This is a genomic window from Psychroserpens luteus (assembly GCF_015319355.1).
Taxonomy (GTDB): Bacteria; Bacteroidota; Bacteroidia; order Flavobacteriales; family Flavobacteriaceae; genus Psychroserpens; species Psychroserpens luteus.
Map to the genome: position 1 here is coordinate 115,343 of NZ_JADILU010000004.1, position 230,686 is coordinate 346,028.

A 230,686-nucleotide genomic window follows, 5' to 3' on the forward strand; every position below is an offset into this window, starting at 1 on the left:
CGCTTTGCTGTTTTTAATTGACCTCTATGAGGTCTTACTAAATGTACAAGTTCATTAAATGGCTCTATCCTTCCGTCAAAAGCATCTAAAGAAATACTTCCTATTAAATCTGCGAAATAAGAAAGCTTATATGACTTTAAAAGTAAATGAATTCCGTAAGCACTCATAAATTGAGTTCCATTTAATAAAGCAAGCCCTTCTTTTGACTGCAACTCTATAGACTCCCAATTAAATTTTGACAAGATTTCATTAGACTCAAAAATCTCATCCTTATATGTAACCTCTCCTTTTGCAATTAATGGTAAAGCCAAATGCGCTAATGGTGCTAAATCTCCAGATGCACCTAATGACCCTTGTGTGTAAACAATTGGTAGGATATCATTATTATAAAAATCTATAAGGCGCTGAACTGTTTTTAGCTGAACTCCACTATGACCATAACTCAATGATTGAACTTTGAGCAACAACATAAGCTTCACTATTTGCTTAGGTACTCGCTCTCCCATTCCACAGGCATGAGACATTACTAAGTTTTCCTGCAATTTGGTTAGCTTGTCTTTAGAGATCTCTACATCACATAAAGACCCAAAACCTGTATTGATTCCGTAGATGGGATGATTTTCCTTTTTTATTTTTTCATCTAAATAATTTCGGCAAGCCTCTATTTTTTTTATAGACTCTTTTGTAAGCTCTATTTTTTTATTCTGAAAGAGGATATCTCCAACAGTTGATAGTTCTAAAATTTCCGAAGAGATAAAATGTGTTGTACTCATAGTTATATTTTACTTCATCAAAACTCTGAATAACATTTATACTTTGCAACAAATGTTAATAATTAATAAAATATGACTTAGAAAAAATGATAAAACTGTATTTTTGAACTACTAAAACAATTAAAAATTATGAAAAGACTAATTATTGCTCTTGTAGCATTATCAATTTTTGCATGTAAGCAAGAACCAAAAGTTGACTACGCTGTTATTTCAGGAAAAATTGAAAATTCTAAAGTCAAAAATGCAATTATTAAAAATGCTGATTTTAAAGCTGAAATTGCAATTAATGAAGATGGTACGTTTGCTGATACGCTTCGCATCCCTGAAAACGGATTTTACACAATGTCAATAGGTCGAGAATTCACACCAATTCATTTAGGATTTGAAGATAATCTTAATGTTATGCTTGATGCAAGCAGTTTTGATGAAACTATTAAGTACTCTGGTGAAGGTGCTATTGAAAATAATTATTTAGCTACAAAAACTTTATACAATGGCATGGCTACTGCCAATCCTGTTAAATTTTACTCTTTAGAAGAAGACGCTTTTAAAGCTAAATTATCTGAAATCAAAACAGAAAACGAAACGCTTTTAAACGGTTTAACTAATGCTGATGAAGCGTTTGTTTCTTCGGAAAAACAAAATCTTGTTTACGATAATTATGCGATGTTAAACAATTATGTTGAAAGACATGGTTATTACACAAAACAAGAAGGCTTTGAAGTGTCTGAAGGTTTTATCCCAACAGAATTAAAAAATATGACATTTGATGATTCAAAAGCATACAAATCATCTAGCTCTTATAAGGATATTGCTTTTAGCAAGGTCTTAACTGGTTTGTTTGAAGATTTAGGCGATGACATTTCATCTGTAACTACAGACGATTTAAAAGGTGTCTCTGATATTAAAATTCAAGCATTAAAAAATGATGTTATTGATTATCTATCAAGTTTCTTAGTGTCGCCAGGAAACGAAAACATGGAAGCTATTTATAATTTCTTTGTTGAGAATACAACAAATGAAGACACGAAGAAAAAACTAACATCAACTTTTGAAAAAAATAAAAACCTAATAAAAGGAAGACCTTCTCCTCAGTTTGTGAATTATGAAAATCATAAAGGTGGTGAATTATCGCTTACAGATTTAAAAGGCAAATATGTTTATGTAGATGTTTGGGCAACATGGTGTGGTCCATGCATTAAAGAAATACCTTCTTTAAAAGAAGTTGAGAAGCAATTTCATAGTGAAAATATAGAATTTGTTAGCACCTCAATAGACCAAGTAAAAGATCATGACAAATGGGTGAGCATGGTTAAAGATAAAGATTTAGGTGGTGTACAGCTAATGGCAGATAAAGATTGGAGCTCTAAATTTGTTAGGGATTATGGAATACAAGGAATCCCAAGATTTATCCTAATAGATCCAAACGGAAACATTGTTAGTGCAGATGCTCCAAGACCATCTGACCCTAAATTGGTAGAATTATTGGAAAAAGAACTTAAGATACAACCTTAAGCAATTTTTAAATATCATAAAAAAACCACTTCAATTGAAGTGGTTTTTTGTTTTCTAAACTTTTGTTTTTGATTATTTTTTATCGTCAGGTTCTTGTGCTTCAACTTGAGGTTGTTCAGTTTGTTTAAATAAATCTATATACGCTTCACCCAAAGCCTCAATAATATAACTTGCAATAAGGCTTTGATAACCTAAATCTTCAATTGCAAGATCTGCAGCTTTACCATGTAAATAAACACCAAAAATTGCTGCTCCTAATGCATCATATCCTTGTGAAATTAATCCTGTAATTACTCCAGTTAAAACATCTCCAGTTCCTGCTGTTGCCATTCCTGGATTCCCAGTTGTATTTACATATAGTTTTTCATTGTAAACAGTAATTGTATTTGCGCCTTTTATGACTAGAACTACATTATACTTTTTAGAAAAAGCTTTGGCTTTTTTAAGCTTCTCAAAATCATCTTTCCACTTCCCTATTAAGCGCTCCAACTCTTTAGGGTGAGGTGTTAAAACAGACATTTCTGGAAGCAGTTTTAAGAGCGCCTTTTTCTTAGACATTATATTGAGTCCATCTGCATCAATAACTAATGGCTTTTTATTTGTTTTTAGAAATTTCTCAAGCGCTGAAGCTGTTTCTGTACTCGTACCCATTCCAATTCCTAAACCGATAACAGTTGGCTCAATATCAAATTTTATATCAGAAATCATAGTTTCATTATCATCGGTAATGACCATCCCTTCAGGAAATGCGGTTTGCATAATTTGATATCCGATTTTTGGAATAAACGATGTCACCAATCCAGCACCAATTGATAATGCAGCACGACTAGACAGCAAAGCAGAACCCATTTTTCCGTAGCTACCACCAATAATTAAACTGTGTCCAAAATCTCCTTTGTGAGCAAACTTTTTTCGAGGTTTGTAAATTGGCAACACTTCATTTTTACCTATTAATTCACTTTCAGTTTCGGTAGTGATTAAAAACTCTCTATCAATCCCTATATCTAACACTTCCCACTCTATTGAAAATTTAGCAGTTTCAGGTAAAAAGAAGATCAATTTTGGCGATTGAAAACTCAATGTATAATTTGCCCAAACAACTCCATTTTCATCTTCAATAGCTTTATCTGTATAAACACCAGAAGGCACATCAATTGCCAATGTAAATGCTCCACTCTTTTTAAAGTGAACAAACAATGATTTAACCCAATCATTTATAGGTCTATTTAAACCAATCCCAAAGACTGCATCAACAATAATATCGTCTTTATGAATTTCAGGAAAATCTGTTTCACAACTAAGCATATCAGGCCACTTTTTAGTCGTCTGTTTTATGAGATCATAATTGATTAAAAAATCTTTGGTTCTCTTATCGCTACAGTTAACCACATAGGTCTTAACATTGTAACCATGAGTGATTAGATGCCTGGCAACGACTAAACCATCTCCTCCATTATTACCAATCCCACAAAATACATGAATAGGCACTTGAGCACCTTGCATACGTATATGAAGCCAATTAAAAATTTGAATTCCTGCACGCTCCATCAACTCTGTTGATGTGATGTTTTGTTTTTTTGATGTGAGTTGATCTCCTTCGTAAATCTGTTCTTTTGAAAAAATCTTCATATATAATGTATCGTATTTAGTTGCAAAATCCTCACTAAAATAAGCGATTACGGAGAATTCTTGAATTTATTCGTTTTAAAATGAAAAATGTATAAAACACCTTTCTAAATTTTTTTATTCCTGTAAAAATAATACATTTGATAAGTATAGGCTTTAAAAAATGACAAACCTAAATGTAATTTTTTTTCAAATTAGCATCTCTCTAACAATTGGGATGACTTTTGGTATGATTACCCTTTGGGGTTTTTAGCTATATATCTTCAACAACCTAAATGTCTTATAACAAAAAGACTTAAACACAAAATTCTCACTTAAACTTCTTAAAATGAATGTTTTAAAATTTGGCGGAACCTCTGTAGGCTCTACAGAAAACATAAATAAAGTTATTTCAATACTTGATAAATATTCAAAAGATGATCGGGTAATTTGTGTGGTCTCAGCAGTTGGAGGTATTACAGATAAATTATTAAAAGCTGCCGAACTTGCTCAAACCAAAAACCAAGATTATATTTTAGAATTTGATGCTATTTCAAACAGACATCATAAAATTCTAACAGAATTAACCCTTTCGGAAAACCAAAATATCTCCGCACATTTAAATGACAAATTGCAAGAGCTAAGAAGTCTTTTAGATGGTATCTTTTTGATCAATGAATTGTCTCCAAAAACATCTGACAAATTAGTCAGTTTTGGAGAATTGCTATCCTCTTTTATTATTGCAGAAACAATGAAAAGTAGAGGTATGAATTGTGTTAGAAAAAATAGTCAGGAATTGATTGTCACAAATTCAAATTTTACAAAGGCAGAAGTACAATACCAACAGACTAACAACAACATAAAAAGCTACTTTCAAGAAGCAAAACAACAAATCACAATTCTCCCAGGATTTATATCAAAATCAACACTTGGAGAGATAACCACTTTAGGTCGAGGAGGTTCTGATTTTACTGCAGCCATTGTTGCTGCAGCATTAAATGTGAGTTCTCTTGAAATATGGACAGATGTGAGTGGTATGTTTACAACCAACCCAAAATTAGTAAAACAAGCATTTCCTATTGAGAACTTATCTTATCAAGAAGCAATGGAACTATCGCATTTTGGAGCCAAAGTTTTATATCCTCCAACAGTGCAACCTGTATTGAATTTAAATATTCCAATTCATATAAAAAACACGCTAGATCCTGATGCTTTTGGAACTAAAATATCAAATGATTTTATAGAAAACTCTACAACTCCTGTGAGAGGAATTTCTAACATTAATAATGTTGCTTTATTGACTCTTCAAGGTAACGGAATGGTTGGAATTCCAGGTTTCTCTAAACGTTTGTTCGAGACTTTAGCACATGAGAAAATCAATATCATTTTTATCACTCAAGCATCATCAGAACATTCTATTTGTTTTGGTATTGACGATAAAGACTCTCTATTAGCAAAAACTGCCATTGACTTAACTTTTGAAAATGAAATTTCATTACATAAAATTGATCCTATAATCGTTGAAACTGGCTTATCAATTATAGCGCTTGTAGGCGATAAAATGAAGAGTCACCAAGGGATAAGCGGTAAAATGTTTAGCACTTTAGGTAAGAACAATATTAACATTCGAGCAATAGCACAAGGTGCTTCAGAACGGAATATTTCAGCAGTTATATCAGAAAAAGATGTCAAAAAAGCTCTAAACACGTTACACGAATGTTTTTTTGAAGATAACAACAAACAGCTTAATGTATTTATAACTGGTGTTGGTAATGTTGGTGAACATTTGGTAGAACAAATAAGATCACAAAAAAAATACCTAAAAGAGCAATTAAAAATCAATATAAAAGTAGTTGGCTTATCCAACTCTAGAATGATGATTTTTAATGATTCTGGTCTCAATTTAAAAGACTGGAAAAACCAACTACTTACTGGAGAAAAAGCATCGTTAGAAGGTTTTTTTGAACGCGCCAAAGATTTCAATTTACGCAACAGTATATTTGTTGATGTCACTGCAAATGAAGAGGTTTCAAAATTATATGGTGCCTATTTAAAACACAGTATTGCTGTTGTTGCTTGTAATAAAATAGCGTGCTCAAGTAGCTTTGAAAATTATAACGAACTCAAAAATTTATCACTTAAATATAACGCACCCTTTTTATTCGAAACTAATGTTGGTGCAGGATTACCTGTAATTGACACACTTAATAATTTAATTGCATCGGGAGACAAAGTCACTTCTATACAAGCAGTTTTATCTGGCAGTTTGAATTTTGTATTCAATAATTTTGATGACACGACTAAGTTTCATGATGTGGTAAAGCAAGCCCAAAAAGAAGGCTATACAGAACCAGATCCAAGAATTGATTTAAGTGGTGTAGATGTGGCCAGAAAAATTCTAATTCTAGCACGTGAAAGCGTTACAAAAATGAACCTCGAAGACATAGAAAATGATTCATTCTTAACCAAGGCTAATTTAGAAAGCGGTTCAGTTGATGATTTTTATAACACGTTGATAGATGACGAAGCTCATTTTCAGAAGTTATACGCTTCAGCAAAATCGAATGATTGTCAGTTGAAATATGTCGCAGAATTCAATGAAGGAAAAGCTAAAGTCGGATTAAAAGAAATCCCTCAAGGACATCCTTTTTACAATCTTGAAGGCAAAGATAATATCGTCATGTTTTACACACAACGTTACCCAGAGCAGCCTATGATCATTAAAGGCGCTGGAGCTGGTGCAGAAGTTACTGCTTCAGGATTATTTGCAGACATTATTCGTGTAAGTAACAAGTAAGAAGTACTTACTCAAATGAATTAAAAAATTAATAAACTATTTATTTTTCTTCGGAAAAATAGAAACTAAAAATTTCGCATTTGCGGAAGATTAAGATATGAACGAGATAAAAATTTTCTCTCCAGCAACAGTAGCTAATGTTTCCTGCGGATTTGACGTACTAGGCTTTTGCCTTGACACTATTGGAGATGAAATGATCATTAGAAAAACTAATAAAAAAGGAATTCATATTACTAAAATTGAAGGTTACGATTTACCATTTGAGGCAGAAAAAAATGTAGCAGGTGTTTCTGCCTTGGCAATGCTAGAGGATGCAAATCCAGATTTTGGTTTTGAACTCGAAATCTACAAAAACATAAAACCAGGAAGTGGTGTTGGCAGCAGCTCAGCAAGTGCTGTGGGTAGTGTTTTTGGTATGAATGAGCTTTTAGGCAAACCATACAACAAAACACAACTTACCAATTTCGCCATGAAAGGTGAAGCTCTAGCGAGTCAATGTGAGCATGCAGATAATATTGCTCCTGCGATTTTTGGCGGATTCACATTAGTAAAATCGGTAGCACCTCTTGAGGTTTTGCAATTGCCTACTCCAAAAGATTTATTTGCAGTGATTATCCATCCACAAATTGAAATAAAGACTTCAGAGTCTAGAGCAATCCTTCCGAAGCAAATCGCATTACAAGATGCCATTACGCAATGGTCAAACGTTGGGAGTTTGGTTCACGCATTGCACACCAATGATTACGAATTATTGAGTAGATCATTAACAGATGTCGTCGTAGAACCTCATCGCAGTCAATTAATTCCGCACTTTAAAGATGTTAGAAAAGCTGCTCTTGAAAATGGTGCTTTAGGTTGTGGAATTTCGGGATCTGGACCATCAATTTTTAGTTTGTGCTACGGGAATTCGACTGCTCAAAAAGTCGCTCAAGCAATTAAAAATGTGTATTCAAAAACAGAAATTCCTTTTGAAGTTTACGTTTCAGAAATTAATACTAAAGGGATTAAGATTATTGAATAAAAAGGACCGAAGACAGAAGACCATAGGTCAAACTAGAAAGACCTATCTTTTAAATTAAAAATGATAATAACATGAATAAATTCAAGTTTGAAAAGTTAATTATTTGGCAGAAAGCAATGGATTTCGGAGAGGAAATAGATCAAATAACTGAAAATTTTCCTGCTAAAGAAAAATTCAATTTATCATCTCAAGTTAGGAGAGCAACAGATTCTATTGCCTTAAATATTTCTGAAGGTTCGATTGGTCAATCCAATCTAGAACAACATAAGTTTGTTGCTTATTCAATAAAATCATTAGCAGAAGTTGCTACCTGTTTATTCAAAGCAAAACGAAGAAATTATATTACAATCGAGCGATTCGATTCATTTTATTTACAATCTCATTCACTAATGAATATGATGATTGCTTTTAGAAAAAATTTAAAATAAAAATCCGAAAACTTAATATCGAAGCCTTTTTAACTTCGGTCATCCGTCTTCGGTCCCATTCCTATGAAATATTACAGTCTAAATAGAAAAGCACCAGATACAACTTTTGAAAACGCAGTCATCAAAGGACTTGCGCCAGATAGCGGATTATACTTCCCAGAGGAAATAAAACCATTACCTGCTTCATTTTTTGAAGATATTGACAACAAATCATATCCTGAAATTGCGTTTGAAGCAATTAAGCAATTCGTAAGTCCGGAGATTCCTGAAGACATTTTAAAAACGATTATTGAAGAAACGTTATCGTTTGATTTTCCGGTTGTAAAATTAGATGAGAATATCTCAACGTTAGAGTTATTTCATGGTCCAACGATGGCTTTTAAAGATGTTGGTGCACGTTTTATGGCACGATGTTTAGGCTATTTCAATCAAAACAACACGAATGAAGTGACGGTTTTAGTTGCAACTTCTGGAGACACAGGTGGTGCAGTTGCTAACGGATTTTTAGGTGTTAAAGGCGTGAATGTTGTGATTTTATATCCTTCTGGAAAAGTGAGTGATATTCAAGAAAAACAGCTCACAACACTTGGTCAAAATATTACTGCTTTAGAGGTCGATGGTGTTTTTGATGACTGTCAAGATATGGTCAAAAAAGCATTTTTAGACGAGTCGATTACGAGCAAAATGCAATTAACTTCTGCCAATTCTATCAATGTGGCTCGCTGGTTACCGCAATTATTCTATTTCATGTTTGCATATAAGCAATTGCACAATCAACATGATGAGATTGTATTTTCTATTCCTAGTGGTAACTTCGGAAATATCTGTGCAGGAATGGTAGCGCAACAATTAGGATTACCTATCAAACATTTTATTGCGTCTAATAATGCCAATAATGTAGTCACAGAATATTTAAAAACAGAACATTACAACCCAAAACCATCTGTAGCGACAATTAGTAACGCGATGGATGTTGGAAACCCAAGTAATTTTATTCGCATTCAAGAGATTTACAAAAACGATTTTAAGCGTTTACAAGCCAATCTATCATCGTTTAGCTATACCGATGAACAAACGAAAGAGGCGCTTTTAGAGATTTATAAGACTTATAATTACGTTGCAGATCCTCATGGAGCTGTTGGTTATTTAGGTTGTAAAGATTATTTAAAAACAAACCCAAATGCGCATTGCGTGTTTTTGGAAACAGCGCATCCAACTAAGTTTTTAGATGTCGTTGAAGATGTTATTGATGCTGAAATCACATTACCTCCTCAAATTGAAGCTGTAATGGGTAAGGAGAAAGTTGCTTTGCAGATTTCTGACTATGAAGGGTTAAAAGGTTTTTTGTTGGGTAAGTAAGCTTGACTTTCTAAAAAAAATAGTCGAACTTCGTTTAACTGCTGATATCGACAATTAAAACAGTCGATATCCAAAGGCATTGTAAAACATTTCCCAAAACTGTTTCTTGAATAAAATGAACTCAAATAATAAAATCTTTCTGATAATTTTAAAGGTATTGGCAATTTTAGGATTGATTCTGACTTTTTTGAGTTTTGGTGGCAGAGGTTATGGGTTTAGAAGACCAAATACAAATTTCTATCCAATAGCAATTGGAATTTGTTTAATACTACCTTATTTATTACATCTGATTTTATCCAAACCAAAACCAAAGAAAAATCTGAGGAATAATTCTAAAAAATTTGATAAAAGCGGATTTATTATAGAAGACTATAAAAATCAAAAATTAAAGTCTGATTTATTGGACATTTTTATACTTAATGAAACAAATGAAAATCTAATAATAAATCGTAAATCAATTCTGGAACCTGATAATTGGTATATTTTCCAAATAGATAAATACAAACCTATTTATTTCAGTAATGGAATTGAATTTCATATCGATAATGATAAAAATTTGGAAACAATAGATTACAGGAATCAAATTATAAGTTTAGGAGATGAAAATTTTGAATTGTACGAAGTTCCTGAATATGTCAATTGGGCTCTTGTAATTGCAAATTCAAACGAAGGAGATACTGCTGAATAAAAAACGTTTTACAACAAAGTACTGTGCTAAAAAACAAGTAAAAATCCATTAAATTTTAGCTAATTTACTTTTATATTTATTATCAAATATTAATCCTGATTTAGCAATGGCAAAGGCTTGTTTTAATAGCTTATTACACACTGCGATTAATGCTAGTTTTTTTACTCTTCCCTTTGGCAACGATCCTTTCATAAAGTGCTCGGCATGCTTTGTTATATTTACAAGTAGTAAAACTGCACATAAATAATAAATTTCTGAGTTTTTGATTTCCCATTTTGCTAATTCTTGGTCCCCAAGCTGGTGCTCGTTTGTAACGAGTACCCATTCGAGTTAATACAAAAAATAAAGTCTCGTTAATCTTAAAATAATCAAACACAATAAAAATCACCAGACTTGACTTTCTAAAAAAAATAGATTTATTGACTTACGTCATATAGTTTGGCTTGAAACAATATTAGTTTTGCTAATCGAAAAATTAAAAATAGTTTAAAACGGAAACTGTTCAACCTCAATTAAAAGTTCATATTAATGGTCTGGACTCAAAAAAGAACGTATATCTCAAAATTAATTTAAATAGTATTTATTATGAGTAAATTAAAAATTATAGCTACAATTATTGTAAAACCCGAATTTAAGGAAGATGTCTTTAATATGTTGCAAACCGTAACCGATGCCACACGGAAAGAGGAAGGTAATATCTCGTATATATTACATGAAGATATTAATAACAGCTCAAAGGTCATAATTTTAGAAGAATGGAAATCTCAGGAAGCGATCGACTTTCATAATCAAACAGAGCATTTTTTAATATTAAAGACCGAACTTGGAAAAAAGGCCGATAGTTTAACGATAGACATAATAAGAGCGTCTTATTAATGTTATAACTTAAAATAGTATACAAAATGAAAAAGTCAATTTTAATAGTACTGTGTATTGCAGTATCTTTTTTAGCAAACGCACAATCAAATTCTGAACTTTACACTTACAAGCAGTTTGGTAACAAGTACGTTGTAAGTATTCAAAACCATGCTGAGATTACAAAAGCAATCACTGCGTTTGTGAAAGAGCATGATATAAAAGCAGGAACAATTGTAGGTCTTGGTGCTGTAAATGAAGCTACTTTACGATTTTTTGATCCAGCTACTAAAGAATTTGTAGATAAAACGTTTTCCGAACAAATGGAAATCACCAACTTAACAGGCAATATATCTCAACAAAATGATAAGCACTACATACACATGCATGTAGCTCTTGGACGTAACGATTACAAGGCTTTAGCGGGACACTTGCTTACAGCCAAAATTAATGGTGCTGCAGAATTTGTTATAGAAAGTTTTGATGGAACCGTTAATCGCTATTATGATGAAGATACGGGTCTAAACTTGTACGAATTTTAGAAGCATAGAAGAGTAAACAAGTAATAAACATAGACAAATTACTGCATTCATAGCCTTGGAAATGTGCAAATTCAATTAAAGTGTCAACTAAATGCAGAAATGAATTACGACGGAACTATGACTAATAGTAATACTATTATGGAATTTTCAAAAGAACACAATTTGATCGTTTATCAAAAAAATGATAAACAATCCAGAACTTGCTAATGGCATTAAAATGTTATTACACTATAAAATAATGACTTAAAGATTATTCTGTCTTATTTTAAACAAACATCTAAAAATAAAAAACATGAAATACGTATTATTACTCCCATTATTCTTACTACAAATGATTGTTCATGCACAATCGACTAATACCCTTAACAGCTCTGAAAAAGTGGATGACAAGTTGTTACTAACCATCTTTCTTAAACATGATCAAAGTATGACTTTGAATGAGATTGAAAAGATAAGAACGGATCAAGGCTTTTACGAAAACCTCCCTCCAGAAGGTGTGTCTGTAGTGAATTGGTTTGTGGTTATGGGACTTGGTCAAGTGGCGGTGTTAGAACTTCCTGCTTCAAAATTATCTGCTGTAAATTTAGCAATTGAGAGAACCGCATGGAAGGCTTTTACAACAGAGATGTATGCAACTTACAATTTGTATCCTATCATAGAACATAAGTTGAAAAATAAGTCAAAAGTGACGCTAGATGCAAAACCAAGTTCTGAAAAAGCGGATGACAAGTTGTTATTAACCGTCGTTCTTAAACATGATCAAAGTATGACTTTAAATGAGATTGAAGCGATAAGAACCAATCAAGGGTTTTATAAAAATCTTCCTCCAGAAGGTACTTCTGTAGTGAATTGGTTTGTAGTTATGGGACTCGGTCAAGTGGTGGTGTTAGAACTTCCTGCTTCAAAACTATCAGCTGTGAATTTGGCAATTGAGAGAACCGCATGGAAAGCTTTTACAACAGAAATTTATCCAACGTACAACCTATACCCTATCATAGAAAATAAACTAAAGAATAAGTCAAAGGTAGATTACTAGATTTTAAGTGATCATAATCGGTCAAAAAAACATAATAAAACCGTTGGCAATACTAAAACACACAATAGATGAAATCGAGAAAATTATTAATGATCCCTGGTCCAATAGAATTTGAAAGTGAAGTGATGCAATGTATGGCAGTACCAACTCCTAGCCATGTGTCGCCAGATTTTATAGACTGCTTTGCCAATAGTTTAAAACTAATGAAAGAGGTTTGGCAATGCCCATCTGGTCAAGCATTCATAATAGCAGGAACAGGTACACTTGCTATGGACATGGCAGCAGCAAACCTAATAGAAACCGGAGATAAAGCACTTGTAATATCTACAGGCTACTTTGGGTTACGTTATGCCGAAATCTTAAAAAGATATGGAGCTCAAGTAGATATCCTTGAAGCTGAAGTAGGTAACATTGTACCCTTAGAGCTTATAGAACAACAACTAAAATCTAAAAGCTATAAACTTTTAACTTTTACGCACGTTGACACATCAACAGCTGTTTTAAATGATGCTAAACGTATTGGTACCTTAGGTAAAAAGTACAACGTATTAACCATTCTAGACGGTGTTTGTTCTGTTGCGGGCGAAGAAATTAAGCAAGAAGATTGGGGAATTGATGTGGTACTTACAGCATCCCAAAAAGCAATAGGCGTTCCTCCAGGGCTCGCGCTTTTAGTGGCCTCTCAAAATGTAATGCAAGCATTTGAACAACGAACAAGTCCTGTTTCTAATTACTATGGTGATTGGGCCAATTGGTTACCAATCATGAAAGCTTATGAAAATAGACAAGCCTCTTATTTTGGGACGCCTCCAGTGAATCTTATAATAGCTTTAGAAAAAAGTTTACAACTCATTTTAGAGGAAGGTTTAGACCATCGTTTTGACCGACACAAAAGCGCAGGCAAAGCTATGCGAGCTGCAATAAAAGCTTTAGGCTTGGACTTATTATCAAAAAACGAATACGTTTCTGCAAACACTTTATCAGCGCCCTTATATCCAAGTCAAATAGACACTAACGCTTTTTTAAAGTCAGTAAACCAAGAAGGCGTTATATTAGCTGGAGGGCTTTTACCTCAATTAAAAAAAAATTATTTTAGAATTGGACACATGGGATCGGTAAACAAGAATGATTTACTCGCAACCGTAGGAGCTATTGAATCAGCATTGAAAAACAATGGATACTCACATGAATTAGGATTGGGAACAGCTCAAATATTAAAACACTTCTAACTAGAATAATGAAACCATCACATTATCATTATGCTATAGAAGACAATGCACGTTCACCACAAGAGCATTGGTTACCTCAATTATTGAGTGGCGCATATAAATTACCAGGATTAGAAGGAAAAAGGGGTGTTTTATTTTCAAATTCCGTTTTAGAAAAATATATTCAAGAGGAAGAAAAACACGATAATTTTGAGTTAACATCGGGAATAAACAGAAGCATTAGAACATTATCTACTGGTGAGCAAAAAAAAGCATTGCTTTCTTATCTACTGGAACAAAACCCAGATTTTATAGTACTAAATAATCCTTATGAAACCTTAGACAAAGCGTCTGTGGCTGTATTAAAACAACAGTTAATTACTTTGTCTAAAAATATGTCTATCGTATTTATTTTCAACAGACAAGATGATGTATTACCCGTAATTACCCATATCATTACATTTGAAAAAGCCAAGCTTAAAGCAATGGTACCAATTGAAGACTATTATTTTAAAAGAAGTGAATTTGTTTTTAATAAAGACATCCCACCAGCGATAACAACGTATACCAATATTCCAGAAGTGCTCGTAACGCTTAAGAATGTAAATGTGAATTATGACGATCGTTCCATTCTAAAAGATATTAACTGGACTATTAAAAAAAAAGAGTTTTGGCATTTAATTGGCCCTAATGGCTCAGGCAAAACGACAATACTATCTATGATTTACGGGAACAATACTAAGGGGTATGGCCAAGATGTATATCTCTTTGGTAAGAAAAAAGGTAGTGGGGAAAGTGTTTGGGATATAAAACAACGCATTGGCTATATTAGCCCTTCTATGTTAGAATTATTTAAACGAAAACATACTGTAGAGCAAATGATTATTTCAGGTTTTTTTGATAGTATTGGATTATATCAAACACCATCTACCGAACAAGTCAATACTACTGCTAAGTGGATGGAAGTCTTAAATTTAAGTAAAGAAAAAAACACTTCTTTTCTTAAATTATCACCAGCTACTCAACGCTTGATATTAATAGCAAGAGCGATGATTAAGCATCCGCCTTTACTTATCTTAGACGAACCACTAATTAATGTAGATGATGAAGGCACAATGCTTATTTCTGCTTTAATAAACAAAATCGCACAAGAAAGTGAGACCAGTATTTTGTTTGTTTCACACCGTGATGAGGCTAATATCTACCCTGATTTTACCTATGAGCTTCACCCTTCGCCAAAGGGTTCTGTTGGTATACAGAAATAACATATAGCGTGGTTTTGCTTCGCCAGTGAGCTATACTCCGGTCAATTCCGTTTTTATTTGCTAAATTACATGCTTAACCACGCAACTAACCATACACAAGACCGTTAAACGAACCTACCTAATCAAACCTCCAAATCCTCCAAACCCCAAGCATCCAAACCTCGTAAAACGGTCTCAAGAGATTTCCCTCGCTTACTTAAACAGTATTCTACTTTAGGAGGCACAACAGGAAAAACTTTTCTTAAAACGAGTCCGTCTTTCTCTAACTCTCTCACAGTTTGGGTGAACATCTTATTAGAAATACCTTGAATTTTCTTTTGTAAGATTCCTGATCGCACCTCGCCTTCTAACAAATGAAATAATATTAAAGGTTTCCATTTTGTTCCTATTAAATTCATAGTATAATTTAACGGACAATCAATTACTTTACTCAAAATTATAATTTTAATGTATTGATATTCATTATTTTACTCGTTTAGGTAACTATACTACTTTTTAGTAAGTTATTGCCTATAAAGCAAATATAAATTATTTTTGTACTCTAAATAAAATCATATGAAAAATTCTAAAAATTACCCTAAGTCCTTTTCACATATTGGGCTTACTGTTCCAGATATAAAAAAGGCTGTAAAATTCTACTCAGAAGTAATGGGTTGGTACGTTATTATGGAACCTTCTACAGTTAAAAAAGAAACTGAAACTGCTATTGGTCAAATGTGTATTGATGTCTTCGGAAACGATTGGACCGAATTTGAAATTGCGCACTTATCAACTTCAGATGGCATAGGGATTGAATTATTCTCATTTCCGAATGGAATAAAAGAAGCTCCAGAATTCAGCCCATTTAACACAGGTCTCTTTCATTTTTGCGTGCAAGACCCAAATATTGAAGAACTTATTGAAAAAATTCTGGCTTATGGTGGCAAGCAAAGAATGCCAATTAGAGAATATTATCCAGAAGATAAGCCTTTTAAAATGTGCTATGTAGAAGATCCTTTTGGGATTGTGTTTGAAATCTACACACACAGTTATGAATTGACGTATTCATCTGGAGCGTATTCAAAATAAAAAATAATGATGTTAAAAAGACAAATTTATTTTGTCTTTTTAACTATTAATCGTAATATTGCAATGAACAAATGAAACAAACATGGGATTAGCCAAAACCGAAATATTTACAGACCTGCAAAACGAAATTGCTTTATTCGCAAAAGTCTTTGGACATCCTGCAAGAGTATCAATTTTACAACACCTATTTAAAATTAACAGTTGCGTTTGTGGAGACTTGGTAAACGAAATAGGATTGGCGCAACCCACAATATCGCAACATCTTAAAGAATTAAAGCATTTAGGTTTAATCAAAGGAAATGTTGAAGGCACAAGTGTTTGCTATTGTATAAACACCGAAAATTGGAGTAAAATGAAAGAAGTCATGACCCAATTTTTAGATCAAGACATTTCTAAAACAGATTGTTGCTAAAAAAATTTGAACATATTAATCGTATAATCGCAATAAACAAATAATAATATTATGAAACTTTCAGATGTAAAAAATAGACTGAATGAATTGGACACCATTTCATTTATGTTACCAAACGGAGAATTAGTTCCTAGCCACTTTCATGTTACAGAAGTTGGTAAAATCACAAAACACTTTATTGATTGTGGCGGAACCGTAAGAAACGAAGAAGTTGCAAACTTCCAACTTTGGAATGCAAATGACTATGATCATAGATTACATCCTGAGAAATTATTGAACATTATTGAGCTTTCTGAAAAAGTCTTAGGAATTGGAGATTTAGAAATTGAAGTAGAATATCAAGCAGATACTATTGGAAAATTCGGATTAGAATTTGATGGTACAAACTTCCTATTAACTTCAAAGCAAACAGATTGTTTAGCAAAAGACCAATGTGGAATACCTGCGGAAAAACCAAAATTACAATTCTCTGAGATTCAATCAGAAAACTCTTGTACTCCTGGAGGTGGTTGTTGTTAATACAAACATTTATAAAAAATGAACACAACACAACCAACCTTGTTTTTAGGAATAGAAAACCTAATCAAGAGTTTGCAACCTGAGACAATTTCCGAAGAAAGAAAAGCTGTTTTACAACCTTTAATTGAATTTATTCAGTTAAAAGTTTCTAATAATCAAGACATTAGAATCAATTTTATTTGCACGCATAATTCTCGAAGAAGTCATTTGTCTCAGGTTTGGGCACAAACCATGGCATACCATTTTAATATTAAAAATGTGTTTTGTTATTCGGGCGGAACAGAAGCTACAGCATTGTTTCCGATGGCAGCAAAAACTCTTGAAAATTCTGGTTTTGAGGTTAGGACGATTTCCGAAGGAAAAAATCCAGTTTATAGTATTAAGTATGCAGCTAATGAGCATCCTATTATTGGATTTTCAAAAAAATTAGATGATGACTTTAACCCGAAATCTGAATTTGCAGCAATTATGACTTGTGATTCTGCAAATGAAGCGTGTCCAATTGTTTTAGGTGCAGAAAAACGGATTCCGATAACGTTTAAAGACCCAAAAGCATTTGACAATACACCACAACAAGCAGAAAAATATAATGAGCGAAGTCTGCAAATTGCAACCGAGTTATTTTACGTATTTTCTCAAATCAATTCTTAAAAATGGCATCAAAAAAATTAAGCTTTCTAGATAGCTACCTGACATTATGGATTTTTATCGCGATGGCTCTTGGAGTTGGGTTAGGATATTTCAACCCATCATTTCCAGATTTTGTAAATTCATTAAGTAGTGGCACAACCAACATCCCAATTGCCATTGGCTTGATTTTAATGATGTATCCGCCTTTGGCAAAAGTGAATTACGCACTCTTGCCAAAAGTTTTTAGAAATACAAAAATCCTTTCCATTTCATTGATTCTTAACTGGATTATTGGTCCTGTTTTAATGTTCATTTTGGCCATTACTTTTTTACGTGATTATCCAGAGTATATGGTCGGACTTATTTTAATTGGTCTTGCACGTTGTATCGCTATGGTTTTAGTTTGGAACGATCTTGCGGAAGGCAGTAGCGAATATGGAGCTGGTTTGGTCGCCTTAAATAGTGTTTTTCAAGTATTTGCTTACAGTTTTTATGCATGGCTTTTTATAACCGTACTTCCACCCTATTTTGGATTTGAAGGCGCTATTGTGGATATTTCAATAGGTACAATTACCGAAAGTGTTGCCATTTATTTGGGAATTCCGTTTGTATTAGGAATTTTAAGTCGGCTTATTTTAGTCAAACTCAAAGGAGAAGAATGGTACACTAAAACGTTTATTCCTGCCATTTCACCATTGACCTTAATTGCACTTTTATTTACCATCGTAATTATGTTCTCACTAAAAGGCGAATTGATTGTAGAAATCCCAATGGACGTATTAATTATTGCAGTTCCGTTGCTTATTTATTTTAGTGTAATGTTCATCATTGGCTTTTTCTTTACCAAAGCTATGGGTGCAGACTATGACAAAACCGCAGCTGTAGCATTCACTGCAGCAGGAAACAATTTTGAATTAGCCATTGCTGTTGCTATTGCTGTTTTTGGGCTCAATTCTGGACAAGCATTTGCAGGAGTCATTGGACCATTGGTAGAAGTACCAGCATTAATTTTATTAGTTAGAGTATCTTTTTGGCTTCGGAAAAAGTATTACTTAAACGCATAATTTATTAAAGATAGGTTCTGTGCCTATTGAATACTTAAGATTAATAATTTGCTATGGCTAATGTTTGATTTTCTAATCAAATCTTTATTTTTTAAGTACATTAATTATAAACTAGCAAACAAATTATTGCGAAAGTTTCAACCTCTAACCTAATTCATTTCCATTTATATTGATTTCAATAAGCACTTTAATATTCTTTATCCAATTACTAAAGTTTGAAAGTAAAATAACTAATTGAAATTATAATTTGAAAATTTTTCTGACAGAAAAATTTCGATTTAACACTTTTTACCGTATTATTGTGTCGTTAAACGATTGTTTAGCATTATTTTATATAATTTTAATAATCATGCCTTGCATTTTTTTTAATCTATTTTTTAAAATTGCATTGCTAATATTATTTATAAACATATTGTCAAAAGGAAATATTTATAAATGTAAAATCCCTAAATACAATTCTAATGAAAATGAAATTAATTCCAATTGTACTCCTATTATTATCCATCTCAGTAAATGCACAAATATGGAATGGGACACTAGAAAAAGATTCAAAAGGTCAATTTAAAGGAGATATATTTTTAGATAGTTGGAAAAAAAGCACACTTAATTCACCAGATAAAACACATTTTATTAAAGACTATACTCTCAAAATGAAAGTATGGGACTATCTAGGCGAGCCTATGGAAATGTATGCATTTCAATGGAGCAGGAATGTAAGTTATACTGTAAAAGTAGGTGACGAAATAAGAAGCATCACTTTAGAAAAGCTAAAGGCGTATCCAGATTTAATAAAGCGATTTAATAACATAAGACCAATAAAAGTAGATATCGAGATTAGTGGCATTGCAGGAGATGCATCAAAAGAAAACACCACAAATTATTACGTAGTTGGTAAGATAAATGTTCCCGAAGAAATCAATCCTGTAGCGTTACATTTCACTTATACAGTTAAAGATGTGGACTTACTAATTGCTAAAGCAGGCGAGTTTAGAGAGCCTACTATTGCAGGAAGTCCACCAACTTGGAATGAGTTTTTTAATTGGTCTTACGACCCACCTATAAAGGCCAAAAATGTCTATTTCAACATTTCAGAAGCTAATTTTAAAAAGCTTTCTGAAGAAGAACAAAAGCTGCGCATTAAAAACATAAAAAATATCTGGAAGCAGATAAAATTAATGAAACTACAGCTTAAAATAAAAACATTAGAATGGCCAGAGTTGGAAATGATAGACATTATTAAGACTTACGACCGTTATAGAAACAAGACAAAGGAATTAAGTCCTCAAGAAAAAATTGAAGCAGAACTTGCCAAATTACAACGTACTGAAGAATATACTAACAATGATGAATGGGGAGAATTGCCTGAATTGAAAAACCCAGTTTTAATAATTACAGAAAATGGTAAATCCATCAAATATCTTGATACAGATATAGTATTATTTGATATTAAAGAAGGCTATATCAATAATCTTTGTGAAGTTTATGAAAATGATTTTAGAATAGCAAAAGCACCTTATTTTCGTGTTACGACAGATGGAGATTTCAATCGATATTACTTAATTGACAAAGATGGAAAAAAATTACTTTCTGATAAGTATTCAAATATTAGATATTATAATTCAGAAATTCAAGGCTATGAACACTCTGATATGAAAGGAGAATATTTTGAAGTAACTCATACCGATGATGTAAAAAAAATTAAATATGATAACAGAAGTAGTGGAAATAGTGGTGGAGGTAAAAAAATATCAATTTCTTTCCGAAAAACAAAAATTGTTTATCAAACCATTTACACTTATGATGTAGATTTAAATTTAATTAGCACAAGAACATCTAACTATAAAATCTAATCCACCAAGCATGTTTAGAAATATAATTCTCATTAGTGCATTACTAAGCTCATTAATAGTTTTTAGTCAAACTCCAAAACAAGATTTTGAAAAAGCGGAGGAGTTCTACAAAACTGCAAACTACAGTGATGCCATTAGCTTAGCAGAAAAAACGAAACAAACCTTAGGCAAATCAAACCCTAAGGTTGAGGCACTACTTTTTATGGCATATTATAATAACGAAGAGTATCTAAAAGCTAAAGTAGCTTATGAAACCCTTAAGAAATTGGTGCCAGATAGTGTGGAAAACTCAGATGCATTTGCACTATACAAAATCACAAACAACCAATTAGATCTAAAATTAGCAGAATTAGAAACTGCTTTTGAGCAAGAGCAAAATAAAACACCTCCTTCACTTTTTACCGAAGAACAATACGCCAGTAAAAATACATTTAAAGAAGCAAGCATTAAAAAAGGAAATGAAAAAATCCAAAACAAAATAAATGAAGAAGATCTCTACAAAAGGGCGAAAAGAAATCCCTCTGTAGATACCTATAGAGAATTCTTAAAATTACATCCAAAAAGTGATTATGTTAAAGAAATTAATGATTTGTTAATCATACAAAAGGAAGAAGATTTATGGTCGCAATCTAAAGGAGAAAATACTGTGACATCTTATTATGAATATCTAGAATCTTATCGTACTGGTAAATACGCAAGCATAGCACATACTAAAATCAAAACACTTGACAAACAAGCCTATGACAAAGCAATCTCTGTTGGTTCACAAGAATCTTTGAACTACTATTTAGACAACTATAAAAAAGGAGAATATAGAGATAAGGTTAGAATAAAATTAGATAAAAAGATAGAGTATGATGTCTATATGCATGCTAAAACAAATAACTTTATAAATTATTATGAAGCATACATAAATCAATATCCTAATGGTGAATACGCTTCCGAAGTAAATGAAATTATTAAAATAAGTTATTTAAAATTTGCTAATGACACTTATAAAGATAAAAATTACAAAAAAGCGATTTCAAATTATTCAAAATACATACAAAATTATCCTTATGGAGAAGATATTGACCAAGCAAAAAAAGGCTTAGAAAAAGCTAATAAAAAATCGCGACAATTCTCTTCGGGATATTTCGGTTTTACTTATGAATCTCAAGGTACATATGGTCTTACTTTAGGAAAACTAAATAAAGATGGCATTGGTCTATACACAAACCTTAGAGTATCTCCAGATGTTTTGGAACTTGAATATAAAAAACCTGAACTAGAATTAACTGAAGACCAAATACCAGAAGGCGAAAAAATTGCTATAGCAAGCTTAAGTGTAGGCGTTTCTTACCCAATTTTTTATCCTGTTTGGCTCTACGTTGGTGGTGGCGCAAATTTACAAGAGCGATTTAACAATAATGATAATGAACATGTTAATGATTATTATAGTTTAAAGGACGAAGAGCATTTAGCTTTTTACCCTGAAGCTGGTCTAAATGTACGCTTTGGAAAAGTATTTACCATCATTGCAGGAGTTGTTTATGTAAGAGGCGAAATGCTATATAAAGTTGGTATTGGATTTTAATAGAAAGCCATAGGTGCAGACTATGACAAAACCGCAGCTGTAGCATTCACTGCAGCAGGAAATAATTTTGAATTAGCCATTGCTGTTTTTGGGCTCAATTCTGGCCAAGCATTCGCAGGAGTCATTGGACCATTGGTAGAAGTACCTGCTTTAATTTTATTAGTTAGAGTATACTATAGCGCTTTTTATCAAAAAAAGCATCTTTTTTACTTCGGAAATTGGATAGCGAGAAAACCTTTGCATATTTTTTCAAATTTGACTTTATAGACACTTAAATCGCGTTCGGTTGTATTCCTGTTTTATATATCTTAAATACAGTCATGATTATAACGATTTTTGAATCATAAAGTTAAAATAGTATATTGGTACTGCTAAAAGTGATTTATAAAAACCTAAATTAGCAACACTGCCAACGCTAAAACTTTATGTACCAACTAAATTACCACTCGCAATCAAAGTCAAAATTAGAGATCAAAGATTTAGAAAGAATTCTTGAAGAATCTACGGTAAGAAACAAAGAAAGAAATATTACTGGATGTCTCATTTACCATAATAATAGTTTTGTTCAAATTCTTGAAGGAAAGAAAAAAGACATACTTGACGTTTATGAGAAAATAAAAACTGATGAGCGTCATCATAACGTCATCTTATTGTATAAAAACCCTATTGACAAAAGATGTTTTACAGATTGGAACATGGCTTATCATCAACCAAACGATCAATATATTATACAATTTGTAAACAATTTATTATTGCTCTCGCAACTTTCAGATAAAGCATCTAATTCTTTATTAACTTTTTGGGGACAAGTGCGTAGAATTTTAAAAAGTGGCCCAATAGAGCATATTGAAAACATCTAATGAAAGCGTTATTAACCTTTCACCATATGATAGTTGAAATTTCAAGTCGTTATTTTTAAATAAAGTATTAGATTTAAGTTTCTGCTAGCGTGTTTGCAATCGTTACGCATTCAAATTCGCTCAAAACTAAAACATTTGGTATTTTCAAAAATCTAAAACATAATTACAAACTTCAATACCATAAAATTTCCGAAGAAATCTGATCTATCAAGAGATAACCAATAAAAAAGCTCCATCCAGAGATGAAGCTTTTAATGTTTTATAAGCCAAAAAACTTATTTAACCACTAGCTTTTTAATTGCTTTATTATTTTCTCCATGAAACTCTAAAATATAAATTCCAGAATTTAATTCTAGATTCATTTCATTAGAACCCATTTGAAGATTTTTTGTCATAATTAATTTGCCTTCAATACTGTACACATTCATTTGATTAAAAGAGGTGTTTTGATCTAAATTTAGTTGACCATCAGTAGGATTAGGATACATAGCCAATTGATTAAAATCTAAGTCTTCAACACTTAAAAACGCACAATTTACAGGATCAAACGTCACTAACCCTAATGAAGGATCATCATTTTGATGTGAAATAACCGCTTCTGCATCTGCAAGTGTGTTTGGCGCATTAGCTTCATCCCAACAATTATGCATCGCCATTATTGAGTTAGCTGTATTATTATAGAGCGCATAGGTAGCTCCATCATTACCGTTTTCAGAAAAAACATTTTGTCCTATATTATCAATATTATCACCTAGGTTTATAGAAGCTTGCCCAATAACCGTAATTCCCCAAAGGTTGCGACGTATTTCATTACCACTTGCAATGGCTTCTAAACCAGCAGCATTAGTATATAATGAAATTCCACTTCCGCCATCTAGAGGAATCCCTTGTGTATCATTATCTTCAATAATATTATTTCTAACGTAAGCAAAAGCATTGTTTCCTAAAATTGTTAGTCCGTAACGATTGTCTGTTATAATGTTGTCATCAATAATTGCATTGATAGTACCTCCAACAAAATTAGAAACTGCAATTCCTCCTACCATATCCAAATTACGATCACCTATTATAGTATTCTGAATAATTTGAATAGGATTATCAATCATCGTCGTTCCCATATTTATTTGAGGTCTGTTAGAATTCGCTTGATTATTTCCTTCTATATAGTTATTAAATATATATGGAGAAACAGCATTATTTGCTCCAGAACTTATTGCAGCAGTGTCATTAAAACTAATCGTATTATTAGTAATTTGAGCCATACCTCTAGAAAGTGAAATAACTGCACCAGATGATACTCCTGATACATTATTAGTGACCAAACAATTATTAATCGTAAACGTTTCAGTTAACACACGTAAACCACCTCCATACTGTATCGTAGCATTTTGAATGTTAATCTCTGAAAACTCTTCAAAACGAAAACCATCATAAGGAGTTGCTGTATCAATAGCTGTAAAAATAGCATTGTTTGCATCTACATTAAAAGTCCCATAAATCGTGATTCTTATATCTGCACCAATTTCTAAAGTGACATCAGTACTTATAATAAGTGTGTCTGTTGTAGAAATCGTAAGATCATCTACTAAAGTATATGTGGTCCCTGTTACCGAAATTGTAGAAGGACTTAACGCAACAAGATCATCTAAAGTATATGTTGTACTAGTATCTGGTGTGATATAACCTTGCGCTGAAAGGATTCCAACGAAACCAAAAGCAATAAATAAACTGAGTAATTGTTGTTTCATAAAGTTGTTATTTTTGAGTTGCATTAAAATTAAAAAATAAAGAGATGGATGACTGTTAAAAATCATTTTTTATGAGAATTTGGTATGATGTTTATAAATATATCGAGATCCTAAAAGCTTGATATTTGACTTTCTTAAATAAATAGTCGAACTTCGTTTGCTTGCGGATATTGACAATCTATGCTGAATTTAATTATGCTGAATTCATTTCGGTATTTCTGTATTGATACAGTCGATATCCAAAGACATTGTAACTAATTTGACCAAAAATGATGAAAGCATTGATACGTCGACTATTTTTTATGTCTGACAAAAAAAGAAATGAAATTAAAAAAGACTTGAGTAACAGTCCGAACTTCAGAACAAAAGAAGACATTGAAATGCAAGGAACTGGATCTGACCGTATTTTGGAAATTACGTTGGAAAAAAGAAAAGTTGAATCCATTTTTGCCCCTGATTTAGGAAATCAAAAAAGGTTTGGTTCTGACAAAGTGGTATTTTAAATCTGGAGATATTGTCAAAAAAGGAGATATTGTTTGCGATATTGAAAATGAAAATATCACAATGGAATTCGAAAGCTTTTTCATTGGTAAAATATTATTGATCTGTAGTCTGAAAACTAAATTAACAAGTGGGACAGAAATATTTAAAATAGAAGGAATATAAAAACTAGGCACAACAAAGTTCTGTGATAAAACCCATAAGCTAGCGGTCGTTTGTAACGAGTGCTCATCCAATTAACAAAAAATTAATCTCAAAGAGACTCCTGCTTCCGCAGGAATTATCAATCCAAACTAGGCAACTCCAATCCATTCAAAACGCTCTTCTCATTCATCAACTTTTCAATTTCCGAAGATGTACGAGGCGCTTCCTAAGTTAAGTTTCAGTAATCAAATTAATTTCAAATTTCACTCCTTTTTAAAGATTAAACTTATTTCATAATTTAATCGTATTTTTATAACCATCTATTAAACAGTCAAATACAATATTATGAAATCAAAAATGATATTTGCATTAATTTTAATACTAACGATATTCAGTATTGGATGCAAGCAACAAGAAGAAAAAGTTATAGTTGAAATTGAAGAAGTGAAAACTGATTTAATTAATGATAACTTTCCAGAAGCTGAAAAAGAAGTAAGAGAAACTTGGGATGCCATTGTGCAGAGTCTCAGAGATGGAGACATGGATAAACTAATTGCTTTTCATGCTTATGGTCCAAAATTCACTGAATTCAAAAATGGAGCACCTCGCAATGGCAGTGAAGAAAACGAAACATTTGAACGCAATACTTTTGGAGCTGTTACCGAAATCGTGAAATTTGAAACTAACGATATGAAGGTTGCTGTCTATGAAGATGTTGCTAATGTCACCTTTCACTCTGATTTTCATCTCAAATTTGGTGAAGACCTTGTTATAGTAAACGACCAAATCTCCTTACTATTTGTTAAAACTGATAATGGCTGGAAGATCGTGAGTGAACATCATTCACCTTTAAAAAAGGAAGACGTTTAAAAACAGATTACCGTTAGAGTGGATATAGGATAAACTATCAGTTATCTAATGAATCTTAAAATGCAAAATTCAGATTAAAACAGAAGAGATTCCTGCCTTACTTTGACATGTTCAGCAACCAAAGCAATTGTTAATTCTAAGCTGGCGCTCCTTTATAACGAGTATACATGAACTATTAATAGTTATTCTACTAAATCCCAACGTCCTTTCCAATTCCCAAAGAGATTCCTACTTCCGCAGGAATTGTTAATCCAAACTAGGCAACTCCAAACCATTCAAAACGCTCTTCTCTTTCATCAACTTTTCAATTTCCGAAGAGGTACGAGGTGCTTCCACAGATAAATTTATAGGTCCGTTTTCTGTGATTAAGATATCATCTTCAATTCGCACAGCAATACCATGCCATTTTGGATCGCAATCGCTACCAATTGGGATATAAATTCCTGGCTCTACGGTAATCACCATATTGGCTTGTAATTGACCATAAGTTCCTGGATCATGAACATCTAAACCAATGTGATGTGAAGTACCATGAGGAAAATACTGTCTCGCTTCACTTGCGTTTTTTGCAATTCCTAAATCAATCAAACCTTGATACACGACTTTTCTCGCAGCTGTATCTGGAGATTGCATCGTATTACCAATAACGGTTGCTTTTATTCCTGCTTCTTGCGCATTGTACACAATATCATAAATTGCTTTTTGCTCCTTAGTAAACTTCCCATTTGCAGGAATTGTTCGTGTCACATCTGCTGTATAACCATGATACTCTGCACCTAAATCCATGAGTACGAGATCGTTTTCTACTTTCATTTTAGAATTCTCAACGTAATGAAGCACACAACCATTATTTCCTGCACCAACAATACTTGGGTAACCTTCATACTCGCTGCCATATTTTTTGTAGATGTATTCATGTACACCTTGCACTTCGGTTTCAGACATTCCTGGATGCATTGCTTTCATGATTTCACGTTGTCCCATTGCAGAAATTCGTACCGCTTTTTTAAGTAATACCAACTCATCTGCAGTTTTCACCTCTCGCAATCCTGCCATTAAACGAGACAAAATTCTAGTATCTGTTTTAACAGTTTCTACTTCTATATTGGCATTAGCATCTACTTCAATATCATTGGTTTTATTTTCAATTGTGTAATTATCAACCAGTTTTATTTGCGTTTTAAACGACTGTACCAAATCATACAAATCTGCAGGATTTCTCGTATCTCGATAATCATCTCTAAAATCTTCGTACATCACCTTATCAAAAGAGGCAAAATCAATAGCAGACTCTAGAAAATCACTTCCGTTGTAGGCGTTATCAAAACCGAGTTCTGTTTTTGCGCCTTCGGTACCGAGTCTGCGACCTGTCCACTGCTCTGCTTGTGCGTTTCGTTGTTGCACGTAGAGTTTTTCGTTATAAGGTTTTCCTTCGGAAACGTTCTGACTTTCAGAAAAAATCACTAAAACAGCATGCGGTTCTTTATAACCTGTGAGGTAATAAAAATTCGGATCTTGGTGATAGACATAATCGACATCATTGGCACGATTTCTCACCGGATTTGCAAAAAATACAGCCACACTATTTGCTGGCATATTTGCTCGAAGCGCTTCTCGTCGTTCTTTATGAAATTCTTTGGTTAGATAATCTTCTGGTGTTCCGTTTTGAGCAAAACTCCCAAAGAAAAATATAATTGTAAAAAATAGTGTGAATAAAAGTCTCATGTTTTTTTTATAGGCATTGAAAATAAAGAATTATCTCATCCTTCCGAAGAAAAAAATTTAATATTAACATATTTTTAATCTGTTTTTATAGGCAAACACTTTCTAAAGAACAGATAATTTTCGATACATTTGTGTCACAATTTTTACTGAAATCAAAAAATAGTCGTAATGAAAAATACAGCCTTAACAGCAACTCACGAAGCACTTGGAGCTAAAATGGTCCCTTTTGCAGGATATAATATGCCAGTACAATATGATGGTGTCAATATAGAACATGAAGCAGTACGAACTGGTGTTGGTGTGTTTGATGTGTCGCATATGGGAGAATTTCTAATAGAAGGTCCTCATGCACTAGAATTGATTCAAAAAGTGAGTAGTAATGACGCTTCAAAATTGAAAGTTGGGAAAGCGCAATACAGCTGTTTGCCTAATGATGATGGCGGAATTGTAGATGATCTCATCATTTACAAAATTAAAGAAGAAACTTACCTTTTGGTAGTAAACGCTAGTAATATAGAAAAAGATTGGAACTGGATTGTTTCTAAAAACGATGTTGGTGCTGAGATGAAAGATTTGAGTGAAGATTACTCTTTACTTGCTATTCAAGGACCAAAAGCGGTTGAAGCAATGCAAGCTTTATCGAGCCATGATCTTGCTGAAATTAAATTTTACAACTTTGTAGTTGGTGATTTTGCTGGTATTGATAATGTGATAATTTCTGCGACTGGTTATACAGGAAGTGGCGGATTTGAAATCTATTGCAAAAACAGTGAAGTAAAGCAAATTTGGGATAAAGTAACTGAAGCTGGTGCAAAACCAATTGGACTTGCTGCTCGTGACACCTTACGATTAGAAATGGGATATTCTCTCTACGGAAATGATATTGACGACACTACATCACCTATTGAAGCTGGTTTAGGATGGATTACAAAATTTTCAAAACCATTTACAAACTCTGAAGCTTTAGAGCATGAAAAACGTCGTGGACCAGAACGCAAATTAGTTGCTTTTGAAATTGATGAGCGTGGTATACCTCGTCAAGGTTACGATATTGTTGATTCTAGCGGAAAAACGATTGGTAATGTCACTTCTGGAACCATGTCTCCAAGTTTAGGAAAAGGAATTGGTTTAGGATATGTACCAACCATTTTTACAGATGTAGGAAGTAAGATACACATCCAAATTCGTAAAAATGCAGTACCTGCAACTGTGGTAAAATTACCTTTTTACAAGGGTTAATAGGATATGCAAGACTACCAAAGTATTTTAAATGACATTTATAACAAGCTCAGCAAAAAAGAAGACAAAGGAACAGTAGCATCTTACATTCCAGAACTTAAACATGTTGACAGAAATGCTTTTGGTATTCACCTTCAAGTTATTGGCGATAAAACTTATGGAGCAGGTCAATACGCAGAAAAATTCTCGATACAGAGTATTTCTAAAGTATTGACCTTAGCTAAAGCGATTTCTATTGAAGGTCATAATCTTTGGGAACGTGTTGACGTAGAACCTTCTGGAAACCCATTTAATTATCTATCATTATTAGAGCAAGAAAATGGAATCCCCAGAAATCCTCTGATAAATACTGGTGCTCTAGTCATTGCTGATATTTTAGTATCTCAACTTGAGAATCCTAAACAAGATTTTTTAAATTTTGTTAGACAATTGGCCAATGACGATAGTATCAATTACAATGAAAAAGTTGCAAAATCTGAGAAAGAAACTGGCTATAGAAATTATGCTGGAGCTAATCTATTAAAATCATTTGGGAACCTTAAAAACGATGTGGACGAGGTTTTAGATTTTTATTTCCACCAATGTTCTATAGAAATGACCTGCGAGCAACTCACAAAAACTTTATACGTTTTTGCAAATAAAGGAGCTTGTATGTTAGAAAAAGTCCATCTCAAAAAAAGTCAGACTAAACGGATCAATGCAATTATGCTTACCTGCGGATTTTATGACGAGGCTGGAGAATTTGCCTTTGAGGTAGGTTTACCAGGAAAAAGTGGTGTTGGTGGTGGCATCGTAGCGCTTTTACCAAAAGAATTTGTAATTTCTGTATGGTCACCAGGTTTAAATGCTAAAGGGAATTCTAAATTGGGAATGCAAGCACTTGAAATATTTACTACCAAAACCAATTTATCTATTTTCTAAACCCAATTTGCCATAATCTATAATGAAAACGTATAATAGTAAACATCGCATCTTAATTTTAGGTGCAAGCGGATTTATTGGCAATGCCATTTATAAAGAGCTTTTGGGTTACTTTAGAACGTATGGCACATATCGTGTTCCGAAGAAAATATTTGAAGATAATCATCAGTTTTTTCAATATAATGTTGAAGAAGATGATGTGTACGAAATTTTAGAAGCGACAAAACCTACCATAATTATTTCTTGTTTACGTGGCGAATTTAGAGCACAAACAATCGCTCATCAACATATTGCTGAGTATCTTTTAGAACACGACAGCAAACTTATTTTTTTATCGTCTGCTAATGTTTTTGATGCGTATAGTAAATATCCAAGTTACGAATTGGACAAAACGTTGAGCGGAAGCATTTATGGACATTTTAAGATTAAGATTGAAAATATGTTGCTACGTCTTCCGAAGAAAAAAGTAGCAATCTTGAGATTACCAATGGTCTTGGGATCTCAATCACCAAGACTCAAAGAATTAAAGCAGCATTTAGAAGATAAAACTGCGATTGAGATATTCCCAAATATCATAATGAATGTCACTACAGATTCTAAATTGACGCAACAAATACATTACATCATCAATCAAAATAAATATGGAATTTTCCATTTAGGAAGTACAGATTTAGTGCATCATGATGATTACTTTAAAGATATTGTAAAGCAAATTTCTTCAAAAAACGGAGTTATTTACAAACATGTGTACACGACAAATGAAGATCGTTATTTAGCTGTTTTACCAAAATTCAACAAACTGCCAAAACATTTAGAAATCACAAGTACTGAAGTGCTTGAAGACATAACAAAATAACATTTTAAGGTAAAAACCAATCTGAATATTGTCCTGCAAGGTTTTAGAAACCTCACAGGTATTAATTACCAATTTCTAAAATCCATAAAGTTCAAAAAACACCTTACAGGTTCACTTCGTGGTAAAAACCAATCTGTTTATCTTTTTTAATAGATTGAATACTCAAATACTCTTATTTTACAGCAAAAATATGCTACATTTAAGTAAAAAATAGAGTTATGGATTTGTTAACAGACGAAAATATAGAAAAACGATTACTTCGCTTCCCTGATTGGGAACATAGAAACAACGCATTATACGCAGAGTTTGAATTTGATAATTTTAAAGATTGCTTTAGTGCAATGAGCAGAATTGCATTTGAGTGTGAAGCTCAAAATCATCATCCAGAATGGACCAATGTTTACAATGTACTTAAGATTTCATTATCAACACATGACGCAAATGGTGTCACAGAAAAAGACTTTAAATTGGCAGATGCTATTGAAGCCATTGTAGAAGTTGAAGATTAAATTGGTTCAATTTTTGTTATTTCAAATACATCACATCTTATTTTAAAACATACATGCTAAAAAAAATTAGTCCGTTTTTATTATTTTCCTTGATCTCTGTTTTTGGTTACAGTCAAAATGAAGACTTATTTTGCGATCAAGTGAAGGCTTTAAAAAAGGTGATTGAAGTTAATCATTATCTACCTAAAACCGTTGATGATAGCTTGTCAACACATGTCTTTGATTTGTTCTTGAATAATTTAGATGAAAACAAAAGATTGCTCACAAAAAGTGATGTCACCTCATTTGAAAAAGATCGTTTTGAACTCGATGATTACATAGAAAACAACAGTTGCGATTTTATAGATAAATATGCTATGGTTCTTAATGAGCGCATAGAAAATTCTAAAAAGGTCATTTCTAGTTTAGAGTCAGAAAATTTCGATTATTCAGGTAAAGATACATTGCGGTTTAAACCAGAATCTAAGTTCATATATTTTAAAAATGAAGAAGCCATAAAACGCTATTGGAGTAAGCGTTTACGTTATAATATTTTGTACACGCTCGTTGAAAATGATTCAATACTAGAACATCTTCAAAGTGATTTTAAAACTTTAGAAAGCGATTTAAAACCAAAGCTCATTCAGAAAGAATTATGCAAACTCGAAGAGCTTCAAAACAGATTAGGAAGCGTTGATCATTTTGTAAAAGAAACCTTTTTAAATGCCTATTTACATTATCTAGATCCCAACTCCTCTTTTTTTAATGCTTCGGAAAAAGAAATATTTGAAAACTCGTTATCTAATGACCAATTGTCCTTCGGAATAATTACCTCTAAAAATGACGATGGAGATATTACTATTGTGCACATCACTCCTGGAAGCGCTGCATTTAACAATGGAAATATTGAAGTTAACGATGTTATAAAATCACTACATTCTAATACAGAAACTTTAGAAACCTATTGTGTATCTAACGAAGATGTGATGGCATTTACAAGTGATCAAAACCACAACACAATCATATTTAAAATTAAGAAACAAAACGGAACTCTTAAAAACATTGAGCTCACAAAAACCAAAACAAAAACAGAAGAAAACACCGTTTCTGGCTATATTATAGAAGACAAATCTAAGGTTGGGTATATTAGTATTCCTAGTTTTTATTCAGATTTAGAGTCTCCAAATGGACTTGGTTTAGCAAATGATGTTGCCAAAGAATTATACAAACTACAAAAAGAAAATATTCAAGGTTTAATTCTTGATTTACGATTTAATGGTGGAGGCTCGATGAAAGAAGCTTCAGATCTTTCTGGTATGTTTATAAATAGAGGTCCTTTGTCTATTTTAAAATATTCAAATGGAGAAACCTACACGATAAAAGATTCTAATAGAGGTGCACTATTCACAAAACCAATTGTTGTTTTAGTGAATAATTATAGCGCATCTGCATCAGAATTTTTTGCAGCTTCCATGCAAGATTACAATAGAGCAATTATTGTTGGATCTACCACACATGGTAAAGCCTCTGCTCAAGTCATTTTGCCTTTAGACGTTGATGGTAAGTTAGGATTCTCTAAACTTACCGTAGAAAAATTTTATCGCGTGACTGGTAAAAGCCATCAAGCTCAAGGCGTTATCCCAGATATTATTTTACCAAATCTCTATGACGGTTTTAAAACTCAAGAAAAATTTATAGATTATGCTTTAGCAAATGATTCTATTGCTGGTGTAAAATATCCTAAGCATAAGCAACTTCCAATTAAACAATTAAAAAAACAAAGCATCGCTAGAATTAATAGCAATGCTAATTTTGATGCGGTTAAACAACTTAACCAATTGATTATAAAAAACTATTTTGAATTAGATACTGAGTACTTATTGACATTAGATAATGTCTATCAGGAAATGACAAGTTATAGAGATCAGTGGAGAACAATGAATTCACCTCTTAAAAATCATATTTCTAATTTTACAGTTAAAAATACAGAATACACAAAAGAAGTCATCAGTTATAATGATGATAAAAAAACAATCAACCAATCTATTTTAAAAGATCTTAAAAATGATATTTATATTGAAGAAGCCCAAACTATTCTTCAAGATTTACTAAACCTAATTCCGCTAAACTAAACATGAAAACAATTACTCTAAAATTAACCTTAATCTTTCTATTTGTAGCAACATCTATTACTGCTCAAACCTTTAATAATGCTTCAGAATATCTAGATTTTGTGGCTGAAGAACAGGAAGAAATCACAAAAAACATGTGGAAATACACCAAAGCAGTAGCACATAGTAAAAGTGATAGAAGCATTGATGGTAAACGTAAAAAATTACTTAAAACGATAGATCAAGCGATTGCAAAAATCACTAAAGCAGACGGTTTTGGAGATGACGATTATAAGTCTAAAGTATTGAAGCATATGACATTCAATAAAAACTTATTGAATCAAGATTATGCTAAAATAATCGACATGAAAGAAGTTGCAGAACAATCTTATGATGCTATGGAAGCATACGTTTTGGCTCAGGAAATGGCAGACCAAAAAATGGAAGAATCTCAACAAGAATATGAGAGAAACTTCTATGAGTATGCTGCAAAGCATGACATACAAATTATAGAAAGCGAGTCTGATTTAGGTAAAAAAATGAAAATATCAAACGACGTTTTTGAGCATTATCATGATATGTACCTCACGTATTTCAAAGTGTATATTAATGAAATTTATCTTATGGATGCTATTGAAAAAAATGATGTAAGTGCTATCCAGCAAAATGCTAACGCACTTGTTGCAGCTGCAAAAGAAGGTTTAGAACTTCTCGAAACAAAAGAAGCCTATAAAAAGGATCAATCTGTAATTAATGCCACAAAAAAAGCTTTTGAATTCTTTATAGATGAAGGCGAAAACCAAATTCCGATAATAACAGAGTTTCTAATTGTAAATGAGGATTTTGAAAAAATCAAATCGACTCTAGAACAAACAAATGAGCGCAAGCGCACTAAAGAACAAGTAGACAATTATAATAAAAAAGTTAAAGAAGTGAATGAAGGTGCTGACAACTACAATAAAGTTAATGCAGCACTTAATACAAAACGTCAAAATGCCATCAATGGCTTAAATAATGCTAATGCGAATTTCTTATCGAAACACATTCCGAATGATTAGTGTTGTTAATCTATCATAATTTCGATAATTTTGAAATTAATTACAACTACATAACAACTAATTCCCATTTTCATGGGAACTAAAAAATAAAATTTAGATGGGAAGAGCTTTTGAATTTCGTAAAGCAAGAAAAATGAAACGATGGTCTGCAATGAGCAAAGCCTTTACTCGTATAGGTAAAGACATTGTAATGGCAGTAAAAGAAGGTGGTCCAGATCCAGATTCTAACTCTCGTTTGCGTGCTGTAATTCAAAATGCTAAGTCTGTTAACATGCCTAAAGTTAATGTTGAGCGTGCTATCAAAAAGGCAAGTGAAAAAGGTCAAGGCGATTACAAAGAAGTTGTTTTTGAAGGCTATGCACCACATGGCATCGCTGTTTTAGTAGAAACTGCAACAGATAACAACACAAGAACTGTTGCCAATGTTCGTAGTTATTTCAGCAAATGTGATGGTAGCTTAGGCACATCAGGTTCTGTAGTTTTCATGTTTGACCATACTTGTAATTTCAAAGTCATAGGAGAAGACTTAGATTTAGAAGACTTAGAATTAGAACTTATAGATTTTGGTGTAGAAGAAATTTTTGAAGACACAGATGACGATGAAGAAGGCAACGAAGTAACAAGCGTCATGATTTATGCACCTTTTGAAAGTTTTGGTAACATACAATCCTATTTAGAAACTAATAATATAGAAATCATCTCATCAGGCTTTGAACGTATTCCACAAGTTACAAAACCATTATCTGCAGAAGAAGCTCAGGATGTTGAAAAACTCCTAGAAAAACTAGAAGAAGATGATGATGTCTCGAATGTATATCATACGATGGAGGAAACTACTGAGGAGTAATTTTTTCTAAAATTCATATTCGTTATATTTCTAAGTTAGCTAAAAACTATTATTTCTACGGAACTTTAAAACCTTTGAAGTTTCCTATTGTCATTCCTGCGAAAGCAGGAATCTAATACTTTAGTTTGTTGTTTGTGGATTCCTGCCTACGTAGGAATGACAAGAAACCCAAGAGCTATGCATTTGATGGTGTTTTCTAACAACAAATAATACTTATCATAAATAAATGTTGGTAAAAACACCAATATTGGCAACAAACTTTAAAGTTGCTTTGTCATTCAGAAGGAGGTACGACTGAAGAATCTATTATTAAATCTTAGATTCTTCGCTTTGTTCTGAATGACAGAAATCTCAAGAATTCTTGGCCTCAATCCATTTGCTCATGTACTTTGTACTTCGCATGGTATGATGCTGTAATAATTGTCCGATGAAATTTTGTTGTCTGTGAGCTTTTAAATTATCTATTAAATCTAATAATCGCTCTTTAAATTCACGTTCAAAATAATCTTTAGAGAATTGATTTTCTAAAATCTCAAAACCTAAAGTTTGTTGTGCAGTCCAAACAGAAGTATCGGTATATAATTTAATAGATTGATTGATAAAATCTTCCGAAGTATCACAAACAAACGATTGCTTTATATCATCAACTATCCCTTCTACTCCAACAGACGTTGAAACAAATGGTGTTCCATTTTGCATGGCATCAAAGAGTTTCCCTTTTAATCCTGCTCCAAACCGAATTGGAGCCAAAAGCACTTTAGATTGTTGCATCACTTCATTGACATCTTCTGCAAAACCTTTAATTAAAAAACCATCCTTTTCGTTATGTAATTGATTCACTTTTTGCGAGGCATACGACCCATAATTATGCAATTGTGCCTTTGGCAATTTGGCTCTGATTCCTTTCCAAATCGTTTCTTTTAAATAGAGCAAAGCATTGTAATTGGGTTCATGAAGAAAATTACCAATGGAGATAAAATGTTGTCGTTCTTCAAAACGGGGAAACTCTTTTTTTTGTGCTTCGGAAATTGGATCAACCAAAAATGGCAAATACAATAGCAAAGAATCATCTATTTTAAACGTGTTTTGGAGTAGGCTCATTTCCGAAGTTGAAATAATCAAACTCATATCACAACGATAGATACTTGCGATTTCGCGTTTGGTAGTGTCGTTTAATAAATCACCATGAGTTATCTCAACATGATCCTTGAACGCTTGCTGTCTCGCACGTCTTAAAAAATGTAAATCTTCTGTGTCAAGAATTTTTATCGCATTTGGGCAATGTTGTGATATTCTCCAACCAAACTGTTCTTCAGTCATAAACCGATCAAATAGAACAATGTCTGGTTTCAGTTTTAAAACAAAATCATCAAAACTAGAATGATTGAGTTCAATCGTTGCTTTTTTAACTCCAATGGATGACAAATCAAAGGCATTATCGCTTTTAGCGCAAGCACTTGCAAAGGTTATTTGATAGTCTTGAGATTGAAAAAACAAAATCAATTGCATCATTCTACTTCCTGCTGCAGAACTTTTAGGCTCTGGCCAAACGAAACCAATGATTAATAATTTTTTATTCAAGGGTTGACTATTCAGCTTTTAGTTGCTCTTGATATTTGACTCTCACATCTTTTCCCCAAGCAACGACTGCTGCGATTTGCTCATCTGTAAGATTGGCATCTCCATGAGTATAGGTGTACGACTCTAGAGGCATCTTTTTCTCTTCAACCTCCTCAATCAATTCATCCATTTTATGATCTTTTTTCTTTAAATCATAATCATTCCAAGCAGATAAATTAAAGTGTTTTTTACCATCTTTGATATGATCTGCCAACCAATAATTTACAGGTGTAATTTTGTTGTACCAAGGATATGTTGTGACATCACTATGACAATCGTAGCACGTACTCTCTAGTATGGCCTTAACATCACTTGGCGGATTTGTATCAGCAATAAAAGCATCTACAGTTGTAATATCACCTTCATTTATATCTGGTCCAAAAAATTGCATTATGATAAATACTATTAGTAATGCAACGAGTATTTTTTTTATAATTTTCATATCTTTAATTTCTTGTTTTTATATTTATTGTTTTAACCGTCACATGTTATTCGCTATTAATCGCTAATTTGAGTGATAATACTTTCAACACGCTCGTTTCATAATGATAACTAAGTGATAAAAGTAAATAAATCAATTTGACTACCGAAGAACTTTATAAAGAATTAAACTACGTTAACCACTCTCGTGAAAAACGATTGTACTATGCCAATTTGGTTATTGATAATCCAGATTTGATTCCGAAGTTATTAGAAATCTTATTCTTGGTTGATGATAAGATTTCTTGTCGTGCAGCTTGGGTTTTTGAGTTTATGTGTAGTGAAAATCTTGAGGCTAGCATTCCATATTTAGATCAGTTTACTGAGCATATGCATCGTGTTCATCTAGATTCTGCAGTAAGACCTGTGGCCAAAGTTTGCGAGTATTTGATTAAAGCTTACTATTCTAATAATGATAGTAAAATTAAAACATCGCTACTTCCAAAGCATAAAGAAAAAATCACCGAAGCTTGCTTTGATTGGTTGATCAACGACGAAAAAGTCGCTCCTAAAGCCTATGGAATGAGTACGCTTTTTCTCTTAGGAAGCGATTATGATTGGATTCACCCAGAATTAGCAATCATTTTAGAACGTGATTTCCAAACACAAAGCGCAGCATTTAAAGCAAGAGCCAGACAAATTCTAAAGAAAATTAATAAGCAAAAATCATAATCTTAGCCTCGTTAATAGAGAATCAAATGTTATCTTTAACGCTTCAAAAAAACACACAACAAATGTCAATATCATCACTTAATGCCATCTCTCCTATTGATGGTCGCTATAGAAGTAAAGTTAGCAACCTTGCACCTTATTTTTCTGAAGAAGCACTTATAAAATACCGAGTTTTGGTAGAAATTGAGTATTTCATTGCACTTTGCGAAGCAGATCTACCTCAACTAGCAGATATTGACACATCAGTATTTGAAGACTTAAGGGCTATTTATACGTCATTTTCTTCGGAAGATGCACAAGCCATAAAAGACATTGAAGCTGTAACAAATCATGATGTTAAAGCGGTTGAGTATTTTATAAAAGAAAAGTTTGACAACTTAAACCTGTCTAAATATAAAGAGTTCATCCATTTTGGATTAACCTCACAAGATATAAACAATACAGCCATTCCATTAAGTATTAAAGATGCGATGAATGATGTTTATGTTCCAGAATATTTTGAAGTCCTCAATAAATTAAAAGTACTTGCCGAAGATTGGAAAGACATCCCAATGCTAGCAAGAACACATGGTCAACCTGCTTCTCCAACACGTTTAGGTAAAGAAATAGAAGTGTTTGCAGTTCGTTTAGAAGAGCAATTTAATTTATTAAATGATGTACCAAGTGCAGCTAAATTTGGTGGTGCAACAGGAAATTTCAATGCTCATAAAGTGGCTTATCCAAATATGGACTGGAAAGCTTTTGGAACAAAATTTGTTCAAGAAAAACTAGGCTTACAACATTCATTCCCTACTACTCAGATTGAGCATTACGATCATATGGCTGCTTTATTTGATGCTTTAAAACGTATCAATACCATCCTTATTGATTTAGATCGTGATATTTGGACTTATGTGTCTATGGAATATTTCAAACAAAAAATCAAAGCAGGTGAAGTTGGAAGTAGCGCAATGCCACATAAAGTAAATCCTATTGATTTTGAAAACTCTGAAGGAAATCTAGGCATCGCAAATGCTATTTTTGAACACTTATCTGCAAAACTACCTATCTCGCGATTGCAACGTGATTTAACAGATAGTACAGTATTAAGAAACGTTGGTGTACCTTTTGGTCATACCATTATCGGTTTTAAATCTACACTTAAAGGATTAAACAAGTTATTACTTAATGAGCCTAAGTTTGCTCAGGATTTAGAAAACAATTGGGCTGTGGTTGCTGAGGCTATTCAAACGATCTTACGTCGTGAAGCGTATCCTAATCCTTATGAAGCTTTAAAAGGCTTAACGAGAACTAACGAAAAAATCAATGAAGCTTCTATTTCAGAATTTATTGATACCTTAGAGGTTTCCGAAGCTATAAAAACGGAATTAAAAGCTATTAACCCAAATAACTACACAGGAATCTAATGTCATGAAAATGCCAACCAGAAATACGTTAGCACTTATATATTCGGGACTTATTGTCGCTGGCTTTTTAGTATTTGGTATTATAGGGATTTTAGATTACTTCATAGTAAAGTTTATTCTGTTTTCGTCATTTGCTTTATTGGCGTTCTATTTAATAAGTATTTTGTTTAAGGATGCTGAATCTGAGTAAGTAATTTCTTTTTTCTTCAAGAAAAACACCTCTATGAGATAAAACTCACGAAAGTGAACCTATCTAATAAAAGTGAAACTTTGACTAACTTATTATGAACTTCATTTGGAATTATAGGTAAAGCTACATTCTTAAATGAAAGCCTTTATACTTACAAATTAATAACAGAAAATGAATAGTATACATCCAAACAAAACAATATCAAGAATTTGGGCTGTTATTTTAATTCTTTCACTTTTTTTAATTTTGGCAGGTACATTTGAATTTTTCCAATTTGACAATCCAAAAACTAATAATAGAATTAGTGCTTTGGGGTTTATATTACAAGTAGCTTATTACGGTAAAGAATACTATTACAAAGTAATATTACCTAAGAAAAAGAGACGTTAAGTTGACACTTCATCACTTAAAAAACCAAACATCGATACTCATAATCCAAATCTGTTATCAATAATCTTTACATAAAAAAACCACTCCAAGTGGTCAGACCTGAAGTGGCAATTAACATTTAAATCAATATTAGCTATTGGTTTAAATAATCTGTGATAAGTAAGCTTTATTTAAAAAATCCTGAAAACTTTTCTAATGGTGAGTTTTCAATATCTGACCCTTGTAATACCTTAGCCAATTCTGCAATTTTGTTGAAATTCATATCATCTCCTAAAACTCTTATAACTCCAAATCCTTGAGTGTTAGAATTTCCGAAGAGAATAAATTCTTCTACATCATCTCCATCTGCTATGCATTTGATAACGAATTTCCCATCTGTAGAATTTCCACCACGCATTAATTCTTCATACTTAGGGTTTTTAAGAATTGTCTTTACTTTAGCATACTCAATATCCATTTGTGCTTTGTTATTGTCGTCTAAAACAAAAGCAATTAAACTCAATTTCTCAATAGATTCATAGGCTTCCAACTGTTCTTCGGTAAGTGACTCTTCATCTATTTGTAGCATACTCACTGGCACATCTAATGATGTAAATCCTGGAGACAACTCATTGTCTACGTAAAATGTTTGCAATGTTTTATCTTGGTTGCAACTTTGTAAAGTCACAACCAAAATTAACAAAGTGATTATTGTTTTGATTGATGTGTTCATGTGTTTATATTTATTATTTTTCAATGGTCACATGCAGTTCGCTGTTCATAATTCTCTTGAACGATAATGCTTTTAACATGCTCGGGTCATAATTAGTTCTTTTTACCAACTTTTTCTAAGTTCTTTCCTCCTGGCACATTCATCGTGCTAGTGATTTTAGAGATTTCTCTTAAATCTATATCACCTGTAATTGATACGACTACAGTTTCAAATTCACGTTTTTCTCCGTTAATTTCTATGTTTGAATCTTTAGTTAATTCCTTCAAACCACTAATGAGCATGAATAATTCTTTTACATGATTCTCATCTTTTCCTTCTTTTACATAGAATTTCACAGTTTGTTCACCATCTTTAAAACGCATCAATTCACTTAGGTTTGCTTTATTGATATGACCTTCTGCATCTGCTTTCATATTTGCAGAAATTGCAGAGTTTCCTGTGCTTAAAATTTTCACACTTTGAATTTTCTTGACCATTTCCATAAACTTTTGCGCATCTGGATCATCTAAATCAATGTCTATAGTTGCGAGCATGCTAAACATTTTTGAGTTGATAACACCAGAGCTTACGTCTTTCATGTCCTCATATTTATCAAACATACTTTGTCCAAATGAGACTGTACTTGTCAATGCTATTGCGAATATTAATATAAATTTTTTCATAATTGTAGTTTTAGTTTTTACTTGTTTTAGTTTTTTTCTTTTTTGATTTTAAAATCTTGTTTGTTGCTTTTGAAAATTCAGCAACTGGTTCGAATTTTTCGGCACCTTCTGATAATTTGTTAGACATTAATCCAAAAGCTGCCATATTACTTTCGCCTTGTTCAAATTTTGAACCTATAAGGTTAAAAACTTCTACTGCTTGATCATAATCTTTTTGCTCTTGAAGAGTTAATTGACTGTATGTCAATTTGTCCTCACCAAATTGGGTGGTGAAAATCCCTAACGAGAGAACTAATAATGCTGCGACAGAAATCCATTGATAGATATGACTCTTTTTAGTTTTTAACGGAACGTCTTTTGTATATAAATCCTCTTGTTTTGTTGTGTTAAAGTATTGAAACATGGTTTTGTATGACTCCAAATGTGGCGCAACCTCTTCTTGAGCAAAATATGCCTTGAGCTGCTGCTCTTCTTTAATGGTTGTCTCACCATTGTCGTACTTTTCCAGTAATTTTTCTATACTATTTAATACCATAGCGATGTGTATTAGTTAATTTTTCTCTTATTGTTTTTCTAGCTCTTGATAAAGCGACTCTAATTGCTGTAGGATTCATATCTACTACTTTTGCAATCTCATCAAAGTCATACTCTTCTATATCTCTAAGCTGTAATATTATTTTTTGTTGTTCTGGTAATTCTTCAATTATTTTAGACACCCAATCAACACTATCTCTAGCTTCAACTTGTTTTTCTAATGAGGTGTTATTCTCTTCGTAATTACTATGAACTATTTTCAAATTTTGTGCCTGTTTTGATTTTAATCTGTCTAAACAAAAATTCTTTGTCATTGTCATAGAAAATGCTTCTAAGTTTTTGTATTCGGCAATCTTCTGTTTATTCTTCCATAATTTTAATAAAATCTCTTGCGTTGCATCCTCTGCTTCTTCACGAGAAACTAGAAGTCTTTTTGCTAAACGAAAGACTTTATCCTTAAAAGGCAATACTAATTTTGTAAAATCAGTTTGTGTCATTTGTGGTTGGTTAGTTAAAAAACGAATGATTAATTCCGCTTCTTATTATTACGACGAGCATGTATCAGTTTTGTTACAATCTAACATTTATAATTTTTTGAATGTCACATTGAGCGCAGTCGAAATGCTTAAATTAGTTAGATATATTAATAAATATGATAGGTATTAAATTTTTTAATTTACAATAATGTAAGTAAATTTAGAGTTAACTAGACTAAGGTTACCTTATAAAAATTGAAAAGGAAAATTAATCAAAAATTTCAGAATAAAAGTAGAACAATGCTATGGTCTCTTTTTTTCTTCGGAAATTTTAAAACACAAAAACCACACATGAAACTATTAAAAATTAGTTTACTCCTCTTAATCACACTGTCATTGACAAGCTGTTTTGAAGATCAAGATGACAACCTTATATCTGCAAGTGAAATCAACGATTTTGTTTGGAAGGGTATGAATGCAGTTTATCTTTATAAAGATGACATTACAGATTTAGCTAATGATCGTTTTACAACTAATGAGGAGTATGGCAATTATTTAAATAGTTTCTCTGATCCAGAAAACTTATTTGAAAGCCTCATCTATCAAAGAGTAACTGTAGATCGTTTTAGTGTTATTGTTGATGACTATATTGCTTTAGAACAACAATTTAATGGTATCTCTACAAGCAATGGAATGGAATTTGGGCTTTTTAGATTCAATGAAACAGATACAGAGCTTTATGGTTATGTACAATATGTAATGCCAAATACATCTGCAGAAACTCAAGGTGTAACAAGAGGTGATATATTTTATGGAGTTGATGGCGTGCAACTAACTATAGAGAATTACAGAAATTTACTTTTTAGCTCTAACAATAGCTATACAATCAATTTAGGTAATTATGATGATAATGGAACCAACGATGATCCAAATGATGATAGTGTAACAGAATCTGAAAATTCAATTAATTTATCCAAGCAATCCTATACAGAAAACCCAATTCTAATTAGTAACGTTTTAAATTTAGATGCTAATACTGTAGGCTATTTAATGTATAATGGGTTTACAGGTACAAATGCTTTTGATTCTCAACTTAATTCAGTTTTTGCAGATTTTAATGCTGCAGGCGTTACAGATTTAGTTATAGATTTAAGATATAATGGTGGTGGATCTGTAAATACTGCCATTTGGTTATCTTCAATGATTACTGGACAATTTACTGGTGATGTTTTAGTAAGCGAACAATGGAACAGTGAACTACAAGAACAACTAGAAAATAATAATCCGCAAAGCCTTTTAAATCCTTTTGTTGATGAAATGAAGAAATTTAATACTGATGGTGATGTAGTTTTTCAAGAAAACATTAATCATCTAAATTTAAATAAAGTCTACATCTTAACCACTAGAGGAACTGCTTCTGCAAGTGAATTAGTAATAAATGGCTTAAACCCATATATAGATGTTGTACAAATAGGTAGTACCTCTAGAGGAAAATATCAAGCCTCTATCACAATTTATGATTCTCCAAATCTTGGAAGAGCAGACGCTAATCCTAACCACACCTATGCCATGCAGCCTTTAATATTTAAAACTGTAAATTCTGTTGGTTTTACAGATTTTGATTCTGGTCTAACTCCAGACATTATAGTAAATGAAAATTTTGGTAGTCTTGGCACTTTAGGAAATATGAACGAACCTCTTTTAGCTGCAGCTATAGCAGATATTGAAGGTACTGGAAGGTTTAGCAATCAAGGGAATTATGACATTAAAGAATTTAAAAGTTCTAAAGATTTCAAACCTTTCGCAACCGATATGTACAGTGATCATATTTTAAATCTAGAATCATTTAAATAATAGCAAAGAATATAATAATAAAAAAGCCACTCTCTCGAGTGGCTTTTTTATTTATAAACGCAGCGAAGTCCTTATAAAAATAATGGTGATAACACCTAGAACTTTTTACCTCGCTGAGTTATAATATATCTAGTTAAAGTAAATTCCACCAGGAATAATACTTACTGTAACATTTGCATCTAATGTATTAGAAGACAAGTTGTATGATGACAATGTTCCATTGCTTGTAAAATCTCCTGCATCAACACCATATAAAACTGAATTATTTACTGTCATTCCGTAGAAATTTAAACCAGTAATTTCTGCATTAGTTGGCAATGTTGTTTCACTAGTTGCCATTTTAAAAACACTTCCAGCTGTATAATAGTATAATGATCCATTATCTAAAGCTAAATGGTTTGGGTGTTCTGTCGTTTCAAAATCTATAGACGTCATACTGTTATCTGTCGTATTTATTTTTGATAATTTTCCACCAGTTTCATCACCTGTCCAAGATGGCTTACCGCCAGCTAATACCCATAAGTTTCCTGAGTTGTCTAATTGCATAGAATTTGGAACATCACCAACTGTAATTGTAGAAGACACCGCATCTGAAGTCGCATCAATAACAGATATCACGTTATTTTGGCTATAACCACCTTGATGAGCCACATATAGTGTATTATTACCAGCTACGATTTCTTCAGGACCTTCTGCAACAGAAATTGTTTGAGCAGTTAATGTGTTAGAAGACAAATCTATTACAGCTAAATAATCATCTGTAGCAACAGATCCATCACCCCAATTTGTTACATATCCTTTTCCATTTGCAAATGCAATAAATCTAGGATTATTTAATCCTGTATTAATTGTTGCTACAGATACAAACGTATAACGATCCACAACTTCAATAGAATTAGACACATTTAATATGATATATGCTAAATCACCATTAAACCCAATACTTTGAGCAGTATCTCCTAACGGATTAGAATTCACAGTACTATAAATATTATTTTCAACCGTTTGTAAATCATAAGACACAAACGATACAGAAGCGTTTCCTTGTCCAAAATTACCTTCGTGAGATATTAAAATCCCATTTTCAAAAGGAGCTGTTTCATCATCCATAATTGAAATAGATGCAGAATTCATATTTGATATGAGTTCTAAACTTCCATCTACGGTCTCTAAAGTTACAATTAGAGTTTCATCATTCTCAATATCTGCGTCGTCAATAATACTAACAACTAAATCAATAGAGCTTGCTCCTGCTGGAAGCATTAAAGAACCAGATAAAACATCATAATCTAAACCTGCTTCTGCAGTTCCAGAAACAGAGTATGTGATTTCTACATCAGACCCAAAAGTTTGAGTAGAAATAATATTAAAAATAGCATTGCCTGCTGTCTCATCATAAGTATCCTGAGCTGACTGGATTCTTATTTCAAAAATTGAGCTCCCACTAACATCATCGTCGTTACTACAAGATGTGAAAATTGCGCCTATAAATAAGGCTACTAGCATTAATTTGTTAAGTTTCATTGTTAAAATTTAAGTATTAAATTGATTGTAAAATTCCTGTTTGGCATTGGTCGCAATGCTACGTTTTCGTAATAAGTATTATAAACATTATTTATTCTAAAATCGGCCTCATAAGTCAATTTGCCTTTTGTATTAAAGGTGTAAGCTACACCTAGATTCCCAACATCAAAACCGTCAAGTGTGTTACCTATAATTTCAACTTCACCATTATATAGGTGCTGATAAAAAGCAGTAAAAGACTTATAGTTATAAGCTAAAGACATATTCGCTTTGTGTAAAGGCACATAAAACAAACGCTGATTTTTTTCTACATCTTCGGTTTCTGTATATGAGTAGGCACTTACAAAATTAAATGTATGTTTTTTGAATGTTATTTGGATGCCAAACTCTGCTTCTAATCCATAATGTTTGGCATTAGCTACGTTTACAGGATTCCAGTATCCTGTGGCACTATTTGGTCGCCATTGAATCAAATCTGATGTTTTGATGTAATACGTGTTCAGTTTTAAAGTTGCTTTTTTATAACTAAACTCGTGACCTAAATCTACTTGATAGGATTCTTCTGGGTTTAAATCTAAATTACCTCCAGGATTCCAATACAAATCATTGAATGTTGGTATTCTAAAATTTTTAGAAGCATTCAATTTTATGGTATACCATTTTAAAATTTGATAATTCGCATCACCAGAAAACACTAAGGGACTATCAAAATCTGATATCACATCTTGACGTACGTTTAAATTGTATTGTAATTTTTCACTTGGTCTATGATTTAAAATAGCTGTTGCAGAAAAAGCATTCCGTTTTGGATTGCTAAAGCTATTACCAATTGCTGTGATGTGATTAAAATCTGTAATTACATTTAGACTGAGTCGTTTAGAAAATTGTCGTTTGTAATTATGCTTAATTAAAAAGGTATTGGTTTTACCTTCAGAGAAATTGTCTAGTGTTTTATTTTCAAAGTATTTAAATCGCTCTTGTAAATGAACTGCTTTTAAAGATGATGTAAATTGATTCCCTATATGTGTCCAATCTATCATACTACGATAGTCCTGGGTTTCATATTTACTATTAGAAGGTGCTAACAATGTTGATGAGAACTCACGATCACCTCTAAAGTTTTGGTGATATATTTTTAAAACGTCCTTTTTAGAAAGTATATACCCTAAATTAAAATTAAGGTCTAAATTATTAAATGCTCCATTTTCGTTTTTACGATCTGTGCCTAAAAATTTGTAATCGTTTTTAGAATTCACATAAGCAGCACCAATATTTGCTGACCATGTTCCATTTCCGAAGGACCCATTATAACTTATATTTTCAGTATCAAAACTCCCATAGGCAAGCTGAATACGATTATCAAAGTGCTTTTTAAAATCTAAATCGTTAGACAAATGAATGGTACCACCAATGGCTCCACTACCATATTGTACGCTTCCTCCTCCACTTCTAATACTAATATTATCGTAATTTGCAGTAGAAATAGTGTTGAAGTCTACTTGTCCGTTGAGTTGAGAATTGATATTAATTCCGTTCCAAATTACAGCAGTTTGTGATGCATTTGTTCCTCTAAAAGAAGGAGATGACACCATACCGTAACCATTTTCTTTAAAGTAAATATTGGAATTGAAACGTAGAACATCTGTTAATGAAGTCTTATTTTTTCTCAAAAGAGAATCACTCAATACAGTTAGCTTGTAACCTTTAGTGTATTGTTTTAACTTGACATCACTCAAAACCACCTCATCCAGCTTTTGAATAGAATCCAAAGTTGTTTGTGTCCAAGCTAAACTGCTAAAAAGCAGAAATAAAAAAAATAGTGTTATCTGTCTCATACCTCAAAGACTTTTCTCCCGAAAGTCATTTTTGATTTAAGAATCTGGCAGGTCTCCTGACTTGTTTCTTATTATTTCACCTTCCCAGTAATAAACCAGTGGTATAGAAGAAAATAATAACTCTCGAAAGAGTACTGAACTAAATTCAGTATAAACTTACAGTTGCGGGAACAGTTCTGGAATTGAAAATTAATTTCTCACCAGATTCCCTTTTAATTGACTTTGTCGTCATTCTGAATTTATTTCAGAATCTCATCATACTTTTACGTATGTGATTAGCGACTTAGTCAAACCAAAATTCGAGTGCAAAAGTACTATATTAAAGTAACTCAATAAGACAAATCATTACTTTTTCTTATTCATTTTATAGATAAGGTAAATGAACCCAACTAAAAAATGGCCAATAATAATACCTGCAACAATATATAATGTTAAATTTGAATCGCCTCTCATGGTATAATTTTTATCAAAATTAATGATAAAACGTCAAACCAAAAGTTACAAATGTTACCAATGAAATACTTTAAATTTTTATTCCTTCTTTTACTCATAAGTTCATGTAAAAATGAGACAAAACAAGATCTAATTACAACTCCTACAACTCAACAGCAAGAGTTAAAATATGCCGAAGGCTTTTTAGTTACAAATGTTAAAAACTATAAACTTCTAACAATTAAAAGTCCTTGGCCTAAGAGTGAAAAAGTTTTTAAATATGTGTTAATTTCTGCGGAAGAAGCTGCTAAAACAACATTTTTAAAAGATGAATATGATGGCATCATCATAACACCTGTTCAAAAAATTGTAGCAACCTCAACAACTCATATTCCTGCGTTAGAACTTTTAGAAGTTGAAGAAACTCTAATAGGATTTCCTGGAACAGATTATGTGTCTTCGGAAAAAACAAGAACTCTAATCGATAATGGAAACATTAGAGAGTTAGGAAAAAATGAAGGCATCAATACCGAAGTCTTATTAGAATTACGTCCAGACGTTGTGGTCGCTTTTGGAGTTGATGGCACAAATAAGAGTATGGAAACAATTCAAAAAGCTAGAATTCCTGTGATTTATAATGGTGATTGGGTTGAAAAATCACCTCTAGCAAAAGCAGAATGGATCAAGTTTTTTGGTGCACTTTATAACAAAGAAAAAAAAGCAGATTCTATATTCAATCAAATAGAACACGATTATCTAGATGCAAAAAAAATTGCATCAAACTCTACAACACGTCCAACTGTTTTATGTGGTGCTATGTATAAAGATGTTTGGTATTTACCTAATGGCACAAGTGCAGAAGCTCAGTTTTTAAATGATGCCAACGCGAATTATTTATGGAGTGACACAAAAGAAACAGGAAGCATCGCTTTAAGTTTTGAAGCTGTTTTTGATAAAGCTCAAACGACCGATTTATGGTTAAGTCCGTCGTATTATTCTAGTTATGAAGCTTTAGAAAAATCAAATGCTCATTACAAGCAGTTTAGCGCATTTAAAGATAAAAACATCTATACATTTTCTAATACCACAGGAAAAACTGGAGGTGTTACTTATTATGAATTAGGAATGGCTCGACCAGATTTAGTACTCAAGGACATGATAAAAATTTGTCATCCTGAATTATTACAAGATTATGAAACGACATTTTTTAAACCTTTAAGATTAACTGATAAAACAGACTAATGTCATTCAGAGCATTCCGACGACAGTCGGAGTCGAAGAATCTTTTTAATAAAATTCAACTTAAATAATGAGATTCCTCGTTCCTCGGAATGACAAATGTGAATGACAACAAAATATGAAAACCAAGCACACATATTCATTCTTTATCTTAGCAATACTCTTATTGCTCTGCTTTGTTGTGAACATTAGTTTAGGGTCTGTGAGTATTCCATTTTCCGAAGTAATTGCAAGTATTTTTGGTAATTCTAATAACGAATCTTGGCAATATATCATACAAGATTATAGATTACCAAAGGCGTTTACTGCTATTTTGGTTGGTTCTGGTTTAGGTATTTCAGGATTGTTGATGCAAACATTATTTCGTAATCCACTAGCTGGACCATTTGTTCTAGGGATAAGTTCTGGAGCAAGTTTAGGCGTTGCCTTAGTTATTTTAGGTTCTGGATTATTTGGAGGTATTTTTGCAAGTTTACTCATTTCTAAGTGGAGCATCGTTATTGCAGCAAGTTTAGGAAGTTTTCTAGTATTGTTAGCTGTATTGCTCGTCTCCTCTAAAGTGAGAGACACAATGGCCATCTTAATTATTGGATTGATGTTTGGGAGCATAACAGCAGCTATAGTAAGTGTTCTCTCCTATTTTAGCTCTGCAGAACAATTGCAACAATACATTTTTTGGGGCTTTGGAAGTTTAGGCAACTTATCATGGAATGAACTTTTTATTTTCTTCGGAATTTATCTCCTCGGAATCCTATTAGCCATCTTTTCCATTAAAGCATTAAACACATTTTTACTTGGAGAAAACTATGCTAAAAGCTTAGGGTTAGATGTAAAGACCAGTAGATTTATAATTATCATCTCAACAAGTTTATTGGCTGGAACGATAACTGCTTTTGCTGGACCTATTGCTTTTATTGGATTGGCAATTCCGCATATGACACGACAAATTTTCAACACCTCTAATCATAAAATCTTATTACCAGCTGTATTCTTATTTGGAGCTATTGTGATGCTTATTTGTGATAGTATTGCACAATTACCATCAAGTGATTACACGCTACCAATTAATGCAATTACATCTTTGATTGGTGCTCCTGTAGTGGTTTGGTTATTGGTAAGACAACGTAAAATGGTGTTTTAAATGACAAAAAGCAGCAAACATACCATCCTTAAAACCAAACACCTTTCCATTGGCTATAAAATCAAGAAAGGAACATTTGTTATTGCAGACAACATCAACCTCGAACTCAAACAAGGTGAACTTATAGGTCTTGTTGGTGCTAATGGTATTGGGAAATCTACACTTTTAAGAACTTTAGCGACTATTCAAGAACCGTTGGATGGTCGTATTGAAATAAATGACATTCTAATTGAAAATCATACTGCTTTAGATTTAGCTAAAACGATGAGTTTGGTGCTAACTGAGCAATTGATGTCTAAAAACTTATCCGTTTTTGAATTGGTTGCTTTGGGTCGTCAGCCTTATACCAATTGGGTTGGCAATTTATCTGAGGAAGATGTTTCCGCAGTAAAAAAAGCTATTGAACATACCAATCTTACAGATTTAAAACATCGTAAATGTTTTGAACTTAGTGATGGTCAACTTCAAAAAGTAATGATTGCACGTGCTTTAGCTCAAGATACAGATTTGATTATTCTAGATGAACCAACTACGCATTTAGATATGTATCACAAAGCATATATTTTGAAATTATTGCAGAGATTAGCCAAAGACACTAATAAAACGATTCTATTTTCTTCACATGAGATTGATTTAGCTATTCAATTGTGTGACACGATGATTGTGATGACTAAAGATAAGGTTGTATCAGATTCGCCATGTCATTTGATTGAGCAAGGTGTTTTTGAGACTTTATTCCCAAAAGATTTGATAGGTTTTGATAAGACTACTGGCAGTTTTAGGGTTAAAAAGTAGTTTTTAGTTATAATTTTCGTTTTTGAATCCACCAGAAAAAAAATACTAAATTTTGTATTAACGTATACGCGAGAAAGTAAATAAAGTTTAATTCTACAACACATAAACCCAATAATAATATCGAAGGAAAAAATAAAGTCGCATTTTTATCTCTTTTACTCTCAAAACCTGGTATTAAAAAATAAACAGCAAAACTCATGGCATTCAAAATTGACAAAATCCAAATAGCAATATAGAGCAACTGAATAATACTAGTACTATCTCCAATTATAATTTTCCCAATCAAAAAAGGTATAACAACATTAAGGACTAATGCTATTATGTAAAATTTCTTAACTATTTGTTTTTCTTCGGAAACTTCCATTTTTAAATCAATTGGCTCAAATTTAAATAAATTAATACAATCCATTTTGTGTACAAATCTTTTATCTTTGATTAAATTTCTATTCTTTTTATGAACGACAATCTCATACTCATTTTAGCCATTCTTGTTTCCGCAGCAATTGGTGCCTATTTAGGAATGCTTTTTATTAAGCTAAAAAGTAAAAGTGAACAAAGTACTCTAGAAGAACGCAACTCTAATTTGGCACAACAACTCCAAGAGTTAAAAATGCTTCATCAAACTGAGAATGAGAAACAAGATTCTTATTTCAATACGAAGTTGGGAGAGCTTTCTGAAACCATTTCAAAAATTGAACTTGATAGAGAAAGCATTAGACAAGAAAAAGAGTTTTTAAATACAGAATTAGCTAGACGTAACAGTGAATATGAGAACCTTCAGAAATTAAGCGATAAACGTGATGAAGAAATTGAATTACGCCAAGAACAATTACGTAAAGATTTTGAGTTATTAGCTACCAAAATCCTAGATGAAAAATCCGAGAAATTCACGCTTCAGAATAAAGAAAACATCAAAAATATATTAAATCCGTTACAAGAAAAGATTCAATTATTTGAAAAGAAAGTAGACGATACTCAAAAGGAAAGCATCTCCATGCACTCGTCATTGAAAGAGCAATTGTTAGGATTGAAGGACCTTAACCAACAAATGACCAAAGAAGCAACCAATTTAACTAGAGCTTTAAAGGGTGACAGTAAAATGCAAGGAAATTGGGGAGAATTGGTACTTGAACGAGTTCTTGAAAAATCTGGACTAGAAAAAGACAGAGAGTATTTTGTGCAACAAAATTTCACTAGAGAAGATGGCACAAGAGTATTACCAGATATTGTTTTGCACTTACCAGACAATAAAAAAATGGTTATTGATAGTAAAGTGTCTTTAACAGATTATGAACGTTACGTCAATGCAGAAGATGATGAACGTGAACTTTATTTAAAAGCGCACATCAATTCTATTAGAAGACACGTAGACCAATTGTCGGAAAAAAAATACGAAGACTTATACGATATAGAAAGTCCGGATTTTGTATTACTTTTTATCCCAATAGAACCTGCTTTTGCAGTAGCCATTAATGCAGATAACTCAATCTACAATAAAGCATTTGAAAAAAACATTGTCATCGTTACACCATCTACCCTTTTGGCAACTTTAAGAACAGTTGATAGCATGTGGAATAACGAAAAGCAACAGCGTAATGCCATTGAAATTGCTAGACAAGCTGGAGCATTATACGATAAATTTGAAGGATTAGTGAAAGACTTAACAGGTGTTGGAAAGAAAATTGACGATGCTAAAAAAGACTATTCTTCTGCAATGAATAAATTAGTTGAAGGAAAAGGAAACCTTATAACGAGTGTTGAAAAAATTAAAAAATTAGGAGCTAAAGCTAAAAAATCATTACCAGAAGCTATCATCAAAAGAGCTATAACTGATGATGATGAATAATCGCATCTACCTATTTGTGACATCATCTAAAAGCAAAGAATAACGAATTTAAAAGTTGAAAAATATGAAAAAAGTATTGAGCTTTCTGGTTATAGGAGTTATTGTAGTACTCGCTTTATACTATGCTGTAATCTATTTTGTACCGTATAGTGAAGGCTATCGTTCTGGAGAACTCATTAAGTTTAGCAGTAAAGGATTTATTGCTAAAACTTGGGAAGGAGAAATAAGTCAAGGAATCTCTGGTGCACAAATTTTCTCTTTTTCCGTATTAGATAAAGACAAAGAAGTTATAGCAGATTTAAAAAAGTTTCAAGGAGAATACGTAAAACTTACCTATATTGAACGTTATGGAACTTTCTTTTGGTTAGGTGACAGTAAATATTTTGTTACTAAAGTTGAACAAGAATCTTCCCCTCATTTTAGAAATTAAAGCCAATGACTTATAAAACGATAGATTCTTCGAGGATTAGTATTTCAGAATTAATGCAACCATCACACTCCAATTTTGGTGGTAAAATTCATGGTGGTTATATTTTAAACTTAATGGATCAAATTGCGTTTGCGTGTGCTTCGAAACATTCAAAAACGTATTGCGTTACAGCATCTGTAGATACGGTTGATTTTTTGAATCCCATAGAAATTGGAGAACTCGTTACTATGAAAGCTTCTATAAATTATGTTGGTCGCACCTCTATGGTTGTTGGAATTCGAGTAGAGTCGGAAAACATAAGAACCGGAGAAATGAGACACTGCAACTCGTCATATTTTACAATGGTTGCGAAAGATGATGATGGTAATTCTACTGAAGTTCCTGGATTAATCGTTAATGACAAAAATGAGGTCAAACGTTTTTTAAAAGCAATTAAACGAATCGAAACAAAACGTTCACGACAAGTTGAGTTTGAAAGTGCAGATTTTTCTCATATCGATTACCTTGAAGATTTGAGCAAATATCGTGTAAAAATAGAGCTTCCAGATAATTAGAAGTGAACTCTCAATACTGCATTTGGCGTAATCCCTAATGAACTCTGCATCGTCTCACTCACGGTATTATCATTAATTCTATAGAAATTATTAATCTGATTGTTTTTGTTTAATACATTCCAAACTGAAAGGCCTAAATCAACTTTCGTAGCTTTCCATAATCCAATATTATATACTGCGGAAATATCAACTCTCAAATAATCTTGTAAATTACTAGAATTAGTTGGCTCATAATTTATGGCATCATCAACAATCTCATCATCAGCAATTGGTTGTGTTATTGGTCGTCCTGAATGCCAATTGAGTCCAGCAGATAGTTTTAAATCTTTTAAAGTATAGTTAGCTCCAAATGTAATTGCATGTGTAATATCATAATTATTAGGGATGACATGTTCTGGCAAAAAATTAAATTTATAATCACTATTTAAGTACGAATAGCTCAACCATGTTGTGAACTCTTTAATTTGTTTTCTTAAAATAAAATCCACACCATGCGCCTTATAATCACCACTGGTTTTTATAAATTCATATTGATTTTGAAATCCTTGACTTTGAGTCGTTATTCCATTCACATATTTATAATACGTGTCTGCACTTAGCAGCCAGCCTTTTTTACTAAAACTTAACCCTATAGACACTTGTTTACTTCTAATAACAGGAATATCTTCATCATTAGACAATTGCCATCGTCGTTTTTCTATACCTAAAAAATCATTCTGAAAATTAATAACTTGAGATGTGTTTTGATGTTTAAATTCTCCTAAGACCTCAAAAGAAAAATTATCAAGAAACAAATGGTTAAACGATACTCTAGGTTCTAGAATGTCCTTTTTAAACTTATCTAGATAGTTAAAACGAAGACCAAAATTTAAGCTTGTTTTCTTGTTTAACGATGTGTAATTTAATTGAGAAAAGAGTCCATGAGTTCTTAAAACTTCAGAAATTAAAGATTTAAAACGCGGATTATCAACATCATCCAAATTTGTGATTTTAGTCTCCACAAAATGATAACCATTTAAAAATTGCAAACGTTCATTTAGCTTATAGTTAGCTATAAATTTTATACTTGTTTCAGATACTGAGTTTTCTTGCAAAAATCGTTGTTCATCAATTATGTTGGCATTGATTGCTTTTAACTTATAATCGGTTTCATAGACCTCAAAAGTGGTTTGCCAATTGTCATTCCAAACTCTTTTATAATGTAATGCACCAGCAATACTATTTTGGCTTAAACGACTTTGACGAGAGGTTTCAGTTTCATCAATAATTGTGTTTTCATTAAATCGTAATTCGTTATTTGCATTTAAAAAATTGACTTGCAATTGATCTTTTTCTGAGATATTATAAATCCATCGTAATGAGGTATCATAAAAATCGAATTCTTGGTCAGAGTTTACTGTATTATTAGTATTTGTTTCAACTTCGGTATTTTGAGATATCCGTTCAAAAAAGTTTGTATATGTTGGTGTTTCTGTAAAATCACTAATTGATTTTCGGGATGCTACTTGTAAGGATGATTTTTCGCTTAAAGGAATATCAGCAAAACCATTAGCATCAATAAAATTCATGCCTAAACTCCCTTTAAAAGTATCGTTAATTTTAGAGCTTGTTTCCATAGCTATGGTCCCTGAAACACCATCGGTAAGTGTTGTCTCTGTTCCGTTTTTCAATACACTAACATTTTGTGTTATCTGCGGATTAAACATAGAAATTAAACCGAAAAAATGTCCTGATTGATACATCTTAATTCCGTCCCAAAGTATCAGGTTCTGGTCATGAGTTCCACCTCTAATATTAATATTTGAAACGGTTTCATTGATACTTTGAATTCCTGGAAATGCCTGCACAGCCTGTAATACATCTGTATCAATTAATCCTGGAAGGATATCAAATTGAGTGAAATCAATTTTGTAAGACCCATTATTTAGTTTACTAATTCCTTTGACAATGTACTGAGACACTACGACTTGAGATAATTGCTGTAAATTGAAAGCTGTATCTTTTATACCTACCAAAATAAAAGTACCATCTAAATTTTGGAATGAAAATTTGGTATTTATCTCTAGATAAGATAAAGCTTCGTTTAAAGTTAAACTTTCCGAAGGAGGAATAATCATTATCCCTTTAAGACCAGCTTCAGCATAATTAAATTGAATATTATATTGGCTTTGTAAAGTAGTAAAGACTTTGGTTAATGGCTGTTCTTGTTGAGCCTTTTGAGCGTATGCTTCAAAAGAAAAGATAAAAAAAAAGAAAGTTAAAAAATATAATTTACTTTTTTTTCCCATAAATCACAACGTCGTTTGAAACATTAATTTCATAAGTCAAATCCATAGGTTGTGTAATCGATAAAAGGGCATTTTCCATATCATCATGCATAAAACCTCCCGTAAACAAACGTTTAGTATCAACATCTTCGGCAATAATCTTAATATCGTATTGACGTTCTATTTCGGCTAAAACAGTTTTAAATGGAACAGCTTTAAACATACTTTTATTAGACGTCCATTCTGGTTTCAAAATAGAGATCTTATCTTGAGAGAATGAATTATCTAAGATTCTAAATGTATCTCCAGCCAATAGTTTCTCTGTATGCGTTCCCGAAGTAACACTTACAATACCTTCAAAACATTGTACTTCAAAATAGTTATCACGTTGCTTAACATTAAACTCTGTACCAACAACAGTAACAACACCTTGAGATGTAATCACATCAAACGTTTTACCTTTAGCGACTTTAAAATAAGCTTCTCCATTAAGGTTTAAACTTCTATTGTTATTCCAATCTTTCTTACTGAACTCAATTTCTGAATCTGCATTTAAAGTTACCTTAGAGTGATCTGGAAGTTCTATGGTTGTTTTTTGACTAGCTAAAGTTTGTACTTGTGTTAAGTTACCATAGAAAAAAGTAAAATAAACGCCAAAAGCAATAACCAAGATGCTAGCAATTCTAAGCATAGGCTTAAACCAATCTAATTTTCTCGTCTTATCATTCTTACTTTCATAAGCCAATTTAAAATCATTGAAAGATTCAGGCTCAGAAAGATTTGAAGCCTTAAACTCTTTTCCGCCATCAACTATTGCTTGGTACAATTCAAAATCTTCTCTTTGCTCAAATAGGTTTCTTTCAGCAGGAGTTAACTCATCATTTAACCATTTTATTATTTGATCTTCTTTATTCATAAATTTATTTACTACTTATATAACAACTTAAGGTCTATTTCTCCTGATTACTTTATTTTAAAACCTTCTAATTCTTTCTTTAAAATGTTGAATGCACCATAAATACGATATTCTACTACTTTTTTGGTGACACCCAAAAAATCGGCAATCTCACTATGTGTCTTACCTTCTGCCTTGCTTAACAAAAATGCAACGCGTTGTTCTTCGCTTAAATTTTCTAGTACTTTTTTATAACGCTCAAAAAATTGATCATGCTCCAAAATAAATTCTGGTGTTTCATTGGTATGGGATTTGGGTACTTTTTTTTGATGATTAAGCACCACTTTATGGTGTTTAATATCGTTAAGGACCATATTATTCGCCACAGTAAACAAAAATGATTTTGCTTTACTAAGTGTTACTTTTTTGCAGTTGTCCCAAAGTTTAATAAAAGCGTCTTGTACTTTATCTTTTGGATTAAACTGTTCTCCATATTTATAGTAAAGGAAATTATGAACATCTTTTGAGTACGTATTATATACATGCTCAAAAACTTTGGCTTCACATATATTCTCGTTTATATCTTTTGGCAATTTGTTGATTTTAGGCTCTAAAGGTAGATATATTTTTATTTTATTTTTTTCAGGAGTTTTAAAAGTTGAGTTGTTATATATTAAATAGCATTAGAAATACTCAAATGCAAAATCATGAAAAGAACTATTAAAACTTCTCTAATTTTACTTTTTTCATCTGTGATGATCTTTACGTCTTGTAGATCTGAAGAGACAGAACTCATAGTAACACCTCCAGAAGACGTTATAGAAAGCAACTCTCTAGTAGCTAACCTAATACAACGTACAACATTAAATGATGGATCAAATGATAACATTTTAGATGTTGCTAATTGTTTCAATATTAAACTACCTATAAATGTTACAGCAAATTCAATTCCAATTGATATAAATAATAGTGATGATTATTATTTAGTAGAATCTATTTTTGATGAATATATTGATGATTCAGATGCTATAACTATTACATTTCCTATTACTATAGTGAATTCAGATTTTTCCGAAGTCATCATAAATGACATGAGTGAACTCACATCTACTGCTAATAATTGTAATGGAGAAAACATTAATGACGATGATATAGAATGTATTGATTTTATGTATCCGTTTTCAGCATCAAAATTCAATATTAATAATGAATTAATCTCTTCGGAAACGTTTACTAACGACCATGATTTATACCGTTTCATTGAAGAAATAACTACAAATGATATAACGAGTATAAACTTTCCAATATCTGTTCTATTATCAAATAGTACAACACTAGAAATTAGTTCACTTTCTGAACTTGAAACAACAATAGAAAATGAACAAAATGCTTGTGATGAAGATGATGATTTTGATTATAATGATGATGATTGTGACGATTGTACTCAAGAATTACTAGCCAATTTCCTAACAGGCTGTCAAAATTGGTATGTTGATAAAGCAAGGAAAAACAGTAACAACTACGATAATGTTTATGATGGTTATGATTTTAACTTTTCTACAGATGGTACAGTAACCGCTTTCTGGAATTCGACATTAGCAACTGGCACATGGTACACTACAGGTACAGCAAATAATATTTCTGTAATTATAAATATACCAGGACTTTCGTACTGTAATAATACCTGGAGCCTTCAAGAAATTAATACTAATGACTTAACAAAGATTGATTTAAGAGTTGGTGATGAAGATCGATTACGATATAGAAATACATGCAATTAATACCATTTTAATTTAAAAATGGGATGAGAAACAACACACTTTGAAAAAGAAAAATTAAGGAATTAATTGGTTAGGTGTTGTTCATAATTGCATTTACAATGAACTGCTTTAGCGATAAAAGTTGAAGCAGTTTATTACTCAAACAAAAGAAAACATGCGTAAAAGAATTATTGTTTTTATTGTTATTCTAATAGTAGCTATTATAAGCTACATGTATATCTATCAAGACCATAGAAATATAAAAAATGAAGTTGCTCAATATAAATTAACCTCTAATGAAATTGCTTTGCAGTTTTCTGAAAATTATAAAAATATAGAAACCAAGTACTTAAATACCACAATTGAAGTTAATGGTAAAGTTTCAGAAAACGATAGCAACTCCATTACATTAGATGATAAAGTGTTTTGTCAATTTAATAAAACTATTAAAAGGACAGTTGTCTACGATTCTAAAATAAAAATAAAAGGTCGTGTTATTGGCTATGATGACTTGCTACAGCAAGTAAAATTAGACCAATGTTCAATCAATGAATATTAAATTACTAATCTATAAAAACAAAATATTATGAAAACAAATTACTTTTTAAAAACAGTCTTTACATTTTTATTTGCAGCTTTCTTAAGTCAGCAAGTAAATGCGCAACAGTTTAAATTATTGGTCGTTGACCCAGTAACAGATACTGTAACTATTAAGAACTTTGGTTCTACTACTGAAGATATTGGTACACTCAGGTTATGTTCTCTATTTGGATATAAAACATTAGCTACTCAAACTACAGTAGTGGATGGATCATTAAACCTTGCACCAAATGCTGAAGTAACAATATCTATACCAGGCTACCTAAACGATACTGCAGCAGATTTAGGACTTTACACTCCTACTGGTAATTTTGGTACAGCAGCCAATATGCTTGACTTTACACAATGGGGAAGTGGAGGAAATGGACGTGAAAATGTTGCAGTAGCAGCAGGAATATGGACTGCTGGCACTTTTATAAATGTAGCAGCTCCTTATGAATTTAATGGAACTGCAACAGATTTTGGAGTCAATTTTTGGGACACCCTTTTAAGTGTTGATGACTTAAATACATCTACTCGTTTTAGTGTGTATCCAAACCCTTCGAGTTCTATAATAAATATTGAATTAAACGGTAGTCAAACTAATTTAACTTACGAAGTTTTTGATATTCTTGGTAAACAAATAGTTTCTGAAATATTAGAACCTGGAAACTCATCTAAAATTGACGTTTCAAGCTGGAACAGTGGCTTATATCTCATTAAAATTACAAATGGTGATCAAACTGAAACAAAACGTTTCGTTAAACAATAAATATAAATTAAAGCCAAATACTATCATATTTTTATGTTTATCACATAATAAAAAACCTACCAATTAACAATTGATGGGTTTTTTATTACTTTTTTATGCGTTTTATTGCTTAACAAAACGTTTTGTAAGTGTTTGTTTATTGGTTGATATTCTTACAAGGTATACACCAGAATTCCAATTGGATACATCAATAGTTGATGAGAAATTGCTTAATAATTTTGAGTATACTTTTTTACCAAGAACATCATACACAGTAACAGTTGCTTTATCTAAAGTTTGAGATAAATTGATATTTAGCTTTGATGTTGCTGGATTTGGTGAAATTTCAAATTCGTTATGAGTCTTAAATTCTTGAGTGCTTAATGTTGTAGAAGCTGTGATATTATCTAAATTAATTGTAGCCACAACAATATCTGCACCAGCCCAAGTTGGGTTATTACTACTTAATATTCTCATTGTATTAACAGCAGCTAATGCATCATTAATTGATACAGCTCCTGAACCTCCAACAGCAGTAAAATTTGAAGCAGAAATAGGGATAATCACTGGTTGCCATCCAGAACCTGCTGCAACATTAACAGCATTTGTTGTACAAATACGTTTTCCGTTTGGACCTTGAAATGCTACTCTTATGTTTAAATCATTAGTTAAAACTCTAACATCAAATTTAATGGCAATAATACCTTCACTTATAAAATTTGAAGACCATTGTGATGAAGCATTAAATATTACCATTTTACTTCCTGCTCCACCCATTTCTGGAGGCGTTGATGTATAGGTTAAATAATTATCATCTATGCCATCTGGTCCATCTGTAGCTACATTTGCAGGTGGAGAAACTGCAGTACTTGGATTTCCAATAATCCAATCTTGAGTTGTTCCATCCTCAAAATCATTTACCTGGTTGGCAGAGACTTGTGACAATGATATTGCAGACGTTAATACTATTGATATAAAAAGTAATTTTGTTTTCATAGTCTCTATTTTCAATTGGCATCTATTATGACACTTATAAATATAGCAAAAATGATTCCAATTTTACAACTATAAAACTTAAAGCTAGATTAATACTAATCTTTCAATTAAAAAAAACACCAAATGCATTAAAACAAAAAAGCTACAAAACTTAATTTGTAGCTTTAATTTAAAAATAAAATAGTTCTTATTGTTTAACAAAACGTTTCATTACAACAGATTTTTCCGAAGAAATTTTAAGAATATACAAACCACTATTCCATCTAGAAATATCAAAAGTAGTTGTTATTGCGTTTATTTTTCTATTTAACACTTTTTTTCCTAATACGTCATAAATTTCAACAACTGCATTATTATTAAAAGTTCCTAATTCTAAAGTAAAACTATTTTTAGCAGGATTAGGAGATATTTTAAAATCATTAAATTCTAAAGTATCTTCACTTAATGTTAAACCTTGCATAGTGATTCCTTTATTATTTATGCCATGCCATTCTAAATCAAAACCTGGATAGCCATATCTAGCCCAAACTAATTCAATAGATGTTGCAGAAGCAGAGAATGCATAATCCTTTGCTTGACCTGTATTTGTAGCTCTAGTAGCAATAAGAGTTCTAACTCCAGAATTTACGACATTTGAGGTTATAGACCAATCACGTTCACCTTCAGGATCTTCTGTTGGAGTGATCCCTATAGCATCTTCTCCTGCCTCTTGACCTTGATAACCAAAAGATCTATCTGTAAGAGTTGTTCCGTCATAAATAACAACATCTCCACTTGAAGTCATGCTTTGAACTCCAAATCCTAAGCCTAACCATCTATCACTTGGTCCAATCATTGTTAAAGTAACAGTCGTAGAATTTACATCTATCTGTGCAGAATATTCTAATCCAGAAGTATTAGACAATTCCATTAGACCTGTCGTATAGGTCTGACCGAAAGACATATTAATATAGAGTAACCAGATTAAGGCTAAAGTAATTTTTTTCATAATAATTATTTTTTATTGATAAGGTCAATTATCGATTCGTTACTGGTCATTGCTGCATAGTTTTTTGCTGAATTCCCTCTATTGTCTTTGAAATCCACATCTGCCTTAGCATCCATGAGTAATTTAATTATTTTTTCATTTCTGAAAATAATAGCATAATGCAATGAAGTTGTCCCATTGACATCTGCTAAATTTGGATTGGCATTTAACTCTAACAGACGCTCAACAATTAATGGTCTATTCTTATATACAGCAGCCATTAATGGCGTACCATAATCACTGTTACCATCAATATCTTTAACCATAGTTGCTAAAAATAATGCAACCTCTGTATTACCATTATAACATGATAATGTTAAAGGGACAAAACCTTTTTCATTTACAACATTGATTGTATCAGAGTTAATTTCCATTAACGCTTTAACGTCATCAATTGTACCAGTACGAGCAACATCAAAAATATCTTTTTGAGCAAAAGAAAAAAAGGTTACCAGTAGGCAATTGATTAAACAGAATTGTTTGATTTTCAAAATTATAGGTTATCAGAAATGTTTTGCAATTTAATAAATTAAAAAGGTTTTTGAAGAGTCGTTCAACGAATAAATAGGTTATTTACTCAAATACATCTTACGTCTTGAGTACAAATTATAAAACTCATCATCCTTTAAACTATCAATAAATAAGATACTTTCTCCAGTACTTTTCATTTCTGGTCCCAGTTTTTTATTCACATTTGGGAATTTATTAAACGAGAATACTGGTTGCTTAATCGCATAACCTTCTAATTGCGGATTGAAATCAAAATCGGTTACTTTCTTTTCGCCTAACATGACCTTAGTTGCATAATTCACATAAGGTTCTCCATACGCTTTAGAAATAAATGGAACTGTACGTGATGCTCTAGGATTGGCTTCAATGATATATACAATATCATCTTTAATAGCAAATTGTATATTTATTAAACCAACTGTGTTTAGTGCTAGTGCAATCTTTTTTGTATGATCTTTAATTTGTTGCATTACAAACTCACCTAAATTAAAAGGAGGCAAGGTTGCATTACTATCTCCAGAGTGGATTCCGCAAGGTTCAATATGCTCCATAATACCAATGATGTACACATTTTCACCATCACAAATAGCATCAGCTTCAGCTTCTATCGCTCCATCAAGATAATGATCTAAGAGTAATTGATTTCCTGGCATTCTTCTCAATAAATCAACAACGTGCTCTTCTAGCTCTTGTTTGTTAATTACAATTTTCATCCCTTGACCGCCAAGAACGTAAGATGGTCTCACCAATATTGGAAAGTCTAAAACATCTGCAATTGCTGCAGCTTCATCTGCTGTAGTAGCGATATCAAATTCAGGATAAGGAATATTATTTTCCTTTAAAAGATTAGAGAACAATCCTCTATCTTCAGCTAAATCAAGAGATTGATAAGTTGTACCAATAATTTTTATTCCGTAGCGATCTAATTTTTCAGCTAACTTTAAAGCAGTTTGTCCACCTAATTGAACAATGACACCTTCTGGCTTTTCATGACGAATAATGTCATAGATATGTTCCCAGAAAACAGGCTCGAAATATAATTTATCTGCAATATCGAAATCTGTAGAAACAGTTTCAGGATTACAATTGATCATAATGGTTTCGTAGCCACATTCCGCAGCTGCTAAAACACCATGTACACAACAGTAATCAAATTCTATACCTTGACCAATTCTGTTTGGTCCAGATCCTAAAACGATAATTTTCTTTTTATCTGAAACAACGCTTTCGTTGGCTGGAAATATTTTTCCTTCGGAAGTTTCCACTTCATTTTCAAACGTAGAATAGTAATATGGCGTTTGCGCTTTAAATTCCGCAGCACACGTATCTACTAATTTATATACACGATTGATTTTTAATTCGTCACGTTTATTATATACTTGACTTTCTAAGCATTTAAGCATATGAGCAATTTGTCTGTCTCCATAACCTTTCTGCTTAGCTTCTAATAATAAATCACGATCAATAGTATCTATTGTAAATGTTGAAATCTCTATTTCTAATTGATGTAGTTCTTCATATTGCTTTAAGAACCACATGTCAATTTTAGTGATTTCATGAATTCTACTCAACGGAATCCCCATTTGAATCGCATCATAAATAGCAAACACACGATCCCAACTTGCAAACGTGAGTTTATCTATAATTTGCTGATAATCTCTATATCCTTTTCCATCTGCTCCTAAACCATTACGTTTTATTTCGAGTGATTGTGTTGCTTTGTGCAACGCTTCTTGAAATGAACGACCAATTGCCATCACCTCACCTACAGATTTCATTTGTAATCCTAAAGTTCTATCTGATCCTTCGAATTTATCAAAATTCCAACGTGGAATTTTCACAACAACATAATCTAAAGTAGGTTCAAATAATGCAGATGTAGAACCTGTTATTTGATTATTTAGCTCATCTAGCGTGTAACCTATTGCTAACTTTGAAGCTATTTTTGCAATTGGATAACCCGTTGCTTTACTTGCTAATGCAGAAGAACGCGATACACGTGGATTGATTTCAATAGCAATTATATCTTCTTTTTCATCAGGACTTACAGCAAACTGAACATTACAACCACCAGCAAAATCACCAATACTTCGCATCATATGGATTGCCATATCACGCATTTTTTGAAATGTTTTATCAGACAAGGTCATTGCTGGAGCGACAGTAATTGAATCCCCTGTATGAATTCCCATAGGATCCATATTTTCTATTGTGCAAATAATAACAACGTTATCATTAGAGTCACGCAATAGCTCTAATTCATATTCTTTCCAACCAATTAAGGCCTTATCAATCATAACTTCGTGAATTGGAGAGACCTCTAAACCACGAGTTAATAATTCATCAAAATCTTCTTCTTTATAAACAATAGCTGCTCCATCACCACCTAAAGTAAAGGACGCTCTAATCACTAAAGGAAAACCGAACTCCTGAGCGATTTCTTTTCCTTTTAAATAAGACGTAGCTGTTGCTTGAGGTGCCATTGGAATACCAATTTTAAGCATGAGCTCTCTAAATTTCTCTCTATCTTCTGTAATATTAATGGCGTCAATATCTACACCAATTATATCGACGTCAAAATCTTTCCAAATTCCTTTTTCATCTGCTTCTATACAAAGATTTAACGCAGTTTGACCACCCATTGTTGGTAAAACAGCATCAATATGAGGATGCTCTTTTAATATTTTAATGATAGACTTTGTAGTTAATGGCAACAGATATACATGATCTGCCATTGTAGGATCTGTCATAATAGTTGCTGGATTAGAATTGATAAGTATCGTTTCAATTCCGTCTTCGCGAAGTGAGCGAAGCGCTTGTGTTCCAGAATAATCAAATTCGCAGGCTTGACCAATAACAATAGGTCCTGAGCCAATAATAAGGATAGATTTTAATTTGTCGTTCTTTGGCATTTTAATGTTTTTAAGAATTCAAAAATAGGTAACATTTAGGTACAAAAAAAGGCGTTACACCTAAGTAACACCTTTATTATATTAACAATTGTTAATCATTATCTTTTATGTCTAGTTTCAGTTGATACAGACAATTTCTTTCTTCCTTTAGCTCTTCTACGTGCTAAAACTTTTCTTCCGTTTACAGAAGCCATTCTTTCTCTAAAACCGTGTTTATTTCTTCTCTTTCTTTTTGACGGTTGAAACGTTCTTTTTGGCATTGTCGTATTTTTTTAAAAAACTTATATTCTTTTTTTTTCGTTTTGAACTATTCTCAAAACTGCGTGCAAATATACAAAGAGTTTTTACTTTGCCAAACCTAAAATTAAAAATATTTCATGTTAAATATAACAATACTATAACTAGCTACAAATTGACAAAAAATTAGTTTCTTTGTAAATTGAAAATTAATAACAAAAATGAAACCCTTTTTTACAACAATTCTCGTTGCATTTATTGCGACAACAAGCCTAATAAGCGCTCAAACTAGCTTAGTCTATAATTTAAAGGTTGGTGATCAATTTAAAGTGAGTCAAGTTGCTAATCAAGACATTGTTCAAGACATGAATGGTAAAAAACATGAAATGAAAAATCTATTGGAAGGTGATTTTACATTTATTGTTGAGGAGATCAATGATAGTTTATATGGTTTAAAATTTAAATTTGATCGATTTAAAATGGTGTCTTCATCAAATCTAATTGGAGAAATAATGAATATCAATACAAATGATAGTATTGCAGATGATGATATTGAAGGAAAAATTTTCGCACAATTGGTTACTGTAGATTTAGGAATGAAGATGTATAAAAATGGTAAGATTAAATCTATTAAAGGTTCTAATGCATTAATTTCTAAAATGGTAAATGCTGTTGGTGATATAGATGAGTTTACAAAAGAGGTCATGAAAGAATCTATGAAAAGTGAGTTTAGCAATGAAAGTCTTTCTAAAAGCTTTGAACAAATGACTTACATATATCCTAACCACGCTGTTAACATTGGTGACACTTGGGAAAACAATTTTGAAGGGGATTTATCCTCAAAAAACACTTGGACTCTAGAAAGCATAACTAATGATGATATCGTTATAACTGGAAAAAGCAGTGTCATTTTCAATAATACAGATGTTGATGTTGCAATGAATCTTACTGGAGATATGACCTCCAATATCATTACATCAAAAAAAACTGGCTTTGTAAAAACAATGACTACGACGTCTACAGTTAACGGTAATTCAATCATGCACAAAATGAATGATTTAAAAGTACCAACGTCAATTATATCTAATGTTACATATAAAATAGAAAAACATGTTCAATAAAAATATCAAATTAGTTATAGCTGGATTAATTATTGCCTATGCTATTTATCAATTTATCGAAGGTTACATTGGTAATGGTATAATGTACATTTTATTATCACTAATTTTTATATTCTTTTACTTTAAGAACGAATTTATTCTACTCGCTTTTTTAAAACTTAGAAAACAAGATTTTGAAGGTGCTAAAAGCTGGTTAAATAAAATTAAAAATCCTTCTGGTGCTCTTATTAAAAAACAAGAAGGTTACTACAACTACCTTCATGGTGTTATGGTATCTCAATCTAATATGAGCGAAGCCGAAAAGTACTTCAAAAAAGCATTAGACCTTGGTCTTTCTATGGATCATGATGTGGCTATGGCTAAATTAAACTTGGCTGGTATTGCTTTTAGTAAACGAAGAGTAATAGAAGCTAAACAGCTTTTAAATGAAGCTCAAAAATTAGACAAAAGAGGGATTTTAACAGAGCAAATTAAGATGATGAAAGATGGGATGAAAAAATCTCAAGGTCCTAAACAACATTATGGTAATCGTAATATGAGAAGACGTTAATAACTAGCTATTAACGTTCCTTTTATCGGTTTATTGCTCAATAAATATTCACTTCTCTAGTAAATCTAGCCTTTCAACGAGTTTTTAAACTCTACTCCACTATTACATCTACATTTGTAATTAATTAAACAACAAATAATTAGACATGAAAGTATATATTACTATACTTATGTTAGGTTGTATGTTTTTAGTGTTCCCTCAACAACAAAAAACCTACTTTGATTCCCAAATCACCCAACACTTAAAAGCTTACAAAGCTAAGTCCGAAATTGCTTTACAACATGGCGATAAGGAACAAGCTGAGTTTCTTTTTGATTCGCTTTTTGAAAATCATTTAAAATTTAGTCATCTTAGAGATTTTTCTCTAAATAAAGTTAAAGGCGGTACTTTAAAAACATCATCTATTGGCAAACCTTTTCTATTAATTACTAAATCATCTTGGGAACAAATTAAAGATGAAGAAATTAATGAAATTAATAGAATGTCTAAAATGTATAAAGGACAAATTGAGATCATTGTTTTATTTTGGGATTCAAAAGAAAAAGCAAAACTACATTCTAAGGATTATAATTCTAACGTTATTATTACTTATGTAGATGAGCGTGATAATAATGCAAATCACATTATTAAACCATTTAAGCACTCATTTGGAGCTCCTGCATGTTTCTTTTTTTCCGAAGAAAAACAGTTATTGAAAATTGATAAAAAGTTTACAATATCTAATGAAAGCAGTAGGTCTGAAGTCGCATTTAATGCCATTCATGAAAAAATTAAGTGGATGCTTTTTAGTGACGAACCAACTAACGAAGATATAATAACTACCTTAAAATAATTATAATAATGGAGCCCAAAGCCTACTAAAAGATTCTTTTAATTTATTAATTTTAGGTCTAGACTTCCATCGTTCAAAATCAATAATTTCACAATCTGTAATATCTTTTTTAAACTGATCTTTTAGAATTTTACTTTCTTCGGAATCATAGATCAACGCATTAATTTCGAAATTAATATTGAAACTTCTGTTATCTAAATTACAAGTTCCTATTGTTGCGAATATATCATCTACAACCATTGTTTTTGCATGAACAAAACCTTTATAATAGAGATAGACCTCAACTCCTGCTTCTAATAATGGTTCTAAAAATGAATTTGCTGCACTCTCAGCCACCCAACTATCAGAACGCTTAGGGATTATCAATTTCACATCAACACCTATCTTAGCTGCAATTTGCAAAGCAGTAATCACTTGATCGTTTGGAATAAAATAAGGTGTTGTAATGTAAATGTATTGTTCTGCATTATTGATAGCTGTTAATATCGCTTCCATAATGTTTGCCCAATCTGTATCTGGTCCACTCGCTGCAATTTGTATGGCTACGTCCTTTTTACAATCTGTTTTTGGAAAATAACTTTGCTTTACTTCAATTGTTTTTTCTGTTACAAAATCCCAAGTCGTTAAAAAGTGAAATTGAAGTACTTTAACTGCTTCTCCATAAATTCGAAGGTGTGTGTCCCTCCAATAGAGCTCTGAATCTTTTGTATTGACATAATTATCTGAAACGTTTATACCTCCTACATAGCCTATTTCCCCATCAATAATAGCAATTTTCCTATGATTTCTATAATTAGATTTACCCGTTAGACTAGAAAAAACAACTGGCATAAATGGAAAATGATTAACACCACTCTCATTTAATTGACTTTTCATTTTAGAAGATAATTTACTACCAACATCATCATAAGTCATTTTCACTTCAATCCCTTCCCTTGCTTTTTCACATATAATATTCAAAAGTTTTGTACCAATAACATCATCTTTAATGATGTAGTACTCTAGATGGATATGGTTCTTAGCATTCTGTAAATCTTTGAGTAAGCGCTCAAATTTAACTTCTCCATTAAATAAGATATCCACTTCATTACGAATCGTCAAGGGAGACTGTTCACTAGCTTTTAGGAGTTTAATAAGTTTAATCTTATCATCTAATTTTTTATTTAAAACAGCTAAATCTTGTTCTTCAGATTTTAATTTCTCTCCAACAGATTGGATAACCTTTGAATTGATAATGTGCTTTCTATTAAAAATTTTGGTTTTTCGATATTGTTGACCAAATAGATAATATATGACTAACCCAAAAAAAGGAAACAGTGCCAATATAATAATATATGACACTGTTTTAGTTGGATTAATATTTTTTAAAAGAACAGTAATAATTGCAGAAATTGCCAACAAATAATTGACAATTATTAAAATAAAAAAATAGTGCTCTTTTAAAAAATCAATCATTAAGGTTTCGTTGAATAATATCCTTCTTTAGGAATTTCTATTATATATTTTTTTCTTGATGAATTATTAAGTTTTGGTTCTCTCAACCAAGGGTTATGAATTTTTAGTATTTTATAATTTATCCCATAACGCTGTGCAAACTTTGTAAAGTCTGTAACTGCTGTATCAACTTCAACTTTATAGGTTGGAATTGGCTTATACAAATCTTGGTTCGTAAAGTTAAAGCCATATTTTTTTGGATGACTTAAAATCTCTTTCAAAGCAACTATTCTAAATAAATAACGTCCTGTTTCTTCCCCTAATAGTAAATCATAATAACCTTTTACATCTTGATCTCTTAAACGATTAGAAACTCCAGCGTTTCCTGCATTATATGCTGCTGCTGCAAGTGTCCAAGATCCTAAATTCTCTTTAGATTTCAATAAATATTTACAAGCCACCTCAGTTGCCATTTCCAAATGATAACGTTCATCTACATTTGAATTAACTTCTAATCCATTTTCTCTTCCTGTTGCTGGCATAATTTGCCAAACACCTCTTGCTCCTGCTGGAGACACTGCATTTGTTAATCCGCTTTCAATTACTGCTAAATATTTAAAATCTTCTGGAATACCATGTTTCTTCAAAATAGGCTCAATGATAGGGAAGTACTTTTCGGCACGCTTAAACATTAATAAACCGTTAGATTGCCAATAAGTGTTTACTAACAATTCTCTATCCATACGTTCTAAAATATCTGGATTTTCTAAAGGCATAGCTTCTCCTGCAAAATCTAAATGATCTGGAACCGATATGGCATACACATTATAATCATTTATCATTTTTGGTGTTTCAACAACTTCTTTATCTGAAACGGTCTTACCGGAATCTGTTTCATCAGACTGAACCGTAAAAATAAATAGCCCAGACACACATACTAACCCTATTGCTGCTAAAATATTTTTAATTATTGTCATAATTCTTTTTTTTATAAATGTATTAAATTTTGCGTTCGCTTTTAAATTATTGCAATATTAGTTTTGGTAAATTTTCGTTAAACCATTTGTACTTATTGATGACCATTACATGCGTTCCTCCCTTTAAAACAATACAATTACCAACGCATGAATGTGGGAAAACAGCATCTTTATCTCCTTGAATATAAATTGCATCTTCATTAGGAGCATCTTGGTCCCATTCTATGACATTTTCTATAGCCCAATCCAAATAATACTTATCACTAACAGACAGATATTTTTTATAGAGTTCAATACGTTTTGTAACTGTTTCACCAAAAGCATATTTTGCTAAAAAGTCAATATTTGATACTAATTGCGTAGGCAGCAATTTATAAGCTTTGGTATATTTCATCACTTTCATTCGTTTTGGCAACTCATGTTTTGATTTAACACTTGAAACCACAAATAATCTCTTAAAAGCCATGTGCTTACTCATTTCTTGAACTAAAATCCCACCAAATGAAACACCTAACAACACCACATTATCATGTTTTATGTTTAGAATCATTCGCTTAGCGTAAGATTCTAAAGTTTCCTTTTTCTGCGGAATCATCCACTCTAACCAATGAATTTCAAATTGATCTTCTGGTAATTTAATATGCTCAAATATGATAGGATTGGCTGCCATGCCAGGCATAAGATATACATGTGTAATTTCTTGTTCCATAAACGTTTAAATTAGCGATGTGTAATATCTGTTATATTTTTCGTAAATTTGTAACACAAAACTATACAAAAGTATAGTTCTACCCTACCGACCATTGAATTAAATATAAATTATTATGATTGATGCTGCTGACTTAACAGACAATGACTTTCTACGCCAATTTGAGCTGAAAGTTCAAGATGAACTAGCAATAATTGAGTATTCTAGTCAAGATCGGAAAATCTTTTTAACCAAACTAATTATTCCAGAATGCGTTACCGACGAAAATTTTGAGGAAGAATTTTTAACCTTAGTATTTGATCATATTGCAGAAAGCAGTTTGAGCGTTGTGCCAACAAGTCCTGAAATAGCCAAATTTATTAGGCGACATAGAAAATACAAAAAGATGCTTCCTGTAGGAATTAGAATATAACTCATAAAAAAACCGAAACTTAAAACGTCTCGGTTTTTTTTGTTATCAATCTAGAATTCACTAATTGTTATATACAAAAATAATGTCTTGAGAAATTGAGTTATCTTCTTAACTACCACTTGATGTTAAGAACAATAATACTACAGTAATTAGGGAAGCAATGAATAATTTTCTCATTTTTATTATTTAATAGGTTTTTTTAAAATCGTGCAAATGTAATTTAAGATTTCAACTGCACAAATTTTCTTTTCTTTCTTCGGAAATAAAACGTTATAAGGATACTTATTAACGTTGAAATAAAAAACTCCTAAGCATTAAACTCAGGAATTATCATTATTGTATATAATTTCTAATTATAATTTAGAATACGTCAACACCAAATCTCGTGTTTCCAGAACCGTAGTAAAGTCTTCATTATAAATTTCAATCTCATCAACCAATAGGATATTAAATGAATTATTGACTATAGTAAATTCTTTATCATTAAACTGAAATGTATCAGCATCAATTTGACTAAAGCTAGTATCAAAACTAATAATACCTTCTTGACATTCTACACTAAAGTCATATGTGTTATCAATTTCAGATTTTGAGATCTCTATTGTAGGATTGTAAGTTTCGTTTGAAGATAAAATGCCAGTGGTTTCAAATTTTAAAATTTCAGAATTAACACAATCTATCTCATTTAACAAATTAAGATGGGCTCGTTCCATCCTTATCAACATCAAACGCAGTACCAATACTGTAACTTGCTAATTTCCATTCGCCAATAACTTGTGACTGGGTTTTAACTTCTTCTTTAGCACATGAGTTTAATAAAACTAAGCAGATAGTTAATATGAGGAACATTTTTTGAAACATAATAGATTACTAATTTGATAAATTAGACAAGAATAACATATAAATCGATAACGCAAAGAAACATTAAATCGTATAAAGTTAAACTGTTAGTGTTGTTTGAAAATCAAATCGCACCAAACCGTCATCATCAATCTCAGTTAATTCAACTTGTTGAAGTGTGTTTACCAATTCTGGATTCCAAGGTGATTTAACTTTGACATAGTTTTCTGTAAAACCATGAATGTAACCTTCTTTATTTTCGCTTTCAAAAAGTACGGTTCTAGAACTTCCTATTTGACTTTCATAAAATGAACGTCTCATTTTTACTGAAAGTCCTCGCAACATCTTACTACGTTTAGCTCTCACATTTTTGGGCACGACGCCTTCAAGAGAAGCTGCAACTGTATTGTCACGTTCTGAATATGTAAACACATGCAAATAAGAAATCTCTAATTCATTAAGAAAATTATAAGTCTCTAAAAACAATTCATCTGTTTCTCCAGGAAAACCAACAATCACATCAACTCCAATACAAGCATGTGGCATCACTTCTTTAATTTTTGAAACGCGATCTACATATAATTCTTTCATGTAACGACGACGCATCAATTTTAAAATCTCATTGTTTCCACTTTGTAATGGAATATGAAAATGAGGCACAAACGCTTTACTTTGAGACACAAACTCTATGGTTTCGTTTTTAAGTAAATTAGGTTCTATTGATGAAATTCTTAAACGTTCAATCCCTTCAACTTTATCTAATGCTTTGACAAGTTCATAGAATGTGTGTTCATGCTTTTTATTACCGAATTCACCTTTTCCGTAGTCACCAATATTAACTCCTGTGAGTACAATTTCTTTGATATTTTTTGCTGAAATAGCTCTGGCATTCTCCAAAACATTCTCCAACGTATCACTTCTAGAAATCCCTCTAGCCAAAGGGATTGTGCAATACGTACATTTATAATCGCAACCATCTTGCACTTTTAAAAAAGCACGTGTACGATCACCAATTGAATAACTCCCAACATAAAAATCGGCTTCTTCAATTTCACAACTATGCACTTCTCCCATGTCATTTTTCGAGAGATCATTGAGGTAGTCTGTGATTTTAAATTTTTCGGTTGCTCCAAGAACTAAATCCACGCCATCAACATCTGCCAGTTCTTGTGGTTTTAATTGTGCGTAGCAACCAACAGCTGCGACAAACGCTTCCGGATTTACCTTTTGCGCTTGTTTTACTATTGATTTAAATCGTTTATCTGCATTTTCGGTCACAGAGCATGTGTTGATAACATAGATATCTGCTTCCTCCTTAAAATCTACGCGTTCAAAACCTTCCGAAGAAAAATTTCGCGCAATTGTAGAAGTTTCAGAAAAGTTGAGCTTGCAGCCCAATGTATAAAATGCGACTTTTTTTCTAGAGTTCATTCGTTTTGTAGATGAGCGTGCAAATTTAATAAAAAAAAGAGTGCCTAAAAAAGCACTCTTTTATAAAGTAATATTTCTTCAGAATTTAATTCTTAGTAAATCGTTTCGTGATTGTACCATTCTCTGTTGTAATTTTTAAAAGATAAATTCCTGTGTTTAAATTAGAAATATCCAACTGAGAACTATTACTGTTTCTAGCCACAGATTGACCTAAAACAGAAAAAACTTCAGTTTCAAAATCACCAATTGATGTTGGCATTTCTAAGTTGAGCGTATTTTTTGCTGGATTAGGAAAAATAGAAATTGTTTCTAAAACATACTCGTCTACACTTAAAGGCACTAAAGTCCCTTCAATTTTCATTGCCAAAGAATCAAATGTCAAACCTAATGTGATTAAATCAGTCCAAGGAACTCCGCCAAAATTACCTTCGTCAAACAACATAGCATTTCCTCCTGGATCACTAGCAAACCAATTCCATCTCACTGCATCACTTGGCGCTCTTGCTGCAACAACTAGCCAATATGTACCAGAGTTTAATTCAAATTCGGCGCCACCATTAGCCATTGTTATATCAATAGTAAAAGAATCATCTGTTGCGTCGTAAACAAGTGCTGGACTCGTTGGAGAAAGATTAATAATTTCTAAAAGTCCCGAGCCAGAAGTTGATGGGTCTGAATCTGGCACACCTGTGGCATCGTCATAGATAAACAAATCTAATCCTGTGAAATTCAAACTAATATCAGATTCATTTGAACCAAATCCATTTACAGTTATAACATCAATACTAAAATTGTCTGTTAATGTAAAATCATCAGCAGAATATGTGCCAAACCCAGAGTCGGCTAGAACAGAAGAGATAATTCCATTTGTTGCAGCAACAGGTTGATCTACAAGCGTAACTTGAGCACTTAAAATAAAGCCCGTTAAAATTAATAGGTAAGTAAAAAAGTAGTTTTTTTGCATAATGTCAGGTTTAAATTAAAATATAACTTAAATATATAATTATTCTATTACAATTTATTGTTCTTCGCTTATTTATTTTTATTACAAAAGGATAGAGAAGTTAATTTATGTGTCTATTGATAAAGAACTAAAAATCAAATTTTTATAATAGTTTGGCTACATTACAGAAATCGTATAAACATTTCAATGAGTTTTTTTAGCTCAAAAAACACAACTAGTTTAATTAAAAAATTATTTCACCGAATCTACATCTTTAGTTTCTTTACGCACAGAAATCTATTTATATTTACTCTTTCAAATTAAGGGTTGGCATCGTTTTAAAAATTACAATTTGTAATCCACCTATACGTCTTCTCTTCAATAATTTAATCCATATATGTCTCAAGCAGAAGCTAGAATAAAAGAAGTTATTTCTTTTCTACAAAATAAAGATACGGTTCTTGGATATCGCAAACTCATGGATTGTGTTATCGATACACAAGATTTAGATTTATATAGAGAAGTTATTTCTTTAACCGATTGGAAAGAACAATTTCCAGAAAAAGAAGATGAGCTAATTGAGCGATCACTTGTTATTTTAGAACGGGTTGCAAAAATTCCAATTTCAGAATATAATACAAAAAAACCTGTCGTGGTTGGAAGTGATTTGATTAAAAGCTATGGATATAATAGGTTTAAACTTGGGCCAATTTCTGTTAAAATACATAAAGGAGAAGTCTATGGATTGGTTGGAGAAAATGGAAACGGAAAAACAACATTGCTTCGCGTTTTAGCCAAAGAATTAAAATATAACGAAGGTCAACTCGATTTTAAATTTGATAACACCTACGATTCAAATTATGATTTGAGAACCAATTTGGTTTACATACCGCAACGTACTCAAAAATGGTATGGAAGCTTAAAAGACAACCTTAAATTTGTATTATCTAATTATGGAATTCCTCCAGAAGAAAACGAAACTAGAGTCTTAATGATGATTGCTCGTTTTGGACTATGGAATTATAAACATCTTAAATGGAGTGAACTGTCCTCTGGTTATAAAATGCGTTTTGAATTGGCAAGAACATTACTACGTCAGCCTGAATTATTGTTACTTGATGAACCTTTAGCAAATTTAGATGTATTAGCTCAACAAGTTATTTTAGAAGATTTAAAATCGATGTGTAATTCTATTAATAATCCAATCGCACTTATTTTAAGTTCACAGCAATTGTATGAGGTTGAGAAAATTTCTGATAAAGTTATTTACCTCAAAGATGGACAGTATAAAGACAATAAACAAGTTGTCGCAGATGATGAAAACCAACTCATTGTAGAAATAGATTGTGAGGCAAAACGTGATGAGCTTATGACTATTTTTGAAAATTTACAGATAGAAAAACTCATTTATAATGGCGGAATTTTCGTCGCATACTTTAACGCAAACACATCATTCTCAGCTGTATTAGAATCACTTGGAAAGCACAAAATAGATGTTACCTACACCAGAAATATCACTAAATCTACAAGACGATTCTTCGTTTCTTAATCTCGCTTCAAAATGAAAAATTTCATATATAAAACCAACCAATATTTACTTGAGCGTTATCCCACAATTTGGAATACGAGACTCGTTTGGATGCTGCTCTCTGCACTCATCTTACATCTCATATTTTTTGTTTTTGGCTTTTTTACGCTTTCTAATCCTGAAATGCTTCAAGAACGTTATGTAAAAGATATCTTTTTTGAAAATGGATCTGTTTTTCTATCTATAATTATTTCCACTCTATTACTGGTTGCCTGGCTTATTTATATGTTTAAAAACAATGCGTTTAAAAACTTTTACCCAACAAATTCTTTCAAGCTCTTTGGGCAATTTGTATCCTATTTGGTTATTATATTTGCATGTACAACTTTCTATTTATCGTATCAATATGGCTTAAAAACCTATATAGCTTCTACGTATCCAGATGCACAAATAAATAAAGAAATACAGATTACTAATGATGCATACTTGTTTTTATCAGAAGATCTTGAAGATTACACACTCAACCAACGTAGATTTCCAAAACCTTTTAACGAGTTCTATTGCGAGGACAATAACAAGTTTATAGACTACAACAAACCACATCTTTCATTTGAAGAAGACAGCTATCAATATTACACCTTACGTACTATTGAAACACCAATTGATGAGCCATATAACAACAATATTGCAGAGAGCTATAATGACTCTACCAGGAACAAAGGGTTTGTGTATAGCAAAACTGTAGATTCTATTAGAACATACTATTTTAAAGACTCTGTGGTTAATTTGCAAGAATGGATTAAAACGCCTATCCCAAGTTATTATAACATGTCATCCACATTTTTTGTATCTACAAATGACAATCTCGATGATGATGAATTAACTTATAATTATTCTAGTGATTATGAATACAATTATGAAGAATACTCAGATTATGACTACAATTATAGAAAATCATTTTCAATACGTCATCAACTAAGAAATAAAAGAAACTATGAACTTCTCGAACGAAATGATAAAAATGAAATCAAACAACTTCTAGAAGACTTTTTAGTTATTTCTAAAACTTACAAAATTGACCATAACCTAACCTCAAACGAGTGGTTAAATCTAGTGTATCATCCTAATAATTATGAAGTTAAGAACTTCATTAGAGACCAAGTTAAAGATGCATATGATTACACAAGTCCAATAGCAGTTGATATCACAAAAACCCAAGCATTCTACAATAATCGCCTAACAGATTACCATTATGATAATAGTTCACTTCATAATGTTTTTGAAAATATAGAAAACATAAAAGATAGCGAACCCATAGAAAGTATTCATGTCTTTATGTGGTTAGCATTCTTTTTTGCAAGCATAATCTTTATTTTTAGAATCACAGGACTCAAACACCTATTATTTAGTGTTATAACCGTTGGTGTTCTTACACTTATCGTGTCACTACTTGCAGCATTATTATTTTACGTTACTGCTGGAGGAAGTGACGATGGAGCTATTTATTTCATCTCTTATTTCACATTGGCACTAGGTACGCTTATTATATGTATTCCCATATTTTTCTATAATAGCATCAAAAAAATAATAGTCGCTATTTGTCTTAATATTTCACTCATAGGTTTTTCACTGTATCTATTCTTAATTGTTGGTATTATTTCCATGCATCAAAATAATGCTTGTAGAGATGACATAGATTATTATAAAAGCTACCATGATTGTAATACATTGATGGAAAGTGTAGGATTGAATTGGAGTTGGATTTTATTTTTCAGCGCAATTATTTTCATATTCTTCTACACCAAAATCATTAAAAACTGGAAATCACTTCCCGAAGGTTAGATTATGTACAAAAACTGTAAACACATATTAGTATCGCTTTTGGTTCTTCTTTTATTTTCCTGCGGAAATGGAACAACAACACAAAAAGATCATCTTGTTTTTAGATATAATGAACACAAAAATATAGGCTCGCTAGATCCTGCGTTTGCAAAAGACAATGCAGATAATTGGGCAATTAATCAACTGTTTAACGGTTTAGTACAAATGGACGAAGATCTTAATGTGCAACCTTGTATTGCTAAAGATTGGACAATTTCACCAGATGCGCTCACCTACTCTTTTTCGCTTCGAGATGATGTAAAATTCCATAAACACGAACTCTTCGGAAAAGACTCCACACGAACAGTAACAGCAAGCGATTTTGAATATAGCCTATTTAGATTATGTGATAGTAAGGTGGTTTCTCCAGGAAGTTGGGTCATTAATAATCTTTGGGACATAGAGTCTAAAAATGACTCCTTAATAATTATACTAAAATCACCAGACCCTTCTTTTATAGGAAAACTTACGATGAAATATTGTTCAGTAGTGCCAAAAGAAATTGTAGAGCATTATAATTCAGATTTCAGATCAAATCCTATTGGTACAGGACCATTTCAATTTAAACGCTGGGAAGAAAATTTAAAGCTCGTTTTCCGAAGAAATGATAATTATTTTGAAACTGATGGCTCTGGAAATCAATTACCATATCTGGAAGCTGTAGCCATTACATTTTTACCAGATAAACAAAGTGAATTTCTACAATTTGCGCAAGGCAATATTGATTTTGTTTCAGGATTAGATGCCTCCTACAAAGATGAAATTTTAACTGCAACTGGTAAACTTCGTGAACAATATGCAATAGATGTCAATATGATTAGAGGTCCTTACCTCAATACTGAATATTTGGCGTTTTTCATGGAGTCTAAAGTTACCGAAATACAATCACAAACCTTACGTCAAGCCATCAATTACGGTTTTGACAAGCAAAAAATGATGACCTATTTACGTAACGGAATTGGAATTCCTGCCTATGGTGGATTTATCCCAAAAGGTCTTCCTGGTTACAATGAATCTATAGGTTTTACATTTCAGACAGAAAAAGCAAAACAACTCGTACAGCAATTTAAACAAGAAACTGGGATTTCAAACCCTGAAATTACCATCACCACGACAAGTAATTATTTAAGTTTTTGTGAATTCATTCAACGAGAACTTCAAAAAATTGGTATTGTAGTTAATGTCGATGTGATTCCTGCTGCGACTTTAAAAGACGCAAAAGCCAACGGAAAACTAGATTTATTTAGAGCGAGTTGGGTTGCAGATTATCCTGATGCAGAAAACTACTTATCTTTATACTCAAGCAAAAATTTTGCACCTAATGGTCCAAATTACACGCATTTTAAAAGCGAACAATTTGATGCTTGGTATCAAGAAGCGTTTACTATTACTAATACGAAACAACGAGAAGCACTCTACACAAAAATGGATAGTTTAGTAATGGCATCGACTCCAATCATACCATTATTTTATGATGAAGTTGTTCGTTTTACTAGAAAAAACGTAAATGGCTTAGGGATTAATCCTATTAATATGCTGGATTTAAAACGTGTTAAAAAATCTACTCTAAAGTAAAATAGTAAATATCATCATCGCCTTTACCTTTTGGACGCCTAGAAGAAAAGTAACCTTTTGTTCCTTCTTCATTTATGATATAGCTAAAATCATCACTTCTACTATTTATAGGTTGTGGTAAGTTTACAGGTGTAGTAGTTTCTGGATCTCCATTAAGGTCATAACTGTAGATGTCTAATCCACCAACACCACCAACGCGATCTGAAGCAAAGTATAAGATATTGTCTTTACTCACAAAAGGAAACATATCCTTTCTAGGAGAATTGATTTTTTTACCTAAATTTTCTACCTCACCATATTCACCGTTTTCAAGAATTTCTACTTTAAATAAATCGGTTTGACCATGAGCTCCATCTGCATTTGATGTAAAATACATTGTAGAACCATCTGGACTTAGCGTTGCATGACCATAATTATAATTTGGTTTGCAAAATGGTAATGGTTCAAAATTCACCCAACCTCGACCTTCAATATATTCTCCTCTTTGAATATTTAAATTGATAGATTTCAATTTTCTTTTATACGACTTACCACGTTTCATAAAATTAGTAGTAATGTACATGTATTTACCATCGTTACTAAAGCCTGCGCTTGAGATATTGAAGACAAATTTTTCAGATTTATTAAACTGTTTTGGGTTGATAATTTCTCCGTCATCAGCCATTTGAGCTTCAAACATTGTAAAGATCAAACGCTTATCTCCATCTCGTCTTGCTCTATTTCTATTATCGAGCATATACGATGTATAATAAACTTTATCACCTTTATAGAATACAACACCATATTGACTTTTGTCGTCATTAAGTTCTAGATTCTTGATTGTATAGGTCTGAGAAAACCCGAAATTTAGTGTCAATACTAAAATGATACTGCAAATAAACTTCATGTTTTTATAATTTAAGATTAACTTTTTCTCCATTTTTTTGTCTCTTCAAAGACGTGTTCTAATATGTTTTTATCTACTTCGGAAAATTCTATATCTCGACGTTTCATAACAACTTCAGCAACTTCAAACGCTTTATTGGTTAAATATGTTGTAAAACCAGAATTTCCTCCCCAAGAAAAACTTGGAATAAAATTTCTAGGAAATCCACTTCCGAAGATATTAGCGCTAACTCCAACAACTGTACCAGTATTAAACATGGTGTTGATTCCACATTTACTGTGATCTCCCATCATGAGTCCGCAAAACTGGAGTCCAGTTTTTGCAAAGCCTTCGGTTTGATAATCCCAAAGTCGTACTTCGGCATAATTGTTTTTTAGATTAGAATTGTTAGTATCTGCTCCAAGATTACACCACTCTCCAATTACAGAATTCCCTAAAAAGCCATCATGACCTTTATTAGAATATCCAAAAATAACCGAATTATTGACTTCGCCTCCAACTTTGCTATGAGGTCCAACAGTTGTTGGTCCATAAATTTTAGCTCCTAATTTTATTGTTGAATGATCACAAAGCGCAAAAGGACCTCTAATTAAACTACCTTCCATCACCTCTGCATCTTTACCAATATAAATTGGACCAGAATTAGCATTTAAGGTTGCAAATTCTAATGTGGCACCTTCTTCTATAAATATATGTTCTGCCCCAAGAACGTTACATGTGCTTGAGATAGGTTGTGATTCTCTATCTTGTGTCAGTAAATCAAAATCTGCTTGTATAGCATCTCCATTTATTGCGAAGATGTCCCAAGTATGTTCAATTTTCAAAACAGTATCGTTGTACTCTATAGCTTTGTAGTTCTCAAAATCAACCTCTTCTTGAGAGTCTTTTGTAAAAAATGCAATGACATCTTCTCCAGAAAACACTGCTTGATTTTCTTTTAACCCTTTAATAATGGCAACTAATTTGGTGTTTGGCATGAAAGAAGCGTTAATCATAACGTTTTCATCTAGTTCTACCATTGGATATTTTTCAGACAAGTAATCTTCTGTTATCGTTGTAGTAGTTGACCCTAAATGGTTCTCCCATTTTTCTCTAATGGTGAGAATACCTACTCTAATATCTGCAACAGGTCTAGTATACGTAAATGGTAATAAGTTGTTACGTGATGGTCCATCAAAAAGAATGTAGTTCATATCAAAGGTTGAAGTTAGAATTTAAAAGTTAGAAGTGTTTTTCTAGCTTTCAATTTCGATTATATATCAAAAGTAGATTAATTATAGAAAACAAAAAAGCCTTCGGAAAAAATCCTGAAGGCTTTGTAACTATTTTAATTCTAAGTTTATTTTTTAAACTTAGCGTATTTGTTTTTGAATTTATCAATACGACCAGCTGTATCTACTAATTTAGACTTACCAGTGTAAAACGGGTGAGATGTTCTAGAGATTTCCAATTTAACTACTGGATAATCAACACCATCTACGTCAATTGTTTCATTTGTTTCAGCAGTAGATTTAGTTAAAAATACGTCTTCGTTAGACATGTCTTTAAACGCTACTAATCTATAATTTTCTGGATGTATTCCTTTTCTCATCTCTTTATTCTTTAAAATTCCTTACTATTTTGGAGGTGCAAATTTAAGTAATTTTTGTAAATTACCAATAAAATATTTCTTTTTTTATTCAGAAGAAAATTGTAACGTTTTAAAACAAATATATACTAACCAATCATATTAACTAAATAATCAACTTAAATTATGGAAAAATCATTAAAATCTACAGCTATTAACTATGGTATTTACCTTGGTTGTGGCTTAGTTCTTTACACAGTACTTTGTTATGTTATTGATATTGAATTTTTAGTAAACTTTTGGGTAAACTTATTAATCCTTCCTGTTGTAATAATTGCAGTTGGTGTAGTATCTAGTGCAAAAGCAAGAAGTCTTTTAGGAGGCTTTATGAATTTCAAACAAGCGTTTACAGCGTACTTTATCCCTATTGCTATTGGTGTTTTAATAAGTACAATTGTTACTGTTATACTATTTAATTTTATTGATCCTGATTCTGCAGAATACTTAAAAGAATTGTCTATCAATAAAACAACATCTTTTATGGAAAACATGGGAGCTCCTCAAGAACAAATAAATGAAGCTGTAGAAACGATGGAGAGCCAAGAAACCTTTGCTATTGGCACTCAATTAAGATCTCTAGCACAGAGTTTAATCTTCTTTACTGTCATAGGACTTCTTGTGGCTCTTATAATGAAGAAAAAAGATCCGAACTTAGCTTAAATAATTTCAGTATTTTTGAAGTATTAAATTTTCAAAATCGCTAAATGAATATATCAGTAGTCATACCACTACTTAACGAACAAGAATCAATAACAGAATTACACGATTGGATTGCAAAAGTCATGCAGTCCAATCGTTTTTCATATGAAATCATTTTTATTGATGATGGTAGTACAGATGATTCTTGGGCAACAATAATGGCTTTATCTCAAAAAGATGAGAATGTAAAGGGCATTCGTTTTCTTAAAAATTTCGGAAAATCCCAAGCGCTCCATGCTGGTTTTGCTAAAGCAGAAGGCGATGTAATCATCACCATGGATGCAGATTTGCAAGATAACCCAGAAGAAATCCCAGAACTCTACAACATGATCGTCGTAGACAAATATGATTTGGTCTCTGGTTGGAAAAAGAAACGCTATGATTCTGTAATTTCTAAAAACATGCCATCTAAATTATTTAATTGGGCAGCGAGACGAACGTCTGGTGTAAAATTGAATGACTTTAATTGTGGTCTTAAAGCTTATAACAACAATGTGGTTAAAAACATTGATGTTAATGGCGAAATGCATCGTTATATTCCTGTGCTTGCAAAAAATGCAGGTTTCACTAAAATTGGTGAGAAAGTCGTACAACATCAAGCTAGAAAATATGGTGAAACCAAATTTGGAATGGATCGTTTTATAAACGGATTTCTAGATTTAATCACGATTTGGTTTTTATCACGCTTTGGTAAACGTCCAATGCATCTTTTTGGAGCTTTAGGTGTCATCATGTTTGCCATTGGATTTGTATTTGCTATGTATCTAGGTATCGATAAATTATTTTTAAATCAAACAGGACGATTGATTACTGAACGTCCGCAATTTTACATTGCTTTAACAACAATGATTTTAGGAAGTCAGTTTTTTGTAGCTGGATTTTTAGGTGAACTCATTCTTCGCTCAAAGAGTGACAGCAGTCGCTATTTAATCAAGCAAGAACTTAATTTTTAAAATCCAACTTATTTATTACTGGCTTAACGCTTCAAAATTATTGAATTACGTATTTTTACATTATAAACACATCACATGACACACATAGAACCACAACTACTAGAACGAGTAAACTCTTGGTTAACACCAACTTTTGATCAAGACACTCAAAATCAAATAAAAGATTTAATTGCTAACAATAAAGATAATCTCAAAGAAAGTTTTTATAAAAATCTTGAATTTGGAACTGGTGGTATGCGTGGTGTTATGGGAGTTGGAACCAACCGAATTAACAAATATACATTAGGAAAAAATACCCAAGGATTGAGTAATTATATGAAAACTCAATTTCCTTCGGAAACTTTAAAAGTTGCGATTGCGTACGACTGTAGACACAATAGTAAATCATTAGCAAAAGTGGTTGCAGATGTCTTTTCTGCTAACGGAATTCACGTTTATCTCTTTGAAGATTTACGTCCAACTCCAGAATTATCGTTTGCTTTGAAATATTTAGGTTGTCATTGTGGAATTGTATTAACTGCATCTCACAATCCACCAGAATACAACGGTTATAAGGTATATTGGCAAGATGGCGGACAATTAGTACCACCAGAGGATGCTGAAATTATTGCAGAAATAAATAGATTGGCTTATGATGAAATCAAATTTAAAGCTAATGAAGATTTGATTGAATACATAGGAAAAGAAGTTGATGACGTATTTATAAATGAATCTATAAAAAATGGGAGTTTTGACACATCTTCCGAAGCAAAAGAAAATTTAAATATCGTATTTACTTCGCTCCACGGAACATCTATTACTGCAATCCCAGAAACCTTAAAACGTGCTGGCTATACCAATGTAAACATCGTAGAAGAGCAACGTGAACCAAATGGTGATTTTCCAACAGTTGTCTCTCCAAACCCTGAAGAACCAGAAGCTTTAAAAATGGCTATAGAATTAGCAGATAAAGTGGATGGAGATATTGTTATTGGTACAGATCCAGATTGTGATCGTTTGGGAGTAGCAGTTCGTAATTTAGAAAATCATTTAGTAATTCTTAATGGTAATCAAACGATGTTATTAATGACCGATTTTCTATTAAAACAATGGAAAAACGCTAATAAAATTAATGGTAATCAGTTTATTGGATCTACAATTGTTTCGACACCAATGATGTCTGTTTTAGCAGCTGCATATAACGTAGAATGTAAAATTGGATTGACTGGTTTTAAATGGATTGCTAAAATGATAAAAGACTTCCCTACAATGGATTTTATTGGTGGTGGAGAAGAAAGTTTTGGGTTTATGGTTGGTGACTTTGTGAGAGATAAAGATGCTGTAACCTCTACCCTTTTAGCTTGTGAGATTGCTGCTCAAGCAAAAGCAAATAACACAACTATGTATGAGACTTTAATTGATTTATATGTGGAGCATGGCTTTTATAAAGAACGCTTAGTGTCTATAACTAAAAAAGGAATTGAAGGTGCTCAAGAGATCAAACAAATGATGATTGATGCTCGTGAAAACCCATTAAAAGTAGTTGATAACTCTAAAGTGGTTTTAATTGAAGATTACCAATTATCAATCTCTAAAAATACAGTTACTGGAGAAACAACCACGATAGACATCCCAAAATCTAATGTATTAATTTATCATACAGAAGACGGTAGTAAAATTGCATTAAGACCAAGTGGAACAGAACCTAAAATTAAATTCTACATAAGTGTAAATACAACTCTAGACAATGTGTCTGCATTTAAAGAAACGGAACAACAATTGGAAGCTAAGATTGATGCCATCTTAAAAGACATGAAACTTAGTTAATGAATTATTTCAAACAAATACTTGGTTATGCGAGACCATATAAAAAATTCGCAATACTAAATATTATTTGTAATGTATTTTACGCATTATTTAGTGCATTATCGTTTATCGCTTTAATCCCAATGCTGGATGTATTATTTCCAACAGCAAAACCTGGTGTAGAAAAAGAAGCCATTGTGAAACCTGTTTGGAATGGTATATCAAATACCATGGATTATTTTAAAGATTTCATGTCTTACAGAGTTCATGAATTTGCTCATGACGACTCTTCAAAGGCTTTAATCTTAGTGATATCTTTAGTTATTGTGTTATTCTTTTTGAAAAACATTTCTAATTACTTAGCCATGTTTTTTATTACATTTTTAAGGAATGGTGTTTTAAAAGATTTAAGAAATGCCATTTTTGATAAAATTACCATGCTACCGATTGCTTTCTTTTCAGAAAAAAGAAAAGGAGATACTATGGCAAGAATATCAAATGATGTTCAAGAAATTCAAAGCTCATTTTTGTCAATTTTAGAACTTATAGTTAGAGAACCACTCACTATTATTTTTACCATCATTATGATGTTATTAATTAGTCCTCAACTTACATTGTTCGTATTTATATTTATTCCATTATCTGGTTTTGTGATCTCTAGAATAGGGAAATCATTAAAAAAGAAATCAGATCGCGTTCAAAAAGAACAAGGTAACTTTTTATCTATTGTAGAAGAAACCTTAGGTGGTTTAAAAGTCATCAAGGGTTTTAATGGAGAAACTACATTTTCAAATAAGTTTAAAGCGTCTACGTATCGTTTTTTTAACTTCTCTAATAAATTATTAAATCGTCAAAATTTCGCATCGCCTACAAGTGAGTTTTTAGGAATCACAGTAATATCTATATTGTTGTGGTATGGTGGACGTATGGTACTCATTGATGGCACATTAGATGCTAGTTCGTTTATTGCATACATGGGACTTGCATATAATATATTAACGCCAGCAAAAGCTATTAGTAAAGCAAGTTATAGCGTTAAAAAAGGTAATGCAGCTGCAGAGCGTGTTTTAGAAATATTGAACACGACATCTACTTTAGAAGACAAACCTAATGCTATTGTAAAACCTGATTTTACTTCGGAAATTGGCATCAACAACATCTCATTTAAATATGAAGATGATTTAGTCCTTAAAAACTTTTCAATTAAAGTTCCTAAAGGAAAAAGCATTGCACTTGTTGGACAATCTGGAAGCGGAAAATCTACAATAGCAAATCTAGTGACTCGCTTTTATGATGTTAATGAAGGTCAAATTTCTATTGATGGACAAGATATAAGAAACATTACAAAACATTCATTACGTAACTTAATGGGACTAGTAACACAAGATTCTATACTATTTAATGATACTGTAAAAAACAATATTCTTTTAGGAAAAGAAAATGCTAAAGATGAAGAAATTATAGATGCCTTAAAAATCGCTAATGCTTGGGAGTTTGTAAAAGAATTACCTAAAGGTATTGAAACCAACATTGGTGATGCTGGAGGAAAATTATCTGGCGGACAAAAACAACGTCTCAGCATTGCAAGAGCGGTTTTAAAGAATCCTCCAATTATGATTCTCGATGAAGCAACCTCAGCATTAGATACAGAAAGTGAACGCCTAGTTCAAGATGCTTTAGAGAAAATGATGAAAAACAGAACCTCAATCATTATTGCGCATCGTTTATCAACCATTCAAAATGCAGATGAAATTATTGTCATGAATAAAGGAGAAATTGCAGAACAAGGAACTCACAATGAGCTTATTGCTAAAGATGGTGTTTACAAAAAACTAGTAAGTATGCAGAGTTTTGAATAAGTAGATATTTCCGAAGAACATATTTTATAAACAAAAAAGGATGCACTATTAGATTGCATCCTTTTCAATTTTATTACCATATTTGGGGAAAATGGTAATAGTTTAGTAGGTTAGACTGAAACAAACATAATTTAAATAATGATAAAATACAAGAAAAAATGCATTTCATCGTTATTAAATAACACTTTATCGATTATTTTCTACTTAAAAAACTGAATATCAATCAATTAAATATTAATATTTTTTTTATTAAACTTTCTGTAAATTGAAACGTCTAATTAAAAACGTTTTTATTGGATAAAGAACACCTTTTTATACAACGCCTTACGAATCCATCTACTAAAGAAGTAGCCTATAAAGAACTCTTAACACTGTATAAAGAGCGCTTATATTGGCATATTCGCCATATTGTAAAATCTCATGACGACACAGATGATGTACTCCAAAACACCTTTATTAAGGTCTATAAAAACTTAGAAAACTTTAAAGGAGATAGCAAATTATTTTCATGGATGTATCGCATTGCCACCAACGAATCTCTAACACATCTCAATAAAAACGCTAAACGTTTAAAATTTTCTTCGGAAGAATTACAACAAAACATCATAACCAATCTAAAAGCTGATGTGTATTTTGAGAGTGATGATATTCAATTTAAACTACAACAAGCCATTGCTACATTACCAGAAAAACAACAACTCGTTTTTAATATGAGATATTTTCAAGACATTAAATATAAAGACATGTCAGATATTTTAGAAACAAGTGAAGGTGCTTTAAAAGCATCTTATCATATTGCAACCAAAAAAATAGAAGCATTTTTAACTCAAGATTAAACTAATGACAGACTTTTTAGTCTTACATATATGAAACAGAAAAAATTAGATACCATTAACTCTTCAGGATTTAAAGTACCTAAAGATTACTTTTCACAAGTTGAAGAGCAAATTCTTAGTGAGGTACATTTAAAAAACAAGGTTCAAGTCTCTGGTTTTCATGTTCCAGATTCTTATTTTGAATCTCTTGAAGAACACATCTTTGAAAAGCTAGAAACCAAAAACGAGGCAAAAGTAATAAAGCTCTTTAGTTGGAAAAAAGCCATATATGCATCAGCCATTGCTGCAACAATAGTTTTAATGTTTAACTTATTTTCTACTTCGGAAACAATCACTTTTGAATCCATTGAGATAGCAACCATAGAAAATTATTTAGAAGACGAAGGTTTTACATCAAACGATTTTGCTTCGTTACTTACTGATGAAGAATTAAATAAAGACAACTTTATAGAAAACCAAATACCTGAATATTTAATTAAAGATTATCTAATGAATACTATTGAATTAGAAGACTTAATCTTAGAATAAATCATATGAAAAAGACATTTATAACCCTTTTATTTTTAGCATTAACCTTTTGTGGCTTTGCTCAAGACAAACAACGACAAGAGCGCTTTAAGGCTTTAAAAGTTGCATTCATTACCGAAAAACTTGAGTTCACTGAAACTGAAGCTCAAAAATTTTGGCCAATATATAATGCTTTTGAAAAAGAAAGAGACATGTTACGCAACAATTCTCGTGAAATGCGACGTAATTTAAAAATCGAATCTTTAAGTGAAACTGATGCAAAGAAATTATTAAAAGATTTTTTAGCATTTGAAGAAGAACAACAAAAACTTAAATCTGACTTAGTAGAAAGTTTACTTACAGCTATTCCTGCAAAAAAAGTTATTTTACTCAAACTAGTTGAAGAGCAATTTAAAAAGCAAATGATGGAAGAATGGAAAAAGCGCCATGAAAAACCTGAAAAGAATGCACCTTAATAAAAAAAGAAGCCAATTGGCTTCTTTTTTTTATTACCTAAAGTTCAACTTAGCTATTCTTTTACTTCCTGCAGCATAAGCCACACTATCATTTAAAAACCTGATTGTATAAAAACCTTCGTCACTTAAATGTGACCAAGATTCACCAGCATCATTTGAGTAATCAATTCCTTTAAAACCAATAGCTATTAATTCTTTAGCATTTGAGTTTGGTAGATATTGCACACAGCTTCTATAACCTGGAGATTGGTTTTGCGCAACGAGTTGCCAGGTTTTACCTCCATCTGTAGTTCTAATTTTATTAGCAGAGCTATCTGCTGTTTTGGTATAATCTCCTCCAATAGCAAACCCGTTTTTTTCATCGTAAAAATCTATTGAATACATTCCTGTAGTTTCTAGACCTTGAACAATTGGTGTTTCATAGACTTCCCAAGTTCTTCCTCTATCTGGTGAGTATAAGATTCTACTTGCCTTACCTCCTGTAGCTACCCAAGTGTGATCTCCAACAATAGCAATATTAGTATCACTTGCTGCAAAGGCTGCTTCTCCTTCTTTGGCTTTTGGTAAATCGTTACATGATAATTTTGCCCAAGTATTTCCACCATCTCTTGTAATGATAACGCTCATACAATTGTCTGTTGGGTCTCCTATTGCGATGCCTTCTTGGTCATTCCAGAACTCCATTGAATCATAGAATGCTTTTGGATGGTTTTCTTGGTATACTAATGTACCTTCATTCAAATCTAAATTATAAATTAACGCAGGACTACCAATTGTAATACCGAAACCTGCTTTTTTTCTAGCAGATAATGCTCTAAAATTAAGAGGTATTGAATCATTTACAATTGCTAAATCAAGGAGAGATTCAATTGGTAATTGTTTAGAATTAGATTCTGCATCTAGACGAATACTTCCCATTCTACCATCTGAAGTCAAAAAAACTAAAGTTTCAGTTTCATATATTAACTCTAAAGCCCTAACATTTAAAGTAGAATCTTGTAATAAAATTTCAATTTCAAGTTTAGGACTTTGCTTAACTATTGACTTATACTGAAATTTATTAGCTCTAAACAAACCACAACTTCCTAAACCTACAAGTAGAATTGGTCCTAATAAAATTATAAATATCTTTTTCATGATTATCAAATTTCTATAAAAATAGAAAAGCTTCATGATATAATCACAAAGCTTTCAAATTATAAAATAAACTATTTCGAATTATTATTTTTTCAGCTTAAAAAAGAAAAACAACCCTAAAACAGCAATAACTGCCATCAACAAACCTAATTGTGCTGTATTCCAAAATTTAGTTTCAGAACTTGAATTAATTTGAAATGAAGGAGAATCAAAGGATGTTATATATTTGATATGATTTGCTTCTACTAAAATATCATGATAATTTTCTTGGCCTTTATTTAGATTGAACATCATCATGTTTTTAACGAAATCAAAACTGTTTCCCTCAAATAAAAACTTAAAATTATTTTGATGTGAATGACCTTCATGAGTCGCTTCTTCTACAGAAATTAACTTCAAAATTGAATCATTCTGCTTTATTTGAAAATTATTTCTGATATACTTAAAAAAAGCGGTATCAAATTCTACTTGACTTCTTGAATTTTCTAATTCTGGAAATGCTACAAAGAGTGCATTTCTTATACTCCAAGGCAACTCAGCCTCAACCTCAACTATATGGTCTTTTTGCTGAACGGTAAAAAATGCTTTATCTGCATCATGTGCATATCCATTCGACTCAAAAAAACACACAAATACGATTATAAAATATACGCTCTTCAACTTACATACCTATTTTGAAATCATTAGAAGGTATACCTCTAAAAAATCTTGGGATACTTGGAAATTCATCAGTGATGACATAATAATAAGTTCCGTTAGGATACTCTGGTGTAATACCTGTTCTACCATTAGCCTCATCTAAAGTTCCTAATCCAAACACATATTCGTAATCGTTAGAATATACACCATCGTAAGTTCCGCAAGGTGCTGTCACATTATCTCCACCTCTATTACCTGATTTTAATTGGTAACTTGAAGACATTTCAACTACAGAAGAATTATTATTTGACGCTTCTGAATATGCATATTTGTAATATATAGGAAACCCATCTGCTGCATAACCAATTAAAGTCATTGCATTTATTGGCACATTCAACGATTCTAAAAATAATATAGGCGAACCATGATAATGATATTTCCCTGTTGGTTGCACATGCGCACTATTACAATCTAATCCTAAATTAACGTTTAAAGCCTCTAAATTCCATTCCCAATTCACATTTGGACTTATTGCACCTTCATGTGGAAAAGGTTCTGCTGCCACAGGATCTAATTCTACTCCATTTAATAACAAACCAAAGGCATATTGTGGTCCTGCATTTGGTCCTGCTCCTGTGGTTGATAACAATGGAGTGAAAGTATTAGCTTCCGAAGGGTTCAATGAAATAGTATAAGTTTCGTTTTGTTCTGAAATTGCATTTGGGTTTAGTGAGCCTGGACCCATTCCGAAGCGACCAACCATATGTTCTGGAATACTATTAGAGGTAATGATTCTATTTGCACCTAAAATGGTTTGGTTAAAAGAGTTCGTAAATGCCACAGTTTGATCACAATCACCTCTTGAACTATCTAAAACTTGATCTGACACACAACCTGAATCATCGCCATCTGAATTATTAATCACATAACCATCTGGTTATTCACAATCATCTTGACTAACATCTGGATTTCCGAAGCCATCATTGTCAAAATCTTGATACCAAGTAGATTCAACACAAGGGTTTTCGTCATTGCTTGAGCAATTAAAAAAACTTAAAACTATTATTACTAAAACTAATGAACTTATCTTTTTCATATACTTAGATTATATATTTTTTTATCCTTTAACAGACATTGACCCACTAACACCATGTAAACAACCTAAAACCTGATTACTTCCTGCATCTCCTGCATGGTAATGGTAACCTCTTACATTATCATAATGACCATTACAATCATCTAAATCATTATAAATATCACCGTTTTTGTCCTTATGTGCATAGATTCCAAAACCATCCATTGCATAGCCAACCATTGCAGCATGTACATCTTTTTGTTCGATCTCTTTTGTAGAACCCGTTACTGCATGATAGTGATAGCCTGCATGAGGATTAACATGGCCTCCTGCATCATCTAAAGGCGCAAGTGTATGTGCTGCAAGAATAGCATGCGTTGGTGCTGGTGCTTCAAAATTAACACCATTAAATGCAATACCAATTCCATCTCTTCCCAATGCATTCGAATTTTCTAAATACATTGGTTTTACAGGTATAACATAAGTTGATACTTTCTCTCTATAATAGTCTGGCAAACATTCTACACAATAGTTTTGATATTCTTCATCAACATCTGGTTTAGCTGCACCTTCACATTCTTCTTGGGTTTTTGTAACTTTCACTGAACCATCTTCTCTAAACAAAGCCCATTCATCGTCAGAATAAAACTCTTTTAGATTAGCAATAAAATGACCATCTACATCATAAACTTTCCCATCTTTAAACCAAATACCGCCTTTATCTTTACCGTCTTCTATGTGTGTTGGACACCAAGGTCCCATTGAATGTTCATAAGGAAGAGAAGCTGTTGTAATGATATAACAAAGTGCTTTGGTTCCGTTTGAAAGTGTACGTTCTTCTTTTGTTATGTCTTCTAACATACTCTCCTTTATAAAAAGCGAAGGATTAACATTTATAGTAATCGCAAAGTCTTTTTGAACGTTGTTATTACTGTTCGTGTTTCCAGACGCTCTTCTTTCTGGTCTAGGTGCACTTTCTAATTCTTCTTTAGTAAGAAAACCATCATTGTCTTTATCTATTTTAGAAAAATCATTTAACAATGGCCCATGTAGTTCTGACTTTGATAATTTCTCGTCATTATTAGCATCCATCTCAGATAATAATCCTGCAACACTTGGTCTTTCTTCTTCAGGCTCATTAGTATTATTATCAATAGATTTTGTAACCTGTTTACAACTCACTAATATTATAATAAATACTAATACTAGTGTTAACCTTAAATTTTTAAAAACGTACATATAAAAGTTATTTATAGATTTTGACGTTTAAAATATAAAACATCATTTAATTCTTAGTCTTTTTTATTTATTTTTCTCTTACTCTTATCATTCTCTGTGCAAAAAAAGCTTCATGATAAAATCATAAAGCTTTTTACTACTAATCAATATTGCTTTACAAAGTTAATTTCTCGCAATTTTTAATACTGAAATATTATTCACCACAACCATATATAACCCTTTAGAAAAAGAAGTAAAATCAAGAGTTATTGCGTTCTCGTTAGAAAATTTATTAGCATATAACTGTTGTCCTTGTAAATTAAAAACTTCTACAGACTCAATTGCATAATTTGAATTTTCTATTTCAAGGTAGTTAGATGTTGGGTTTGGATAATATTTTAATCCGTTATTAAAAAGAACCTCATCCACAGAAAGTGTTTCATTATTGAACCCAAAAGTTGGTGTTTGAATTACAAAATCTCCAGTACCATTTGGATTTCTAGCATAAGCCATATCTGTAGTTTGCTCTCCAAATGTTATATTCTGTAAAATGGTACCATCTGCATACGATAAAATTGCTGTTTCACCTCCTGAAGAGAATTTAAAATCAGCATGAAAATCGCCTTGCTCAGGATCTTTATCACACCAAACAATTAAATAACTATCTGCATCTAAAGTTGTTCCTGCAGGAAATTGATAAACCAATGGATCATCTGCATCATCAGATAAATACAAGTTATCTAAGCTAATTGTTGCATCTGTAGTATTGTACAATTCAATCCAATCTTCATATTCACCTTCTTCATCTGTTTCGCCAGTATCATTAGATGCTAAGATTTCATTGATTACTAAATCTCCAACAGTTAAGGTTGCGTATGTAGCATCTATTGTATAAAATTCGTATTCTGCTCTCGCAGGCGAAAATGCTCCGATGTTATTATTTTCAGCATAAATATAATACTGCATATAAGCATCGTCTATTGTAACATCTACACCATAAACATTATCTCCAGCTGCACCATCGTTGTGTGCACCATCATCATACATTTCAACTTTTATAAATGGTACTGCTTCATCTGTTCTATAACCTAAAAACACATCATTAGTATCTGTAACATTTGCTGTAATTGTAATATTATCACCAATTGTTGGTATTGCTACCGAAGACCCCAAATTATTAATAGTAGGTTGTGTCGTTGTAAAATCTGACTGTGCTAATAAATATGAACTTCTTGCACTCATTACATTTGTTAAACCAGACGCTGTAAGCATGCCAACATTGTAATCTGTATTTATGTTACCTGTAAATTGCGTATACGTATAAAACTTATTTGCATCTGCCAAAACAGAGGCATCAATAATTGCCTGATAATCGTTAGCTAATGTTAAGTAATTTGAGTTACTAATGTTCTCAGTTAAAATTGTTTTAAAATGTGCTAAATACATTCTTTTGTACTTAGGCACTGTCAACAACTTAGACACTAAAGGAAAATCGCTACTTGTATCATGCAATAAATGATCTAATTGCGCTTTTTGTGTAGTTGTATTTAGAGTACCTCCTCCACCAGGACCAGGACCACCTCCACTTTCACCTGTCATAGCGAAAGTTCCAAAAGACATATTTAAATCCCATACTACAGGTTTAAACTGTCCATTGTTATCTTTATACAAGTAATAGTTTTGCTTAAATTGACCAATATAGCTATCTAAATTCACCATAACATTATCAAATGCTAACATCCAAATTGCCATATCCACATCTAAAACAGTTTCAATATTTGTGATATCGTTGTTTAAAATATTTGTTAACTCTATTAAATCATCCCAATGAGCAACCGCAACTGTTGGGTCTGTGTCATCATCAGATTTAATTTCATAAGCATCATCATAACTCGCACTATTAGTTCCTAAATAAGCTAAATTTGGCAAATTAGTAGATTGAGGTCCTGCACCATCTGGCGGACTACAACTAAAAAAAGCATTGTCATTAGAGTTAAAATGCTTGTTTACAAACTTTTTAGAGATAGACTCTGTGTTTGTATATAACCCAATTAAAGTTCCGTTGACATATACATTAGCATAATTAGCTTCTGGTGCATCCATATATTGATTTACGATATTGTAAGCCACTGTTTCTCTTACAAAAGACGGATCAAACATTACATTTGCCAGCTTAATATCTGTATAACCTTGATAATCCTGATCTACATAAGTATCTAACTCTATATGAAATGGATTTTTTGTTTGGTTAGCACTATAAGAACTATTGCCTTTATACTTCACTCCTACTTGGTTAAAAATCGTTCCGTTGATAGTTACAGATGTTGCTTCCGTATAATTATTATCTGCTGCTTTTTCTGCATCTAAAAGCGCATCCCAATTACTTTGAGCAAAAACGATCTCAATAGTTTGAATCGTATTCATATCATATAAATCCTGGGAAAACGATTTTGAGATGACAAGTAGAAAAAGTAAAATTGTAATTATTTTTTTCATTGATTATTGATTTAAATTAATTGTTTATTTTTTTAGATGCTCTTTTTTGTAAAAACTTGCGGTAAGATTGAAAAAATAAAAAGCTCCATGACATAATCATGAAGCTTCTTAAAAAAAATCAACATTAAACTATCAATCAATCTTTCTTTGTAGGGTTTTAACATCTGCTATTAATTGTTGAACAGCAGTTTTATTTAATCCGTTGTAAATCCCTCTTATATGTCTGTTTTGGTCTATGAGTACAAAATTTTCGGTATGAAGAAAGTCTTCATCTGTTTTGTCCAGACCTAAATCTTCTTCTGCGAAATAAGATTGTCTTCCTAAATCATAAATTTGTTTACGATCTCCTGTTACTAAATGCCATTTGCTATTAATTACGCCTTTGCTTTCTGCATATTTTTTTAATGTTGATACAGAATCTATTTCTGGTGTTACTGAGTGTGACAACAACAAAATATCATTATCATCTAAAAACGCATCTTGTAGCACTTTCATATTTGCTGTCATTTTAGGACAAATGCCTGGACAGGTTGTAAAAAAGAAATCTGCAATATAGATTTTATCCTCAAATGTTTTTTCTGTGACAGTTTCTCCTAACTGATTTGTTAAATTAAATGATGGGATTTTATGAAAACTCTCCAAGTTCTCATTCTCTCCATCTAACCATTTAGGGGTAAACGTCGCTTCGGCATAATACGGTAACGTATCTACTCTACTTGTCTTCTCGATTGTTTTGGCATCTTTACACCCAACAAAAGCAATAAACAATAGACAACTTAATATGATATTAGTTTTGTACAATTTCATCTTCTAATTGAAAGCAAAGACTGGCACGTTTTAATCCAAAAATGCGTCCGTTTTTCGCTTCGTAGTTATTATATATTTTTCCGTTTTCTCTCCAAGCTTTTTGTAAGCCTTCTTCTTTACCATTAACGATGGTCATTTGTTTAAACAGATTTCCTGATTTATACCATTGTTTTTGAATTCCGTTGACAATGCCATTATTATAGTTAGCTTCGGAACGTAAATTTCCGTTTTTCCACCAAGATTTTGCAATTCCTTGTTGAAGCCCATTATCATAATTTGCTTCAAAACTTAGAGTTCCATCTGCAAACCACTTTCGGTATAGTCCATGACGTTTGCCATTTTTATACTCGATGGTTTCAGCCTTTAGAATTTCAGAATAAAAAACCTCTGAAATACCAGTAAAGGGTTGATTATTATAATACATCAACCCTAAATTTGGATTTAACTCTAACTCACTCTTATTAATCGTAATATAATTTATTGTACTTATTGCAGCTTCTGCAAGCGCCATAGGTTGCTGTGTTTCCTTTTGACAGGAAACAATGATCAACATACTTATACAAAAGAATGTTTTATTGAATATTACTTGGAGTTCCTTGATAATCACCTGGGAATAAGATATAATATGCATTAAGGTATAATTCATTTTGAATATGATAATGATATTCTGAAGCACCATCACTATGTTGAGTTGTACTTGTGTGACCTCCAGAAGCATCTAAATCTGTTGGATATGTAGATATTGAGTTACATTTTCTTCCGTAGATAAAAAATCCGTCAGCAATAATCCCAATGAGCTCCTCATCATCGTTAGACCATGCTTTTGTTTCTAAATGATAATGGTAACTCTGTGGTCCTGTATGTGCAGCTGTGTAATCTAATGATCCAACAGCGTTGTCTAAAGGAATATTTGGTCCTTCTTCGTCATTATAAATCATAGAACCAGAGATTGCAATACCTATTGCGCCAAGCCCTGTTGCTGATGAGCTAGATGCTAATGCAGGATTTGCAGAAACAGTTAATGAATAAGACCCATTAAAATCGTCTATATTTCCTGGAGCCATTTGGTCGTATGATGTTACCGTTGGAGCAACCCATAAAGGATGATTAGAACTTGATACTGTTGTCATACTGTTGCCTTCAGGCCCAACAATAGTTCGAGAAGTTGTATTAGACCAATATGGTGAAGTGTGATTTGGTAAACCATTACTTTCTATCACAACATTAGAACCGCTTAACATGATAGTTGTATTATCTGTATCAAACTCTGCAAAAGCTAAGTGCAATGTATTTTCTACAGTTTCGTCACTTGTAGTAAAACTGAAAGATACTGTTGTATTTCCTCCATTACCATCTGAAGCTATAACAGTTCCTGAATATAATGTCAAAGCATCTAAACCAGAAAATGCATAGGTTTGAGCAGATAGATTGGCAGCTTCTTCAGATCCATCTAAATTTACTGTATATGTTACAATATCTCCATCATCATCTGTTGCTTGTGTCCAGCTTATTGTAGCTCCAGTTTCTGAAGTTGAACTCACTGTAATTGTAAAAGTTGAAGGTGCTTGATTCTCTGTATTTCCATCGCCATCATTAGAATCATCATCACTTGTACAAGCATAAAATGCTGTTGATAGTGATAAGATCACCAATAAAATTTTAAAATAGTTTTTCATTTATTATTGTATTAATTAGTTATTGTTATATCTATAGATGCGGTTTTAAAAAAAAACTTGCGCATCATTGAAAAATTAATTTCGTCCTCTAGGTTTTTGACCTTGTTGTCTTGGTGTATTTTTTAATTCTTCTTTTGTTAGGTATCCATCGTCGTTAGCATCAACTTTTGAAAAACTTTCAGCTAATGGTCCTTTAACTTCTTTTTGCGACAGTTTACCATCGTTATTCTCATCCATTTGTTCAAATAATTGATCAATATTTAGACGACCTCCTTGCCCTTGCTCACCTCTTGGTGGACCTTGTTGTTCTTGTGAAACTTCACCCATTAAACAACGACTTACATAAGGAAACTCTGCAGTTACTAAATACATATATTTTCCATTTAATGTAATTCCGTTGCACTCATCTAAATCTCCAGAACCTTCTACAAATTCAAAATCTGAAGTATAAGTACCATCATGATGTCCGCCAACTGATACATCTATAGAAGTATGTGGATTTTCGTAAGTACAATCTTCACCTTCTCTATCGCCATTAACTGCAGTGAAACTTGGTTTATACTTGCCACTTTTTGAGTAATACATAGGGAAACCATCATGAGCAAAACCAACATGAACTAGATCTTCTCCAGTATCAAATTTTTCAATTACAGAAGTTGGTGTACCGTGATAATGGTAAGCTCCAGTTGGCTGTACATGTGCATGATTAAAATCTAATCCTAAATCAATCACGTCTTGAAAAGCTTCTACTCTATAATTTTCTCCTGTGTCACAAATAACAACCTCAGCTGTTCCTGGCTCAAATTTAATCCCGTTTAATGCGATTCCTGGTTCTCTAATCCATTCTGATTTTCCTGTGTATTTTGGGTTTACTGGAAATGTATAGGTTTCGTTATGTGATGAAATAGTATTTGGATTTCCTGGATTTGGAAAATCGCCAGTTTTATGATTTGGCAACGCATTTGTTACCATCGTTCTAGTATTACCTTTAACCGTTACAGTGGTTTTAGTTCCATAAACATTATCATTTAAAGCATAAGACCCAAAATAATCATTATGACTATGCGAACTTTCACCATCATGTGAATGCTCTTCATGACTATGCTCTGTTGTGTTTTTCTGGCTATTGCAACTTAACATTACAGCTAAAGCTACAAAACCGATAATATGTTTTAAATTTTTCATTTTATATCTTAGTTATTAAGTCTAATCTCTTTGTTTTCTTTTCTTGTTATTCATTTTAGAATAAAAAACTTTTAACTCTTCTAAGTCAAGTTCATGATCCTTATTGGTATCAATATTTTCAAACTCTAATAAAAGTTGTCGATTATTTTTTGCTGCAACTTCCAATTCATTTAATGTACCATCACCATTATCATCAACTTGCTTAATTATTTTTTCTGCGGAAATCTTTTTGGGTTTACTATTATCTAAAGAAGCTTCAAGCTCTTCTAGATTAATAACTTCATCTCCATTAGTATCAATTTCATCAAAGTCTTCTGAAATCTTTCCTCTCTTATCTTGTGATGCTTCGTCTTTATCTATGACACTATCTTTGTTTAAGTCAAGCTTTGATAAAATTTCTGAAGCGTCTGGCTTATTACCTTTCTCTTGACCTCTACCTTGACCTCTTCCACCACCTTGACCACCTCCAGGAGGTCCTTGAGCGAAAACGCTAAAACATAATAAAAATGAAAAAAGAGTTATCGTTGTTTTTATATTATTGTTTTTCATTTTTTCTTGAGATTATAATTTTTGACAAAAAGGCTACAGCTAAAATTCCGAAGAGAATAAAAAAGAGATTAGGTGAGAAAACACTTGCTTCGTTATTAGCTTCTACTACAAATTTGTTAGCTTCCGTATTAAGATTTAGAGTATGATTGTTTTTATTGTTTAAGACAAAATGCTCACGATCAAAGCCCTCTTTTAAAAGTATTAAAGCACTTTGATTGTTATAAATATCTTGAAATGCACTGTTTTTAAATGTTATGGATTTTATTTCTGAAGGCACACCAAAAACTTCAAAAACCACTTTAGTTTCGTGACCTAGTTTTACAATTCCTGAACTTAATGTGATGGTTTGATTATCATTAATTGTAATATCTAAATTATTTTTAATGTGTTCAATAACCATTTGCTGAAACTCTTCTAGTGTTTTGTAAGGTGTTTCAGCAAAGTGTGTTCTTACCTCTTGCTGAAAAGCGGTTAGTGACGCGCTAATTTGCAAGACCCAAGTGCTGTCTTCCTTTTCTACCAACATTGTAGTTGACGACGCTGGTTGATGTGCATTCATTGATATACCAATCAATAGGAAAACGACTATTATAAATTTTTGAAGCATAATGATGTGTTTTGAATAAATGATTTTATAAGGCTTTTAATTTGTTGCGTATGCACCTTTTAAACCATTTATAAAATTATTGTTACCAGCTTCATCTACATGATAGTGGTATCCACGAGTATCATCTGTATGACCAAGTAAGGTATCCAAATCTGCATATTCATTACCATCTGCATCCAGATGCTCAAAAATACCATGTCCATCTAAAGCGTAACCAATTAAAGCAGCATGACCATCTGTTTGTTCTATTTTAGTACTAAAGCCAGTTGCAGCATGGTAATGGTAACCTTGATTTACATTAATATGTCCTCCAGCATCATCAAATGGTGCCAAAGTATATGCACCAAGAATATTATCTACAGGTGCTGGTGCAGAAAACTCAATACCATTTAATGCTATTCCTCGAGTTGAAGGCGCAGTGTTCATTGGCCCACCTGGTCCTGTAGCAAATAGTGTAGCGCTATCTTGAAGTACTGGAGTTATAGGTATAAGCCACGTTTGTGTTAAATTAGCTACGTAAGAAGGTAAGCACTCTACACAGAAATTTTCATATTCTGCTCCTACATTAGGATTTGCTGCATTAGTACAATCTTCTTCGGTATCTGTAACAAAAATATCACCATTAGCATCATACATTAACCAATTGGTATCATTGTAAAAAGTTGCCATGTTTTGTACAAAAGCACCATCTACATCGTAAACTTGGCCACCTTCTAACCAGATTCCTCCTGCTGAAGCATCATCTGCAATATTATCTGGACACCAAGGTCCAACAGTATGATCTGTAGGTATACTACTCGTAACAATTTGATAGCAATCTCCAGTTGTTCCATCTGATAATGTACAAGGAACAGTTGTAATAGTTACAGACCCATCTGCTGTTGTGAAGAAGGATGCATCAACATCAACTATTGTTACATCTACATTATCATCGTCATCGTTAGTATTATCATCATCGCTAGTACAAGAGAAGCTAACTGTTATAATACTAAATACTAGAAATAGTTTTGAAATTTTATAGACTCGTTTTTTCATTTTAAATTAGTTTTATTATTTGCAATTTTATATTTAGATGTGTATTTGTAAAAAAACTTGCGATTCATATTACTTTTTATTGATTACCTAATTCTTTATTAAGTTTAAAAGCAATCATTTGAGTTTTATCTCTTAAATTATTACTAATTATTAACTGACTTTCAGTTTGTAACAACCTGTCAACCAATACATTTTGATATTCTCTGTTATTCAATAATTCTATATAATCAGATTGTTTTGACATAGATTGTGTTTTACCGTATTTTAATTCGCGAGTTAAAAGAATATCAATTAGAGATACATAAGATTCTATTGCTGGCTGTAAGCGGTTAATAACAATGTTCTCTATTTTTGCTTCCTGTTTTTCAAAACCATTTAATTCATTTGGGTATGAAGCGATTAAATCTCTTAACAAATCACTTTCAATAAACTCAAATTTATTTGTACTACTCACTGAATTTATAGCTCCACTTTGTAATTTAGTAGCTTTGTAATTCACATTAATAATCACTTCTTTTATGTCTTCTGTTAATTCTTGATCTTCAGCTCGTATAATCTTTATGGTATTTTGTATGGATTGAATATTTTGAGCATATCCAACAATTGAAGAATCTAATAGTTTTAAATTTGTATTTAATTCTTCATTTAAACTTTGGTATATTTTTAATTCTACAATTCTATTTTTTCTTACTTCATTTAAACTATTAATTTTCCAAGCAATTAATATCCCAATAACGATCAATACAATTTCCCCAAAAGCATAAACAAAGTAACTTTTAGTTTTGCCTGAAGCCAATAATGTTCTTCTAAGTTTTCTGAATATTTTCATCGTTTACAATGATTTTAGAGTATTTAACTTTGACAGTTATTATTAACATAAAAGCTCCATGCCTTTTACCACATGAAGCCTTTACCACCAATCAATCAAAACTTCTTTTATGAAAAATTAATTTAAATAATCACTTACTGCAGCTGCGCGAGAAGCTACATGAGAATTTAATTCGTTAACTGCTATTTGAAACTCTGAGCTATTATTTAAGAAAGAATAACCTGTAATCTCTGATGTTGCATAAGGCTCTATCAATGCAGAATACGTTGCATATAGTGACTGTATATTATTAACATTAAATGCATCATCAACAACTTCTTGAATATAAGTATCGTATTGTGTTTTATATACAGAATCTTGATACAAATACCCTATCAAAGGCCAATCTGAAGCATTTAATTCAGAAAAATCTAACGAAAGTGATCCACCCATTTTACCTAATTGCAAAGACTCATTATTATCCCAAGGAATCCACGTTAATTTACTTGTATCTGGATCATTATATAAAAAGTAATTATGCGTCATTTTACCATAAGTATCCCAATTTTGAATAACTGTATTAACTGCTAAATATTTTAAAAACACATCTGTATCTAAAACAGCTTCTAAATTTGTTCTCCACGCTGCAGCATCTGTTGTTCTAGATGCATCATTTAAAATAGTAAACAAACTAGCTACATCAGAGAAATCTGCATCACTTTCATTTGTTTTCTTTACATATTCATCTTCATCATAAGTTCCTGCTGAAAAACTAGCTGCATCTCCATCTGGCTTGTATAAATTACCATCATCGCTAGAAAATTGTTCATCTAAAACAGTATCATCTACTTCTTCTACTAAAGTATATAAACCAAAATATTGTGGTCCATCTCCATGATCTACATATAAAGTATAAAAAGCAGTATGAGAAGCTACTAATCCAGCATTTCTAAACACATCTGTAGCTACTTTTTCTCGTAACATAGATTTGTCGTCAAAATTATTTTTAAGACTCAGTTTCTTAAAACCGTAAAAACGCTGATTATCAATTTGTGGATAATCGTCTTCAAACTCATCAAAATCTAATTTGAATGATAGTTTTAAGATCCCATTTTGCCAACTTGTTTGTAAACTAGAGTTTCCTTTAAATCTTACACCTACTCTGTACCATTCTAATCCATTATAAAACACTTCAGCAGGAACAAAAACAGGATTCACATCTGAATCTACTGAACCTACTCCTGGCCCACCACCAGATCCAAATGTTCCATAAAGACTGGTCATATCATCAAGCATACTTTGCCAACGCGCTTCAGTAATAACGATATCTAACCTCTTTACTGCATTATCTTCAAAAACTTCATCAAAATCTGGGTCTGCATCATTACTATGAGTTGCTGTAGTCCAGTCTGTAGCTTCAAAATCTGTATCAAGAATCTCTACGTTTTCTTCTTCTGTTATAATAGAATCATCATCATTAGTACACCCATTAAAAGTTGATAATGATGTACCAAAAATTAGTATGATGAAAAATATATTAATGCTTTTTTTAATTGTACTCATTTTTTTATTTTTTTATTTTGATAATCAATGCTATGTGCGAGTTTTAATATTTTTTAAACATTTGCTAATTAAAAGCTTCATGATTTCTCACGAAGCCTTTGACAAACAAATTACTAATCAACCAATCAAATCAAAAATCTTTGGACTAACTCAAATTCTTGTTTCTATATAAGTTTAATTATTTCTCTCTTCTTTTAGGTTTAGGTGCTTTTTCAAATTCTTTTTTTGAAATAAAGCCATCTTCATCTGTATCAATAGTTTTAAATTCATCTTTCAATGGCCCTTTCACTTCATCTTTTGAAAGTTGACCATCTTCGTCTTTATCCATCTCTTTTAATAACTCCTTAAACGTTGGTGGTTTTTTACCTTGTCTATCTTGTTGTGCAAAAGAATAACTTGACATAAATAATCCTAAACCAAATACTAATACTGCTGTTTTTAATGTGAACCTTTTCATCTTTTATATTTTTATGTTATATACTTTTAGATGTTAAAAAACCAAAGAACTTGTGGACACCTTTGTTAAATAAAACATAAAAAAAAGACCTTCATTTTTTGAAGGTCTTTTTAAATTTTAATGAATATATACAATTCTATTATTCGGGTCTATGTGGCATTTCAGGTCCTCTATTATCAAATTCTCTTGCCTTCTTAATTATTGCACTAAATTGTTCTTTCTGTTCTTCATTGCATAACTCATATACACTTCTCAATCTAGAAAACAACTCTTTTTCTTTCTGTTGTTCTTTTTCAGAAATCACAATAATTAAACTATCAACTGAAAATTGGCTTATAGAAGTTTTAGTAATATTTTTAAATAATGCGTCTTTAGCCAATTTTATATCATCACCAACACCTCTCATTTTATTATGATGTTTTGTTTCTAATTCTTCAAATTGTTGCAATTGGGTATCGTTGAAACCTAATTCTTTTACAATAAAATGCCCAGATTCTTTTGGTCCCTTATGATTTGGTCTTCCTAAATAATTAAATAAGAAAAAACCATTCATTATGATCAGAATAATAAGTAAAAGGTATAAAATGTTATTTTTTTTCATAATTAATTTAATATAGAGGATTCAGTACTTGTAGACAATCCATAAGACTTTGCGAAATTGCTAACATTAGTATCGTAAGTGGTTTCTTTTAAATTATTAAACGCCATGAAATTCAAAACAACGACACAAACTAAAGTAGCCATTTGTAATTTTGGTGTAAACCATGACCATGTTGCATCTTGAATATCTTCAGAAGCATTACGAATTTTATGCATCACATTTTCTTTTAAAAAAGGCGACACCTTAACTTCATTAATTGACTCAATAGAATCAAAAGTATCTTTCACTTTTTTGTTCATTTCAACATTTGTTTTCATGTGATTATTTTTATTTTTTTTTATGGACACACACAGTTCGCTATTAATCATTTTTTATGATGATAAAATTTTGCACGTGCTCATTTCACAATTATATCTTTAGATGCAAAAGTTTAAAAAAACTTGTGCTAATATTCATTTTTATAATAATTTTCTAACACGTTTTGTAGATTCTTTTTTGCTCTAAACATAATAGATTCTACCGATGACAAACTCTTATTTGTAATCTCAGCAACTTCTTGATAACTCTTTCCATCAATTTTGTGTAGTGTAAAAACTACAGACTGACTTTCAGGCAAACCATTAATTGCTTTAAATAAGGTTGCACTAAGTTCTTTATTTTCTAACAAAATTCCCGGATGATTCATTTCCGTAAAGTAATCAGTCTTATCAATCGGGATTGCATTACCAGTAATTGATTGCAAAAATGCAAAACGCTTTTTAGTATTCTTTTTTCTAATAAACTCCAAACATTTGTTTGTTGTTATTCTATAAATCCAAGTAGACAATTTAGAATCTCCTTTAAACTTTTTTATAGAATTAAAAACTTCAACAAAAACCTCTTGAGCAATATCCTCTGCATCTTCTTTATTAGGTACAAAAGAAATACAAGTACTAAATACTTTTTGCTGAAAATCGTCCACAAGCTTGTTATAAGCAACTGTACTTTTATGTCTTAATTCTTCTATAAATTCAGTTTCTGTCAAAAAAGATTGGTTAAATACTAGATGATTATCTTTAGATGCTATTCATAATAAAAACTTGCGCTACATCTTATTTTTCTCAAAAGATAACACTTTATCATATACCACTCTATATCTAAACTTTTAATGTACCTTTGCATGCTTAATTTTTTAACATGCGTCTACACAGAAACCTTTGCTTCGCAGTCATAGATGGACTAACATTAATCCTCAATGAAGGCAAATATGCAGATAAAGTCATTCAGCAACTTCTTAAGCGCGATAAGCGTTGGGGAAGTCGTGATCGTGGTTTTGTTGCAGAAACCATTTACGACATTGTAAGATGGAAACGTTTATATACAGAAATTGCCGAAGTCAAAGCGCCTTACGATAGAGATAACATCTGGCGTATTTTTGCAGTTTGGGCAACCTTAAGAGGTATAAAATTACCAGATTGGAGCTATTTTGAAAGTACACCTCTTCGTAAAATAAAAGGTCGCTTTGATGAATTGTCTAAAACAAGAAAATTCAAAGAATCTATTCCAGATTGGTTAGATGAATTAGGTGTAAAAGAATTAGGAGAATCTGTTTGGACGAAAGAAATTGCTGCTTTAAACCAACAAGCAGATGTTATTTTAAGAGTTAATACACTTAATACTACAAAAGAAAATTTACAGTCTCTACTATTTGATGATGGTATAGAGACCGAAAGTATTAAAGGTTATACAAACGCACTAAAACTTAAAGAAAGAGCTAACGTATTTCAAACCGAATCTTTTAAAAAGGGTTTCTTTGAAGTACAAGATGCGTCATCTCAATTAGTTGCAGAATTCTTGAATGTTAAACCAGGAATGAAAGTTGTTGATACTTGTGCTGGTGCTGGTGGAAAAACACTACACCTTGCCTCTTTAATGGAAAACAAAGGTCAAATTATTGCGCTTGATATTTATGCCAATAAATTGAACGAACTTAAAAGAAGAGCAAAACGTAATGGTGCTTGGAATATAGAAACTAGAGCAATTGAATCTACTAAGGTTGTAAAGAAACTTTACGACAAGGCAGACCGTGTTCTTATTGATGCTCCTTGTTCTGGATTAGGTGTTTTAAGACGAAATCCTGATGCCAAATGGAAATTACAGCCTGAATTTATTGACAAGATAAAAGTTACACAACAAGAAATTTTACAACAATATTCTAGGATAGTAAAAGCTGGAGGACAATTAGTATATGCTACGTGCTCTGTTCTTCCTTCGGAAAACAAAGAACAAGTTGACACTTTTTTAACATCAGATTTAGGAAAAGATTTTACCTTTGTAAAAGACAAAAGCATCTTATCTCACGTAACTGGGTACGATGGTTTTTATATGGCATTATTAGAAAAGAAAAAAAATTAAACATATGAAACACATTTACTTTATAGTTACCTTATTAATATCAACTGTTGCGTTTTCTCAAATCCCTACTGGATACTATGATTCTGCTTCAGGAACAGGATTTGCACTAAAAACACAACTTAAAGACATTATTGACAATAATAATGATGGACTTGCGACAGAGTTTATTGCTCAAGATTTAGGGTATTCTGCACTTTATGTAACTTACGAATTATCAGATGTAGATTTATATTATGAAAATAATGGTACGCTCTTAGACATGTATTCTGAAGGTGTGATGCAAAATCCAGATAACACGAGTACAAATTTACCAGATGCTTATGAATATACTTATGGTATAAATCAAGATGATGGCACAATGGGAACTGCAGAAGGTCAACGATACAATAGAGAACACACCATTCCACAATCTTCTTTCAATAGTGGTTCACCAATGAGAAATGATGCTCATTTTGTCATCCCATCAGATAAGTATGTAAATGGACAAAGAGGTAATTTACCTTACGGTTTTGTAGATACTACAACCCAATTTGATGAATATTCTAACGGAACCAAAAGAGGAGAAAACACGACTACTGGTATTGGTTCTAGTTACAATGGTGATGTTTTTGAACCTATAGATGAATTTAAAGGCGATATTGCTAGAATGTTTTTTTTCTTTGCAACACGTTACGAAGATCAAATTTCTGGTTTTAATTATGTCATGTTTGATGGTTCTTCAAATCAAGCAATTGATCAACCATTCTTAGATCTTCTATACAATTGGCATCATAACGACCCAGTTTCTCAAAGAGAGATTGATAGAAATAATGCAATTTTCACTAGACAAGATAATAGAAACCCATTTATTGACAATCCACAATTTGTTTTTGAAATCTGGCAAAGTTCTTTATCTGTAGATGAATTTCAAAATCAGAACATTGTAAAAATGTATCCAAATCCTGCAAATGGAAGCTTTGTAAATATAGATTCTAATCAAGACCTTGTTGCAGAAGTTTATGACATTCTAGGTAAAAAAGTTAAAGTTCAAACTATAAATGCTAATCAGAAACAATTAAATATTTCTGGATTATCTAAAGGCGTATATTTAGTAAAACTTACTTCGGAAAATGGAAGTATTACAAAAAAGTTGATTAAGCAATAAGCTTTTATACACTTTTAAAAAGAGCGATTCTGAGCATAAAGCATATAATCGCTCTTTTTTTGGTTAATAAAGCGTGAATAACTATAAATTTTCAACTTTAATAACTACCCAAAATATATCGAAAAAGTGTAAATTTGTCCTTTCAAAATCACTACAAAATACGATATAATGATTCATTTCTTCGGAAACCAAAACAGTAAACTATTTGCTGTTCAAGCAACAAAAGAATTATCAACGCAAACCATAGCTAAATTGACATGGTTATTTGGTAACCAACCAAAACTAGAACAAGCATCATTAGATGCTTTTTTTGTTGGTCCACGTGCAGCAATGATAACACCTTGGAGTACAAATGCTGTTGAAATAACTCAAAACATGGGTATTGATGACATTATTCGTATAGAAGAGTTTGAAAGCTGTAAAGAAGATTTCAATGGATTTGATCCAATGATTTCAGAAAAATATAACAAGTTAAATCAAGAGTCATTTACGATTGATATTCAACCAGAAGACATTCTTAATATAGAAGATATTTCAGCATATAACCAACAAGAAGGTTTAGCGCTTAATAGTGAAGAAATTGAATATTTAGAGAGTGTTGCTAAAAAAATTGGACGACCATTAACCGACTCTGAAGTTTTTGGATTCTCGCAAGTCAATAGTGAACACTGTCGACATAAAATATTTAATGGCACATTTGTAATTGATGGTGAAGAAAAGCCTAACTCGCTTTTCAAAATGATTAAAGAAACATCAAAGCAAAACCCTAATACTATTGTCTCTGCATATAAAGATAATGTCGCATTTATTAAAGGACCAAAGGTTGAGCAATTTGCACCAAAACGTGCAGATATCCCTGATTTTTACACAAAAAAAGAATTTGAATCTGTAATATCTTTAAAAGCAGAAACACACAATTTCCCAACAACCGTTGAACCTTTTAATGGAGCAGCAACAGGATCTGGAGGAGAAATTCGTGATAGACTCGCTGGAGGAAAAGGATCTTTACCATTAGCAGGAACTGCTGTTTATATGACATCATATTCTCGCTTGGAAGAAAATCGTCCTTGGGAACAAAAATTTGAAGCTAGAGATTGGTTATACCAAACTCCTATGGATATTTTGATAAAAGCTTCAAATGGTGCTTCAGATTTTGGAAATAAATTTGGACAACCATTAATCACAGGTTCTGTATTAACTTTTGAACACGAAGAGAATTCATCTTCGAGCACATCAAAACCTAGAAAATTAGGTTACGATAAAGTCATCATGCAAGCTGGTGGTATTGGATATGGTAAAGCAGATCAAGCATTAAAAGACACACCAAAAAAAGGAGATAAAATTGTAATTCTTGGTGGAGAAAACTATAGAATTGGAATGGGTGGAGCTGCAGTCTCATCTGCAGATACTGGAGAATTTGCTTCTGGTATTGAGTTAAATGCTGTACAACGTTCTAATCCAGAAATGCAAAAACGTGCTGCAAATGCTGTTCGTGGGATGGTAGAAAGCGAAGAAAACTTTATTGTATCTATTCACGATCATGGTGCTGGTGGACATTTAAATTGTTTATCAGAACTTGTAGAAGATACAGGAGGAAAAATAGATTTAGATAAACTACCTATTGGTGATCCAACACTATCTGCTAAAGAAATTATAGGTAACGAATCTCAAGAAAGAATGGGATTAGTTATTGCCGAAAAACACCTCGATACTTTACAAAAAATTGCAGAACGAGAACGCTCTCCAATGTATACTGTTGGAGAAGTTACCGGAAATGATAGATTTACTTTTGAATCTAAAACTACTGGCGAAAAACCAATGGATTTAGCTTTAGAAGACATGTTTGGTTCTTCTCCAAAAACCGTTTTAACAGACAAAACAGTTGAAAGAAACTATAAAAACTCAAGATATAAAACCAAAAATTTACACATCTATTTAAAACAAGTTTTACAATTAGAAGCTGTTGCATGTAAAGATTGGTTAACAAATAAAGTAGATCGTTGTGTTGGCGGTAAAGTTGCAAAACAACAATGTGTTGGTTCTCTTCAAATCCCTTTGAATAATGTTGGTGTAATGGCATTAGATTATAATGGAAAAGAAGGAATTGCAACATCAATTGGTCATTCTCCTATTTCTGGTTTAATTAACCCAGAAGCTGGTAGTAGAAATTCAATCACAGAGTCTTTAACTAATATTATTTGGGCTCCTTTAAAAGACAATTTACAATCTGTGTCATTATCTGCAAACTGGATGTGGCCTTGTAAAAACGAAGGTGAAGATGCTCGTTTGTATCAAGCTGTGAAAGCTATTTCAGAATTTTCAATAGATTTAGGAATCAATGTTCCAACAGGAAAAGATTCGCTATCAATGAAGCAAAAATATCCTGATGGTGATGTCATTTCTCCAGGAACGGTTATTATTTCTGCAGCAGGAAATTGTAATGATATATCTAAAGTTGTGGAGCCTGTTTTACAAATAGATGGAGGAAACATCTACTATATTAATATCTCACAAGACGATTTTAAATTAGGAGGAAGTTCTTTTCACCAAACCTTAAACACAATTGGTAATGATGCTCCAGATGTTAAAGATGCTAGCTTTTTAAAGAACACTTTTAATACGATTCAAAACCTAATTAAAGCAGATAAAATTTCTGCAGGTCATGATGTTGCTTCTGGTGGTTTGATCACAACACTATTAGAACTCTGTTTTGCTGATAGAAATTTAGGAGCAGATTATGATCTTTCTAGCTTAAATGAAGAAAATTCTTTAAAACTACTATTTGCTGAAAATGCAGGACTAGTTTTTCAAGCAGATTCTTCAGTAGAAACTATTTTAACCGATAATAACATTGAATTTTTCAATATAGGAACTGTAAATAATACTGAACAATTAACCATCAAAAACAACGAAGATGATTTCTTTTTTGATGTTTCTGAAATGAGAGATGTTTGGTATAAAACGTCTTTTTTATTAGATCAAAAGCAAACTGCTAATGATTTAGCGGAAGCTCGTTATAAAAATTATTCGCAATTACCTCTAGTTTATAAATTTCCGAAGAATTTTACTGGAAAATTACCAAATATAGATTCTAGCAAACCAAGACCAAAAGCTGCTATTCTTCGTGAAAAAGGATCAAATTCTGAACGAGAGATGGCTAACGCCATGTATTTAGCTGGTTTTGATGTCAAGGATGTACATATGACCGATTTAATTTCTGGACGTGAGACATTAGAAGATATCCAGTTTTTGGGAGCTGTTGGTGGTTTCTCAAATAGTGATGTTTTAGGATCTGCAAAAGGTTGGGCTGGTGCAATCAAATATAACGAGAATGCCAATAAAGCGATCAAGAATTTCTTTGATAGAGAAGACACTTTATCGGTTGGAATTTGCAATGGTTGTCAATTATTTATGGAATTAGAATTAATTAATCCAGATCATGATGAGCATGGAAAAATGCTACATAATGATTCTAAAAAGCATGAGAGTGCGTTTACATCAGTAACTGTTCAAGAAAATAATTCGATCATGTTATCTACGTTAAAAGATGCAACTTTAGGTGTTTGGATTAGTCATGGAGAGGGAAAATTCAACCTTCCGAAGAAAGAAAAAGAATACAACATTGTCGCAAAATATGCTTACGATAGCTATCCTGCAAATCCAAATGGTTCAGATTTCAACACTGCCATGATGTGTGATACAACTGGTCGTCATTTAGTGATGATGCCACATATTGAGCGTTCTACGTTTCAATGGAATTGGGCAAATTATCCTAAAGGTAGAAAAGACGAAGTTTCACCTTGGTTAGAGGCTTTTGTGAATGCTAAACAATGGATAGAAACCACAAATAAATAAAAGCACTTTTATTTATATAAAAAACGGTTTAAGAGTATCCTCTTAAACCGTTTTCTATGTTTTCAATTTTTGAATAATTATTCTTTAGTTTTTGATTTAGATCGCATTTGTCTTCTTAATTGTAAAAAGCCATTACTAAGCGCTCCCTTTTTCTTCAAAATAGGAATACTTAAAGTTACCAAAAGCCCAATACATGCTGCAGACCCCAATCCTCCTCCAAAGCCATGAAAATAAGTACTTGTATTTAAAAAAATGATGGTAAATATTATTCCAGAAATTCCTATTAAAAAATAATTAGACAATACTTTAGAAGACACCATACCAATAAACGAAGCTCCAAAACAAACTAATGGTAAATTCTCTGTTAAATAAGGAGATAATAATTTAGGGAATAACAATACAAAAACGCCAACCAAAACACCAATTAATGCAGATGCTCTCACAGCGCCTTGCTTAAAGTTTACTTGTAAAACAAAAGTGGCTATAGAAGAAATCCCTCCTGCTAAAAACAATATAAAATGAGTTATATCCATTGAGAGATTAAAAATGTAATGACAACACCTCCAAAAGCCAAAGTACCCAACTTACCTCCAACACCATGAAAAGTATCTTTAGTACCTACTAAAAGTAAACCTGTGATAGTACTTGCTAGTGTAATAAAAATATAATCTGGAGCAACACTAAGGTTTGTCATACCAACAAAAGCTCCACAATAAACAGCAGTTGGCATTGTTTTAATAAAGGTGTTATTTTTAAAAAAATTAGGGACAAAGCTTATAGCTAAACCTACCAAACCAGCAGCCAAAACACTACTCATTTGAAAAGAACTGCATAAAACATAAGTGAGAATAGCACCAAAAAACACAAATGCTATTGTCAATACATGTTCAAAACTATGGTTTGTAGTACTTAATGGTGTTTTCTTATAAGTAATGACAAGTAGAATTAATGCCAAAACAACAAATGCTGAAACAAGAATATTATTCTGTTTCTCAAATAAAATTGCAGCTAAAAAACCTAAATGACATAGTATTATTAAAATAAAAGAAAGCTGTTTTACACGCTTTTTAATCATAATCTGTATTTAATACATTTCAAAAATACACAATATTGCTGTTTTAGTTTTCTTTTTAAATGCCATATAATTATAATCTAGTGATATTATGAAATTCACAAAAATCTAAAGAGTTTATTATCACTAAGTCCTTTTTTATATGTCATATTTGAAAATCCCTTTTATTTTCATACTTTGCAATACTACAATCTTATCCCTTCATTTAATGACAGAAATAACTAGACTTTTTGATTTTCCTTACTACCAATTGGAAAAATACAATTTAGATGCAGCTTTAGTTACCAAATATGATGGTAAATGGTTAAAAACCTCTACCAAAGAATATCTTGACAAAGCCAATGCTGTGAGTAGGGCATTATTAAAACTTGGGATTCAAAAAAATGATAAGATTGCAGTAATTTCTACTACTAATAGAACCGAATGGAATATTATGGATATTGGTATCCTTCAATTAGGAGCCCAAAACATACCAATATATCCAACCATATGCGCAGAAGATTATGAATACATCTTAAACCATAGTGATTCTATTTATTGCTTTGTTTCTGATGCAGATGTTCTAGCAAAGGTTAGAAAAGTACAAGCTAATACAAATTTAAAAGAGGTCTATTCATTTAATCATATTGAAGGTTGCAAACATTACTCTGAACTATTTGAACTTGGAAAAGACGAAAGCACACAACCTGAAGTAGAAGCTAGAAAAGACGATGTAAAACCTCATGATTTAGCAACTATTATTTACACATCTGGTACCACAGGAAAACCAAAAGGCGTTATGTTGTCTCACAATAACATAACTAGTAATGCTCTAGATGCTTCTCATCGATTACCATTTATGAATGATGTAGAAAATAGAATTTTAAGTTTCCTACCTATTTGTCACGTATTTGAACGTGTACTTATTTATCTATATCAATATGCAGGAGCTACTATTTATTTTGCTGAAGGCATAGATAAAATTGGTGATAATGCTAAAGAAATCAAACCAAATTTAATGAGCGTGGTACCACGATTATTAGAAAAGGTATTTGATAAAATTATCGCAAAAGGTGAAGATTTAACTGGTGTTAAAAAAGCACTCTTCTTTTGGGCTGTTCGTTTAGGTGAAGAATGGGAACCTTATGGAGCAAAAGGCGCTTGGTATGAATTCAAACTAAAAATAGCCAATAAGCTTATTTTTAATAAATGGCGTGATGCACTTGGTGGAGAATTACACACCATGGTATCTGGAAGTGCAGCTTTACAAACTAGACTAACAAGAGTATTCTCGGCAGCTGGTATGCAAGTTATGCAAGGTTATGGGCTCACAGAAACCTCTCCTGTTGTATCTGTAGAAATGTATGCTAACCATCATTTTAGAGTTGGCACTGTAGGTAAACCTATCAAAAATGTAGAAGTAAAAATTGCCGAAGATGGTGAAGTTCTTGTAAAAGGGCCAAACGTTATGTTAGGCTATTTTAAAGATCCAGAAAAAACAGCAAGTGTTATGACAGGGGATTATTTCCATACAGGAGATAAAGGAATGATTGATGAAGATGGCTTCTTAAGAATTACTGGTCGTAAAAAAGAAATGTTTAAAACCTCTGGTGGAAAATATGTAATCCCACCACTTTTAGAAAACGAAATGAAACAATCACTTTTCATAGAACAAATTATGGTTGTTGGTGAGGGTGAAAAAATGCCAGCAGCTATCATTCAACCTAATTTTGATTATATACGTGATTGGATAAATTATAAAAAACTAGATATAGGCACCTCTGATTCTGAAATTGCAAATTCTCAAATAGTCATTGATCGCATTCAAAAAGATATTACTAAATACAATCAAAACTTCGGAAAATGGGAACAAATAAAACGTTTTGAACTCACTCCAGATATTTGGTCTATTGATGGCGGACATTTAACGCCAACTATGAAAATGAAACGTGATGTTATCAAAGGAATTTATCAAGATTTGTATGATAAAATTTATCGCGCTTAAAAACGTTTTTCTTTTATCTTCGGAAACATCATAAACCACATTATATAGTATTCACTACAAAAATACTATGCATGCATAATTTTTTCTTAAAATACTATGCATGCATAGTATTTTTTAGTATATTTGGATATCAAAATTCAAAATATGAAGGATAAAACTATTGACTACCTACTAAGAACCACTTGGTTAGCAGTTAATAAAATGTATAATGAAGAGGCTTCTCAATTTGGAACAACCATGGCAACTGGTTTTGCATTGTTAAGTATTGACCCAGAAAACGGTACACCTTCAACATCATTAGGACCAAAAATGGGAATGGAAGCTACTAGCCTTTCAAGAACATTAAAAACCATGGAAGAAAAAGGTTTGATAGAAAGAAAACCTAACCCAGAAGATGGTCGAGGAGTTCTTATTTTTTTAACCGACTTCGGAAGAGAAAAAAGAGCCTATTCAAAAGAAAAAGTATTGACTTTCAATGAAACGATAAAAGCAAATGTGTCTTCAGAAGAATTACAACATTTCTATAAAGTTTCTGAAGTCATTAATAATATGATTTCCAACAAACAGATATACAATCAAAAAGAACACATTTTAAAATAAGATGAATAAACGTAGAATAAAAAAGATAGCCATTATTGGTTCAGGAATTATGGGAAGCGGGATCGCTTGCCATTTCGCGAATATTGGTGTAGATGTTTTATTATTAGACATCGTACCTAGAGAACTAACCGACAAAGAAAAAGCTAAAGGACTCACTTTAGAAGACAAAGTCGTACGGAACAGATTAGTAAACGATGCATTAACAGCATCTTTAAAATCTAAACCCTCTCCTATTTACAGTCAATCTTTTGCAAGTCGAATTACTACAGGAAACTTAGAAGACGATATTGCTAAAGTTGCAGATGTAGATTGGATTATGGAAGTTGTAGTTGAAAGACTAGACATCAAAAAAATGGTGTTTGAAAACTTAGAAAAATACCGAAAACCAGGAACATTAATTACATCTAATACTTCTGGTATTCCTATTAAATTTATGAGTGAAGGACGAAGCGAAGATTTCCAGAAACATTTCTGCGGAACGCACTTCTTTAATCCTGCACGTTACTTAAAATTATTCGAAATCATTCCTGGTCCAAAAACAGATGCTTCTGTTTTAGAATTCTTAAATGGTTATGGAGAACAATTCTTAGGAAAAACCTCTGTAGTAGCAAAAGATACGCCTGCGTTTATTGGAAACCGTATTGGTATTTTCAGTATTCAAAGTTTGTTTCACGCTGTTAAAGAATTAGATTTAACTGTTGAAGAAGTAGATAAATTATCAGGTCCTGTTATTGGTCGACCAAAATCTGCAACTTTTAGAACCGTAGATGTTGTTGGATTAGACACTTTAGTTCATGTTGCAAATGGTATTCATGAAAACTGTCCTAAAGATGAACGTTTAGAACTTTTTAAATTACCGGATTTCATCAAGACAATGATGGAAAATAAATGGTTAGGAAGCAAAACAGGTCAAGGTTTCTATAAATTAGAAAGACATGTAGATGGTTCTAAAGATATTTTAACTTTAGATCTTAATACTTTAGAATATAGAGCTAATAAACGTGCGAAATTTGCAACGTTAGAACTCACAAAAACAATTGATAAAGTCGTTGATCGTTTTAAAGTATTAGTAAAAGGAAAAGATAAAGCAGGTGAATTTTACCGCAAGAGTTTTTCAGCATTATTTGCTTATGTTTCAAATCGTATTCCAGAAATCACAGACGATTTATATAAAATTGACGACGCAATGAAAGCTGGATTTGGTTGGGAACATGGTCCTTTCCAAATTTGGGATGCTATTGGAGTTGAAAAAGGAATAGCAATGATGAAAGCAGAAGGTTTAGAACCTAATGCTTGGGTAAATGAAATGTTAGCTTCAGGATGCGATAGTTTCTATTCTGTTAAAAATGGAGCTACATATGCGTATGATATTCCGAAGAAAAAACAAGAAAAAGTTCCTGGACAAGACAGTTTTATCATATTAGATAACATTAGAAAAACATCTGAAGTATTTAAAAATTCAGGAGTTGTTGTTGAAGATTTAGGAGATGGAATCCTTAACGTAGAATTCCAATCTAAAATGAACACGATTGGTGGAGACGTTCTCGCAGGATTAAATAAAGCTATTGATTTAGCCGAAAAAGATTTTGCTGGTTTAGTCGTTGGTAATCAAGCTGCAAACTTTTCTGTTGGTGCAAACATAGGCATGATTTTTATGATGGCTGCAGAGCAAGAGTATGACGAGCTTAACATGGCTATTAAATACTTCCAAGATACAATGATGCGTATGCGTTATTCTTCAATCCCAACTATTTCTGCTCCTCACGGAATGGCTTTAGGTGGTGGTTGCGAATTATCATTACACGCAGATAAAGTAGTTGCTGCAGCAGAAACTTACATGGGACTTGTAGAGTTTGGTGTTGGTGTGATTCCTGGTGGTGGTGGTTCTAAAGAAATGGCCTTAAGAGCACAAGATCTTTTCCATAAAGGAGATGTACAATTAAACGTACTACAAGAACATTTCTTAACAATTGCTATGGCAAAAGTATCAACTTCTGCTTATGAAGCTTTCGACTTAAACTTGCTACAAAAAGGAAAAGATGTTGTTGTAGTTAACAAAGACCGTCAAATAGCAGTTGCAAAACAACATGCTATAATAATGGCTGACGCTGGTTACACGCAACCTGTAAAAAGAGATGATATTTTAGTTCTTGGTAAACAAGCGCTAGGTATGTTCTTAGTTGGAACAGATGCTATGGAAGATAGCCATTACATATCTGAACATGATATGAAAATCGCTAATAAGTTAGCTTATGTTATGGCTGGTGGAGATTTATCTGAGCCAACACGAGTAACAGAACAATATTTATTGGATTTAGAGCGTGAAGCTTTCTTAAGTTTATGTACAGAACGTAAAACTTTAGAACGTATCCAACACATGTTAACCAAAGGTAAACCTTTAAGAAACTAAGAAAATGAAACAAGCATATATAGTAAAAGCATATAGAACCGCAGTTGGTAAAGCACCAAAAGGCGTGTTCCGTTTTAAAAGAACTGATGAATTAGCTGCTGAAACCATTCAGCATATGATGAAAGAACTTCCAAATTTAGACAAAAAACGTATTGACGATGTTATTGTTGGTAACGCAATGCCTGAAGGTTCACAAGGGTTAAATATGGCTCGATTTATTTCATTAATTGGATTAGATAGTGTTGATGTTCCTGGTGTAACGGTTAATCGTTTTTGTGCTTCTGGAATTGAAACCATCGGAATTGCAACTGCAAAAATCCAAGCTGGAATGGCAGATTGTATTATTGCAGGTGGTGCAGAAAGCATGAGTAGCGTACCAATGACAGGTTTTAAACCAGAATTAAATTACGATACCGTAAAAGCTGGACACGAAGATTATTATTGGGGGATGGGAAATACTGCGGAAGCGGTTGCCAACCAATTTAAAGTCTCTCGTGAAGACCAAGATGAGTTTGCATTTAACTCACATATGAAAGCATTAAGAGCGCAAGCTGAAAATCGTTTTCAAGATCAAATTGTACCAATAGAAGTTGAACAAACATATATTGATGCCAACGGAAAAAAAGCAACAAAATCTTATACAGTAACTAAAGATGAAGGTCCTCGCGCAGGTACTAGCAAAGAGGCTTTAGCAAAACTAAGAGCAGTATTTGCTGCTGGAGGAAGTGTAACAGCTGGTAACTCATCACAAATGAGTGATGGTGCTGCTTTTGTTATGATCATGAGCGAAGACATGGTTAAAGAGTTAAATCTAGAACCTATTGCACGATTAGTTAACTATGCAGCTGCAGGTGTTGAACCTCGTATCATGGGAATTGGACCAGTAAAGGCTATTCCAAAAGCATTAAAACAAGCAGGTTTAAAACAGTCAGATTTATCACTTATTGAATTGAATGAAGCATTTGCTTCTCAATCAATAGCTGTAATTAGAGAATTAGACTTAAATCCAGATATCATTAATGTTAATGGTGGAGCTATTGCACTTGGTCATCCATTAGGATGTACTGGTTCAAAACTATCTGTACAATTATTTGATGAAATGCGTAAGCAAAATATGCAAGGTAAATATGGTGCAGTAACTATGTGTGTAGGTACTGGTCAAGGAGCTTGTGGGATATTTGAATTTTTAAATTAAAAAACTTAATACAATTACATAATGGAAACAACTGAAAAAGATATCCTACGTGGAGGTCAATTCTTAGTTAAAGAAACAAAATGCGAAGACGTATTTACTCCTGAAGATTTTTCAGAAGAACAAACGATGATGAAAGAATCCGTAATGGAGTTTAATGATCGTGAAATCATTCCTCATAAAGCTCGTTTTGAAGCTAAAGATTATGCATTAACAGAAGATGTTATGCGTAAAGCTGGTGATATGGGCTTTTTAAGTGTTGCAGTCCCTGAAGCTTATGGCGGAATGGGAATGGGATTTGTATCTACTGTTTTAACATGTGATTACATTTCTTCTGGAACCGGATCATTTAGTACTGCTTTTGGTGCTCATACAGGAATTGGTACAATGCCAATTACACTTTATGGTACAGAGGAGCAAAAACAAAAATATGTACCTAAATTAGCGTCTGGTGAATGGTTTGGAGCTTATTGCTTAACAGAACCTGGAGCTGGATCTGATGCTAATTCTGGAAAAACTACTGCAACACTTTCTGCAGATGGTAAATCGTATAAAATTAACGGACAAAAGATGTGGATCTCAAATGCAGGTTTCTGTAGTTTGATGATTGTTTTTGCTCGTATTGAAGACGATAAAAATATTACAGGTTTCATCGTAGAATATGATGGAGATAAGCCTAACGGAATTACTTTAGGTGAAGAAGAACACAAATTAGGAATTCGTGCGAGTTCAACTCGTCAAGTATTCTTTAGTGATTGTGTTGTTCCTGCTGAAAATATGTTAGCTGGTCGTGGTGAAGGTTTCAAAATCGCTATGAATGCACTTAACGTAGGTCGTATTAAATTAGCTGCAGCTTGTTTAGATTCTCAGCGTAGAATTTTATCTACCGCTGTAAATTATGCAAATGAGCGTAAACAATTTAATACTCCTATTGCAGATTTTGGTGCTATTAAAACCAAATTAGCTGAAATGGCTGCCAGTGCTTATGCAGGTGAATCTGCAACGTACAGAGCTGCTAAAAATATTGAAGACAGAATTTCAATGCGTGAAGCTGCTGGTAATACACATCAAGAAGCAGAACTTAAAGGTGTTGAAGAATATGCAATTGAGTGCTCTATCTTAAAAGTTGCTGTATCTGAAGATGTACAGAACGCTGCAGATGAAGGTATCCAGATTTTTGGTGGTATGGGATTCTCTGAAGAAACGCCTATGGAGTCTGCTTGGAGAGATGCTCGTATTGCTCGTATCTACGAAGGTACTAACGAGATTAATAGAATGTTATCTGTTGGTATGTTAGTTAAAAAAGCAATGAAAGGTCATGTTGATTTATTAGGCCCTGCACAAAAAGTTCAAGAAGAATTGATGGGTATTCCTTCATTTGACACACCAGATTATTCTGTTTTATTTTCCGAAGAAAAAGAAATGATTAAGAAGTTGAAGAAGACATTCTTAATGGTTGCTGGTGGAGCAGTTCAAAAATATGGTCCTCAATTAGAAGACCATCAACAATTATTAATTGCTGCTGCAGATATCTTAATTGAAATCTACATGGCAGAATCTGCAATTTTAAGAACTGAGAAAAACGTCAAGCGTACTAGCGAAAAAGAGCAATCTGCTCAAATCGCAATGGCTAAATTATATTTATATCATGCTGTAGATATCGTTGAAGAAAAAGGAAAAGAAAGTATTATTTCTTTTGCTGAAGGAGACGAACAACGTATGATGTTAATGGGATTAAAGCGTTTTACAAAATATGCAAACTATCCAGATATCGTAGATTTACGTATTGAGATTGCAGAAAAAGTAAAAGCAGAGAATAAATACTGTTTTTAAAATATTTAAGTTAATTCAAATATCTTTAATAACTAAAGCCAATTCTTTAATTAGAATTGGCTTTTTTATTCGTTATAAAATCGAAAACTATTTATTCCTTTATAAATACCATCTCACCATCATGAAGTCCATCACAATCTGTACCCATAAAATCTATAACAAGCGCATTATCACTTTCTCTAATCACTCCTGTTCCTGTAAAAACACCTGAGCAATCAGGTATTACATCATCTAATAGAAAAGAAGTTATTTCATTACCACTTATTTCCATAGTAATCGTACCATCATTATCTCCATTACTACAACAAACTTCAAAATTAGAAGTTCCAAACCAGCTTCCAGACAAAGTATTTGTACCAGAAATTTGAAGATTAGCTGAAATTCCATAATCTATAAAGGTTGCTGATGGTGTTTCAGAATTCCAAGTCCCAACGTAATTGCCTTCTAAAAATAATGGAATTGTCTCAACTTGATTATCATCATCTCCATCACACCCTATCATACAGAACATTAAAATTGGAATAATAAAAAAGAATACGCTTTTTGGTTGTTTACGAAATTTCATTTTTTTAAACATTGTAAATAAATTTTTAGTTTAATTTAATAATAATATTTATAATATTCAAACATCTCATAACCAAATACATAGTAAGTATTGGTTTTTTAAAAAATTAACTAACATAACAACCGCATCATTATTAATTAATACTCCCATACATGTTTTTTTAACTCCATTAAAAACTCAGCGTTACTTCTTTGGCCCAAAAACAATAATTAATGTATTTGAATTTCAAAATATGAAATATTTAATGGTACAATCTATAATTTTACTAACTGATAAAAACATGAAGTACACTAGCGAAAAAGAGCAATCTGTTCAAATCGCAATGGCTAAATTATAATTACATCATGCAGTACATATCGTTGAAGAAAAAAGAAAAATAAAGTATTATTTTTTCACTGAAAGAGATGAACAACTTATGATATTAATTGACTTTAAACGTTGTACAAAATACGCTAACTATTAAGACATCATAGATTTGCGTATTGAGATTGCAGAAAAAATGAAGGTAGAAAATAAGTACTGTTTTTAGTTAAGTTTAAGTGATAAAAAGCCAATTCAAATTAATGAATTGGCTTTTTTTTAACTTAAACTACTACTGAGCATCTCTTATCTCTAATAAAGCGTCGTATATAGATTTTGCAATTTCTACTTGTTGTTCTTTATCTGTAAGAACTTTTCTATCATTTTCATTGGTTAAAAAACCCAATTCAAGTAAGACTCCAGGTATTGTTGTTGTATTTTTCAATAGATAAAAATCCCCTGTCTTTACGCCTCTATTTGAAAAATGATCTAATTGGTGTTCTACTAAAATTTCAGCATAAGTGAGACTCATTTCATTATGCTCTCTTTTTGAATCGTAATAGGCTTCTATTCCACCTACCGAATTATTTTTACTTGCATTACAGTGCAAACTCAAAAATAAATCTGGGTTTTTAGTATTAACAAATTCCGCACGTTCTTTCAATGTTAGAAATTCATCATGACTTCTTGTTTGTATTATTTTCACTTTTTTGTCACTTAATGAGGCTAATACATTTGATATTTCTAAGACAACATCCTTTTCAATGGAATTACCTGTGTCATGACCACCATGCGCTGCATCTATGACAACAATTAATGGATTATTATTTATGTCTTTATAAGTGCAACTAAAGACAAAAATGCATGCAAAAAGTAAGACGACCGAAGTCATTTTAAAAGTTCGTTTTAATACTGTTGATTTTGATTGATGTAACATAATGATTCGATTTTTGATTTGAATGAAATTAAATCCGCTAGTTAGAGGAACGCGGTATTCCTTATGACCAGATTTTATAATTGTTTGAGAATAGTCTTCGAGATCGATTCCTGATTCAACGGTTTGACTATCTGCAATAAATTCGTGATTTTGAATCATCGCTTTTTTGTACAACCATATAAATGGATTAAACCAAAATAAGCAGAGTAATAACTCTATAAATATCACATCCAAAGTATGTAACTCATTGCTGTGAACAAGCTCATGCTGAATGACACTTTTAGAATACTGTTCATCATTTAAACTTTCAGAATTAACAAATAGATAATTAAAAAAACTTGATGCATTTTTATGATCCTTAGTTTCTACCAATTTCAAATTCCCAATACAAGAATGATGTTGTCTTGTTAGTTTTATAATCCTTAATAAATTCCTGATAAATCTAAAAAAGAAACAAAAAGTTACTACTAAATATGTATACCAAATGATGCTATACAAAGTGAATTCCGTTTTTTGGACTCCTAAAACTGTTACTCCTTCTATAATTTCTTCGGAAATATGATTTACTTCGGAAGATTGCAGTGAAATATCAGTTAAGCTAGGCACAGCTTCAAAAGTATTAACCTCTAGTATTGACGCCAATAAGCAAAGTGATAAGCTTATTAAAAGAAAAAATCGATTAAACTGAAATGTCTTTTGATTTTTTAGAAGAAAAAAATAAACCAAGAAAGAACACCCTAAACTTATAATAGTATAAAAAACGTAATCTATCATTTACTTCTTTTTATTGTTAATTTTCTCTTGTAAAAGTTCCTGAAGTTCTTCTAATTCTTGCATTGACAAATCTGCATTTTTAGTAAAAAATGAAGCGAATTGCGATTTAGAATCATTAAAAAAATGTGTTATCATTCCATTGACTTGTTTAGAAAAATAATCATTTTTCTTTAGTACAGGATAATATTGCTTATCTCTTCCTAATCTTTCAAAATTTATATAATCCTTGTCACACATACGTTTTAGCAACGTTGAAATTGTTGTATACGCTGGTTTAGGCTCGGGAAATTGCTCAACGATATCCTTCATGAATCCTTTTTTAAGAATCCATAAATATTTCATGATCTGCAATTCGGTTTTATTTAATTGTTTTATATCCACAACTATAGTTTTAATACTACAAATGTAGTAATAAAAAATTAACATGCAAATCAATCTTAAAATTTCTATCTTTCAAGAAACTATTTATCATGCGTAACTATCTCATATTATTCTGTTTATTGCCATTATCAATTTATTCACAAACCAACCCAGAAATTTTTCTTTTTGATATCGCAATTACAAAGCCTAACATTGATATAAAGAATCCAAAAAACTTATCTAATAATGATGGTTATGACAATCAGCCTTCATTTTATGATAACAATACCATTCTATTTGTGTCTTCAAGAAATGATCAAACTGATATTGCTAAATATAATCTAAATGACAATTCACTAACGTTTGTCAATGCAACAGAAGGTGGCGAATACACACCTTTAAAATTTCCGAAGAAAAACGACATTTCAGCAGTACGATTAGATAAAGATGGAAAACAGCGCTTATATCGCTATAACATAGACAATGGCGAATCAACCGAACTTATTAAAGATTTGGTTGTTGCATATTACACATGGTTCAATGAAGATATCATTGTATCTGCAGTGATTGAAGGTGAGCAACTCAATTTATATCGCACCAATTTAAAAACAGGAATTAGTAAAAAATTGGCAAATAAAGTTGGAAGATCCTTTCATAAAATCCCGAATACGGAGTTAGTAAGTTTCATTTCAAAAGAAAACGAAAAACAATGGCAAATAAAATCATTGAATCCTATAACTGGAAGAATAAGGCTTATTTCTAATACTATTGTAGACGTTGAAGACATTTGTTGGTTGAATAAAAACAATATCCTTTCTAGTGATGGTAGTACGCTTTATAAACTCACATTAAGAGTAGATAATAACTGGAAAAAAGTTATAGATCTCTATCAAGAAGGAATTAAAAAAATATCGCGTTTAGCAACTAATAGTGATGGTTCAAAACTTTTAATTACAGGAGATATTAAATCTGTACCAAAGAATGTTGAACCTAAAATAGACCTTAACCAACCTATTAGTGAGGAAGAAGCCTCTCTAATTGTAGATAAACATATAGAACCTTATAATACTAAACAACTTAATGAGTTTGTAAATGCATTTAATGATCATGTTATAGTACGTTTTTTTCCGGATAAAAAATTATATGAAGGTAAAACAAAACTTGAGGAGACCTACAAGAAAATATTTGATGAACATGAGAGATTAAATATTAAAGTATTAAGTAGAATTACTTTTAAAAACTTTGTCATTGATGAAGAATTAGCAATTATAAATAATATCACTAGACGACAGGTAACTATTTATGAAACAGATAGAAAAGGAATTAATGCCATGACATTTTTATCTACTTCTACGATTACTGAAAATCCAGAAACCATTGTTAACAATCAACTTGAAAAGTACAATGAAAGAGATATCAAAGCCTTTGTAAATACCTATTCTAAAAATATTAAATTGTATTCATTTCCCAATAGTCTTACAATAGATGGAAGGACGTCCTTAAAAAAAGGTTATGAGTCTCTCTTCAAAAACACTCCAGATTTAAATGCTGAAATAGTGAATAGAATTATTCTTGGTAATATGGTTATTGATAAAGAAAAAGTAACCATGAATGGTAAAAATTATTATGCCATTGCCATCTATGAGATTGAAAACGGATTAATAACCAAAGTAACATTTATTCAATAATTACACATCATGAAATATTTATTCAGACTGCTTTTTTTATTCAGTTTAACCATATCTGCTCAAACTGAAAATGAAATAAAAATAACAGATTCTCTTACTCCAAAACTTGAGAATATAAAATGGATATCGGGTAACTGGAAAGGAGAAGCATTTGGTGGTCAAACCGAAGAAAATTGGAGCGAACCTTCAGGTGGTTCTATGATGGCAACATTTAAACTGATCAATGATAATCAAGTATCGTTTTATGAAATTGAAATTATACGAGAAATAGAGAATTCTCTAGTACTACAGCTTAAACATTTTGATAATGACTTAAAAGGCTGGGAAACTAAAAATGAGACTGTTGATTTTCCATTAATAAAGATTACACCTACTCAAGTTATTTTTGAAGGGATGAGCTTTGAAAAAGTCAGTGATAATGAAATGAATGTTTATGTTGATATTAAAAATGATGAAGGCCAAATAGAAATTATAAAATTTAATTACAAGAAGTCTTAAATACTAAATATTTATTACTTATTCATTTTTTTCTTATCGGTTACATTTCCAAAGCGCAAACCAATAGAAACATACTTCAAAAGTTGGACGGTCCAATCCTTTCATAGAATCCTAAAACAGGAGCAACAAAGGTTATTGCAAATACGATGATAGGTGTTGACATGGTTTGCTAGTTAGATGATAAAATGATTTTCAGCGGAAAAGATAACCTTTCATATAAATTAAGGCTGAAGTGAGATGATGATTAGAAACAAGTTCCAGATTTATCTTCCGAAGGAAAAATAAAAATCACACGTTTGGCTATTCAGGTAGATGCTAATAAATTATTAATTTCTAGAGATATTGCTATAAAAGCTAATCAAAACACAACAAGACACAACCGAAAATCAAACTACAAAAACTTCTTAAATAGTAGTAATTGTAAAAATATTAAAACCTACAACTCTAGAGAAATTGATCTGTATATGAAAGACTACGCAGGTGCAGATAATCATAAAACAAGCTAATGTTATTAAAAAAATAACATTTTCGTCTAAATAAATTAAAAACCCAACTCCTCAAACCTACAATAAGTTATTGTCAAATATCACATTAAAATGTGATAGATAATAATAATCTATTTCACTAACTTTAAACAAGTTAAAAAACACATAACTTAGATTGTGTTTCAACAAAGCTGATTCCAAGTACCTATAATTTTACTTGAAATAATTAACTATTATTTATTATAAACATGAATCCCATTGTCATATTAGAAAAAAAGCCTAAATAATGCAACTCACCAAAACCTTAGAAAAAGAAATTCTCAAAAACTATGATAGATGGTTAGACAGTTATTTAAATGGTGACGTTGCTACCTACAATTCATATTTTGATGATGCCTATCATTTCATTGGCTCAACAAACAATGAAGAATTTTTAAGTCGAGAAGACACTACAAATTTTTTCAAAAAAACAGCAGAGCAATTTGCAGGTAAAACCGATTCAAGAAACGAAATCAAAACCGTAGAGCTGTTTGATAACCTCGTTTTTATAACCCATGCTTTTGATGCTTGGTTTTTAAATGGTAAGGATTGGGCTTATTATGGACGATTTCGGTTTTCATCCATAATGCAGAAAAAAGGAAAAAATTGGAAGTTTATCTATCAGCACTTTTCTACCACAGATTCTAAAGCAGATCATGGAGACACTATTGGATTTGATAAGGTGAATCTAGAAAACCAAGAACTTAGAGAAGCCATAAAACGAAGAACATTTGAGTTAGAAGCAAAAAATAGAGAATTAGAAATTGAAGGCGCTTTAGAACGTATTAGAGCACAGGCTGTCGCCATGAAACAATCCTCAGACTTACTCAAGATTGTAGTTTCTATGCGTAACGAATTCACAAAACTAGGTCACGAAGCGCACTACTTCTGGCACATGATGTGGTTACCAGAAAAATATGAAAAAGCCATGACTTCTGGCGATGGTACTAAAATCGGTTTTGTAATGGAATTACCCAGACATATGCATGGTGATATCCCATTATTAGCAAAATGGGAAAAAGGTAAAAAACCTACTGTTGTATATGCTATGAATGTCGAAGCAGCCATAGATTATGTAGATAAAATGATCCACTTGGGTAATTTTAAAAACATAGATCCTCAAGCACCAACACACGATGACATTAAACATATTGGCGGTTTGACCTTCATTATGGCACGCACCACTCACGGAGAAATTGGTTATAGTTTACCTGGCATTGTAAAAAACCCTCCTGTTGAGGATATAGATATTCTAATACAATTTGCTGGTGCGTTTGATTTAGCACACCAACGTTTCTTGGACTTAAAAAAAGCAGAAAAGCAAGCCAGAGAGGTACAGATAGAATTGGCCTTAGAGAAAGTGCGAAGCCGAACCATGGGTATGCAGCGAAGTGATGAATTAAGAGATACCGCTTTGCTTCTATTTCAACAAGTTGAGGAACTAGGCATAAATTCCTTTGCTTGTGGTTTTAATATTTGGGATAAAGACAAGAAATTTGCTACGGCTTGGATGGCAGGTAAAGATAGACTTCAGCCACCTTTTAGAACAAATTCTAGTGAAGACGTGTATCTATTTTTTCGCGAAGCAGAAAAAAGAGGAGACGCATTATTTGTTTTAGAGCAGGAAGGTAAGGCACTAAAAGACCATTACAAGTATTTGGTTGCTATTCCAGAGGTGAAAGCATTAGCTAAAGCTGGACTTTCGTTTCCGACTTTTCAAATTATTCATTGTGCCTATTTTAACGAAGGGTATCTCATGTTTATTACACATGAACCTGTCCTAGATGCACACGATATTTTTATACGTTTCGCTAAAGTCTTCGAACAAACGTATACCAGATTTTTAGATTTACAAAAAGCAGAAGCGCAAGCCAGAGAATCAGAGATTGAATTGGCCTTAGAACGTGTTCGTGCTCGAACCATGTCTATGCAACATAGTGATGAATTGCAAGAAGCTTCATTCTTATTAGATGAACAAGTAAGAGCATTAGGCATTAAAACTTGGGGTTGCGCATTCAATATTTATGGGGAAAATGAATCTACCGAATGGTTTGGCAATGAAGCAGGTGTTTTACATACGTATACCGTTCCAAGAGAAGGTGTATTTAAAGAATATTATCAACAAGGTCAGAAAGGAAAATCATTAGTTATAAAAGAATTTTCAGGTGATGCATGTGTGGAACATTACGAATATATGAGTTCGCTTCCAGTTATTGGAGATGTATTGAAAACTCTAAAAGAAACAAATAATGGATTTCCTACCTATCAAATAGACCATGTCTCTTTTTACAAATACGGTTATTTACTGTTTATTACAAGAGAAGATGTTCCTGAATCACATGATATTTTCAAACGTTTCGCTAAAGTATTTGAGCAAACTTACACACGTTTTCTTGACCTTCAAAAAGCAGAAGCACAAGCAAGAGAAGCTCAAATTGAAGCAGCCTTAGAACGCACACGTACGCAAAGTATGCTTATGCAACATTCTGATGAGCTAAATGTAACAGCCCAAGTATTTCACCAACAACTACAATTGTTAGGTATTGATTCTGAATTTTCTTATTTATGGTTACCAGACGACACTGAACAAAACCATATGTTTTGGGCCACTTGGAGTGAAACTAAAAAAAATAAAACCATTTATAAAAACAAAACTGTTTCATTACCATTAAGCAAAGAAGAACCATCTATTGCTGCGTGTTATGTGGCTTGGAAAAGTGACGAAAGTATTCATTTTAATACTGTAGAACCAGATGAAGTAGAAGATTATTTCAATACATGGTCAGAGCTTCTTAATGGCGTAGATAAATTTAAACCAGAAGTATTTCCAGATGGACTGTATTATGTCGATGCTTACATGAAATATGGATGCTTTGGAGTAATGATAAAAAGGCAACTCAATGCCGATGAAAAAACGATACTGAATCGTTTCTCTAAAGAATTTCAGCGCACTTATACACGTTTTTTAGATCTTCAAAAAGCTGAAGCGCAAACCAAAGAAGCACAAATAGAAACAGCACTCGAAAAAGTAAGAAGCCGAACTATGGCGATGCAAAAAGGTGAAGAAGTCAAAGATGTTGTGGTCCTTTTATATAAAGAACTTATAGCACTTGGTGTTACCAACTTTGCGACATGTGGTTATGTAGAAATAAATGAGGAAAACAACAGGCAAGCAACTTGGGTTACAAATCCAGGTGGAGATTCTTTAGGCTTATTTCATCTGCCTTTAACCGGAGATATCCTTTTTGACGCACGTTATGAAGCATGGAAAAAGCAACAAACGGTATTTCACCAAACAGTTGCGGGCAAAGAGCGACGAATACATCTTGAATATGCCATTACCACTTTTAATTCAAAAGAAGCAGAAGAAATGGTCCTTAATCAGTTTCCTGATCCAACGGTGTTTTATTGCTTTAATTTTTCACATGGTTACCTTCATATCGTTGCAGGTTCTCTACTTACAAAAGAAGAAGAGTCTTTGCTAGCTAGATTCACAAGGGTTTTTGAACAAACCTATGCACGTTTTTTAGACTTGGAGAAAGCAGAAGCACAAACACGCGAAGCTCAAATAAATCTTGCTGTAGAACGTGTAAGAGCTAAAGCATTAGCTATGCATAAATCTGAAGAGATTATGGAAGTGGTTGCCAAACTTAAAGACGAAGTTATGGCATTAGATATTCCAGATGTTATTGCTGCGACAATTTTTTTAAATGAAGGAGATGATAAAGTAAGAATGTGGGATTTATCCTCACTAGAAAAAAACAATAATGGTTATCAAATTCCTTTTGACATTACCTTTAAACTTAAGAAAAAAGACCCAAACCTCTATATAAAACGTGTTTGGGAAAACCCAGAAAATTACTTTTTAGAAGTACAAGAAGGAAAAGACCTTAAGAGAATCATTGCTTGGTTGCGAGAAAATAATAAAGATGCAATTGCCGATGAAGTTAAAGAATATACGGAAACGACAAAGTTAGAACGTTTACATCATTCTGTAAAAAAGTTAAATAATGGGAAGTTAGTTATCGACTTATTAAATCCGCCTTCCGAAGAAATGGAAACCATACTCACAAAAATGGGTGCTGCATTCGATTTAGCTTATAAACGTTTTGAAGATTTATTAAAAGCTGAAGCTCAAACCCGAGAAGCACAGATAGAAGGCGCTTTAGAAAAAGTACGTTCGCGGTCTCTAGCAATGCATAAACCTGATGAACTTCAAGAAGTGGTTGCTGTTGTTGCTGAAAAATTACACGAATTAGGAGTTATATATGATGCAGGAGGTGTCATTCTTTGCACCTATTTCCCAGAAAATAAAGATGTTGTGCATTGGATCGCTCTGGATGATTTTTCTACATCAGGACGCTATTTTGTTCCTTATTTTGATAATCCTATTTTTAGCGAAGCTTGGAATTCTAAGTCGCGAGGAGATACTTATTTCTCCAAAGCATTTCCTGTAGAAGTGAAAAATGATTTTTTTAAACAAGCTTTTGAAAATAGTGACTATAAACACATGCCAGAAGATTATAAACAACATGTGCTTCAAGCTCCAAAACATGGACTGTCAGCTGCATGGTCAAAAAATTCGGCAATTCTTATCCCAACACTCACTGGAGTTATGCCATCGGAAAACGATGCCGACATATTAAAACGATTTGCCAAGGTTTTTGAACAGGCTTATATCCGTTTTATGGATCTTGAAAAAGCAGAAGCACAAACCAAAGAAGCTAGAATTGAAGCAGCTCTAGAAAAAGTAAGAACTGTTGCACTTAGCCTAAAAAAATCTGATGAAATGTTAGATATTGCTCAAGTACTTTTTGAGCAACTGCTTGTATTAGGATTTAATGATATACGCAACACCATTATAGATATTCATAATGATGATGAAACCTTCACCGATTATGATTATTCACACGAAATGTCTGGAACGGTAACCTTAATGACTTATCAGGATGATCCTAGTTTAAAAGAACAATTCCGCAATGTCGTCTCAAGCAAAGATGATCTTTTTGAAATTATTCTGGAAGGACAAGAACTGCAAGATCTTATTGATATGCGGATAAAAAATAGCGAAAAGGAAGATTTAAGGCTATTGGAAACTGACCAATTGACCTATAATATGTATTCTTTTGGAAATGGAGCCATTGGTATATCCAACTTTGGAATATTGAACGCTAAAGAAAAGGAACTACTAAAACGTTTCAGAAACGTATTTACATTTGCTTACCAAAGGTTTTCAGATCTTCAAGTAAAGGAAGAGCAATCAGCCAAACTTTTGAACGAAAAACTACGCTTAGAAAAAACCTTAGCCGACCTTCAGCAAACCCAAAAACAATTAATCCAGTCTGAAAAAATGGCAAGTCTTGGAGAATTGACTGCAGGCATTGCACATGAGATTCAAAATCCGTTGAATTTTGTTAATAATTTTTCAGAAGTCAGCAAAGAACTTTTAGACGAAATGCTTGAAGAAATGGAGAATGGCGATATGGAAGAAGTGAAAGCTATTATGGCTGATGTGATTAAGAATTTAGAAAAAATAAATCATCATGGTAAACGTGCAGATGGTATTGTAAAAGGAATGTTACAACATAGTCGTGCCAGTGGTAATAAAAAAGAACCAACCAATATAAATGCCTTAGCAGACGAATATTTTAGATTAGCTTATCATGGATTACGAGCAAAAGACAAATCTTTTAATGCACATTTAGAAACTGATTATGACGACAGCATTAAAACTTTAGATGTTATTTCACAAGATATTGGTCGTGTATTTCTTAACTTGTTTACCAATGCTTTTTATGCTGTTGATGAAAAATCTTCAAACGCCAAAGCTTTGAAAGACAATTATAAACCTACTGTTTTCGTAAGTACTAAAAAATCAAAAGATGAGATTTTGATTACAGTAGAAGATAATGGAAATGGTATCCCTAAACATATCATTGATAAAATATTTCAACCATTTTTTACTACTAAACCAACAGGAAAAGGTACTGGTTTGGGCTTATCCATGAGTTATGATATTATAAAAGCTCATGATGGCAAATTAAAAGTTGTAACAAAACAAGGTAAAAGCACCACGTTTACGATACATCTTCCAATAAAAATAGCAAACATATAAAAATGAGGAGGCAACAAAACCATATTAAATTAATTTTCAACTATAATTTTCAAAATTATTATTATCTAATTTTGTTATTGCTTATTGGCTTTAATGGTTTTTCACAAAATACTTCAGCAGAAAACCAAATGGATATTGAAGCTTTGGTTTTATCAATTTCAGAACAATTAGAATTACCAATAAACGACTCTACACATGTGCATCAAAATATACTTAAATCTATACGTCTTTCAGAACAGGTTAATGATAAAACATATCTTATAAAATCATATTTTAACCTTTCTAAGTGGCACGAAAACAATACTACTTTAGATTCAGTTTTGTATTATTTAGAATATGCTGAAAGGGTATCAAAAGATTCTAAACTCCCTAATTTAGAAGCTGAAACTTATCTTAAAAAAGAAGACGCTTATAAACAAAGAGGTGAATATGGAAATGCCATGGCTGAAGATTTTAAAGCCTTAGAATTATACGAAAAAACAAACAATAAGCAAGGTATTGCGACAAGTTACACAAGACTATGTGATCTTTTGTATTACCAACAAAAATATGAGGATGGATCTGACTATTGTCAAAAAGCCATAGATATACAAAAAACACTTAATGTCCCTAAAGAATTAGCAGTAAGCTATAGATACAAAGCAGATAATCTTCTAATTTTAGAAAGATACGACGAAGCTCTTAAAACTATAAACAAAGCAATTGCTGTGTTAAAAGATGCTAATAGTGAAGAGACTGATTTAGCTAGAAATTATAATACGCGTGGAAATATATACAAATACATGGAACGTTATGACGATGCCATCACCGAGTATAAAAAATGTTATAAAATAGCTAAAGATCATAATTCTGAAAGAGGCATCATCGTTGCCTTGGCTAATATTGGTCATATTTATAGGCTTCAAAACAAAAATGAAGAGGCAATAACTTATACTCTAGAAGCCATTGATTTGATAAAAAAAAGCGGAAACATACAAAACCTTAAGGAAAACTATATGCATGCCTCAGATTCTTATGAAGCATTAGGACAATATAAAAAAGCATTAGAGTATGAACATTTATATTCTGATGCAAGATTTGGTGAACTCGAACAAATAATAGAACAGTTAGAATCTGAACTTCAAATTAAATATGAATCGGCTAAAAAGGATGAAACCATAGAAGAACAAGATGCTACTATAAGTCGGCAAAGAAAAACTCAACTATTGTATATAGGAATAGCTGCATTATTAGGGGTCTTTCTTTTTGGCATGTATTTTACTATTAAAAATATTAAAAACAAAAGAAAAGCCCTCGCTCTACTTAATTCTGAACTTGCTGAAAATCAAGAAGCTTTAGAGGGTGCTAACACAAAATTAAAACAGTCTTTAGAAGAATTAAAAGCGACGCAAAATCAGCTAATACAATCTGAAAAAATGGCATCACTTGGAGAATTGACTGCTGGAATTGCTCACGAAATCCAAAATCCTATGAATTTTGTCAATAATTTTTCTGAAGTCAGTAATGAAATGATTGATGAGATGAACGAAGAAATTGAAAAAGGAGACTTAAAAGAGGCAAAAATCATCGCAAATGAAATCAAACAAAACCTTGAAAAAATAAACTATCATGGTAAACGTGCTGATGATATCGTAAAAGGGATGTTGCAACATAGTCGAAAAAGCACAGGTACAAAAGAACCCACAGACATGAACAAACTAACTGACGAATATTTTAGATTAGCATATCATGGACTGAGGGCAAAAGACAAATCTTTTAATGCATATCTAGAAAGTGATTTTGACGAAAATCTTAAAACCGTTGATGTAATCCCACAAGATATTGGTCGTGTAATTCTCAATCTTTTTACGAATGCGTTTTATGCGGTAGAAGAGAAAAAGTCAATATTAGAATCAGAAGATTACAAACCAACAGTTTCTGTAAGTACAAAAAAAGTAAAGGATCATGTCTTAATCTCTATAAAAGATAATGGTAATGGCATACCACAAGAAAATATTGATAAAATATTTCAACCATTTTTCACCACCAAACCCACAGGAAAAGGTACTGGTTTAGGATTGTCAATGAGTTACGATATCATTAAAGCACATAATGGCGAATTAAAAGTTAAAACAGAAAAAGGAAATTATACAGAATTCAAAATATTATTACCAATCACAAATACCTTAACATCATGAAAATATTAGTAGTAGATGATGAACAAGACGTTAAAACGCTTTTTCTTCAACGATTTAGAAAAGAAATTAAAAAAGAAGAGCTAGAATTTATGTTTGCTTTTTCGGGCGAGGAAGCTCTAGAAAAACTTAAATCTATTACGCAAGAAGCGGTGTTAATATTATCTGATATTAATATGCCTGGCATGAGCGGATTGCAGCTTTTAGAAATTATAAAAAAAGACTATATCGCACCTCCTCCCGTGGTAATGATGGTTACAGCGTACGGAGACGAAGAGAACTATAATACTGCCAAACGACTAGGTGCAGATGATTTTTTAACAAAACCAGTGGACTTTAAATTACTTAAAGATAAACTAATTCAAAACATATAATGGCAAAAATATTAGTAGTTGACGATGAAGCAGATTTGGAAATTTTGATAAAACAAAAATTCCGAAAAAAAATTCGTAATAAAGAATATGAATTTCTTTTTGCCGAAAACGGTCGTCATGCTTTAGAAAAATTATTAGAAGATCCAGAAGTTGATATCGTCTTGAGCGATATCAATATGCCTGAAATGGATGGACTTACCTTACTGACTAAACTCAACGAATTAAGTCCACTCATTAAATCGGTTATTGTTTCTGCATATGGTGATATGGAAAACATAAGAACAGCAATGAATAGAGGTGCTTTTGATTTTATAACAAAACCTATCAATTTTGAGGATTTAACGCTTACAATGGAAAAAACCTTAAAACATGCAAAACATATTAAGGAGACGCTACAAGCCATAAAAGAAAATAACATTTTAAAAATGTATGTAGACGAAAACGTGCTCAATTTTATGGGTAATCGCGAATACGAATCTACAATTATGGCAAATGAAACAATTGAAGCCACAGTGGTCTTTATAGATATTTGTGGTTTTACTAAAATTAGTGAAAATGCAGAAGCAGATACTGTAGTTAAGCTAGTTAATTCTTATTTTGATGAAATGGTAAAGGAAATTATGGAACACAAAGGCTACATTGATAAATTTATTGGTGATGCTATTATGGCTGTTTTTAGAGGTGAATACCATCTAGATCGCGCAATTGATGCATCGCTTGCTGTATGTGAAAAAATAAATAATCTTCCTGCTCTAGAAGGTAACCTAGACTATAAACCAAAAGTATCTATTGGTATCAAAAGTGGTGAAATGATTTCAGGAAATATTGGTTCTGTGAGTCTTAAACGTCTAGATTATACCGTAATTGGTGATACTGTAAATACAGCAGCTCGATTACAAGATGCTGCAAAAGAAAATCAGATTATCATTTCTGAAGATTGTTATAATAAAGTCAAAGAATCTTTTCAATGTGAAAAAGTAGGCAGTATTAACTTAAAAAACAAAGCTAATCCGCTTACTATTTATCAAGTTATAGAATAAGTCTTTAAATCAACAAAAATGGATAAAAATAGAACTATAAAAAACAAACATACGGACGATTTAGTCGATCATTATTGGGGAACGATAAGTTACCTAACAAGCTTAATCAAAGCTTCTGAGCTTAAAGCAGGTTTAATTCTATCCTTTTATGGCATTCTATTAAATCTCATTTACCAAATCGCAAAGAATTTTTCAGGCAAGGTAAGTAATGATACCATTTTATATATACTTATTGGTTCGTGGGTATGTTGTACTGTAACTTCTATCTTTTTTTGTGTACGTTGTTTTATTCCTAGAATTGAAGGTAAGTTCACTAAAAACATGTTTTTCTTTAAAGATATTATTTCAAAATTTGGTGATGTAAAAGAATTTTCAAAAACCTTTTTGAATATGAGTAAAGATGAAAACGCACTGTTTGGACAATTGGGTGAACAAATCTTTATTATATCAAAAATATCAGATTGGAAATTTAAAAATGTTAAACGTGCCATCAGTCTTTTAGCAATAGGGCTTATTATCTTTTTTATAACAGGTTTATACTATATTATTTTTATATTGACCTAAATGTATAATAACAAAAATTCTTACCTAGTAAATGAAACAAATACTCATCTTTTTATTCAGTTTAACCATATCTGCTCAAACAGAAAATGAAATAAAAATAACAGATTCTCTTGCTCCAAAACTTGAAAACATAAAATGGATTTCTGGTAACTGGAAAGGAGAAGCATTTGGTGGTCAAACAGAAGAAAATTGGAGCGAACCTTCAGGTGGTTCAATGATGGCAACATTTAAACTTATCAATGACGATCAAGTATCGTTTTATGAAATTGAAATTATTAGAGAAGTTGAGAATTCATTAGTATTACAGCTAAAACATTTTGATAACGATTTAAAAGGCTGGGAAACTAAAAATGAAACCGTTGATTTTCCGTTAATAAAGATTACACCTACTCAAGTTATTTTTGAAGGGATGAGCTTTGAAAAAGTGAGTGATAATGAGATGAATGTTTATGTTGATATTGAAAATGATGAAGGCGAAATTGAAATCGTAAAATTTAATTATAAAAAAGAAATCATCCATACTAAACACATTAACCAACTCATTAATGTCAATAAGGCAACAACTAATCCCATTATTGATGGAATAGCAGATGATGACATTTGGTCTTCTAAATTTTGGTTTCCTCTAGATCAATTATGGCTTGGTGACGCTTACACTCCAGAAGATTTCTCAGGTCGTTATAAATTATCATGGTCAAATGAAGCTCTATATCTTTTGGTTGAAATACAAGATGACGTCTTAGTAGATAATAACACTAATCCTTTAATTTCCTGGTGGGACGATGATTGCTTAGAAGTTTTCATAGATGCAAATAACAGTGGTGGTGAACATCAATACAATCACAATGCCTTTGCTTACCACATTGCATTAGATGGGAATGTTGTGGATATGGCACCAAACAAAAAAGGTAAGCTATATAATTCTCATATAGAATCTAAGCGCATAACAGAAGCAAACACTTCCATTTGGGAAGTAAAAATCTCATTATTTGATGAGTCTTATAAAGATGATGAAGAAAATTCACCTTTAAAACTACAGTCTGGACAAGTTATAGGTTTCGCTTTAGCGTATTGTGATAATGATAATAGTGAAACACGCGAAAATTTTATTGGTTCTGTATACGTAGAAGGAGATGATAAAAACAGAGGTTGGATAGATGCCAATATTTTCGGAACTTTAAGACTAAGAAATTAAACACCTATGAAATACATATTCACCTTAGCACTTTTAACTTTTAGTGTATTTGCAATTGCGCAAACCAATCAGAAGATCTATGATATTATAGATGATATTTCCGAAGAAAGAATAAGACAAGATGTAAAAACACTTACTGAGTTTGGAACAAGAAACACCTTTAGTGATACCGTTAGTACAACGCGAGGCATTGGTGCTGCTAGACGATGGATAAAAAATGAATTTGAAACTATTTCTAAATCGTGTGACAATTGTCTCAATGTATTTTATCAAAAAGATTTCGTAACCAAAGAAGGGAATCGTCGAGTGCCTCATGATGCTTGGGTGGTTAATGTGGTTGCAATTCAAAAAGGCACAAAATATCCTAATCGCTATATTATTATGAGTGGTGATATAGACTCAAGAGCTAGTGATACCATGGATTTTACAACTGATGCTCCTGGAGCAAACGACAATGCTTCTGGTATGGCTGGAGCTATTGAAGCTGCTAGAGTACTATCAAAGTATAAATTTGAAAGTAGCATAATTTACGTTGGCTTATCTGGTGAAGAACAAGGTTTATTTGGTGGAGCAGGATTAGCAAAATATGCACAAGATAAAGGTTGGGATATTATAGGGATTTTAAACAACGACATGATTGGAAATATTGAAGGTGTTGATGGTGTCATTGATAATCGTACGTTTAGAATATTCTCTGAACCTGTACCTCCAAACGAAACTGAACGTCAACGAAACGCAAGACGTTTTTATGGTGGAGAGGTTGATGGAATTTCTCGTCAATTAGCCAGATACGTTCATAAAACTGTAAAAACATATATGCCAGAAATGAACCCAATGATGATTTACCGTTTAGATCGTTTTGGACGAGGAGGTCATCATAGACCGTTTAACGATTTAGGGTTTCCTGGTATTAGAATTATGGAAGCTCATGAAAATTACACACAACAACACCAAGATATTAGAACAGAAAATGGTATTAATTATGGTGACACTTTTGAACATGTCAATTTTGGTTATGCAAAAAAACTAATTGCTGTCAATGCGATTAATATGGCTAGCTTAGCGTCTGCTCCTCCTGCTCCAACGACGGTTTCAATTGGTGGTATTGTAGAACCATCTGTAAAATTAAAATGGAACGCTATTGATGGTGCAAAAGGTTATAAAATTTATTGGAGAGATACCACATCTCCTACTTGGGATCATAGTCGATACGTTGAAAACACTACCGAATTCACTTTAGAAGGTATTGTAATTGATAATTTTTTCTTCGGAATTGCATCTGTTGACGAAGAAGGTTTTGAGAGTGTTGTCGTGTTTCCAAATGAAATTATGAGATAACAAGATCAAAAAAATAATGAAACTTATTTTCTTGTTTGTATTACAGTAATTAGCATTTGGTAGAGGGAATTAAAAATCATGATAATTCACCATCATAACTCAATTCTCATATTTAATCTAAATCTGCTTCTACATCATTAGTAGCGATAACACTATCATCTGTTGTTGAAGAATCACCGCTAAATACAGCAATTGTATTGAATACAAAAAATACAATTAAAACTAATAATTTGATTATAGTAGCTCTTTTGATATCGTTAAAAACTTTCATCGTAACATTTTTTAATGATGGATACCATCATTGGTTAAATTTATAAATTTAAAATGAAAGCTTATTTACCAAATAGTAAAAAAATAAAGGATAGTGCATTCTTTAAATTCTGTTGAAACAGAACTATGGAATCACATAACACATCATCACAGGAATTCCTGCTTAAGTAGGCAAATAAGTTTCATAGGCTTGGGGCCAAATATTAAAAGGCAATCATATTACTCAATCAATATCCTAACAAAAATAGATTAATCTATTTTAATAAAAAAAAGTTTTCGATTAAGTGTAATCTTTAATTAAGATTTACACAATAAAATGTTGAAATTTCAGACAAAAAAAATCAACGTAAAACAATTAATAAAAAGATTAATCAATTAGTAAAAAATATGGAATTCTACTTTAAAACAGATATTGAATGGAGACAATGGCTCGAAGAAAACCATCTTTTTACAGATGGAATTTATTTAATATTCTATAAAGTAGAGAATGAAGAAGAATCCATGCGATGGGAAGATGCGGTAAAAGTCGCCTTGTGCTATGGCTGGATTGATTCTACGGTAAAAAGTTTAGGAAACGGAAAACGAAAGCAATATTTCTGCCAAAGAAATCCTAAAAGTGTTTGGAGTGCATTAAATAAAAGACACATTAAAGCACTTATGAGTGAAAATCTAATGCACGACAACGGACTCAATTCTATTAGAATTGCCAAACAAAATGGAAGTTGGACAGCATTAGACAATGTTGAAAAAGGTATTATTCCTGTAGAATTACAACAAGCTTTTGATAATAACTCAAGAGCTTTTGAAAACTATAATAATTTTGCACCTTCTTATAGAAAAAGTTACCTCTATTGGCTAAACCAAGCTAAACGAGATGCAACAAGGCAAAAAAGAATCGCAGAGATTATTAAACTCTGCGATGCTAATATTAAAAATAGAGATACAAGATGAACTCATTTTGAATTTTTATTTTTAACCGAAAATGAGTTAATATTTGCTCAGATGAGATACTTTTTGAAAAGCATAGTATTGCTATGAATAAAAAAAGTTACGAAATATGAGTGAATTTTAAACATTTTTTAGGAAACAGAAAAAGTCAAAATGAGTTCAATGATTATATTCCACTTATATAACTTCCATAAGGATCTTTAAACTGAATTCCTTCTGTAAAGCGATATTTACTCAATTGCTTAAATTCTACTAAAGCCCAAAGCACAAATTCTTTAATAAAATAGCTGTCCTCTCTATCTAAATTAGGTTGGTGCATTGCTAATAAATCATCTAAAGGAGAAACACTGTCTAATAAGGCTTTGTATTCTTTATCTCTTAAATCATCTAAGATTTCAAATCCTTCTTGTTGGTTAAAAAACCAAGACACAATATCATCATAAGGTGTATCTTCATCTTCTTTCTTTAATTTTTCTATCTTCGGAAAAAACTCAGGGAACAAACTTTTAACTGCTTCACCAATTAAATTATAAGCCACCATAGCTGCACCTTCTTGCTCACCTTCATAGACTAATTCTACTTTACCAGTAATTGACGGAATGATCCCAACAAAATCACTCAAACGCACCATTGTTTTATCATCTCCTGCTTTCAAAGCACGACGTTCTGCAGTACTCAATAAATTCTCTAAAGCAGTAATACTCAATCGAGCACTCACACCACTTTTTGCATCTATATATTCACTTTCTCTTGCTTCAAACACAATTTGCTCTAATAAATCTCTAGCCAAATCTGGAACCATTACCGTATCTTTTTGACTCACAACCAACTTAGATTCTTGCTCAGTAATTAAACGAGCAGTTTCAATATCTGAAGGATAGTGTGTTAAAATCTGACTTCCTATTCTGTCTTTTAAAGGTGTAACAATACTTCCTCTATTGGTATAATCTTCGGGATTTGCAGTAAAAATAAACTGAACATCTAAAGGCAGTCTCAATTTGAATCCGCGAATTTGAATATCACCTTCTTGCAAAATATTGAATAATGCGACTTGAATTCTCGCTTGTAAATCTGGCAACTCATTAATTACAAATATGCAACGGTTGGCTCTTGGTATCATTCCGTAGTGAATCACACGATCATCTGCATAACTCAATTTCAAATTGGCTGCTTTAATTGGATCTACATCACCAATAAGATCTGCAACAGTAACATCTGGAGTTGCTAACTTTTCAGCAAAGCGTTCGCTTCTGTGCATCCACGTAATTGGAGTTTCATCTCCTTTTTCAGCAATTAATTCTCTAGCAAAACGTGAAATTGGATTAAGAGGATCATCGTTAATCTCTGAACCTTCAACCACAGGAATATACTCATCCAATAAATTAAGCATCAAACGTGCTAAGCGTGTTTTTGCTTGTCCGCGAAGACCTAATAAATTAATATTATGTCTTGATAAAATGGCTCTTTCTAATTCAGGTATTACGGTATTCTCATAACCATGAACACCTTCAAAAGCGGTTTCTTTATTTTTTATTTTTTCTATTAGGTTCTCACGCAATTCATCTTTAATAGATTTTGATTGATAACCTTCTTTTTTTAATTCGCCTAATGTTTTTATTTTTTTTACTTCCATAGTCTTTTCAAAATCGAAAAATTGCTAAAGTGAAAATTTTTCACTTTTAACTTTTTCCTTATACTTATTTTATCCTTTAATTCTTTTTTTTCTATTCGTTTCGTAATCTTCAAAAATCATTTCACCTAATCCTTTCAAACCTGTGTAAAATGCTTTCCCTTGATTAGCTCTTGTAAATTCTTCAACAAATTGCGTCAAGTAAGGATCTTGAGCAATCATAAAAGTCGTAATTGGTATGTGTAACTTTCTAGCTTGACCTGCCATAGCATAACATTTATTAGTAATGTATGGATTTAATCCATTACTATCTTTATAATATTGACCATCTGGCAACTTCAAGCAACTTGGTTTACCATCGGTAATCATAAAAATCTGTTTATTAGTATTACGTTTTCTTCTTAGCAAATCCATAGCTAATTGCAAACCAGCAACTGTATTTGTATGATAAGGCCCAACTTTTAAATAGGGTAAATCCTTGATTTCTATTTGCCACGAGTCATTTCCGAAGACAATAATATCTAATGTATCTTTAGGGTAACGCGTGGTAATCAATTCTGCAAGAGCCATCGCAACTCGCTTTGCAGGAGTGATGCGATCTTCTCCATATAAAATCATACTATGACTAATATCAATCATTAACACAGTACTCATTTGAGATTTGTGCATTGTTTCTTCAACAACTAAATCATCTTCAGTTAAATTAAAATCACCAATCCCATGATTAATTTGAGCGTTACGAAGACTTTCGGTCATTGAGACTTTATCTAAAGCATCTCCAAATTGATAATTTCTAAAATCTCCTGTGTGCTCGTCTCCTATGCCCTGCCCTTTACTTTTGTGATTACCTTGACCACTTCGCTTTATTTTTCCGAAGATATGCTCTAAAGCTTGTTGCCTTATAGCACGTTCTGTTTTTGCAGTAATAGCCATACCTCCATTTCCATCTGGATCAATTTCTTCTTTGATATAGCCTTTTGTTTTGAGGTCTTCAATGAAATCGTCTATCGTATATTCTGCAGTCGTTAATTCATACTCTTTATCTAATTCTCGAAGCCAAGAAATAGCTTCATCAAAATCTCCAGAAGTGTGTGTAATTAACTCTTTAAAAATCTCGAAAAGCTTATCAAAAGGGGATTGATTAGGCGCTTCGTAAGGTTTAAAAACGAAGCCCTTTTTTAAATTATTAGTTTCTTTCATAGCAGTATAAAAATACGACTATTTCAATTCAATTATTATAAAGTTATTATAAAACTATTCGACAAGTTTTAATTTTTGAAGATTCTCAATCTTTATCTGTTTTCCTTGAGTACTAATCAAATGATCCTTTTTAAATTGAGATATAATTCTAATTGCAGATTCTGTTGCTGTACCAACAATATTAGCATAATCATCTCTAGACAAAACTAGATTTAAATAGCCCTTTTCATCTACACCAAACTCTTTCTCAACATATATTAGTACCTGAGCAACCCGTTGTTTTACACTTTTCTGAGCCATATCAATCAAATCTCCTTCAGCTCCTCTTAAATCTTTTGCTAAATTCTGGAGCACATCAAAAGAAAAGACTTGATTTTTCTGTAGAGGTTCAATAATCTGATCTTTTGGCACAAAGCATAATTCAATATCATTAAGCGCTATTGCACTCAAGTTAGTACGTTCATCAGATATTATGGATCGCTGCCCAAGAAGTTCACCTTTTCCTAACAATTTTACAGTTTGGTCATTACCATTAGCACTGAGTTTAGTCAATTTTGCAACTCCATGACGAACGCAAAATACGCCACTTAAAGATTCGCCTTCATCAAAAATAATATCGCCTTTTTTATAAAACTTGGTCGTTTTACAATCTGACACTCGTTTTAACTCCTCTTTAGTCAAAGACTTCATTGAGTTTAACTGTCTAGAAATACAATGTTCACACTTACTCATACCTGGGTTTTTGTACTTTTGTAAAAATAATTAAAACATGACAAATATCATATTTTAAAACTATCTGTTTTGTGACTTTTGTTACAGGTATAAATGAGCAAATAATATGGAACAAACTACTTGTTTCCACTGTGGTGATGATTGTAATGCAGCAATCATTCTCTATGATGAAAAAAACTTCTGTTGTAATGGCTGTAAGACGGTTTATGAGATTTTCTCAGAAAACGACTTAACGTGTTATTATGACTTACAAGCTTCTCCTGGTGCTATCCCAAAAGAGATTCAAGGTAAATATGATTTCTTGTCTCAAGATAATATTATTGAAAAATTAACCGAGTTTAATGATGGCAACACACAAATTGCGACATTATACATTCCGCATATTCACTGTAGCTCTTGCATTTGGATTCTTGAAAACCTCAACAAATTAAATCCAAATATTTCTTCGTCTCAAGTTAACTTTGGCAAAAAGAATATTCGTGTCACTTATAATCCTGAAAAAACATCATTAAAAGACGTTGTATTGTTATTAAGCACTATAGGTTATGAACCTTATATTTCTCTTGATGACTTTAAAACCGGACAACAAAACGTCAATAGAAGTCTTATTTACAAATTAGGAATTGCAGGATTTGCCTTTGGGAATGTCATGTTCTTGTCATTTCCAGAATATTTTCAGGTTGGAGAATTTTGGTTAGAACAATATAAACATTTGTTCCGTTGGTTAATGTTTGTCTTCTCTTTACCTGTCGTTTTTTATTCTGGAGCAGATTATTTTATCTCTGCATATAAAGGGTTACGATCCAAATTACTAAACATTGATGTCCCTATAGCTTTAGGTATCGCAGTTTTGTTTTTAAGAAGTACAGCTGAAATCATCTTTGATTTAGGCTCTGGATTTTTTGACAGTTTAACAGGTTTAGTCTTCTTTTTATTACTAGGTAAATTCTTTCAGCAAAAAACATATTCATTCCTTTCTTTTGAGCGTGATTATAAATCCTATTTCCCAATTGCAGTTACTATTATTTCTTCGGAAGGTATTGAAACTCCAATTCAAGTCTATGACATTAAAAAAGGAGATCGGTTACTCATTAGAAATGAAGAACTCATCCCAGTTGACGGAATCCTAATTAACGGAAAAGCACGAATTGACTACAGTTTTGTCACAGGAGAATCTGAAACCGTTAGTAAGATTTCTGGCGACAAACTCTTTGCTGGTGGCAAACAAACCTCTGGTGTTATTGAAATGGAAGCCATCAAATCTGTAGAGCAAAGTTACCTCACACAACTATGGAGTAATGATGTTTTTAGTAAAAACAAAGATGACGGTTTCACAACTTTAACCAATAAAATTAGCAAGAAATTTACAATTGCTGTGTTAAGTATTGCGGTTATTGCAACAACCTTTTGGCTTTTTGTAGATGCTTCTAAAGCTATGAATGTGTTCACAGCAGTGTTGATTATTGCTTGTCCTTGTGCAATTGCACTCTCTGCTCCTTTTACCTTCGGAAATTTGCTACGCATCTTCGGAAAATTAAAGTTTTACGTCAAAAATGCTTCTGTAATAGAACAGTTAGCTTCAATAAACACTATTATTTTTGACAAAACCGGAACCATAACATCTAATAAGAAAAGTACAGCGACATATGATGGGTTAGCACTTAATCCTTCCGAAGAAATATTACTTAAAAACACACTTCGTGGTTCTAACCACCCTTTAAGCAGAACGCTTTACGATATTTTGGATGAACATAATATCATTTCACTCAATCATTTTGAAGAACATTTAGGAAAAGGTATTGAAGCTACTCATAATGATAATCATATTAAAATTGGCTCTGCAAGTTTTGTTGGTGCTGGAGAAACTTCAATTCTAAACACACAAGTACATATTAGTACAAATAATGAATATAAAGGAAAATATACCTTTTATAACAGCTATAGAAAAGGACTTTCTAAACTCTTTAATAAACTTAAAAAACAATATGATTTAGTAATTCTATCTGGTGATAATGAAGGTGAATTTGAGAATCTCAAAAAGTTATTACCTTCAAAAACAAAACTAATTTTCAATCAAAAACCAGATGACAAGCTAGATTACATCAAATACCATCAAACTGAAGGCGCAAAAATTTTAATGATTGGTGACGGACTCAATGATGCTGGAGCCTTAGCACAGAGCAACGTAGGCATAGCATTATCAGAAAATGTAAATGTCTTTTCTCCAGCTTGCGATGCTATTTTAGATGCTTCAAAATTTAACCAGCTCGACAAATTTATAAGTGCTTCAAAAAGTGCTATTAAAATTATAAAATGGAGTTTTGTATTATCATTTGTTTATAACATAATAGGGTTGTATTTTGCAGTGACTGGACAATTGGCTCCAGTAATTGCTGCTATATTAATGCCTTTGAGTTCAATTAGCATTGTAATTTTTACTACTATAGCAACCAATCTATTAGGGAGAAAATTAGAATGATTAAAAATAACCAAACATGATAAAAATCATGTTTTAAGAATCTGTTCAAATGTAATTTTGAACCATAACTTCTAATAGGTATGAGTGTTATATATATTTTACTGAGTATCAGCATTATTGTTGCTGTTGTGTTTTTTATTGCATTTCTAACTGCAGTAAGAAAAGGACAGTTTGATGACAGCTATACACCTTCTGTTAGAATGCTTTTTGACGATGAACTCGTTAAAGAGCAACCAAAACCAACTATTAAAATCAAAAAGACTAATTAATTTACTATGGAAGTTCAACAGTTTCACTACGATAATAAAATCGTTAAAAATTTTCTCTATGCAACCATGTTTTGGGGAGTTGTAGGTATGTCAGTAGGTTTAATACTTGCATTCATGTTTTTATTCCCTAATATGACCAGCGGAATTTCCTGGTTAAGTTTTGGGCGTTTAAGACCATTACACACAAATGCTGTAATTTTTGCTTTTGTAGGAAATGCAATTTTTGCTGGTGTATATTATTCTACACAACGTTTGCTAAAGGCAAGAATGTTTAATGACACCTTAAGTAAAATAAATTTTTGGGGTTGGCAATTAATCATCGTTGGTGCAGCTATCACACTTCCTCTTGGTTATACATCATCAAAAGAATATGCCGAATTAGAATGGCCTTTTGATATCGCAATTGCTGTTATTTGGGTTGTTTTTGGATGGAACTTAATTGGAACTTTACTAAGACGTCGTCAACGTCATTTATATGTTGCTATTTGGTTTTACTTAGCAACATTTGTAACTGTAGCAGTACTTCATATTTTTAATAGTTTATCATTACCTGTTTCACTTACCGGAATGAAAAGTTATTCTGTTTACGCAGGTGTTCAAGATGCTTTAGTACAATGGTGGTATGGACATAATGCAGTAGCATTTTTCTTAACTACACCATTTTTAGGTTTGATGTACTACTTTGTACCAAAAGCTGCAAATAGACCTGTATACTCTTACAGACTATCTATTGTACACTTCTGGTCCTTGATATTCATATACATTTGGGCTGGACCTCACCATTTATTATATACTGCATTACCAGAATGGGCTCAAAACCTTGGTGTTGCATTCTCAATCATGCTATTAATGCCATCTTGGGGAGGAATGATCAACGGTCTATTGACACTTCGTGGTGCATGGGATAAAGTACGTACTGACCCTGTTTTAAAATTTATGGTTGTTGCAATTACTGGTTATGGTATGGCAACATTTGAAGGTCCAATGTTATCTCTAAAAAGTGTAAATGCCATGGCGCATTTCACAGATTGGATTATTGCACACGTTCACGTTGGAGCTTTGGCTTGGAATGGGTTTTTAACTTTTGGTATGATCTACTATCTAATACCAAAATTATTTAAAACAAAAATGTATTCTATTGGTCTAGCAAATCTTCACTTTTGGATTGGCACATTAGGAATCATCTTTTATGCACTACCAATGTATGTCGCAGGATTTACTCAATGGGCTATGTGGAAACAATTCAATCCAGATGGAACATTGGTTTATGGTAACTTCCTTGAAACTGTAACTGCAATTATGCCATTATATTGGATGCGTGCTATTGGAGGAACATTATTTATTACAGGTATGATTATTATGGTAGTAAATGTGATTATCACCATTATAAAAGGTAGCAAAGTAACAGATGAACTTGCAGAAGCTCCTGCACTTCAACGTGTCTCTAAAAGACGTGTTGCTGGTGAAGGATGGCACACTTGGTTAGAACGTAAGCCTGTTAAATTAACAATTTTTGCAACGATCGCTATTTTAATTGGTGGTATTGTTCAAATCGTTCCAACCATATTAGTTAAATCTAATATTCCAACAATTGCTAGTGTTAAACCGTATACACCTTTAGAATTAGAAGGTAGAGATATTTACATTAGAGAAGGTTGTGTTGGTTGTCACTCACAAATGGTAAGACCATTTAGAAATGAGGTAGAACGTTATGGCGAATATTCTAAAGCTGGTGAATTTGTTTATGATCATCCATTCCTTTGGGGAAGTAAACGAACAGGACCAGATTTACATCGAATTGGTGGAAAATATTCAGACAATTGGCACTTAAACCATATGTATGACCCACAAAGTACTTCGTCTGGTTCTATCATGCCTTCTTATCAATGGCTAGTGAGAGATGAACTTGATAAATCTCAAATCGAAGCTAAAATGAAAGTCATGGTTACCCTTGGAGTACCATATACAGATGAAGAGATTGCTAATGCACAAAACTCTATGGACGAGCAAGGCACTCAAATTGAGAAAAACCTTTATACAGATCCAGATTTTGCTTCATCATATGAAACTGATAAAGCTGCTGGTGGAGAAGCATTTATTGAAATGAGAAATAGAGAAATAGTGGCAGTAATTGCTTACTTACAACGTCTTGGTACAGATATTAAGGTTAAAGACGAAGACGTTACAACAACTCAAAACTAATTAATCATGTTAAAATTTGTAAAAAACCACATGGAAAGTATCACAGGAATAGAAATATATCCTATGATTTCCTTAATCATATTCTTCACTTTTTTTGTCATCTTATTTTGGTGGGTAATTACTGCTAAAAAAGACTACATCACGACTGTGAGTAATATTCCATTAGATAACCAAAACACTTCAGAACTATGAGAAATATACCATCATGGATAAGAATACCTGCTGTATTCTTTATCATCGTAGGACTTACAGAATATTTTATAGATTCTGGTGACAAACCTGCATTCATAGAACAACCACTAGTTGCATTATTCTTATTACTTGTCTTACTTATACTCATAGCAATAGAAAGTATTGTTGGAGCCTTAGACAATGTATTATACCAAAGCTTAGACACTGAAGCAAAAGCGAGATATGATGCAAAGCGAGATGCGCCTTCTAAACTAATCCAATGGATTAATAAGACGTATACTAAATCTTTAGGACAAAAACCTATAGAGCAAGAACATGTCATTATTTTGGATCACAATTACGATGGTATTAAAGAATTGGATAACGATTTACCACCTTGGTGGAAATATGGATTTTATGCCTCTATAGTTTTTGGCGTGTTTTATTTGACAAAATATCATGTATTTAATGGTGATAACCAAATTGATGAACTTCAAGCAGATATTGCTCAGGCAAAAATTGACATAGAAGAATATAAAAAAACTGCTAAAGATTTGGTAGATTTTAATACTGTAACAGTTTTAACAGATGCAAGTGATATCAATGCTGGAAAAGCCATATTTGAAACCAATTGTGCAGCTTGTCATAAAGCAGATGGTGGTGGTGGAATTGGTCCAAACCTAACCGATAAATATTGGATTTTAGGTGGAGGAATCAAAAATGTATTTAAAACAATCTCTGAAGGCGGTCGTGATGGAAAAGGAATGATCTCATGGAAACAAAGTTTGAAACCTGCGGAAATGGCTCAAGTTGCAAGTTATGTTTTACAATTTGAAGGTACTACTCCTGCTGAACCAAAAGCACCTGATGGTGATATTTGGGTTAGTGAAAATGCACCTACTCAAGATATACCTACGAAAGCGATAGAAGGAAAAACAGACTCTGTTATTACAATAGAAGAAAATTAAATCATGGAAACACCCAAAAACGAAACTTTTAGAGATTCTATTGGTACACTTACCGAAGATGGAAAACGTGCTTGGGTCTATCCAAAAAAACCAAGTGGTCGCTATTACGAAAAGCGAAAAATTGTAAGCTATGGTCTAATAGCGTTTTTATTTATTGCTCCATTTATCAAAGTTGGTGGCAATCAATTTTTAATGTTCAATGTATTAGAACGTCGTTTTAATATTTTTGGTTTTCCATTTTGGCCACAAGATTTTTACCTTTTTGTGATTTCAATGTTGATTGGTGTTATTTTCATCGCTCTTTTTACAGTAGCTTTTGGACGTATTTTCTGCGGATGGATTTGTCCGCAAACCATATTCATGGAAATGGTTTTTAGAAGAATCGAATATTGGATTGATGGTGATAGAAACAAACAACGCAAATTAGATAGACAAAAATGGGATGCAGAAAAAATTAGAAAACGCCTTTTAAAATGGTTTATCTTTTTAGTCATTTCGTTTCTTATTGCGAATGTCTTTTTGGCGTATTTAATTGGAAGTGACAAACTCATTAAATACATAACAGAAGGTCCTTTCGCTCACACAGGAACACTCATTCCGCTTATTATATTTACAGCAGTTTTTTATTTTGTGTTTGCATGGTTTAGAGAGCAAGTGTGTATTATTGCTTGTCCTTATGGTAGATTGCAAGGCGTTCTTTTAGATAACAAATCTATCATTGTTGCTTATGATCATAAACGTGGTGAAGCTGAGAATGGACGAAAAAAATTCAGAAAAAATGAAGATAGAGAAGCTCTTGGTCATGGAGATTGCATTGATTGTTTACAATGTGTAAATGTTTGTCCAACAGGAATTGATATTAGAAACGGTACGCAATTAGAATGTGTAAACTGTACAGCTTGTATAGATGAATGCGATCATATTATGGATAGCATTGACCTTCCAAAAGGATTGATTAGATATGCAAGTGAAGATGAAATAGAAAACAAAAAGAAATTTGAATTCTCACCTAGATTAAAAGGTTATACAGCAGTTTTAGTTATATTAATTGGTGTACTATCAGGTTTACTTTTATTAAGAACAGATGTTGAAGCAAGAGTATTAAGGCTTCCTGGCCAATTATATGAGCATAAAGAAGGTAACATTATTAGTAATGTATTTACCTATAAATTGATTAACAAAACCACAGATACTATAAGTGATGTAAGCTTTAAATTACGAAAGTACAAAGGTGAAATCAAATTGGTATCTACGTCTAATAATTTTGAAGTACCAGCTCAAGGCGCTGCCGAAGGCACATTATTTATAGAAATCGACAAGAGTGAACTTTCTGGTGATAAAAACAAATTAATGATTGAGGTTTATAGCAAAGATGAATTGATTGAAACCACAACTGTTAACTTTTTAGGACCAAGAAGTTATAACTAAATTATCTTACAAGATTTTGAAATCTTGTAGATATGAAACAAAATAATAGTTTAACGAATAGACACCCATTTTTGGGCAATGATTATGAAATTTAATTGGGGAACAGGTATTGTCATCGCATTTATAGCTTTTATTAGTTTTATTATGTATTTCGTTATCAACATGAATATGTCAGATAAATATGATACATCTTTAGTAAGAGAAGATTATTATGAAGCAGAATTAGAACTACAAAACGATATCGATAAAGAAAACAATTCTAAAACTTTAGAATCTAACCTGTCATGGAAACGTACAGATAAGGGTTTAGAAATTTCGTTTCCCGAATCTTTAGATACAGATAAAATCACTGGAAAAGTGTTCCTATATAGGCCATCTAATAAACAAGTTGACTTTGAAACTGCAATTTCATTGTCTAACCAAAATTTGCTCATACCTGACAAACGTTTATTGGATGGTCGTTGGAACATTAGAGTAGATTGGCAATATAATGGAAAATCATATCTCTACAAAAAAGAGATTACATATTAAAATAAAAAAATGCTTTGGTCTGCGCTGTTATTTGGTCTTTTAGGAAGTTTTCACTGCGTAGGCATGTGTGGTCCTATCGCCTTTATGTTACCCGTAGATAGAAGTAATTCTGCAAAAAAAGTATTTCAGATTTTTTCTTATCACTTCGGAAGATTACTCGCTTACTCCATAATAGGTCTCGTTTTTGGGTTAGTAGGTAAAAGTTTATATCTCTTCGGAATACAACAGCAACTCTCAATTATTATCGGAATTTTAATGATCGTAGTTGTCTTGATTCCGGTTCAGACCTTTAATAAATACAACTTCTCAAAACCTTTATATAGGCTCATTTCCAAAGTAAAAACATCTTTAGGAAAATCTTTAAAAAAGAAAACTGCAGATACATTTTTAACTATAGGATTCCTTAATGGATTTCTCCCTTGCGGATTAGTATACATGGCAGTTTTTGCTTCTATGACAATGCAAAATGCTTTTCAAGGCAGTCTCTATATGTCACTCTTTGGTTTAGGAACAATACCTTTAATGACCACTGCTATTTATCTTGGCAAATTTTTAAATAGTACTATAAAACAACGTATTCAAAAAGCAATTCCTGTATTTGTTGTTATTATAGGACTATTATTTATAATTCGTGGTATGGGATTAGGGATTCCTTACTTATCTCCTGCTCCAATTATAGAAATTTCTTCTAGTGAAATAGACTGTCATTAACTTTTGTAACTGACATTAATCATAGTTTTTAAATATTGTTCGTGCTAACTTTACTATAGAATTTAAAACCTAAGTATATGAAAAAAAGAACACCAATTTCTGCAATAATGACAACAGATGTTATCACTCTAAATCATTCAGATAATCTAGAAATAGCAGAATCGCTTTTCAAAAAAAATAAAATTCGTCATATTCCAGTTGTAAGTGGCGACGAAATAATAGGTATGTTAAGCTATACAGATTTATTAAGAATTAGTTTTGCTGATGCCATAGATGAGGAAGAACAAGATGTAGACACTGTAGTTTATAATATGTTTACCATTGAGCAAGTAATGGCTAAAAATCTTATTAGCGTAAATTCTAATTCTACAATAAAAGAAGTTGCAGAAGTACTTTCTAAAAAAGAATTTCATGCATTGCCAGTAATAGACGATAATAAATTGGTTGGTATTGTAACAACAACAGATTTAATAAATTATTTGATTGAACAGTTTTAGTATATCATCATTAAAACAATAAATCCTGAAAGATTTCTTTCAGGATTTGTTTTTTAATTATCTTAAACACCTAAATATAAGTATTACGAACTAATAATATTAAAATATAATGAGTACACATATTGAAGCAAAAAAAGGAGACATAGCAGACACTGTTTTATTACCTGGAGATCCAATGAGAGCTAAATGGATTGCAGAAACATTTTTTGACACACCTACATTATATAATGATGTTAGAGGTATGTTGGGATACACAGGTACTTATAAAGGAAAACGTGTTTCAGTTCAAGGTACAGGTATGGGTATTCCTTCTTGTTTGATTTACTGTCATGAACTCATAAATAACTATGGTGTAAAAAATTTAATTAGAGTAGGATCTGCTGGTTCTTATCAAAAACACGTAAAAATTAGAGACGTTGTTTTAGCAATGTCTGCATCATCAACTTCAGGTATTAATAATTCTCGATTTATAAATGCAGATTATGCTCCTACAGCAAATTTTGACTTATTTATGCAAGCAGCCTCATATGCTAAAGCAAATAATATTTCAGTAAAAGCTGGTAATGTACTATCATCTGACGAGTTTTACGAAGACGACTTTAATTCATATAAAAAATGGGCAGATTTTGGAGTGCTTTGTGTAGAAATGGAAACTGCTGGTTTATACACAATTGCAGCCAAATACAATGTAAATGCACTCTCAATTTTAACAATTTCAGATTCTTTAGTTTCGAAAAAATCACTTTCAGCAGATGATCGTGAATCTACATTTAAGACCATGATAGAAATTGCTTTAAATATTAATAATGATTAAATTATAACAAAAATTTAATTAAGATAGATCTATCCGCATTAAAAAAAACACTATTTTTATAGTATAAAAACACATAGACATGTTTTCTAAAGCTTGTGAATATGGCATAAGAGCCTCTATATTTATTGCGAAAAATTCGTATGACGGGAAACGTGTATCTCCTAAGAAAATTTCAGAAGAAATAAACTCACCTCAGGCTTTTACTGCGAAGATATTACAAGTTTTAGTGAAGCATGATATTATAAAATCTGTGAAAGGAGCTTATGGTGGTTTTGAGATTGATAAAAAACATATTGCTACTATTAAATTATCTCAAATTGTTGAAGCGATTGATGGAGACAATATTTATAAAAGTTGTGGATTGGGATTAAAAAAATGCAATGATAAACATCCTTGTCCAGTACATGATAAGTTCATAAGCATAAGAGAAGGGCTTAAAACTATGTTAGAAAACACAAATCTAGAAGAATTAGCGCTTGACATCAAAACTGGTGTTTCATTTTTAAAAACCTAAAACACAACCAAACATTAAGATCCCAATATAAAATTGGGATGAGTTCAACCTTCAATTTTCAAATTGAAAATTGAGTTTCACTTAAAAAAATTTAAATTTAAATAGGATAAATTTGTCCGAAATAAAAATAATCATGGAAACAATACTTAATAACACCCAAAAACAAATTGGAGAATTTGTTGCAGACGATTTTAGAACAGCAGCTGTTTTTGCAAAACACAAAATAGATTTTTGCTGTAACGGAAACAGATCTATACAAGAAGCTTGCGAAAAAAAAGGGATTGATAGCACTCTAGTTATTGAAGAACTAGAAGCTGTTTTAAATACCTCATCAAATCAATCTATAGATTACAAATCTTGGCCTTTAGATTTGTTGGTAGAATACATCGAAAAAAAGCATCATAGATATGTTGAAGAAAAGATACCTGTGTTACGTCAGTTTTTAGACAAACTGTGTCGCGTTCATGGAGAACGCCATCCAGAGCTTTTTAAAATAAATGAATTGTTTACTGCTTCGGCTGGTGAATTAACTGCTCATATGAAAAAAGAGGAACTCATACTTTTCCCTTTCATTAAAAAAATGGTCAAAGCTAATTTAGATCATGGAGCAGTAGAATCTCCACAATTTAAAACCGTTGAAAACCCAATCGCAATGATGATGGAAGAGCACGATAATGAAGGTGAACGTTTTAGACAAATTGCAGAACTTACTGATGATTACAATCCGCCTTCAGATGCTTGTAACACCTATAAAGTCACATTTGCTATGCTAGATGAATTTGAAAAAGATTTACATTTACATATCCATTTAGAAAACAACATCCTATTTCCTGAAGCCATAAAATTGGAGAAATTATTTAGCTAACAATTGGTTTTAAGCTGAAGTTACACTTCCTTTGAGTTACTTAACCTACTATAATTACTGTTTTTTTTTCGAAAAAAAAACATAGAAATTGTATAAAGAGACTCAGGGAAGTTTTCTTTTAAAACCATTAATTGACCAATAGAAACTAATTTATAATGCAAAAAAAACTTGTCATTGTTTGTCTCCTAAATTTTTTAGTTGCTGCACTTATGGGATTAGCATTGCGGTTTTCATTTATTCAATCCATAGAAATAAATTATCGTTTCTTAACGCATGCACATTCTCATGTCGCTATGTTGGGATGGGTTTATTTAATACTTTTTGTATTAATTGTACACTATTTTGTACCAAAACGAAAACCCATTTATCAAAGATTATTTTGGCTTACCCAATTTGCGGTTGTTGGTATGATGATAAGTTTCCCTTTTCAAGGTTATGCAGTAATTTCAATTTCATTTTCAACATTACATATTCTATGTAGCTACGCTTTTGTGTATCTTATTTGGAAACATCATAAAACTAAATCTCAAGCCACTTCCAAATTATTAAGACTTGCGCTTGTATTTATGCTAATTTCTACACTTGGCGTTTGGTGTTTAGGACCAGCTGTGTCTATGCTTGGTCAAGCATCTGCATTTTATCAAATTGCGATACAATTCTTCTTACATTTTCAATTTAATGGTTGGTTCTTAATAGCTGTTATTGCTGTTTTATTTCATTTGTTTAACATAGACGATTCTAATCAATTTAGATTGTTTTTTAAATTATTAATAACGTCTACCATTTTAACCTTAGCCTTACCAATTCAATGGTTTGCACCTCACACCATTTTATTATATCTTAATGCCATTGGTATTATTTTACAATTGGCTACTCTATATGTTTTTTTAAAACTCATTAAACCTAAAAAGCAACTCATACGCAATCAAAATTCTAAATTAACAGTCTATTTATATAGCTTCGCTATTGTTTGCTTTATATTAAAATCAATTGTTCAATCGCTCTCAATACTACCAGAATTTGCAGAAGTAGTTTATACACATCATAATTTTGTAATTGGGTTTATTCATTTACTCATGTTAGGAGTTATTACTGGGTTTTTATTTGCTTTCATACTAAATACTAAACTCATTTCCTATAACAGAACACTTCATACAGCAGTTTTCAGTTTTCTTTTAGGGTTTGTGTCTACAGAAATTTTATTACTTATTCAAGGTGTTAATTTTTACTTCGGAAATGGAATATTACCAAACTACTACGTCTTACTTTTTATAAGCAGTATATTCTTACCATTAGGAATTTCACTCTTACTTATTAATATTTTAAACACAAAAACACATGAGTCCAGAACCACAAAAACGACACAAAGCTTTACAACCATTAAGTAGAGAACATCATCATGGATTATTATTATCCTGGAAGATAAGAACTGGTTTTAAGAAAAACATTGAACCAAAACGAATACGAATTTATGCAAATTGGTTTTTTGAACATCACCTCATACCACACTTTGAAATCGAAGAAGCACATATATTTTCTATTTTAGAAGAAGAAAATGACCTGACAAAAAAAGCTTTAGCAGATCACAGACGTATAAAACGCTTATTTTCCGAAGAAAATGAAGATTCAAAAACGTTGAGTAGAATCGAAGAAGAACTAGAACAACACATTAGATTTGAAGAGCGCATTTTATTTCCAGAAATACAAAAGGTTGCTACAGATGCTCAAATGCTTGAAATAGAAAAAATTCATCAACCAGAATCTTTTGAAGATAATCTAGAAGATGAATTTTGGATGTAATATGTACTGTAAAAGAAAAGTCTATTTTATTTTAAAAAATTTGAAATAAGCATCAACTAACTGTTCTAAATTATGAAGTGCAGCTTGAGTTTTTTGTTCATCCTCTTCCTCTTTTAAAATTGAAATTTCATCAAGCATAGGTACTAAAACCACATGTAATTGGTCATGTGGCTCTCCTTTCATACTACAATGTTTTATAATGTAGCTTGTTTGCTTTGAAAGATTATTCCCTAAAGTTTTATATGTGGTTTGGTTACCTGATTTAAATGCTGAAATAATAGAATCCATTTTTAAAACGCCTTCATGTGTTTCTACATTAGCAATCCATTTTTTATCAACATTAAGTTTAATTGATAACGTATCTATTATTGAAATTGCTTCATTACTAGAATCCTGATTTGAATTCAACTTTTTAGTTTCGCTTTTACAACTAATTATAAAAATTAGTAAGCATATAGTTATTAAAAACCTATTCATAATTAAAAATTAAGTGTATTAAAAATCTTTCTTTTTCGATTTAAAGACAATTCGTAAAACTGGCATAACCACCCAAAAAGTTAACATCACAAAAGATACTATTAGTCCAAAACTTGTTCCGAAGAATTGTTTAAAAACAGCTCCTGTATATCCTAATAATGCTGAAATATCTAACTTTAAAAGAATTAAAGTTCGAGATAAATCAATAGGATTTAACATGGTGCCAATTAATGATAGTTTATCTAAAGGGTAATCTTCAAACATGATTAAGGTCATTAAAAACAAGCCATCATAAATAACTGCAAGAAATAGCCAAAGCAAGATGGCATAACCAAAGCCTTTAATTTTATTTTCGTTTGAGAGCGCAATATTAAAGGCCAATGCTGTAAAAATTAAAGTTAAAAAAGTTCCTGTAATTAGTAATAACGAAAAGTCCCAAATAGCACTACTTTCAAACAAACCATAAAACACAAACGGAATCCCTAAACCTAAAATTAAACTCATAGAAAGTGATAAAGCAACACCCAAATATTGTCCTAAAAATATAGACGAGCGTTTTATAGGTTGTGCTAATAGTAGCTCTGTAAATTCTTGCGAATTATAATAGTACATGACTCCAAAAATAGTCCCAATTAATGGTACTAAAACAATAATGACGTTCATTAAAGTAATTACTGCTTTAGATAAATCATTATTTAAAAATAATAATACAATACCTAACAATAAATAAAATGCGAAATAGACGTAACTCCAACGACTACGCATTAAGTCGTAAAAACTATATTTTAATATTTTAAGCATGATTATCTGTTAATATAGACGCAATTGCATGTTCGAAATCGGGTTGATTGGTCTTGGTTTTTAATTCTGAAATTGGCCCTTTAAAGTAAATTTTTCCTTCTAAAATAAATACAATTTCATCTGATATTTCTTCCACAAAACTCATAATGTGCGAGGTTATGAGTATGGTTTTTCCTTTAGCTTTTTCTGCTTTTATTAAATCTTTTAAGCGTATTAATGATATTGGATCTAAACCTGTTGTAGGTTCGTCTAAAATAACTAACGGACTATCAAACATAAAGGTTAACACAAGGTTTACTTTCTGTTTTGTTCCTCCGGATAGGTTTCCTAATTTTTTATCTAAAAAAGGTTCTAATCTAAATAGTTCAATTAAACGCTGATCTTCATCTGTAGGCTTACGTAAGTCTTTAATCATTTTGATTAATTCCTTTACCCGAAGATTGCTAGGAAAGTTAGCTATTTGTGGCAAATAGTCAATTTTATGTCTGTACTCTGAGTTTTTCTTAATGTTTTCACCAAGTACAGTTATATCTCCTTTATTAGGAATAACCATTCCTAAAACAGATTTAATTAACGTTGTTTTACCAGAGCCATTTGGTCCTAGAATAGCAAAAATCCCACCTTCACTTATATTTAAGTCTACACCACTTAGCACTTGATTTTTACCAAATTTTTTATGTAAATTTTGAATGGTTACCATGTTATTTTTTTAATTAGTGGATTGTTATCTAGTAAATCATCTGGTGTAAATACTGGTGATACTTTTTCAGAAAAATCAATAATATCTATAAACATACTACGCAATAAAATAATGGTTTCTGGAGTACGATTTACAATGTAAGAAAACAGCTTCACTGGTCTGTAAGGCACATCTCCTATTCCATTTTTATCTAAATCGTAACCTGTATAATTGCTCCAATAGTTTTTATCAAAAACATTATCATTTACATTACTATTGTAAGCAATATCAAAAGAATTATATAAAAAATTATTTTCTGTAAACGTATTGGCATAACATGCTCCTTTTACTTTAATTGCCCAACCATTATTTGAAAAATTATTGTGTTTATAAATGATTCGGTTAGATCCTTCTATGTTAATACCAATAGTATTATCTTCAAAAGTGTTCCCAATTATTTCGGCATCATTAATTTCTTTGAGTAACATACCATAAGATGCAGTTCCCCAATTCTCTTTAAAGGTATTATTATACATTTTAATTTTCTTAGAAAACATGACTGCTACTCCTGCTCCATTATTTTCAAAAGTATTGTCTTGATATATATCATCATTAGAAAACATAAAATGTAAGCCATAGCGTATATTTAAAGCGCTAACATTGTTTTTTATTAGACAATTATCTGAGAATTCTAAGTAAATTCCGTCTCTAACATGCTCCACATAATTTTGTTCAATTTGAATGTTATTGCTATACCATAATTGAATCCCATTTCCGGAGTTATACTCCTCTAAGGCATCACCAATAATCTTATTATGAAATACTTTTCCGTCTTTGGATTTCTCGATATATATTCCGAAGAAAAGCTTTTCTAAAACTAAATTTTGAATCACAAAATTTTTGCTTCGTCTAACTCTTATTGCAGCATAATCTTCAGTGTAACTTGTACCAACATTAATTATAAATAAACCATCTACAGTAACATCATCTGCAGTTATTGTTATAATTTCTCCTTTTAACTCACCATCAATGACTGGGTAGTTTTCTCCAATTATTGTTAAAGGTTTATCTACTATAATAGAATGCTCTTTGTAAGTTCCTTTTTTTACAACAATAGTATCAAACTCTTTAGCTTGGCTAATAGCGTCTTTTAAAGTTGAAATAGGACATGTTTTACAAACCTCTATCGTTTGGGCGACACTTGTACTAGCTAGTAAAATAGCTAACAAAAACAGACTTAGATTTCTCATGAGACTAGTTATTTAAATGCGCTAGTAACTCTGTCCAAGAATATAGTTCGCCACCTTTTTCTGCTTGTACTTTTTCAGCATCAATTTTATCTTTAAAAGCTGATAAAAATGCTCCCATTGGACTCGAAATGTTTTTACTAATTAAGAATGTTGCTTTGGTAGCATCAATTAGCTCTTCTGGTTTTGTGTAGTTATTTGATAAATATAATGCTATTTCAGAAGTATCAAATTCATTCATGAAATTGACCATACACTCAGTTGCATCAAACTTATAGACTTTTCCTTTTTTAGTTACAATTTCTGCTGCATGAACTTTATCTACGATAGTCATTTTACAGAAATGACAACCATCATTACCATAATCTATGGGTTTTGGTGACACATTACAGCTTATAAAAATTAGCAGTAATATGAGTAGTGAATAGTGTTTTAGTGTTTTCATTTTTTTAGTGTTTTGAAAATATAAAATTACTATGTTATTTTCTTCAAACTCGTTTTTCGGCCTAACCAAAAAGCGACAAGCGTTAAAGACATTCCTACAAACATAAGATATCCTCCTTTATGTGGTAATGAAGTAACATCAAAGTTTAATAGTTTCTTAAAACCAATTAATGGTGGCTTGTATGACATTGGTGTACCATCTGGATTGGTAACTTTTATAATAGCATGTGGATCTAGATTACCACCATAATCTGCTAACCAATTATTAAAATCGTACATACCTAATACACCCAATATAGACATTAAAACAAACCAACCAATAAAATATTTATAAGTTACTTTGTCAAAGTAACCTAGTAGGCCAATAATAACCCCTAACATAGCCATTCCAAATATCACCTTTGGAAACATTGAGAATTCCCACATTTCTTCAGCTTTTGGTATGGTTTTCATACCTATGTAGTGGTTTAATCCATCAATATTTTGCAAATCAAATTCTGAAACGCCTTTAATACCATCAATATAAATATTCATCCCTAAAGGATCTGGATATTGAGGTGCTCCAAGCATAATGTTCCATAATGGAAATTTAAAAAGCCCTAATAACAGTAATGAACCTATAATCATTATAATGCTAGCCTTTTTCATGGTATTTAATATTTAATATAATATATTCAGTGAGGTTTCTGTGTAAACAGAATAAAGTGTTTTAAAAAGAAAGGCGAGAGCGAAATAAATAACTCTCGCCTTAATTAGAGAAATAAACACTAAAACAAAATTCCTCTAATTCTTTTAATATTAATTATTCTATATCTTCGCCAAGAGACCACTTAATTGACGTGTCTGAATCTGCAGCAGACACTCTAATATAACCTTGCATTTCTTGGTGTAATGCAGAACAGAAATCTGTACAATAAAATGGCCATACACCAACTTGTTTTGGTTCCCAAACAGATGTTTTTGTTTGTCCTGGCATAACTAGTAATTCGGAATTGTTTTGACCTATTACCGCAAATCCATGAGGTACATCAAAATCTTGTTCTAAATTAGTAACGTGGAAAAATACTTTGTCACCTACTTTTACTCCTTCAATATTATCTGGTGAGAAGTGACTTCTAATAGTTGTTAAGTAAATATGTACGTCTTTTCCTTCTCTAACCACTTTAGTATCTGCATCTGATTTAGCTGCATAAGGATGCTTGTTGTCTGCTAGCTTATAGATTTTTTGAGATTGCTCTTTAATAATACTTGCTTCCATTGCAGCAGCATAATGAGGCTCTCCATGTGTTGGGAAATCTAAAAGTAATTCCATTTTATCTCCAGAAATATCATACAATTGTGCTGAATGCTCCATTTCTGGTCCTGTTGGTAAATAACGATCTTTTGTTATTTTATTCATTGCAAACATATATTTACCTTGTGGTTTTCCAGAATTTCCTCCAGGAATAGTCAAGTGACCAACAGAGTAATATGTAGGTTTTCTATCGATAACTTCCCAAGTACCTAATTTCCATTTTACAACTTCAGAAGAAATAAAGAATGTAGTATATGCATTTCCTTTTCCATCAAACTCTGTATGTAATGGTCCTAATCCTGGTTGCTCTACCACTCCAGCTAAAACATCTTCGAAGTTTAAAATTGGAATTCCGTAAGCTTCACCTGCAAATTTTTTGTTTTCAATAGCATCTAACATTTTTGTAAATGAATGCACTGTTAAGTTTGCAGATAACTTACCATTACCTACAATGTATTCTCCAGAAGGATCTACATCACAACCGTGAGGTGATTTTGGAGTTGGAATAAAATAAACAGCTCCAGGAACCTCTATTGGATTTACAACACGAACTTCTTTTTTCATAGTAGATGTTGCTGTGTGTGTATGCTCATCATAAACATTATGTGCATAATTAGCAGGCATCATTTTTCCACCACCATTATTTACATATTCCTCAATTTTTTTCCAGTTTATAGCTGCAATAAAATCTTTGTCATTTTGTGAAGCATTAACTTCTAAAAGTGTGCTTGCTTCCTCTGTATTATAGGTTGTAAAGAAGAACCAACCATGTGATTTTCCACGTCCAGGATGCGATAAATCGTAGTTAAAACCTGGCATTAAAACTTGGAATTTAATATCCATGTTTCCAGTTTCTGGTGCTACACTAATAAAAGATAAGGCACCTTGAAAGTTTCCTTTATAATCTTTAATTGGCATGTCGCGTTGCGGAATTGGAACAGAAAAACGTGTTCCTGCAACTACATACTCTGTATTTTCAGTTACAAAAGAAGAACTGTGATTACCTGCACTATTTGGTACCTCAATAATTTCTTCGGTTTCAAATGTAGTCAGACTAATTCTTGCAATACGAGGTGTGTTATTTTCATTTATAAAAACCCAACGACCATCTAGTTCTCCTTTAGATTGAGAAATATCTGGATGATGCGCATCACCCCAAGGAATAAATCCGTGAGAGGTATTTAACATTGGTTTAGTTTCTTCAGAATACCCATAACCTGAGGTTGGAAATTGAGAAAACACAGGAATTTCTTTAAACATTCTACCAGAAGGCAAACCGTAAACCGTTACGTTACCACTGTAACCTCCAGATAAAAAGGCATAATGCGAATCATACTCTCCTGGAGCAACATAAACTTTTTCGGCAATATTACTTGCTAATGCACCAGATTTAGAACCTGATTTACTACTATTATTACAACTTGTAAACCCAAAAAGGATAACAAACATTGCAATGCTTGATGTTATAATATTTTTCATTGTTTATAAAATTTTAATTAGTGTTTATTATTCAGTTGGTGGTAATAAAACTTTATCTATTACATGTACAATACCATTACCAGCAGGTATACTTGCTAATATTCTTGCACCACCAATCATTGGTTCTCCATCTACAACTTCAACTTTTACATAGCCATTGTTAGCTTGTCCTAGTTTTTTAAATTTCTTTAAGAAATCTTTAGAATAGTTGCCTGGAGTAACATGATACTTTAAAATATTAGCCAAAGCATCTTTATTCTCTGGTTTCAATAAATTTTCAACAGTACCTTCTGGTAAAGCTGCAAAAGCTTCATTTGTTGGTGCAAATACCATTAATGGTCCTGCATTTACTAAAACATTTTCTAAAGATGCTGCTTGAACTGCTGCAACTAACGTCGTGTGATCTTTTGAACCAATTGCTATACTTAAAACTGTAGTACTCTCATCATCTTCAATAAAAGCTTGACCAGTTTTTGCTGCTGATGTTTCCGTTTTTATTTCGGTAGACGTGGTTGAAGTGTCATTTTTATTGTTTTTACATGAGCTAACTAAAGCGATGCATGCAAAAGCAAAAAATAGTTTTTTGGCTAGTTTCATAATTATTTATTTAAGAGTTCTAAAGTATTCTAAGACAGCTCTAGCGTCTTCTTCTGTAAGTCCTTGGTTTGCCATAGGAGAACCATTGAATTCCATTAATAATTCTTTAGCTAAAGGATCTTCTTTTACCATTTGCTCAGGATTCAAAATCATGTTCATAACCCATTCTGGAGTACGTCTTTCTAAAATACCTGTTGGAGCTGGACCAATAAATTTTTTGTCTGCTCTGTGGCAAGCTGTACACATTTTTTTGTAAACATCTGCTCCATGTGCAACCATTTTTTGGTCCACTTCTGCTCCAAGTGTTACAGATTTAATTGGACCAACACCTTTGCTGGTTAAGTCTATTCTTTTTGACGCAGGCACTCCTGTTTCCTTAGGTGCTTCTACCTTTACTGGAGCTTCTTTTTTACCATAAGATATGCTCTCTTTCTTTTTTTCTTCTTTGCCTCCACAACTTAATAGTAGTGTTACAAATAATACTGTCATTAATTTTAGTGTTGTCTTCATTTTAATTTTGATTTATTTAACAAAAATAACATCTTAACATGTTAATAAATATGACATTTATCATATTACGGATAAATCTATCTTAATTAAAATCATTGTTTTTATAAAACTTTTTTCTGTTAAATCTCAATTATAAAGATTTAGCACTGTATTAGTTGACAAGATGTTTTCTTATCTTTAAAGCAATCAAACCAAACAAAAATGAAGAAATCACTTTTCTTGATGTTATTCTTGACATCAATTACTCTCTCTGCACAAGACATTTCTCTTGACTTACTTAAAAACATGAATCCTCGTAATATTGGTCCTGGTGGAATGTCTGGACGTGTTACAGCTATTGATGTTGTGCATAACAATACAGATATTATGTATGTAGGAACTGCTTCTGGTGGACTATGGAAAAGTGAATCTGGAGGTATTACATGGTCTCCAATTTTTGACAATGAAGTCACTGCTTCTATTGGAGCAGTTGCAATACAACAATCCAATCCTAGTGTGATTTGGGCTGGTACAGGAGAAGGTAACCCGAGAAATAGTTTAAATGGCGGTTTTGGTATTTTTAAATCTTTAGATGGTGGAAAATCATGGAATTCTATGGGATTAGAAAATACAAGACATATTCATCGTGTCATTGTAGATCCTACAAATCCAGATATAGTTTATGTTGGAGCAATTGGCTCTCCTTGGGGAGAACACCCAGAACGTGGTGTGTTTAAAACTACAGATGGTGGCAAAACTTGGAACAAAATTCTATTCGCTAATAATAAAACAGGTGTAGCAGACCTCGTTATGGATCCAACAAATCCTAACAAATTAATTGCTACGATGTGGGAACACAAACGTGATCCCTGGTTTTTTAATTCTGGTGGAGAAGGTTCTGGTTTACACATCACACATGATGGTGGAAAAACCTGGAAAAAAATAACAGATAAAGAAGGTTTCCCAAAAGGAAATCTAGGTCGTATTGGAGTTGCCATTGCACCAAACAAACCTAATATTATTTATGCTCTTGTTGAAGCGAAGAAAAACGCACTCTATAAAAGTGAAGATGGCGGTTTTAAGTGGAACAAAGTCAATGATAAATCCAGTGGTAGAGGTTCTGGTGGTATAGGAAACAGACCTTTTTACTATTCTGAAATTTATGTTGACCCACAAAATGAAAATCGTGTTTACTCTGTATTTACATATATAAACGTTTCCGAAGATGGCGGAAAAAACTTCACCCAATTAATGCCAGCTTATGGTGTAGATAATGGTGTGCATCCAGATCATCACGCCTGGTGGATTCATCCAACCGATGGTAGCTTCATGATTGATGGCAACGATGGCGGAATGAACATCACAAAAGATGGTGGAAAATCTTGGCGTTTCATTGGTAATTTACCTGTTGCGCAATTTTATCATATCAATGTAGATAATGAAATTCCATACAATGTTTATGGAGGCATGCAAGATAATGGTTCTTGGAGAGGACCAGCTTACGCATGGAGAGTTCAGGGCATTCGTAATAGTTATTGGCAAGAAATTAGTTTTGGTGACGGTTTTGATGTTGTGCCAGATAAAGATGATTCTCGCTACGGTTGGTCAATGAGTCAACAAGGTTATGTGAGTAGATATGATTGGCAAACTGGTAATAATTATTCGGTTAAACCAACACATCCAGATCCAAACGTCGAATTACGTTTTAATTGGAACTCTGCAATAAATATTGATCCTTTTGATAATAGTACACTTTACTTCGGAAGTCAGTTTGTGCACAAATCCCTAGATAAAGGAGATACATGGACGGTCATTTCTCCAGATCTAACCACCAACGATCCTGAAAAACAGAAACAATCTGAAAGTGGTGGTCTTACTATGGATGCAACAGGAGCAGAAAATCATACCACAATTTTAGTGATTGAACCTTCTCCTCTAGAAAAAAACATGCTTTGGGTAGGAACAGATGATGGTAAAGTACATTTCACAATAAACGGAGGAGATTCTTGGAATGATGTCACAAAAGGCATCAAAGGTTTACCTGCTGGAAGTTGGGTTACCCAAATAAAAGCTTCCAATAAAAATAAAGGAGAAGCATTATTAGTCGTTAATGATTATAGACGTTTTAACTACACACCTTACGCCTACCGAACTACTAACTACGGAAAAACTTGGACTCGCATTGTTGATTCTGAAGATGTAGAAAGCTACACGCTATCTATCATTGAAGATCCAATTGAAAAAAACCTTTTGTTTTTAGGTACAGACGATGGATTATACATCTCATTCGACGCTGGAAGCAAATGGACAAAATGGACCAATGGCTTTCCTACAGTTTCTGTTAAAGACTTGGTAATTCATCCAAGAGAACATGATTTAATTATTGGTACGTTTGGTCGTGCTGCTTGGGTTATGGATGATATTAGACCGTTGCGTGATATAGCAAAAAACAAACAAATTATCAATCAAAAACTAGAACTATTTGAACCACCAACTGCTTACCAAGCTGCGTATCAGCAACCAACAGGAAGTCGTTTTGGAGCAGACGCTATGTATCATGGAGAAAACAGAGGTTATGGAGCTAGACTCTCTTATTTTGTAAAAATTGACACATCGGCTAAATCAAGCGATGAAGAAACGGATAAGAAAGAGGAGAATTCCGAAGAAAACAAAAATAATGAGGAAGATGATGACGCTTCAACTTCGCTCAGTGCCCTAAAAGAGGATATGGATGTGAGTGAAGATGTTTCCGAAGTAAAAGAAATGGCAATAAAATGGGACTCTATCCACCTAAAAATTTATGATGGTGATCGCTTAATCAGAACACTCAAACAAAAGGCTCCAGACTCAACAGGAATCTACAAATGGACTTGGTTTATGGATGAATCTGGTGTAGATTATCCTTCAAAACGTATTAGAAAACGTAAAAATGAATCTGGAGGAGTTTCAGTAAAACCAGGAAATTATAAGTTAGTGATGAACTTTGGAGATCAAACTTCCAAAGAAATGATAACCGTAAAATCAGATCCACGTACCAATGCTTCAATGACTAACATTAATCAAGTTTACGACGCATCTAAACAATTAGAAAACATGCAACAAACTGCTGCAGATGTTGTAAAACAACTTATTGAAAGCAAAACAATTGCAAAAGATTACCAAACACTACTTAATAAATTAGACAAGAAAAAATACAAAGACGATATTAAAGCTTCAAAAGATATTATTAAAAATATTGATAACATTGTTGACCAATTTTTAGGCAAAGAAGATAAGCGTCAAGGTATTACAAGAAATCCAGAAATTACTGTGATGCAACGATTAGGTCAAGCAAGACAATATGTTGGCTCAAGACAAAATGGGATTACCTCAACAGAAACAACATTGATAAAAAATGCTAAAGATGCTTTAGAAACTGTATTAACAAAGCTCAACACTTTCTTTAATGACGATTGGAAACCCTATCAATCTAAAATGGAACAAGTTAAAACCAATCCTTTTAAAGAAATAAAAACATTTAAATTAGATTAACAACACACTAAAACCAATCATTATGAAAACAAAAATTTTAGGATTATGCTTAGCTATCTTAATGTTTTCTTGTAAAGAGGACACTGAAGAAAAGGCTATAGTGAAACGAGAAATTAAGCAGTACACCATTGAACAATTTATGGACAATGAAGCTGTTGGAGGTGGAAGTTTTTCTTCAGACAACAGTACTCTTCTCGTATCCAGTAACCGATCTGGAATTTATAATGTGTACACTTTTCCTGTAAAAGGAGGAGAAATGACTGCTATTACAACTTCAGACAGCACTTCTATTTTTTCAGAATCTTATTTTCCCAATGACAACAGAATGTTGTTGAGTGCAGATGGAAATGGTGATGAAATTGACCATCTTTTTGTTAGAGAACTTGATGGAACTATTAAAGATATTACTCCAGAAAAAGGAGCAAAATCTAGTTTCTATGGATGGTCTGACGATGATAAATATCTATATTTTGGTTCTAATAAAAGAGATCCTCGTTATTTTGATGTTTACAAAATGTCAATTGATGATTTTTCTTCGGAAATGATTTATAAAGATGAAAGCGGACTTACGTTTTCAGGAATGTCTAATGATGAAAACTATTTTGCACTGACCAAATCTTTAAACACAAATGATAGTGATTTATCACTTTATAACGTTAAGACCAAAGAAATGACGAAAGTCAATGAGAACCAAAGCAAAAATTCTGCTCAGGATTTTTCGGTTGATAATTCTACTTTTTATTACACAACAGATGATGGAGCAGAATTCTCTTATTTAATGTCATATGATTTAGCTACTAAGGAAAAGAAAAAGGTCATCGAAAAAATATGGGATGTTTCGGGAATTGGTTTTACTTCTGAAGGAAAATATATGGTCGTTTATGTTAACGATGATGGTAAAAATGCCATAGAAGTTTTAGATTCTAAAACAATGAAGCCAATTGATTTGCCAGATTTTGGAGACAAAAGCATTACTAGTGTTGGATTTAGCGATGATGAAAAATGGATGCGTATGTATGTTGGAGGTTCTAATTCACCTTCAGATTTATATACCTATAATTTTGAAACTAATGAACAGTATAAACTTACAAATGTTCTAAATGAAGAGATTAATGCAGACGATTTAGTGACTGCAAAAGTAATTCGATTCAAGTCTTTTGATGGCACAATGATTCCTGCTATATATTATTTACCTAAGCAAGCTTCCGAAGAAAATAAAGTACCAGCAATGGTTTGGGTTCATGGTGGTCCTGGAGGACAAACGCGTCAAGGATTTAGTTCACTTATTCAATATATGGTAAATCATGGTTATGCGGTTTTAGCGGTTAATAATCGTGGTAGTAGTGGCTACGGAAAAACGTTTTATCAAATGGATGACCTCAACCACGGAGAGAAAGATTTGCAAGATTGTGTAGAAGGAAAAAATTGGTTAACAAGACAATCTGAAATTGATGGCGATAAAATAGGCATTATTGGAGGCTCTTATGGAGGTTACATGACGATGGCTGCACTTACTTACACTCCAGAAGAATTTGATGTAGGCGTAAATTTATTTGGTGTTACTAATTGGATGCGTACTTTAAAAAGCATTCCTCCTTATTGGGAATCTTTTAGAACATCTCTATATAAAGAATTGGGTGATCCTTACACTGCCGATTCTGTGAGGTTAAAACGAATTTCTCCATTGTTTCATACAGATAAAGTAACAAAACCTTTAATTGTTTTACAAGGCGCACAAGACCCAAGAGTTTTACAAGTAGAAAGTGATGAGATTGTTGCTGGTGTAAGAAAAAACGGTGTACCTGTAGAGTATGTTTTATTTGAAGATGAAGGTCACGGTTTTGTAAAAAAAGAAAACCAGATAGAATCATATAGTAGAATTCTAAAGTTTTTAGATAAACATCTTAAAAAGGAAAATGCTCCTGTAGATGGAGAAACAGAAAGTACCGAAATTGAAATTGAAGAGACTAATTAATGTTTTGATTTCTAATTAGTATAAAACAAAAAGCTTGAGCAAATTGCTCAAGCTTTTTTGGTTTTATTACTATAACTAAAACTATATTTTAAAGGTAATTACTGGTAATGTTGCATGATTAGCAACGTCCTCAGATATACTTCCTGAGAAGAAATGTGCTAAACCTTTTCTACCATGTGTTGGCACTGCAATTAAATCTGCTCCTATTAAATTAGAGGCATTTAAAATTCCTTTTTCAATAGTATAGTCTGACGTGTAATGCACATCATTTAGTTTGTCTAGGTTACCATCTGCTTTTTTAAGGAAATTAGCTACTGTACTTTCCATTTCTGAAGAACTTTTAAAACCTTCTCCAGGAACATTTACATGGATTAATTTTATATTGCTAAATAAGTTACGAGCTTTTATATATGGCTCTACCATTTCATCAGAAAAATCTGAAGCAAAAGCAACGGTATCAAAATTTAAATTAGCAGGTTTTTGTTTAACCACTAATACAGGAATCTCTGAGTATCTTACTACTTTTTCTGTATTTGAACCTACAAAAATCTCTGATAAACCACTAGCTCCATGAGATCCCATGATAATCATATCTGCGTTATGCTCTTGCGCTACTTCTGCCACTTCACTAAACACTTTAAAATGTTTAACTATTGGTGTAACTTTAATTTCTTTAAGATATTCTTTATCTAAATACGTTTCGAATTTTTGCTCTGCCAATTTTAGAAAGAAAACCATTTGTTGACTTTGATCATCACCAGAACTAACAAGACTTCCTTTATCGAGTTCTAACATGTGTAGAACTAGAAGTTCGGCATTATTTCGTTTAGCTAATATTGCTGCTGTTTCAAGTGCAAATTCAGAGTATTCTGAAAAATCTATTGGTACTATTATCTTATTCATAATAAATATTTTTAGTGTTTGTTTTAATATTCAAATATATAAAAATGCCTTAAACGGTCATTGAAAATAATCTCGTTTCTGGTTGTTTTCTTTGGAGTAAAACATCAAAAGCCATACAGACATTCCTCACAAAGGGCTGGCCCTTTTGTGTAATTTTTATGCCTTCTTTCTCGAAGCTTACTAAACCATCAATTTCCATCTCTCTAAGTTTAAAAACGATATCTTTTAGTTCTTCAATATAAAGTGTTGCGTCTGCCCAACTGGTTTGAAAATCACACATTAAATTTAAAATGTGTTGCCTTACAATAAGATCTTCTGTATTTAAATTATGTCCTCTATAAACCGGAATGATATTTTGTTCAACTAAATGATAGTATTCTTCAATACCTTTTACATTTTGAGAAAAGCCATACCAACTATCGCTAATTGATGACACACCTAAACCAATCATTGCTTGCGTTTTTGATGCAGTATAACCCATGAAATTGCGATGCAATTCATTAGTTATCATTGCCTTGTACAATGAATCTGTTTCTAAAGCAAAATGATCCATTCCTACTTCGTGATAACCAGCATCACTGAGCAACTCTTTTCCTAATTCGTATTGTGCTCGTTTAGAATCTCCTGAAGGCAAATTGCTTTCATTATAACCTCGTTGCCCATTTCCTTTAAGCCATGGCACGTGAGCATAGCTATAAAAAGCGATGCGATCTGGCATTAATTCTTTAGTAAGCTCTATAGTTTTTGCAACATGAGCTTCCGTTTGAAATGGTAAGCCAAAAATAATATCGTGTCCTATTGAGGTGTAACCAATTTCTCTTGCAATCAAAGTAGCTTGCTTTACGTTTTCAAAAGGTTGAATGCGATGGATTGCTTTTTGAACGGTTTCATTATAATCTTGAACACCAAAACTCACACGAGAAAATCCTAAATTATAAAGGGTTTGTAAATGTTCTCGAGTTGTATTGTTGGGATGTCCTTCAAAACTAAACTCGTGGTCGTCTGCAAGATTAGCTTTTCTTAAAATGCCTTTGATGAGTCGTTCTAAATTTTCCGAAGAAAAAAAAGTAGGCGTTCCTCCTCCAATATGGAGTTCCTTAATTTTTGGACGTCCTGTTAAGAGTTCGCAATACAAATTCCACTCTTTTAATACTGCGTTAATGTATGGTTCTTCTACATCATGTCGTTTTGTGATGCGTTTATTACACCCACAAAATGTACACAAACTCTCGCAAAAGGGTAAATGAATATAAAGACTAATACCTTCTTCACCATTACTTTCATTGAAAGACATTGATAATGATTCTTTCCATTTTTTCAGTGAAAATGATGCATTATCCCAATATGGAACAGTTGGATAACTTGTATAACGTGGACCTGCCACATTATATTTATTGACTAATGAATTGCACATACCTTAACAATTTTAATCAAAATTACACATATTGGTTTGTTTAAAATATGACTTATATCATATCTCAAAATTAGTTGAAATTCTATTTTTTATACTGAATACTAAACGTAACAAAATAAACTAATTGTGGTATAATTACTGTTTAAATATATAATTGATAAATTTTCTTACGAACTAAATAATGAGTATATTTCAAAATATAAACCATATTAAAAATAAACCAATGAAAAAATCAATTTTATACATTTCAATTTTAACTTTAGGCTTGAGTATCTCTTGTAAATCTGACAAGAAAGAAGTACCAAATGAGACTGATGCTGAGACTACAGTAACCGAAACCGTAGAAAAAGAACAAAACAATGCTACAACTAAAGATCAACCTGCATATTATAATGAAACAAAAAAAGTCATTGTTCAATTAGACCCTAAAAGCAACAGTGGTGTTAGTGGTAACGTTGTTTTCAAGCAAGAAAAAGGTATTGTTAGTATGATTGCTGTTTTAAGTGGATTAACAGAGGGAGAACACGCAATTCATATTCATGAAAAGGCAGATTGTTCGTCCGATGACGGTAAGTCGTCTGGAGGACATTGGAACCCAACTGCACAACCACATGGTAAATGGGGAGATGCTGCTGGATATCATAAAGGAGATATTGGTAATATTGTTGCTAATGCTAATGGTCAAGCTACAATTTCTAAAGTTACAGATGAATGGTGTATTGGCTGTGGAGATGAATCTAAAGACATCTTAGGTAAAGCAATTATTTTACATCAAGGTGTTGATGATTTTAAATCACAACCGTCTGGAGATGCTGGTAGTCGTGTAAGCTGTGGTGGAATTATTCAATAAAGCTCTTTTTTTCTTCAATTGCATCATCATTTAGATTTGCAACAACTTATATTACTGGATTAATTATCCAAAAAACAGCTTAATGGAATTAGACTTATTAGTGTCCAATTTTCAAAAGAAAGATGAAAAAGCTTTTGAAAAACTTTATAATATGTATAGTAACAGCATGCATGGTGTTATTTATAATATTGTTAGAGATCATGAAATAGCCGAAGAGGTCATGCAAGATGTTTTTATAAAAGCTTGGCATAAAGCCGATACTTATAATTCTAGTAAAGGTCGATTTTTTACTTGGATATTAAATATTGCTAGAAATGCTGCGATTGATAAAACGCGATCTAAGGCTTTTAAAAACTCAGGCAAAAACCTCAATGCTGAATTTTTCGTAGATATTTTAGAAACCAGTGAAAATCTTAATGATAAAATGGATGCCATTGGCATAGGTACATATGTTAAGGCTCTTGGAGAAAAGTGTAAAGCAATTATTGAATATTTATACTTTAAAGGATTTACTCAAAAGGAAACCTCTGAAGAATTAGATATCCCGTTAGGAACAATAAAAACAAGAAATAGAAATTGCATCAAGGATTTGAGAGCAATGGTATTAGAATAAGATGGATATAAAAGCATATATTGAATCAGGAGTCCTTGAACTTTTTGTTGCTGGTCAATTGACTGACCAAGAAAATAAAGAGATTCAAGAGCTTATGCTTAAACATCCTGAAATTTTACAAGAAGTATTAGAAATAGAATCTGCAATTATAAAACTATCCTCAGCAATGTCTCCAGGTGACACCAAACATCTGTTACAACTTATAAAAGACAAATTGCAAATAGGAGGCAAAGATGTAAAAGTAGTTTCTATTGAAAAAGCGAGATATAATTGGTTAACGTATACAGGATGGGCTGCAGCACTTATTGTTGGTGCAGGATTATTATGGACTATGAATCAAAACCAGCAATTAGAAGTTAAAGTATCTGATGCTGAAATAGAAAAAGCATATTTAGAAGTTCAAATTGAAGATGCTAAAACAGACTTAGCAGTTAAGGAAAACTTATTAAATGTACTTAGAGATAGAAATATCATCTCTGTACCTTTAGGAGGGCAAGGTGATTTTGCTAATAGTTACGCAAAAGTATACTGGAACAAATCTGATAACAGCATTTATCTAGATGCACAAGGTTTACCAGATGCACCAGAAGGTAAAGTTTGGCAAGTTTGGTCATTAACCTTAAATCCATTAACACCTACAAGTTTAGGCACTATTGATAATTTTAACAGCGATGACAATAAGATTTTCAACATAGCTAATGCTAATGAAAGTCAAGCCTTTGGTATAACTTTAGAGCCTGCTGGTGGAAGTCAAACACCAACTATGGATCAACTTCACACCCTAGGTGTGGTATCACAACCTTAAATAAATATTATTTTATACTGAAAAGCGCTAGACTCAAGTTTAGCGCTTTTTTTATTTGAATTACTTTTTGAATCTTTTAAATTATGATAACCCAAAATACCCAAATAAACCAATTTTAAAATCGTTCATAGAAAACTGTATCTTTAGGTACTCTTTGTAAAAAATGGATTTGAATTATAACCTACTCAATATTATTACACTTTTTGGTGCTATTCAAGGATTAATCTTATGTATATTCCTCTATAAGAAAAGAATTACTAATAAATTAGCATTACATTTTTTTCTTCTATTCTTATTTTCTTTAGCATTTTACAACCTTATTTACGCCTTGTTAGACATGCAAGTCTTTCAATATTACAGACCTTTACATATGTTTCCTTTTCCATATAAATGGCTTATTGGTACAGGGTTTTATTTTTATATTAAAAACCAATTTCCTTCAAAAGATGGTATCATTTTTCACAAAAAAGAATGGTACCTCTTTGCGCCAGCTATTGTATATGCATTACTTAGAACCTATTGGTTTGGAATTGCCATTAATGAGAATAGTTATAGAATTACTAAAGTGTTAGTAGATTCAGATTTTTTTAGAATCCATGAATTTTTCTATCAATTCTTTACCATTTTCTTACTCATTGCTTCACTCAGAATCATAAAAACTAATGAAGAAAAGCTTGCTAACATTCAAAAATCAAAACCTGTAATACAATGGTTAAAACGACTTACAATAGTCTTTTTAGCAATTATGATTATTGATGTTTTTTTATATTCTACCGACCTCCTACTCCATGATTGTAAAGAGAGTTTTGTGTTTTCTTATCCAACATTTATTCTCAATACAGCTCTAATTTATTGGATTGGCTATATGGGTTTTACAAAACCAAAATTGTTTTTTAATGCTTTTCACTCAATAGAACCTAACACGATTATTGCCAAACAGAGCTTAATTGCCCAAAAAATAAATCGTGCTTTAGACAAAGAGCTATATACAAATCCTAATATAACGTTAGCGCTTTTCGCTTCGGAAATTGATAGTTCTCCAAAAGAGCTATCTAAATATATCAATGAAATACATCAAAAGAATTTTTCAGAATTTCTAAATTTCCATAGAATAGAAAAAGTAAAACAATTATTAGCAAGTCCAGAAGCCAATAAATTCACATTAGTTACACTTGCTGAAGATGCAGGGTTTAGTTCAAAATCATCTTTTAATAGTAGCTTTAAAAAAGTCGTAGGCATGACACCTTCAGCATATAAAAAGCTACATGCATAATTAAAAAAAAATGTCCAAGATTCTTCTTTCTGGACGTAATAGCCTATAAATACTGTGTTTTTCTTTTTCAGAATTAGATATTTGTACTATCAATTAAAAAAACGAACAGATGAACACGAACTCAAAATCTATTATAATTTTTACCTTTTTCTCATTTTTTATATTAGTAAGTATACATGCTCAAATACTTAATAATGATTTTGAAATATCTAATGACAGTATTCCTAAGCATCCTAAAGATTGGAAATTTATTAATACTAATGAAGCACAATTTTCACTCACATCAAGTACAACATCATCAGGATCAAAATCTTTCATTGTAGACTTAACTAATAACACATCTAATAAAAACCATTACTTCTCACAAGTTGTAAAATTTCAAGGTAAAAAACTACAACGGGTTTTGCTCACATTTTATATGAAATCAGATTTAGATGGTACTGCAGGCATTTGGTGGCAAGCTCGTGACAAAAACGACATGCAAATTGGCTTTACTAATAGTGGTATGCAAAATCAACAAGTTAGTAACAAAACAGAATGGTCAAAATACACGTTGTTACTAACAATTAATGAAAAATGCACCCAATTTATTATTGGTGGTTATGCCAATGGAAAAGGCAAAGTTTGGTTTGATAATTTTAAAGTTGAAGACATTAAACTTGCAGATACAAATCCTCCAAAAGAAGTAAAAGCATATTTAAAGGCCTTTACAAACATTGTAAAAACACACTCGTTATATAAAGATTCTCTCAACTGGAAACAAATAGATAATGACCTAAAATATTTATCTAAAGGCATTAACTCAATTGATGCTGTTGGATCACCAAAAAATTACATCATAAATATGTTAAAAGAAGCTGGAGATAATCATTCTTTTATTGCTCCTAAAATAGCTTTTGAGAAATCTCAAAATTCACAAACTAGTACTTCTGTACCATATTCTAAATTATTAGATAATAATATAGGTTATATAAATGTCCCTGATTTTAGCAGTAGAAACGATAGTGTAAAAGTTAAATTTGCTACCAAGATTCAAGGTTTAATTAAATCACTAGATACAGAACATACCATAAATGGTTGGGTTGTTGATTTAAGAGATAATCCTGGTGGAAACATGCATCCCATGTTAGCAGGATTAGGTCCTTTAACAGGTGAAGGCACTTCTGGTTATTTCATATCTGGTAAAGACAAATCGAGTGAAGCATGGTTTTATAAAAATGGTGGTTTTGGTGTAGGTCATAATATAACGACTCAAGTTGAAAACCCATATGTTATAAAACAATCTAATCCTAAAATAGCAGTCCTCATTAGTTCTAGAACAGGAAGTAGTGGAGAAATGACTGCGGTTGCATTTATAGGAAAAGATAACACTACTCTTTTTGGTCAAACAAGTGGAGGTTACACAACAACAAATCAAGATTTTGAGCTACCAAATGGTGACCGTGTTTATCTAGCTTCAGGTTTTGTAGCAGATAGAAATAATGTAATCTACCCTAAAAGCTTACAACCAGATGTGACCGTTATTGAAGATGGCAAAGATTTAGACAAAACGCTCGAAGCAGCATTAAAATGGTTGCAAGAGTAATTATTTTAATTAAACAAAAAAAGAAAACACCTACTCACAAACTGGAAGTAGGTGCTTTCAACTAACAAAAAAACTCTAAAAATACCATGTCTCAACATGGTAACTTTTAAAAAACCAATCAATCAATTTTAAATGTTAGCATTTATCAAATAATCCCCTCACAGATTATTGATAAGTGTCTTAAAAATTATAACTTATACTCCCTTTTATAAAAAAGGGAGTTCCTGGTGTAAAATGAATTTCTTCAACAGATTGTGCCTCGTTTTGTAAACGAGATTCTGTAGCAAACTGTGTTTCATTCCATTCTACATCAAACATGTTTTCTATAATTAAACCTAATGTTATATTGTTGAAGGTATAATTAGCATTAAAATCTGTCACAAAATAACCGTCAGCAACTAAACTATTATCTTCATTTGCAGGTCTATCATCAATATATCTGTATCTAATTCCTCCAGAAAAACCGTTAAGATCATTTACTGATAATCCTCCAGCCATTGTAAAATCGGGTGCTAATGGGATAAAATCTTCACCATCAGCAGCCTCTAGACTTCTTGCTTTTGTATAGGTTGCATCTGTATCTAAATACAACCAATCATTAAATTGATAACGTAAACCTAGATCCACTCCAAAGCGTTCTGTTTTTCCGCTAGGCTCAACGATTCCTGCATCACCAACGTACACAAATTCTTGCTCTAAGAATAAATACCAAAGTGCAGTGTTAACAATTAGATTTTTAGTCGGTTTCCAAATTTGTCCCAAATCTAATCCGTATGCTCTGGGTAAAATATTTTCACCTAAATTAGTTACAACCACTCTTGTGTCATTAGAGTGAAACCCAATTCCAGATTTTAAAAATAATTGTAAATTATCTTCAGCATTGTAAAAGAAATTTAACTTAGGACTAACTATAGTTTTTGTTTCAGATAGCAATGTATATTCTGTTTGCAATTTATCGTTGTATAAAAACTTGAAATAATCCAAACGTAAAGCTGGAGCAATTTTTAATTTTCCAAACTCAAATTCTGCATTTACAAAGGCATCTATATTGGTTTGGTTAATATCTCCTAATTGAATATTTTCTAAAGTTGTTTTTCTATTTAATGTTCTTGACAACTCAACATCATCAACAATATCATGACGAAACCCTAAACCAGTAGTCAATACCAACTCGATAGTTCCTAAAAAAGTTGTGTGTGAGACACTTGTATTAGCTCCAAATATTTGACGATCTTCTTTTTGTTTGATTTGATCTCCATTTATTGGATCTTCTAAAAAAAAGGTGAAATTAGAATATAACTCAAACGCATAATATGAGTAAAATGCATTAGATTTTAATGTTGTATTATCTGAAATACGCTTACTAAATTCTACATTAAAATTTGTACGCTCAGTTTCTCCACCTTCGGTATCATCTATGGCTCCAAAACGTGTAATATTTCCTTTATCTACTTCTCTCTGCGGAATTTGTCCTGATGCATCCCAACGACTTGTAAAATGAGAGGCACTCAATGTTAACTTGTCATTCTCTGGTGAGAACATCACATATTTTCCGAAGATATTAAGACGATTAAAGTTTTGTGGTGACTCAAAAGGCCCATCTGTTGCTATATACTCGGTAGCGATATAAGCATTTTGGTTTTTTGTGTTTTCTAAAAGGTTGAACATCCCTAATGTTCTAAGTGAATTAAAATCTCCAACTGACATTGAAATCTGACTATTCTTCAAGTAATCTCTAGTAGAGAAATCCACATAACCAGCTGTGTTGAAATCGCCTTCTTGAGCATAGTATGGCCCTTTTCCGAAGTCAATCTTATTAACCGTTTCTGGTATTAAAAAATGTAAATCGCTATAGCCTTGACCGTGTGCATGAGAGACCATATTTACTGGCATTCCGTCTACAGAAATCGAAACATCTGTACCATGATCTATATCAAAACCTCTTAAAAAAAGTTGCTCTGCTTTACCTCCTCCTGCGTGTTGACCAATGATTAAACCTGGCACTTTACGCAATACCTCTTGCGACGAATTTACAGGACTGGTATTGATATCCAGTCTAGAGATTGTGCTCAATGCGCTAAGCTCGTCTGTAATAATCATTTCTTCTAATTGAAAAGCTTTTTCTTCTAAAATGATGATTAAATTAGTTCCAAAATTTTCTGGTTGCAACACCATTATTTTATTTTTATAACCCAATAAACCAATTTTTAGAGTGTCACCTGTTTTACTATTCTCTAAAATGAACACTCCGTTTTCTGACGAGTGAGAGTGACTTTGAGAGTTTATATTATAAATGTATGCAGCTTCTAAAGGTTGATCAATTTCATTAATGATTTGACCTTTCACTTTTTGAGCATAAGCACTGTTTGACAATGCTGCTACTAAAAGCAGTATGATTATTTTATTAAAATTCATGAGGTTATAGCTTTTACAGTTGATTAATTTTATCTTCCATAGTTGGTCCTAACTCATAAAGGCTAGCCAATAATTCTTTTTTAAGCGGTTTAACATCCTCTGTTCTACCTGCAGCTTTATAAATTTCTGCGACGTGAAAGAGTGTTTCTGGCTCGTATGTTTTATTGATAATATGCTGATCTACAATTTGTAATGCGCCTTCTAAATTTCCGTTTTTAAAATATGACCATGCCAATAAATCATAAGATTGAGGTGTTGGTCTATTTTTAATTTCGGTTTTAGCTATTGCTATGGCATCCTCTAATTGTATATTTTCATCTGTATACAAAAGCACATTGTATTTATTATACATATCTCCATAAGCTTCATTTTGCATGGCAATATGATATAAGTCTAATTGAGATTTACTCATTTCTAGATCCCCTTTATAATCTGCAATTTCAGACTTCAATAAATAATAATCTGGAGCTTTGTAATTTTCGATTACTGTATTTAAAATACGAAGTGCTTCATCTGGATTTTTTTCGTGAGAATAGACAATCCAAGCGATCCCCTTTTTTGCATACGCGTCATTTGGATCTAATTCTAATGCTTTTAGAAAATGAGCATACGATTTTTCAACCTCTCCTGCATGACCATAAAAATCTGCAATGTTAGTGTAAGACCATTGTTTTAATCCTTTTAAATTAGATGACTCTGCAATAGCCATTGCTTTTTCCATATACTTTATGGCAGCATCTAGATTTCCTTTATGATCACTCCATTTTGATAAACGAATGAGGTAATCAAAATCATTAAAATTTTCAAATGTATTAAGATATGCTTGTGCTTTTTCATAATTGCCTAATTCTAGGTGTACATCAAAAAGCATTTTTTGAGTTTCTTGTAAACGATCCTTTAACGCTTCTGCTTTTTCTAATAATTCTAAAGCCTCTTTAAATTTATGCTGAGAAATATAGTTGTAAGCTAAACTCTTTAAATATGAAGGATTTTCATATTGAGTTCTTTCATTAACCAATAATAATTCGTTTTCAGCTTTTTTAAGATATTCAACGTCTCCTGTTGTAGAAAAGTATGCTGTATATGTAGATGCCAATTTACTATGGTAACCATATTGATTTGGTGTTTTTTCTAATTTTTCAGACCAAAAGACTTCGTTTTGTTTAGCGCGATCCAGAGTTTTATTTTCTGTCATTGCTAAAAACGTATCATAGTCGTTAGTATCTGTGATTTTTTGAGTGTTATTTTTAGAGCAGTTTGTAAATAGAACTGCAGCTAATACTGTGATTAAAAACGTGTATTTAGAGTTCATATTAGTGTGGTTTTGAGTAATTATTTAGAATTTTATTTATTAAATAATCCTGAAACAGGCTTGTTTGAAGCCCATTTCAGAATTAAAAATTGTATTAATGAGGTGTAGCTAAGTAAGGAAAAGACGATAAAAATGTTTTATCATTACCATCAACATTATCATCAGATAATCCTGGATTATCAGTTCCCATTGGGCCACCAAAGATTAATAATAACTCGGTTGAAATAACATCATCTGCTAAAGCACGACCTGTTAATACATTTGTACCATCAAAAAATGTTGTAGTTCCTGTAAGTGAAACAGTCAACACATCTGTTGCTAATGCACCTGTAAATGTTGGTGCATCCCATGTTAAAGCGTTTGTTGTGTAACCAGGATTTAAGGCTAATAATCTAGCTTCAAATTTAGATTGAAACGCAGCACCTTGGTTTGAAGGTATTGTTGTATTAAACGCATTTTTATCTGCCATATCTACAAATACTGTATTAATAGCTGGTCGTCCCATTTGATCTTCTTGAGCATAGGTTCCTGTAAAATTAGGTCCTGTTGGTCCTGTTACATTATTATCATCATCATTATTACAATTGTATGCTGAAAGCGATACTAGCAATGCTATTGCTGCTAATTTTATATTATTGAATTTCATGTTTTTTGTATTTAATTTTTAAAAAATTGTTTTTCTTCGGAAATATGAAGGACCACTCTATTGTTTTCTTTTAGATTCTACCCAGATGTTAACCGAATCTCCAGATCCAACCATAGCTTTTGGTAATTCTACTACTATTGACATTACGTTTGTACCAGCAAAACTATCTGTTCCTGGATCGTTAAATGAACTGATACCATTATCTGGTGTCAAAATATCTCCATAACGGAAAAAGTCCATAAAGAAAGGATCATCTCTTGGTCCAGCAAAAAAGTTCATACCATTGTTAGATTCTACAATTGTACTAGCACTATAAGAAGTAATATCAACAGTATTCATAATAGCTGTACTTGATAAGATTGTACTATTTAATCCAGATTGCGAAGGTGCAATTGGTCCAAAGAAATACATTTTACCATCTCTTGGAGTTGCTTGGATAACTAAATCTGCTACTGCATCTCCATCGTTATCAATATTAAACTCTACTAATACATTCTCATCAAAAGCTGCTGCATCTGTATCTGCAGGACTTATCAATCCTTGTACGTTTGCAACAAAAACAATGTTGTTGTTGTTTTCTTGACTTTGAAATGCATAAATGTCTGTGATATCACTTGTACCACCAGCAACTGCAGGAGCATCAATATGATCTGCTGCGATTGCGAAAAAGCCAGCAATTGTTAAAACTGCAGCTCCAATTAAAATTTTAGATTTTTTCATAATACTTTGAGATTTTTGTTAATTATTGTTTTGTCTCTATTCCACCTACGAGAAAATCATAGTTGCGGTTTTATAATTATTTTGATAATCATTAAAAACATTAAATTATCGAAAGAAAAAGGTAACTTTGCATGGTCTTTAAAAATGAATAAATGAACCCATCTACAAGTGGTTGGATAGAAAAATTCTGTTCTGAGTTATTAAAAAACGGGATTCCGTTTAATAACTACAACACGCTGTATACTAGCCTTAAAAGGCATGGATTTATTTATGGTGTCAATGTTAGTGTCACTGATAAAATTGAACATATTCATAAATATTCTGAAGATGAGTTTGCTAAAGTGAACCTCATTACCGGTTTATTTCATATTTATTATTTTAAAAAAGAAAATTTTTCTACTAAAGCATTTATAATTGAACTTTTAGCATTTTACAAAGCACTAGAAGTTGCAGATTTATCACTTTGGGATAAATTAGTAATAGGCAAAAGTGATACTTCTATGTTAGAGCGTTTGATTCATGATCGTATTCAAATAGACGACAATCTATTAACTAGAAATTTTAATAAATCTATTACAAACTCATTATTATTTGTAGATGTACTAGCGTTTGAGGCTTATTTATCAAATGAAGTTGACCCAAAATCTTACGCTGCTCATTTAGAAAGTATCATTGTTGGGACCTTATATAGGTCTTTAAATTCTAAGAGTAAGATTACAGATTATGATAAGGAGATTATTAATATCATTGAATCTTCTGCCTCATATATGGAAGATGACGACATAGATACAGAAGATCTTATCTACGATATAGACTATGATATTGATCCACACGAAAAGAAATATCTTTTAGACTTGATGTGCCTATCTGTTTGGGATGATGAAATATTAGAGCGTTCTGAGTATCAGTTTTTAAAACAACTTATTAAACGCATGGAAATGGATCCCTCTGAAATACAAGATTCTATTTTATCTGTATCTAAATTTCATGTAGAACATAAAAAAGAAGTATTACTATTTCAGCAAAGCAACCCGTTATCTAATTTTTATGAAAACTCATCTCAATTGGTTAATAAATTAATTAGACGTAACAGTAAACGATTGGTAAAAGAAATGCGTCAAAGCAAGGACTTAATGCTACTAATTACCAAATCTACACACTCAGATCTTAGTAAAGAAGAGCAAAAGCGAATGCAAGCTCAATTACTTGATACTTTAAAAACCATACCAAGTTTAGCAATATTTATGCTTCCTGGTGGTGCTATACTATTGCCTTTGTTTGTCAAATTAATCCCTAATTTATTACCATCTGCTTTTGATGATAATAGGATTGAAGAGTAGTATTCCCAGTAAGACTGTAACAAATCTAAATTTAAGCTTACTTATAAAAGTAAAGCTATAGCAATGAATTTACCTAATTACTATCACATTCTTAAGATTGAAAAATCTGAAGATTTAAATACCATCAAAAAAGCATTTAGAACAGAAATCGCTTTATATCATCCAGATAAAAATAAATCGGAAGACTCAAAACCCCATTTTAATTTACTCGTTGAAGCATTTAATGTCTTATCAAATTCAAAGAAACGAGAAATTTATGATGAGATGTTGAATTCTTCGGAAATCAATAAACTCGAAATTATAGAGCCTAAAGCTGAAAGACAGTACAATGAATGGAAAAAAGAATCTAAGAAAAAAGCTAAAACTTACAGAGACTATTCACTTACAGAATTATTATTACTAGACATCTTCTTAGATGCTGGTTTTAGTGGTTTATTTTCTGTTGGTGGAGATTTACTTGAAGGTTTGGGAGATTCTCTAGGTGATGTATTTGATATTTTTTAGTCTTACGACAACCAATCTTTAAAATCTTTTACGCGTTCTCTTGCTACAATCACATCTTGCTCATTAAAATTATTTAACTTAATCTGAAGTCTGGAGTTTGTATAACTCACCATATCTTTAATTGCGTTAATGTTGATGTAGAATTTTCGACTAATCCTGTAGAATTTGTGAGGTTCTAACTCATCTTCAAGTTGTTCTAATGTGGTATCGAGTAAATAATTTCTTCCTTCTAAAGTATATGCATATGTTCCTTTATTTTCACTGTAGAAACATTCTATATCATCTATATTAATCAACTTTAAATGTTGACCAACTTTTACCGAAAATCGTTTTTTATACTCACGCTCAATAGGATTAACCAACAACTTCTTGATATCATCAAAATCTAAAGTAACCGATTGTTGTTTTGGTACACGTTCATTATATTTTGAAACTGCTATTTCCAGATCATCTTCATCTATAGGTTTTAATAAATAATCTATACTATTTAATTTGAATGCTTGCAAAGCGTACTCATCATAAGCTGTAGTAAAAATCACTGCAGATTTGATATCAATAGTTTCAAAAATCTCAAATGACAAACCATCACTAAGCTGGATGTCTAAAAATATCAAATCTGGATGCTCATTATTTTGAAACCACTCTATAGATTCTTCAACAGAGTGTAACATTGTTTCTGCTTCCATATCTAATGCTGTTAACATACGTTGCAATCGTCTTGCTGAAGGTTTCTCGTCTTCTATAATAATGATACTCATTTGTGTGAATTTAATTTTTGGTTGGTTTATAATTATTCGTAACGTTTAATCTCGTTAGAATCTTTGTCCATTAAATCTTTAATTTTCTTCTCTTCCCAATTTTTACCAAAAATTAAACTTGGTAAAAACACAGAACCAGCATGTGATAACAAACCTATTCCCCAAAAAGATAATGTGATAAAATTACGCCATTGAAAATAACTTTCTCCTTCACTTAAATTCTGAATATTGATGTAAACAAAGACTAGATTAACTATAATATAAATTAATAAGTGCGTGTAAAATCCTTTAATTCGTTTAACTCTTTTCGCTGCAAGTCTGTAACGTTCTTTATGTAAAAATTCATTTGTTTCCATTATTCCCAGTGTTTATTATCTTCATCCATCATTTTCTTAATCTTACGTTCTTCCCAGTTTTTTCCGAAGAAAAAATTAGGACCAAAAACTCCTATAAAATGAAATGCCAGTCCTATTCCCCAAAAAAATGCTGTGGAGAATGTTCCGAAGCTAAATAGTTTTACTCCACTAGAGGTTATTAAAATGATGAGAAATAAATTCACAATCACATAAGAAGCCAAGTGCCAATAAAACCCAACAATGGCTTTTACTTTTTTCTGAGCTCTTAGGTATGCTTCTTCTTTTTCCCAAGCTCTTTGAGAGTTTCTATTTCCGAAGGGTTCTATATTATTTTCCATGATATTTTATTCTTTCTGATTAAAAAAACGCTCTTCCTCTTCTATACATTCTTTAAGCTTTTTACTTTCCCAGTTTTTGCCTAAAAAGTAATCAAATCCATAAATTGAAAATGCATGAAATGCTATTCCAATTCCCCATATTAGCCACATAAATACGGACCCGAAGTCAAACAAAGCTTCCTGCAATGTTTTCCCTTCATCCAAATCATCAATAATCTTGATAGTCGATATGGTTGTATTAAAAATAATATAACAAGTAAAATGTATATAAAACGATCTAAGATTTTCTACTTTATCTTTTGCTCTTTTTAATCTATATGCTTCAGTAAATTCTTTCATTGTTATAAAAATTTAATTCCAACGTTGCTCTTCCTCTTCACGCATAAACTTTTCAATTTTACGTTTTTCCCATCCGTTACCTAAAACGCCATCGTTAACATATACTTTATAGGCGTGAAATGCTAATCCCATTCCCCAACCTAACATTGGAAACCAAAACCATTGGATCGTGTTTGGTGTGTAACGAAACCAGATAAAGAATAAAAATGGTATGACGATACAGTAAGAGATTAAACTATAATAAAACTCTTTCATTTCTTCTACACGCTTGCGTGCTCTAATATATCTATCGTCAAAATTTGTTTTTGGTTCTATTGTTTCCATGATTGATACTTGTTTTGTAAGCATTGGTATTGCTACCGCAAATCTGCTTGTTGATTGATTGATTGATACTGTTTTATTTGATAATAATTTATAGCGTTGTTTGATGTTTTCTAATCCAACTCCACTACTCTTTTTCACTATTTGTTTTGGCTGAAGGTTGTTTTCTACGATGAGCATACCTCCAGATTCATAAATTTTAATGTGCAATGGTTTGCTACTTGTTACCATATTATGTTTTACTGCATTTTCTAACAATAATTGTAAAGACAGCGGTACAACTTTACTTTCTGGATTTGTAGCTTGTTCTGGAATTTCAAAAATAATACTGTCTTCAAAACGCATTTTTAAAAGCGACATGTAGGTTTTTGCAAATTTCAACTCTTCGTCAACTGTAATTAAATCTTTGTTTTTTTGTTCTAAAACATATCTATATACTTTAGATAAAGAGGTTGTAAACTTTTGTGCATTTTTTGGATTCTCCTCAATTAAACTGGTTAATACATTTAAGCTGTTGAATAAAAAATGTGGATCTAATTGATTTTTTAAAGCATCAAACTTTGCGCTTGCAGTTCCTGCAATGACCTTTTGCTCTTTAATTTTGTTCTTCTGATACTTGTTATAGAAAAATATCACATGGAATACTGAAACAATTGTTAATGTAATCCATAACCCAAAAGCATAACCTCCTTGCCATGTTTCATTTTTAATGAATATTTCAAAAGAGACATCATATAATAACATTGATGTTGTTGCTCTTAAAAGAAACAAACCAATTAAGGTAATGATTGTAGAACCAATGATTCCTATTACAACACGTTTTATGGTATCACCCTTTATCCAGTTGCGACGCTCCATGTAATCAAAGAAAGTCATATTAGAGAACCCAAGAACAAAACCATATAGTTGATAAAAACTAAAATCAATTAAAAAATCATTAACTGTTTTATAATCAAACCCTCCAGAAATCAAATTTCCTACGAGCCAAACAACAGAACCTATACTTATGGTTAAAATGATATTTTTGATTGGTTTTGTCATAATATTTTACTCTTTACAAGATTTTAAAACCTGTTCTGCACGTTCTATTCCCCAAGATGGATGTAAGTTGCTTTCTGGTTTAAAGGTAACAAAAAGTTCAATGGATTTTTCTATCTCAGCACAAAACGGTTTAGTATCTTGACTAAAATATCTAGCGCTTCCCATTGCCCAATCTGCTTTGTTAAATGCTACTCTTGGGTTTTCTGGAGCTAGTTTATAAGCCTTATTATATAGTTCTGTTATTTTTCCAGCATATTTCATTCCGTAGACTGCGCCATCATAAGCAACCCAATTGGTTAAAACCTGTGCTTGCATCACAAGAATCTCTGGATTATCTTTACTAATTGCCATGGCACTATTAATATGTTCTTGTGCTTTATCTAACTGTGCTTTTAAAACTTTTTCATCTTTCTCTCCCCAACTTTTTAAACTATTAATTTGTGCTATGTAATAATGAGGTAACCACTCGTTGGCTTCTGCATTAGAAATACGTTCAAACATATTTTCTGCTTCGTCAGTATTGTTTTCTTGCCAAAGTTTAAAAGCTTTTTGCATTCCTTTTTCATAATTGGTTTGTGCAGATGTAATTCCTGAAACCAAAATAATTGCGATGATTATTAATTTTTGCATGATATTATAGTGTTATAATTTGTGTTATTGATTTATCTTTTACTTCAAATTTCGCGTCTTCCCATTTTGGTGGCCCCATAAATCCTGTGGCATTATTTGAGCAACCATAATCTTCTTTTGGGATTCCTAGAAAATTACTATCCATTTTATTATTATCATTTTCATCGTGAAACATCGAGATTGCATAAACCCCTTTTGGGATATTTTTAAATGTAACTTCACAACTATTACCTGTTATTTTAGTCATCGTTGATTGTAATCTTGTGTTTAAAAAAGCCCCTTCAGAGTCGTAAACTGCAACATACACTTTTCCTTTGTTACTCTCAAGGTTATTAATTTTCACAGTAATATCTTGTCCAGATACTGTTTGCGCATTTAGTAATTGACTAAATAATAAGAAAATGAAAATTTTGACTATTGTGCTCATGATATTTTGTTTTATACTGAAATTGTTTCAGCTTGATTGATGAGACAAATATCTAACAGAAGTCTTCATTTAAAAAAAGAGAATAACCGAACTGTTATTTCTTCATGACGAATTGTATAATAATTAAAGAATTAAGTAACTTATCACAATAAATAGCTACTAATCAATTATCTAGTCTAACACAAAAACCAATACAATGAAAAAATTAGCTTTACTCACATTAGGTTTTCTTATTACCTTCTCAATTAACTCACAAGATAAACGACTTAAAAATGTCGAAAAAGAATTAAACAAAATTCTTGAATTAACTAATGCTGCTGGTTTTGCTGTTGCAGTTGTTGAAGGCGACAAAATTATTTACGCTCAAGGTTTTGGATATCGAGACTATGAAAATAAAGTTCCTGTAGATGCCAATACACTTTTTGCTATTGGTTCATCTACAAAGGCATTTACCTCATCAATTCTAGGGATATTAAGAGCTGATGAAAAACTCTCTTTTGATGACCAACCAAGAAAACACATTCCAGAATTAGAGTTCTTTAATAATAACATGAATAATAATATCATCATTAAAGATTTAATGCGACACAGTACTGGATTACCTCGTCACGATGGTTCATGGTATTATTTCCCTACTCATGATAAAGACAGTCTTTTAATGCGTATGAAACATCATGAACCATTTACTGGAATTAGACAACAATGGTATTATAATAACTTTGGTTTTTTAACACAAGGAGTTATTGCTGAACGTATTACTGGAAAAAGCTGGGAAGATAACTTAAAAGAGCACTTCTTTACTCCTTTAGAAATGACTAGAACAAATGCTACAATTGCCGAAATGAAATCGGCAAGTAATGCATCGTATGGTTATGAAGTGAAAGATGATATCATCAAAAAAATGGACTATTATGATATTGCTGGAATGTCTCCTGCAGGAAGTATAAACAGTAGTGTTAATGATATGTCTAAATGGTTAATGACTTGGATTAATGATGGAAAATATAAAGGGGAAGAAATTATTCCTGAGAGCTATATCAATGAAGCCATGAGTTCACAAATGGTTGTTGGTGCTAATATTCCTGATGATAAGTTTCCAGACATACATTTTGCGAATTATGGTTATGGTTGGTTTTTACAATCATACAAAGGTCATTATCGTGTTGAGCATGGAGGAAACATTGATGGTTTCTCTGCTAACGTCGCATTTTTTCCAAGTGACAACATTGGTATTGTTGTGTTAGCCAATCAAAATGGTTCATCTGTACCAACGTTAGTTAGAAATATTATTGCTGATCGAATGATTGGTGAAGAGCGTACAGATTGGATTGGACGTTATGAAGAAAACATAGAAAAAGGTAAAAAAGCTCAAGAAGAAGTTGAGGAAAACTCTGAAACGTCCTATGTAAAAAACACAAAACCTTCACATATTAATCTAGATTACACTGGGTCTTATTCAAATGAAGGTTATGGTAAGTTTAATATTTACGTAGAGAACGATTCGTTGTTTTCAAAACTCAATGGAGACAAAACCTATCTACACCATTATCATTATGATGTATTTGAAATAATTGATGTTTCTGAAGGTAAAGTAGACACAACTCAATATGGAAAATCTGTAAAAGTGACATTTACAACTAACAATGCTGGCGATATTTCTGATGGAAAGATCAAAATAGAACCTACATTAGATGCTATTGCATTTAAACGCACTCCAAATACGATTGATGTAGATACAAAAACATTAGAAATGTATACTGGAGCGTATGATATTTCTGGAACAGAAATAAAAGTTTACATTAAAAATGAGATACTTTATGTCTTTGTAAAAGGCCAACCAGAATATGAACAAATCTCAACAGCTAAACATAAATTTTCATTCAAGACTTTGGAAGGTTTTAAAATTGAATTTTTAGAATCTGAAGATGGCTCGATAGAAGCGATAAAAATGATTCAGCCCAATGGAACGTTCGTAGCAAAACGAAAATAACAACTATTACTTAGATAAAAAAAGCACTCATTTAAATGAGTGTTTTTTTAATCTTCAACCTCAGCTAAAATTTTATCTGTTGCCCATTGCACAGCTGCATCAATAGAACTAAAGCGTTTAATTTTTTTATTGAAAAATAAGTTTTCAACGAAAGAATTCATGAAACTACCTTGTGTGTACCCAACCACTCCATAACCTTTCAAATTATAACTGTGTTTAAAAAAATGGAGCCAATCAACAGGCTTAACTGCATAAGAATTTATACGATGAGAGATATAAATTATATCATTTCCATCTGTATCAAAAAAAGAAGAGACATCCTCAACTATTTTTTTAGCATGAAGCTCCCAAGAAAACGTAATTCCTTGATTAATTTCGGAAATAACAAACCCATCGAAGACAAACACATTACCGAAATCATAATTAAATTCATTTAAAATATTCTTACATAGTTCGGAACCTCTAATACTACCCATTTTTTTTAGCTTATTTTTAATTTTTGAAATATTATATATTTGATAAGCAAAATTTGTATAACAAATTATATTTCACTTTGAATTCGATTGTTTTATATTAAGACCCAAACATTTAGATATAGTCACAAAGCACACATAATCAATCAATTATTTTAAACATTCATAAAAAAAGTGATACACACGTTATACGATTAATTTAAAAACACCATATTAAAAACAACAACTTTTTGAAGCATTTTCTAATTATTTTATCAGTTTTAGCAATCTTTTTAATTGCTATTTATGGAGGCCTACATTTCTTCGGAAATCTTATCTATAACACAAAATCTTGCGATCGATTTAACATTGATAATATAGAATTAAGAACTGGTGTTAATATTCCTAAAATCGTCACTTCAAATTGCGAATGTAAAGACAATAACAAAATATCAAAATTTATTATTGACAGTGTCAAAGTTGACTTAGATGATTATATTTCTAAAAATGAATTCACACGCGTTGGCAATTTATACGTGAAAGAAAATGATAATAGTAATTCCACATACAAAGTCACTTTTGAGAAGCAAACAGCAGAACTCATTATAAACTTAACATATAAAGGTAATTAGCTTTGACTCTTAAAACACATAAAAGCACCAATTATATTGGTGCTTTTTATATATCATATGAGATCCCGTAATAATTTTGGAATCTTGCTTACTTTACATCCATCAATTCTACATCAAATACTAAAATAGCATCTGGTGGAATTACACCTCCTGCTCCTGCAGAACCATAACCTAAATCACTAGGTATTACTAAACGTGCTTTATCACCAACGTTTAATAAACAAATACCTTCATCCCAACCTGCAATTACTTGACCAACTCCAACTTGAAAATCTAATGGTGCATTTCTTTTGTAAGATGAATCAAATACAGTTCCATCTGCTAACTGACCTTTATAATGTACAGATACAGTTTTACCTTTTTCTGCAGCTTTACCAGTTCCTTTTTGAAGAATTTGGTAACGTAATCCGCTTTCTGTTTCTTCAAAACCAGATGCTAATTTATCTAGCTCTGCTCTTCCTGCTTCACGCTCTGCAGCAATTCTTTTCTCTCTAGAACCTTCAAAAGTTCTAAATGCTTCTACAGCATTAAATTTTTCTGCATCTGCTCCTACTCTAACTATTTCTACAGTATTGATGGCATCATCTTGAGTGATAGCGTCAACAACATCTTGTCCTTCTATCACGTTTCCGAAGACCGTATGCTTATTATCCAACCAAGGTGTCTCAATATGGGTTATAAAAAACTGACTTCCATTTGAACCTGGTCCAGAATTTGCCATAGACAAAACTCCTGGTCCATCGTGTCTTAAATCGTGATGAAATTCGTCATCAAACTTATAACCTGGATCTCCAGTTCCTGTACCTTGAGGACAACCACCTTGGATCATAAAATCTGGAATTACTCTGTGAAATTTCAATCCGTCATAATAAGGAGTCCCTTGAGGCTTCACTTTATTTTCTAAATTCCCTTCAGCTAATGCTACAAAGTTACCAACTGTTCCTGGTGTTTTCTGAAATTCTAAAGCGATTAAAATTTCGCCTTTTGTTGTATTAAGTTTTGCGTATAAACCGTCTTGCATTGTATTTAATTTTAATTGAGCTGCAAAGATATGAAACTAAGTGAGAAGCACAATTTGGAATTGCTAGCAATTACTTTAGATTTGTAAAAAATAATATCTAAATGAAATTTATTACCAAATTAAAAGCTGCCTTCGGAAATCCTAGAGCTATGGAGAAATTGCATGTTGATGACCATACAGAAGCCATCATCAATGATATTGAACATCAACCGTTTGGAATCTCTGACGATAATGTCTTATATGCTGGATTAGCAGAACTTGGCGGTTATTACTTTTTTCAAACCATTGTTGTTGGAGCATTTCACACTAAAACAAACAAAGGCGCTCAATTAAAAGTCATTGGTAATGGTTTTGAATTTGATTTAGAATCTGATATGGTAGAATTAGAATCAGACCATTCTAATGTATCTAATAGAAGTATCTCAAAAATTGACTTTCAAATTGAAGAAGTTGATGCTGCTAAAATTAAAAAATCACAGCTTCATAAATTAATATTGACTTGTAAAAAACAGGAAGTTACTTTTTCTATTTATGAAAGTGATGAGGAGGAATAGACACTATATTGAATCAGATTAATTTTATAATAAATAAAAAAAAGACATAAGTAAAACAAGTTTTACTTATGTCTTTAGATTAGTGATTGCAATTAAATAACAATTTCTAATTAGCCACCTCACTAATAAATTTAATACGATATAATCGTAATTCTTCATCATCATAATCACCATCAAATTCCTCAATGGCATCATCTATTTTATCAGTTTCAGATTCCATGAAATAGTCATGAATTTCTTCTTGTTGATCTTCATCCAATATATCATCAATCCAGTAATTGATATTTAATTTAGTTCCAGAAAACACAATAGCTTCCATTTCTTTAATAAAATCTGCCATAGTCATTCCTTTACTAGAAGAAATATCTGTAAGTGGTAATTTTCTATCTACATTTTGAATGATGTATAATTTTATAGCAGAATTTGAACCTGTACTCTTAACCACAAAATCGTCTGGTCTTTCAATCTCATTATCTTCAACATACTGTGAAATTAATGCAACGAAATCTTTTCCATATTTTTTAGCTTTTCCATCTCCAACACCATGAACATTCCCTAATTCTTCTAATGAAATTGGATATTTAAGAGCCATATCTTCTAATGATGGGTCTTGAAAAATCACAAATGGAGGTACACCTAAAGATTTCGCATTTCGCTTTCTTAAATCTTTAAGCATTTTCATTAAAGTTTCGTCTGCAACACCTCCTACTCCTTTTGCAGCAGTTATTATACCATCATCTGTGCCTTCATCAAATACATGATCTTCTGCCATCATGAAAGATTTAGGTGATTTCAAATATTCATGACCTTCATCAGGAATTCTTAAAACACCATACGTCTCTATATCTTTTTTAAGAAAACCTGCAACAAGTACTTGACGAATTAATGCCATCCAATACCGTTTACTTTGATGTTTCCCTATTCCGAAGAAAGGCTGAGCATCTGTTTTATGAGAAGAAATAAGTGCGTTTGTTTCACCAAATAGAACTTGTACTAAATCCTTAGATTTGTATTTTTCATTGGTTTTTTTAACGGTATCTAATACTATAACGACATCACTTTTTGCTTCATTTTGTTTTTTAGGATAACGAACATTATCATCCATATCTCCACCTTCTCCCGTTGCATTATCAAATTCTTCACCAAAATAATGAAGTATAAACTTACGTCTAGACACAGATGTTTCTGCAAAAGCAACAACTTCTTGAAGTAAAGCATGACCAATTTCTTGTTCTGCTACAGGCTTCCCAGACATGAATTTTTCTAATTTCTCAATATCTTTATAAGCGTAATAAGCTAAACAATGACCTTCACCTCCATCACGACCTGCGCGACCTGTTTCTTGATAATAACTTTCTATACTTTTTGGAATATCATGGTGAATCACAAATCTCACATCTGGCTTATCAATTCCCATCCCAAAAGCAATGGTTGCAACAACGACGTCACAATCTTCCATCAAAAACATATCTTGATGTTTGACTCTTGTTTTTGGATCTAATCCTGCATGATAAGGAACCGCCTTAACACCATTAACCTGTAACACTTGTGATAATTCTTCAACACGTTTTCTACTCAAACAGTACACAATACCAGATTTACCATCGTTCTTTTTAACAAAACGAATAATATCTGCATCTACAGTTTTTGTTTTTGGGCGTATTTCGTAATATAAATTTGGTCTATTAAAAGAAGCTTTGAATGTTGTAGCATCTTGTATATCTAAACTCTTTAAAATATCTTCTTGAACCTTTGGCGTAGCAGTAGCTGTTAATCCTATAATAGGAATATTGTCTCCAATACGTTTAATAATATGACGAAGATTTCTATATTCTGGTCTAAAATCGTGTCCCCATTCACTAATACAGTGGGCTTCATCTACAGCCATAAATGAGATAGTAACAGATCTCAAAAACTCAACATGCTCTTCTTTTGTTAAAGACTCTGGAGCGACATATAGTAATTTAGTGACACCATTTACAATATCTTCTTTTACTTGTTTGACTTCAGTTTTATTAAGAGAAGAATTTAGAACATGGGCTACGCCATCATGGTCTGAAATACCTCTAATAGCATCCACCTGATTTTTCATTAGTGCAATTAGTGGTGACACTATTATTGCAGTTCCTTCTGTTATTAGCGCTGGAAGTTGGTAACATAATGACTTTCCTCCGCCTGTTGGCATAATAACAAATACATCCTCACGTGCTACAACACTTTTAATAACGCTTTCCTGAAGTCCTTTAAACTTAGAAAAACCGAAGTGGTGCTTGAGTGCAGAATGTATATCAATTTCTTTTGTACTCATTAATCCCTATTAGTATTTTTGATACATTTGCATAAACCTAAAGATAACAATTTCTTTAAACCCATCAAACTCAAAAAAAATTAATTTTGAACAGTATTCAATCTATCCTTAAAACCGCAAAAAAAACTATAGATTTAGAGCGAGATGCTATAGCTAATTTAAGTCATCTACTCACAGATGATTTTGCTAAAGCGGTCACTTTAATTTATAATTCTAAAGGTCGTGTCATTATTACAGGAATTGGTAAAAGTGCAATCATCGCTAACAAAATTGTAGCTACTTTAAACTCTACTGGTACACCTGCTGTATTTTTGCACGCAGCAGATGCTATTCATGGAGATTTGGGATTAATTTTAGAGGATGATATTGTGATTTGTATTTCTAAAAGTGGAAATACGCCAGAAATTAAAGTACTGGTCCCTTTTATCAAAAACGCTAAAAACAAGTTGATTGCAATCACTGGCAATGATACTTCCTTCTTAGCAAAGCAATCTGATTATATTCTGAATGCTTATGTTGAGCAAGAGGCTTGTCCAAATAATTTGGCGCCAACAACAAGTACAACTGTACAATTAGTTATGGGTGACGCCTTAGCTGTTTGCTTACTAGAACTTCGCGGATTCTCAAGTAAAGATTTTGCTAAATATCATCCAGGAGGTGCTCTAGGAAAACGTTTATATTTACGTGTTAGTGATTTGTCATCTGTCAATCAAAAACCACGAGTTGAACTTAATACAACTGCAAAAAATGTGATTGTAGAAATTTCAGAAAAAATGCTAGGTGTAACCGCTGTTGTTGATAACAATATAATTGCAGGTATCATTACAGATGGTGATTTAAGACGAATGCTTACTAAAAATGATGAATTTATTCACTTAACTGCAAAAGACATCATGAGTAGCAATCCTAAACGAATTGATGAAGATGCTATGGCAATTGATGCTATGGAACTCATGGAGAAGCATGGTATTTCTCAATTGTTAGTTGAAAAAAACGGTGAATACGCTGGTGTTATTCACATTCATGATTTAATAAAAGAAGGTATTATATAATGGCAAAAACAAATACCGATGAGATGTCGTTTCTTGATCATCTCGAAGACTTAAGATGGCATTTAATTAGAATTACAGTGTCTATATTAATATGTGCGTCTGTAGCTTTTATATTTAGTAAAGCAATTTTTAAATATATCATATTTGCTCCAAAGCAAATGGATTTTCCAACCTATAAATGGTTGTGCAAAGCTTCAGAATTTATAGGGATTAATGATACCACGTTTTGCGCTACGGAATTTCCTTTCATTATTCAAAGTAGGGAAATGGCTGCACAATTTTCAGCAGATATATGGACCTCTATTTATGCAGGTTTCATAATTGCTTTCCCATATATTATTTATCAATTTTGGAGCTTTATAAGTCCAGGCTTACATTCTAGTGAACGTAGACATTCTAGAGGTTTTATTATCATCACATCTCTACTCTTTTTTATGGGAGTGCTCTTTGGTTATTATATAGTGACACCTTTATCTATCAACTTTTTAGCCAATTACAGTGTGAGTCCAGAAATTTCTAATGAGTTTGATATTAGTTCATATATCGCATTAATTAGATCTTCGTCTTTAGCATCTGGTTTTGTTTTTGAGTTACCAATAATTATCTATTTTTTAACTAAAATAGGATTGGTGACACCTCAACTCATGAAAAAATACCGAAAATTTGCTCTAGTCATTGTACTTATTTTGTCTGCAATAATCACGCCTCCAGATTTAGCGAGTCAAGTTATTGTTGCAATCCCAATATTATTATTGTATCAAGTAAGTATTTATATTTCTAAAGTTGTGGTTAAAAACCAAAACAAGAAACAGAAAAAAGCTAAAATCTAATATTATTAATGCTGAAATATGAGCGTTAAACTTATAATAAACAAAAAGTAAGTTCTATTGATTTTATTACTTTAGCCATTATTACCTTATTTATGAAAACACTCAGAGCCGAAAATTTGATGAAGTCCTATAATGGGCGAAAAGTAGTAAAAGATGTTTCTCTAGAAGTTAAACAAGGAGAAATTGTTGGATTACTTGGACCAAATGGTGCTGGTAAAACAACATCTTTTTATATGATTGTTGGTCTTATAAAACCAAATGGTGGCAATATTTTCTTAGAAGGTGATAACATTACGAATTTCCCAATGTACAAACGTGCTCAAAATGGGATTGGCTATTTGGCTCAAGAAGCTTCGGTGTTTAGAAAATTAAGTATTGAAGATAACATTTTGAGCGTACTCCAAATGACTAAGCTTAGTAAAAAGGAGCAACTAGACAAAATGGAATATTTGATTGATGAGTTTAGTTTAGAACATATTCGTAAAAGTAGAGGTGATTTATTATCTGGAGGAGAACGTCGTCGTACCGAAATAGCTCGTGCACTTGCTACAGATCCAGATTTCATTTTATTAGATGAACCTTTTGCAGGTGTTGATCCAGTTGCTGTTGAAGACATCCAACGTATTATCGCACAGCTTAGTAATAAAAATATTGGTATTCTTATTACAGATCACAACGTACAAGAGACCTTAGCAATTACAGATAGAACATACTTGATGTTTGAAGGTAGTATTCTAAAAGCTGGAAAACCAGAAGAATTAGCTAGTGACGAAATGGTACGTAAAGTATATTTAGGACAAAATTTTGAGTTACGTAAGAAGAAGTTAAATTTTGAAACAGCACAAAAAACAAAACAAGAAGACTCTATTTAAAACACAAATCTTTATTAGTGTTTTCTACCAATAATTTTATCTAAATACAGATATTACCCTCTTCGTCTCTCCAATAAAACCATCATCATAAATCCTAAAATGATACGCTCGTCATCATCATTATCTATAGGTTTGAGTTTTGAGAGTTTAAATTTTCTTCCGAAGAAAGAAGGTTCCTTTTTTAACTGACAAATATCTTGACCATTTAAATCTGTTACCGTGTAACTTGGATTGAACAAATAGCCTGTAAATCCGCCAAGAATAGGAATATTTCCCAACATATTATCCATCACTTTTACCAAAGCATTATCTTCCCTAATATGGTATTGTAGTTTTTGGTGTTGATCTATCAATTCGTAATGTGCTTTCCAAATTGAAGCCCAACCTTTTCTAGCAATTTTCCCAATCTCTTTACCTTTAGCATCTTTAAAACTATAGGCTGCAGAAAAATCTATCCATTGATCTGCTTTTATCGTATACGTTAAATTAGTTTTATTGGTATTATCATAAATGTCTATAGCTTCCTTCAGCTTAAACATTTTTTCTCTTACATAAGCTACTGTTCTACCACTTGCATCTTTTGCTGTAAAATCGTTAGATAATGTTGTCACATTAAACTTAAAATTTATTGGGAATTTTAAATCTTTCATAAATAAGATATCGTTATTTCTTTAGTGCTTTTTTTCTTCGGAATTATTTTTTTTGGCAAAAGTTAAACCATAAATCCATTTTAAAAATTTAATAACTGTAACCGCTATTGCTCCCACAATTAGGCCTAAAATTAGATCTCTAAGCATGGACGGAATCCCTTCTAAAAAATGATGCAAAAATTCTAAATTATGGGCAAAAATCCCTCCAGCAACTAAAAGTAATGCTATTGTTCCTATAACAGATAAACTCTTAATAATTTTTGGCAAAGCTTGAACTAAAAAACTCCCTATGTAAAAGGTGATATTTTTTTTGCCTTTACTCAACTTTACCAATCGTAAACCAAGGTCATCCATTCTCACAATAACAGCAACGATTCCATATACTCCAATGGTAGCTATAACTGCAACAATAGAAACAACCATAATTTGAAATAATAAATCTTTTCCTACAACAGTACCCAAAGCAATAATTACAATTTCTACGGAAAGTATAAAATCGGTTACAATAGCAGATTTAATTTTAGTTTTCTCTAACTCTAACAACTCTTCTTTTGAAAGCTCAACGCTAGTATCAATCACATGATGTTGTTCGTGTGGCACAAAATACTCGTATATTTTCTCTACACCTTCATAAGCTAAATAAAGACCTCCAAGAACCAAAATAACAATGACTGCCCAAGGTAAAAATGCACTCAACAAAAAGGCTATTGGTAAAATAATTAATTTATTAAGCATTGAGCCTTTTGTAATAGCCCAAAGCACAGGGATTTCTCGAGAGGCTACAAAACCAGAAGCCTTCTCAGCATTTACAGCTAAATCATCTCCTAAAATTCCTGCGGTTTTTTTTGTGGTAATTTTACTCATTGCAGCAACATCATCCATGAGCGCTCCAATATCATCTAACAATGCAAAAAATCCTGATGCCATTATTGAGTTTATAAAGTTTTTTTAAATCGTTTTAGTTGTTACATTCTGAATTATAGAAAGTAGAATATATAATACTATAATTAATGGAATTGCTATAAAATGAAGACCTATCAATAAAACAATTGTTGAAATGATTAGCACATACCTAAACTTATTATTAGCAACACTATAGTCTTTAAATTTTAATGCGAAAAGCTTGATTTTAGAATTCAATAAATAGCAGCTCACTAAAGTAAACGCAATTAAAAACCATTGGTTTAATATTAAATTGGTTGCAAAGCTACTATTCTGAAATTCTATAATTAGAGGTAAAGATAACACCAATAAAGTGTTGGCTGGAGTTGGTAAGCCTTTAAAATAAGTTTGTTGATCTTCATCTATATTGAATTTTGCTAAACGATAGGCAGATGCTAATGTGATAAATAAACCGATAAGAGCATACCACGAAATATCAATTGACCAAGTTGAATTTGTAGACCAATCGTTGAGTGTTTCAATTTCCGGAGCATTAACACTTATTGAAATTAACTTATACATCACAATTCCTGGTACCAAACCACTAGTTACCATATCTGCCAGAGAATCCAATTGAACTCCCAAAGGTCCTTGCACATTAAATTTTCTAGCTAACAAACCATCAAAAAAATCAAAGAAAATACCCAAAAACACAAATACTGCTGCTGCAACAAAATTATTGTGAACAGCAAATATGGCAGCAATACTACCGCAGAACAAATTAAGTAGGGTTACAAAGTTTGGAATATACTTTTTTATTGACATAAATAAGATTTTTGTAAAAATAGCAAACTATTTTCGACAAACACAAAACAAAGACAATATCTCCTTCTTTTTCAAGTTCTCTAGATAGAAAATATTGTGCATCTTTGTAAAAAAATTTTTGCTGTTGAAAAATTACATATTCATTGTTACTTTATTGATTACATTTCTATGCGCTGGTCAAACTAAATATTCTAATGAATTTTTGAATATTGGTGTTGATGCAGCTGCTCTTGGAATGAGTAATAGTGTAGCTTCTCATACTGCAGATGTAAATTCTGGATATTGGAATCCAGCTGGACTTGTTAATCTCGAAGACAGTCAATTAGCACTCTTACATTCTAGTTATTTTGCCAATATTGCCAACTACAATTACATCGCCTTTGCTAAACCCTTAGATGATAAAAGTGCAATTGCTTTATCATTAATTAGATTTGGTGTTGATGATATTTTAGACACAACCCAATTAATTGATGATCAAGGGAATATTAATTATGATCGCGTAAGTTTATTTTCTACAGCAGATTACGCATTAACATTTTCATATGCTAGAAAACTACCTTTAGATGGTTTAAGTTATGGTGTTAACGCTAAAGTTGTAAGACGAATTATTGGTGATTTTGCTAATTCCTGGGGTTTTGGTTTAGATGCAGGAATTCAATTTGAAGGTAAAAATGATTGGAAGTTTGGTATCATGGCAAGAGACATTACTACAACTTTTAATGCTTGGTCTTTTGATGATGATAAATTGGCAGATATTCAAAATGCTATAGAAGGTCAAAATCAAACTGTACCAGAAAGCACAGAGCTTACCATCCCAAAATTACAAATTGGAATGTCTAAAAAATTCATTTTTCATTATGATTACTCATTATTAGCATCATTTGATATGAATGTTAGATTTGAGCAAAACAATGATGTTATATCGTCTTCTTTTGCAAGTTTTAATCCTGCTTTAGGTTTTGAATTTGGTTACACAGACTTAGTCTTTTTAAGAGCTGGTGCTGGTAATTTTCAAAATGAATTGCAATTAGATGATTCTGAAAATTTGACCTTCCAACCTAGTTTAGGATTAGGTTTCAAATACAGAGGTATCCAAATAGATTATGCTTTTACAGATATTGGAGATCAAAGTGCAGCTTTATACTCTAATGTCTTTTCTTTAAAACTCGATTTAAGTATCTTCAAATAGTGAACAAACTTTTACTCTCATTACTTTCAGGAATTATACTCGCATTAGCTTGGCCAACTTACGGTTTTCCTCTTTTACTCTTTTTTGCATTTGTACCATTATTATTGGCAGAACATCAATTACGATTATCTGATGTAAAGCGTAAAGGTCTTAAAGTTTTCGGACTCTCCTATCTCACATTTCTCATTTGGAATGCGATTACCACAAGTTGGTTACGGTTTGCAGATCCATTTGGAGCAGGTTTTGCTGTTTTTGTAAACTCAGCATTAATGGCGCTTATCTTTTTATTGTATCATAAATTTGCAAAAAGACAATCTGCAAACAGATCATTATTGTTTTTGGTTGTACTATGGATAAGTTTTGAGAAATTACATTTAATTTGGGAATTTTCTTGGCCATGGCTTAACCTTGGTAATGGATTTTCAGAGTATATAAGCTGGATTCAATGGTATGAATATACTGGCACTTTTGGTGGTACCCTTTGGGTTTGGATCTTAAATGTACTTATTTTTAAAGGTGTTCTATCCTATCAAAAAGAAAAATCAAAACAGGTTTTAAAATCTTTATTGCTGAAATGTGCTGGACTCATAATTGTTCCTCTTCTTATTTCCTTCGGAATTTATAGTACATATTCACATGAAGGCGAAACAGTTAATGTGATTGCCTTACAGCCTAATATTGATCCGTATTCGGAAAAATACAACATGACTAATTTAAAATTTGCAGAGCTATTTTTTGAATTATCTAATTCAAAAATCACAGACTCTACAGATTTCATCATTGCTCCTGAAACTTTTTTAGCAGAAAGTACACGACTTAGACAATTTAATAATTCGTTATTAAAAAACAAGTTTGATCGCTATGTTCTTGAACATCCCAATGTGAATCTCTTGACTGGGATTTCATTTTATAACATGTTTAATGATAAGAACAAAATTAGAAAAGAAACTAATGTTTACAAATACACGCCAAACACTTGGTATGATGATTATAACTCTGCTCTTTTAATTAATAGCTTGGATTCTGTTCAACAATACAACAAATCAAAACTGGTTGTTGGTGTTGAAAATTTCCCATATCAAGATATTTTAAAACCTCTAATTGGAGATTTTATGATTGACCTTGGTGGTACTGTTTCCATGAAAACAACACAAGATTACAGAGGTGTTTTTACATCATCAAATTCAAAGTTTAAAGCAGCTCCTATTATTTGTTATGAATCTGTGTATGGTGAGTTTGTAACTGGTTATGTTAGAAATGAAGCCAATTTTTTAGCAATCATAACTAATGATGCTTGGTGGAATGAAACCCAAGGTCATAAACAACATTTAAGTTATGCTAAACTTAGAGCTGTAGAAACACGACGTGATATTGTAAGAAGTGCTAATACTGGTATCTCAGCGATTATAAATGCTAAAGGAGAGATTACAAGTAGTCTTCCTTACGGAGAAAAAGGCGCACTATCAGGACAAATCATTACCAATAATAAAATTACTTTTTATGTTATGGCTGGTGATTATATAGCTAGAATTAGTGTTTTTATTCTGATTTTTGTTGGATTGATTGGATTCTTCCGAAGAAAAAAAGAACAACTTTAGCTTTAATAAGAAGCTATTATAAAAAGTTTAGCAGAGAACTTCAAGAACATTAGCAACCACTAAATACTACAAACAAACTACTTATTGTCCTCTATAGTAAAGAATAGTACTGAGCGTTTTAACGACAATATTGATATCTAAAAACACACTTCTGTGTTTGATATAATACAAATCATACTGAAGTTTTGTTAAGCTATCATCAACAGACGATCCATAACGTGTATTTACTTGTGCCCAACCCGTAAGTCCGGGTTTTACAATGTGTCGTGTTTCGTAAAAAGGAATTATCCTTGAGAGTTCATTCACAAAAAACGGACGTTCAGGACGTGGACCAATGATACTCATATCGCCTCTAAGAACATTAATAAACTGAGGGATTTCATCAATTCTAGAACGTCTTAAAAACATACCAAACTTGGTAATTCTTGAATCATTTTTTTGCGCCCATTTTGCACCTCCTGTTTCAGCATTTACAATCATACTTCGCAGTTTTACAATTTGAAATAGATTTCCGTTTCGACCTACTCTCTCTTGAAAATAAAACAGAGGACCTTTGTTTGCTATAAAATTTCCGAGGATAATAAATGGTAAAATAACTGCACCAAAACATAAGCCTATTACTGAAAATAAAATATCAAATGTTCTATGAAAAAACAGATATAATGTATTTTGATTACTACGACTAAAAGGAAAATACTTATAAAAATCTTTACCAACAAACTGAATAGGAACACGATACGTTATTTCTTCAAAAACTTGAGTATATTCTCTAATAATAAATCCTTGATCTAAAAGAGAAATAAGATCGTGATAAATTTCTGCAGTAATAGTCTCTGAATTATAACTAGCTACAAGTATTTCAGAAATTTTCTCATCTCTAATAACCTGAAGCAAGTTTTTAGATTCAAATTCTTTTAAGCCTTTAAATTTTATTGGTGATTCTGCTTCAGCTTCAGAGTTAATAAACCCTACAATTTTATAGTTAGGGTCAGATTGATTTAAGGGTTTTATAATGTTTTCAATATTTGAAATTTCACCTACAAGAAGCACTTTTTTATAAAATCTAGGTGTAGATATGAAAGTGATATAAGCCCATCTCCAAAGAAAAATCATGGTTATGATACATAAATAAAAATATACGATTTCAAGTCTTTGTATAGGAAGAAATGGTGTTAATACAGGCGTTAAAAGATAAAACAATACTGTTGTAGATACTGTTAAGACAATATTTCTAAACGTAACATCTAATTTACTTGACTTTTGAAGATCATAAATCTCGAAAATTGTACCAAAAACGGTTATGTATATTGCTAAAACTATGAGATAACCCAGATTATCTTTAGCTACTGTTATATAATCAAAATCCATACATATTTCTAAAAGATACAAACCAAGAATCACGACACATATGTCTATGATACGAAGTAATACTTTACGCTCAGAAATTTCAAAATGTATGTCTTTTTTACGACTCATTGTTTTTAAAAAAGGGCTTTTGTAAATATAATAAGTTATGTTACATTTTAACTATGATTTAGTTATAAGACGTCAATCCATAGCTTTTTAACTTTTTGCCAATCAAATTCTTCTGCTTTTAGTCTTGCATTATTAATTATTTGATTGCGTTGAATATCATTATTAAATATTTTAATAATAGCCTCAACCATCTGAACTTCATCGTTTGGCTCAACTAAAATACCGTTGTATTGATTTTCTATTAAAAATGGCATTCCACCTACATTTGTTGAAATCACAGGCAACCCCAAAGCCATTGCTTCAATGACACTTAAAGGGGTATTATCAAAATTTGTGGTGTTGATAAATATGTTATAATCTTGCGCAAGCATAATCCATTCTTGTTTTGTGAGTTTTCCGGTTATCTTAACTCCAACATTTAAACTAAGTGCTAAATCCTTAACTTCTTTAAGGCTTCCATCACTATCCGGTCCTACCATGCAAAGTTGCGCATTTGGATATGTTTCTTTTAATAACTTTAAAACTTTAATCGCAAGTTGAGGATTGTATATTTTCGAGAATGAGCGCACCCATAAAAGTTTCGGACACGTAAACTCTTTTTCTATATACTTATATTTTTCTATATTTAGTGTATTTGGAATATGCTTAACATTGTTATATCCATAGTGTTTAAAAGAGCTCATGAGATACTCAGACGGAGAAACATTACATTTAGAATTATTAAAAATCATACCACTCATTATTGGATGCTTTGTCAATCTTGCTGGTAAATTTCCACCATTTAAACTGCTTATATAATCAACGTTAAACACCCTACATAACTGACTTATTATCAAGGCATAATAAAAATTATATGTACTATAAGTGTCAATTAACACAACTTCAACACTAAATGCACGCCTAAAAAACGTAAGAACCATATCAAGAAGACGTAATGCTCTATTAGACTTGCTTGATGCGTAATACATTGTAAAACCTTCATTTTCTAATAATTGCCCCAAAGTATGGATTGAAGAAAGATTACTTGATTTGTTTTGTAATTTGTTTCCTATGTACAGGATTTTTTTCATAAGTAATATTTATTAAACATAATGCGTATAAAAATGCTGGAGCAGCAATTCGCATACCTGAGTGATTTATAGTCGCAAACCAAAATCCAAAAAAAGCATAAAAATAAAAACTCTTTTTATTACTTGACCTATAAGCCAAGGGTTTTATTATAAGTATTAATAAAATTATTATACCTAAAATTCCATGTTCAGACAAAAGGCGACCAACTTCATTATGAGAAGGTACTTTTAGTCCTTTTTCCTCTAACCTTATATCTTTAATTCTACTTGCCCCAACTCCAAAAAACGGACTACTTAAAAAACCATCCATTTCTTCCATAAATAGATCTAAACGACCTGTTGTAATATCTCCCTTATCTCGTCCAAGTGAATCTTCATTTGCATATCGTTTATCTATAAGTCCACTAGTTTGATTAGAACTAATAATCCATGTTACTGAAATAGCGAGTGCAAATACAATAAATGTAAGTACCATATTAGTCTTTTTTTTTGAAGACGACTTGAAGAAAACAATAACTAAAAAAGCAAATGAAATAATAATGGCTGAATAAATACCTCCTCTACTAAAAGTAATAATAGCTCTAAAAGCCATACCACCAAGAATCAATAAATTTAATACTTTAAGAAAAACAGTTGGAGATTTCATAAATAATCTTACAACTATTGCAAAAATCCCAAGACCTAAAGCTGTTGACACTTGATTAGGCCCAAAACCTCCTGAAGTTGCAGCATTAGAAGCAGTTCCAGAAAGTGTGTCTTTAATACTTGGATTGTACAAGAAAAGATAAGTGGTCATTGTAATTGAAGGCAATCCTAAATAAAGAATGACTTTAAGCATTTTTTCATTGGTTAACTTTTTATCAAAAGTAAATAAGGATGCAAGTCCAAGACACACAGGACCACTCAAAACGAATGCAATACTTCGTCTAAAATCTGATTGATATCCTAACGTTTTTGATGCAACAATAATAGCAGGTACCAAAGCAATCAAATAGAAAAAATAGGGATATGCTCGATAATTAACACCTTTAAAAAAAAGACCAATAATCACAAAAACTATGACTAGATATTTACAAGCTTCATAGGAAATAGCTCCTTTAGTCATTCTAAAAAGCACCTCTCCACCAGATATATAAGCACAAGCAAATAAAATTTCTTCAACTTTTTTAGAATCCGGGCTAGTAAAAATTTTTATTAAAAAATAAGCTACTACTATTAAAAAATAAACTGTTGCAAATGGATCAAAAAGATACAAAAGGATACCGAGTAGTATGTGCAATACTACTTGGGAAACATAATTATCATTTGCTTTTAAAAACTTATTTTTCAATTAAAATTGAATTTATTTTAGTAATTCATTAATAATTCTTTCGTTGTAATGTTCAAATGTAAATTTCTTTACAATAGCATCCATATTTTTTATAATTCTACTGTGATTTTCTTTGTCTAAACTTAGAATTTGATTTATATGATCTACAATATTATCTGTATTAACTTCATCTAATACAAAACCATTAAAATCGGAACTCACATATTGACCTATGGACGACACATTAGAAACTAATGGAATACATTTAAAATTCATAGCTTCAGCAATTACCTTAGGAAATCCTTCTGAAGCTGTTGTTGGCATAATAAACACATGTGATTTTCTGTAGATATCAAATACTTTGGATTGTGATAAAAATCCATGAAATATAATATTGATTCCTGAGTCTTTAGCAATACTTTTAAAATACTCAAGATCATTGCCATTGCCTACCAAATGAATTTGATTAACTTTTGACTTAGAAGCTTTACTCAAAGCACTAAATGCTTTGATGATTCGTTCTACCCCTTTTTCTTTTTCTAATCGTCCTACATAACAAAAATCAAGTTTATCATACTTTAATTTAAGCGCCTCTATTTGTTGACCTTCCTGTATGTTATTTGAAGTAAGACAAGGATTTTCAAATGTAATACAATGACTTGGTTGATCTTTCCAACGACCATTAATTGTAACAGGTCTGTTTTGCATTTTTAACAATTTTCGCTGTATTCGATATCCTAATGGAGCATTAGATTGATTCCAATTTCCTGCATATTTGAACCACCCTTTTTTTCTTGTCAACAGCGTTAGATATGGAATTAAAAAAACACCTATACCAGTTGGTGTTCTTAACTGGAAACAATCCACTTTTTTTAAAGTTTTTGATACAATACTCATCACAAGTGGAGCATTATAAATCGTTTTCACTTTACTTGTTACAGTTTTCCCTCCTAATGCTGGCAAGGGTACAAATTTAATTTTATTGGAAGTATAAGCCATAACGCTCGGTGGTGGATCTCCTTCCTTTAGCATTGCAACATGATAAATTTCATCAAAAATATGTAATAAATGATTAATTTCATTTACCGTCGGACTCCAACCTACAACAGCCCCTTCTGGGGTTTTATAGTGTTCAGTATGAGATATTATAGCTAATTTCATTAATTAATTAATTAATTCTATATAATCTTTTATGATATAGTTCCATTTATGAGATTCTGCCCAAGATAGAGCGTTTTTACTATAATCATCATAGTTCTCCATGATAGTTTGAATTGCATTAGAAAATTCATCACTACTGTCAAATGGAACTAAAATTCCGGATTTAAAATTAGAGATAGCATCTTCAATTCCACAGTTAGTAGACCCAATTGCAGGTATACCAAGTGCATTAGCTTCCAATACAGCTATCCCAAAACCTTCGACATCTCCTGATCTTGTAGCACTGCTTAACATTACTAATAAATCACTATTAGTCAAATACTCCTTCAAATCATGATCTGAAAGCCTACCATGAAATGTTACATGGTCTTCAATACTATGCTTTTTAACTATACTCATAAATCGTTCTTTTTCCGTAGGTATACCAATACAGTGATAATGTATATTGGGATATCTTTCTAACAGCTTAGGAATATGATTAATAACATTAAGTTGCCCCTTTCTTTCTGTAACATTTCCAACGGTAATAAGCTTTGGGTTACCTTCAGTTTTTAAGTCACCATCAATAGAAATATTCCATTTTTCTGGATTATACCCATTAGGAATAACAACTACATTTTTTAAATCTAAATATTCAATTAAAGATTTGGTATAATTTGACACTGCTACAATATATTGAAACCTACCAAGAGATTTATTTATTGAAAATTTAAGCAAAGGATTACTAAAGTTTACCTCTGTACCATGTGCTATTGCAATATTTTTTTTCCTAAGGATGACACTATAAATCGCTACAACCCATAATGGGAATTTACCAGAAGCAATGACAACATCTGCTTTTTTAATCAACTTAAAAATAACTATTAGCCTTTTTAAATACATAAATAGGCGTATTTTTTTCAAGCGAATTCGATAGGTTTTAAATGGGTTAGTTCTATCAAAATCATTTTCTTCATTGCCAGAAACAGAGCGTTGATCAGCTATAACACTAACATTAAAATCATTTTGATGTAATTGATCTGCTAAATTATAAGCGTGATTGCCTATTCCTCCTGGCTGAGGAGGAAACTCTGAAGTAACTATTAATATGTTTTTATATTTATGCTTCAATCTAATGTTTTTATTAAAGCTCCCTCTTTTAATTTAATACTCGATAATCGCCACGACTTCATAACCTGAAAGGCAACTAGAGGTAATAACAGTATAGATACAAAAACTCCAAGAATGAGCATTAATTTATTTGTTTTGAATTGATATGGCATAATTGACATTGGTATATTTCTCAATAAAGCCCATTTTGCATTTGAGTTTCCATAATAACTTCGGAAAAGATATAATACACTAGGTATCGGTCTTGGAGCAAAAATCTTTTTAGTTCTAAAGGCGTCCCAACTTCCCATTTCTCTTAAACCTCCAGAACCCACTTTTAAATGAAGTCGTTTGGCATAAGGATTAGAAATGTTTAAAAATCCATATAAATAAGCTCTTAAACCATATTCTCCATCTCCCATGCGTTGCTTCTCGAACTGTCTATCAAACAATCCTATTTTTTCAAAAACATGTCTCTTAATCATAACATTTCCTGTATCTAACTGATCACTCTCTTTAAAGAAAGAATAGTTTGCAGGTACTTTTGCACCAACCTTAGATATAGATACACCAGAAGATAAATCTGCATTAAAAAAATCTAAACATTTTAGATGCTGACTTATCCAATCACTTTCTACACGACTATCATCATCAAATAATAGAATATAATCTCCTTTTGATAATTTTATAGCAGCATTACGAGCTAACCATAGTGCTTTTTCTTTTTGGTAACTCACACTAAGGTTTAACTTAAATTCTTGATAAAAATCTTCTTCAAAGGGTTCAGATTGATCAACTACCAAGACTTCAAAATTTTTATAATCTTGTTTTTCTAAATCCTCTAAAACATCTTTAAGATATTTATACCTATTAAGAGTTGGAATAATAATACTAACAAAAGGATTATTACCAATTAACGAAGAACTAAATACGTCCCATTTCTTATACTGAATTGGTGTACTTAAATAATTACTTCTTGTAGTATGTCTTGATTTATAAAAGGCAGAAATTTCTTTAAACGGATTTCTAAAACTAATCAACCTTATAATAAGCACGTAAAAAACCCACGCTTTATTAAAATATTTTCTAATAAAAATATAGTTATCTATAACTGATAATTTCTCTATAGTTTTAATACGCTTAGTATTACCTATGTACCCTTTTTGAGTAGCCTGCCATGAAGCATCATAGTTTCTAGCGATTTCAGTTGTGAATTCTAAATCAATAATCAGTTGACTTTTAATCGATTCTGGGATATCTTCAAATACTGGAAAAACATTATCACCATTCAGTTTTGGCAATGAAAAATAATTGGTTGGTTGTAAATATGTTAGAAATTTAAAGAGCTTCATTACCAATTTTTTGATTTTTCATAATTTAATTCAATTAATGCTTGACCCGCAATAATTTTAAAAATCAACTTCTTAAAAAACCCCCAATGTTTCCACTTCCCTGAAAACTTAAATTTAGATTTATCAGATTCCGGAGTCCAGTTTGGCTTAGAAACTTCATTAGTGTCAATACCAAAAGAGCTTCCCACTACTGGTGCATTTAAACACTTTTTAATAATATCATCATTGGTTTCCAGATTATAAAATTTGAGTATCCTTTGGATATTTTCATATGAATTGTTTAGATATTCGTATTTAAATTTCTCTAAATTTATATTCTCTTCAATTTCCAAAACTGATTTAGCTGTTTTTACCCAATGCTTAGTATGATTAACAAAAAGTCTTCCCGAATAATAATTTGTTCGTTTTTTTAGACGAGCTATATAACCATGCCAATTTCTATGATCATTGGATGCTTTTATTGAAGAGATAACATTATCTCTACCATCCCGTGTTATAATTGCAATTTTAGAATTCGGGAATGCTTTTTTCCATAAATCAATATTATCAATTACATATGATTTAATGAATATCGTTTTACCTGCTGGCACGTCATATTTTTTTATTAAAAGTTTCACCCATTGCTCACCGTACAATCTAAGAAACAGATCTATGTCATTATTATTAATATCCATTCCAAAACTTGTATCTGAAATATTCTTAAAACAAGTATCAAGAATAGATCGATCTCTGAAGAGATTAAATTCTCCAAAGGAAACATTAGGAGGAAGCGTTACCACTTCTGGATGCATCGCTAATGTGGACCCCACAAAATTAGTACCACTTCTAACGCGTTGTCCTAATAAAATAACAATATCATTCATAGAATTTCAAAAAAGCGTCTTGCTGTTTTTTTAAATTAAAGTCTTCCTTTACTCGTTTAATAGCGCTTTGTACTATCAATTCTTTTTCATGTGCCGATAAATTTACTACTTCTAATATCTTATTCGCTAAGGCTTCAGCATTTCTTTTTTCAACAACCCATCCTGTTTGCTCATGGATAACATTCTCAGACAAACCACCGCCATCAGATACAATGCACAAAAGACCCATGGCTTGTGCTTCTAATACAGCGTTGCAAAAGCCCTCAGAATGACTATATTGTATATAAACATCTGTTTCTGCCAACATATTAATAATGTGCTTGTGTTTCACTCTACCGGAAAACGTAACTTCATGAGTCAAATTTAGTTGATCTACAGCAAATTTTAATGGCTCTAATTCAGAACCTTCTCCAATGATAGTATATTCAAATAAAATCCCTTTTTGCTTAATTATTGATAATGCCTCCAATGTTGCAGACAACCCTTTAATCCAATGCAATCTAGCAATAGTTGTAAACTTTAGTTTAGAATTAGTAACAGTTGTATTTGGTCGTTCAAAATTTAAAATATCTATAGCTGGAAAAATAATTTTATAAATTGAATGTTTAGGCATCCCATTATCATAAGAACGCTTAAGCATATATTCAGAAATTAAATGTACTTTATTAACATTTCTCCAAAGCAACTGATACACATTATTGTGCTTTAATGGATATACATCCATGTCATATCCTCTGCAACTAATTGCCATTTTTGCATTAATTACTCTCGCAACATGCTCACTTTGAATCGCCATAGTGGCAAACCCAAAATGCAACCAATCTACATCAGAGGTCAGTATATGACAATTATTATAAACGTTTTTTAAAATTTGATTCCAGGATCTATTTACTTTTCGCTCTAAAGATATAAACCTATGCAATCGCATTGGTATAAATGACAGTTTTATAACAACTTTTACATATTCAAAAGACTGAAGTAATACATTATTTCTATAAACTTTTGGAGCGATTCTAACTTCACATAACTTAAATAAATCTTCTTTTTGTTGAACAAATAAAATCACATCGAAACCACTCTTTTTTAAACCAATAATTTTATTGTTAAAAAAAGTTTCAGAGTAAGATGGTGGTTTTGACATTACTATGCCTATAGTCAAAATTCAGCGTTTTTAATTGTTTTTTATATGCTCTGCAATATACTTAGAAATTTGCTCTCCTGACTTTTTATCTAGATGATGACTGTCAATATAATTGTACTTTTCATTATTCATCATGAAGTTTATGTATTCAGTATTTAATTTGTTCGACAAATTTTCCATCCTAACATCAAAATCACTAATTAATTGATTTTCGATTTCCAGCATTTCAGTACTCACAGGTAGTCTAACTAAATATGTAGTCCCATACTGTTGCAAATATTTTATCGTTCTCTCTAAATAGCTAATTCGGGTTTCAGAAACTCCAGAATATTTATTCAAAATTTGTGAATATCTTTTTATAGTCTGAGAATGGATTTTATCAAAAGAGTCTGTTTTATTCTTTAAGAATTCCACCTCACACCAACCGTTAACATCAACATTCGTTTTAATGTTCTTGGTTTTAATTTTATCTAATAAAATATGACGATAACTTTTATCATAACAATAAATTAAATATTCAAAATTCGGATTACAATTTACGCATTTAACAACTTCGGCAAATGAATTATTGTCTTTAAAATTCAAGGAATCTTCAGGGTTTTTAGTTTGACTTGATATCACCCATGGATTAACTTCTAATATAAAAACCCCATCCTTAGACTGTTTATTTAATTTACGTTTAATACTATTCAAATAGGCTTTACCATAAGGCGTGTGCACTCTTGAAAAGGCATAATTATAAATTTTTTCATTGCTCAGTTGTAAGTTTATATATTGAGGTTGTATTCCTTGGGCAGCTCTAGACGACCCAACAATTAATGAAGATTGTTTAGGTGTCGTCAGTTTTACATAATATTCATCTGTCCTATTATCGGCAAGATAAAACACACCTAAAACAGTAATAATGCACACACTTAAGAACAAACCTGTTGTTTTAATAAACTCTTTCATAATCAAAACTGGAAATAAATAAATTCTTGTTCCTTACCTCCATATAAGAAGATAGTCACTACAATTAAATAGTAGATAAAGAGTCTAACTGGTCTTGGATACTTCAACCATATTTTCTCTAATGCAAATAAGTTTCTTCTGCCTACCCACTCTATGAGAATAAAAATAAATAATAATAGAAACAGAAACGTTGGTCTTATTTCTGGTAAACTAAAAATAGTAATATCAAATAATTTATATATATAATCAATAGCATCTGAAATAGAGTTAGATCTAAAGAAAATCCATGCAATAACAGTTAAAAAAAAGGTTATAAGCATTCCACAAAACTCCTTGAAACTAGGTAATTTGCTTTCTTCTGCTACAATATTTGTATTAACTCTATTTCTTTTAAATATTAATAAGGGTAAAAAGTAAAGTGCGTTCAAACCTCCCCAAACAATAAACGTCCAATTAGCTCCATGCCAAAACCCACTAACTAAAAAAATAATAAATACATTTCTAATTTGATGCCATTTAGAACCTCGTGATCCACCTAATGGAATGTAAACATAATCTCGAAACCACGTTGATAAGGATATATGCCAACGCCTCCAAAATTCAGCTATATCCCTTGAGAAATAAGGAAACGCAAAGTTTTGCTTCAAATCAAATCCAAATAAGCGTGAGGTTCCAATGGCAATGTCACTGTAGCCAGAAAAATCACCATAAATTTGAAAAGCAAAAAAGACTGCACCTAACATTAAAGTACTACTCGAATAGTCTGTATAATTATCGAAAATCAGATTTGAAAATTGCGCACAATTATCTGCTATAACTATTTTTTTGAATAAGCCCCATAATATTTGACGCAACCCGTCAACAGCATTTGAATAATTAAACTGACGTTTTATGTAAAATTGTGGTAATAAATTAGTAGCACGCTCAATTGGACCAGCTACTAATTGTGGAAAGAAACTCACAAAAGCTGCAAATGCAATGACATCTTTCGTTGGTTCTAGTTTTTCTCTATAAACATCAATGGTGTAACTTAAGGTTTGAAAAGTATAGAAACTGATCCCAACTGGTAAAATAATATTTAGAGTATTAGACTGAATCTCACTCCCAAAGAATGAAAATGCAGTAACAAAATTGTCAACAAAAAAATTGTAGTATTTAAAAAAACCTAAAAATCCAATATTGATAAGTATACTTGTCCAAAGTAATAGTTTACGATCATTTAATTTTTTAGTTTTTTGTAATCTAAGTCCTATACTATAATCAATCAATGTACTAAAAACAATAAGCGCTAAAAACCTATAATCCCACCATCCGTAAAAAACATAACTGGCTATAACAATAAGAAAGTTTTGAAATTTAAGAGGATACCTTTGAAGTATCCAGTATAATACAAATACTATAGGTAAAAAAATCGCAAAATCTATTGAGTTAAAAAACATAATTGAAGATGATTTAATTAGTTATTAGATTTTTTTTAATAATCTCATTTATTGCATCGATTCTTTTAAAATCTTCAACCAATTTATTTGTAAAAATTTCAGAGCCCTTTGCATTCAAATGCAAACTATTGTAAAAATACTTTTTATCATTACAGATTTCGTCATTAGAATAATCAATAAATTGTATCTGATATTCTAAAGCAATACTTTTAAATTCATTTATTATATCTTCCCTATTTGCAATAAAATTTTGACCTTCAATATATTCAGGCGAATAAACCATAACAACATAAATCCCCAATTCTTTAGATTCCACTAGAAAGTCTTTTAATAAATTCAATGTTTTCATATCAATGTTCATAAATATCGAATTCTTTTTGGATTTTGCTTTTTTTAAGTCATTACTCCATTCTCTGTCTATCGCTTTAAATCCCTTGACTCTATAGCTTTCTTGATTTATCTCAGACCAATCTGCAAGAATCTGCTTTTTTACTATGCTCACATTTCCAATATATCTATACATAGGTAACACATAATCTAAATTAGAAAAACCATTATAACTTCTTGTGTATTCACGGATATCATCATCAAAAATATATGGCAAAAACTGATTCTTATTATATAAATCTTTTCTTTTAGCTAAAGCACCTGCTCCCAAAGACAATATTATCATTTTTGGTTTCTGATTGTTTTTAACAACTTTTTTATGCCTTAAATGCTGCAACCAAAAATTATGTCCATCAATTCCTAAATTATATGCTGTTAAGCCCAAACTGTCTTGAATAATATTCGGATTAAAATGAACCCAGGCTCTTGATGAGCCATAAATTAAAATATCTTCCTTTATTTTTCCATTTAATAACTCATTCCAAATGATACAATCTCCGTAAGCAAAATCACCACTTTTTTTGAGTGCATTTGAAACAAAATAATCTAAAAAAGATAAAACACATAAAAAAATTAAAATTTGAGCAACTATTTTTTTTACAAATAATTTCATAAAATATTTATGCTTTTAACACATTTATATATAAACTTTCATGATGCTTGATACAACTGTCTAAAGAATAACTATTTTCAACATTACTTCTCAATTCTCTTCCAAGGCTTAATCTTTCCTCTGGATTTAACGAAATTATGTTAATTAAGACTTTAGTCAATGCTGCAGAATTATTCGGCTCAAACAATAAAGAATTAAAATTTATCAGTATATCCTTTATCCCAGAGATATTAGACCCAATCACAATTCTACCACTGGCCATCGCCTCGAGTGGTGCTATTGGCATACCTTCTTTTCGCCCCTCATCTTTAGTAGGTATCACAAAAACATTTGCAACAGCTAAATAAGACTTAACGTCTAATTGCTTACCTATAAAATGGATTTGTTTAGAAGCAAATTCTTTTTCTAAAGATTCGCCATAGTCATTATCTTTATCCCCAACTATTAATACCTGTATACTGTCATTATCTAATTGTTTTACAGCGTTCAATAAGACCTCTATCCCTTTAACAGGTACTAAATTTGCTATCGATACAATAACAAAATCTGAATCTTTAAAAACGTGACCATTGGGCGTGCTTCTTTTCGTTTCTAAGTAATCAAATTTAGTCGTATCCACACCTAATGGCATATAAACCGTTTTAGATTTATAATTAATAAAAAATTGCTCCAACATATCTTTATTGATAGCAATAATTTTAGAACTCAAACGCGTTCGCCATCTCCATGATTTGTTTCCCCATCCCATAGCTTTCTTAGTATACACAAAGGGGATTCCAGCTATTTTAGCAGCTAAGGGTTCTGTGAAATCTGAACTCCAATGCCAAGAATGTATCATATCAAATTTATGCTTTGCGAAAAATTTTGAGATTTTTAAAATTCTAAAAGGCAATGACACTAAAGGCTTATAATCTGCGGTAAACTTAAATAGATGAACAGGCACACCCAATTGCTCAATATTTTTAAAGAAAGCACCTTTATCATGGAAACAGCAAATCTCTGGATTAAATTTATTTTTATCCAGACCTCGCACTAAATCATAAACAACTTTACCACTGCCTGCAGTATCAAAGTTAGGGATTGTAAATAAAATTTTAATCCGTTTTGGCATCACTTAAAATTTGATTGAACTTAGACAAAACTAACAACATATTCAATGGATGTGCATTTTGTGTATAGTTACCTTTATAAAATTGATTAATATAAAAATTCAATAGTGTTTTAGGAATCCACCCTTCTATTTGATTTTTAAATAGATTGTCTACTAATTGCTTTTTATTCTGATCACCTATAAATTGTAATTCCCAATTTCGCTGAATGTAAGATTTACCCAACACATTATCTAGAGTGCGTTTAAATTTATTTATCAATTTATATGGAATATTATAAGGTAATTTGTTTGTCTCATAATTATATAAATTAAAAGGTCTTTGAGCTTGCCAAGTTACTTTAGCTAATTCAGGGTTTCTATGCTTAATGTAGGCTATTTGTAATTTTCTATCTGCTAAATACGCTTCAGGAATTGTACATATAAACTCGCACATTCTATCATCATAATATGGTAATTGGATTGCTCTTGAAGATTCAAAAACAGAAAGATTGACTGAAGTCCACCTAGGCGCCCAATATTTCGATTTAAAGGCACGTATATTGGCATTAGTATCTTCAATATGGATTTTTTCTAATAAAAGAGCAATTCTATTTTTCAAGTAGGTTTCAAAATCCCCATTAAGATTCCAAGTTTCCCACAAATCAGTTGCCAATTGAAGACCTCCTTTCTTTACTATTTTTTTTAAAATAACAGTAACTTCTTCTTCTGTAGTTAATTGTTCTAAATTCATTGAATCAAATAAAACATCTCCCCAATGCCCAAGACTAAACACATCTCCCATTTTAGAAAATTCATCTTTAATAGCCATTTGCCTCGGACTCGTAAAATCACTATAACACCCATTTAGTTGTGCTAAATCATCAATAGCATGCCATAAATACCCGTTTTTTATCGTGTAAGGTTTAAATTCGAAATTACAGATTTGAGCTATTTTTTTTGCAATTTTAGTTTCAGAATATCCATTTTCAAACTCATAGCTATACGATAAGACATCTGCTCCAATATAATTTAAAGCTGTTGCCTGAGTGCGACTATCTAAGCCTCCCGACAATGGAAGAATTACTTTTTTACCCTTTGACTGTTCAGTAACAATAGTTTCAAACAATAAAGTAAATTCATCTAATGCTTGTTCAAAAGAAATATCTCTGGGACTACTATACCAATCAAACCAAGGTTGAGAATTTACTAAATTACCTTGTGAATCTATTTTATTATGTGAAGCAGGGCTTAATACTTTCTTATTTTTCCAATAAGTATCTGTATCTAAAAAGAATCCAATTGCCACGAATATACAAATCGCTTCAAAATCTAATTCACTTTTTGCTTCAACTTTTGCAAAAGTTGGCTGACTTGGAATAATTGATGTTTTAATTAACTTCATGAATTCAATTCACTAAAATAATATTTTTGATGGATTCGAAACTAAATTTCATTTAAGAATACTTTTATTATCGTCTCATAAATTTAAATGTACGTTTGAAAATATAATTCAAGAAATAAACATCTAAATATATAAAAAAATAGAAGCATCCATGAGTGATAATTCCAAATTTAGAACGATGTCCCAGTTCAATTTTTCGATGCATCTTTAAGGCTTTTTTATAGAGAGTATTGGAAATCAAATTAGGATACTCGTCTTTAAAATCAATTAAAAGCTGTCGTGAAGCTTGATGTTGAGTACTTTTATCTCTTGTCACTGAAGAATTAGTCAGGTTTCGATGCATGCTAACTAGTTTTTTTGGAATCCCATGAACTTCTGAAACTAAACTAAAACGCAAAATATAATCCCAATCTACATTAAAATTACCGTATGTGTTTCTAAATATCAAATCGTGATCTACATGTACTTTCTTTCTTATCATCATGCACGTATTCACTACCTTTAATTGGTTTTCATATAGATATTTAAATAATTTTTGATCTTGTGGAAATTGTTCACCATCCACCAAAATTTCAGGAAATAATCTATTCTCTTTAACTCCTTTAAACTCGGCAATTCCGGAGACTAAACCTACATTAGCGTACTCTTCAAAAACAGCAACTTGCCACTCTATTCTCTCATGTACATAAATATCATCTTGTTCTGCCATAGCAATGTATTGGCTTTCTAAAGAAGATAAACTTATTAACTTATTGACATTGGAACCTAAGCCCAGATTTTTAGCATTTTCAAAAATTGTTATTTTAGAATCATTAAAAGCCTCTGCTATAAGTCTAGAATCGTCTTTTGTACCATCGATACAAATCAACAATTCAAAATTAGAATAGGTTTGATTTAATAGACTCTCTAACGTAGCTTTCAACGTTTTTTCGCCATTGTAAACAGGTAAAATTATAGTGACCAAAGGGCTACTTTTCAACATAGAAACTTCTTTTTATAGTAACCAACATTTTAAAAATTGGATGGTATAATTTTAACAATTTTAATTGGCATTTGGGATGTAAACACCAAAATAAATTATCGTAATACGCCTTATACATCAATAGATTATCTGGCAACTCTCTTTTTTTATTAATACTGCTGGCTTGATTGGCATGTAACCTAAATTTAACCAAAACCTCATCAACAAAAGCAATATCGAATTTTTTCATTACTCTATACCAATAATTACTATCTAAAGTTTGTTCTAATATTTCACTAAAATAACCAACAGCGTCAAAACACTCCATTTTTAAAAGCACATTGGTTGGTTCTCCAATTTTATTTTTAGGCGAATTTAAAAATGCTTTGTCTTTTAAATAGGTTCTACCAGACATGACTCCCTGTTTAACCTCTAGATTATCCCAATGGGTATGTATTGGACCATAATAAGCTATAAATTTTTCTATTTCCGAAGATAACTCCTCATAAATAAAAGTTCGTTTACTATAAATCAATCCAGCATTTGGATATTGAATCGCCATAGTCATCATGTTTTCAATACAATGAGGCAGCAATACATCATCTTGAAAGAGAAATTTAATGTATTGACCTTGACTATGCCTTATACAATTATTCCAGTTTGCTCCAATCCCTTGTGGATTATGAGTTACAATTGTAATTGGAATTTTAGTTTGAGAAATAAAACTTTGAATAATAGCTAAAGTATCATCCTTTGAAGCATCATCTGATACTATAATTTCTAAGTTGGGATACGTTTGATTAATGGCAGATTGCATTGCCTCTTCAATATACGTTGCTCCATTATAAGTTGGGATACATATCGAAACTAAAGGAAATTCAACCTTATTCATTGTCATATAATGCTTTATGTTTTGAATTAATAAGCTCTCCTTCTTGGTTTATTTGCCATGAAGCAGAAGCATTAGCTGTTTCAAAATAGTACTTTTGTTCTTCTGTTAAATTTTGAAAATCTAAATACCAACCTCCATGTCTTGCTTGTAAAGGATAGTCTGTTCTCCAACCTTTTGTAAAATCTTTGAGTTGATAGTTATAATTTGGTTTATAGATAGCAAAAGTGGTATCAATTTCGGCTTTGTACACATTAGGTTTAACCTTATAACTCCAATATTGCGCTTCCCATTGTATGATTTTATTTTTATTAGGATTTGAATCTAAAATATCATCTAGTTTTAATGAAAACCCGACTTTATTTCTATCATAAGCTTGATCTAGAAGCTTTCTAAATGTTTCTAAAAAATTATTTGGACATTCATTTACAGGAACAATATCTGCATCTGTAACGACATAATATCCTTTACTGTATTGTTTAAATATATCATTACTTTTCCAAAATGATAAGTGACCAACATTCTCTTTCAATCTATGAATAGTCGTTAGTTCTTTAATAGTATCAAAATAATTTAATAAAGGTTGATACGTCGAATTATTATCAACGATAACTATAGTAGTATACTCGTTTTTTATAAGAAAATCGACCAATTGTTTAAGATAAAAAAGCTGATTAAAACTAATAATTACAATTGGTATACATTTAGGATTTTTAAGTTGCGCTTTAACCATAGAATTAAAATTATGGTGATACCAAACCTTAACTTTATTCTTTATAAGTTTATTTAATTTTATGAAACGTGCTTTAGTTAACATCATATACTACATTAAGGGCTTTACTATATTACCTTTTTTTAAAATATAGTGTTGTAGAGCGTTTGTTTTTTGTGGTTAACGCTTTAAGTGATTTTTTAATAAAGTCCTTTTTAGACTTATAGTTAGTTTTTGAACGTGGAATGTCAATTTCCTGCAAATCAAATTGTTTTGCTAAAGTTAAAATTGTTTTTGTTTTAAAACAATTAATATGTTCCAAAGGAGCAACAGCATTCAATGAATTTAACTCTCCTTTCTTGGCGTTCCAATTCATATGTTTTAAAACCTCATCTATAGCATTTCCATCTGGCACACTAATCTTTATAACACCATTTGGCTTTAATATCTTTAACAATACTTGAAGTGTTTCTTTTGGATTTGGGATGTGTTCAAAAACTTGATCTGTATTGATATAATCAAATTCATGATTTGATAACTCTGCTTCACTCAATACTATGATTCCATTTTTTTGGGCATAAGTTATTCTTGCTTCAGATAATTCTAAACCAAAAACATTACAACCAAATGCTTTTGCCATTAAACACCATTTACCCCAACCCATGCCAAAGTCTAGTAACTTTAAATCTGATGGTTGCTTTTTAAAGAAACTAATTATATCTACCATTTGATTAGCGTAAGTTTCATAATACCAAAGTGGAAACTCCTTTTGTTGTTTAAGAATAACATCTGCCTTTATCCATTTCTCATAAAGCCTAAACATCAAATCATTATTTGGTATATTTTCTTGAAACACTAAATCGCAATTAGAACAAAACATCAAGCTATAATCTGTTTCTTTCAAAAACTCATGTTCTACACCTCCTTGTGGAATATAAAAATTATCTAGATACGTTTTAATCTCCTCACTTTCGTATGACTCACAATATTTGTTCTTTATATTACTTGAATCACAAACCGGACAAGAAGTACGTTTAATAAAATGATTATTTAATTGAGAGGTCTTACTCATTTTTTAATATACTTTTTGTTATTACTAATTATAGGCTCTTAACTTAAGAGGCTAAACTACTTTAAAGGCTTTAAAATATTATAACCTCTACCAAAAACCCTGTAAGATGTATAAGCCAATAGCATTTGACTGTAAAAATTTATTTTTCTAAAAACCGAAACATCAACATGCTTTAGAGTTTTTTTCAAACCAGACATGATATGACTTGCAAATTTAAATTTCCCTTCTTTAAGTAAATCTTTAAACATTAATGTTTGCATTTCTAAAAACTTTAAATGCCCTTTTGATGACAATTGACTTAGGTGATTAGTTATGATTTCATCCTTAACTTTTAGGTTAGACTCAATCTTTATATCACTAGCGTAAATATTATTAGACATATTATCATCATGTCGATACATTGAAACTAGTTCATCCCCTATTGCCTTATAATTACTATTAATTGCAAGTGCTTTAATATGAAAATCATATTCTTGAGATTGTTGTAAAGTCTCATCAAAGGATAGCTCATTTTTTTCAATAAAATCTCGTCTCCAAAGCGGAGCCAAAATAGACCAAAATATATTGTATAATATATAATCTTCAAATCTTTGATTAGAACTAATCTGTTTTGCGCGTAAACCTAAAAATTCTTTAGTATTTTTATCTATCCATTTGGTTTGACAGATACAATATGGTGTGCCACTATTTTGTGAAAGTATTTCAACTTGAACTTCAAGTTTATTACTCTCCATTATATCATCACTATCAAACCAGTTGATAAATTCTCCTTTACTTTGTTTAAAACCAAAATTCCTACAAGCATTAGCTCCTTTAGGTTTGAATTCTGGACGTTTATAATATTGAAATCTAGCATCACTAATTATGTATTCATCTAGTAAAACTTTTGTATTATCTGTGGAGCCATCGTCAATCACAATGCATTCCCAATTAGTATAAGTTTGATTTTGAATAGAGTCTAAAGTGTCACAAATTAACTGTTCTCTATTAAATGTTGGGATTATTATGGATACTAATGGCTTTAATAACATACAATTCTACACTAATTTAATAAATGTTTTATTTGTTTTCTTTAATTAATAAATGAATCTGGCTAGCTATAATTTTTGAACCATATCTATTTTGGTCAGAAAAAGAGTCTCCTATTGTAAAAATATCAAACTTTTGGTCTTTTATTGTATCAAGATCTGAAAATTTGCAATAAACTTCTCAGTATTAAAATCATCTTCAAACTGATCTCTATAAGTAGCGTTGACAGGGATCTTACCCAGTCTATTTAAATCTCTTCCAGATATCGTATAGCAAACTAATTAATGGCGAAATAAATAATAACAGATGGAATAGATAACGTCTCATAAATTGTAAATATTACATAGAACTATAAATACCCATAAGCACTTTAGTTTGTTTTCTAATATCGTGATTAGAATTAATATATTGCTGTCCCTCAATTGACATATTATTCCAATTATTTCTATTATTTATTAAATCTAAAAGTCCATATTTAAAATCAGAAAGATTTAAAGGTTGTACTACCAATCCTGCTTTAACAATTTTACTAACATCTCCAACATTTGTAGCCAAAACCACTAATCCAGATGCTTGAGCTTCTAATAATACAGTAGGTAAGGATTCTAATTTACTAGATAGCAAAAACAAATCAGAATGATGCATCGCATTTCTAACTTCAATAGACGTTTTTGAACCAACTAAAGTAACCCGTTCTGTAAGATCCAATTCAATGATTATACTTTGTAATTCTTCACGCTTATCACCTTCTCCTATAATAATATACTCAAAATCTAACAGAGGTTTCATTTTTAACAATTCACCAATTGCTCTTATTGCAATATCTAAAGCCTTTTCATCAACAAGTCTTGCAACTGTTAAAATCCTTATTTTATTTGTATTGGAAATTATTTTTTCTCTTTTATAAAAATCAATATTAATCCCATTTGTTATTGAGATAATCTTCGCCTTTGGTGCACCAAATTTTGATAAATTTTGATAGTTAAATTCTGAAATTGAGATAACAGCATTAGAATAATTAAACAAATCCGCATAAATATCACCACCCTTTTCTATACCCAATCTAATATCATAACCATGAAAAGTTGTAAACAGCTTAATAGGCAACCCTATTTGTTTAAAAATTACCGCTTCATTGCCATTAGGCCCAAAATGAGCATGTATAACATCTATTTTGTTTTTTAGTAAAAAATGAACTTGATAAAACAATCTTAAAGATTTTGATTGCTTCCCATATTTTTTAAATTTAAGTGAATTTAAATAATGTTGTATTTGTCCTTTGAAAATAGCACTTAATAGAATGGGGAAAATTTTAAAAAATCGATAAAATTTATTAGGTTCAAAATAAAAATTCAAATTCACAATACGTTCTTGCAACCTATAAGATTCAAAACCCAACAATGCATCAATTTCTTCTTCATTGACCAATCCATTTTTAGTGTAAATAAAAACCTCTAAACCTTCATCTAATAGTGCTATAATTTGATCCCTGATAAATGTTTCAGAGAATGTCGGGAATTTTGAAATCCAAAAAAGCACTTTCATATGAAGTTTTTTTAAAAGTAATTCAGTATTAATTCAACAAAGTTTTACTTCGAAAAACACATTTCGTAAATATAATAAATGCTTCATATGTCGTTAATACAAAGCCTCTAGATTTTTTAATTTCAAGATACTGTTTATAGATAGACATCGAAAATTGTGGATTTTTAAAAAAATAAAGTTTTAGATTTTTTTCTTCTAACTCATCCATATATGACGTAAACTCTATTTTAGAAAACACTAAAAGCCTATTATTGTTTTCTATAAATTTATCTTTTAATTCAAAAAAAGTTAGGACTTCGTCCAGCTCCAATTTTTCAAACGATAATATTTTCTTCAGTACATCAATACTAGCTTCATTAAACGTAACATCTAAATATTCTAACACTTTAATTCTGGTAGACAGTTTACTCTCTAATTGAACTTTTCGCCTTTTATTTGTTACTTGATGTTCATGTACACGATATTTTAATAAAACGTCTTCTAAATTATGAAATACACCAAAAGGCAGTAAAGAAACCCATAATGCATAATCTTCTGCTGGTTCCTTGGATTGGTCATATTGGATATTATGAATATCTAATACTGATTTACGAATCATTACTGCAGGATGGGCAAAACAAGATTGAGTTAATAAATTAACTTTTAAATCTTCATCTAAAACTGGAAATTCTCTAATTTCACTATTACCTATGACTTCATAAAAACTACCACAAACTATAGTATTAGGATTTGATTCCATATACGATAATTGTTTAAACAAACGCTCAGGTAAAGAAATATCATCGGCATCCATTCTAGCTATATATCGACCCTTAGCAATTGAAAGCCCATAGTTTAAGCTTATTGTATAACCCGTGTTTTTTGACTTTTCAAAAAGAATAATTCTTGGATCCTCAAAGGACTTTATGATTGAAACCGTCTTATCACTAGAGGCATCATCTATAATTAAAAACTCGAAATTAGAATACGTTTGATTAATTATGCTTTCAATTGCTACCTTCACATAGTCTTCACAATTGTAAACAGGCATTAAAACTGTAATAGTTGGGTTTTCTGGCATTAAAATTCTTATAGTTATGCAAACTTAATTAATTAAATTAATTAGGCTTGAATCTACTTTTATATTTTAAAATTGGTTTCTCTAAAAGGTAGTACGAGCAAACTGCTGTGACGACTACCAATATAATATTCAGCGGAAATTTTTGAATATCTAAATGCCCTCCAGGACCTGTTCTTAAAAAGAGGCCTTGATAGACATACAAACCATAAGAAATCTTACCTATGAACGCTATTGGTTTAACTTCCAAAACTTTGGTTAGTATATTATCTTGATTGAAATAAATCCATAACAATAATAAAGATACAGCTAACGGTTGTAATGTTTCAATAATAATAAAATTGAGGTCTTTTATAATCAATTGACCAAAAAATAATATAAATGATAGTACTAAAAGTTTGATGTCAAAAATTGATTTTAAAAAATCATGCTTATAGAATAATATAATTGCTGAGAGCGAACCCATCATTATTGGTAAACAGGCAGGAATAAACCATCTATTAGGAAAAAAATAATTAAATAACTGGTATTCTTTTCCTTGAACTGTGAATGGCGTATAATAAACCGTTTTCACTATGATACATACAACAATTAAAGCTACAGCTAGAAAAACAACAGATTTAATTTTTTTAAAATAGCTAAGTATAAATGGCCAGATGAAGTAGAATTGCTCTTCAATTGCTAAAGACCATGTGTGCCCTATTTCACTTACATAATATTTTAAGGGAACAAAATTATATAAGTAAAAAAAAGAAATAGTTACTGCTAGATAGTTTTTTGGTAAATAGTTTAAAATCATTAGAAGAACTACGGAAATATAAAACACCAATAATGGTGGTATTAATCTTAAAAATCGTCTAGCAAAAAAATTTTTATAATTAATTTTTTGAAATTCATGTTTTTCATGCAGTAATAAAAGCGTAATCAAGAAACCACTTATTGTAAAAAAAATCATTACACCCGTAGATCCAGAAATTAGGTTGAAGTTGTCTTTTAATAAAGAGCCTTGATCAAGATGATTACTCAACCCTAAATGCGTTAATAGTACAAACATTATAGAAATTGCTCTTAAACCATCAAACCCTTTAATGAATTTCATTGGATATTATTTTACTACTTAAATAAATTAATAACCCGCAAATACGCGTAATATAATATGCGACGGTATTTCGATTTTTTAAATTTCAATTTACTTATTTCACGGTATTTTTCTTCTATTTTAGTCTTTACAACTTTTTGTTCTTCGGAATTCAAATGAATATAAATCTTCTGATAAAAATTTAAATAGTTTCGCCTTGCTTTTAAAACATTTAAACCAGAATATACACCATCACTGTGCACTCTATAAACACACATTATTTCATCTAAACATTGTATTTGACTATCTTGAGCAACTAACTTATATAAACCCATATCTCCAAATGGTATTTGATTAAACCAATTCGGAAATTTAAAGTTTTTTGGTTTACGAAACATCACACTTGCGGTAACAATAAAGTTATTTTGTTTTAAAAGTTCAATATAATTAAATGGTTTTTTAATAAAAGGTTTTAAAATATCATGTGATTTCAATGTATTATTTGACAATATTTGGGCTCTATGAAAACAGATATTTACATTGGTATTCTTTTCTAAAAAACCTACCTGCTTTTGAAGTTTTAAAGGGTCTGTCCAGTAATCGTCGCCATCACAGATTGCTACATAACTGCCTTGACACTGCTTTAGTGCAAATATAAAATTAGACATCATGCCCATATTTTTTTTTTGATCAAAATATGTTATTAAATGTCCTTTAGGGTGTGTGTTCTTTATATTTTTAACACAATCACTTGTACCATCTGTTGAGCAATCATTAGAGATTATTAATTCAATATTAAAATTAGTGTCTTGCATCAAAACACCTTCAATAGCCTGCTTGATATAATCTTGATGATTATAAGTTATCATAACAATTGAAACTGTAATCATACTATTTTATTGAAATAATTTTACCAGGTACACCAACAATTGTAGAGTTATCTGGCACGTCTTTTATTACAACGGTTCCTGCTCCAACTGTTACATTTTCACCTATATTAATATCTGGAATAATAATTGCGTTTGTACCAATAACACTTCCACTTCCAATAACACATCGTCCTGATATGTTGACATTTGGTGAGACCTCAACATAATCTCCTAAGTAACAATCATGTCCAATAGTTGAATTAATATTAATTAAACAGCCTTTCCCTATTCTAATACTATTCGTTATAATTACACCCGACATTATTGCTGTCCCCTTCCCAATTTCTACATCAAAATTACCAATTTCAGCATTATTCGATTGAACTATTATAGACTCATAACCTAACTCTAAAAATTTATTGTGTAAATTTTCTCTATGCTTTGGTTTACCAATTCCCAACACAAAAGATTTGTCTTCAGATTCTGATAAATATTCTACAACTTGGTCATAAGAGTTTAAAATTTTAAATCTATTATAAATTTTTTCAGGTAAATCTTGACTTATATCATCAAAAAAAACGATATTTTCATCCTGTAAATTCATATCTATAGAAACAATTTGTAAAATCTCCTTAGCAAACCCCTTGGCTCCAACAATTAACATATAGCTGTTTTAATTAAATTACTAATTTTTT

219 protein-coding genes, 2 pseudogenes and 1 riboswitch (2 of these 222 cut by a window edge) are annotated in these 230,686 nt (G+C 31.7%); of the genes and pseudogenes, 108 read left to right on the plus strand and 113 right to left on the minus strand.

The genetic code is table 11. The features are described from left to right. Positions 1-773, minus strand: the 5' portion of a protein-coding gene (gene hutH / locus IM744_RS10330) for a histidine ammonia-lyase (protein ID WP_194508066.1). Its footprint begins 739 nt before the window's first position; the window shows 773 of its 1,512 coding nt (coding positions 1-773); it begins with the start codon at positions 771-773; its stop codon lies off the left edge, out of view. A gap of 129 nt (positions 774-902) precedes the next feature. Here hutH and IM744_RS10335 point away from each other — a divergent pair, with 129 nt between their 5' ends. After that, entirely contained in the window at positions 903-2,288 is a 1,386-nt protein-coding gene (locus tag IM744_RS10335) for a TlpA family protein disulfide reductase (protein ID WP_194508067.1), read from the plus strand. A gap of 72 nt (positions 2,289-2,360) precedes the next feature. Here the strand turns inward: IM744_RS10335 and IM744_RS10340 are convergent, their stop codons facing one another. After that, positions 2,361-3,917, minus strand: a complete 1,557-nt coding sequence (locus IM744_RS10340) for an NAD(P)H-hydrate dehydratase (RefSeq protein ID WP_194508068.1) — start codon at positions 3,915-3,917, stop codon at positions 2,361-2,363. A gap of 325 nt (positions 3,918-4,242) precedes the next feature. Between IM744_RS10340 and thrA the strand changes: the two genes are divergently transcribed. From thrA to IM744_RS10365, 5 genes are all read left to right on the plus strand, one after another. Next, positions 4,243-6,690, plus strand: a complete 2,448-nt coding sequence (thrA, locus tag IM744_RS10345) for a bifunctional aspartate kinase/homoserine dehydrogenase I (RefSeq protein ID WP_194508069.1) — start codon at positions 4,243-4,245, stop codon at positions 6,688-6,690. Positions 6,691-6,787: 97 nt separating this feature from the next. Next, positions 6,788-7,711, plus strand: a complete 924-nt coding sequence (locus tag IM744_RS10350) for a homoserine kinase (protein ID WP_194508070.1) — start codon at positions 6,788-6,790, stop codon at positions 7,709-7,711. Positions 7,712-7,782: 71 nt separating this feature from the next. Next, complete coding sequence (locus tag IM744_RS10355; protein WP_194508071.1) at positions 7,783-8,139, plus strand: four helix bundle protein; 357 nt, start codon at positions 7,783-7,785, stop codon at positions 8,137-8,139. A gap of 63 nt (positions 8,140-8,202) precedes the next feature. Further along, positions 8,203-9,498 (plus strand): threonine synthase, encoded by a 1,296-nt coding sequence (gene thrC / locus IM744_RS10360; protein ID WP_194508072.1) that lies wholly within the window; start codon positions 8,203-8,205, stop codon positions 9,496-9,498. A gap of 115 nt (positions 9,499-9,613) precedes the next feature. Further along, on the plus strand, positions 9,614-10,186 hold the full coding sequence (locus IM744_RS10365; RefSeq protein WP_194508073.1) for a hypothetical protein: 573 nt from the start codon (positions 9,614-9,616) through the stop codon (positions 10,184-10,186). A gap of 48 nt (positions 10,187-10,234) precedes the next feature. On the opposite strand, the pseudogene IM744_RS21000 reads toward IM744_RS10365, so the two are convergent. After that, a pseudogene (locus IM744_RS21000) lies at positions 10,235-10,475 on the minus strand (IS110 family transposase); the annotation flags it as partial. Between the two features lie 296 nt (positions 10,476-10,771). Here IM744_RS21000 and IM744_RS10375 point away from each other — a divergent pair. From IM744_RS10375 to IM744_RS10400, 5 genes are all read left to right on the plus strand, one after another. Beyond that, positions 10,772-11,062, plus strand: a complete 291-nt coding sequence (locus tag IM744_RS10375; protein WP_194508074.1) for a putative quinol monooxygenase — start codon at positions 10,772-10,774, stop codon at positions 11,060-11,062. A gap of 26 nt (positions 11,063-11,088) precedes the next feature. After that, positions 11,089-11,583 carry a PPC domain-containing DNA-binding protein gene (locus IM744_RS10380; RefSeq protein ID WP_194508075.1) on the plus strand — a complete coding sequence of 165 codons (495 nt, stop codon included), beginning with the start codon at positions 11,089-11,091 and terminating at the stop codon, positions 11,581-11,583. Between the two features lie 292 nt (positions 11,584-11,875). Beyond that, positions 11,876-12,619: a hypothetical protein gene (locus tag IM744_RS20575; protein WP_206694483.1), complete on the plus strand. Its 744-nt coding sequence runs from the start codon at positions 11,876-11,878 to the stop codon at positions 12,617-12,619. A gap of 68 nt (positions 12,620-12,687) precedes the next feature. After that, entirely contained in the window at positions 12,688-13,848 is a 1,161-nt protein-coding gene (locus IM744_RS10395) for a pyridoxal-phosphate-dependent aminotransferase family protein (protein WP_194508076.1), read from the plus strand. Between the two features lie 8 nt (positions 13,849-13,856). Continuing rightward, a complete protein-coding gene (locus IM744_RS10400; protein WP_194508077.1) occupies positions 13,857-15,092 on the plus strand; it encodes an ATP-binding cassette domain-containing protein in 1,236 nt (411 codons plus the stop codon). Between the two features lie 122 nt (positions 15,093-15,214). Here the strand turns inward: IM744_RS10400 and IM744_RS10405 are convergent, their stop codons facing one another. Then, positions 15,215-15,490 carry a winged helix-turn-helix transcriptional regulator gene (locus tag IM744_RS10405; protein ID WP_194508415.1) on the minus strand — a complete coding sequence of 92 codons (276 nt, stop codon included), beginning with the start codon at positions 15,488-15,490 and terminating at the stop codon, positions 15,215-15,217. Between the two features lie 157 nt (positions 15,491-15,647). Between IM744_RS10405 and IM744_RS10410 the strand changes: the two genes are divergently transcribed. The 9 genes and pseudogenes from IM744_RS10410 to IM744_RS10450 all read left to right on the plus strand — a co-directional run bounded on the left by IM744_RS10410 (position 15,648) and on the right by IM744_RS10450 (position 23,071). Next, a complete protein-coding gene (locus tag IM744_RS10410) occupies positions 15,648-16,160 on the plus strand; it encodes a VOC family protein (protein WP_194508078.1) in 513 nt (170 codons plus the stop codon). Positions 16,161-16,242: 82 nt separating this feature from the next. Beyond that, the gene (locus IM744_RS10415; RefSeq protein ID WP_194508079.1) at positions 16,243-16,572 is read left to right on the plus strand and encodes an ArsR/SmtB family transcription factor; all 330 of its coding nucleotides are present in this window, start codon (positions 16,243-16,245) and stop codon (positions 16,570-16,572) included. A 51-nt stretch (positions 16,573-16,623) separates the two neighbouring features. Beyond that, entirely contained in the window at positions 16,624-17,091 is a 468-nt protein-coding gene (locus tag IM744_RS10420; RefSeq protein ID WP_194508080.1) for a DUF6428 family protein, read from the plus strand. Between the two features lie 18 nt (positions 17,092-17,109). Continuing rightward, positions 17,110-17,742, plus strand: a complete 633-nt coding sequence (locus IM744_RS10425; protein ID WP_194508081.1) for an arsenate-mycothiol transferase ArsC — start codon at positions 17,110-17,112, stop codon at positions 17,740-17,742. A 2-nt stretch (positions 17,743-17,744) separates the two neighbouring features. After that, positions 17,745-18,785 (plus strand): ACR3 family arsenite efflux transporter, encoded by a 1,041-nt coding sequence (arsB, locus tag IM744_RS10430; protein ID WP_194508082.1) that lies wholly within the window; start codon positions 17,745-17,747, stop codon positions 18,783-18,785. Between the two features lie 461 nt (positions 18,786-19,246). Further along, positions 19,247-20,635, plus strand: coding sequence for a hypothetical protein (locus IM744_RS10435; protein ID WP_194508083.1), 1,389 nt, complete (start codon positions 19,247-19,249; stop codon positions 20,633-20,635). A 10-nt stretch (positions 20,636-20,645) separates the two neighbouring features. Further along, entirely contained in the window at positions 20,646-22,211 is a 1,566-nt protein-coding gene (locus IM744_RS20910; protein WP_194508084.1) for a hypothetical protein, read from the plus strand. Between the two features lie 3 nt (positions 22,212-22,214). Continuing rightward, positions 22,215-22,478: pseudogene (locus IM744_RS10445) on the plus strand (arsenic resistance protein); the annotation flags it as partial. 158 nt (positions 22,479-22,636) lie between these two features. Further along, positions 22,637-23,071 carry a BLUF domain-containing protein gene (locus IM744_RS10450; protein ID WP_194508085.1) on the plus strand — a complete coding sequence of 145 codons (435 nt, stop codon included), beginning with the start codon at positions 22,637-22,639 and terminating at the stop codon, positions 23,069-23,071. A 275-nt stretch (positions 23,072-23,346) separates the two neighbouring features. Here IM744_RS10450 and IM744_RS10455 read toward each other — a convergent pair whose 3' ends face one another. Beyond that, positions 23,347-24,819, minus strand: coding sequence for a T9SS type A sorting domain-containing protein (locus IM744_RS10455; protein WP_194508086.1), 1,473 nt, complete (start codon positions 24,817-24,819; stop codon positions 23,347-23,349). Between the two features lie 302 nt (positions 24,820-25,121). Between IM744_RS10455 and IM744_RS10460 the strand changes: the two genes are divergently transcribed. The 3 genes from IM744_RS10460 (at position 25,122) to IM744_RS10470 (ending at position 26,334) form a co-directional block, all read left to right on the plus strand. Then, on the plus strand, positions 25,122-25,322 hold the full coding sequence (locus tag IM744_RS10460; protein ID WP_194508087.1) for a hypothetical protein: 201 nt from the start codon (positions 25,122-25,124) through the stop codon (positions 25,320-25,322). Further along, complete coding sequence (locus tag IM744_RS20915; RefSeq protein ID WP_194508088.1) at positions 25,297-25,485, plus strand: biotin/lipoyl-containing protein; 189 nt, start codon at positions 25,297-25,299, stop codon at positions 25,483-25,485. Before IM744_RS10460 ends, IM744_RS20915 begins: the two co-directional genes overlap by 26 nt. A 324-nt stretch (positions 25,486-25,809) precedes the next feature. After that, on the plus strand, positions 25,810-26,334 hold the full coding sequence (locus tag IM744_RS10470; protein WP_194508089.1) for a YybH family protein: 525 nt from the start codon (positions 25,810-25,812) through the stop codon (positions 26,332-26,334). 246 nt (positions 26,335-26,580) lie between these two features. On the opposite strand, the gene IM744_RS10475 is transcribed toward IM744_RS10470, so the two are convergent. Beyond that, positions 26,581-28,059, minus strand: coding sequence for an aminopeptidase P N-terminal domain-containing protein (locus tag IM744_RS10475; protein WP_194508090.1), 1,479 nt, complete (start codon positions 28,057-28,059; stop codon positions 26,581-26,583). Between the two features lie 168 nt (positions 28,060-28,227). Here IM744_RS10475 and gcvT point away from each other — a divergent pair, with 168 nt between their 5' ends. The 7 genes from gcvT to IM744_RS10510 all read left to right on the plus strand — a co-directional run bounded on the left by gcvT (position 28,228) and on the right by IM744_RS10510 (position 35,579). After that, the gene (gcvT, locus tag IM744_RS10480) at positions 28,228-29,298 is read left to right on the plus strand and encodes a glycine cleavage system aminomethyltransferase GcvT (protein WP_194508091.1); all 1,071 of its coding nucleotides are present in this window, start codon (positions 28,228-28,230) and stop codon (positions 29,296-29,298) included. A gap of 6 nt (positions 29,299-29,304) precedes the next feature. Continuing rightward, positions 29,305-30,219: a glutaminase gene (locus IM744_RS10485; RefSeq protein WP_194508092.1), complete on the plus strand. Its 915-nt coding sequence runs from the start codon at positions 29,305-29,307 to the stop codon at positions 30,217-30,219. 22 nt (positions 30,220-30,241) lie between these two features. After that, a complete protein-coding gene (locus IM744_RS10490) occupies positions 30,242-31,075 on the plus strand; it encodes a sugar nucleotide-binding protein (RefSeq protein WP_194508093.1) in 834 nt (277 codons plus the stop codon). A gap of 218 nt (positions 31,076-31,293) precedes the next feature. After that, positions 31,294-31,584 carry a 4a-hydroxytetrahydrobiopterin dehydratase gene (locus IM744_RS10495; protein WP_194508094.1) on the plus strand — a complete coding sequence of 97 codons (291 nt, stop codon included), beginning with the start codon at positions 31,294-31,296 and terminating at the stop codon, positions 31,582-31,584. A 53-nt stretch (positions 31,585-31,637) separates the two neighbouring features. Beyond that, a complete protein-coding gene (locus IM744_RS10500) occupies positions 31,638-33,695 on the plus strand; it encodes a carboxy terminal-processing peptidase (RefSeq protein WP_194508095.1) in 2,058 nt (685 codons plus the stop codon). Positions 33,696-33,697: 2 nt separating this feature from the next. Then, positions 33,698-34,732 (plus strand): hypothetical protein, encoded by a 1,035-nt coding sequence (locus IM744_RS10505; protein WP_194508096.1) that lies wholly within the window; start codon positions 33,698-33,700, stop codon positions 34,730-34,732. 97 nt (positions 34,733-34,829) lie between these two features. Beyond that, positions 34,830-35,579, plus strand: coding sequence for a YebC/PmpR family DNA-binding transcriptional regulator (locus IM744_RS10510; protein ID WP_194508097.1), 750 nt, complete (start codon positions 34,830-34,832; stop codon positions 35,577-35,579). A 351-nt stretch (positions 35,580-35,930) separates the two neighbouring features. On the opposite strand, the gene IM744_RS10515 is transcribed toward IM744_RS10510, so the two are convergent. Both IM744_RS10515 and IM744_RS10520 read right to left on the minus strand, forming a co-directional pair. Next, positions 35,931-37,160 (minus strand): glycosyltransferase, encoded by a 1,230-nt coding sequence (locus IM744_RS10515; RefSeq protein WP_241738315.1) that lies wholly within the window; start codon positions 37,158-37,160, stop codon positions 35,931-35,933. A 7-nt stretch (positions 37,161-37,167) separates the two neighbouring features. Beyond that, the gene (locus IM744_RS10520) at positions 37,168-37,641 is read right to left on the minus strand and encodes a heme-binding domain-containing protein (protein ID WP_194508098.1); all 474 of its coding nucleotides are present in this window, start codon (positions 37,639-37,641) and stop codon (positions 37,168-37,170) included. Between the two features lie 137 nt (positions 37,642-37,778). Here IM744_RS10520 and IM744_RS10525 point away from each other — a divergent pair, with 137 nt between their 5' ends. The 4 genes from IM744_RS10525 (at position 37,779) to IM744_RS10540 (ending at position 40,337) form a co-directional block, all read left to right on the plus strand. Further along, positions 37,779-38,351 carry an adenylosuccinate lyase gene (locus tag IM744_RS10525; protein ID WP_194508099.1) on the plus strand — a complete coding sequence of 191 codons (573 nt, stop codon included), beginning with the start codon at positions 37,779-37,781 and terminating at the stop codon, positions 38,349-38,351. Positions 38,352-38,413: 62 nt separating this feature from the next. Further along, complete coding sequence (gene purB / locus IM744_RS10530; RefSeq protein WP_194508100.1) at positions 38,414-39,757, plus strand: adenylosuccinate lyase; 1,344 nt, start codon at positions 38,414-38,416, stop codon at positions 39,755-39,757. Between the two features lie 4 nt (positions 39,758-39,761). Beyond that, on the plus strand, positions 39,762-39,947 hold the full coding sequence (locus IM744_RS10535) for a hypothetical protein (RefSeq protein ID WP_194508101.1): 186 nt from the start codon (positions 39,762-39,764) through the stop codon (positions 39,945-39,947). 171 nt (positions 39,948-40,118) lie between these two features. Then, positions 40,119-40,337, plus strand: a complete 219-nt coding sequence (locus IM744_RS10540) for a hypothetical protein (RefSeq protein WP_194508102.1) — start codon at positions 40,119-40,121, stop codon at positions 40,335-40,337. Between the two features lie 166 nt (positions 40,338-40,503). On the opposite strand, the gene IM744_RS10545 is transcribed toward IM744_RS10540, so the two are convergent. The 4 genes from IM744_RS10545 to IM744_RS10560 form a co-directional block, all read right to left on the minus strand. Next, positions 40,504-41,049, minus strand: a complete 546-nt coding sequence (locus IM744_RS10545) for a DUF4252 domain-containing protein (RefSeq protein ID WP_194508103.1) — start codon at positions 41,047-41,049, stop codon at positions 40,504-40,506. Between the two features lie 92 nt (positions 41,050-41,141). Continuing rightward, positions 41,142-41,711, minus strand: a complete 570-nt coding sequence (locus IM744_RS10550; RefSeq protein WP_194508104.1) for a DUF4252 domain-containing protein — start codon at positions 41,709-41,711, stop codon at positions 41,142-41,144. 10 nt (positions 41,712-41,721) lie between these two features. Beyond that, positions 41,722-42,246: a hypothetical protein gene (locus tag IM744_RS10555; protein ID WP_194508105.1), complete on the minus strand. Its 525-nt coding sequence runs from the start codon at positions 42,244-42,246 to the stop codon at positions 41,722-41,724. Continuing rightward, on the minus strand, positions 42,233-42,742 hold the full coding sequence (locus tag IM744_RS10560; RefSeq protein WP_194508106.1) for an RNA polymerase sigma factor: 510 nt from the start codon (positions 42,740-42,742) through the stop codon (positions 42,233-42,235). Before IM744_RS10560 ends, IM744_RS10555 begins: the two co-directional genes overlap by 14 nt. A 330-nt stretch (positions 42,743-43,072) precedes the next feature. Between IM744_RS10560 and IM744_RS10565 the strand changes: the two genes are divergently transcribed. Then, positions 43,073-44,575, plus strand: coding sequence for a S41 family peptidase (locus tag IM744_RS10565; protein ID WP_194508107.1), 1,503 nt, complete (start codon positions 43,073-43,075; stop codon positions 44,573-44,575). A gap of 129 nt (positions 44,576-44,704) precedes the next feature. On the opposite strand, the gene IM744_RS10570 is transcribed toward IM744_RS10565, so the two are convergent. Together IM744_RS10570 and IM744_RS10575 are read right to left on the minus strand one after the other, a co-directional pair. Next, the gene (locus tag IM744_RS10570) at positions 44,705-46,099 is read right to left on the minus strand and encodes a DUF5074 domain-containing protein (RefSeq protein ID WP_194508108.1); all 1,395 of its coding nucleotides are present in this window, start codon (positions 46,097-46,099) and stop codon (positions 44,705-44,707) included. Between the two features lie 2 nt (positions 46,100-46,101). Then, positions 46,102-47,934 (minus strand): TonB-dependent receptor plug domain-containing protein, encoded by a 1,833-nt coding sequence (locus IM744_RS10575; protein WP_194508109.1) that lies wholly within the window; start codon positions 47,932-47,934, stop codon positions 46,102-46,104. A 29-nt stretch (positions 47,935-47,963) separates the two neighbouring features. Next, positions 47,964-48,187: riboswitch (cobalamin riboswitch) on the minus strand. A 260-nt stretch (positions 48,188-48,447) separates the two neighbouring features. On the opposite strand from IM744_RS10575, the gene IM744_RS10580 reads away from it, so the two are divergent. From IM744_RS10580 to IM744_RS10590, 3 genes are all read left to right on the plus strand, one after another. Next, on the plus strand, positions 48,448-49,608 hold the full coding sequence (locus tag IM744_RS10580; RefSeq protein ID WP_194508110.1) for an ABC transporter substrate-binding protein: 1,161 nt from the start codon (positions 48,448-48,450) through the stop codon (positions 49,606-49,608). A gap of 115 nt (positions 49,609-49,723) precedes the next feature. After that, positions 49,724-50,746 (plus strand): FecCD family ABC transporter permease, encoded by a 1,023-nt coding sequence (locus IM744_RS10585; protein ID WP_194508111.1) that lies wholly within the window; start codon positions 49,724-49,726, stop codon positions 50,744-50,746. Continuing rightward, a complete protein-coding gene (locus tag IM744_RS10590; RefSeq protein WP_194508112.1) occupies positions 50,747-51,541 on the plus strand; it encodes an ABC transporter ATP-binding protein in 795 nt (264 codons plus the stop codon). It begins immediately after the preceding gene. 7 nt (positions 51,542-51,548) lie between these two features. On the opposite strand, the gene IM744_RS10595 is transcribed toward IM744_RS10590, so the two are convergent. Beyond that, complete coding sequence (locus IM744_RS10595; RefSeq protein WP_194508113.1) at positions 51,549-51,950, minus strand: hypothetical protein; 402 nt, start codon at positions 51,948-51,950, stop codon at positions 51,549-51,551. A gap of 45 nt (positions 51,951-51,995) precedes the next feature. Here IM744_RS10595 and rmuC point away from each other — a divergent pair, with 45 nt between their 5' ends. The 3 genes from rmuC to IM744_RS10610 all read left to right on the plus strand — a co-directional run bounded on the left by rmuC (position 51,996) and on the right by IM744_RS10610 (position 54,371). Further along, positions 51,996-53,387, plus strand: a complete 1,392-nt coding sequence (gene rmuC, locus IM744_RS10600) for a DNA recombination protein RmuC (RefSeq protein ID WP_194508114.1) — start codon at positions 51,996-51,998, stop codon at positions 53,385-53,387. Positions 53,388-53,451: 64 nt separating this feature from the next. Then, positions 53,452-53,817, plus strand: a complete 366-nt coding sequence (locus tag IM744_RS10605) for a 6-phosphogluconate dehydrogenase (protein ID WP_194508115.1) — start codon at positions 53,452-53,454, stop codon at positions 53,815-53,817. Between the two features lie 5 nt (positions 53,818-53,822). After that, entirely contained in the window at positions 53,823-54,371 is a 549-nt protein-coding gene (locus tag IM744_RS10610; RefSeq protein ID WP_194508116.1) for an acyl-CoA thioesterase, read from the plus strand. Here the strand turns inward: IM744_RS10610 and IM744_RS10615 are convergent. From IM744_RS10615 to IM744_RS10625, 3 genes are read right to left on the minus strand one after another with little or no spacing between them, the layout of a single operon-like run. Continuing rightward, on the minus strand, positions 54,368-56,659 hold the full coding sequence (locus IM744_RS10615) for a TonB-dependent receptor plug domain-containing protein (protein ID WP_194508117.1): 2,292 nt from the start codon (positions 56,657-56,659) through the stop codon (positions 54,368-54,370). The two genes, IM744_RS10610 and IM744_RS10615, sit on opposite strands and share 4 nt — an antisense overlap. Continuing rightward, the gene (locus IM744_RS10620; RefSeq protein ID WP_194508118.1) at positions 56,643-57,554 is read right to left on the minus strand and encodes a FecR family protein; all 912 of its coding nucleotides are present in this window, start codon (positions 57,552-57,554) and stop codon (positions 56,643-56,645) included. The genes IM744_RS10615 and IM744_RS10620 overlap by 17 nt, the downstream gene beginning before the upstream one ends. A gap of 47 nt (positions 57,555-57,601) precedes the next feature. Then, complete coding sequence (locus tag IM744_RS10625; protein WP_194508119.1) at positions 57,602-58,126, minus strand: RNA polymerase sigma factor; 525 nt, start codon at positions 58,124-58,126, stop codon at positions 57,602-57,604. 114 nt (positions 58,127-58,240) lie between these two features. Between IM744_RS10625 and IM744_RS10630 the strand changes: the two genes are divergently transcribed. The 3 genes from IM744_RS10630 (at position 58,241) to IM744_RS10640 (ending at position 60,644) form a co-directional block, all read left to right on the plus strand. Next, positions 58,241-59,314, plus strand: coding sequence for a hypothetical protein (locus IM744_RS10630; RefSeq protein ID WP_194508120.1), 1,074 nt, complete (start codon positions 58,241-58,243; stop codon positions 59,312-59,314). A gap of 154 nt (positions 59,315-59,468) precedes the next feature. Continuing rightward, on the plus strand, positions 59,469-59,852 hold the full coding sequence (locus IM744_RS10635) for an OB-fold protein (RefSeq protein ID WP_194508121.1): 384 nt from the start codon (positions 59,469-59,471) through the stop codon (positions 59,850-59,852). Positions 59,853-59,879: 27 nt separating this feature from the next. Then, complete coding sequence (locus IM744_RS10640; protein ID WP_194508122.1) at positions 59,880-60,644, plus strand: T9SS type A sorting domain-containing protein; 765 nt, start codon at positions 59,880-59,882, stop codon at positions 60,642-60,644. A 102-nt stretch (positions 60,645-60,746) separates the two neighbouring features. Here IM744_RS10640 and IM744_RS10645 read toward each other — a convergent pair whose 3' ends face one another. The 5 genes from IM744_RS10645 to rpmH all read right to left on the minus strand — a co-directional run bounded on the left by IM744_RS10645 (position 60,747) and on the right by rpmH (position 66,328). Continuing rightward, entirely contained in the window at positions 60,747-61,619 is an 873-nt protein-coding gene (locus IM744_RS10645) for a T9SS type A sorting domain-containing protein (protein WP_194508123.1), read from the minus strand. A 187-nt stretch (positions 61,620-61,806) separates the two neighbouring features. Continuing rightward, positions 61,807-62,607 carry a T9SS type A sorting domain-containing protein gene (locus IM744_RS10650; protein WP_194508124.1) on the minus strand — a complete coding sequence of 267 codons (801 nt, stop codon included), beginning with the start codon at positions 62,605-62,607 and terminating at the stop codon, positions 61,807-61,809. Between the two features lie 5 nt (positions 62,608-62,612). Then, complete coding sequence (locus IM744_RS10655) at positions 62,613-63,137, minus strand: ankyrin repeat domain-containing protein (RefSeq protein WP_194508125.1); 525 nt, start codon at positions 63,135-63,137, stop codon at positions 62,613-62,615. Positions 63,138-63,215: 78 nt separating this feature from the next. Then, the gene (gene carB / locus IM744_RS10660) at positions 63,216-66,068 is read right to left on the minus strand and encodes a carbamoyl-phosphate synthase large subunit (protein WP_194508126.1); all 2,853 of its coding nucleotides are present in this window, start codon (positions 66,066-66,068) and stop codon (positions 63,216-63,218) included. Between the two features lie 98 nt (positions 66,069-66,166). After that, entirely contained in the window at positions 66,167-66,328 is a 162-nt protein-coding gene (gene rpmH / locus IM744_RS10665; protein ID WP_040278062.1) for a 50S ribosomal protein L34, read from the minus strand. Between the two features lie 198 nt (positions 66,329-66,526). Here rpmH and IM744_RS10670 point away from each other — a divergent pair, with 198 nt between their 5' ends. The 3 genes from IM744_RS10670 (at position 66,527) to IM744_RS10680 (ending at position 68,808) form a co-directional block, all read left to right on the plus strand. Beyond that, entirely contained in the window at positions 66,527-67,426 is a 900-nt protein-coding gene (locus IM744_RS10670; protein ID WP_194508127.1) for a DUF6263 family protein, read from the plus strand. After that, positions 67,416-67,976 (plus strand): tetratricopeptide repeat protein, encoded by a 561-nt coding sequence (locus IM744_RS10675; RefSeq protein WP_194508128.1) that lies wholly within the window; start codon positions 67,416-67,418, stop codon positions 67,974-67,976. Before IM744_RS10670 ends, IM744_RS10675 begins: the two co-directional genes overlap by 11 nt. A gap of 145 nt (positions 67,977-68,121) precedes the next feature. Further along, positions 68,122-68,808: a hypothetical protein gene (locus IM744_RS10680; protein WP_194508129.1), complete on the plus strand. Its 687-nt coding sequence runs from the start codon at positions 68,122-68,124 to the stop codon at positions 68,806-68,808. On the opposite strand, the gene cls is transcribed toward IM744_RS10680, so the two are convergent. From cls to IM744_RS10695, 3 genes are read right to left on the minus strand one after another with little or no spacing between them, the layout of a single operon-like run. Then, a complete protein-coding gene (gene cls, locus IM744_RS10685; RefSeq protein WP_194508130.1) occupies positions 68,809-70,263 on the minus strand; it encodes a cardiolipin synthase in 1,455 nt (484 codons plus the stop codon). Then, on the minus strand, positions 70,263-71,219 hold the full coding sequence (locus IM744_RS10690) for a lytic transglycosylase domain-containing protein (RefSeq protein ID WP_194508131.1): 957 nt from the start codon (positions 71,217-71,219) through the stop codon (positions 70,263-70,265). Before IM744_RS10690 ends, cls begins: the two co-directional genes overlap by 1 nt. A 46-nt stretch (positions 71,220-71,265) precedes the next feature. Continuing rightward, positions 71,266-71,928, minus strand: coding sequence for an alpha/beta hydrolase (locus IM744_RS10695; protein ID WP_194508132.1), 663 nt, complete (start codon positions 71,926-71,928; stop codon positions 71,266-71,268). A gap of 115 nt (positions 71,929-72,043) precedes the next feature. Here IM744_RS10695 and IM744_RS10700 point away from each other — a divergent pair, with 115 nt between their 5' ends. After that, positions 72,044-72,340: a GNAT family N-acetyltransferase gene (locus IM744_RS10700; RefSeq protein WP_194508133.1), complete on the plus strand. Its 297-nt coding sequence runs from the start codon at positions 72,044-72,046 to the stop codon at positions 72,338-72,340. Positions 72,341-72,693: 353 nt separating this feature from the next. Here the strand turns inward: IM744_RS10700 and IM744_RS10705 are convergent, their stop codons facing one another. From IM744_RS10705 to IM744_RS10720, 4 genes are all read right to left on the minus strand, one after another. Further along, complete coding sequence (locus IM744_RS10705) at positions 72,694-73,053, minus strand: hypothetical protein (RefSeq protein ID WP_194508134.1); 360 nt, start codon at positions 73,051-73,053, stop codon at positions 72,694-72,696. Continuing rightward, on the minus strand, positions 73,034-73,189 hold the full coding sequence (locus IM744_RS10710; RefSeq protein ID WP_194508135.1) for a hypothetical protein: 156 nt from the start codon (positions 73,187-73,189) through the stop codon (positions 73,034-73,036). Before IM744_RS10710 ends, IM744_RS10705 begins: the two co-directional genes overlap by 20 nt. Before the next feature lie 90 nt (positions 73,190-73,279). Next, entirely contained in the window at positions 73,280-74,611 is a 1,332-nt protein-coding gene (gene mtaB, locus IM744_RS10715; protein WP_194508136.1) for a tRNA (N(6)-L-threonylcarbamoyladenosine(37)-C(2))-methylthiotransferase MtaB, read from the minus strand. 85 nt (positions 74,612-74,696) lie between these two features. Further along, on the minus strand, positions 74,697-75,575 hold the full coding sequence (locus IM744_RS10720; RefSeq protein ID WP_194508137.1) for a T9SS type A sorting domain-containing protein: 879 nt from the start codon (positions 75,573-75,575) through the stop codon (positions 74,697-74,699). A 376-nt stretch (positions 75,576-75,951) separates the two neighbouring features. Here IM744_RS10720 and IM744_RS10725 point away from each other — a divergent pair, with 376 nt between their 5' ends. From IM744_RS10725 to IM744_RS10735, 3 genes are read left to right on the plus strand one after another with little or no spacing between them, the layout of a single operon-like run. Further along, positions 75,952-77,103, plus strand: a complete 1,152-nt coding sequence (locus IM744_RS10725) for an ATP-binding cassette domain-containing protein (protein ID WP_194508138.1) — start codon at positions 75,952-75,954, stop codon at positions 77,101-77,103. Between the two features lie 12 nt (positions 77,104-77,115). Next, complete coding sequence (locus IM744_RS10730) at positions 77,116-78,924, plus strand: hypothetical protein (RefSeq protein WP_194508139.1); 1,809 nt, start codon at positions 77,116-77,118, stop codon at positions 78,922-78,924. A gap of 3 nt (positions 78,925-78,927) precedes the next feature. Then, positions 78,928-80,538: an ABC transporter substrate-binding protein gene (locus tag IM744_RS10735; RefSeq protein WP_194508140.1), complete on the plus strand. Its 1,611-nt coding sequence runs from the start codon at positions 78,928-78,930 to the stop codon at positions 80,536-80,538. Here IM744_RS10735 and IM744_RS10740 read toward each other — a convergent pair. The 3 genes from IM744_RS10740 to IM744_RS10750 form a co-directional block, all read right to left on the minus strand. Beyond that, complete coding sequence (locus IM744_RS10740; RefSeq protein WP_194508141.1) at positions 80,525-81,424, minus strand: TolB family protein; 900 nt, start codon at positions 81,422-81,424, stop codon at positions 80,525-80,527. The two genes, IM744_RS10735 and IM744_RS10740, sit on opposite strands and share 14 nt — an antisense overlap. A 17-nt stretch (positions 81,425-81,441) precedes the next feature. Continuing rightward, a complete protein-coding gene (locus IM744_RS10745; protein WP_194508142.1) occupies positions 81,442-82,617 on the minus strand; it encodes a GlmU family protein in 1,176 nt (391 codons plus the stop codon). Positions 82,618-82,763: 146 nt separating this feature from the next. Next, on the minus strand, positions 82,764-83,015 hold the full coding sequence (locus IM744_RS10750; protein ID WP_194508143.1) for a type B 50S ribosomal protein L31: 252 nt from the start codon (positions 83,013-83,015) through the stop codon (positions 82,764-82,766). Between the two features lie 162 nt (positions 83,016-83,177). Between IM744_RS10750 and IM744_RS10755 the strand changes: the two genes are divergently transcribed. From IM744_RS10755 to IM744_RS10785, 7 genes are all read left to right on the plus strand, one after another. Continuing rightward, complete coding sequence (locus tag IM744_RS10755; protein WP_194508144.1) at positions 83,178-83,711, plus strand: DUF4199 domain-containing protein; 534 nt, start codon at positions 83,178-83,180, stop codon at positions 83,709-83,711. Between the two features lie 44 nt (positions 83,712-83,755). Continuing rightward, the gene (locus IM744_RS10760) at positions 83,756-84,703 is read left to right on the plus strand and encodes a glycosyltransferase family 2 protein (protein ID WP_194508145.1); all 948 of its coding nucleotides are present in this window, start codon (positions 83,756-83,758) and stop codon (positions 84,701-84,703) included. 75 nt (positions 84,704-84,778) lie between these two features. Continuing rightward, positions 84,779-86,509 (plus strand): phospho-sugar mutase, encoded by a 1,731-nt coding sequence (locus tag IM744_RS10765; protein WP_194508146.1) that lies wholly within the window; start codon positions 84,779-84,781, stop codon positions 86,507-86,509. Beyond that, a complete protein-coding gene (locus IM744_RS10770) occupies positions 86,509-88,347 on the plus strand; it encodes an ABC transporter ATP-binding protein (protein ID WP_194508147.1) in 1,839 nt (612 codons plus the stop codon). The genes IM744_RS10765 and IM744_RS10770 overlap by 1 nt, the downstream gene beginning before the upstream one ends. Before the next feature lie 293 nt (positions 88,348-88,640). Continuing rightward, positions 88,641-89,183, plus strand: a complete 543-nt coding sequence (locus IM744_RS10775; protein WP_194508148.1) for an RNA polymerase sigma factor — start codon at positions 88,641-88,643, stop codon at positions 89,181-89,183. A gap of 30 nt (positions 89,184-89,213) precedes the next feature. After that, positions 89,214-89,711: a hypothetical protein gene (locus IM744_RS10780; RefSeq protein ID WP_194508149.1), complete on the plus strand. Its 498-nt coding sequence runs from the start codon at positions 89,214-89,216 to the stop codon at positions 89,709-89,711. Positions 89,712-89,716: 5 nt separating this feature from the next. Next, positions 89,717-90,166 (plus strand): hypothetical protein, encoded by a 450-nt coding sequence (locus tag IM744_RS10785; RefSeq protein WP_194508150.1) that lies wholly within the window; start codon positions 89,717-89,719, stop codon positions 90,164-90,166. A 33-nt stretch (positions 90,167-90,199) separates the two neighbouring features. Here IM744_RS10785 and IM744_RS10790 read toward each other — a convergent pair whose 3' ends face one another. From IM744_RS10790 to IM744_RS10880, 19 genes are all read right to left on the minus strand, one after another. Beyond that, positions 90,200-91,303, minus strand: coding sequence for a WD40/YVTN/BNR-like repeat-containing protein (locus tag IM744_RS10790; protein WP_194508151.1), 1,104 nt, complete (start codon positions 91,301-91,303; stop codon positions 90,200-90,202). A gap of 84 nt (positions 91,304-91,387) precedes the next feature. Then, on the minus strand, positions 91,388-91,963 hold the full coding sequence (locus IM744_RS10795; protein ID WP_194508152.1) for a hypothetical protein: 576 nt from the start codon (positions 91,961-91,963) through the stop codon (positions 91,388-91,390). A gap of 1 nt (position 91,964) precedes the next feature. Beyond that, entirely contained in the window at positions 91,965-92,867 is a 903-nt protein-coding gene (locus IM744_RS10800; protein ID WP_194508153.1) for a YHYH protein, read from the minus strand. Positions 92,868-92,879: 12 nt separating this feature from the next. Next, positions 92,880-93,038, minus strand: a complete 159-nt coding sequence (locus tag IM744_RS10805; RefSeq protein ID WP_194508154.1) for a hypothetical protein — start codon at positions 93,036-93,038, stop codon at positions 92,880-92,882. A 21-nt stretch (positions 93,039-93,059) separates the two neighbouring features. Further along, the gene (locus tag IM744_RS20665) at positions 93,060-94,256 is read right to left on the minus strand and encodes a YHYH protein (protein WP_194508155.1); all 1,197 of its coding nucleotides are present in this window, start codon (positions 94,254-94,256) and stop codon (positions 93,060-93,062) included. Positions 94,257-94,418: 162 nt separating this feature from the next. Beyond that, positions 94,419-96,731: a CotH kinase family protein gene (locus tag IM744_RS10815; protein WP_194508156.1), complete on the minus strand. Its 2,313-nt coding sequence runs from the start codon at positions 96,729-96,731 to the stop codon at positions 94,419-94,421. A 132-nt stretch (positions 96,732-96,863) separates the two neighbouring features. Continuing rightward, positions 96,864-97,538: an SCO family protein gene (locus IM744_RS10820; protein WP_194508157.1), complete on the minus strand. Its 675-nt coding sequence runs from the start codon at positions 97,536-97,538 to the stop codon at positions 96,864-96,866. Beyond that, complete coding sequence (locus IM744_RS10825; RefSeq protein ID WP_241738316.1) at positions 97,519-98,091, minus strand: toxin-antitoxin system YwqK family antitoxin; 573 nt, start codon at positions 98,089-98,091, stop codon at positions 97,519-97,521. Before IM744_RS10825 ends, IM744_RS10820 begins: the two co-directional genes overlap by 20 nt. Positions 98,092-98,110: 19 nt before the next feature. Next, positions 98,111-99,214, minus strand: coding sequence for a YHYH protein (locus IM744_RS10830; protein ID WP_194508158.1), 1,104 nt, complete (start codon positions 99,212-99,214; stop codon positions 98,111-98,113). Between the two features lie 75 nt (positions 99,215-99,289). Continuing rightward, positions 99,290-100,399, minus strand: coding sequence for a YHYH protein (locus IM744_RS10835; RefSeq protein WP_194508159.1), 1,110 nt, complete (start codon positions 100,397-100,399; stop codon positions 99,290-99,292). Positions 100,400-100,420: 21 nt separating this feature from the next. Next, positions 100,421-100,948 carry an EF-hand domain-containing protein gene (locus IM744_RS10840; protein WP_194508160.1) on the minus strand — a complete coding sequence of 176 codons (528 nt, stop codon included), beginning with the start codon at positions 100,946-100,948 and terminating at the stop codon, positions 100,421-100,423. Continuing rightward, positions 100,935-101,555, minus strand: coding sequence for a DUF6702 family protein (locus IM744_RS10845; protein WP_194508161.1), 621 nt, complete (start codon positions 101,553-101,555; stop codon positions 100,935-100,937). The genes IM744_RS10840 and IM744_RS10845 overlap by 14 nt, the downstream gene beginning before the upstream one ends. A gap of 36 nt (positions 101,556-101,591) precedes the next feature. Continuing rightward, positions 101,592-102,590, minus strand: coding sequence for a YHYH protein (locus IM744_RS10850; RefSeq protein ID WP_194508162.1), 999 nt, complete (start codon positions 102,588-102,590; stop codon positions 101,592-101,594). A 76-nt stretch (positions 102,591-102,666) separates the two neighbouring features. Beyond that, positions 102,667-103,419: a hypothetical protein gene (locus IM744_RS10855; protein ID WP_194508163.1), complete on the minus strand. Its 753-nt coding sequence runs from the start codon at positions 103,417-103,419 to the stop codon at positions 102,667-102,669. Between the two features lie 117 nt (positions 103,420-103,536). After that, complete coding sequence (locus IM744_RS10860; RefSeq protein WP_194508164.1) at positions 103,537-104,961, minus strand: CotH kinase family protein; 1,425 nt, start codon at positions 104,959-104,961, stop codon at positions 103,537-103,539. Between the two features lie 178 nt (positions 104,962-105,139). Continuing rightward, the gene (locus IM744_RS10865) at positions 105,140-105,418 is read right to left on the minus strand and encodes an EF-hand domain-containing protein (protein WP_194508165.1); all 279 of its coding nucleotides are present in this window, start codon (positions 105,416-105,418) and stop codon (positions 105,140-105,142) included. Positions 105,419-105,557: 139 nt separating this feature from the next. Continuing rightward, on the minus strand, positions 105,558-106,019 hold the full coding sequence (locus tag IM744_RS10870) for a Spy/CpxP family protein refolding chaperone (protein WP_194508166.1): 462 nt from the start codon (positions 106,017-106,019) through the stop codon (positions 105,558-105,560). A gap of 2 nt (positions 106,020-106,021) precedes the next feature. After that, a complete protein-coding gene (locus IM744_RS10875; RefSeq protein WP_194508167.1) occupies positions 106,022-106,336 on the minus strand; it encodes a hypothetical protein in 315 nt (104 codons plus the stop codon). Positions 106,337-106,464: 128 nt separating this feature from the next. Continuing rightward, positions 106,465-107,043: an RNA polymerase sigma factor gene (locus IM744_RS10880; protein ID WP_194508168.1), complete on the minus strand. Its 579-nt coding sequence runs from the start codon at positions 107,041-107,043 to the stop codon at positions 106,465-106,467. Positions 107,044-107,195: 152 nt separating this feature from the next. On the opposite strand from IM744_RS10880, the gene IM744_RS10885 reads away from it, so the two are divergent. The 3 genes from IM744_RS10885 to purL all read left to right on the plus strand — a co-directional run bounded on the left by IM744_RS10885 (position 107,196) and on the right by purL (position 113,412). After that, the gene (locus tag IM744_RS10885) at positions 107,196-108,413 is read left to right on the plus strand and encodes an RsmB/NOP family class I SAM-dependent RNA methyltransferase (RefSeq protein ID WP_194508169.1); all 1,218 of its coding nucleotides are present in this window, start codon (positions 107,196-107,198) and stop codon (positions 108,411-108,413) included. Between the two features lie 4 nt (positions 108,414-108,417). Next, positions 108,418-109,557, plus strand: coding sequence for an endonuclease (locus tag IM744_RS10890; protein ID WP_194508170.1), 1,140 nt, complete (start codon positions 108,418-108,420; stop codon positions 109,555-109,557). 168 nt (positions 109,558-109,725) lie between these two features. Then, positions 109,726-113,412, plus strand: coding sequence for a phosphoribosylformylglycinamidine synthase (purL, locus tag IM744_RS10895; protein WP_194508171.1), 3,687 nt, complete (start codon positions 109,726-109,728; stop codon positions 113,410-113,412). Between the two features lie 77 nt (positions 113,413-113,489). Here purL and IM744_RS10900 read toward each other — a convergent pair whose 3' ends face one another. Both IM744_RS10900 and IM744_RS10905 read right to left on the minus strand, forming a co-directional pair. Next, a complete protein-coding gene (locus IM744_RS10900) occupies positions 113,490-113,945 on the minus strand; it encodes a hypothetical protein (RefSeq protein WP_194508172.1) in 456 nt (151 codons plus the stop codon). Next, positions 113,936-114,487 (minus strand): hypothetical protein, encoded by a 552-nt coding sequence (locus IM744_RS10905; protein ID WP_194508173.1) that lies wholly within the window; start codon positions 114,485-114,487, stop codon positions 113,936-113,938. The genes IM744_RS10900 and IM744_RS10905 overlap by 10 nt, the downstream gene beginning before the upstream one ends. A gap of 205 nt (positions 114,488-114,692) precedes the next feature. Here IM744_RS10905 and IM744_RS10910 point away from each other — a divergent pair, with 205 nt between their 5' ends. The 5 genes from IM744_RS10910 (at position 114,693) to IM744_RS10930 (ending at position 122,503) form a co-directional block, all read left to right on the plus strand. Further along, positions 114,693-116,468 carry an AMP-dependent synthetase/ligase gene (locus IM744_RS10910; protein ID WP_194508174.1) on the plus strand — a complete coding sequence of 592 codons (1,776 nt, stop codon included), beginning with the start codon at positions 114,693-114,695 and terminating at the stop codon, positions 116,466-116,468. Between the two features lie 144 nt (positions 116,469-116,612). After that, on the plus strand, positions 116,613-117,068 hold the full coding sequence (locus IM744_RS10915; RefSeq protein WP_194508175.1) for a MarR family winged helix-turn-helix transcriptional regulator: 456 nt from the start codon (positions 116,613-116,615) through the stop codon (positions 117,066-117,068). Between the two features lies 1 nt (position 117,069). After that, positions 117,070-119,478 (plus strand): 3-hydroxyacyl-CoA dehydrogenase/enoyl-CoA hydratase family protein, encoded by a 2,409-nt coding sequence (locus IM744_RS10920; protein WP_194508176.1) that lies wholly within the window; start codon positions 117,070-117,072, stop codon positions 119,476-119,478. A gap of 4 nt (positions 119,479-119,482) precedes the next feature. Next, entirely contained in the window at positions 119,483-120,673 is a 1,191-nt protein-coding gene (locus IM744_RS10925; RefSeq protein ID WP_194508177.1) for an acetyl-CoA C-acyltransferase, read from the plus strand. Between the two features lie 21 nt (positions 120,674-120,694). Then, positions 120,695-122,503, plus strand: coding sequence for an acyl-CoA dehydrogenase family protein (locus IM744_RS10930; RefSeq protein WP_194508178.1), 1,809 nt, complete (start codon positions 120,695-120,697; stop codon positions 122,501-122,503). A gap of 91 nt (positions 122,504-122,594) precedes the next feature. Here IM744_RS10930 and IM744_RS10935 read toward each other — a convergent pair whose 3' ends face one another. The 3 genes from IM744_RS10935 to IM744_RS10945 form a co-directional block, all read right to left on the minus strand. Beyond that, positions 122,595-123,068 carry a hypothetical protein gene (locus tag IM744_RS10935; RefSeq protein ID WP_194508179.1) on the minus strand — a complete coding sequence of 158 codons (474 nt, stop codon included), beginning with the start codon at positions 123,066-123,068 and terminating at the stop codon, positions 122,595-122,597. A 592-nt stretch (positions 123,069-123,660) separates the two neighbouring features. Beyond that, the gene (locus IM744_RS10940) at positions 123,661-124,947 is read right to left on the minus strand and encodes an N-acetylmuramoyl-L-alanine amidase (RefSeq protein ID WP_194508180.1); all 1,287 of its coding nucleotides are present in this window, start codon (positions 124,945-124,947) and stop codon (positions 123,661-123,663) included. Between the two features lie 132 nt (positions 124,948-125,079). Further along, the gene (locus IM744_RS10945; RefSeq protein ID WP_317175391.1) at positions 125,080-125,460 is read right to left on the minus strand and encodes a BlaI/MecI/CopY family transcriptional regulator; all 381 of its coding nucleotides are present in this window, start codon (positions 125,458-125,460) and stop codon (positions 125,080-125,082) included. 89 nt (positions 125,461-125,549) lie between these two features. Between IM744_RS10945 and IM744_RS10950 the strand changes: the two genes are divergently transcribed. The 10 genes from IM744_RS10950 (at position 125,550) to IM744_RS10995 (ending at position 140,949) form a co-directional block, all read left to right on the plus strand. After that, positions 125,550-127,127, plus strand: coding sequence for a nuclear transport factor 2 family protein (locus IM744_RS10950; protein WP_194508182.1), 1,578 nt, complete (start codon positions 125,550-125,552; stop codon positions 127,125-127,127). Between the two features lie 9 nt (positions 127,128-127,136). After that, positions 127,137-127,625, plus strand: coding sequence for a DUF6265 family protein (locus IM744_RS10955; RefSeq protein WP_194508183.1), 489 nt, complete (start codon positions 127,137-127,139; stop codon positions 127,623-127,625). Positions 127,626-127,921: 296 nt separating this feature from the next. Next, positions 127,922-128,131, plus strand: coding sequence for a hypothetical protein (locus IM744_RS10960; RefSeq protein WP_194508184.1), 210 nt, complete (start codon positions 127,922-127,924; stop codon positions 128,129-128,131). A gap of 265 nt (positions 128,132-128,396) precedes the next feature. Further along, the gene (locus IM744_RS10965) at positions 128,397-134,264 is read left to right on the plus strand and encodes an ATP-binding protein (RefSeq protein WP_194508185.1); all 5,868 of its coding nucleotides are present in this window, start codon (positions 128,397-128,399) and stop codon (positions 134,262-134,264) included. A gap of 2 nt (positions 134,265-134,266) precedes the next feature. Continuing rightward, positions 134,267-136,441, plus strand: coding sequence for a tetratricopeptide repeat-containing sensor histidine kinase (locus IM744_RS10970; RefSeq protein ID WP_194508186.1), 2,175 nt, complete (start codon positions 134,267-134,269; stop codon positions 136,439-136,441). Next, positions 136,438-136,812, plus strand: a complete 375-nt coding sequence (locus IM744_RS10975) for a response regulator (RefSeq protein ID WP_194508187.1) — start codon at positions 136,438-136,440, stop codon at positions 136,810-136,812. The genes IM744_RS10970 and IM744_RS10975 overlap by 4 nt, the downstream gene beginning before the upstream one ends. Further along, on the plus strand, positions 136,812-137,852 hold the full coding sequence (locus tag IM744_RS10980; RefSeq protein ID WP_194508188.1) for an adenylate/guanylate cyclase domain-containing response regulator: 1,041 nt from the start codon (positions 136,812-136,814) through the stop codon (positions 137,850-137,852). Before IM744_RS10975 ends, IM744_RS10980 begins: the two co-directional genes overlap by 1 nt. Positions 137,853-137,870: 18 nt before the next feature. Continuing rightward, a complete protein-coding gene (locus tag IM744_RS10985; protein WP_194508189.1) occupies positions 137,871-138,416 on the plus strand; it encodes a Pycsar system effector family protein in 546 nt (181 codons plus the stop codon). Positions 138,417-138,447: 31 nt separating this feature from the next. Beyond that, entirely contained in the window at positions 138,448-139,611 is a 1,164-nt protein-coding gene (locus tag IM744_RS20670) for a DUF6265 family protein (RefSeq protein WP_241738317.1), read from the plus strand. Positions 139,612-139,617: 6 nt separating this feature from the next. Beyond that, entirely contained in the window at positions 139,618-140,949 is a 1,332-nt protein-coding gene (locus tag IM744_RS10995) for a M28 family peptidase (protein ID WP_194508190.1), read from the plus strand. A 112-nt stretch (positions 140,950-141,061) separates the two neighbouring features. Here IM744_RS10995 and IM744_RS11000 read toward each other — a convergent pair whose 3' ends face one another. Further along, complete coding sequence (locus tag IM744_RS11000) at positions 141,062-141,220, minus strand: hypothetical protein (RefSeq protein ID WP_194508191.1); 159 nt, start codon at positions 141,218-141,220, stop codon at positions 141,062-141,064. A gap of 386 nt (positions 141,221-141,606) precedes the next feature. Between IM744_RS11000 and IM744_RS11005 the strand changes: the two genes are divergently transcribed. Then, a complete protein-coding gene (locus IM744_RS11005) occupies positions 141,607-142,170 on the plus strand; it encodes a YdeI/OmpD-associated family protein (RefSeq protein WP_194508192.1) in 564 nt (187 codons plus the stop codon). Between the two features lie 163 nt (positions 142,171-142,333). On the opposite strand, the gene IM744_RS11010 is transcribed toward IM744_RS11005, so the two are convergent. From IM744_RS11010 to IM744_RS11020, 3 genes are all read right to left on the minus strand, one after another. Next, on the minus strand, positions 142,334-143,800 hold the full coding sequence (locus tag IM744_RS11010; RefSeq protein WP_194508193.1) for a sigma 54-interacting transcriptional regulator: 1,467 nt from the start codon (positions 143,798-143,800) through the stop codon (positions 142,334-142,336). Between the two features lie 69 nt (positions 143,801-143,869). Next, a complete protein-coding gene (locus IM744_RS11015; RefSeq protein ID WP_194508194.1) occupies positions 143,870-144,997 on the minus strand; it encodes a vWA domain-containing protein in 1,128 nt (375 codons plus the stop codon). A 54-nt stretch (positions 144,998-145,051) separates the two neighbouring features. Next, positions 145,052-145,729, minus strand: coding sequence for a Crp/Fnr family transcriptional regulator (locus IM744_RS11020; protein WP_194508195.1), 678 nt, complete (start codon positions 145,727-145,729; stop codon positions 145,052-145,054). Between the two features lie 106 nt (positions 145,730-145,835). Here IM744_RS11020 and IM744_RS11025 point away from each other — a divergent pair, with 106 nt between their 5' ends. The 14 genes from IM744_RS11025 (at position 145,836) to IM744_RS11090 (ending at position 158,978) form a co-directional block, all read left to right on the plus strand. After that, positions 145,836-148,208 carry a heavy metal translocating P-type ATPase gene (locus IM744_RS11025; RefSeq protein WP_194508196.1) on the plus strand — a complete coding sequence of 791 codons (2,373 nt, stop codon included), beginning with the start codon at positions 145,836-145,838 and terminating at the stop codon, positions 148,206-148,208. 80 nt (positions 148,209-148,288) lie between these two features. Next, positions 148,289-148,477: a cbb3-type cytochrome oxidase assembly protein CcoS gene (gene ccoS / locus IM744_RS11030; RefSeq protein ID WP_194508197.1), complete on the plus strand. Its 189-nt coding sequence runs from the start codon at positions 148,289-148,291 to the stop codon at positions 148,475-148,477. A 6-nt stretch (positions 148,478-148,483) separates the two neighbouring features. Further along, positions 148,484-150,679 (plus strand): cytochrome-c oxidase, cbb3-type subunit I, encoded by a 2,196-nt coding sequence (ccoN, locus tag IM744_RS11035; RefSeq protein WP_194508198.1) that lies wholly within the window; start codon positions 148,484-148,486, stop codon positions 150,677-150,679. A 6-nt stretch (positions 150,680-150,685) separates the two neighbouring features. After that, positions 150,686-150,871, plus strand: a complete 186-nt coding sequence (locus IM744_RS11040; RefSeq protein WP_194508199.1) for a CcoQ/FixQ family Cbb3-type cytochrome c oxidase assembly chaperone — start codon at positions 150,686-150,688, stop codon at positions 150,869-150,871. Continuing rightward, positions 150,868-151,818, plus strand: a complete 951-nt coding sequence (locus IM744_RS11045; protein WP_194508200.1) for a cbb3-type cytochrome c oxidase N-terminal domain-containing protein — start codon at positions 150,868-150,870, stop codon at positions 151,816-151,818. The genes IM744_RS11040 and IM744_RS11045 overlap by 4 nt, the downstream gene beginning before the upstream one ends. 3 nt (positions 151,819-151,821) lie before the next feature. After that, a complete protein-coding gene (gene ccoG / locus IM744_RS11050) occupies positions 151,822-153,246 on the plus strand; it encodes a cytochrome c oxidase accessory protein CcoG (protein WP_194508201.1) in 1,425 nt (474 codons plus the stop codon). 78 nt (positions 153,247-153,324) lie between these two features. Further along, positions 153,325-153,777 carry a FixH family protein gene (locus tag IM744_RS11055; RefSeq protein WP_317175392.1) on the plus strand — a complete coding sequence of 151 codons (453 nt, stop codon included), beginning with the start codon at positions 153,325-153,327 and terminating at the stop codon, positions 153,775-153,777. Positions 153,778-153,786: 9 nt separating this feature from the next. Next, positions 153,787-154,488: a sulfite exporter TauE/SafE family protein gene (locus tag IM744_RS11060; protein WP_194508202.1), complete on the plus strand. Its 702-nt coding sequence runs from the start codon at positions 153,787-153,789 to the stop codon at positions 154,486-154,488. 77 nt (positions 154,489-154,565) lie between these two features. Beyond that, on the plus strand, positions 154,566-154,985 hold the full coding sequence (locus IM744_RS11065; protein ID WP_194508203.1) for a CBS domain-containing protein: 420 nt from the start codon (positions 154,566-154,568) through the stop codon (positions 154,983-154,985). Positions 154,986-155,094: 109 nt separating this feature from the next. Beyond that, positions 155,095-155,799, plus strand: a complete 705-nt coding sequence (deoD, locus tag IM744_RS11070; protein WP_194508204.1) for a purine-nucleoside phosphorylase — start codon at positions 155,095-155,097, stop codon at positions 155,797-155,799. A gap of 79 nt (positions 155,800-155,878) precedes the next feature. Continuing rightward, the gene (locus IM744_RS11075) at positions 155,879-156,313 is read left to right on the plus strand and encodes an RrF2 family transcriptional regulator (RefSeq protein ID WP_194508205.1); all 435 of its coding nucleotides are present in this window, start codon (positions 155,879-155,881) and stop codon (positions 156,311-156,313) included. 133 nt (positions 156,314-156,446) lie between these two features. Beyond that, the gene (ric, locus tag IM744_RS11080; RefSeq protein ID WP_194508206.1) at positions 156,447-157,178 is read left to right on the plus strand and encodes an iron-sulfur cluster repair di-iron protein; all 732 of its coding nucleotides are present in this window, start codon (positions 156,447-156,449) and stop codon (positions 157,176-157,178) included. Positions 157,179-157,333: 155 nt separating this feature from the next. Continuing rightward, entirely contained in the window at positions 157,334-158,566 is a 1,233-nt protein-coding gene (locus IM744_RS11085) for a hypothetical protein (RefSeq protein ID WP_194508207.1), read from the plus strand. Next, complete coding sequence (locus tag IM744_RS11090) at positions 158,517-158,978, plus strand: hemerythrin domain-containing protein (RefSeq protein WP_194508208.1); 462 nt, start codon at positions 158,517-158,519, stop codon at positions 158,976-158,978. Before IM744_RS11085 ends, IM744_RS11090 begins: the two co-directional genes overlap by 50 nt. 21 nt (positions 158,979-158,999) lie before the next feature. Here the strand turns inward: IM744_RS11090 and IM744_RS11095 are convergent, their stop codons facing one another. The 9 genes from IM744_RS11095 to IM744_RS11135 form a co-directional block, all read right to left on the minus strand. After that, complete coding sequence (locus IM744_RS11095) at positions 159,000-159,386, minus strand: hypothetical protein (RefSeq protein ID WP_241738318.1); 387 nt, start codon at positions 159,384-159,386, stop codon at positions 159,000-159,002. 87 nt (positions 159,387-159,473) lie between these two features. After that, positions 159,474-160,256: an ABC transporter permease gene (locus tag IM744_RS11100; protein ID WP_194508210.1), complete on the minus strand. Its 783-nt coding sequence runs from the start codon at positions 160,254-160,256 to the stop codon at positions 159,474-159,476. Then, the gene (locus IM744_RS11105) at positions 160,249-160,956 is read right to left on the minus strand and encodes an ABC transporter ATP-binding protein (protein ID WP_194508211.1); all 708 of its coding nucleotides are present in this window, start codon (positions 160,954-160,956) and stop codon (positions 160,249-160,251) included. Before IM744_RS11105 ends, IM744_RS11100 begins: the two co-directional genes overlap by 8 nt. Next, entirely contained in the window at positions 160,950-162,185 is a 1,236-nt protein-coding gene (locus IM744_RS11110) for a nitrous oxide reductase family maturation protein NosD (RefSeq protein ID WP_194508212.1), read from the minus strand. The genes IM744_RS11105 and IM744_RS11110 overlap by 7 nt, the downstream gene beginning before the upstream one ends. A gap of 4 nt (positions 162,186-162,189) precedes the next feature. Then, positions 162,190-162,627, minus strand: a complete 438-nt coding sequence (locus IM744_RS11115; protein ID WP_194508213.1) for a nitrous oxide reductase accessory protein NosL — start codon at positions 162,625-162,627, stop codon at positions 162,190-162,192. Positions 162,628-162,656: 29 nt separating this feature from the next. After that, positions 162,657-163,274, minus strand: a complete 618-nt coding sequence (locus tag IM744_RS11120) for a hypothetical protein (protein ID WP_194508214.1) — start codon at positions 163,272-163,274, stop codon at positions 162,657-162,659. Positions 163,275-163,428: 154 nt separating this feature from the next. Further along, positions 163,429-165,399 carry a Sec-dependent nitrous-oxide reductase gene (gene nosZ, locus IM744_RS11125; protein ID WP_194508215.1) on the minus strand — a complete coding sequence of 657 codons (1,971 nt, stop codon included), beginning with the start codon at positions 165,397-165,399 and terminating at the stop codon, positions 163,429-163,431. Positions 165,400-165,426: 27 nt separating this feature from the next. Beyond that, positions 165,427-165,996: a fasciclin domain-containing protein gene (locus IM744_RS11130; RefSeq protein ID WP_194508216.1), complete on the minus strand. Its 570-nt coding sequence runs from the start codon at positions 165,994-165,996 to the stop codon at positions 165,427-165,429. 6 nt (positions 165,997-166,002) lie between these two features. Beyond that, on the minus strand, positions 166,003-166,506 hold the full coding sequence (locus IM744_RS11135) for a c-type cytochrome (RefSeq protein ID WP_194508217.1): 504 nt from the start codon (positions 166,504-166,506) through the stop codon (positions 166,003-166,005). Positions 166,507-166,707: 201 nt separating this feature from the next. Between IM744_RS11135 and IM744_RS11140 the strand changes: the two genes are divergently transcribed. Together IM744_RS11140 and IM744_RS11145 are read left to right on the plus strand one after the other, a co-directional pair. Beyond that, positions 166,708-170,016, plus strand: coding sequence for a WD40/YVTN/BNR-like repeat-containing protein (locus tag IM744_RS11140; protein ID WP_194508218.1), 3,309 nt, complete (start codon positions 166,708-166,710; stop codon positions 170,014-170,016). Positions 170,017-170,038: 22 nt separating this feature from the next. Next, entirely contained in the window at positions 170,039-171,991 is a 1,953-nt protein-coding gene (locus tag IM744_RS11145; RefSeq protein ID WP_194508219.1) for a S9 family peptidase, read from the plus strand. Positions 171,992-172,072: 81 nt separating this feature from the next. On the opposite strand, the gene IM744_RS11150 is transcribed toward IM744_RS11145, so the two are convergent. Both IM744_RS11150 and hemN read right to left on the minus strand, forming a co-directional pair. Further along, on the minus strand, positions 172,073-172,894 hold the full coding sequence (locus tag IM744_RS11150) for a universal stress protein (protein ID WP_194508220.1): 822 nt from the start codon (positions 172,892-172,894) through the stop codon (positions 172,073-172,075). A gap of 49 nt (positions 172,895-172,943) precedes the next feature. Beyond that, entirely contained in the window at positions 172,944-174,308 is a 1,365-nt protein-coding gene (gene hemN, locus IM744_RS11155; RefSeq protein WP_194508221.1) for an oxygen-independent coproporphyrinogen III oxidase, read from the minus strand. A 223-nt stretch (positions 174,309-174,531) separates the two neighbouring features. Here hemN and IM744_RS11160 point away from each other — a divergent pair, with 223 nt between their 5' ends. From IM744_RS11160 to IM744_RS11180, 5 genes are all read left to right on the plus strand, one after another. Beyond that, entirely contained in the window at positions 174,532-175,158 is a 627-nt protein-coding gene (locus IM744_RS11160; protein WP_194508222.1) for a superoxide dismutase family protein, read from the plus strand. 82 nt (positions 175,159-175,240) lie between these two features. Continuing rightward, complete coding sequence (locus tag IM744_RS11165; RefSeq protein WP_194508223.1) at positions 175,241-175,771, plus strand: RNA polymerase sigma factor; 531 nt, start codon at positions 175,241-175,243, stop codon at positions 175,769-175,771. A gap of 1 nt (position 175,772) precedes the next feature. After that, positions 175,773-176,576 carry an anti-sigma factor gene (locus tag IM744_RS11170; RefSeq protein ID WP_194508224.1) on the plus strand — a complete coding sequence of 268 codons (804 nt, stop codon included), beginning with the start codon at positions 175,773-175,775 and terminating at the stop codon, positions 176,574-176,576. A 163-nt stretch (positions 176,577-176,739) separates the two neighbouring features. Beyond that, positions 176,740-177,849, plus strand: coding sequence for a helix-turn-helix domain-containing protein (locus IM744_RS11175; RefSeq protein ID WP_194508225.1), 1,110 nt, complete (start codon positions 176,740-176,742; stop codon positions 177,847-177,849). A 109-nt stretch (positions 177,850-177,958) separates the two neighbouring features. After that, on the plus strand, positions 177,959-179,434 hold the full coding sequence (locus IM744_RS11180) for a S41 family peptidase (protein ID WP_194508226.1): 1,476 nt from the start codon (positions 177,959-177,961) through the stop codon (positions 179,432-179,434). Positions 179,435-179,614: 180 nt separating this feature from the next. Here the strand turns inward: IM744_RS11180 and IM744_RS11185 are convergent, their stop codons facing one another. The 4 genes from IM744_RS11185 to IM744_RS11200 form a co-directional block, all read right to left on the minus strand. Beyond that, a complete protein-coding gene (locus IM744_RS11185) occupies positions 179,615-181,849 on the minus strand; it encodes a TonB-dependent receptor (protein WP_194508227.1) in 2,235 nt (744 codons plus the stop codon). Positions 181,850-181,862: 13 nt separating this feature from the next. Further along, positions 181,863-183,161, minus strand: coding sequence for a tetratricopeptide repeat protein (locus IM744_RS11190; protein WP_194508228.1), 1,299 nt, complete (start codon positions 183,159-183,161; stop codon positions 181,863-181,865). A 94-nt stretch (positions 183,162-183,255) separates the two neighbouring features. Next, on the minus strand, positions 183,256-183,807 hold the full coding sequence (locus IM744_RS11195) for a DUF4331 family protein (protein ID WP_194508229.1): 552 nt from the start codon (positions 183,805-183,807) through the stop codon (positions 183,256-183,258). Positions 183,808-183,864: 57 nt separating this feature from the next. Beyond that, on the minus strand, positions 183,865-184,527 hold the full coding sequence (locus tag IM744_RS11200) for a DUF4331 family protein (RefSeq protein ID WP_194508230.1): 663 nt from the start codon (positions 184,525-184,527) through the stop codon (positions 183,865-183,867). A gap of 152 nt (positions 184,528-184,679) precedes the next feature. On the opposite strand from IM744_RS11200, the gene IM744_RS11205 reads away from it, so the two are divergent. Then, the gene (locus IM744_RS11205) at positions 184,680-185,867 is read left to right on the plus strand and encodes an LETM1-related biofilm-associated protein (protein ID WP_194508231.1); all 1,188 of its coding nucleotides are present in this window, start codon (positions 184,680-184,682) and stop codon (positions 185,865-185,867) included. Positions 185,868-185,930: 63 nt separating this feature from the next. Beyond that, positions 185,931-186,371 (plus strand): J domain-containing protein, encoded by a 441-nt coding sequence (locus tag IM744_RS11210; protein WP_194508232.1) that lies wholly within the window; start codon positions 185,931-185,933, stop codon positions 186,369-186,371. A 2-nt stretch (positions 186,372-186,373) separates the two neighbouring features. Here IM744_RS11210 and IM744_RS11215 read toward each other — a convergent pair whose 3' ends face one another. Genes IM744_RS11215 through IM744_RS11245 form a run of 7 tightly spaced genes read right to left on the minus strand, consistent with a single transcriptional unit; the run spans position 186,374 to position 190,581 of the window. Next, positions 186,374-187,129, minus strand: coding sequence for a LytR/AlgR family response regulator transcription factor (locus tag IM744_RS11215; protein WP_194508233.1), 756 nt, complete (start codon positions 187,127-187,129; stop codon positions 186,374-186,376). 32 nt (positions 187,130-187,161) lie between these two features. Next, a complete protein-coding gene (locus IM744_RS11220) occupies positions 187,162-187,485 on the minus strand; it encodes a 2TM domain-containing protein (RefSeq protein ID WP_194508234.1) in 324 nt (107 codons plus the stop codon). Continuing rightward, a complete protein-coding gene (locus tag IM744_RS11225) occupies positions 187,485-187,823 on the minus strand; it encodes a 2TM domain-containing protein (RefSeq protein ID WP_194508235.1) in 339 nt (112 codons plus the stop codon). Before IM744_RS11225 ends, IM744_RS11220 begins: the two co-directional genes overlap by 1 nt. A 6-nt stretch (positions 187,824-187,829) precedes the next feature. Continuing rightward, complete coding sequence (locus IM744_RS11230; RefSeq protein WP_194508236.1) at positions 187,830-188,162, minus strand: 2TM domain-containing protein; 333 nt, start codon at positions 188,160-188,162, stop codon at positions 187,830-187,832. Between the two features lie 12 nt (positions 188,163-188,174). Then, positions 188,175-189,524: a histidine kinase gene (locus tag IM744_RS11235; protein WP_194508237.1), complete on the minus strand. Its 1,350-nt coding sequence runs from the start codon at positions 189,522-189,524 to the stop codon at positions 188,175-188,177. 6 nt (positions 189,525-189,530) lie between these two features. Next, positions 189,531-190,154 (minus strand): tetratricopeptide repeat protein, encoded by a 624-nt coding sequence (locus IM744_RS11240; RefSeq protein ID WP_194508238.1) that lies wholly within the window; start codon positions 190,152-190,154, stop codon positions 189,531-189,533. A gap of 4 nt (positions 190,155-190,158) precedes the next feature. Continuing rightward, the gene (locus IM744_RS11245; protein ID WP_194508239.1) at positions 190,159-190,581 is read right to left on the minus strand and encodes a DUF2141 domain-containing protein; all 423 of its coding nucleotides are present in this window, start codon (positions 190,579-190,581) and stop codon (positions 190,159-190,161) included. Between the two features lie 196 nt (positions 190,582-190,777). Between IM744_RS11245 and IM744_RS11250 the strand changes: the two genes are divergently transcribed. Next, complete coding sequence (locus tag IM744_RS11250; RefSeq protein WP_194508240.1) at positions 190,778-192,571, plus strand: serine hydrolase; 1,794 nt, start codon at positions 190,778-190,780, stop codon at positions 192,569-192,571. Positions 192,572-192,618: 47 nt separating this feature from the next. Here the strand turns inward: IM744_RS11250 and IM744_RS11255 are convergent, their stop codons facing one another. After that, positions 192,619-193,047 (minus strand): hypothetical protein, encoded by a 429-nt coding sequence (locus IM744_RS11255; RefSeq protein ID WP_194508241.1) that lies wholly within the window; start codon positions 193,045-193,047, stop codon positions 192,619-192,621. Between the two features lie 227 nt (positions 193,048-193,274). Between IM744_RS11255 and IM744_RS11260 the strand changes: the two genes are divergently transcribed. Then, positions 193,275-193,655 (plus strand): hypothetical protein, encoded by a 381-nt coding sequence (locus IM744_RS11260; RefSeq protein ID WP_194508242.1) that lies wholly within the window; start codon positions 193,275-193,277, stop codon positions 193,653-193,655. A gap of 88 nt (positions 193,656-193,743) precedes the next feature. On the opposite strand, the gene IM744_RS11265 is transcribed toward IM744_RS11260, so the two are convergent. After that, on the minus strand, positions 193,744-194,676 hold the full coding sequence (locus tag IM744_RS11265; RefSeq protein WP_194508243.1) for a peptidylprolyl isomerase: 933 nt from the start codon (positions 194,674-194,676) through the stop codon (positions 193,744-193,746). Positions 194,677-194,777: 101 nt separating this feature from the next. Here IM744_RS11265 and IM744_RS11270 point away from each other — a divergent pair, with 101 nt between their 5' ends. Next, complete coding sequence (locus IM744_RS11270) at positions 194,778-195,230, plus strand: hypothetical protein (protein ID WP_194508244.1); 453 nt, start codon at positions 194,778-194,780, stop codon at positions 195,228-195,230. A gap of 106 nt (positions 195,231-195,336) precedes the next feature. Here IM744_RS11270 and IM744_RS11275 read toward each other — a convergent pair whose 3' ends face one another. Continuing rightward, positions 195,337-197,538 carry an ATP-dependent DNA helicase RecQ gene (locus IM744_RS11275; RefSeq protein ID WP_194508245.1) on the minus strand — a complete coding sequence of 734 codons (2,202 nt, stop codon included), beginning with the start codon at positions 197,536-197,538 and terminating at the stop codon, positions 195,337-195,339. 86 nt (positions 197,539-197,624) lie between these two features. Here IM744_RS11275 and IM744_RS11280 point away from each other — a divergent pair, with 86 nt between their 5' ends. The 3 genes from IM744_RS11280 to lptB all read left to right on the plus strand — a co-directional run bounded on the left by IM744_RS11280 (position 197,625) and on the right by lptB (position 200,292). After that, a complete protein-coding gene (locus IM744_RS11280) occupies positions 197,625-198,590 on the plus strand; it encodes a KpsF/GutQ family sugar-phosphate isomerase (protein ID WP_194508246.1) in 966 nt (321 codons plus the stop codon). Further along, on the plus strand, positions 198,590-199,420 hold the full coding sequence (gene tatC, locus IM744_RS11285; RefSeq protein WP_194508247.1) for a twin-arginine translocase subunit TatC: 831 nt from the start codon (positions 198,590-198,592) through the stop codon (positions 199,418-199,420). Before IM744_RS11280 ends, tatC begins: the two co-directional genes overlap by 1 nt. A gap of 92 nt (positions 199,421-199,512) precedes the next feature. After that, positions 199,513-200,292: an LPS export ABC transporter ATP-binding protein gene (gene lptB / locus IM744_RS11290; protein WP_194508248.1), complete on the plus strand. Its 780-nt coding sequence runs from the start codon at positions 199,513-199,515 to the stop codon at positions 200,290-200,292. A 53-nt stretch (positions 200,293-200,345) separates the two neighbouring features. Here lptB and IM744_RS11295 read toward each other — a convergent pair whose 3' ends face one another. Genes IM744_RS11295 through IM744_RS11305 form a run of 3 tightly spaced genes read right to left on the minus strand, consistent with a single transcriptional unit; the run spans position 200,346 to position 202,649 of the window. Then, a complete protein-coding gene (locus IM744_RS11295) occupies positions 200,346-200,942 on the minus strand; it encodes an LURP-one-related/scramblase family protein (protein ID WP_194508249.1) in 597 nt (198 codons plus the stop codon). Between the two features lie 21 nt (positions 200,943-200,963). Next, complete coding sequence (locus IM744_RS11300) at positions 200,964-201,869, minus strand: DUF808 domain-containing protein (protein ID WP_194508250.1); 906 nt, start codon at positions 201,867-201,869, stop codon at positions 200,964-200,966. Positions 201,870-201,890: 21 nt separating this feature from the next. Further along, positions 201,891-202,649, minus strand: coding sequence for a CDP-alcohol phosphatidyltransferase family protein (locus IM744_RS11305; RefSeq protein WP_194508251.1), 759 nt, complete (start codon positions 202,647-202,649; stop codon positions 201,891-201,893). A 124-nt stretch (positions 202,650-202,773) separates the two neighbouring features. Here IM744_RS11305 and IM744_RS11310 point away from each other — a divergent pair, with 124 nt between their 5' ends. Both IM744_RS11310 and lnt read left to right on the plus strand, forming a co-directional pair. Continuing rightward, the gene (locus IM744_RS11310; RefSeq protein WP_194508252.1) at positions 202,774-203,838 is read left to right on the plus strand and encodes a putative type IX sorting system protein PorV2; all 1,065 of its coding nucleotides are present in this window, start codon (positions 202,774-202,776) and stop codon (positions 203,836-203,838) included. Then, positions 203,838-205,436 (plus strand): apolipoprotein N-acyltransferase, encoded by a 1,599-nt coding sequence (lnt, locus tag IM744_RS11315; RefSeq protein ID WP_194508253.1) that lies wholly within the window; start codon positions 203,838-203,840, stop codon positions 205,434-205,436. Before IM744_RS11310 ends, lnt begins: the two co-directional genes overlap by 1 nt. Positions 205,437-205,517: 81 nt before the next feature. Here lnt and IM744_RS11320 read toward each other — a convergent pair whose 3' ends face one another. The 24 genes from IM744_RS11320 to IM744_RS11435 form a co-directional block, all read right to left on the minus strand. Continuing rightward, on the minus strand, positions 205,518-206,912 hold the full coding sequence (locus IM744_RS11320; protein ID WP_194508254.1) for a sugar transferase: 1,395 nt from the start codon (positions 206,910-206,912) through the stop codon (positions 205,518-205,520). Between the two features lie 62 nt (positions 206,913-206,974). Further along, positions 206,975-207,982: a glycosyltransferase family 4 protein gene (locus IM744_RS11325; protein ID WP_194508255.1), complete on the minus strand. Its 1,008-nt coding sequence runs from the start codon at positions 207,980-207,982 to the stop codon at positions 206,975-206,977. Next, positions 207,933-209,312, minus strand: a complete 1,380-nt coding sequence (locus IM744_RS11330) for an O-antigen ligase family protein (RefSeq protein ID WP_194508256.1) — start codon at positions 209,310-209,312, stop codon at positions 207,933-207,935. The genes IM744_RS11325 and IM744_RS11330 overlap by 50 nt, the downstream gene beginning before the upstream one ends. A gap of 12 nt (positions 209,313-209,324) precedes the next feature. Next, positions 209,325-210,452 carry a glycosyltransferase gene (locus IM744_RS11335; RefSeq protein WP_194508257.1) on the minus strand — a complete coding sequence of 376 codons (1,128 nt, stop codon included), beginning with the start codon at positions 210,450-210,452 and terminating at the stop codon, positions 209,325-209,327. A gap of 3 nt (positions 210,453-210,455) precedes the next feature. Further along, positions 210,456-211,562 (minus strand): glycosyltransferase family 4 protein, encoded by a 1,107-nt coding sequence (locus IM744_RS11340; protein WP_194508258.1) that lies wholly within the window; start codon positions 211,560-211,562, stop codon positions 210,456-210,458. Beyond that, positions 211,559-212,893 (minus strand): glycosyltransferase family A protein, encoded by a 1,335-nt coding sequence (locus IM744_RS11345; RefSeq protein ID WP_194508259.1) that lies wholly within the window; start codon positions 212,891-212,893, stop codon positions 211,559-211,561. The genes IM744_RS11340 and IM744_RS11345 overlap by 4 nt, the downstream gene beginning before the upstream one ends. Further along, entirely contained in the window at positions 212,893-213,756 is an 864-nt protein-coding gene (locus IM744_RS11350) for a sulfotransferase (RefSeq protein ID WP_194508260.1), read from the minus strand. Before IM744_RS11350 ends, IM744_RS11345 begins: the two co-directional genes overlap by 1 nt. After that, entirely contained in the window at positions 213,749-214,915 is a 1,167-nt protein-coding gene (locus IM744_RS11355; RefSeq protein ID WP_194508261.1) for a glycosyltransferase, read from the minus strand. The genes IM744_RS11350 and IM744_RS11355 overlap by 8 nt, the downstream gene beginning before the upstream one ends. Before the next feature lie 12 nt (positions 214,916-214,927). After that, entirely contained in the window at positions 214,928-215,848 is a 921-nt protein-coding gene (locus tag IM744_RS11360) for a hypothetical protein (protein WP_194508262.1), read from the minus strand. 2 nt (positions 215,849-215,850) lie between these two features. Further along, positions 215,851-217,287: an MBOAT family O-acyltransferase gene (locus tag IM744_RS11365; RefSeq protein ID WP_194508263.1), complete on the minus strand. Its 1,437-nt coding sequence runs from the start codon at positions 217,285-217,287 to the stop codon at positions 215,851-215,853. A 13-nt stretch (positions 217,288-217,300) separates the two neighbouring features. Continuing rightward, on the minus strand, positions 217,301-218,287 hold the full coding sequence (locus IM744_RS11370; protein ID WP_194508264.1) for a hypothetical protein: 987 nt from the start codon (positions 218,285-218,287) through the stop codon (positions 217,301-217,303). A 7-nt stretch (positions 218,288-218,294) separates the two neighbouring features. Beyond that, complete coding sequence (locus tag IM744_RS11375) at positions 218,295-219,398, minus strand: glycosyltransferase (protein WP_194508265.1); 1,104 nt, start codon at positions 219,396-219,398, stop codon at positions 218,295-218,297. After that, complete coding sequence (locus IM744_RS11380) at positions 219,382-220,779, minus strand: asparagine synthetase B family protein (RefSeq protein ID WP_194508266.1); 1,398 nt, start codon at positions 220,777-220,779, stop codon at positions 219,382-219,384. Before IM744_RS11380 ends, IM744_RS11375 begins: the two co-directional genes overlap by 17 nt. Positions 220,780-220,846: 67 nt before the next feature. Then, positions 220,847-221,761: a glycosyltransferase family 2 protein gene (locus tag IM744_RS11385; RefSeq protein ID WP_194508267.1), complete on the minus strand. Its 915-nt coding sequence runs from the start codon at positions 221,759-221,761 to the stop codon at positions 220,847-220,849. Further along, positions 221,748-222,638, minus strand: a complete 891-nt coding sequence (locus tag IM744_RS11390; RefSeq protein WP_194508268.1) for a glycosyltransferase family 2 protein — start codon at positions 222,636-222,638, stop codon at positions 221,748-221,750. Before IM744_RS11390 ends, IM744_RS11385 begins: the two co-directional genes overlap by 14 nt. Then, positions 222,625-223,449, minus strand: coding sequence for a glycosyltransferase family protein (locus IM744_RS11395; RefSeq protein WP_194508269.1), 825 nt, complete (start codon positions 223,447-223,449; stop codon positions 222,625-222,627). Before IM744_RS11395 ends, IM744_RS11390 begins: the two co-directional genes overlap by 14 nt. 25 nt (positions 223,450-223,474) lie before the next feature. Continuing rightward, a complete protein-coding gene (locus IM744_RS11400) occupies positions 223,475-224,413 on the minus strand; it encodes a class I SAM-dependent methyltransferase (protein WP_194508270.1) in 939 nt (312 codons plus the stop codon). A gap of 56 nt (positions 224,414-224,469) precedes the next feature. Continuing rightward, positions 224,470-225,444 (minus strand): glycosyltransferase family 2 protein, encoded by a 975-nt coding sequence (locus tag IM744_RS11405; protein ID WP_194508271.1) that lies wholly within the window; start codon positions 225,442-225,444, stop codon positions 224,470-224,472. Positions 225,445-225,781: 337 nt separating this feature from the next. Beyond that, positions 225,782-226,987: a glycosyltransferase gene (locus IM744_RS11410; RefSeq protein ID WP_194508272.1), complete on the minus strand. Its 1,206-nt coding sequence runs from the start codon at positions 226,985-226,987 to the stop codon at positions 225,782-225,784. Between the two features lie 28 nt (positions 226,988-227,015). Beyond that, positions 227,016-228,047, minus strand: a complete 1,032-nt coding sequence (locus tag IM744_RS11415; RefSeq protein ID WP_194508273.1) for a glycosyltransferase family 2 protein — start codon at positions 228,045-228,047, stop codon at positions 227,016-227,018. A 37-nt stretch (positions 228,048-228,084) separates the two neighbouring features. Then, a complete protein-coding gene (locus IM744_RS11420) occupies positions 228,085-229,143 on the minus strand; it encodes an acyltransferase family protein (RefSeq protein WP_194508274.1) in 1,059 nt (352 codons plus the stop codon). 14 nt (positions 229,144-229,157) lie between these two features. Next, positions 229,158-230,012: a glycosyltransferase family 2 protein gene (locus IM744_RS11425; RefSeq protein WP_194508275.1), complete on the minus strand. Its 855-nt coding sequence runs from the start codon at positions 230,010-230,012 to the stop codon at positions 229,158-229,160. A 1-nt stretch (position 230,013) separates the two neighbouring features. Beyond that, a complete protein-coding gene (locus tag IM744_RS11430; RefSeq protein WP_194508276.1) occupies positions 230,014-230,655 on the minus strand; it encodes an acetyltransferase in 642 nt (213 codons plus the stop codon). Then, a protein-coding gene (locus tag IM744_RS11435; RefSeq protein WP_194508420.1) for a DegT/DnrJ/EryC1/StrS family aminotransferase crosses the window boundary here: on the minus strand, positions 230,649-230,686 show its end. The gene runs 1,030 nt beyond the window's last position; only the last 38 of its 1,068 coding nucleotides appear in the window; the start codon falls outside the window, past its right edge; it ends in the stop codon at positions 230,649-230,651. The genes IM744_RS11430 and IM744_RS11435 overlap by 7 nt, the downstream gene beginning before the upstream one ends.

Coding starts and splice junctions, on each gene's coding strand:
- IM744_RS10925 (WP_194508177.1), top strand. CDS start 119,483: ATGAAACAAGCATATATAGTAAAAGCATATAGAACCGCAGTTGGTAAA.
- IM744_RS10620 (WP_194508118.1), bottom strand. CDS start 57,554: ATGAATAAAGAAGATCAAATAATAAAATGGTTAAATGATGAGTTAACT.
- rpmH (WP_040278062.1), bottom strand. CDS start 66,328: ATGCCAAAAAGAACGTTTCAACCGTCAAAAAGAAAGAGAAGAAATAAA.
- IM744_RS11300 (WP_194508250.1), bottom strand. CDS start 201,869: ATGGCATCAGGATTTTTTGCATTGTTAGATGATATTGGAGCGCTCATG.
- IM744_RS10640 (WP_194508122.1), top strand. CDS start 59,880: ATGAAAACAAATTACTTTTTAAAAACAGTCTTTACATTTTTATTTGCA.
- IM744_RS11100 (WP_194508210.1), bottom strand. CDS start 160,256: ATGCTTAAAATATTAAAATATAGTTTTTACGACTTAATGCGTAGTCGT.
- IM744_RS10495 (WP_194508094.1), top strand. CDS start 31,294: ATGGATTTGTTAACAGACGAAAATATAGAAAAACGATTACTTCGCTTC.
- IM744_RS10335 (WP_194508067.1), top strand. CDS start 903: ATGAAAAGACTAATTATTGCTCTTGTAGCATTATCAATTTTTGCATGT.
- ccoG (WP_194508201.1), top strand. CDS start 151,822: ATGGAAACACCCAAAAACGAAACTTTTAGAGATTCTATTGGTACACTT.
- IM744_RS11230 (WP_194508236.1), bottom strand. CDS start 188,162: ATGAAAGAATTTACTGAAGCATATAGATTAAAAAGAGCAAAAGATAAA.
- IM744_RS10590 (WP_194508112.1), top strand. CDS start 50,747: ATGACAAAAAGCAGCAAACATACCATCCTTAAAACCAAACACCTTTCC.
- IM744_RS10750 (WP_194508143.1), bottom strand. CDS start 83,015: ATGAGAAAAGGAATACATCCAGAAAATTATAGATTAGTAGCGTTTAAA.
- IM744_RS11110 (WP_194508212.1), bottom strand. CDS start 162,185: ATGAGAAATCTAAGTCTGTTTTTGTTAGCTATTTTACTAGCTAGTACA.
- IM744_RS10415 (WP_194508079.1), top strand. CDS start 16,243: ATGGGATTAGCCAAAACCGAAATATTTACAGACCTGCAAAACGAAATT.
- IM744_RS10735 (WP_194508140.1), top strand. CDS start 78,928: ATGTACAAAAACTGTAAACACATATTAGTATCGCTTTTGGTTCTTCTT.
- cls (WP_194508130.1), bottom strand. CDS start 70,263: ATGATTGATTTTTTAAAAGAGCACTATTTTTTTATTTTAATAATTGTC.
- IM744_RS11205 (WP_194508231.1), top strand. CDS start 184,680: ATGAACCCATCTACAAGTGGTTGGATAGAAAAATTCTGTTCTGAGTTA.
- IM744_RS10905 (WP_194508173.1), bottom strand. CDS start 114,487: ATGATTAAAAAGCGTGTAAAACAGCTTTCTTTTATTTTAATAATACTA.
- IM744_RS11365 (WP_194508263.1), bottom strand. CDS start 217,287: ATGTTTTTTAACTCAATAGATTTTGCGATTTTTTTACCTATAGTATTT.
- IM744_RS10725 (WP_194508138.1), top strand. CDS start 75,952: ATGTCTCAAGCAGAAGCTAGAATAAAAGAAGTTATTTCTTTTCTACAA.
- IM744_RS10985 (WP_194508189.1), top strand. CDS start 137,871: ATGGATAAAAATAGAACTATAAAAAACAAACATACGGACGATTTAGTC.
- IM744_RS11415 (WP_194508273.1), bottom strand. CDS start 228,047: ATGCCAGAAAACCCAACTATTACAGTTTTAATGCCTGTTTACAATTGT.
- IM744_RS11215 (WP_194508233.1), bottom strand. CDS start 187,129: ATGAGTATCATTATTATAGAAGACGAGAAACCTTCAGCAAGACGATTG.
- IM744_RS10840 (WP_194508160.1), bottom strand. CDS start 100,948: ATGAAAAACAATAATATAAAAACAACGATAACTCTTTTTTCATTTTTA.
- IM744_RS10885 (WP_194508169.1), top strand. CDS start 107,196: ATGCGTCTACACAGAAACCTTTGCTTCGCAGTCATAGATGGACTAACA.
- IM744_RS11115 (WP_194508213.1), bottom strand. CDS start 162,627: ATGAAAACACTAAAACACTATTCACTACTCATATTACTGCTAATTTTT.
- IM744_RS10350 (WP_194508070.1), top strand. CDS start 6,788: ATGAACGAGATAAAAATTTTCTCTCCAGCAACAGTAGCTAATGTTTCC.
- IM744_RS11220 (WP_194508234.1), bottom strand. CDS start 187,485: ATGGAAACAAATGAATTTTTACATAAAGAACGTTACAGACTTGCAGCG.
- IM744_RS11185 (WP_194508227.1), bottom strand. CDS start 181,849: ATGAATTTTAATAAAATAATCATACTGCTTTTAGTAGCAGCATTGTCA.
- IM744_RS10910 (WP_194508174.1), top strand. CDS start 114,693: ATGACAGAAATAACTAGACTTTTTGATTTTCCTTACTACCAATTGGAA.
- IM744_RS11275 (WP_194508245.1), bottom strand. CDS start 197,538: ATGAGTACAAAAGAAATTGATATACATTCTGCACTCAAGCACCACTTC.
- IM744_RS10860 (WP_194508164.1), bottom strand. CDS start 104,961: ATGAGTACAATTAAAAAAAGCATTAATATATTTTTCATCATACTAATT.
- IM744_RS11055 (WP_317175392.1), top strand. CDS start 153,325: ATGATTATGAAATTTAATTGGGGAACAGGTATTGTCATCGCATTTATA.
- IM744_RS11320 (WP_194508254.1), bottom strand. CDS start 206,912: ATGAGTCGTAAAAAAGACATACATTTTGAAATTTCTGAGCGTAAAGTA.
- IM744_RS10805 (WP_194508154.1), bottom strand. CDS start 93,038: ATGAAAAAGATAAGTTCATTAGTTTTAGTAATAATAGTTTTAAGTTTT.
- IM744_RS10545 (WP_194508103.1), bottom strand. CDS start 41,049: ATGAACACATCAATCAAAACAATAATCACTTTGTTAATTTTGGTTGTG.
- IM744_RS11225 (WP_194508235.1), bottom strand. CDS start 187,823: ATGGAAAATAATATAGAACCCTTCGGAAATAGAAACTCTCAAAGAGCT.
- IM744_RS11370 (WP_194508264.1), bottom strand. CDS start 218,287: ATGAAATTATTTGTAAAAAAAATAGTTGCTCAAATTTTAATTTTTTTA.
- IM744_RS10635 (WP_194508121.1), top strand. CDS start 59,469: ATGCGTAAAAGAATTATTGTTTTTATTGTTATTCTAATAGTAGCTATT.
- IM744_RS10610 (WP_194508116.1), top strand. CDS start 53,823: ATGACTTATAAAACGATAGATTCTTCGAGGATTAGTATTTCAGAATTA.
- IM744_RS10955 (WP_194508183.1), top strand. CDS start 127,137: ATGAAATATTTATTCAGACTGCTTTTTTTATTCAGTTTAACCATATCT.
- IM744_RS10920 (WP_194508176.1), top strand. CDS start 117,070: ATGAATAAACGTAGAATAAAAAAGATAGCCATTATTGGTTCAGGAATT.
- IM744_RS10375 (WP_194508074.1), top strand. CDS start 10,772: ATGAGTAAATTAAAAATTATAGCTACAATTATTGTAAAACCCGAATTT.
- IM744_RS11150 (WP_194508220.1), bottom strand. CDS start 172,894: ATGAATAAGATAATAGTACCAATAGATTTTTCAGAATACTCTGAATTT.
- IM744_RS11345 (WP_194508259.1), bottom strand. CDS start 212,893: ATGAAGCTCTTTAAATTTCTAACATATTTACAACCAACCAATTATTTT.
- IM744_RS10875 (WP_194508167.1), bottom strand. CDS start 106,336: ATGAAAACAAATGTTGAAATGAACAAAAAAGTGAAAGATACTTTTGAT.
- arsB (WP_194508082.1), top strand. CDS start 17,745: ATGGCATCAAAAAAATTAAGCTTTCTAGATAGCTACCTGACATTATGG.
- IM744_RS10490 (WP_194508093.1), top strand. CDS start 30,242: ATGAAAACGTATAATAGTAAACATCGCATCTTAATTTTAGGTGCAAGC.
- IM744_RS10575 (WP_194508109.1), bottom strand. CDS start 47,934: ATGAGACAGATAACACTATTTTTTTTATTTCTGCTTTTTAGCAGTTTA.
- rmuC (WP_194508114.1), top strand. CDS start 51,996: ATGAACGACAATCTCATACTCATTTTAGCCATTCTTGTTTCCGCAGCA.
- IM744_RS10505 (WP_194508096.1), top strand. CDS start 33,698: ATGAAAACAATTACTCTAAAATTAACCTTAATCTTTCTATTTGTAGCA.
- deoD (WP_194508204.1), top strand. CDS start 155,095: ATGAGTACACATATTGAAGCAAAAAAAGGAGACATAGCAGACACTGTT.
- IM744_RS11360 (WP_194508262.1), bottom strand. CDS start 215,848: ATGAAAGAGTTTATTAAAACAACAGGTTTGTTCTTAAGTGTGTGCATT.
- IM744_RS10630 (WP_194508120.1), top strand. CDS start 58,241: ATGAAAAGAACTATTAAAACTTCTCTAATTTTACTTTTTTCATCTGTG.
- IM744_RS10730 (WP_194508139.1), top strand. CDS start 77,116: ATGAAAAATTTCATATATAAAACCAACCAATATTTACTTGAGCGTTAT.
- hemN (WP_194508221.1), bottom strand. CDS start 174,308: ATGTGCAATTCATTAGTCAATAAATATAATGTGGCAGGTCCACGTTAT.
- IM744_RS11105 (WP_194508211.1), bottom strand. CDS start 160,956: ATGGTAACCATTCAAAATTTACATAAAAAATTTGGTAAAAATCAAGTG.
- IM744_RS11245 (WP_194508239.1), bottom strand. CDS start 190,581: ATGAGCACAATAGTCAAAATTTTCATTTTCTTATTATTTAGTCAATTA.
- IM744_RS11390 (WP_194508268.1), bottom strand. CDS start 222,638: ATGACAATGAATAAGGTTGAATTTCCTTTAGTTTCGATATGTATCCCA.
- IM744_RS11305 (WP_194508251.1), bottom strand. CDS start 202,649: ATGTCAATAAAAAAGTATATTCCAAACTTTGTAACCCTACTTAATTTG.
- IM744_RS10770 (WP_194508147.1), top strand. CDS start 86,509: ATGAATTATTTCAAACAAATACTTGGTTATGCGAGACCATATAAAAAA.
- IM744_RS10755 (WP_194508144.1), top strand. CDS start 83,178: ATGGAAAAATCATTAAAATCTACAGCTATTAACTATGGTATTTACCTT.
- IM744_RS10405 (WP_194508415.1), bottom strand. CDS start 15,490: ATGAATTTAATAGGAACAAAATGGAAACCTTTAATATTATTTCATTTG.
- IM744_RS11045 (WP_194508200.1), top strand. CDS start 150,868: ATGAGAAATATACCATCATGGATAAGAATACCTGCTGTATTCTTTATC.
- IM744_RS10995 (WP_194508190.1), top strand. CDS start 139,618: ATGAAATACATATTCACCTTAGCACTTTTAACTTTTAGTGTATTTGCA.
- IM744_RS11400 (WP_194508270.1), bottom strand. CDS start 224,413: ATGAGTAAGACCTCTCAATTAAATAATCATTTTATTAAACGTACTTCT.
- thrC (WP_194508072.1), top strand. CDS start 8,203: ATGAAATATTACAGTCTAAATAGAAAAGCACCAGATACAACTTTTGAA.
- IM744_RS10365 (WP_194508073.1), top strand. CDS start 9,614: ATGAACTCAAATAATAAAATCTTTCTGATAATTTTAAAGGTATTGGCA.
- IM744_RS11250 (WP_194508240.1), top strand. CDS start 190,778: ATGAAAAAATTAGCTTTACTCACATTAGGTTTTCTTATTACCTTCTCA.
- IM744_RS11175 (WP_194508225.1), top strand. CDS start 176,740: ATGGATTTGAATTATAACCTACTCAATATTATTACACTTTTTGGTGCT.
- IM744_RS10745 (WP_194508142.1), bottom strand. CDS start 82,617: ATGAACTACATTCTTTTTGATGGACCATCACGTAACAACTTATTACCA.
- IM744_RS11170 (WP_194508224.1), top strand. CDS start 175,773: ATGGATATAAAAGCATATATTGAATCAGGAGTCCTTGAACTTTTTGTT.
- IM744_RS10540 (WP_194508102.1), top strand. CDS start 40,119: ATGAATAGTATACATCCAAACAAAACAATATCAAGAATTTGGGCTGTT.
- IM744_RS11200 (WP_194508230.1), bottom strand. CDS start 184,527: ATGAAAAAATCTAAAATTTTAATTGGAGCTGCAGTTTTAACAATTGCT.
- IM744_RS11240 (WP_194508238.1), bottom strand. CDS start 190,154: ATGCAAAAATTAATAATCATCGCAATTATTTTGGTTTCAGGAATTACA.
- thrA (WP_194508069.1), top strand. CDS start 4,243: ATGAATGTTTTAAAATTTGGCGGAACCTCTGTAGGCTCTACAGAAAAC.
- IM744_RS10585 (WP_194508111.1), top strand. CDS start 49,724: ATGAAAACCAAGCACACATATTCATTCTTTATCTTAGCAATACTCTTA.
- IM744_RS10425 (WP_194508081.1), top strand. CDS start 17,110: ATGAACACAACACAACCAACCTTGTTTTTAGGAATAGAAAACCTAATC.
- gcvT (WP_194508091.1), top strand. CDS start 28,228: ATGAAAAATACAGCCTTAACAGCAACTCACGAAGCACTTGGAGCTAAA.
- IM744_RS11385 (WP_194508267.1), bottom strand. CDS start 221,761: ATGTTGAAAAGTAGCCCTTTGGTCACTATAATTTTACCTGTTTACAAT.
- IM744_RS10645 (WP_194508123.1), bottom strand. CDS start 61,619: ATGAAAACAAAATTACTTTTTATATCAATAGTATTAACGTCTGCAATA.
- IM744_RS11350 (WP_194508260.1), bottom strand. CDS start 213,756: ATGAATGATATTGTTATTTTATTAGGACAACGCGTTAGAAGTGGTACT.
- IM744_RS20575 (WP_206694483.1), top strand. CDS start 11,876: ATGAAATACGTATTATTACTCCCATTATTCTTACTACAAATGATTGTT.
- IM744_RS10700 (WP_194508133.1), top strand. CDS start 72,044: ATGATTGATGCTGCTGACTTAACAGACAATGACTTTCTACGCCAATTT.
- mtaB (WP_194508136.1), bottom strand. CDS start 74,611: ATGAACTCTAGAAAAAAAGTCGCATTTTATACATTGGGCTGCAAGCTC.
- IM744_RS10760 (WP_194508145.1), top strand. CDS start 83,756: ATGAATATATCAGTAGTCATACCACTACTTAACGAACAAGAATCAATA.
- IM744_RS10595 (WP_194508113.1), bottom strand. CDS start 51,950: ATGGATTGTATTAATTTATTTAAATTTGAGCCAATTGATTTAAAAATG.
- IM744_RS10690 (WP_194508131.1), bottom strand. CDS start 71,219: ATGACAATAATTAAAAATATTTTAGCAGCAATAGGGTTAGTATGTGTG.
- IM744_RS10780 (WP_194508149.1), top strand. CDS start 89,214: ATGAAACAGAAAAAATTAGATACCATTAACTCTTCAGGATTTAAAGTA.
- ric (WP_194508206.1), top strand. CDS start 156,447: ATGGAAACAATACTTAATAACACCCAAAAACAAATTGGAGAATTTGTT.
- IM744_RS11420 (WP_194508274.1), bottom strand. CDS start 229,143: ATGAAATTCATTAAAGGGTTTGATGGTTTAAGAGCAATTTCTATAATG.
- nosZ (WP_194508215.1), bottom strand. CDS start 165,399: ATGAAAAATATTATAACATCAAGCATTGCAATGTTTGTTATCCTTTTT.
- IM744_RS11000 (WP_194508191.1), bottom strand. CDS start 141,220: ATGAAAGTTTTTAACGATATCAAAAGAGCTACTATAATCAAATTATTA.
- IM744_RS10850 (WP_194508162.1), bottom strand. CDS start 102,590: ATGAAAAAACGAGTCTATAAAATTTCAAAACTATTTCTAGTATTTAGT.
- IM744_RS11135 (WP_194508217.1), bottom strand. CDS start 166,506: ATGAAGACAACACTAAAATTAATGACAGTATTATTTGTAACACTACTA.
- IM744_RS10670 (WP_194508127.1), top strand. CDS start 66,527: ATGAAACCCTTTTTTACAACAATTCTCGTTGCATTTATTGCGACAACA.
- IM744_RS11015 (WP_194508194.1), bottom strand. CDS start 144,997: ATGAAAGAAACTAATAATTTAAAAAAGGGCTTCGTTTTTAAACCTTAC.
- lptB (WP_194508248.1), top strand. CDS start 199,513: ATGAAAACACTCAGAGCCGAAAATTTGATGAAGTCCTATAATGGGCGA.
- IM744_RS10605 (WP_194508115.1), top strand. CDS start 53,452: ATGAAAAAAGTATTGAGCTTTCTGGTTATAGGAGTTATTGTAGTACTC.
- purL (WP_194508171.1), top strand. CDS start 109,726: ATGATTCATTTCTTCGGAAACCAAAACAGTAAACTATTTGCTGTTCAA.
- IM744_RS10460 (WP_194508087.1), top strand. CDS start 25,122: ATGTCTGACAAAAAAAGAAATGAAATTAAAAAAGACTTGAGTAACAGT.
- IM744_RS11425 (WP_194508275.1), bottom strand. CDS start 230,012: ATGATTACAGTTTCAATTGTTATGATAACTTATAATCATCAAGATTAT.
- IM744_RS10855 (WP_194508163.1), bottom strand. CDS start 103,419: ATGAAAATATTCAGAAAACTTAGAAGAACATTATTGGCTTCAGGCAAA.
- IM744_RS11235 (WP_194508237.1), bottom strand. CDS start 189,524: ATGACAAAACCAATCAAAAATATCATTTTAACCATAAGTATAGGTTCT.
- IM744_RS10380 (WP_194508075.1), top strand. CDS start 11,089: ATGAAAAAGTCAATTTTAATAGTACTGTGTATTGCAGTATCTTTTTTA.
- IM744_RS11010 (WP_194508193.1), bottom strand. CDS start 143,800: ATGGAAGTAAAAAAAATAAAAACATTAGGCGAATTAAAAAAAGAAGGT.
- IM744_RS11025 (WP_194508196.1), top strand. CDS start 145,836: ATGGAACAAACTACTTGTTTCCACTGTGGTGATGATTGTAATGCAGCA.
- IM744_RS20910 (WP_194508084.1), top strand. CDS start 20,646: ATGTTTAGAAATATAATTCTCATTAGTGCATTACTAAGCTCATTAATA.
- IM744_RS10340 (WP_194508068.1), bottom strand. CDS start 3,917: ATGAAGATTTTTTCAAAAGAACAGATTTACGAAGGAGATCAACTCACA.
- IM744_RS11160 (WP_194508222.1), top strand. CDS start 174,532: ATGAAAAAATCAATTTTATACATTTCAATTTTAACTTTAGGCTTGAGT.
- IM744_RS10950 (WP_194508182.1), top strand. CDS start 125,550: ATGCGTAACTATCTCATATTATTCTGTTTATTGCCATTATCAATTTAT.
- ccoN (WP_194508198.1), top strand. CDS start 148,484: ATGGAAGTTCAACAGTTTCACTACGATAATAAAATCGTTAAAAATTTT.
- purB (WP_194508100.1), top strand. CDS start 38,414: ATGTCAATATCATCACTTAATGCCATCTCTCCTATTGATGGTCGCTAT.
- IM744_RS10400 (WP_194508077.1), top strand. CDS start 13,857: ATGAAACCATCACATTATCATTATGCTATAGAAGACAATGCACGTTCA.
- IM744_RS11410 (WP_194508272.1), bottom strand. CDS start 226,987: ATGAAAGTGCTTTTTTGGATTTCAAAATTCCCGACATTCTCTGAAACA.
- IM744_RS10520 (WP_194508098.1), bottom strand. CDS start 37,641: ATGAAAATTATAAAAAAAATACTCGTTGCATTACTAATAGTATTTATC.
- IM744_RS10410 (WP_194508078.1), top strand. CDS start 15,648: ATGAAAAATTCTAAAAATTACCCTAAGTCCTTTTCACATATTGGGCTT.
- IM744_RS11405 (WP_194508271.1), bottom strand. CDS start 225,444: ATGTTATTAAAGCCATTAGTATCCATAATAATCCCAACATTTAATAGA.
- IM744_RS10815 (WP_194508156.1), bottom strand. CDS start 96,731: ATGAAAAAAATAATTACAATTTTACTTTTTCTACTTGTCATCTCAAAA.
- IM744_RS10580 (WP_194508110.1), top strand. CDS start 48,448: ATGAAATACTTTAAATTTTTATTCCTTCTTTTACTCATAAGTTCATGT.
- IM744_RS10615 (WP_194508117.1), bottom strand. CDS start 56,659: ATGGGAAAAAAAAGTAAATTATATTTTTTAACTTTCTTTTTTTTTATC.
- IM744_RS11140 (WP_194508218.1), top strand. CDS start 166,708: ATGAAGAAATCACTTTTCTTGATGTTATTCTTGACATCAATTACTCTC.
- IM744_RS10930 (WP_194508178.1), top strand. CDS start 120,695: ATGGAAACAACTGAAAAAGATATCCTACGTGGAGGTCAATTCTTAGTT.
- IM744_RS10450 (WP_194508085.1), top strand. CDS start 22,637: ATGTACCAACTAAATTACCACTCGCAATCAAAGTCAAAATTAGAGATC.
- IM744_RS10435 (WP_194508083.1), top strand. CDS start 19,247: ATGAAAATGAAATTAATTCCAATTGTACTCCTATTATTATCCATCTCA.
- IM744_RS10765 (WP_194508146.1), top strand. CDS start 84,779: ATGACACACATAGAACCACAACTACTAGAACGAGTAAACTCTTGGTTA.
- IM744_RS11005 (WP_194508192.1), top strand. CDS start 141,607: ATGGAATTCTACTTTAAAACAGATATTGAATGGAGACAATGGCTCGAA.
- IM744_RS11065 (WP_194508203.1), top strand. CDS start 154,566: ATGAAAAAAAGAACACCAATTTCTGCAATAATGACAACAGATGTTATC.
- IM744_RS10865 (WP_194508165.1), bottom strand. CDS start 105,418: ATGAAAAGGTTCACATTAAAAACAGCAGTATTAGTATTTGGTTTAGGA.
- IM744_RS11380 (WP_194508266.1), bottom strand. CDS start 220,779: ATGAAGTTAATTAAAACATCAATTATTCCAAGTCAGCCAACTTTTGCA.
- IM744_RS11085 (WP_194508207.1), top strand. CDS start 157,334: ATGCAAAAAAAACTTGTCATTGTTTGTCTCCTAAATTTTTTAGTTGCT.
- IM744_RS10845 (WP_194508161.1), bottom strand. CDS start 101,555: ATGCTTCAAAAATTTATAATAGTCGTTTTCCTATTGATTGGTATATCA.
- IM744_RS10475 (WP_194508090.1), bottom strand. CDS start 28,059: ATGAGACTTTTATTCACACTATTTTTTACAATTATATTTTTCTTTGGG.
- IM744_RS10550 (WP_194508104.1), bottom strand. CDS start 41,711: ATGAAAAAATTTATATTAATATTCGCAATAGCATTGACAAGTACAGTC.
- IM744_RS10560 (WP_194508106.1), bottom strand. CDS start 42,742: ATGACACAAACTGATTTTACAAAATTAGTATTGCCTTTTAAGGATAAA.
- IM744_RS11190 (WP_194508228.1), bottom strand. CDS start 183,161: ATGAACTCTAAATACACGTTTTTAATCACAGTATTAGCTGCAGTTCTA.
- IM744_RS10705 (WP_194508134.1), bottom strand. CDS start 73,053: ATGGAACGAGCCCATCTTAATTTGTTAAATGAGATAGATTGTGTTAAT.
- IM744_RS10355 (WP_194508071.1), top strand. CDS start 7,783: ATGAATAAATTCAAGTTTGAAAAGTTAATTATTTGGCAGAAAGCAATG.
- IM744_RS10565 (WP_194508107.1), top strand. CDS start 43,073: ATGAAACTATTAAAAATTAGTTTACTCCTCTTAATCACACTGTCATTG.
- IM744_RS11210 (WP_194508232.1), top strand. CDS start 185,931: ATGAATTTACCTAATTACTATCACATTCTTAAGATTGAAAAATCTGAA.
- IM744_RS10710 (WP_194508135.1), bottom strand. CDS start 73,189: ATGTTCCTCATATTAACTATCTGCTTAGTTTTATTAAACTCATGTGCT.
- IM744_RS10570 (WP_194508108.1), bottom strand. CDS start 46,099: ATGAAACTTAACAAATTAATGCTAGTAGCCTTATTTATAGGCGCAATT.
- IM744_RS10820 (WP_194508157.1), bottom strand. CDS start 97,538: ATGAAATTGTACAAAACTAATATCATATTAAGTTGTCTATTGTTTATT.
- IM744_RS11295 (WP_194508249.1), bottom strand. CDS start 200,942: ATGAAAGATTTAAAATTCCCAATAAATTTTAAGTTTAATGTGACAACA.
- ccoS (WP_194508197.1), top strand. CDS start 148,289: ATGAGTGTTATATATATTTTACTGAGTATCAGCATTATTGTTGCTGTT.
- IM744_RS11145 (WP_194508219.1), top strand. CDS start 170,039: ATGAAAACAAAAATTTTAGGATTATGCTTAGCTATCTTAATGTTTTCT.
- IM744_RS10740 (WP_194508141.1), bottom strand. CDS start 81,424: ATGAAGTTTATTTGCAGTATCATTTTAGTATTGACACTAAATTTCGGG.
- IM744_RS10470 (WP_194508089.1), top strand. CDS start 25,810: ATGAAATCAAAAATGATATTTGCATTAATTTTAATACTAACGATATTC.
- IM744_RS10455 (WP_194508086.1), bottom strand. CDS start 24,819: ATGAAACAACAATTACTCAGTTTATTTATTGCTTTTGGTTTCGTTGGA.
- IM744_RS11270 (WP_194508244.1), top strand. CDS start 194,778: ATGAAATTTATTACCAAATTAAAAGCTGCCTTCGGAAATCCTAGAGCT.
- IM744_RS11255 (WP_194508241.1), bottom strand. CDS start 193,047: ATGGGTAGTATTAGAGGTTCCGAACTATGTAAGAATATTTTAAATGAA.
- IM744_RS10935 (WP_194508179.1), bottom strand. CDS start 123,068: ATGAAATTTCGTAAACAACCAAAAAGCGTATTCTTTTTTATTATTCCA.
- IM744_RS10535 (WP_194508101.1), top strand. CDS start 39,762: ATGAAAATGCCAACCAGAAATACGTTAGCACTTATATATTCGGGACTT.
- IM744_RS11090 (WP_194508208.1), top strand. CDS start 158,517: ATGAGTCCAGAACCACAAAAACGACACAAAGCTTTACAACCATTAAGT.
- IM744_RS10500 (WP_194508095.1), top strand. CDS start 31,638: ATGCTAAAAAAAATTAGTCCGTTTTTATTATTTTCCTTGATCTCTGTT.
- IM744_RS10975 (WP_194508187.1), top strand. CDS start 136,438: ATGAAAATATTAGTAGTAGATGATGAACAAGACGTTAAAACGCTTTTT.
- IM744_RS10915 (WP_194508175.1), top strand. CDS start 116,613: ATGAAGGATAAAACTATTGACTACCTACTAAGAACCACTTGGTTAGCA.
- IM744_RS11335 (WP_194508257.1), bottom strand. CDS start 210,452: ATGAAATTAGCTATAATATCTCATACTGAACACTATAAAACCCCAGAA.
- IM744_RS10890 (WP_194508170.1), top strand. CDS start 108,418: ATGAAACACATTTACTTTATAGTTACCTTATTAATATCAACTGTTGCG.
- IM744_RS10650 (WP_194508124.1), bottom strand. CDS start 62,607: ATGAAAAAAATTACTTTAGCCTTAATCTGGTTACTCTATATTAATATG.
- IM744_RS11325 (WP_194508255.1), bottom strand. CDS start 207,982: ATGAAAAAAATCCTGTACATAGGAAACAAATTACAAAACAAATCAAGT.
- IM744_RS10485 (WP_194508092.1), top strand. CDS start 29,305: ATGCAAGACTACCAAAGTATTTTAAATGACATTTATAACAAGCTCAGC.
- IM744_RS10510 (WP_194508097.1), top strand. CDS start 34,830: ATGGGAAGAGCTTTTGAATTTCGTAAAGCAAGAAAAATGAAACGATGG.
- IM744_RS10420 (WP_194508080.1), top strand. CDS start 16,624: ATGAAACTTTCAGATGTAAAAAATAGACTGAATGAATTGGACACCATT.
- IM744_RS11075 (WP_194508205.1), top strand. CDS start 155,879: ATGTTTTCTAAAGCTTGTGAATATGGCATAAGAGCCTCTATATTTATT.
- IM744_RS11120 (WP_194508214.1), bottom strand. CDS start 163,274: ATGAAAAAGGCTAGCATTATAATGATTATAGGTTCATTACTGTTATTA.
- IM744_RS10395 (WP_194508076.1), top strand. CDS start 12,688: ATGAAATCGAGAAAATTATTAATGATCCCTGGTCCAATAGAATTTGAA.
- IM744_RS10830 (WP_194508158.1), bottom strand. CDS start 99,214: ATGAAAAACTATTTTAAAATTTTATTGGTGATCTTATCACTATCAACA.
- IM744_RS10835 (WP_194508159.1), bottom strand. CDS start 100,399: ATGAAAAATTTAAAACATATTATCGGTTTTGTAGCTTTAGCTGTAATG.
- IM744_RS20665 (WP_194508155.1), bottom strand. CDS start 94,256: ATGTACGTTTTTAAAAATTTAAGGTTAACACTAGTATTAGTATTTATT.
- IM744_RS10965 (WP_194508185.1), top strand. CDS start 128,397: ATGCAACTCACCAAAACCTTAGAAAAAGAAATTCTCAAAAACTATGAT.
- tatC (WP_194508247.1), top strand. CDS start 198,590: ATGGCAAAAACAAATACCGATGAGATGTCGTTTCTTGATCATCTCGAA.
- IM744_RS11265 (WP_194508243.1), bottom strand. CDS start 194,676: ATGCAAGACGGTTTATACGCAAAACTTAATACAACAAAAGGCGAAATT.
- IM744_RS11430 (WP_194508276.1), bottom strand. CDS start 230,655: ATGTTAATTGTTGGAGCCAAGGGGTTTGCTAAGGAGATTTTACAAATT.
- IM744_RS10980 (WP_194508188.1), top strand. CDS start 136,812: ATGGCAAAAATATTAGTAGTTGACGATGAAGCAGATTTGGAAATTTTG.
- IM744_RS10555 (WP_194508105.1), bottom strand. CDS start 42,246: ATGGTATTAAATAGTATAGAAAAATTACTGGAAAAGTACGACAATGGT.
- IM744_RS11375 (WP_194508265.1), bottom strand. CDS start 219,398: ATGCCAAAACGGATTAAAATTTTATTTACAATCCCTAACTTTGATACT.
- carB (WP_194508126.1), bottom strand. CDS start 66,068: ATGCCAAAGAACGACAAATTAAAATCTATCCTTATTATTGGCTCAGGA.
- IM744_RS11195 (WP_194508229.1), bottom strand. CDS start 183,807: ATGAAATTCAATAATATAAAATTAGCAGCAATAGCATTGCTAGTATCG.
- IM744_RS20670 (WP_241738317.1), top strand. CDS start 138,448: ATGAAACAAATACTCATCTTTTTATTCAGTTTAACCATATCTGCTCAA.
- IM744_RS10900 (WP_194508172.1), bottom strand. CDS start 113,945: ATGGATATAACTCATTTTATATTGTTTTTAGCAGGAGGGATTTCTTCT.
- IM744_RS10970 (WP_194508186.1), top strand. CDS start 134,267: ATGAGGAGGCAACAAAACCATATTAAATTAATTTTCAACTATAATTTT.
- IM744_RS10675 (WP_194508128.1), top strand. CDS start 67,416: ATGTTCAATAAAAATATCAAATTAGTTATAGCTGGATTAATTATTGCC.
- IM744_RS11040 (WP_194508199.1), top strand. CDS start 150,686: ATGTTAAAATTTGTAAAAAACCACATGGAAAGTATCACAGGAATAGAA.
- IM744_RS11020 (WP_194508195.1), bottom strand. CDS start 145,729: ATGAGTAAGTGTGAACATTGTATTTCTAGACAGTTAAACTCAATGAAG.
- IM744_RS11395 (WP_194508269.1), bottom strand. CDS start 223,449: ATGATGTTAACTAAAGCACGTTTCATAAAATTAAATAAACTTATAAAG.
- IM744_RS10825 (WP_241738316.1), bottom strand. CDS start 98,091: ATGTTGATCATTGTTTCCTGTCAAAAGGAAACACAGCAACCTATGGCG.
- IM744_RS11180 (WP_194508226.1), top strand. CDS start 177,959: ATGAACACGAACTCAAAATCTATTATAATTTTTACCTTTTTCTCATTT.
- IM744_RS11165 (WP_194508223.1), top strand. CDS start 175,241: ATGGAATTAGACTTATTAGTGTCCAATTTTCAAAAGAAAGATGAAAAA.
- IM744_RS11060 (WP_194508202.1), top strand. CDS start 153,787: ATGCTTTGGTCTGCGCTGTTATTTGGTCTTTTAGGAAGTTTTCACTGC.
- IM744_RS10785 (WP_194508150.1), top strand. CDS start 89,717: ATGAAAAAGACATTTATAACCCTTTTATTTTTAGCATTAACCTTTTGT.
- IM744_RS10870 (WP_194508166.1), bottom strand. CDS start 106,019: ATGAAAAAAAATAACATTTTATACCTTTTACTTATTATTCTGATCATA.
- IM744_RS11130 (WP_194508216.1), bottom strand. CDS start 165,996: ATGAAACTAGCCAAAAAACTATTTTTTGCTTTTGCATGCATCGCTTTA.
- IM744_RS10695 (WP_194508132.1), bottom strand. CDS start 71,928: ATGGAACAAGAAATTACACATGTATATCTTATGCCTGGCATGGCAGCC.
- IM744_RS10720 (WP_194508137.1), bottom strand. CDS start 75,575: ATGCAAAAAAACTACTTTTTTACTTACCTATTAATTTTAACGGGCTTT.
- IM744_RS10790 (WP_194508151.1), bottom strand. CDS start 91,303: ATGAAAAAGATATTTATAATTTTATTAGGACCAATTCTACTTGTAGGT.
- IM744_RS10680 (WP_194508129.1), top strand. CDS start 68,122: ATGAAAGTATATATTACTATACTTATGTTAGGTTGTATGTTTTTAGTG.